The 166,460-nt window shown below is 32.8% G+C and carries 156 protein-coding genes and 2 pseudogenes; 83 read left to right on the top strand and 75 right to left on the bottom strand.

Translation table 11 applies throughout. The annotated features are described in order from the left end of the window. The first annotated feature begins 41 nt into the window (after positions 1 to 41). The gene (locus tag AC0L8O_RS26850) at positions 42 to 1,205 is read left to right on the top strand and encodes a hypothetical protein (RefSeq protein ID WP_473449776.1); all 1,164 of its coding nucleotides are present in this window, start codon (positions 42 to 44) and stop codon (positions 1,203 to 1,205) included. 427 nt (positions 1,206 to 1,632) lie between these two features. Here the strand turns inward: AC0L8O_RS26850 and AC0L8O_RS26845 are convergent, their stop codons facing one another. Beyond that, positions 1,633 to 2,820, bottom strand: coding sequence for a replication initiation protein (locus AC0L8O_RS26845; protein ID WP_473449781.1), 1,188 nt, complete (start codon positions 2,818 to 2,820; stop codon positions 1,633 to 1,635). Positions 2,821 to 3,443: 623 nt separating this feature from the next. Here AC0L8O_RS26845 and AC0L8O_RS26840 point away from each other — a divergent pair. From AC0L8O_RS26840 to AC0L8O_RS26830, 3 genes are all read left to right on the top strand, one after another. Then, the gene (locus tag AC0L8O_RS26840; protein ID WP_473449774.1) at positions 3,444 to 3,644 is read left to right on the top strand and encodes a helix-turn-helix domain-containing protein; all 201 of its coding nucleotides are present in this window, start codon (positions 3,444 to 3,446) and stop codon (positions 3,642 to 3,644) included. A 240-nt stretch (positions 3,645 to 3,884) separates the two neighbouring features. Further along, entirely contained in the window at positions 3,885 to 4,256 is a 372-nt protein-coding gene (locus AC0L8O_RS26835) for a phosphoadenosine phosphosulfate reductase domain-containing protein (protein ID WP_473449773.1), read from the top strand. Then, a complete protein-coding gene (locus AC0L8O_RS26830) occupies positions 4,235 to 4,882 on the top strand; it encodes a hypothetical protein (protein ID WP_473449769.1) in 648 nt (215 codons plus the stop codon). Before AC0L8O_RS26835 ends, AC0L8O_RS26830 begins: the two co-directional genes overlap by 22 nt. A 49-nt stretch (positions 4,883 to 4,931) precedes the next feature. Here the strand turns inward: AC0L8O_RS26830 and AC0L8O_RS26825 are convergent, their stop codons facing one another. Next, complete coding sequence (locus AC0L8O_RS26825; RefSeq protein WP_473449766.1) at positions 4,932 to 7,910, bottom strand: DEAD/DEAH box helicase; 2,979 nt, start codon at positions 7,908 to 7,910, stop codon at positions 4,932 to 4,934. Between the two features lie 110 nt (positions 7,911 to 8,020). Here AC0L8O_RS26825 and AC0L8O_RS26820 point away from each other — a divergent pair, with 110 nt between their 5' ends. Both AC0L8O_RS26820 and AC0L8O_RS26815 read left to right on the top strand, forming a co-directional pair. Next, positions 8,021 to 8,356: a hypothetical protein gene (locus tag AC0L8O_RS26820; RefSeq protein ID WP_473449763.1), complete on the top strand. Its 336-nt coding sequence runs from the start codon at positions 8,021 to 8,023 to the stop codon at positions 8,354 to 8,356. Positions 8,357 to 8,818: 462 nt separating this feature from the next. Next, positions 8,819 to 10,693: a TniQ family protein gene (locus AC0L8O_RS26815; RefSeq protein WP_473449761.1), complete on the top strand. Its 1,875-nt coding sequence runs from the start codon at positions 8,819 to 8,821 to the stop codon at positions 10,691 to 10,693. A gap of 94 nt (positions 10,694 to 10,787) precedes the next feature. Here the strand turns inward: AC0L8O_RS26815 and AC0L8O_RS26810 are convergent, their stop codons facing one another. Then, on the bottom strand, positions 10,788 to 12,605 hold the full coding sequence (locus tag AC0L8O_RS26810) for a TniQ family protein (protein WP_101567472.1): 1,818 nt from the start codon (positions 12,603 to 12,605) through the stop codon (positions 10,788 to 10,790). A gap of 67 nt (positions 12,606 to 12,672) precedes the next feature. Between AC0L8O_RS26810 and AC0L8O_RS26805 the strand changes: the two genes are divergently transcribed. From AC0L8O_RS26805 to AC0L8O_RS26795, 3 genes are read left to right on the top strand one after another with little or no spacing between them, the layout of a single operon-like run. Continuing rightward, positions 12,673 to 13,314 (top strand): TnsA endonuclease N-terminal domain-containing protein, encoded by a 642-nt coding sequence (locus AC0L8O_RS26805; protein WP_175640789.1) that lies wholly within the window; start codon positions 12,673 to 12,675, stop codon positions 13,312 to 13,314. Beyond that, the gene (locus AC0L8O_RS26800; protein WP_101567474.1) at positions 13,314 to 15,401 is read left to right on the top strand and encodes a Mu transposase C-terminal domain-containing protein; all 2,088 of its coding nucleotides are present in this window, start codon (positions 13,314 to 13,316) and stop codon (positions 15,399 to 15,401) included. Before AC0L8O_RS26805 ends, AC0L8O_RS26800 begins: the two co-directional genes overlap by 1 nt. Then, positions 15,394 to 16,371 carry a TniB family NTP-binding protein gene (locus tag AC0L8O_RS26795; RefSeq protein WP_235991919.1) on the top strand — a complete coding sequence of 326 codons (978 nt, stop codon included), beginning with the start codon at positions 15,394 to 15,396 and terminating at the stop codon, positions 16,369 to 16,371. Before AC0L8O_RS26800 ends, AC0L8O_RS26795 begins: the two co-directional genes overlap by 8 nt. A gap of 196 nt (positions 16,372 to 16,567) precedes the next feature. Here AC0L8O_RS26795 and AC0L8O_RS26790 read toward each other — a convergent pair whose 3' ends face one another. Further along, on the bottom strand, positions 16,568 to 17,110 hold the full coding sequence (locus AC0L8O_RS26790; protein ID WP_101567475.1) for a recombinase family protein: 543 nt from the start codon (positions 17,108 to 17,110) through the stop codon (positions 16,568 to 16,570). Positions 17,111 to 17,297: 187 nt separating this feature from the next. On the opposite strand from AC0L8O_RS26790, the gene AC0L8O_RS26785 reads away from it, so the two are divergent. The 4 genes from AC0L8O_RS26785 to AC0L8O_RS26770 all read left to right on the top strand — a co-directional run bounded on the left by AC0L8O_RS26785 (position 17,298) and on the right by AC0L8O_RS26770 (position 23,770). Beyond that, positions 17,298 to 18,776, top strand: coding sequence for a SulP family inorganic anion transporter (locus tag AC0L8O_RS26785; protein WP_101567476.1), 1,479 nt, complete (start codon positions 17,298 to 17,300; stop codon positions 18,774 to 18,776). A 155-nt stretch (positions 18,777 to 18,931) separates the two neighbouring features. After that, the gene (locus AC0L8O_RS26780) at positions 18,932 to 20,221 is read left to right on the top strand and encodes an MFS transporter (RefSeq protein ID WP_235991920.1); all 1,290 of its coding nucleotides are present in this window, start codon (positions 18,932 to 18,934) and stop codon (positions 20,219 to 20,221) included. A 367-nt stretch (positions 20,222 to 20,588) separates the two neighbouring features. Continuing rightward, complete coding sequence (locus tag AC0L8O_RS26775; RefSeq protein ID WP_101568134.1) at positions 20,589 to 22,451, top strand: LTA synthase family protein; 1,863 nt, start codon at positions 20,589 to 20,591, stop codon at positions 22,449 to 22,451. Positions 22,452 to 23,071: 620 nt separating this feature from the next. Then, on the top strand, positions 23,072 to 23,770 hold the full coding sequence (locus tag AC0L8O_RS26770) for a hypothetical protein (RefSeq protein ID WP_473449757.1): 699 nt from the start codon (positions 23,072 to 23,074) through the stop codon (positions 23,768 to 23,770). A 77-nt stretch (positions 23,771 to 23,847) separates the two neighbouring features. Here AC0L8O_RS26770 and AC0L8O_RS26765 read toward each other — a convergent pair whose 3' ends face one another. Beyond that, positions 23,848 to 24,267, bottom strand: a complete 420-nt coding sequence (locus tag AC0L8O_RS26765) for a universal stress protein (RefSeq protein ID WP_101568132.1) — start codon at positions 24,265 to 24,267, stop codon at positions 23,848 to 23,850. A 20-nt stretch (positions 24,268 to 24,287) separates the two neighbouring features. Then, a complete protein-coding gene (locus tag AC0L8O_RS26760; RefSeq protein WP_101568131.1) occupies positions 24,288 to 25,736 on the bottom strand; it encodes a SulP family inorganic anion transporter in 1,449 nt (482 codons plus the stop codon). A gap of 485 nt (positions 25,737 to 26,221) precedes the next feature. On the opposite strand from AC0L8O_RS26760, the gene AC0L8O_RS26755 reads away from it, so the two are divergent. From AC0L8O_RS26755 to AC0L8O_RS26740, 4 genes are all read left to right on the top strand, one after another. Continuing rightward, on the top strand, positions 26,222 to 27,865 hold the full coding sequence (locus tag AC0L8O_RS26755) for a ribonuclease J (RefSeq protein WP_473449755.1): 1,644 nt from the start codon (positions 26,222 to 26,224) through the stop codon (positions 27,863 to 27,865). Positions 27,866 to 28,015: 150 nt separating this feature from the next. Beyond that, positions 28,016 to 28,435: a universal stress protein gene (locus tag AC0L8O_RS26750; protein ID WP_101568129.1), complete on the top strand. Its 420-nt coding sequence runs from the start codon at positions 28,016 to 28,018 to the stop codon at positions 28,433 to 28,435. Between the two features lie 303 nt (positions 28,436 to 28,738). Continuing rightward, positions 28,739 to 30,196, top strand: coding sequence for a SulP family inorganic anion transporter (locus AC0L8O_RS26745; RefSeq protein ID WP_101568128.1), 1,458 nt, complete (start codon positions 28,739 to 28,741; stop codon positions 30,194 to 30,196). A gap of 20 nt (positions 30,197 to 30,216) precedes the next feature. Then, positions 30,217 to 30,633, top strand: a complete 417-nt coding sequence (locus AC0L8O_RS26740; RefSeq protein WP_101568153.1) for a universal stress protein — start codon at positions 30,217 to 30,219, stop codon at positions 30,631 to 30,633. 75 nt (positions 30,634 to 30,708) lie between these two features. On the opposite strand, the gene AC0L8O_RS26735 is transcribed toward AC0L8O_RS26740, so the two are convergent. Next, on the bottom strand, positions 30,709 to 30,891 hold the full coding sequence (locus tag AC0L8O_RS26735; RefSeq protein ID WP_101568127.1) for a helix-turn-helix domain-containing protein: 183 nt from the start codon (positions 30,889 to 30,891) through the stop codon (positions 30,709 to 30,711). A 303-nt stretch (positions 30,892 to 31,194) separates the two neighbouring features. Here AC0L8O_RS26735 and AC0L8O_RS26730 point away from each other — a divergent pair, with 303 nt between their 5' ends. The 11 genes from AC0L8O_RS26730 (at position 31,195) to AC0L8O_RS26680 (ending at position 41,627) form a co-directional block, all read left to right on the top strand. After that, the gene (locus tag AC0L8O_RS26730; RefSeq protein WP_473449751.1) at positions 31,195 to 31,962 is read left to right on the top strand and encodes a DUF6414 family protein; all 768 of its coding nucleotides are present in this window, start codon (positions 31,195 to 31,197) and stop codon (positions 31,960 to 31,962) included. Beyond that, positions 31,959 to 32,648 carry an AAA family ATPase gene (locus tag AC0L8O_RS26725; RefSeq protein WP_473449749.1) on the top strand — a complete coding sequence of 230 codons (690 nt, stop codon included), beginning with the start codon at positions 31,959 to 31,961 and terminating at the stop codon, positions 32,646 to 32,648. The genes AC0L8O_RS26730 and AC0L8O_RS26725 overlap by 4 nt, the downstream gene beginning before the upstream one ends. Positions 32,649 to 32,722: 74 nt before the next feature. Next, positions 32,723 to 33,843, top strand: a protein-coding gene (locus tag AC0L8O_RS26720) for an IS3 family transposase (RefSeq protein ID WP_473445900.1) whose coding sequence is annotated in 2 segments (ribosomal slippage) — positions 32,723 to 32,972 and positions 32,972 to 33,843 — 1,122 coding nt in all. Because the reading frame shifts where the segments join, the coding sequence is not laid out codon by codon here. A 54-nt stretch (positions 33,844 to 33,897) separates the two neighbouring features. Beyond that, entirely contained in the window at positions 33,898 to 34,260 is a 363-nt protein-coding gene (locus tag AC0L8O_RS26715; RefSeq protein ID WP_473449746.1) for a hypothetical protein, read from the top strand. A 651-nt stretch (positions 34,261 to 34,911) separates the two neighbouring features. Continuing rightward, positions 34,912 to 35,277, top strand: a complete 366-nt coding sequence (locus AC0L8O_RS26710; protein ID WP_473449744.1) for a hypothetical protein — start codon at positions 34,912 to 34,914, stop codon at positions 35,275 to 35,277. Continuing rightward, on the top strand, positions 35,277 to 35,924 hold the full coding sequence (locus tag AC0L8O_RS26705; protein WP_473449741.1) for a hypothetical protein: 648 nt from the start codon (positions 35,277 to 35,279) through the stop codon (positions 35,922 to 35,924). Before AC0L8O_RS26710 ends, AC0L8O_RS26705 begins: the two co-directional genes overlap by 1 nt. A 48-nt stretch (positions 35,925 to 35,972) precedes the next feature. After that, entirely contained in the window at positions 35,973 to 36,863 is an 891-nt protein-coding gene (locus AC0L8O_RS26700; protein WP_473449739.1) for a ThiF family adenylyltransferase, read from the top strand. A gap of 13 nt (positions 36,864 to 36,876) precedes the next feature. Next, entirely contained in the window at positions 36,877 to 39,033 is a 2,157-nt protein-coding gene (dnaX, locus tag AC0L8O_RS26695) for a DNA polymerase III subunit gamma/tau (RefSeq protein WP_473449736.1), read from the top strand. A 114-nt stretch (positions 39,034 to 39,147) separates the two neighbouring features. Further along, positions 39,148 to 39,588, top strand: coding sequence for a hypothetical protein (locus tag AC0L8O_RS26690; protein ID WP_473449733.1), 441 nt, complete (start codon positions 39,148 to 39,150; stop codon positions 39,586 to 39,588). Continuing rightward, positions 39,569 to 40,807, top strand: a complete 1,239-nt coding sequence (locus AC0L8O_RS26685; protein ID WP_473449731.1) for a DNA cytosine methyltransferase — start codon at positions 39,569 to 39,571, stop codon at positions 40,805 to 40,807. The genes AC0L8O_RS26690 and AC0L8O_RS26685 overlap by 20 nt, the downstream gene beginning before the upstream one ends. A gap of 184 nt (positions 40,808 to 40,991) precedes the next feature. Further along, positions 40,992 to 41,627: a hypothetical protein gene (locus tag AC0L8O_RS26680; RefSeq protein ID WP_473449729.1), complete on the top strand. Its 636-nt coding sequence runs from the start codon at positions 40,992 to 40,994 to the stop codon at positions 41,625 to 41,627. Positions 41,628 to 41,958: 331 nt separating this feature from the next. On the opposite strand, the gene AC0L8O_RS26675 is transcribed toward AC0L8O_RS26680, so the two are convergent. The 3 genes from AC0L8O_RS26675 to AC0L8O_RS26665 all read right to left on the bottom strand — a co-directional run bounded on the left by AC0L8O_RS26675 (position 41,959) and on the right by AC0L8O_RS26665 (position 43,041). Then, positions 41,959 to 42,210, bottom strand: a complete 252-nt coding sequence (locus tag AC0L8O_RS26675) for a hypothetical protein (RefSeq protein WP_473449727.1) — start codon at positions 42,208 to 42,210, stop codon at positions 41,959 to 41,961. Between the two features lie 231 nt (positions 42,211 to 42,441). Beyond that, positions 42,442 to 42,645, bottom strand: coding sequence for a hypothetical protein (locus AC0L8O_RS26670; protein ID WP_473449724.1), 204 nt, complete (start codon positions 42,643 to 42,645; stop codon positions 42,442 to 42,444). A gap of 165 nt (positions 42,646 to 42,810) precedes the next feature. Next, positions 42,811 to 43,041, bottom strand: a complete 231-nt coding sequence (locus AC0L8O_RS26665; protein ID WP_473449721.1) for a hypothetical protein — start codon at positions 43,039 to 43,041, stop codon at positions 42,811 to 42,813. A gap of 847 nt (positions 43,042 to 43,888) precedes the next feature. On the opposite strand from AC0L8O_RS26665, the gene AC0L8O_RS26660 reads away from it, so the two are divergent. From AC0L8O_RS26660 to AC0L8O_RS26475, 38 genes are all read left to right on the top strand, one after another. Continuing rightward, positions 43,889 to 44,128, top strand: a complete 240-nt coding sequence (locus AC0L8O_RS26660) for a hypothetical protein (RefSeq protein WP_473449719.1) — start codon at positions 43,889 to 43,891, stop codon at positions 44,126 to 44,128. After that, positions 44,125 to 45,105 carry a DNA polymerase III subunit delta' gene (gene holB / locus AC0L8O_RS26655; RefSeq protein ID WP_473449716.1) on the top strand — a complete coding sequence of 327 codons (981 nt, stop codon included), beginning with the start codon at positions 44,125 to 44,127 and terminating at the stop codon, positions 45,103 to 45,105. Before AC0L8O_RS26660 ends, holB begins: the two co-directional genes overlap by 4 nt. Before the next feature lie 211 nt (positions 45,106 to 45,316). Then, on the top strand, positions 45,317 to 46,414 hold the full coding sequence (locus AC0L8O_RS26650) for a hypothetical protein (protein WP_473449714.1): 1,098 nt from the start codon (positions 45,317 to 45,319) through the stop codon (positions 46,412 to 46,414). A gap of 54 nt (positions 46,415 to 46,468) precedes the next feature. After that, a complete protein-coding gene (locus AC0L8O_RS26645; protein WP_473449712.1) occupies positions 46,469 to 48,694 on the top strand; it encodes a DEAD/DEAH box helicase in 2,226 nt (741 codons plus the stop codon). 22 nt (positions 48,695 to 48,716) lie between these two features. Continuing rightward, positions 48,717 to 49,982: a hypothetical protein gene (locus AC0L8O_RS26640; RefSeq protein ID WP_473449709.1), complete on the top strand. Its 1,266-nt coding sequence runs from the start codon at positions 48,717 to 48,719 to the stop codon at positions 49,980 to 49,982. Between the two features lie 465 nt (positions 49,983 to 50,447). Continuing rightward, complete coding sequence (locus tag AC0L8O_RS26635; protein ID WP_473449707.1) at positions 50,448 to 51,269, top strand: hypothetical protein; 822 nt, start codon at positions 50,448 to 50,450, stop codon at positions 51,267 to 51,269. Between the two features lie 295 nt (positions 51,270 to 51,564). After that, positions 51,565 to 51,921, top strand: coding sequence for a hypothetical protein (locus AC0L8O_RS26630; protein WP_473449705.1), 357 nt, complete (start codon positions 51,565 to 51,567; stop codon positions 51,919 to 51,921). A gap of 56 nt (positions 51,922 to 51,977) precedes the next feature. Continuing rightward, a complete protein-coding gene (locus tag AC0L8O_RS26625) occupies positions 51,978 to 52,394 on the top strand; it encodes a hypothetical protein (protein WP_473449702.1) in 417 nt (138 codons plus the stop codon). Between the two features lie 146 nt (positions 52,395 to 52,540). After that, positions 52,541 to 52,861, top strand: a complete 321-nt coding sequence (locus AC0L8O_RS26620; protein ID WP_473449699.1) for a TrbC/VirB2 family protein — start codon at positions 52,541 to 52,543, stop codon at positions 52,859 to 52,861. A gap of 96 nt (positions 52,862 to 52,957) precedes the next feature. Then, positions 52,958 to 53,263: a PrgI family mobile element protein gene (locus AC0L8O_RS26615; protein WP_473449697.1), complete on the top strand. Its 306-nt coding sequence runs from the start codon at positions 52,958 to 52,960 to the stop codon at positions 53,261 to 53,263. Between the two features lie 17 nt (positions 53,264 to 53,280). After that, positions 53,281 to 54,231: a hypothetical protein gene (locus AC0L8O_RS26610; RefSeq protein ID WP_473449695.1), complete on the top strand. Its 951-nt coding sequence runs from the start codon at positions 53,281 to 53,283 to the stop codon at positions 54,229 to 54,231. After that, the gene (locus AC0L8O_RS26605) at positions 54,188 to 56,155 is read left to right on the top strand and encodes a VirB4 family type IV secretion system protein (protein WP_473449693.1); all 1,968 of its coding nucleotides are present in this window, start codon (positions 54,188 to 54,190) and stop codon (positions 56,153 to 56,155) included. Before AC0L8O_RS26610 ends, AC0L8O_RS26605 begins: the two co-directional genes overlap by 44 nt. Positions 56,156 to 56,172: 17 nt before the next feature. Then, the gene (locus AC0L8O_RS26600) at positions 56,173 to 58,575 is read left to right on the top strand and encodes a hypothetical protein (RefSeq protein WP_473449690.1); all 2,403 of its coding nucleotides are present in this window, start codon (positions 56,173 to 56,175) and stop codon (positions 58,573 to 58,575) included. A gap of 38 nt (positions 58,576 to 58,613) precedes the next feature. Beyond that, positions 58,614 to 60,611: a hypothetical protein gene (locus tag AC0L8O_RS26595; protein ID WP_473449687.1), complete on the top strand. Its 1,998-nt coding sequence runs from the start codon at positions 58,614 to 58,616 to the stop codon at positions 60,609 to 60,611. 17 nt (positions 60,612 to 60,628) lie between these two features. After that, a complete protein-coding gene (locus tag AC0L8O_RS26590) occupies positions 60,629 to 62,791 on the top strand; it encodes a C40 family peptidase (RefSeq protein WP_473449686.1) in 2,163 nt (720 codons plus the stop codon). A gap of 24 nt (positions 62,792 to 62,815) precedes the next feature. Then, a complete protein-coding gene (locus AC0L8O_RS26585) occupies positions 62,816 to 63,967 on the top strand; it encodes a murein hydrolase activator EnvC family protein (RefSeq protein ID WP_473449683.1) in 1,152 nt (383 codons plus the stop codon). A 155-nt stretch (positions 63,968 to 64,122) separates the two neighbouring features. Next, positions 64,123 to 64,623: a hypothetical protein gene (locus AC0L8O_RS26580; protein ID WP_473449680.1), complete on the top strand. Its 501-nt coding sequence runs from the start codon at positions 64,123 to 64,125 to the stop codon at positions 64,621 to 64,623. Positions 64,624 to 64,645: 22 nt separating this feature from the next. Next, positions 64,646 to 65,146 (top strand): hypothetical protein, encoded by a 501-nt coding sequence (locus AC0L8O_RS26575; protein ID WP_473449678.1) that lies wholly within the window; start codon positions 64,646 to 64,648, stop codon positions 65,144 to 65,146. Positions 65,147 to 65,271: 125 nt separating this feature from the next. Next, a complete protein-coding gene (locus AC0L8O_RS26570; RefSeq protein ID WP_473449676.1) occupies positions 65,272 to 66,462 on the top strand; it encodes a hypothetical protein in 1,191 nt (396 codons plus the stop codon). Further along, positions 66,413 to 66,733, top strand: coding sequence for a hypothetical protein (locus tag AC0L8O_RS26565; protein WP_473449675.1), 321 nt, complete (start codon positions 66,413 to 66,415; stop codon positions 66,731 to 66,733). Before AC0L8O_RS26570 ends, AC0L8O_RS26565 begins: the two co-directional genes overlap by 50 nt. A gap of 42 nt (positions 66,734 to 66,775) precedes the next feature. Beyond that, positions 66,776 to 67,075, top strand: coding sequence for a hypothetical protein (locus AC0L8O_RS26560; RefSeq protein WP_473449673.1), 300 nt, complete (start codon positions 66,776 to 66,778; stop codon positions 67,073 to 67,075). A 56-nt stretch (positions 67,076 to 67,131) separates the two neighbouring features. After that, positions 67,132 to 67,335 carry an RNA chaperone Hfq gene (locus AC0L8O_RS26555; RefSeq protein WP_473449779.1) on the top strand — a complete coding sequence of 68 codons (204 nt, stop codon included), beginning with the start codon at positions 67,132 to 67,134 and terminating at the stop codon, positions 67,333 to 67,335. Between the two features lie 303 nt (positions 67,336 to 67,638). After that, positions 67,639 to 68,184 (top strand): hypothetical protein, encoded by a 546-nt coding sequence (locus AC0L8O_RS26550; RefSeq protein WP_473449671.1) that lies wholly within the window; start codon positions 67,639 to 67,641, stop codon positions 68,182 to 68,184. A 194-nt stretch (positions 68,185 to 68,378) separates the two neighbouring features. Next, a complete protein-coding gene (locus AC0L8O_RS26545) occupies positions 68,379 to 68,570 on the top strand; it encodes a hypothetical protein (RefSeq protein ID WP_473449669.1) in 192 nt (63 codons plus the stop codon). A 108-nt stretch (positions 68,571 to 68,678) separates the two neighbouring features. Beyond that, a complete protein-coding gene (locus tag AC0L8O_RS26540) occupies positions 68,679 to 69,047 on the top strand; it encodes a hypothetical protein (protein WP_473449666.1) in 369 nt (122 codons plus the stop codon). A gap of 28 nt (positions 69,048 to 69,075) precedes the next feature. Then, entirely contained in the window at positions 69,076 to 69,219 is a 144-nt protein-coding gene (locus AC0L8O_RS26535) for a hypothetical protein (RefSeq protein ID WP_473449663.1), read from the top strand. Between the two features lie 364 nt (positions 69,220 to 69,583). Beyond that, positions 69,584 to 70,258, top strand: coding sequence for a YHYH domain-containing protein (locus tag AC0L8O_RS26530; RefSeq protein ID WP_473449661.1), 675 nt, complete (start codon positions 69,584 to 69,586; stop codon positions 70,256 to 70,258). After that, positions 70,192 to 71,424 carry an MBL fold metallo-hydrolase gene (locus AC0L8O_RS26525; RefSeq protein WP_473449660.1) on the top strand — a complete coding sequence of 411 codons (1,233 nt, stop codon included), beginning with the start codon at positions 70,192 to 70,194 and terminating at the stop codon, positions 71,422 to 71,424. Before AC0L8O_RS26530 ends, AC0L8O_RS26525 begins: the two co-directional genes overlap by 67 nt. Before the next feature lie 14 nt (positions 71,425 to 71,438). Continuing rightward, positions 71,439 to 71,696 (top strand): DUF3006 domain-containing protein, encoded by a 258-nt coding sequence (locus tag AC0L8O_RS26520; protein WP_473449658.1) that lies wholly within the window; start codon positions 71,439 to 71,441, stop codon positions 71,694 to 71,696. 283 nt (positions 71,697 to 71,979) lie between these two features. Further along, complete coding sequence (locus AC0L8O_RS26515; RefSeq protein ID WP_473449655.1) at positions 71,980 to 72,954, top strand: hypothetical protein; 975 nt, start codon at positions 71,980 to 71,982, stop codon at positions 72,952 to 72,954. A gap of 182 nt (positions 72,955 to 73,136) precedes the next feature. Continuing rightward, complete coding sequence (locus AC0L8O_RS26510) at positions 73,137 to 74,447, top strand: restriction endonuclease (RefSeq protein ID WP_473449652.1); 1,311 nt, start codon at positions 73,137 to 73,139, stop codon at positions 74,445 to 74,447. A 657-nt stretch (positions 74,448 to 75,104) separates the two neighbouring features. Then, positions 75,105 to 75,914 (top strand): DUF3800 domain-containing protein, encoded by an 810-nt coding sequence (locus tag AC0L8O_RS26505; RefSeq protein WP_473449650.1) that lies wholly within the window; start codon positions 75,105 to 75,107, stop codon positions 75,912 to 75,914. A 23-nt stretch (positions 75,915 to 75,937) separates the two neighbouring features. After that, positions 75,938 to 76,243 carry a hypothetical protein gene (locus tag AC0L8O_RS26500; RefSeq protein WP_473449647.1) on the top strand — a complete coding sequence of 102 codons (306 nt, stop codon included), beginning with the start codon at positions 75,938 to 75,940 and terminating at the stop codon, positions 76,241 to 76,243. A gap of 465 nt (positions 76,244 to 76,708) precedes the next feature. Next, positions 76,709 to 77,767, top strand: coding sequence for a tyrosine recombinase XerS (xerS, locus tag AC0L8O_RS26495; protein WP_473449645.1), 1,059 nt, complete (start codon positions 76,709 to 76,711; stop codon positions 77,765 to 77,767). Positions 77,768 to 77,837: 70 nt separating this feature from the next. Continuing rightward, positions 77,838 to 78,416 carry a hypothetical protein gene (locus tag AC0L8O_RS26490; RefSeq protein WP_473449642.1) on the top strand — a complete coding sequence of 193 codons (579 nt, stop codon included), beginning with the start codon at positions 77,838 to 77,840 and terminating at the stop codon, positions 78,414 to 78,416. 156 nt (positions 78,417 to 78,572) lie between these two features. Beyond that, positions 78,573 to 79,082: a hypothetical protein gene (locus AC0L8O_RS26485; protein WP_473449639.1), complete on the top strand. Its 510-nt coding sequence runs from the start codon at positions 78,573 to 78,575 to the stop codon at positions 79,080 to 79,082. 105 nt (positions 79,083 to 79,187) lie between these two features. Beyond that, positions 79,188 to 79,529: a DUF3895 domain-containing protein gene (locus AC0L8O_RS26480; RefSeq protein ID WP_473449636.1), complete on the top strand. Its 342-nt coding sequence runs from the start codon at positions 79,188 to 79,190 to the stop codon at positions 79,527 to 79,529. 28 nt (positions 79,530 to 79,557) lie between these two features. Continuing rightward, positions 79,558 to 79,758 carry a DUF8096 family protein gene (locus tag AC0L8O_RS26475; RefSeq protein ID WP_473449634.1) on the top strand — a complete coding sequence of 67 codons (201 nt, stop codon included), beginning with the start codon at positions 79,558 to 79,560 and terminating at the stop codon, positions 79,756 to 79,758. A 182-nt stretch (positions 79,759 to 79,940) separates the two neighbouring features. Here the strand turns inward: AC0L8O_RS26475 and AC0L8O_RS26470 are convergent, their stop codons facing one another. Continuing rightward, positions 79,941 to 80,876, bottom strand: a complete 936-nt coding sequence (locus AC0L8O_RS26470; protein ID WP_473449631.1) for a CAP domain-containing protein — start codon at positions 80,874 to 80,876, stop codon at positions 79,941 to 79,943. A gap of 214 nt (positions 80,877 to 81,090) precedes the next feature. Continuing rightward, positions 81,091 to 83,376 carry a WG repeat-containing protein gene (locus tag AC0L8O_RS26465; RefSeq protein WP_473449629.1) on the bottom strand — a complete coding sequence of 762 codons (2,286 nt, stop codon included), beginning with the start codon at positions 83,374 to 83,376 and terminating at the stop codon, positions 81,091 to 81,093. A gap of 474 nt (positions 83,377 to 83,850) precedes the next feature. Here AC0L8O_RS26465 and AC0L8O_RS26460 point away from each other — a divergent pair, with 474 nt between their 5' ends. Then, positions 83,851 to 84,483 carry a response regulator transcription factor gene (locus AC0L8O_RS26460; RefSeq protein WP_473449628.1) on the top strand — a complete coding sequence of 211 codons (633 nt, stop codon included), beginning with the start codon at positions 83,851 to 83,853 and terminating at the stop codon, positions 84,481 to 84,483. A gap of 358 nt (positions 84,484 to 84,841) precedes the next feature. Continuing rightward, on the top strand, positions 84,842 to 85,555 hold the full coding sequence (locus AC0L8O_RS26455) for a hypothetical protein (protein WP_473449625.1): 714 nt from the start codon (positions 84,842 to 84,844) through the stop codon (positions 85,553 to 85,555). Positions 85,556 to 85,790: 235 nt separating this feature from the next. Here the strand turns inward: AC0L8O_RS26455 and AC0L8O_RS26450 are convergent, their stop codons facing one another. The 5 genes from AC0L8O_RS26450 to AC0L8O_RS26430 form a co-directional block, all read right to left on the bottom strand. Further along, positions 85,791 to 86,822 carry a sensor histidine kinase gene (locus AC0L8O_RS26450; RefSeq protein WP_473449622.1) on the bottom strand — a complete coding sequence of 344 codons (1,032 nt, stop codon included), beginning with the start codon at positions 86,820 to 86,822 and terminating at the stop codon, positions 85,791 to 85,793. Then, the gene (locus AC0L8O_RS26445) at positions 86,792 to 87,304 is read right to left on the bottom strand and encodes a hypothetical protein (RefSeq protein ID WP_473449619.1); all 513 of its coding nucleotides are present in this window, start codon (positions 87,302 to 87,304) and stop codon (positions 86,792 to 86,794) included. Before AC0L8O_RS26445 ends, AC0L8O_RS26450 begins: the two co-directional genes overlap by 31 nt. Positions 87,305 to 87,555: 251 nt before the next feature. Further along, positions 87,556 to 88,077 carry a PDZ domain-containing protein gene (locus AC0L8O_RS26440; protein WP_473449617.1) on the bottom strand — a complete coding sequence of 174 codons (522 nt, stop codon included), beginning with the start codon at positions 88,075 to 88,077 and terminating at the stop codon, positions 87,556 to 87,558. Positions 88,078 to 88,097: 20 nt separating this feature from the next. Then, on the bottom strand, positions 88,098 to 88,271 hold the full coding sequence (locus tag AC0L8O_RS26435) for a hypothetical protein (protein ID WP_473449615.1): 174 nt from the start codon (positions 88,269 to 88,271) through the stop codon (positions 88,098 to 88,100). A 20-nt stretch (positions 88,272 to 88,291) separates the two neighbouring features. Beyond that, positions 88,292 to 88,453, bottom strand: coding sequence for a hypothetical protein (locus AC0L8O_RS26430; RefSeq protein WP_473449613.1), 162 nt, complete (start codon positions 88,451 to 88,453; stop codon positions 88,292 to 88,294). 213 nt (positions 88,454 to 88,666) lie between these two features. Here AC0L8O_RS26430 and AC0L8O_RS26425 point away from each other — a divergent pair, with 213 nt between their 5' ends. Together AC0L8O_RS26425 and AC0L8O_RS26420 are read left to right on the top strand one after the other, a co-directional pair. Continuing rightward, positions 88,667 to 89,005: a YolD-like family protein gene (locus tag AC0L8O_RS26425; RefSeq protein ID WP_473449610.1), complete on the top strand. Its 339-nt coding sequence runs from the start codon at positions 88,667 to 88,669 to the stop codon at positions 89,003 to 89,005. A gap of 52 nt (positions 89,006 to 89,057) precedes the next feature. Then, positions 89,058 to 89,930, top strand: coding sequence for an ATP-dependent DNA ligase (locus tag AC0L8O_RS26420; protein ID WP_473449608.1), 873 nt, complete (start codon positions 89,058 to 89,060; stop codon positions 89,928 to 89,930). 382 nt (positions 89,931 to 90,312) lie between these two features. Here the strand turns inward: AC0L8O_RS26420 and AC0L8O_RS26415 are convergent, their stop codons facing one another. The 8 genes from AC0L8O_RS26415 to AC0L8O_RS26380 form a co-directional block, all read right to left on the bottom strand. Next, complete coding sequence (locus tag AC0L8O_RS26415; protein WP_473449605.1) at positions 90,313 to 90,645, bottom strand: hypothetical protein; 333 nt, start codon at positions 90,643 to 90,645, stop codon at positions 90,313 to 90,315. Positions 90,646 to 90,992: 347 nt separating this feature from the next. Beyond that, complete coding sequence (locus tag AC0L8O_RS26410) at positions 90,993 to 91,799, bottom strand: tyrosine-type recombinase/integrase (protein WP_473449603.1); 807 nt, start codon at positions 91,797 to 91,799, stop codon at positions 90,993 to 90,995. Between the two features lie 405 nt (positions 91,800 to 92,204). Beyond that, entirely contained in the window at positions 92,205 to 93,320 is a 1,116-nt protein-coding gene (locus AC0L8O_RS26405; protein ID WP_473449601.1) for a 3D domain-containing protein, read from the bottom strand. Positions 93,321 to 93,557: 237 nt separating this feature from the next. Beyond that, complete coding sequence (locus AC0L8O_RS26400; RefSeq protein WP_473449598.1) at positions 93,558 to 93,716, bottom strand: hypothetical protein; 159 nt, start codon at positions 93,714 to 93,716, stop codon at positions 93,558 to 93,560. Between the two features lie 318 nt (positions 93,717 to 94,034). Beyond that, positions 94,035 to 94,583: an Imm6 family immunity protein gene (locus tag AC0L8O_RS26395; RefSeq protein WP_473449597.1), complete on the bottom strand. Its 549-nt coding sequence runs from the start codon at positions 94,581 to 94,583 to the stop codon at positions 94,035 to 94,037. 12 nt (positions 94,584 to 94,595) lie between these two features. After that, positions 94,596 to 95,978, bottom strand: coding sequence for a pre-toxin TG domain-containing protein (locus tag AC0L8O_RS26390; RefSeq protein WP_473449595.1), 1,383 nt, complete (start codon positions 95,976 to 95,978; stop codon positions 94,596 to 94,598). A gap of 152 nt (positions 95,979 to 96,130) precedes the next feature. Further along, complete coding sequence (locus AC0L8O_RS26385) at positions 96,131 to 96,637, bottom strand: T7SS effector LXG polymorphic toxin (protein WP_473449592.1); 507 nt, start codon at positions 96,635 to 96,637, stop codon at positions 96,131 to 96,133. Between the two features lie 397 nt (positions 96,638 to 97,034). Beyond that, positions 97,035 to 98,804 (bottom strand): hypothetical protein, encoded by a 1,770-nt coding sequence (locus tag AC0L8O_RS26380; protein WP_473449589.1) that lies wholly within the window; start codon positions 98,802 to 98,804, stop codon positions 97,035 to 97,037. A 1,044-nt stretch (positions 98,805 to 99,848) separates the two neighbouring features. Between AC0L8O_RS26380 and AC0L8O_RS26375 the strand changes: the two genes are divergently transcribed. Next, a protein-coding gene (locus AC0L8O_RS26375; RefSeq protein WP_473445900.1) for an IS3 family transposase occupies positions 99,849 to 100,969 on the top strand; the annotation gives its coding sequence in 2 pieces (ribosomal slippage) (positions 99,849 to 100,098 and positions 100,098 to 100,969; 1,122 coding nt in all). Between the two features lie 324 nt (positions 100,970 to 101,293). Here AC0L8O_RS26375 and AC0L8O_RS26370 read toward each other — a convergent pair. The 4 genes from AC0L8O_RS26370 to AC0L8O_RS26355 form a co-directional block, all read right to left on the bottom strand. After that, positions 101,294 to 101,728, bottom strand: a complete 435-nt coding sequence (locus AC0L8O_RS26370) for a hypothetical protein (RefSeq protein WP_473449587.1) — start codon at positions 101,726 to 101,728, stop codon at positions 101,294 to 101,296. Positions 101,729 to 101,967: 239 nt separating this feature from the next. Continuing rightward, positions 101,968 to 102,837, bottom strand: a complete 870-nt coding sequence (locus tag AC0L8O_RS26365) for an SHOCT domain-containing protein (protein ID WP_473449585.1) — start codon at positions 102,835 to 102,837, stop codon at positions 101,968 to 101,970. Between the two features lie 314 nt (positions 102,838 to 103,151). Further along, on the bottom strand, positions 103,152 to 104,081 hold the full coding sequence (locus AC0L8O_RS26360; RefSeq protein WP_473449582.1) for a DNA/RNA non-specific endonuclease: 930 nt from the start codon (positions 104,079 to 104,081) through the stop codon (positions 103,152 to 103,154). Beyond that, positions 104,078 to 105,049 carry a helix-turn-helix domain-containing protein gene (locus AC0L8O_RS26355; protein WP_473449580.1) on the bottom strand — a complete coding sequence of 324 codons (972 nt, stop codon included), beginning with the start codon at positions 105,047 to 105,049 and terminating at the stop codon, positions 104,078 to 104,080. The genes AC0L8O_RS26360 and AC0L8O_RS26355 overlap by 4 nt, the downstream gene beginning before the upstream one ends. Positions 105,050 to 106,049: 1,000 nt before the next feature. On the opposite strand from AC0L8O_RS26355, the gene AC0L8O_RS26350 reads away from it, so the two are divergent. Further along, positions 106,050 to 107,255: a tyrosine-type recombinase/integrase gene (locus AC0L8O_RS26350; RefSeq protein WP_473449577.1), complete on the top strand. Its 1,206-nt coding sequence runs from the start codon at positions 106,050 to 106,052 to the stop codon at positions 107,253 to 107,255. A 47-nt stretch (positions 107,256 to 107,302) separates the two neighbouring features. Beyond that, positions 107,303 to 108,136, top strand: coding sequence for a hypothetical protein (locus AC0L8O_RS26345; RefSeq protein ID WP_473449574.1), 834 nt, complete (start codon positions 107,303 to 107,305; stop codon positions 108,134 to 108,136). Between the two features lie 793 nt (positions 108,137 to 108,929). On the opposite strand, the gene AC0L8O_RS26340 is transcribed toward AC0L8O_RS26345, so the two are convergent. The 9 genes from AC0L8O_RS26340 to AC0L8O_RS26300 all read right to left on the bottom strand — a co-directional run bounded on the left by AC0L8O_RS26340 (position 108,930) and on the right by AC0L8O_RS26300 (position 117,962). Continuing rightward, entirely contained in the window at positions 108,930 to 109,964 is a 1,035-nt protein-coding gene (locus tag AC0L8O_RS26340) for a hypothetical protein (RefSeq protein WP_473449572.1), read from the bottom strand. 286 nt (positions 109,965 to 110,250) lie between these two features. Then, positions 110,251 to 110,532 (bottom strand): hypothetical protein, encoded by a 282-nt coding sequence (locus AC0L8O_RS26335; protein WP_473449569.1) that lies wholly within the window; start codon positions 110,530 to 110,532, stop codon positions 110,251 to 110,253. After that, a complete protein-coding gene (locus AC0L8O_RS26330) occupies positions 110,529 to 111,737 on the bottom strand; it encodes a DUF4062 domain-containing protein (protein WP_473449566.1) in 1,209 nt (402 codons plus the stop codon). The genes AC0L8O_RS26335 and AC0L8O_RS26330 overlap by 4 nt, the downstream gene beginning before the upstream one ends. Before the next feature lie 479 nt (positions 111,738 to 112,216). Further along, on the bottom strand, positions 112,217 to 113,707 hold the full coding sequence (locus AC0L8O_RS26325; protein WP_473449564.1) for a hypothetical protein: 1,491 nt from the start codon (positions 113,705 to 113,707) through the stop codon (positions 112,217 to 112,219). A 90-nt stretch (positions 113,708 to 113,797) separates the two neighbouring features. Next, positions 113,798 to 114,919: a hypothetical protein gene (locus AC0L8O_RS26320; protein ID WP_473449562.1), complete on the bottom strand. Its 1,122-nt coding sequence runs from the start codon at positions 114,917 to 114,919 to the stop codon at positions 113,798 to 113,800. Between the two features lie 246 nt (positions 114,920 to 115,165). Continuing rightward, positions 115,166 to 115,468 carry a hypothetical protein gene (locus AC0L8O_RS26315; RefSeq protein WP_473449560.1) on the bottom strand — a complete coding sequence of 101 codons (303 nt, stop codon included), beginning with the start codon at positions 115,466 to 115,468 and terminating at the stop codon, positions 115,166 to 115,168. A gap of 251 nt (positions 115,469 to 115,719) precedes the next feature. Next, positions 115,720 to 117,051 (bottom strand): tetratricopeptide repeat protein, encoded by a 1,332-nt coding sequence (locus AC0L8O_RS26310; RefSeq protein ID WP_473449558.1) that lies wholly within the window; start codon positions 117,049 to 117,051, stop codon positions 115,720 to 115,722. A gap of 232 nt (positions 117,052 to 117,283) precedes the next feature. Beyond that, positions 117,284 to 117,628: a hypothetical protein gene (locus AC0L8O_RS26305; RefSeq protein ID WP_473449556.1), complete on the bottom strand. Its 345-nt coding sequence runs from the start codon at positions 117,626 to 117,628 to the stop codon at positions 117,284 to 117,286. A gap of 118 nt (positions 117,629 to 117,746) precedes the next feature. Beyond that, positions 117,747 to 117,962: a hypothetical protein gene (locus AC0L8O_RS26300; RefSeq protein ID WP_473449554.1), complete on the bottom strand. Its 216-nt coding sequence runs from the start codon at positions 117,960 to 117,962 to the stop codon at positions 117,747 to 117,749. A 482-nt stretch (positions 117,963 to 118,444) separates the two neighbouring features. On the opposite strand from AC0L8O_RS26300, the gene AC0L8O_RS26295 reads away from it, so the two are divergent. After that, a complete protein-coding gene (locus tag AC0L8O_RS26295; protein WP_473446154.1) occupies positions 118,445 to 119,680 on the top strand; it encodes an IS110 family RNA-guided transposase in 1,236 nt (411 codons plus the stop codon). A gap of 225 nt (positions 119,681 to 119,905) precedes the next feature. Here the strand turns inward: AC0L8O_RS26295 and AC0L8O_RS26290 are convergent, their stop codons facing one another. The 17 genes from AC0L8O_RS26290 to AC0L8O_RS26210 all read right to left on the bottom strand — a co-directional run bounded on the left by AC0L8O_RS26290 (position 119,906) and on the right by AC0L8O_RS26210 (position 137,823). Beyond that, entirely contained in the window at positions 119,906 to 120,631 is a 726-nt protein-coding gene (locus tag AC0L8O_RS26290; RefSeq protein ID WP_473449551.1) for a hypothetical protein, read from the bottom strand. A gap of 151 nt (positions 120,632 to 120,782) precedes the next feature. Continuing rightward, positions 120,783 to 122,888, bottom strand: a complete 2,106-nt coding sequence (locus AC0L8O_RS26285) for a type IA DNA topoisomerase (RefSeq protein ID WP_473449549.1) — start codon at positions 122,886 to 122,888, stop codon at positions 120,783 to 120,785. Positions 122,889 to 122,997: 109 nt separating this feature from the next. Next, positions 122,998 to 125,082: an ATP-dependent helicase gene (locus AC0L8O_RS26280; RefSeq protein WP_473449547.1), complete on the bottom strand. Its 2,085-nt coding sequence runs from the start codon at positions 125,080 to 125,082 to the stop codon at positions 122,998 to 123,000. 97 nt (positions 125,083 to 125,179) lie between these two features. Then, positions 125,180 to 125,617 (bottom strand): hypothetical protein, encoded by a 438-nt coding sequence (locus AC0L8O_RS26275; RefSeq protein WP_473449545.1) that lies wholly within the window; start codon positions 125,615 to 125,617, stop codon positions 125,180 to 125,182. 55 nt (positions 125,618 to 125,672) lie between these two features. Further along, complete coding sequence (locus tag AC0L8O_RS26270; RefSeq protein WP_473449542.1) at positions 125,673 to 127,382, bottom strand: phosphoadenosine phosphosulfate reductase domain-containing protein; 1,710 nt, start codon at positions 127,380 to 127,382, stop codon at positions 125,673 to 125,675. 91 nt (positions 127,383 to 127,473) lie between these two features. After that, complete coding sequence (locus AC0L8O_RS26265; RefSeq protein ID WP_473449540.1) at positions 127,474 to 127,722, bottom strand: hypothetical protein; 249 nt, start codon at positions 127,720 to 127,722, stop codon at positions 127,474 to 127,476. Positions 127,723 to 127,759: 37 nt separating this feature from the next. Beyond that, a complete protein-coding gene (holA, locus tag AC0L8O_RS26260; RefSeq protein WP_473449538.1) occupies positions 127,760 to 128,734 on the bottom strand; it encodes a DNA polymerase III subunit delta in 975 nt (324 codons plus the stop codon). Continuing rightward, positions 128,734 to 128,901: a hypothetical protein gene (locus tag AC0L8O_RS26255; RefSeq protein ID WP_473449536.1), complete on the bottom strand. Its 168-nt coding sequence runs from the start codon at positions 128,899 to 128,901 to the stop codon at positions 128,734 to 128,736. Before AC0L8O_RS26255 ends, holA begins: the two co-directional genes overlap by 1 nt. Before the next feature lie 576 nt (positions 128,902 to 129,477). Then, the gene (locus AC0L8O_RS26250; protein WP_473449533.1) at positions 129,478 to 130,041 is read right to left on the bottom strand and encodes a restriction endonuclease; all 564 of its coding nucleotides are present in this window, start codon (positions 130,039 to 130,041) and stop codon (positions 129,478 to 129,480) included. A 360-nt stretch (positions 130,042 to 130,401) separates the two neighbouring features. After that, positions 130,402 to 130,803: a hypothetical protein gene (locus AC0L8O_RS26245; RefSeq protein WP_473449531.1), complete on the bottom strand. Its 402-nt coding sequence runs from the start codon at positions 130,801 to 130,803 to the stop codon at positions 130,402 to 130,404. Next, the gene (locus tag AC0L8O_RS26240) at positions 130,793 to 132,655 is read right to left on the bottom strand and encodes a DUF2357 domain-containing protein (protein ID WP_473449528.1); all 1,863 of its coding nucleotides are present in this window, start codon (positions 132,653 to 132,655) and stop codon (positions 130,793 to 130,795) included. The genes AC0L8O_RS26245 and AC0L8O_RS26240 overlap by 11 nt, the downstream gene beginning before the upstream one ends. Then, positions 132,639 to 134,651 (bottom strand): AAA family ATPase, encoded by a 2,013-nt coding sequence (locus AC0L8O_RS26235; RefSeq protein WP_473449525.1) that lies wholly within the window; start codon positions 134,649 to 134,651, stop codon positions 132,639 to 132,641. The genes AC0L8O_RS26240 and AC0L8O_RS26235 overlap by 17 nt, the downstream gene beginning before the upstream one ends. Beyond that, complete coding sequence (locus AC0L8O_RS26230) at positions 134,648 to 135,901, bottom strand: hypothetical protein (RefSeq protein WP_473449522.1); 1,254 nt, start codon at positions 135,899 to 135,901, stop codon at positions 134,648 to 134,650. The genes AC0L8O_RS26235 and AC0L8O_RS26230 overlap by 4 nt, the downstream gene beginning before the upstream one ends. Further along, positions 135,898 to 136,062, bottom strand: a complete 165-nt coding sequence (locus AC0L8O_RS26225; RefSeq protein ID WP_473449520.1) for a hypothetical protein — start codon at positions 136,060 to 136,062, stop codon at positions 135,898 to 135,900. The genes AC0L8O_RS26230 and AC0L8O_RS26225 overlap by 4 nt, the downstream gene beginning before the upstream one ends. Positions 136,063 to 136,388: 326 nt before the next feature. After that, a complete protein-coding gene (locus AC0L8O_RS26220) occupies positions 136,389 to 136,649 on the bottom strand; it encodes a hypothetical protein (protein WP_473449518.1) in 261 nt (86 codons plus the stop codon). A 207-nt stretch (positions 136,650 to 136,856) separates the two neighbouring features. Continuing rightward, positions 136,857 to 137,318 (bottom strand): hypothetical protein, encoded by a 462-nt coding sequence (locus AC0L8O_RS26215; RefSeq protein ID WP_473449516.1) that lies wholly within the window; start codon positions 137,316 to 137,318, stop codon positions 136,857 to 136,859. Between the two features lie 25 nt (positions 137,319 to 137,343). Next, positions 137,344 to 137,823, bottom strand: coding sequence for a hypothetical protein (locus tag AC0L8O_RS26210; protein ID WP_473449513.1), 480 nt, complete (start codon positions 137,821 to 137,823; stop codon positions 137,344 to 137,346). A 249-nt stretch (positions 137,824 to 138,072) separates the two neighbouring features. On the opposite strand from AC0L8O_RS26210, the gene AC0L8O_RS26205 reads away from it, so the two are divergent. After that, entirely contained in the window at positions 138,073 to 138,246 is a 174-nt protein-coding gene (locus AC0L8O_RS26205; protein ID WP_473449511.1) for an aspartyl-phosphate phosphatase Spo0E family protein, read from the top strand. A gap of 665 nt (positions 138,247 to 138,911) precedes the next feature. Continuing rightward, positions 138,912 to 139,040: an anti-repressor SinI family protein gene (locus AC0L8O_RS26200; protein ID WP_473449508.1), complete on the top strand. Its 129-nt coding sequence runs from the start codon at positions 138,912 to 138,914 to the stop codon at positions 139,038 to 139,040. 286 nt (positions 139,041 to 139,326) lie between these two features. On the opposite strand, the gene AC0L8O_RS26195 is transcribed toward AC0L8O_RS26200, so the two are convergent. From AC0L8O_RS26195 to AC0L8O_RS26175, 5 genes are all read right to left on the bottom strand, one after another. After that, a complete protein-coding gene (locus tag AC0L8O_RS26195; protein ID WP_473449506.1) occupies positions 139,327 to 139,620 on the bottom strand; it encodes a hypothetical protein in 294 nt (97 codons plus the stop codon). Positions 139,621 to 139,741: 121 nt separating this feature from the next. Next, positions 139,742 to 140,131, bottom strand: coding sequence for a hypothetical protein (locus AC0L8O_RS26190; RefSeq protein WP_473449504.1), 390 nt, complete (start codon positions 140,129 to 140,131; stop codon positions 139,742 to 139,744). A gap of 242 nt (positions 140,132 to 140,373) precedes the next feature. Continuing rightward, positions 140,374 to 140,496, bottom strand: coding sequence for a hypothetical protein (locus tag AC0L8O_RS26185; RefSeq protein WP_473449502.1), 123 nt, complete (start codon positions 140,494 to 140,496; stop codon positions 140,374 to 140,376). Positions 140,497 to 141,189: 693 nt separating this feature from the next. Beyond that, positions 141,190 to 141,363 (bottom strand): hypothetical protein, encoded by a 174-nt coding sequence (locus AC0L8O_RS26180; protein WP_473449499.1) that lies wholly within the window; start codon positions 141,361 to 141,363, stop codon positions 141,190 to 141,192. 431 nt (positions 141,364 to 141,794) lie between these two features. Continuing rightward, entirely contained in the window at positions 141,795 to 141,971 is a 177-nt protein-coding gene (locus AC0L8O_RS26175) for a hypothetical protein (protein WP_473449497.1), read from the bottom strand. An 869-nt stretch (positions 141,972 to 142,840) separates the two neighbouring features. Between AC0L8O_RS26175 and AC0L8O_RS26170 the strand changes: the two genes are divergently transcribed. Further along, positions 142,841 to 143,848 (top strand): trypsin-like serine peptidase, encoded by a 1,008-nt coding sequence (locus AC0L8O_RS26170; protein ID WP_473449496.1) that lies wholly within the window; start codon positions 142,841 to 142,843, stop codon positions 143,846 to 143,848. Positions 143,849 to 144,333: 485 nt separating this feature from the next. Here the strand turns inward: AC0L8O_RS26170 and AC0L8O_RS26165 are convergent, their stop codons facing one another. From AC0L8O_RS26165 to AC0L8O_RS26125, 9 genes are all read right to left on the bottom strand, one after another. Continuing rightward, on the bottom strand, positions 144,334 to 144,669 hold the full coding sequence (locus AC0L8O_RS26165; protein ID WP_473449494.1) for a DUF3221 domain-containing protein: 336 nt from the start codon (positions 144,667 to 144,669) through the stop codon (positions 144,334 to 144,336). Between the two features lie 492 nt (positions 144,670 to 145,161). After that, on the bottom strand, positions 145,162 to 145,344 hold the full coding sequence (locus AC0L8O_RS26160; protein ID WP_473449492.1) for a hypothetical protein: 183 nt from the start codon (positions 145,342 to 145,344) through the stop codon (positions 145,162 to 145,164). Between the two features lie 4 nt (positions 145,345 to 145,348). Continuing rightward, positions 145,349 to 145,828: a hypothetical protein gene (locus AC0L8O_RS26155; RefSeq protein ID WP_473449489.1), complete on the bottom strand. Its 480-nt coding sequence runs from the start codon at positions 145,826 to 145,828 to the stop codon at positions 145,349 to 145,351. 125 nt (positions 145,829 to 145,953) lie between these two features. Then, positions 145,954 to 146,619, bottom strand: a complete 666-nt coding sequence (locus AC0L8O_RS26150) for a hypothetical protein (RefSeq protein ID WP_473449488.1) — start codon at positions 146,617 to 146,619, stop codon at positions 145,954 to 145,956. A gap of 369 nt (positions 146,620 to 146,988) precedes the next feature. After that, positions 146,989 to 147,213 carry a hypothetical protein gene (locus AC0L8O_RS26145; protein ID WP_473449486.1) on the bottom strand — a complete coding sequence of 75 codons (225 nt, stop codon included), beginning with the start codon at positions 147,211 to 147,213 and terminating at the stop codon, positions 146,989 to 146,991. 747 nt (positions 147,214 to 147,960) lie between these two features. Beyond that, positions 147,961 to 150,909, bottom strand: a complete 2,949-nt coding sequence (locus AC0L8O_RS26140; protein WP_066194381.1) for a Tn3 family transposase — start codon at positions 150,907 to 150,909, stop codon at positions 147,961 to 147,963. Between the two features lie 89 nt (positions 150,910 to 150,998). Further along, entirely contained in the window at positions 150,999 to 151,565 is a 567-nt protein-coding gene (locus AC0L8O_RS26135; protein WP_066154495.1) for a recombinase family protein, read from the bottom strand. 204 nt (positions 151,566 to 151,769) lie between these two features. Next, a complete protein-coding gene (locus AC0L8O_RS26130; RefSeq protein ID WP_031538331.1) occupies positions 151,770 to 153,107 on the bottom strand; it encodes a glucose-6-phosphate isomerase in 1,338 nt (445 codons plus the stop codon). A gap of 240 nt (positions 153,108 to 153,347) precedes the next feature. After that, complete coding sequence (locus AC0L8O_RS26125) at positions 153,348 to 153,779, bottom strand: hypothetical protein (protein ID WP_473449483.1); 432 nt, start codon at positions 153,777 to 153,779, stop codon at positions 153,348 to 153,350. Positions 153,780 to 154,012: 233 nt separating this feature from the next. Between AC0L8O_RS26125 and AC0L8O_RS26120 the strand changes: the two genes are divergently transcribed. Genes AC0L8O_RS26120 through AC0L8O_RS26100 form a run of 5 tightly spaced genes read left to right on the top strand, consistent with a single transcriptional unit; the run spans position 154,013 to position 156,329 of the window. Further along, positions 154,013 to 154,279 carry a spore gernimation protein GerQ gene (locus tag AC0L8O_RS26120; RefSeq protein ID WP_326271181.1) on the top strand — a complete coding sequence of 89 codons (267 nt, stop codon included), beginning with the start codon at positions 154,013 to 154,015 and terminating at the stop codon, positions 154,277 to 154,279. Next, positions 154,276 to 154,644 carry a spore coat protein gene (locus tag AC0L8O_RS26115; protein WP_251224574.1) on the top strand — a complete coding sequence of 123 codons (369 nt, stop codon included), beginning with the start codon at positions 154,276 to 154,278 and terminating at the stop codon, positions 154,642 to 154,644. Before AC0L8O_RS26120 ends, AC0L8O_RS26115 begins: the two co-directional genes overlap by 4 nt. A gap of 18 nt (positions 154,645 to 154,662) precedes the next feature. Further along, on the top strand, positions 154,663 to 155,799 hold the full coding sequence (locus tag AC0L8O_RS26110; RefSeq protein ID WP_473449479.1) for a zinc-dependent alcohol dehydrogenase: 1,137 nt from the start codon (positions 154,663 to 154,665) through the stop codon (positions 155,797 to 155,799). 17 nt (positions 155,800 to 155,816) lie between these two features. Next, positions 155,817 to 156,011: a hypothetical protein gene (locus tag AC0L8O_RS26105; protein ID WP_473449478.1), complete on the top strand. Its 195-nt coding sequence runs from the start codon at positions 155,817 to 155,819 to the stop codon at positions 156,009 to 156,011. A gap of 18 nt (positions 156,012 to 156,029) precedes the next feature. Next, positions 156,030 to 156,329 carry a spore coat protein gene (locus tag AC0L8O_RS26100; RefSeq protein WP_473449778.1) on the top strand — a complete coding sequence of 100 codons (300 nt, stop codon included), beginning with the start codon at positions 156,030 to 156,032 and terminating at the stop codon, positions 156,327 to 156,329. Positions 156,330 to 156,456: 127 nt separating this feature from the next. On the opposite strand, the pseudogene AC0L8O_RS26095 reads toward AC0L8O_RS26100, so the two are convergent. The 3 genes and pseudogenes from AC0L8O_RS26095 to AC0L8O_RS26085 all read right to left on the bottom strand — a co-directional run bounded on the left by AC0L8O_RS26095 (position 156,457) and on the right by AC0L8O_RS26085 (position 160,011). Further along, a pseudogene (locus AC0L8O_RS26095) lies at positions 156,457 to 157,552 on the bottom strand (L-dopachrome tautomerase-related protein). 445 nt (positions 157,553 to 157,997) lie between these two features. Then, on the bottom strand, positions 157,998 to 158,978 hold the full coding sequence (locus AC0L8O_RS26090) for an SDR family oxidoreductase (protein WP_473449476.1): 981 nt from the start codon (positions 158,976 to 158,978) through the stop codon (positions 157,998 to 158,000). Positions 158,979 to 159,435: 457 nt separating this feature from the next. Next, positions 159,436 to 160,011: a recombinase family protein gene (locus AC0L8O_RS26085; protein ID WP_473449473.1), complete on the bottom strand. Its 576-nt coding sequence runs from the start codon at positions 160,009 to 160,011 to the stop codon at positions 159,436 to 159,438. Positions 160,012 to 160,160: 149 nt separating this feature from the next. Here AC0L8O_RS26085 and AC0L8O_RS26080 point away from each other — a divergent pair, with 149 nt between their 5' ends. Next, positions 160,161 to 163,124 (top strand): Tn3 family transposase, encoded by a 2,964-nt coding sequence (locus tag AC0L8O_RS26080; RefSeq protein WP_473449470.1) that lies wholly within the window; start codon positions 160,161 to 160,163, stop codon positions 163,122 to 163,124. Between the two features lie 477 nt (positions 163,125 to 163,601). Here the strand turns inward: AC0L8O_RS26080 and gnd are convergent, their stop codons facing one another. The 3 genes and pseudogenes from gnd to AC0L8O_RS26065 form a co-directional block, all read right to left on the bottom strand. Continuing rightward, complete coding sequence (gene gnd, locus AC0L8O_RS26075; RefSeq protein ID WP_031538333.1) at positions 163,602 to 164,495, bottom strand: phosphogluconate dehydrogenase (NAD(+)-dependent, decarboxylating); 894 nt, start codon at positions 164,493 to 164,495, stop codon at positions 163,602 to 163,604. 167 nt (positions 164,496 to 164,662) lie between these two features. Then, positions 164,663 to 166,166: pseudogene (gene zwf, locus AC0L8O_RS26070) on the bottom strand (glucose-6-phosphate dehydrogenase). A gap of 96 nt (positions 166,167 to 166,262) precedes the next feature. Beyond that, positions 166,263 to 166,427 carry a hypothetical protein gene (locus AC0L8O_RS26065; protein WP_155986760.1) on the bottom strand — a complete coding sequence of 55 codons (165 nt, stop codon included), beginning with the start codon at positions 166,425 to 166,427 and terminating at the stop codon, positions 166,263 to 166,265. Between the last annotated feature and the right edge of the window lie 33 nt (positions 166,428 to 166,460).

Raw genomic sequence — 166,460 nt, 5'->3', positions numbered from 1 at the left:
TAACTATTCCTTCTTTTTATTTACTAAGGGAGTGATTATTGATGATCGTAAAATATAATATAGATGCGAGAAAGATAGAAAGAAAGTTTCAACGTGAAATGAAGAAAAGAGGGTATTATAAAACTGTTAAGGGCCATGTTAATCACGTAATGGAATATGGAAAAAATACTGTTGTTATTCGTACACAAAAGGGCGGTACATTTTCAATAGCCCGCGGACAGCTTAGAAGAAGTATCTCATTTATTATGTTCAAGAGAACAGCAATAAGGCAGGATATGGAGAAATTCAATAAATATAGTTCCGCTTTATTTGGCATGGTTAGTCGTATTTTTGAAAGTATCTCTAAGCTACAGCTATTAAAGAATGGATTGTATCGTTTGTCTTTATTAGGATTGAGATTTTTTTCATCTGGATTGGAAAGGGATAAGAGTGTAATAGAAATACTTAAAGACAAAGATGTAAAGGGGCATTTTGTGTTATTCAATTACATTCAGATCTTAGAATCGGGACCTTCCTGTTTAAAGCAGCTTGATTTATATAACCTATACTCTTATATAGATTCTGGTGCTCACACTATCTATAATCGCAAAAAACAAAAGGGTATTAAGCAGGAGAGCTTATTTTCTGAGAAAGAAAACGAGGATATGATTCTTCATGGATATGCAGAATTTATTAATAAGAATAAAGATAACGAACGTATTTTGGGCTTTTTTCCACTTGATGTTATTGGAAATCCCAAAAGAACACGTGAAAATTATCAAAAACTCAAGTCTTTAACAGGTAATGCGAATATCATTCCTGTATGGCAGGTATCTGATACATTAGAGGAATTAGAAAAGCTTGTTAATGAAGAACATGAAGTCATAGCAATTGGTGGTTTAATTCCTTTTATGAAACATGGAATGGATATCGTAAGAACTAGATTAAATGAAGTATTTAGTCGATTTCCGAATATTAACTTCCATTACTTAGGTGGTGCAAATGAACTGTTGAGAGAATATAAATGGTTTTCGAGCGATTCGACTGCATTTTTAAATAGTCGAAAGAATGAAGATCAGAAGAAATTATACCTTCCTACTGGAGAACGTATAACAGCTCCAGTATCGATGGATGTGAAGGAGATTATAAAGCAAAATTTAAAGTTTCTTGTGAGTTTAGAAGAAAGGGATCTTACTCATTCTTCATTGTTTGAGTTTGATTTATGAAGTTACTAAGAGGTGTAGGAGAATAATTTCTCTCACACCTCTTTATTTATAAGATTGTTATAGAGGAGGGGAGGATAGAGTAAGGGAGCGAATTTAAAGGCATTGAAACTACTTTATTATCCCAAAATTGTTAGGTTTTCTTTATTCTTAAACCTAACAATTTTGGGATAGAGTTTTATTTTCCGTACTATAATTCTAATTTGGATCATGCTGCCACTTCCAATGGTAGAGATCATCCCAAAAACGTTATGTTTTCCTCGAAAACAGCATAAACCTAACACTTTTAGGACGATGATTGAACAACACATAAGTAATTTTTACCGAACACAAAATAAATGGTTTTAACCTAACATTTTTGGGATAGATCCGGAAAAAAATAGCCCAAAAGCATTATGTTTATCCCTAACAATTTTGGGCTCTATCTTTATTAATATCTAACTTTTACTTTTCTTCTCATATTTTTGAGCTCTTTTATATTATTCTGTATAAAGAGTTTTTGTTCATCCCAAATTTGTTGGGCTTCTTCTTTATCAATTTTTAATTCCGTTTCATAAATTTCTATAGCATCATCTTTAATAAACCACTCTGGCAAGGGTTCCCCACTGTTCGCATATTTAGCCACAATCTTTTCTGTTACTTTCACTATAGATGGTTTACTATTTGTTTCTGCTGCTGATTCAGTTGTATTTCCCTTTTGCGATTTCAGGATTGTCTCTATGTAAGGAATCGGATGTTGAATATTTTTTCGACCTTTAATTTCTTCTGCTGCATATACTATATTTTCTTCGCCGTATTCATTTATCCAAGAGAATAAAATGTCTTCACTAATGAAAATGGAATGAGAGGAAAACAATGCCTTTAATCTTTGAATTTGCTCATTATCCTTAAGCTCTAATATCTCTTCTGGTAACTTCTCGATCTCAATTGGGACCTTATCGAATAATGATAATTGCTCTGCCTCATAATTACTATTAATGATGAATTTTATTGCAATTGTTTTCCTGGATTTTTTAATTTCCTCAAATTCAAAAGAAAGTTTTGTTTTATTCTTTAACTCTTTTTGTGCTTGTTTTAAAACTCTTTGTTTAAAGTTCGCAAACTCTGGATACTTATCGTTAATGCCCAACATTTTTCGTAACTCATCAAGTTCAATAGTTCTATGGCCAATTTTCTCATATTGCTTCAATAACTCGAATAGTCTTATAGAGTAGCCACTTCTTAACGGCGATATAACCTCGAAAGAGTACTTGGTAAAACTATTTTCCAGGTTTAATAATAAGTTTTTAATGAGTGGGTTAAACGAAATTTCAACCACTCCTTTTTCATAAACGATCGCAGAAAACCATGGGAACCAACCGACCTTTTCTTTCTCACCTATTTTTGATTTTATCTTAATTCGCTTTTTAGTTATTTCATCTGCTATTTTTTCTATTTGAGCATGATAGTTGTTACCTTTAACGCCAGCTGCATTAGCAAATTCACGTACTTCAAATGAATAATCTGGAAAACTACTATCATTCATTTTTATTTTACTTGCTACATACCGAATGATCTTATGCTCATTGGTTGTTAAATCTGTATCATAATATGCTTCGATTAAGTCGTTTGATTGCACAATCAAATCACTTTTGTTCACCTTCGACAATATGTATCACCTACCTACAGATATCTCCATCATTATCTCATTATTTGCTAGATATAAAAAGCAAAACCTAACAGATTATTAAAATCTGTTAGGTTTAAATATAATTATCTTTTATCCCAATTTTGTTAGGTACATCCCAAAATCGTTAGGGTTTATCCCAAATATGTTATTTAGACCTTCCCAAAAATGTTATAATCCATCCTAAAGATGTTAGTGATTGTCCCAAAAGTGTTATATTTCATCCCAACTACGTTAGGTTAACGAGCTTCAAACCTGTGTTATATAAGGGTTTTTTCCTCCCTAAAACATTTAAACTCTTAAAACTTAAATAAATATTATATGTTAAAACACTAAAAACTATTCCTGTTTGTTTGTATTTTCATATATTTTATTTTAAGTTATTAAAATGACTAAGTAATTAAATCATTATAAGCTATAATAACTACCTTTCTATTTATGATTATGATTAAACCTAACACTTTTAGGATGAATAACAATGTGTAGATTAATATCAAAGTTATACCTAACATTTTTGGGATAACACTAAATCAGTATCAAACATTCTGTAATCAAGCTATGGAGGATGATTTTAAATGAGTTTAAGCCAAAGAGTAAAGAGTATTAGAGTAAAGCAACAGATGACACAGGCTGAATTTGCAAAAAGCACTGGTATTAAGCAAAGCTCTATATGTGATAGCGAAAAAGGGAATTCAAAACCTTCAATTGATACTGTTATTTCTATAAGTAAGGAATATGGTGTAACTACGGACTGGATTTTACTGGGTGAAGAATAGAAGAAAGAGTATTTCAACTAAAAATATATATTTGTTATTCATAGAAGTGAACATACTATATCTGTTATAATAAAAATATATTTTTAAATTACAATCCTCACCCTACGCAGGGAGAGTTTTTACTTTACTTAAAGCACTTTTCTCAAGTGATTGATAAAAATTCTGCAATTGCAGCTATCAATCGCTTGAGAAGAGTGCTTTTTTGCATTCTATTAAAAACTTTTTTAAGGAGAGATTTTTATGAGTAACGTGAAAAATGGAAAGGTAAGAAATCACATTATTAAATTTAGTGGAGGCAAGGCAAGTTTTGCAGTTGCCGATTTTGTAAAGCAAAACTATCCAAATGACAACATAGTATTATACTTTACTGACACTCTTTGGGAAGACCCTGATCTATATCGGTTTATTCATGAGGGGAGCGACAAATTGCAATTACCACTACTTAAACACAGTAGAGGAATAACTCCAGCTCAACTTATGGTGCATCAGCGCTTCATGGCCAACTCAAGGGTTGGTACGTGCTCTAAGGAATTAAAAATGAAAGTTGCCTCTGATTATCTAAAGAAGGGACTTGTTCCTGAAATAGAGCAATGGTACAACAGCAGTATTTAATAAATGAAGAGTTTATAGAAAATGCTATTCTATATTGGGGCATTGGTGTAGAAGAGCTACATAGAGAAGTAGCAATAGTTAATAACTGGAAACCCTTTGAGGTATATATGCCGCTCATTCATCATGATATTAACCCAGATGATGTGTTGGCTAAGCATAATATCCGTCAACCAACCATGTATTTGAAAAACTTTAAACACAATAATTGTGCTGGTAAATGTGTTAAAGCTGGGATGTCGCACTTCAAAAATTTATATATGAAAGATGAAAAATCTTTTATAGAATTAATGGAGCAAGAAATAGTCATCAGTGATTATATAAGGTACACTAAACAAAGCTCGATCAAGAGTGGGAAACAAAAAGACTATATGTTTAAAGACGTATATGAATTTGTTAGCACAGGGAAAAAATCGCCCAAGATTAAACATATTATTGAAACACATAAATACACAAAAAACTGGAATTTTGGTGTAGATAGACATGGTAAGGATATTAAAAAGCCATTTACCTTTATGAAAACTTTGTCTCTAGCGGATATTAAAGAAAAGCCTATTCAGATTGATATCTGGGACATTGGCGGCTGTGGCTGTGCCATTGACTATGGGAGAACAGAAAATGTGAGTTGAACTTAAGGGAAGATTATTGGATAAAAATATAAGACTGCTTTATGCAGTCTTATACCACTTTTTTAGATTTATATTGATTTATTATATCTATAATTTTTTCATAGTTTTTAAATTGTACTAATAAAGATTGGTCACCAATAATGAAAAACTTCTCTTTAGCACGTGTTGCGGCAACGTTTAATAAATTAGGGTCTTTACATGCCCATTGAGCTGCAGGTAGTTTTGTTGCGTCTGTGCCAGTTACAAAGTAGACGATAGTAGCCTCTTTTCCTTGAAAAGTATGGACAGTTCCTATATTTTCTTTAACCCAAGCTTCATACCACTCTTTAAATTTTTTCGCTTCTTCTTTATTAGTATTCTCAAGTTTAAACGTGTCCTCATCAATACCATTCAATGAAACAATTGAGGTATCCAACCATATATACATTTTTTCGAACAATTCTTTTTTAATATCTTTTTTTAATTCATTTTTGACAATTGAAAAGGGTGTAATGATATAAATAGAAGGTGCTTCTAGCTTTCCGTTTTCAAATTGTTCTATTTCATTTAATAATTCATGAACAGTCTTCTTATTTTTTAATTGATAGTAATATTTCAACAGAATAAACGATCGTTTTTTATCTAATGACCAATCATTTTTAAAATCACTTTGCTTTAAAAACATTTCAAACAATTGTGTAATACTTTCATGAGTAACAAGTGTTTTGATAGTGCTTAGAAGCTGAATTCTTAGTATCTTAGCCATATAGCCTTTTATATGGGTGATGAGAACATTTTTCTGCTCAGGAACATATTGCCCTACTGTAACTGGTCCGCTAACGTTTAACCATTCTCCTTCGCCAACTTCCTTTTTTGCAAGTACCATATTACCGTCATATGCTAGTGTATTTGAAATAGAAAACATAGGATTCACACAACGTCTATGAACCCACAATGGAATCCCTATCCATTTGTCCCCATTCACATATGTACCATATGGATTAGCATTATCTGAGACTGATTGGACGGAACAATTGGAATTAAAATATTCTTTATCTACCTGATATATTTTCCTAATATCTTCTAATACAGAAGAATGTAAGGTTTGAACAGGTTCAATTTGTAAGGGATCCCCTACAACTAATACCTTTTTAGAACGCCATAAGGCACCCACAGCTTGTAATGGTGTTGCTTGACCAGCTTCATCGATGAATAAGTAGGGAATGAAGTCTTTTGGCATACCTTTGTACATAGATGAAAAACTTGCGAAAGTTGTACTTACTACTGGAAAAAAACAGTGAATAGTATTCCACATTGCTTTAGTTGCAAGAATTCCATTTTGGTTATTTAAGTCTACTTCTTTTCTGTTTTCAAGTAATGATAAAGCGGCACCTATTTTCCCTACATTCATTAGTAGAAAATAGCGTAAAACAGTGAGTGCCTTCAAGAACAGGAGAGACCTCATTTCATTAAATGTATTAGTCTGATAAAAAACAGTTTGTTGGCGTTCTTCATATTGATCTTTTTCCCAAATCCAATCATTTGAATGGATAAATTTTTCACTATCATCTAAATTTCTTTTAGGGCTTTTAGCTATTCTAGAAAGGTTTTTTTGCATTTTTTTAATTTCTTTATATAGACTTTTGAATTCATTACATGCTTTTTCCCATTCTTCTTTCTTTTTATCTTTTGATCTTTTATCATTAATTAGGTTTTTGTATATGCTAAAGTTTTCACTAGCTAATAGTGACGCTGCATTTTTTATATTTTCTCCTTTGCCAAGAGGGATAGAAAAAATACCCCAGGATTCGGAACCACCGGTTATCTTTTTAGTGCTTATTCCTCTAGCATAACTTAAGGGCTTAGTATGTTCTTTAAATCTTTCATCAATCTCAGTAGATTTAGGTAAATCTCTAGATATATTTTCAACAGCAGTATTGTTACTAGAAGCAACTACTGCAGCATGTTGGGATATTGATGGGTCAAGATCATATACATATCTTTTAACAGTTTCACTTGTATTATATGGATTATTAATTTCAACATCATAACCTGTATTAATTAATGCTTTATCAGGATTACGACGAAAGGCTTCTATTGCTAAAGCTTTTCTTACGGTGATTTCAGCAAATATGTCTTTCAATAGTGTTGTTTTTCCAGTACCTGGTGGTCCATTTACAGAACTAATTGAATGGCTAGAGGTGAAAAAACTATTTACTGCCACTTGTTGCATTAATGATAAGCGATGTTCAATGGGAGATGGCCACCTTCCCATTGGAGTATTTAAAGGGTTTAAACATTGTTCAATAAATTTTCTATTCTCATTTATATTTACAACTTTTGATGGTTTTGATAAGTATTGGCTAAGGGTAGTATTTATATCATTCTTTGCTTTTAAAATATCTTCTGCAAAGAAACTATTAAATTTACCGTTAGGTTCTGTGTTCTCTGTAGCAACTAATAATTCAAGGAAATATCCTTTTGTTTTGCTTGGTGGTGTTGCAAAGTGGTGATCAAATTCATATATAAATTGTGATAGCCACTCTGATGTAAATTCACCCCCGTTTATACTATGGGCTTGCTCATCTAAATATTTTCTTGCATTTTCATAGATTTCAAAAAAACTATCATCATATTTTAACTTACCTTCAATTGCTAACTTCACATAAAGATTTACGTGAGGTATAAATAAAGAATCCTCAATATATTTGTTCTTTTCATCGAACTCAAGATAAAAACCAAAGCATGTTTTGTGCGATCTATTATGAATTTCATCTTCTATTTTATGAATATCTCTTTGGAATTTCATTAAGTCGTATTCCGAATAGCAATTACCATAAAATCCTGTTTTGCGCTCCATATCCTTCTTTTTAAATTTAATATTTTGCCATTCTCTAGGTAATATCGTATGACCATTAAATCTTTGAACTTTTTTAACCTTTTCGCTTGTAAATACATTATTTAGCAAAGAATTAGTACTTGGTAATTCTCCAGGTGTTAATGTTTCGCTGTGCCACCATGCTTTTAAAATTCTTTCTTGCTGGTCCATCTATTTCACTCCTATACGCACATAAGATGACTTAGTTGTTGCTATTATAACAATAATTTACAATAATATTAGAAGAAGCGAGCTATTTTACTCGTTTAAGGAGGAAAGAAATGATGAATAAAAATTTTCAAATAGAGATAATCAATCTTTATTACAATTTATCGCTCGAAAGAAAGAATTTATTAGATGGGATGGAAAAGGTACTCGGAAGTTCACTTGATTCAACGTTATTCGAGGAAGAACTTGAACAACTAGAGAAATTAATTGTTCAGTCATTTGGAGGTAAAGATGAACACCATGACCATATTAGTACGTGTGGCTTATGCGGTAAATTTTTTGAATTCACAAATGATCATATATCAACAGAAGATTTAATAGAGTATATTGAAAATACAATTAAAAATGATTGGAAAGAAGAAGGAACCATTACTATTATAAGTGGTTAAAAGTAACCATTTATAAAGCCCTTTATTCTCGAAGGAGAAAGGGAGATAGTAAGTACATTCATTTAAGTCTACTTTGTACAGGTCTGTTAGTACTAGAAGATGAAAGGAGCATTATATATAAATTCTGGTCAGGAAAAAGGAATTGAGCCTGAAGATCTGATGAAAAACAAAAGAAACAATTTATTCATCAACTAAGAGACAGGACTTTATTAAAGAGGTTGGTTTTGTCCCAACCTCTTTTTTAGGGGTGAAACTATGTTACAAGCTACCTGTTTAAATTTACACTAGAACTTTATACATCTACTAGTATTTATAAGATGCTTTCATGTAAATTTTCATAATTAACCGGAATTTGTTCAAAATTCTCCGGAATGAGTTTTCATAATTGTGCGGAATAAAACTTCGTTAATTTTCTATGAGAGACCTTATTATGGTCTCTTATTTTTTAAGGAGGGTTTTTGTATGCAAGTAGATCATCTATTATGTGTTCCTGATCCCTATGATAATGAAAGCATTAATGGTTTTATTCAAAGAGTTGCTTTAGAAAATCGATATGAAAATGCTAATTGGATATATTCGTTAAAGAAAATTAGCTTAAATCTAAAGACAAGAGTGGGAATAGAAAATGATATTCTAAAGTTATCCGAACTCCTTAATAAAGATTACTTAAAATTATATGCTTTAACTTACTTTCACATATTTTCAAAAAATAATGATTGGCTTCCAGTTTTAATAAGGCAAGGAATTAATCGACATTCAAAATACTGTCCTAAATGTTTTAAAGAGAATGGTTATCATAATAAGTTCTGGGATATAAGTTTTAATATCTTCTGTAGTAAACACAACTTGCTTTTGATTGATATGTGTCCAAAATGCAAAAAGTTTATTTCAAGTAATTTAAAAAATATGAATACATGTCTATGTGGATTTCCAATACATGAACTGCCTCATTTACATATACCAATAGAATATTCAAGAATGGGAAGTTTTTTAGAAGGTATTTTCACTAAAGAAAAACATACCAAAGGTTGTTTAATTAATTTAACAGCTGAAGAATTTACATATATATTACTCTTCATTGTCAATCAATTATATTTTGAAAGATACGGTGAGCAAGCTAAAGTCTCAAGTTCATTTATTCATTCAAATGGATTCATTGAAGTAATTGTTGATTCAATTAGAATATTCACATCTTGGCCAACTTCTTTTTATGAATTCTTAGATAATTACGGAAAATCGGTAAAGAGGAAAGATAGAAAAACAGGAATTACTACATACTTCGGAAAATTTTATATGAAGCTCTATTCTCAATTTAATGATCCGTGTTTTGATTTTATAAAAAATGAATTCGAAAACTATATAAAAAGTAATTTTAATAAAGGCTACTTTAATAGATATAATAACTTTGAAGCTGCTGAGGGGGAGACCAAATATGTCTCTGGAAATAATGCAAGTAAGATACTCAAGGTTAATCATGATACTATAGCAAAGTTGATAGATGACGGATTAATAAAAGGAATAAGAGAAATTGTAGGTAAACAAGAGTTTTTAAATGTCGATTATGATAGTTTACAGGACTATAAAAAAATTAGAGAGTCTCATATTGCTTTACCAGAAGTAGTATCTATCTTAGGAGTAAATAGATTTTTGGTACTCAAGTTATACGATATGGGAGTAATAAGTGGTTTTGAAAAAAAGAAGACTAAAACAACAATGCAAATCCTCTTTGATAAAAAATCAGTTTTGGACTTATTGCAAAAATTCGATCACGTTTTGAAAAATAGCGATGTTGAGATGACAAATCAGAAAAATAAAATAATTAATTTTAATGGTTGCATTCATTCATGGGGATGTATGCAAAAAAGTTCTAATGAACTGGTAGAAAAAATACTTTCAGGAAAACTTCGACCAATTGGAAAGGGCAAAGGTATTGGATTACAATGCTATTTGTTCTATAAGAAAGATTTAGAGAAAATAATTGAAGAAGATCTAATCTTAACTCCAAAAGATACTTATTCTATTAAGGAAGCTATGCTGATTTTAAAAACAAATAACAAGGTCATGGATCATTGGATAAAAGAAGGTATTATTAAATTTAATAAAATAAACAGTAAGAAGGTATTAATTGATAGGGAAGAATTGGAGATTTTTAGAGGGAAATATATAACCCTTCCTGAAATTGCAAAGGTTCTTAACCAAAATAGTACCCAATTGATAAACAGAATCAAAAGAATGGATATCGAAATCGTTGTAGCATCGACTGCGAACAGTGGTGGATATCTTTTTTACCGTGATGAAATAAATAGAAAGCTAATTTTACCAGAAATAAATTCATAGTGTATGTTTTCTGTTCTGTTTAAGTGAAAATTGTTATTTAATAAAGGGCTTGCTATAGTGTATGGTTCTAATATTTTAAACAAAAATGTGGTATTTATATCGAATTTGAAATCTTTATAAAATCATCTCTCTTAAATAATAATCTCTTTCCATCATTATAGCTTGGCCCAGAATATGAGTTGAAATAACCAGATTGATGCCTTTTTAATAATTTTTTAACAGGTATTTCTAAATACATTGATAATTCGTACGTAGTTATATAATCATTTAGAAATTTAATTACACTGGATTCAGTTAACTGATGAATAGAAATCGACTTACCAAAACGACCGGTATCAAACCAATAGTCAAGGTCTGATTTTTTCACCCCTAAGATAAAGACTAAATCTCTCCATATAAAGTATCCCAATTTTTTACTCTTAGCTATTAAATCTTCTCTTGAAAAGTAATAACAATCACGTTTAGCAATTATAGTTTCTGAAAATTTGTCTGTAAACTGTACTTTTATTTTACCTGTTAATATTCCTTTTATAATCAGATTAGCGTTATCAGGTCCTACCCATTCAAATGCTTTTGATAACGAAATAGCTTCTTCCTTTATAATAGATGTACATTTTTCATAAATTCTTTGTTCTAGTGCAACCACCGATGAAGTTGGTATTAACCATGTATTTGCAGAACCGGATTGATATGAAATAACATTTTTTAATAGACCACTTTTTAAAATTGAGGTAGTTGCCCTAGAACTTGTTCCCCAATGAACTCTCAATTCTTCTTTTGAATAACTCAACCCAAATTTTTTGAAAATGTTATTTACATCTTTTCTTCTAACAAATGTATAACTAATTCCATAATAATTTATTTTATGACTCTCTAGCAGGTTAGAGTGTAATATGTTTCCTTGAAACTTTGTATTAAAGTACTTAATTTCATCAGATCTTATATATTCATTTTCACAAAGATTTAACTTATTAGAAGTAATATATGAAGTAACGGCTTTTGATATATGCCATAGATCTGTGTTAATTAATTTTGGAACACCATATTTCAAAAAACTTTTATAAGGTAAGTTGCTGGTGGATTCAATAGACTCTAAAAATGCATAGAAGTTTACTGGCCAATTGCTCAGAATCTTAAACGAAAAATTGAATAAACAAATCGTTTGTTCAATAGTTTTGAAATTTTTCAAAGTATGTCTTTCTATGACATTCCCATCAAAATATATCTTTTTATTAGGTATAGAGATATTAGAGGAATCAACAAGCTTTGAAATCCATAATGCGAAAAAGTCCAAGGATTTTAAAAATTGAATAGGGGTATTTATCCAACTATGCTCATATGTGAATTTATCTTCATTAAAAATTTGATTTATTGTTTGTTGATATAAAAATAATATTGTCATATCATTTTCATATATATGAGAAAATGATAGTTTTTTGTTACAACTTGAACAATTATCTTGTATAATATTGGTAACATTTATCTGCTTTTGACACGTTGTGCAAGTATCTAATAAAAAGGAATTATGTCTTAAACAAATAATAGAATGGCTATTAATCCAATCTTTCCTTTGATATGCTCCATCTTTTAAACATAGGGGACAATATCTCGTTTTTGAGTATAAAAACCACTGATTTTTTGTTATATTGTTCACCTCAAGATTTAACTTCTTAAGATCATTAATGACAGTAAGAGATTGAGCCTGCTTTAATGGTATCTTCAGGTAATTTGCTATTTCATCTAAGTCACTTCCACATAACCAATTCACTAAATTTTCTATAACTTCTACAGATAGGGATTTTTTGAAGCAATGTAAAATCCAACTAGAACTCTCCATTTTATTTTCTTCTGCAACTCTATAGATAAAACTTAATAATGTTTCATTTGAATAAGGTTTCGGATATTTTAGCATATTATAATCACCTTGTTTTTTCCTAATTTTCCCTTGAATAAACTTTTTATGTATGGAGGTTTACTTTATGAATGGATCTAGGAAAATAAAAGCTAGCAGTAAGCTCAGTATAAGAGGAAAGCATAATAGTACTAAAATGTATAGGATGATTCCTTGGGAAAGTACTTTAGAAAGGGATTTTATAAAATTATTAGATTTCGATCCAACGGTTGTATATTTTGAGTTCCAACCTCTCAGGATAGATTATTTATATAAGGGAAAACAAAAGAAATATTACCCTGACTTCTTGGTGCAAAAAAGTAATTCAAAGAGATATATCTATGAAGTGAAGGCGTTTGAGCAGACAAAGGAAGAGATAAATAAGATAAAGTTTCAAGTAGGAAAAATGTACAGTAGGAATAAAGGAATGGACTATATAGTAATAACTGAAAAGGATATTCGTAAAGGATTTTTAATTGAAAACATTGATTTGTTAACTGAAGTTAGATATGAAACTACAAGTAAGAGAGTTATGACAGAAATAGTTAATAAACTAGATGATCTTGAAGGAAGAACTACAAAAGCTAATTTAAGAGGTAATTTGAGTCACATTAGTAAAAGAGAATTTGATTGTAATCTCTATTATTTAATCTATACACATCAAATAAAAACTGATCTAATTTCTGTGCTACTAAACGAACATTCAATTATTCTAGGATGTGATTGCTAATGGCCGGATACTATTTTAAATCTGGATCAAGATTTATGATAAAAGATAATGAATATCTTGTTCGCCGAGAACTTGAATTGGACTATGAAATAGAAAATATACACTATAAAATAATTGAATTAAGAAGAAAGGAAGAATTACTCCAATTATGGCATGAAGGTCAATTGTTATTTAGAATAAGTGAAGAAGAGAATAAACTACTTAAAACACATAATTTAGATGATCTCGATGACAATCTAAAAAGACAAGCAATAGAAAGGTATAACATATTAAAGCCTATAATTAAAGGTGAAATTTTACCTAGTGAAATTGATGAGTATATTAAAACGCTAGATGGCACAGTTAAGAAGTCTGCATTTTATGAATGGAAAAAACGATGGGAAAGAACAGAAGATATAAGATCACTTGTACCTTTAAAGAGAGGACCTAAAGGTAGCCGAAGTAATAAATTAAAACTTAAGATACTGGATGAAACAATAGAATATTTTTTATACAGTGATGGGAAGCACACAATAGAGGATATATATTCGGAATTTATTGTACGAATAGATGAAGTTAATATTAATCTAGACAAAAAGGAAAAGATATCTTACTCTTCTCGATCAACAATTAGGAGGAGAAAAGAACAAATTATTGATATTTATAAAAAAGATAAAGAAAAATATGGGGCAGTTCTAGCTAAATTAATGAAAGATGGATCTCAGCAAGAAGTATTTGCGAATAAGCCTTTGCAAAGGGTAGAGATTGATTGGACTCCTGTAGATGTTATGTTAATAGACCCCTCTGATTTAAAGCCAAAAAGGCCAACATTGATTTATGGAGTTGATAAATTTAGTGGAATGCCTTTAGGATTTTTTATTACGTTCAAGCCTGTTGATAGTAAAGCTTTAAAACAGTGTTTGATTCATATAATTAGGCCAAAAACATATATAAAGAAAATGTATCCACTTGTTGATAAGCAATGGGCAGCTTTGGGAATTCCCCATACAATTGTTGTTGATAATGCAAGTGTAAACGATTCTTATGAATTTGAGGAAGCTTGTTATCAAGTTGGTGTAAAAGAAGTTCAATTCTGCAAAATTGATGCAGGATATCAAAAAGGAACCATTGAAAGAGCATTTAGAAATCTAAATACACATTTTGTTCACGGTTTGAGAGGTACTACATTTTCTAACTTTATTGAAAAGGGTAGATATAATTCATCGGAAAAAGCATGTATTACAATGCAAGGATTAATCTATATGATGCATATTGCTATGGTGGATATGATTTCACATTCCTATGAAACAAGAAGAGGGGATTCCCCTCATAACATATGGCATAGAGGTATTGAAAACGAGCCTCATTTAACATTACAGATTCCAAGAAGTATTGATGAACTTAAGATAATGCTTGTAGCAGGCTCTGAACTAAGGAAAATACAACACCAAGGCGTAGTAATAGAAAATGAATATTACTATTGCAAAGAATTGATTGATTTAAAGAATAAGTTTAGAAAACTAAATAGGGAAGACGAAAAAGTTAGGGTTAGATATGACCTTAGTGATATGAGAAAAGTATTTGTGCATGATCCTATTAACAATAATTATATTATTGCAAAAGCAACTAGTTTACAAAGAAAGAAAATAAATATGGGCTTACCTGTTCCATATATTGCACTTGAAATAGATTCAAAAAGGAGACTAGAAATAAAGAATTCCTTTGATCCAAAGACCAGGGCCTTAGCAAAACGAAAAATTAGATTAATTCAAAATAGAGATAAGAAGATAGTGAAAAAGTGGAAAAAAGGACAAGAGCCTGATGAAACTATTGATTCTTCCTTTCTTATTGATGAAGTATTACCAACTAATACCGAGGTAGAAATACAAGTGGGCAATGAAGATATTGTTATCTTAGAAGAGGAAATTAATGAGTCTAAGCAAAAGGAAATAAGAAAAAGTAAGCTGAAACTTAAAAAGTCTAAAGAAGAGGAAGATAATTACAAACAAAATGATTTTATGGAATATGAAGACACGGAAATTGATGAACTTCCAAGTTGGGGTATAACTCTAAAAAATAATAAAGAGGATAGTGATTCATGTGCCTAAATATATATCTTTTAAGAGGCTAAATGGATTTCCGGCAAGTTTAGAAGAAGTAAGGAATAGAAGGGAACATGTAAAATCGATTATAGTAGAACACCCAAGGTATAGAGAGATATATGAGAAGATTCAAGAAATGCACTTCTTTTCAAAAGGATCTGTTAAAGCTGACTCTTTGTTTCTTTCTGGTAGAACGGGCGTAGGTAAAACAACTCTATTAGAAGAATATAAAGAACAATATAAAAGATTTATTAATGATGAAGGTTATACAATAGTACCGGTTCTTTATAATAAGGTTCCTGTTGGGGCAACGCCAAAATCTGTAGCTGCCAGTTTGTTAAGGTCATTAGGTGATCCAGCATATGACAAAGGAACAGAAAATAGCCAAACGGCAAGGCTACTTCATTTTATAAAAATGTGCCAAGTTGAGCTGATAATCATAGATGAATTCCAGCATTTGATTGATAGAGATACGAAACATGTATTAAATAAAGCATCAGATTGGGTAAAGTCGTTCTGTGATGATGCGGGAGTACCAATAATTCTTTGTGGTATGCCAGAATCAGAAAAAATCTTTGCTCACAATGATCAATTAGATAGAAGGTTTACTGAGAAAGTTAAAATGGTTGGTTTTGATTACATGAGAAAAGAAGATCAAATAGATTTTAGAATTTTTTTAAAGAGTATTGATGAACAGTTGCCATTTATTCATAAATCTGATTTAGCAAATAAAAATCTAGCAGATAAAATATATTATGTAAGTAGGGGTATTCCACACTATGTTAATAAACTTCTTGTAGAAGCAACAACATTGGCAGCTAAAAATGGGAATGACTTTATTGATGAAAATCATCTATATGAAGCGTTTAAAAGGATAAATATATCAAACCGTCCATACATTATTAATCCATTTGGTGATGAAAGATTTAATATAATTGAAGCTTTTGATGTAGAGGATAGAAAGAACTTAGCATAATATATAAAGGTACTTGGAAAGTTATGATTAAACCTTCTAAGTACCCTTTTGTAATATATTACATACTTACAGGAATACAAATCTTTAAAAGTTGCTATATTACCCAAACAAGTTTTATTCAACTTTTGGTATTACATATAACATGGTGCAGGTTGGTGTAACATCAATTTGAAATTTATAAGGCTTTTTAATTAGTCTAAGATTCTAAATATCGATATAAAGTTGATTTACTAATTCCTGTTGCATCTTTAATTTCTGCAAGAGTATATCTTTTACTTTGATACATAGCAATTGCCCTTTTTACATTTTCATCAGGTTTTCTTGGTCTTCCTGTCGGTATTCCTTTTTGCTTGGCTTCATATAATCCTTTTTTTGTATTTTCACTGATAATGTCGCTTTGAAATTGGACGATATGCTGCATGATGTCAGTAAAATGATATAGGGATGAGTTATTTGTATTTATTCCTTCAAAAAGGGAATGTAGGTAGCTTTCTTTTTCAGTAAATGTATCCAGTAGATCTGCCAAATGTCTTGTTGTATCAGCTAATAAGAATAACTTAGTTACTAAAACGGTATCACCTTTTTTTAGGTTATTTATCATTGTTTCAAGTTGAGTTCTTCGTTTTGGGGAATTATGTTCTTCTTTATATATCTTGTTACAGTTTATTTCTTTAAGTTTTGCTATTTGTACTGAACAATCTAAGTCCTCTTGATAAGGTCTCACATAACCAACTAACATTATAGCTTCTCCTTAATAATTAATATAACCTTTCTATAATACCACATATTTCATTTTTTATTTTATTCCCAAAAGGGTTCACTTTTGGGAACGGAAATGGTAAACTCTCCTTATTGATTATCGCCTGACTTTCATGAGAGTTGAAAGTCATTAAATTAATAAAAACGAAAAAGGGAGAGGATCTTTTTTGGATTCAAATACAATTAAATATTCGTGGTTTGGAAATATCAGAGGTGATGTATTAGCCGGTATTGTTGTGGCACTTGCTTTAATTCCTGAAGCAATTGCTTTTTCAATTATAGCGGGTGTAGATCCTATGGTTGGTTTATATGCATCGTTTTGTATTGCTGTAACGATAGCATTCGTTGGAGGGCGTCCCGGAATGATTTCCGCTGCAACAGGGGCAACTGCCCTCTTGATGGTAACCTTGGTTGCTGATTATGGACTTCAATACTTATTAGCAGCAACTATTTTAACCGGAATTCTTCAAATTATCATGGGTGTTTTAAAATTGGGAAGGCTAATGAAATTTGTGCCTCGTTCAGTGATGACAGGTTTTGTAAATGCACTAGCTATTCTTATCTTTACGTCACAATTACCTCATTTTGTAGGGGAATCATGGCAGATGTTTGCAATGGTAGCAGGAGCACTTGCTATTATTTACTTATTACCGCGCTTCACAAAGGTTATTCCGTCTCCATTAGTTGCTATCATTGTGATTACTCTTATCGCAGTTATGACGGGAAGCGGTGTGAGGACTGTAGGGGATATGGGTGAGTTAACCCAGGCATTACCAATCTTCTTATTACCTGATATTCCTTTAAACTTTGAAACGTTACAAATCATTTTCCCTTACTCTTTATCTATTGCGATTGTTGGTTTAGTAGAGTCTTTACTAACTGCTCAAATTGTCGATGATATGACAGATACCGGTAGTGATAAGAACAAAGAAGCACGTGGTCAAGGGATTGCTAACATCGTCTCAGGTTTCTTTGGTGGTATGGCAGGTTGCGCCATGATTGGCCAATCGGTTATTAACGTCAAGTCAGGTGGTAGAGGTAGATTATCAGCGTTGGTCGCAGGTGTCTTCCTAATGGTTCTGATCCTGTTATTAAATGATTTCCTTGTGCAAATTCCAATGGCTGCTCTTGTAGGGGTCATGATAATGGTATCAATCGGAACATTTGATTGGTCATCATTAAAAACACTGCATAAGGTACCTTTAACTGATACATTAGTTATGATTGTAACAGTTATCACTGTTATTATGACGCATGATTTATCCAAAGGAGTGCTTGTTGGAATTATCCTGAGTGCTATTTTCTTTGCGGCTAAGATATCTAAAGTGAAGATTACGACTTTGTCTTCAGGTCAATCTGGGAAAAAGATCTACCGGGTGTCTGGTCAGCTGTTTTTTGCCTCCGTTACCGATTTTGTAGAAAGCTTTGATTATAAAGAGGATGTAAAAGAGGTTGATTTAGATTTAACAAATGCTCATTTATGGGATGATTCGGCAGTAGGAGCCATTGATAAAATCGTTATAAAATACCATCAAAATGGTGTGAGAGTTAACTTGATTGGTTTAAATACTGAAAGCGATAAGCTATTAGAAAAAATTGCTGTTCATAATAAACCAGGCGGTCTTAATAAAGTAGCGAATCATTAATTATATTTTGTTATGAGAGGAACATCAAATCTTGGATGATTTGATGTTCTTATTTTATACGTTAAGAAAGTATAAATTAGCATCGGTAAAGATTATTCGATTTAAAAGCGTTTTCTTGTAGTGGGATAAATTTAAATTGATGGGGGACATTTTAATTGAATGGAAGGAAAGGAAACGGAATAAAGACACCATTTTTTTATGGATGGATGATAGTTGCAGTAGGAGCGTTAGGAGTATTTTTTTCCGGACCAGGTCAAACATATTCCAATGCTATATTTATTGATTACTATATAAATGACTTTGGTTGGAGTCGGTCTTTGGTTTCTACAATTTACTCGATCGCAACCTTAGCAGCAGGATTGTTAATGATGGTAGTAGGTAAGTATATTGACAAATATGGTCAAAGATTTTTTATGATTTTTGTCACAATTTTACTTGCGTTAGCTTGCTTTTGGAATAGCTTTGTTACAAATATTGTGATGTTAGCAATAGGCTTTTTTATGATTCGATTGTTTGGTCAGGGATCAATGACACTCTTACCTAATACCCTAATTCCTCAATGGTTTATCGAAAAACGCGGTAGGGCATTTAGCTTTATGGCAATAGGAGGATTCTTAAGCTCGGCACTGTTTCCAATTATTAATCTATGGGCCATTGACCTGTGGGGCTGGGAAATAACATGGAGATTCTGGGGAGTTCTTTTACTCATTATCTTTTTACCTATTGTTGTTGTCTTTGTGAAAAATAAACCAGAGGATGTAGGGTTAACACCTGATAATAAGGTAGCCTTGAAGGAACCAGAGGGTGGATCTGATAAAAATAAAGTCGTTTATGAAAGTAGTTGGACGTTAGCTGAAGCAAAGAAAACGAGAACATTTTGGTTTTTATTATGCTGTGTAGGAATTCCTTCTATGGTGAACACAGGATTGACTTTTCATTTGGTTTCAATATTTGGTGAAAATGACCTTTCTCCACAGCTTGCAGCTACTGTTCTTAGTGCAATGGCTTTAGTTGGATTTCCAATAACTTTTCTTTCAGGTTTCATTTTAGAAAGAATCGAAGCAAATTATATGTTATTTCTTACGTTCATTGGAGAAATTCTTGTTTTAATCCTTGCAATAACAGCAGATTCTTTTTTTCTAGCTCTATTGTTCGGGGTGTTGTGGGGCTTTTTTGCCGGAATTGAAAGAATTGCTTTGAATGTTATTTGGCCTAATTTTTTTGGTAGAGAACATATTGGAAGTATCAAAGGGCTTGCTATGTCAATCACTGTCATAGGTTCTGCATTTGGCCCATTACCGTTCGGAATCGCATTTGATCTTTTTAATGGCTACAATGAAATTCTTTATGCAACTATGATCTTTCCTTTAGTTGGTTGTTTGCTGGCTTGGAAAGCAACAAAACCTTCTAAAGAGCATAATGAAAAAAATCTTACTAGTGCGTAACATTATTTGTTAGGATTTAAGTGGATTAGTTATATTAAATTATATTTAATTATAGTAAAGTAAACTAATTATTAATAATTTATAAATGATTATGCTTGATTATAAAGATATACTTTGATATATTTAATCTGTCCAATTGTAGATGCTAATCAACTCATTGAAAAACCACCAAAATACAATTTGGTGGTTTTTTCTATATATTCAATATTTTTATAAACATTCACTAAAAAGTCTTATTTTATATCCTTCGTGCTTTTGTGGGGTTCTAAGTAGATTGTTGTTGAATTTCAGGTTCATAGAACCTTGAAATATTTCTTTAAGGAGGGTATCTTTTATTTATGCATTATTGCTACTAGAGGAGGAAACTATGTTCAAGAAATTAGTAAATAAATATTCTTTCTTATTTATTGCCGCAATGATTATGTGGGTGAAAACGTATGTTGTTTATCAAACAAGCTTTGATATCAAAATAGAAAATCCTATGCAGGCTTTTATATTATTTCTAAATCCACTAAGTTTCTTTTTACTTATTTTTGGATTAGGTCTTTTTATGAAACAGAGAGCAAGAAATATTTATATTATTGTCGTGAGTACAATAGGTACGATTATGTTGATTGCCAACATGATGTTTTACAACTTTTTTAATGATTTTTTAACGATTCCTGTACTCTTTCAATCTAGTAATATGGGAGATTTGGGAAGTAGTATTGAAGAGTTGGTAAAGCCAAGTTACTTTCTATTGTTTGTAGATATCATCTTTTTGATTTGGTTAGCTAGAAAATATAAAAACAAAGTGATTAATGCAGTGACTATAAAAGAAAGAGTTGCTTATTTCTTACTAGTTTGTGCGGTATTTATGTTTAATTTGGGACTAGCTGAAGTACAGCGTCCTCAACTTTTAACTCGTTCCTTTGATAGAGAGATGCTGGTGAAAAATATAGGTATATTTAATTTTCACATTTATGATGCTATTTTACAGTCAAGAACAACTGCCCAAAGGGCACTTGCGGATAGTGACGAGCTAACAAATATTCAAAACTATATTAAAGCAAATAAAAAAGCACCAAATGAAGAACTGTTTGGAATTGCAGAAGGGCGTAATGTGATTTTTGTTTCGATGGAATCGACCCAGAGCTTTGTGGTGAATGAAACATTGAATGGTGAGGAAATTACACCGTTTTTAAATGACTTTATTCAAGAAAGCTATTACTTTGACAATTTCTATCATCAAACGGAACAGGGGAAGACGTCTGATTCAGAATTTCTGACAGCAAATTCACTGTATCCACTTGGAAGAGGTGCAGTATTTTTCACAAATAGTAACAATGAGTATAATGCTACTCCTGAAATCCTAAAGGAGCATAACTATTACTCAGCTACTTTTCATGCGAATAATGCAAGCTTTTGGAATCGGGATATTATGTATAATTCATTTGGTGTTGACCATTTTTATGATATAGATAGCTATGAAGTAACAGCTAAAAATTCAGTTGGTTGGGGTTTAAAGGATAAAGAGTATTTTGAACAATCAGTTGATCTAATGAAAGAACTACCACAACCGTTTTACAGCTACTTTATCACGTTAACAAATCATTTTCCTTTTGAGTTAGGGGAAGAAGATAGATTCATAGATGAATTTGATTCAAATAGTGGAACTCTAAACAGATTTTTTCCAACAGTACGTTATCAAGATGAAGCATTAAAGAGATTTATTGAGAAATTAAAAGAGTCTGGTCTTTATGAGAATTCGATTATTGTGTTAATGGGGGACCATTATGGCATCTCTGAAAACCACAATAAAGCGATGGCTAAGTTTTTAGAAAAAGACGAAATTACACCGTATGATTCTGTACAATTGCAACGAGTACCATTCTTAATTCATATGCCAGGTATAACAGATCAGAATCCTAAATTAATCTCAGATATTTCAGGACAAATTGATGTGAAACCTACTTTATTACATTTGTTGGGTATTGATACAAGTGACATGATTCACTTTGGAAATGATTTATTCTCACCTGAGAGAAATCCTTTTGCAGTATTGCGAAATGGAAGCTTTATAACCGAAGATTATATCTCTGTATCTGATGTCTGTTATGACCGAGAAACAGGTGATATTGTTGACGGTGAGGAAACATGTGATCTTTATGCAGAAAAGGCTCACAATGAGTTAAGTTTTTCGGATAAGATTATCTATGGAGACTTATTGAGGTTTTATAATGAAGAATAACTTTAAATTATTATATGGATTAAAAAATCTAAGGTTAAACTAATATAAACAACATAATAAAAATACAAAAAAGAAAGAACCCTATAGACATCTTAGAAAGGTCTTTTAATAGGGTTCTTTTTTTGTGAATAGAAAAAAATTAAAAAAAGTTTATTTTACTGTTACACCATAATAATTTAAATAAATATAGAAACGTTAAGACAGTTAAGGACCTGAATACATTCAGATTATGGATTCAACATACACGTAGTTAATTTAGGGGAAAAAAATATTTCTATCAAATGTATGTCTTACTTTTTGATTAAATATATCATTTTTTTCTAAAAGTTTACTTATGTATACCGATATAAAACATGACAGAAGTATATCTTACTGAATGAGAGGTGAGACCAAAGATTATTATTTAATGTGATGTTTACGCTGTTAGGATCTGAATACTAAATGTTAGGAATGCAGAGATGAATTTTGAATATTAGGATATCCTTATTTGCTTATATCTATATAATAATAGAATTTCTTTTTATTGATTGGATCTGTTTTTGACTAAAGCTAATCTGTTGGATTTGTATTTGATAGTACTAAAGCATTTAAAGGAGTTAATTTGCTATGGGAGGTATATTTTGAAAAAGTTATTCGTATTGTCGATTTTTTCCATATTATTATTAACAGCGTGTAATCAAGATATTACACCAACTGGAAATAGTATATTATCTCATGTAACGACTGCTCACGTAGAAGGCGATGATGTGTATTTTAAAGTGAACGGTACTTATTTAATCGCTGAAAACCAAAAGGAAGCTTTTCAAACCCATCAAAGTAATTATTTTACTTTAATTGAAATGTCTGACGGATCATACGTTATTAAGAAAAACGATAAACAACAACAAAATGGTTACAGTTACGAAGAAGCACAAAAAAAACGTGAGGAAAACCAAGAGATAATAGCTCAAAGGGCTCAAGAAGAAAAAGAAAAAAAGGAAGAGCTAAAAGCAGAAAAAATTCAGTTTCAACGTGAAAAAGAAGAGCATAATAGAGGTATTGAACAGCAAGAAATGGAATTAAAGGCTCAAAGGCAAGAAGAACTGTTAAGGATGCAGGAAGAACAGTTAAAAATGCGAAAAGAAGAAAAAGAAAAAGCGGAATTAGCAAAAGCAGAAGAATTTCAATTTCAACGTGAAAAAGCAGAATACAATCAAGTTATTCAACAGCAAGAATTCGAATTGAAGGCTCAAAGGCAGGAAGAACAATTAAAAATGCAAGCTGAACAACTAAAAGTTCAAATTGAACAACTGAGAAAAGAAATAGGGTATGAAGAATAATATCCAGTTGGATTTAAAAGGAATTATTATAATAATAAAGAAAAGAAAAATGTGGAGGATTAATCTTCCACACCTTTCTATTTTACAATAAGTACAGGACAATTCGCTCTCTTTGCTACTTTATGACTAACACTGCCCAACACAAATTCCTGGATTCCGTTTAAACCTCGACTGCCAATTACTACAATGTCAATATTGTTATCGCTTACATAATTGACAATGCATGGACCTGGTTCGCCATGTAAGATCTTTATTTCATAGGAGACTCCGGCTTCCATTGCTTGTTTTTCAACTTCCTTCATTCGTTCTTTACGCTTATCATTGATATCAATAGAATTCCAGTTGCTTAGGACATCAGATTTAGCTCTATCCGCATCAATAACATAAACAACATCTATGGTTGAACCTTTACTACATGTAGCAATATGAATAGCGTTTTCAGCAGCGCGCTTAGAGTGCTCAGAGCCGTCTGTTGCTAATAAGATCTTCTTGTACATCTTTTCACCTCCTACTCATCCTAATGAGAGCTTAGTTTGTTCGCGAGTTTACCAACTAGTTCTGAGCTTTCCTCGTTTAAGCCGGTCACGTTTACATTCTTACCAGTTTCCTCAAACTTTGAAACAATTTTGTCAATAGCAGCAACTGCAGAATCATCCCAAATATGAGACCGAGTAAGATTTACTTCAACAGATGTAATTTCTTCTTTATAATCAAATTTTGTGAGCAATTCCGTTACCGATGCAAAGAATAGTTCACCATTGATATTATATATTCTTGTATCTCCTTTTAAGTGACTTTCTACACGTATTTTGGAAATTTTAGACACAAAGAAAATCGCACTTAATAAGATTCCAGAAAAGACACCTATAGCTAAATTATGAGTATAAATAACGGTGACAACCGTGATGATCATCACAAGCGCATCACTTCTTGGAATCAAATGAAGGGTACGAATGGAATTCCAATCAAATGTACTAATCGAAACCATGATCATGACACCTACTAAAGCAGCCATTGGAATTTGTACAACAATATCACCTAAAACAATAATTAGAAACATGAGAAATGCGCCTGCAACTAGTGATGAGAGGCGTCCACGCCCACCTGATTTAATGTTTATGACTGATTGTCCAATCATGGCGCAGCCTGCCATACCTCCAAAGAACCCTGTAATAATATTAGCGATTCCTTGACCTTTCCCCTCAGCATTCTTATTACTAGGAGTGTCTGTCATATCATCAACAATAGATGCTGTAAGAAGGGACTCTAATAGCCCGACAATAGTTAAAGCAAGTGAGTAAGGTAAGATAATCATAAAAGTTTCAATTGAAAGGGGGATGTCTGGTATCAAAAAGACAGGTAATGTACGCGTTAATTCTCCCATATCTCCTACAGCTCTAACATTGATATCCATAATAAGAGCAATAGTTGTTACGGCGATAATAGCAACAAGAGTAGAAGGGATTACCTTCGTTAAATAGGGTAATAAATAGATGATCAATAATGTAATTGCAACTAGCAAATACATTATTGATGTTTCGCCTTCAAAATGCTGTAATTGTGATGTGAAAATGAGTATGGCAAGGGCATTTACAAAACCGACCATAACGGAACGAGGTATAAACTTCATATATCTCGCTAGTTTTAAAAAACCGAATATAATTTGAAGTACCCCTGTTAATATAGTTGCAGCTAGCAGATATTCAAGTCCGTGATCTCTAACTAGATCAAGAAATAATAATGCCATTGCCCCAGTTGCAGCTGATATCATTCCAGGCCTTCCACCTACAAAGGCAATCGTTACTGCGATTGTAAAAGAAGCATAAAGTCCAACCATTGGATCAACACCGGCAATAATAGAGAAGGCTATAGCCTCAGGGATTAGCGCAAGTGCAACAACTAATCCTGATAGAACATCTCCTTTTATATTGCCGAACCAAGACTCCTTATATGTTACCTGTTCCAAGTATTACTACCTCCTTTATCCTTTTGTTAGTATGTGCAGGTACTTTCTAATAACTCTAAAGAATTTGTCTAGCCATAAGATCATGTCGAAAAAAACCTGTACTTAATGTTTGCGTTTGTTCAATTCATTTGTGAAAATAAGAGTATCTAGTTGATCGTGTGAAACAAGCCAATTATTTTTATATTTTTTCTAGGCTGTTTTCGTAAATATTATATTTTTCAGAATGCAATATTTAAAAATAGTGGAATAGAGCAGAAGTCGCTCGATTCCTGCAGGAGAAGAGGAAATTGCGCGGTCTCACAGGCGAATCCGAGGGAGGATCGGCTTCCTCCCCAGACGAGTGCCTGGATCGCAATGGAACGAACCTGTTTGTACGAGCAATGGCTTAAAAAGAAACAAGAATGCGAAAACAGCCTTTTTCTAAAATATAAAAATTTTTATAAAAAGCATAAAAAGAAATGAATAAAAAGATAAAGGAGGATTCAATGAGTGAAAATGAAGCAGTAAAAGTTATTCCACTAGGTGGAATGGGTGAGATAGGGAAAAATATGTACGTCATTGAATGCATGGATGAAATCATAATTGTTGATGCGGGTGTGAAGTTTGCAACCAATGATTTACTTGGAGTAGACCTACTTATTCCTGATTTCTCATACTTAGAGAAAAATACGGAAAAAATAAAAGGTCTCTTTATCACACATGGCCATGAGGATCATATTGGAGGTATACCGTATTTGCTCAAAAAGATAAACATTCCGATTTACGCGGGAGATTTAGCTTTGGGGTTTATTAAAAGTAAATTAGAAGAACATCAACTCCTCCATATGGCAAAACTCCATGAAATATCAGAGAACAGTAGAGTGGAATATCATCATTCTTTTGTTACTTTTTTTAGAACAACACATAGTATTCCTGACTCTTTTGGGATTGTCATCCATACACCTTTAGGGAATATAGTACATACAGGTGACTTCAAATTCGATTTGACTCCCACCGGGAAACCATCGGATGTGTCGCGTATGAGTGAAATAGGGAACTCGGGTGTATTGTGCCTATTATCCGATAGTACAAATAGTGAAGTTCCCGGATTTTCAGCTTCTGAGCAATATATTAGTGACAATATCTTTGAGGTCATCAAAAGCCAGAAAGGCCGAATCATTGTTGCTTTATTTGCATCGAATGTTTATCGACTTCAACAGGTTATTAAAGCCTCAATTGCGACAGGTCGTAAAGTAGCTGTTTTTGGTAGAAGTATGGAAAGAGCAATTTCGATTGGGAAAGAATTAGGATATATAAAGGCACCGTATGGAACATTTATTGGAGCGGATGATGTTAACAATTTCAAAAAAAGTCAGGTGACGATACTCTGTACTGGAAGTCAAGGAGAGCCTTTTGCTGCGTTATCAAGAATAGCGGAAGGTAAGCATAGATTCATAAGTGTTGAACGTGGAGATACCATTATTTTCTCATCTTCGCCAATACCAGGCAATATTCTTGATGTAAATAAAGTGATCAATAAACTATTAAAAGCCGGAGCCGAAGTTATCGATAATCAATTGTATGATATTCATACATCCGGTCATGGTGGACAAGAAGAATTAAAACTGATGATTAACTTAATGAAGCCTAAATATCTTGTTCCAATTCATGGAGAATATCGAATGCAAAAAATGCATCAATCTCTTGCTCTTAATTGTAAAGTACCGGAAGAAAATATCTTTGTTTTAGATAATGGGGAAGTTATTGAAATCAGTTCTTCAAAAGCTAGTGTTGTAGGGAGTGTACCTTCCGGTACAGATTATGTACAAGGAAACAACGTAGTTAGTATAGGGAAGAAAGTAGCAAGTGATCGAAAAAGACTTGCTGAAAATGGTATCATTACCATTTTTATTCTCAAAGATGGTGTTAACATGATAGATAAGCCTCAGGTTATATCTAGAGGATTTGTTTATATGAGAGATGCAGGACCTTTAATGGGGGAATTACAGAACTTAGCCACTTCATTATTCAATCAATTAATTGATGGAACTGATGTTGAGAGACAAATGATGAATCTCATTTCTGATTTTATATATAACCGATTAAAAAGAAGTCCAATTGTTGTGATTAAACTTATTAATATTTCTTAAGAAGATCTATTTGGATCTTCTTTTCTTTTTGTCAAAGATGATTTTTCCACAAAAAAAGGATGTCAGAAAAATCATTATGTAAGCGCTTCAAATATTAAGCCTACAGTTATATAATAATTATATAAATGCTGGATGAAAGAGGGGGATACCGTGTTTCGTCATATCTTACTTCCAACTGATGGGTCAATCCATTCAATTAAAGCTGCAGAGAAGGCAATTCAAATTGCAAAGTTAAGCACGAACAGCGAGATTGAAGTCATTTACGTAGTAGATGGTAACACATCGAAACAAGATGTTTTGCGAAGTTGGGATTCAGCAGGAATTAGATATAGTAGAGAGAAAAGACTTCATGCAACAGTTAATCTTGCAAATAAAGCAGGTGTTAAGTATGCCATTAAGATATTAAGAGGAGACCCTGCCAAGATTATTTTAACTTATGCTAAAGAAAAACAAATTGACCTAATCGTAATGGGAAGCAGAGGGCTTAATTCTTTTCAAGAAATGCTGCTGGGAAGTGTAAGCCACAGAGTGACAAAGTATTCTCAATGTCCAGTTATGGTTGTTAAATAAGAATAGAGAATGAGGAAAGAGGCTGTCACTAAGATAGCCTCTTTGATGTTTATGGATACCAAAAAATAATTATATTAATTAATACTAAAATATAAATGGTTGTATTTAATTATAATTAAATTATGTAATTTATATTAGGGGTAGTAATTTATAGATATTTAAAGTAAATAAGAGTAAAAATAATATGATTTACGCTTACATCGAATTTTAACTATTTAATTAAAGGTGTTATTATTCAGGTACAAACAACGTCTGACTTTCGTGAGAGTCGAAGGTCGAAAAATACTAAATAGAGGTGAGAAAGTGAAAACTTATAACTTAAAACAACAATGGTTCGGTAATGTTAAAGGAGATGTACTATCTGGTATTGTTGTTGCTTTAGCTCTTATACCAGAAGCCATTGCCTTTTCAATCATTGCAGGTGTTGATCCTATGGTAGGTTTGTATGCTTCCTTCTGTATTGCTGTGGTCATAGCTTTTGTAGGTGGACGACCAGGTATGATATCAGGTGCAACTGGAGCGATGGCTTTATTAATGATTACATTAGTTGCTGATTATGGTCTTCAGTATTTATTAGCAGCAACCATTTTAACAGGTATTATTCAGTTTTTATTTGGAACATTTAAATTAGCTAGCATTATGAAGTTTGTACCTAGATCGGTCATGGTAGGCTTTGTAAATGCATTAGCGATTATGATCTTTACCTCACAGTTACAACATTTTGAAGGAGAATCTTGGGTGATGTACGGTCTCGTCGCCTTAACATTGGCCATCATTTATTTGTTTCCTAAGGTCACAAAAGCAGTTCCTTCTACATTAGTAGCCATTATTGTTGTAACAGCCATTGTGATTTTTGGAGATATTGGTGTGAGGGCTGTTGGAGATTTAGGGGTATTAACTCAGAGTTTACCAGTGTTTTTAATTCCCTCGATCCCTCTTACATTTGAAACATTAGCAATCATATTTCCATACTCATTAGCCCTAGCAATAGTTGGAATGCTTGAATCATTACTGACTGCAAATATCGTGGATGATATGACTGATACTGAGAGTAATAAAAATAAGGAAATACGTGGACAAGGATATGCCAATGTCATAACAGGATTCTTCGGTGGAATGGCTGGCTGTGCTATGCTTGGTCAATCCGTTATTAATGTAAAATCAGGAGGAAATGGTCGTTTATCTTCTTTAGTAGCAGGCATTGTCCTTATGTTTTTGATTATCGTTTTAGGGGGTATAGTAGTACAAATCCCTATGGCAGCACTAGCTGGAGTTATGATCATGGTTTCCATTGGTACGTTTGATTGGAGTTCTATTAAATCTCTTCATAAGATTCCGAAAACTGACGCGGTCGTTATGGTCATCACCGTTTTAACTGTCTTGTACACACATGATCTATCAAAGGGTGTATTAGCAGGAGTTTTATTAAGTATGATTTTCTTTGCAGCAAAAATTTCAAAGGTGCATATTGAAGAAACAGTACTAAATGATAGAAAAAAAGTTTACAAGGTTCAAGGTCAGATATTCTTTGCTTCAGTAGCGGACTTAATAAACAAATTCAATTATAGTGATGATGTAAAAGAAGTTGTCATTGATTTATCTCTAGCGCATCTTTGGGATGATTCAGCAATTGGTGCATTAGATAAAATTGAAATGAAATTTGAACAAAATAATATACATGTTTCTTATGTAGGATTAAACACAGAAAGTCAAAGGTTAAAGAAAAAAATTGGGGGCTTATCAAAGGCTTCTGGACATTAAATATGACAGTAAATGGAGAGATAAACATGCAAATCTTATTACCAGCAGATGGATCAGAACATTCAGTACGTGCAGCAGAAAAGGCCATTGAAGTTGCGAAGATGTTTAAAGGTAGAATCGATGTGCTATATGTTGTTGATGGAGCAACGTCAAAAAGCGATGTCTTGCAAAATGTAAGTAAATTTGAAATCGAAAGAAAAAGAAAAGCTAGATTACAGCCGATTGAAGACAGAATTATACATGCAGGGCTAGACTATTCAATAATCATAGAACACGGTGAACCGGGACCAACCATTGTAGAATTTGCTAATAGAGGTAATTATGAATGTGTTGTTGTGGGAAGTCGGGGATTAAATAAGTTACAAACAATGGTTTTGGGAAGCGTATCCCACAAAGTAGTCAAGCGTGTAGAATGTCCTGTAATGGTCATTAAATAAGAAAACATAAAAGGGAAGCATCTATTTAAAGTTGCTTCCCTTTTATGTTTTATCTTTAGAATATAGGATTAGCTATTAAAGTCGCTCTCCTCTTTTTAGCTTTTCTATATGTTCGTTTAGGTCTTCTTTCTTTACTCGCCAGTGTCTACCTATTTTAAAACCAGGTAATTTCCCTTCTTGGACAAGCTTATATGTAGTCATCTCACTTATTTGCAAATACTTTGCTACTTGAGCTATTGTCATGATCTCAGGTTCCATATAGAAACCTCCTAACTTTGGAATTACAAGTTTATTATATCATAGCAAGTACATGAATTTTTAGAAAAAAGGATCTCTTGGTAAATTTATTATATAGTATTCCCGTAAAGACCAATTAATAGGTGTATTAAAGAAAATTTAAATGTGATTTGGTGAATTTGAAAAATTAGATATGTCTATAAAAGAAATTATTGTAATTTTATGTTAAATTAACTACTAGAGTTAATTTTAAAAATAATGAATTTTAATTCTTCAATGACGATTAAATAGAACTTCTACATATTTTAAAGGGAGTGGAAATGCTTGTATAAGATTGTTTATTTTGATGAAGGTTCTGCAACAGATTTTCTGCAAATCCATTATGGAGGAAATATAGAGGTAGTTGATGAAGATAATGGAAAGTTTACTTATAAAGTTGGTGGTTCAGTCGATGGAAAGGTTGGAGCTGGAAATAGTTTCTTTTCATTGATTAAAGCAAGTATTTCTCTAAATGGTAATGCAAATATAGAAAAGTCAAAGGATTCAATCCTAAAATCTACTATAACCAATACTCTTTTATCAGACTTTGTAAAATTTGCAAATAGTGAAGAAAATAATAAACAAATTAGCGTTTTTAATGGTTTTAATGTAGATTCAATAAGAAATTCATTTACATTTATAAAAATGTATTCTCCATATATTAAGCTACTTAAAGAAGATACCGAATATACAAAAGATTTAGCTGACTTTAACTTTATAGAAATTGACGACATTCTTAAAGGAGCAAAAGGATACTATGAGTTACTAGCTGTTAAAGGTGAAGAAAAATCAATTCTTCGTTTTAATATTAATTCTTTTAGAAATAGTTATACTCTAACAGATTTAACAAAAATGGATTTAACATACTATGGCATAAAAGTGGGGGAATGTAATTTAGAAGATTTATTAGTAGAAAATGAATTTCCTAAGGATGAAGAAATTAAAAAATTGACAGCAGAAGAAATATTTAATGAACAAAAAAATGATGACACAAGAATTAGTTTAAATATTTACGATGTGTTGTTAGCAGGGATTTCAGGAGAAAATGTATGAAATTTATAGTGTTTAATGGACCACTGGATGAATTTGAAAAAATAGTACCCAGTGAATATACCAATTCATTAACAAGTGTTGTTAGCGCAATGGATATGGTTTTTAAGGGAAACGAAATTAATCTTAGTATATTTGATTCACTTATTGTATATTCAGATGAGTATTCAGGTGTAAAAGAACATTTTATAGATGGGTTTATAAACTATATTTGTCTTTATGCTGAAAGGTTAGAGTTTGAAGAAGTGTATTTACATAATCCCCCAAAGAAAATTGTAGAACAACTACAGAACCATATATCTACTATTGAGTTAGAGGTTATCAATTATGTTTACAAAAGATTAACTGTTAAGAGATTAAGTAATATGAAGGAAAAGTTTGATTCAATTATTTATGGACAGGAACATGTAAAAAAAGAGATATTACAAACATTATATCCATTGACGAATAAGAGGAAGAATAAACCTAAGGTTCTTATGTTATATGGCCCTCCTGGTGTCGGGAAGACTGAGACAGCTAAGTTAATTAACGAGGTTTTAAACGGAAAAAAACTATTTAGGAAACAGTTATCTATGTTCCACAATGATAACATATACTCATATATCTTTGGAGATAAGGTTTTCTCTCTAGCGAAGGACCTTATTGAAAGGGAAACTAACGTTTTGTTATTGGATGAGTTTGATAAATGAATCGGCTACACTGAACTAGACAGAAAAATTAAGGTCAAGTAGACTACAGATAATATACTCGAGGAGAATCTACGATGACTAAAAGAGAACGTCGAACATTTACTGCAGAATTTAAACAACAGATCGTACAGCTTTATAACAGTGGAAAACCAAGAAAAGAAATTATCCGTGAATATGATCTTACCCCTTCTTCTTTAGACAAATGGATAAGTCAAAGTCAAACCTCCGGTTCTTTTAAAGAAAAAGACAATTTAACTGCCGAACAAAAGGAACTAGCTGAACTTAGGAAACGGAATAAGCAACTAGAAATGGAAAACGACATTTTAAAGCAAGCCGCGCTGATACTAGGACGAAAGTAAATGTGATAAAGAATAATCAACACAAATACTCGATATCAGCAATGTGTAAAGTCCTTCAAATCCCTAGGAGCACCTATTATTATGAAGCAAAAGAGCGTCAGGCAGAGGATGACATCACATCCGATATTATAGAGATTTTCCATTCAAGCTATCAAAACTATGGAACTCGTAAAATAAAAAAGGAATTGATGAAGCTCGGCAAGATCGTTTCTAGACGTCGGATTGGGCGAATTATGAACGAGCAGGGTCTAGTATCTACTTATACTCTTGCGCAATTCAAACCACATTCCCGTGACACGAATGAATCGGAACAAAAAAATGAACTTGATCGTAAATTTATACAAGAAGAAGCATTATCAGTTGTAGTAAGTGATTTAACATATGTCAGAGTCAATAAAAAATGGCAGTACATATGTGTATTTGTTGATCTCTTTAACCGTGAAATTATCGGCTATAGTGTCGGTCGTAATAAAAATGCCCTGTTGGTATACCGTGCTTTAGCTTCAATAAAAACAGATTTACGTAATATTAAGCTTTTTCATACAGATCGAGGAAGTGAGTTCAAAAACAAACTGATTGATGATGCGTTAGCAACATTTAAAATCGAACGATCTTTAAGTATGAAAGGATGTCCTTATGATAATGCAGTAGCAGAAGCTACGTTTAAAATCATAAAGACTGAGTTCATCAAAGGGCGTCACTTTGATAGTCTTGAAGATTTAGAGAAGGAATTGCATACGTATATCCATTGGTTTAATAGCAAAAGAATTCATGGAACACTAGGCTATCTAAGCCCAGTAGAATTCAAACTTGAACACCTTAAAAAAGTTGTCTAGTTTACTGTTGACTATCCAAAAGCACATCCTTTATTCTACAGCGCTTTTTATGAAATGTTTGACGAGGGACAATTTGAAGATAAATATTACAAAGTAAAGTTAGATAATACAATCATATTGTGTACATCTAATTATAATTCTCCAAAAGAAATAAAAGAAAAACTTGGTTCAGCAATATATTCTCGGTTTGACAATATTATTGAATTCAAAGAGTTATCTGAAATAGCGAAGTTGAAAATACTTGATAAAGTATATGAAGAAGAATTAATTCATTTCAAAAAGGCTGATCGTGAGTATCTGAAAAACTTATCTATTTTAGATAAGATGAAAAAAGTAATAAATCAATATGATAATGCAAGGGAAATACGAAAATCATTAATAAAAGTGTTATCGTATCCCTTTGTTGAAAAATTATAATGACAAATCATATAAGATAGAAATTAGAAAAAATTTTGAGTAATTCTTTACTACATTTAAAATTGTGAAATAAAAGGATTTTCATAATAAACAAATAAAGAACAACTTTTATTATAAATATTAACTCTTACAATTATATAGACCTTTCAAGCTAATCACTTCTTAATTTAGTTAAAAGATTTTTTGTATCTACTAATAGTATTATATAATATAAATTTTTCCGATTAATTATGGAAATTATTCTATTTGATTTAAATTAACTAATCTTATTCCGGTTAATTATGACAAAATCACTTTTAGTAAATATTGAATAAATAGGACTGCATTCCGACAAATTATGAAAAATTACATTTCATCATAGTTACTAATGTTATTACATGTCCCTTAATCGTGCTGATTTTGTAATTCTTACAGAAATATATACAATAATTACTATCATTTCCCTATATATTTCGTTATACTATTCATATATTATTTTCTTTATTTAAACTCACCCTATGCAGGGAGAGCACTTTTTTGGTTAGTAGATGCACTTTTCTCAAAGTGATTGATTTATAAATCTGCATTTCTATGCAGTTATCAATCTTTTTGAGAGGAGTGTATTTTTTTATGCTCTCAAAACTATAAAACTTTTTAAGGAGTGTTGTCGTTATGGCAAAAGAAATGTCTATTTTTGATTTAGGTGTAAATGAATCTGAGGTTGAGGTAAAAGAAGAAAAGAAAACTTCTCCTTCTACTGCTAAAACAGCTAGTAAACATAAAGCAGCAGCTAAACCGAAAGAAGAAGTAAAGGTAAATGCTGAATGGACTGTTCACTTTGCTACAGAATCTTTCCAAGTAACTGATTTTGTGGATGAAGAAGATATTCCAGAGGACGGTATTACCTTAGAGGTTCTACGTGCTGAAATGGAGAAGGTTTATTTCCAATTCACAGCTTCAAGAACGAAGTGGGACGTGGATAAGGATAATAAACGCTTATTCCCTGATGCTGCGGGAGCTTCTAAGGGGGCATTCTAATGTCAGTAATATCCTATTTTTGGAAAGTAAAAGATTATCTACAGTCCAAAAGAAAAGGTATCTCTTATATTGCATCCTCTGATGGTAGCATTTATCAAGTGAGAGAGTCTAAGATTGGGAAAATGGTTGCAAAAGCCAACCATATCCCTTCTTTAGATAATGTAAGAGAGGTTTTTCATTTTGATTTACCTAAAATACCTGATGAACTTTTCCAACAAATCTACTCATTCTTTAAAACTTTTTGTGATCGATCTGATGTAGAGGTTATGCTTCAAATTTTCTTTGATACAGAGACAGGTGATTATCTTTTAGAGTGTCCTGTGCAAAAAGTAAATAAAGCTAGAGTAGAAGCAGAATTAGATCCTAAGTTATTAGGTAAAAACAGCTTACGTTATATACAGGTTGCTCAAGTCCATTCTCATAATTCAATGAATGCTTATTTTTCTGCGACTGATGACGCTGATGAAAAAGCATTTATGATTTATGGCGTTTTTGGAAAACTTGATACAACTGAACCACAATGTATGTTTCGTGTGAAGTCGAATGATTCTTATTTAATTATCAATGCTCTTGATATTTTCGAGAGTATAAAAATTAAAGAACGTACGTATCCCGTTGAGTGGGAAGAGAACGTTCTTCATTTCTAGGAAGAAGAGAATATTTCTCTTCTTCTTTTTTTAAGGAGAGTGTTATAAATGGGATTAAAAGTGTTGGATAAAGATTATATGACACCGTACTATCATATTGTACAGATTGGTGCTGGAGCAAATGGAAGTCATTTTTTCCGCTCTTTATGTCAGGATGTTGCTACATATGGTGCTGGTAAGAAGAATTTCTTAGGATCATCAAGATTTGAGATAGACATCTACCTTGTTGATGAGGACAAAGTTGAAAAGAAAAACTTAGATAATCAACTGTTCGACGAAGAAGATATTGATGAATACAAAGTTGATGCTCTCAGAGAGAGATACGCGGAACATTACAATATTCGTGTTCAATCGGTCCCTAAATATGTAACTGACATTGAAACGATGCAATCTTTGTTTAAGTTTCCTAAGAAAGATTCTCGTATTGTTCCAATTTTGATTGGAATGGTGGATAACAATGCTACTCGACAATTGATGGACGAGTTTTTCCATAGTGATTACTTGGAAGATCTTATTTACATTGATGCTGGTGTTGAGGGAGTATTTGTTGTTCCAGGTAAAAATGAGAGACAATTCACAGATGAAGAAAAAGCGCAAGCTGCCCGTTCCGGTTTTTCAGGGCAAGCAGTAGTTGGCTTTAAGAAGAAAGGCCAAGTTTGGCTAGAACCCTACGGTAGATTGTATGATGATGTGTTGACGGATGAAAATACTGCGTTCCCCAATCAATCTTGCGGAGAAGTCATAATTAATAATCCTCAACGGTGTGCCACAAATAAGTTTGCTGCTCAAATAGCAAACAATTTGATGAACACACTATTTCATACTAAAACAATCGAAACCCACCACGTGACGTTTAATGCTCAATTTTGTGGTGCGAGACCTGAATTTGTATCTAAAACAGTGAAGAAAGAATACAACGAATTTCGAGTAACTTTTTAAGGAGAGATAAATTATGGCGCATTTAGCCCTTTATAGAAAATACAGACCAAATGGATTTGAACATTTACTAGGCCAAGATCACATTAAAAAGACTCTTTTAAATGCGATTAATCAAGATTCTATTTCTCATGCTTACTTATTCTCAGGACCTCGAGGAACTGGGAAAACAAGCTCCGCTAAGTTATTTGCTAAGGCAATCAATTGTAACGAAGCGGTTAATGGAGAACCTTGTGGTAAATGTGATAATTGCTCTGAAAGTAATCCTGATATTATCGAAATTGATGCTGCTTCTAATAATGGAGTAGATGAGATTCGTGAAATCAGGGATAAAATCGGATATACACCAGTTTACGGAAAATTTAAAGTGTATATCATTGATGAAGTCCACATGTTAACGATTGGAGCTTTTAATGCTTTGCTAAAAACATTAGAGGAACCACCTAAACATGCTATCTTCATTTTAGCTACTACCGAGCCTCATAAGATCCCGCTTACGATTCTTTCTCGTTTGCAACGTTTTGATTTTAAACGCATTACCGATTCGGCTATTGTTGAAAGAATGAATTATATTCTGAAACAAGAAAATGCTGATGTTGAGCCAACTGCGCTTGAAGTCATTGCTAGAGTTGCACAAGGGGGTATGCGTGACGCTCTTAGCTTGTTAGATCAAGCACTTGCTCACTCTGATGGGAAAGTAACTATGAGTGATGTAGTAGAGTTAACGGGTACTGTTGATTTAACGAAAATTGGTGATGTGATTGCTGCAATTGATAAAAAGGATACGTCCCTTGTACTAGATTTGTTAGATCAAATTATAGACAGTGGGAAAGAACCAAGGTTCTTTTTAGATGACTTGCTTGCCTACTACCGCGATATTTTAGTATTTCGTCGTGTAGGAGATAAAGCAAATCTAACAAAAGCAATAACTGATGGATCTTTTAAATCAATAGCAACCAATGTTAATGTTGACCGCATTTATTCGATCATTGATATTTTGTCTAAATGCCAGAATCAAATAAAGTATAGTGGTCAAGATAAAGTAATCCTTGAAGTCGCTTTAATTAAAGCTACTGCAGATAATGAGCAAGATGAAATAGCTCTATTAAAAAATGAGATTGCTAAACTTAAGAGAATGATGGCTAGCGGGCAGATTCCAATTGTTGAACAGTCTGAAGTAGCTATTACTAAAGAACAAGCTCCACCAAACACAACGGAAGAAGCCGCAATACCTAAAAATGTAGATGAAACTTCCTTACCTGAAGTAAACGTTGATATAAGTGATCTTTCCTCTATGTTGAGAGAAAATCCTAATATTGATGATAACAAAGAAGAAGAACCTGTTGTTGTTGATAATGATTTAGACGCATTCTGCCATGAAATGAATGGTGAGAAAGTTATTCATGCTAATGATGTGAAAGAATCAGCACCAGTCCAAGAGGAAGAGTCTAAAAATGAGGTTGTTGACGAAGAAAAGGTTAATGATCAACCAAAAACAGAAGATCTAGTTTCAGAGGAGTCTGGAGGATTATTTGATTTACTCTCAGCATTTGAAAATGAGCTTAAGAGTGGAGCAAGTGAAGAATCTAGCAAAGACTCACCTAAAGAAGAGAAACCTGTAGTGGAAACAAATAACGATAATAATGAATCTTTTACATTCCTTGATCAAGTTCAAAAGGATATGGAAGTGGGAGCTGATTACATTAACGTCGTTGATGAAAACATTCCAGCTTCAGATGGCTTAGTTCCACCACCTCTAGAGGGCGAAGAAGACAATATTCCTCCTGTTTCAGATAATCCAGAAAACCAAGAGCAAAAGGAAATTACACTTTCCGATAAAGGAAATCGTGTATTGGAAATCCTTGCTGTTGCGAAAAAGGATTATCGAAAAGAGTATTATGACAAGCAGCAACTTGTGCATGATACAATTAAACAGGAGCGTATGTCCGTCTTAGCATTATATAGAGAGGGTCAAGTTCTAGCAGTCAGTGATTCACATATTGTTGTTGTGATGGGTGCTAAACCTCAAGTGAAGCTATTAGAAAAGGTTTCTAATCGAAGCATAGTTCAAGGTGTACTTGAGGAAATCTTTGGCCGATCTCTTGAACTAGCAGTTATAGATACTAAAGAATGGGAACAAGTACGGGAAGTATTTGTTGCCTTGAATAAATAAATTTTAATTAGAGTGAGAGTCTCTGTTAGAAATAACGGAGTCAGTGAGTAGTTTGGAGTAGATAAATATCTATTCTGAACTGCTTTTTTATTTTCATAAAAGGAGAGTTTTTTAATGAACAGCACTATTTTAGCTTTGAAAAATTTTGAACGAGCTTATTTAGAACTAGTGAGAATTTTTGATAAAGAAATCAATGATCAGAAAAGCATTAACGATTATCCATTTGAGAAGAGTTTTGATGAATATGATATCTGCAAGTGGATTAATAATTCCATTCAAGAAATTGAGCATGGCCGAGGATATAAAGAACCAACTATTTTGGTGAGTAATAGTGAAAGTGAAGATGAATTAATCAATTGGATTAAGACCCCTAACGAATTTGTTGGAAAAGGTGAAGACGGAACTCCATATGTTGTGATTTGCAACGGTTGTGGCTATGTTCAGAATTTGAAAAATAATGAAGAATGTTGTGAAGGGTACAGTTTTCGCTTTGAACCCTTAAGTATTTCTGAGTGTGAAAGAAAGGAGGATAAACATGCAACTCAATTTATTTAGAGAGATTATAGTTGATAATTTTGCTGGTGGCGGCGGTGCTTCTACAGGAATTGAAATGGCTACAGGCTTATCAGTAGATATTGCTATTAACCACGATCCAGCTGCTATTCAAATGCACAAATTGAATCATCCAGATACAGAGCACTATTGTGAAAGTGTATGGGATGTAGATCCAAAAGAAGCCTGCAGAGGTAGAAAAGTTGGTCTTGCTTGGTTTAGTCCGGACTGTACTCATCATAGTAAGGCGAAAGGTGGGAAACCTGTAAAACAGGAGATACGAGGACTGGCTTGGATTGCAGTTAAGTGGGCGTTAGCAGTAAAACCACGAGTGATTATGCTTGAAAATGTAGAGGAATTCAAGGATTGGGGACCAATTGAAAATGGACAGCCTGTTAAAGAATTAAAAGGTGCTACTTTCAATAGTTTCATAAAATCATTGAGATCATTAGGATATGAAGTTGAGTTTAAAGAGTTGCAAGCATGTGATTATGGAGCACCTACAATAAGGAAACGCTTTTTCATGATTGCAAGATGTGATGGTAAAAAGATTGTGTGGCCAGAACCAACTCATGGAGATCCAAGAAGTCTAGCTGTCCAATTAGGAAAGTTAAAGCCTTGGAGAACATCATCGGAAATTATTGATTGGAGTATTGGTGCACCATCAATATTCGATCGTAAGAAACCATTAGTAAAAAATACCCTAAATCGAATACAAAAGGGGTTAGAGAGGTTTGTCATTAATAATGATAAGCCTTTTATGGTACCAGAGAAACATAAAGCAGCTTTTCTAATCAGCTACTATACAGAGCAATCAGAAAAAGAAGTGAGAGGGTTATCTTTAGATACTCCATTACACACAATTACTGCAGGTGGTAATCGTTTTGGGTTAGTAACTGCATTTCTAACGAAGTATTACGGACAAAGTACGGCTCAAGGATTGACGGAACCTTTACACACCATTACCACAAAAGACCGCTTTGCACTTACAGCGGTTAGAACAAATGGTCACCAGGTAACGGATATCGGACTTAGAATGCTTCAACCACATGAACTTTTTGCAGGACAAGGATTTCCTAGTAAATATATTCGAACTGGTACAAAGTCGGACCAGATTCGAAGAGTCGGCAATAGTGTTCCTCCACCATTTGCAGATGCATTAGTCAGGGCAAACTTACCTGAGATGTGTGAGGATCGTTCGCGTTATGCAGTTAGTGTTTAATACTTTAATACACACTAATTAAAAGTACTTTAAGTATTAAGAGAAATGCATCCTTTCTTTCATTAATTTTGAAAGAAAGGATTTCTTATTGGTATAGTTGTTGAACTAAGGTACACTCTAAATTAACTAGTGAAAGAAATGTTTAAATAGTTTTTTAATTTAAATAATAATTAAGGTGGTAAATATGTTTAAGAGAAATAGGACCAAATTATTTGAAAAAGTTGTAAATTTAATTGGTGAAATGACAGGTTTGGATTTTAATAGAAATAAAAGTCTGTTAATAAATACTTTACTTGATATAGACGATATTAATAGTGTAGAAAAGAACATTAAAGAATTGGAAAAAAGAATAGGGGCAACAGCTTCTGAGGAATATCTAGAATTACATGATTTAGAATCTCTTTATAACAAATACTGTTTGGAAAATCGTGACAAGTATAATGAAAGATTACATGGGTTAACAGATGAAAAGTTAAAACATGTATCATTAGAGGTAATGTATGAAACTGTATCGCTTATCAGAACTCTTAGCTTTGAGTTCAATAATTATTACAAGAGGGGTTCTTCTTCTATTGATTATGGGAATCTCTTAGTGAATATAATTTCTAAATTAAGTGATGATGTTCATAATATTCCTCTATGTCACTCGAGAGATTCTTTTGGAAATAGAAATGAAACTTTAATGAATGAAATAACTTCTTTTTTACATACTGTTTCCTTTTTTGAAATAGAACTGAAAAGAGCAGGGTTATTTCCATTTGTTAATAGATTAAATAAGAGTATCATTTCAATAGAAGGACTTTTAAATGAGGAACAGTAATGGAAAAAACACCATTTATTACTAAGACTTATTTTAATGAATGAATTTCAAAAAATTTCATTTTAGGATATTTTATAAGGCAAAAGAGAGGGTAGATGAACAGGATTAAATACCTGTATTCATCTATCCTTTCTTGTACAATAAATGACCTCATTTACTACAACAACAATGTTGGTTTTTGTTCAACTGCGTTAGTTTGAAGAACTATTCTTACCACCTTAAAGTTGTTTTCCAGTAATTATTTTATATAAAATTTCTGAGTCCTTTATTGGTAGTTTTAGGTTCAAAAACTTCTACCGCATCATCTGATGGCATTGCCAACCGTTTCAGTTTAGCCAATATTGGCAGCCTCCTCCGTATCAAAGATTTGAGCTAAAATCCGCTTATTATAACGTTTTCCCTCTACCCATTTTAGAAACTTCTTATCATCCAAGAGATTGAGCAGGAACTCGTCAACAACTTCCTCCTCCGTAAACTCCGTATATTCCGCATAATATTTCACAATCGAACGGGAGCGTTCAGAGATTTTCCAATCAACCTTTTCCGCTCGCTTGTTTTTAGGCTCAATAAACTTCATTCCCATAGGGTTTTAACCTCCGTAATAAATTCACAGTTCAATTCACATACCCTACAATAAATTATTTCCATATGTGTGATTTTATATGCGAATTGGGGTGAGAAATTTTTAAAAAACTCCTATAAACATTGATATTATAACAAAAAAACACATTAGAATTCATTTGTGAATTCTAATGTGTTTTTCTTGTGTTTTATTTGTTTGCACCTCTAAAGTAAACCCGTTAGTTGAATATAATTATTGCTTTTTTTGGGTTTGAATGTATTTTTGCGTAAAAAATCCAACATTAAATACCGAAAAAATCATAATGAAGAAATATAATACCCGAATGGACAGAAACCTCTCGTCACCAGTAAACTCAATATTAGAAAGGGTGTGGTAAATAAAACCAATAGCAACTAATATAAACAAAATTAATTGCCCTTTTATAGATTTAATCATAAAATCCCCCTAAAAATAGTTGATTAAATTCTGTATAATTATACCATTTTTTTCATTTTTTTGTTTTGCTAAATGATTCTATAGTTCAAAAAAAAGTTACCTCAATGACAGCTCGTTCTTAAACTCTTGCACCCGTTTTGTTTAAGTATCATTTGAAACCAACAGCTATCCAAAGTGAATATGAAACGACCAAACAATAAGAATGATACTCACTATTCCCCAAGCTACGGTACTTATTATCCACCAAACTACGGATTTAGTATTTATTGAACTTTCCTCGTTTTCCATATGTGTTTTTATAAAAGCGAGCTTACTTTCCATACTTTTTTTCATAGAAACGAGTACAACAAATCCAATTATGATAAAACCAATAGTTATCCAGAATAATGAGTCCACCTATTATATCTCCTCTTTTTTGTGAATTGCTTTCCTTACAATCCTGCTAATTAGTTATATAACAAAAAAGGCTCGCCGCAGCGCTATCCGTTCGTTCTTTCACTATAGCATCCGATATTTTAAGTACAATCCTTCAAAAGGAGTATTTAATTTAAGTAATAAGAAAAAATACCTAAAAAAGGGTATATGCCTATTCTTATTGCCGGTACCTGACCGTCTAATCCCTTGCCCTCACGATGCTATCCTCCATCTATGAATCGGTATAAAATAAGACCCCCACCGTTTAGGATGTACTGATACTGATAAGGGAACTTAAAAATGCCTCTTTTCTCACTATGAGTTGGGGGCTAATTTTGGTTATAATTAGACCTCCAAGTAGATATTTTGTCCATTTTAGCTGGCCAGCTCAGGAAAAATTTATCTTATCAAGAGGTCTTTTTTCTATCAAATCTCATTTTCACTTATTACAGGAATGCTGCCCGTTAGTTGAAGAAGGAAGGGTGTTATATGAAAATTATTTTTACAATACCAGTATTCCCTATGTTACTATTGGCTACTACTTTAGGTGTTGCATTACTCTATCTGTACGTCTTTAACGCTGGAGTTAATTTGTAGAAATGTGAGGATCCTTATTTTATAAAAAATATATACAAGATATTTTGTCTTTCATATGATAATATTAATATATATCTATTATTTTCTTATTCTAACCCATGAGGGATAGAAATCACTGATGATTAGAAACACTCCTTGAGTGATCGAATGTACATTATTTGTGTACGAATCCATTCGATTGATCAAGGAGTTTTTTTATGCTCAAAAACTTTTTTTAAGGAGGCAGTAATATATGATTACTGGTAGTATTCAATTTTTAAAATCTTATATTCTAACAAGCAGAAGAAAGGGATTTTGCACGAGAAACCAAGCAAAGGAAGCATGGAAAAGAGTTAATCAACTTAACCCTAATGGAGATATAGGAGAGTTTGTAATTTTTCTTCTTATTGAAATGCCACTTTACGGTAAGGCCTTACCTTATGAGACAATCCTTGAAGGATTTGTTAAGAGTGAAGAGGGGGTTGCTGTATGAGTGTCCTAACACATCAACCCAAAGTAACATCTTTAATTCAGAAGGCAATTAAGCAAGGGAAATTATCTCATGCTTACTTGTTTGCAGGTGAACCAGGAGTGGGGAAAGAGCAGATCGCACTTTGGATGGCTAAGCAATTCTTTTGTAAGGACAATGGTATTGAAGGTCCTTGTAATGAATGCTCAGAGTGTAAACGAATAGATTCGATGAATCACCCAGATCTTCATTTCCTTGAACCAGATGGACAAAGTATTAAAATTGACCAGATTCGTTCTTTGCAAAAAGAATTCCACTATAAGGGAGTTGAATCTAATAAGAAATGCTACATTATTAAACATGTAGATAAAATGACAGTCCAAGCGGCTAACAGCTTATTAAAGTTTTTAGAAGAACCTAATGGGCAATCGTTAGCAATTTTAATCACTGAAAATAAGCATCGATTACTGGATACCATTATTTCACGTGTTCAGATGTATCAGTTCCAGCCTTTAAAGGAAGAAGATGTATTGTCATCCTTTCTAAACAAGGGAATTGAAGGGGAAGTTGCTACCTTATTATCAAAGGTGACAAAGAGTGTTTCTAAAGGAGAAGAGTTGCTTGAAGAAGAATGGTTTCTTGAAGCAAAAGAATTGTTGTTTGCTACATTACAACAGTTTTTAGAAAGTCCATTTGATGCGATTATTACCATGCAAACAGAATGGCCAGTAGTCTTCTCCGATAAGGAAAAACAACAAATAAGTCTTAATTTATTTACGGTTTGGTTTAGAGAAGTCGTTAATATAGGGCTAAATAGAGAAATTAGATTAGAAGGAAAAAAGAGTTTATTAGAATCTTATAAAAGACAATTTAGTGTTTTTCATGCTACAGAAATGATTGAACATATCATCGAGGGTAGAGGTATGTTGCGTTCAAATGCCAATTATGTAATGGTTTTAGAACGGATTAGTAATTCATTGCTTGAATGTACTGAGAAATAAAGGTAAAATATAAACATATTATTTTTCTTTTTTGTTCCACCCATGCGGGAGGAGTTTTTTCTTAGTATTACATTAAATTTGTATAAATACGCCTATGATGGTGATTGTGTTTTAACAATCCGCTGTCATGGGCGTTTTTTTATTTTCTTACACATTTTTTCTTTGTGTAAGATTTTTTAATAACTAATTACTTTTTTAGGAGGAATGACTAATGTTTAAAGTCAAAGGAGAAGTTTTACAATCAACAGTAGCATCTTTAGTGAAAGGGGCAAGAAAAGCACGATTAAGTGAAAAATCTTGCTTTATTAAAACTGATGAAAGTTTCGTATCTTTCTATTTTAACGGTGATGACTTACAAGTTGAAAAGAAGATTGAAGCAGAGATATCTGGAGATTTAGATGTAGCAACTTCAATGGCAGAGCTTGATACGAAAGTAAATGCTTTACCATCTGATGAAGAAATTACGGTTGAATTAGACGGTAGTTTGCTTTATCTTCGTTGGGGTCGATCATCTAAAATTGCATGTGAGACATTAGCTGAGACTGCTCCGCTAATTGAAATTCCTGAATCGATTGAAACGATTACTTGGAAGCCAGGATTGTTACACACGTTTGCTCGTGCTTTACCACCATTTACTGCTAGATCAAATTCTTCACACGCGAAAAAGAATCCAGCTGTTATGGGAATTCATTTTTCAACAGATGAAGATACAGGGGAAGCGTATGTTAGAGCATCTAATGGTTTTAGAGCCGTAACGATACGTAGCAACTCAGATTGGTTTTTAGGTGTTTCTTTATCAATACCTACAGAAAGTATTCAAGGCTTATCTGATATTTTAGTAGCTGATGCTGAAATATCCGTAGGTTTGAATGATACTAGAACTCTATTAGTTTTTAAGGCGGGATTAACAACCGCAGTGAGTCGAGTGTTATTAGGGGACTTCCCAAATATTGACTCGATGTATAGTGACAAGTCAGCAAAGACTAAATGGACATTCGATAGAATGGAACTCATTGATCTTTGTAGACGTGCTAGACATTTAGCACCACAACGACCGGTACTTGTAATTCGTCCAGAAGGTTCCAAAGTGAAAGCTGAATTAGAATCAATTTTAACTCAGCAAGTTGGGGCTATGGTTGAAGGGGACGCTTTTGATTTTGCGTTTGATGCAGAATATGTGGAATTAGCTGCTAGTTTATTCCGCACAGAAGAAGTTCAGATTCTTTTCGAACACAAAAAAGCGCCATTAACAATTGTGTGTGAGGAAACAGATCATATTAAGACACTAGTTGGTCAAATGCAGGTTTAATTTGATACTGAAGGAGGTGAAAAGCACTGTGCTCTTAGCATGGTGCTTTTTCTTATGACAAAAATGGTTTATCAATCAAATGGAATAGATTTTAAAGTGAATTCATTAAAAGAGGAAATAACGAAAAATGAATGTATGGTTTGCTCTAATAATCATGAACATAGATTTAGTTTCACCATACAGGATAAAAAAGGTGAAGATAAAACAATTTACCGAAGTTCTAACCCTTTATCTTGGCACTATCTCATTCGTAACGAACGCTTGAATTTAGCAGAGAATGAAGCGGTGCATGCATTGGAAGATTGGGGATTTGATATTGATCGTAAATCAATTTGGAAAGTACAGGAGACACTTAATTCGAAGTACAAGAAGTATCTTTGGAATAAGAAGACACTGGAAGAAATTCGCCATACTCAACAATTTAAACGGGCATATGAGCTTGTTGAAAAAGCGTATGGTGGACCTTTATCCGATGGTAAGGAGTTGCATCCTTATCAAAAGGAAGGTGCAGCCTATATGATTGCGAATAAGAGATTGCTCCTAGCATTTGATATGGGCCTCGGTAAAACAATTACGTCCCTAGTGGGTGCTACAGCTGATCCGAGCAATAAGAAAATATTAATTATTACGATGAGTAGGAATATGAATGACTGGATGCGTGAAATAGAGGTATTGGGTTTGGGAGACGATTACATTGTACTTCAAAATCCAAGTGATCTGCAATCAAATAAGCGAGTTCATTTGGTTAGTTATGAAAAGTGGTCAAATGATCGTGTTACGTATCGAAAAAAAGTTCATGAGCAATGTCCTACTTGTAAGAGTAAGCTGAATTTCCATTCAAACTTACAATACTGTATGCGTTGTAAGGAAAAAGCAGCACCTTCAGAAGAAGTATATGCATCTGATTCTTTTCCTGATCATTGTCCATGTTGCGATAAGGAATGGAAGAAGAAGTCCTTACACTGTTCTTGTGGATTTACTGTTGTTGAAAAGCGCAAGAAGTCTCTTTCAGCATATTTTCACATTGGATATGACGCAACCATTGTCGATGAAGGACATTACTTAAAGAATGGTAGCTCTAAAAGAAGCCAATCAGTTGTGAGGAAGGTTCGTACAAAAGTACGTTGTATACTAACCGGTACACCTGCAGAAAATGGCTCGGAAGATCTTTTTTGGCCTTTAGCATGGTTAACTGGCTGTGGTTCTCATTTTGAGGATCCATTGTTTAGAGAGCCTTTTGCAGGATATGGAAAAGTCGGTGAAGAACACTTCCGTATTTTTTATGGTGGTGGTTCGAAGAGGACTCTATTAGAAGTGGACAACATTAAGGCTCGTGTTTCAAATCATTATTCATTATGGAATCTTTTAGATTCTTTGATGATTCGAAAAACGAAACAAGATGCCGATGTAAAAGCTTCAATTAAAGTACCGAAACCTAAGCATATTCGACGTCACTTAGACTTAACTCAAGCCGATCGTGAACTCTATGATACTATACTTCAACAATTTAGAGATTGGTATGAGGAAGAGTTAAGAAAGAAGGAAACGGCTGATATGAGAGGGGAAGTTTATCGAATTTGTTCCATTACAGTTTGCTCTTGGTTAACGAAATTACGCCAGGCTGCAAGTTGTCCTTGGGTTTTTGATGAATACGATGCTTCTAAGAATGAACAGCCTACAAAAATCCGATTCTTAACGGAAAAGGCGAAGACGTATTTAAGACTAGGAAAGAAAATGCTAGTTTTTACTTCTCATAAAGCAACAGCCGAACAATTAGGTTTACTGCTTGATGGTGTATTACCTGGGAAGCAAGCTGGCTATATTCATGGTTCAGTCGATATGAAATATCGCTTTGAATTAATGAATCGTTTTCAAGATCCAAATGATAGTCTTTCAATTCTTGTAATGACAACACGCACAGGAGCGGAGTCTTATACTTTAACAGAAGGAAAAGCAGTATTTTTATACGATTTAGACTTCAATGCTAAAAAAATCGAGCAATGTTACTCTAGAGCGGTCAGAATGGGACAAAAAAGTGTAGTAGATATTTTTTGGCTTATTGCTGAGGGTACGATCGATGCCAATATGCATGGGTTAGTGTTATCAAAACAATCTGGAGTTGATTTAGCAATTGATCGAAAAGAATTAAACTTCGATGAAATTGCTAAAGAGTTTGAAGGTGATGATTCGTTAGAAGCTGACGATTTAGACTATACTGCCTTTGCGGCAGATATGTTAAATCGCGGTACAAAACGTAACGCGATTTTTGCTGTATCATAAAACTTTTTAAGGAGTGTTTTAAATGGAACCAAGGTTTGAAAAAACAAGTAACCAGTTAATTATTGAATGGATGGAGAAGAAACAAAAAAATGAATCTCCAACACACCATTATTATAATAAGAAGCCAGTAAAACTTCAAATGCATCCTAAAAAGGAATTGAAGCTGATTAGAGCTCACTTTACGGGAGCAATGCCTGCATGGATTAAGCGTTATGCTGAAGATCATAATTTTGAGGTAAAGCAAGTACATCACGAAGGTAAAGATGGATGGTGGATTGCTAAATGGGGAGGATTTGAGGAAAATCCTCTTTCTTCACCAACTATTAAAGGAGCTGTTCGCCAGTTTTCTAAAATGATTCCTTTTGTTTGTGAAGACTTGAGAGAAAAGGTTATGGATAATCTTGACGTTATCGAGAGAAACCTTCACATTGACCCATATTCATTTCAAAAGTTCGGTCTGTATTATCGACCTGAGCAAATGAAAAATGATGGTGGATGTTTATTACTTGAAAGTGATGTCATTCCAGAACGTGAAGAGGAAAATGATGAAGATTATCGTAACAAAGTTGAAGCAGTAGGAAAACTTTCAGAGCTTGTATGGGAGATCACTACTCCATTACCTGAACCAGAGGTTCCAGAACAATCAGAAGAAGAACTTTTAGATGAATTGGAATTGGTGGATGCTGAATCAGAGGAAGACTTTTCTTTAGGAGAAATTGTTATTGAGTTAGAGGATGAACCTATAGATATTCCAGAACTAGAAGGGGAATTAGAAATTCCTATTTTAAAGAATGAAGAAGAATTAGAAGAGATTTCATTAGAAGGCATCATTGTTCTAGATGAAGAAGAATCAGAGGACATTCCATTAGTGGATGTTCCTATCATTGATGGCGAAGAAGTTGAGGAAGACTTTAATATTGAATTAGAAGATATAGAAGAAAACACTGAGGATGAAATGCCACTATCGGTTTTAGAAGGAGAGATGGTTGAAGAAACTCTAACTAATGAGCAAATAACTGATGCTAACGATAGCTGTGATACGCAGCTGTTATCATCTGAAGAACAATGTAATGAAGAAAATCATTTGGTTGAAGAAATCAAAGAGGATCCTATTGAAGAAAATGTAAGTGAAACAAAGGAGTCTACAGTAGATGAAAAAGTAGAGCAACCTAACGAAGAGTCATTTAATGGTTTCCTTGAACAGGAAGTAGAAACTGTTCAAATTACTGTATTGAAAGAAGATGACAAAAAAGCTAAGGCTCGAGCTGGTCAAGTAGCATTGTTTTAAAACGAATAAAGGATCGACATTTTCGGTCCTTTATTTACTAATTTATTATCTTACATTGTTAACTGAATTTATTAAATTTGTAGTTCTTATTAACTAAATTCAAGCGATACATCCTAGTATTTCAGAGGATTTATTTTAATTGTTTTCTGGTATGAAAGACCCTGATATTTACCTTATTCTTATAAAAATTGTATTTGTCTATAAAAAGATTGTCCCAAAATGAAAAATATGATATAATATATATATATTTATTATTTTATTTTTGACTTCACCTACGCAGGAGGAGCTTTCTTATTTTTGACTTAACCTTACCACGAGTGTAAGTTTTTTTGTATTTAAATACATATTTTTATGTTTTATATTGACTATTCAAAGCCCATAAGGGAAGTGGCGTTTTTATACGTACACTCCTTTATGGGCTTTTTTTATATATATTTAAGCTTATTTTTTAAGGAGGTATTCAAAATGTTAGCAGGCGGATTTACAGGATTGGACGCGATCATCATTTATTTGGTTGCACTAGGGCTGATCGGATTAGGACCGGTAGCATTTGATGTGTTTTTTGTAAACAGACCATCTAAATGGGAACCCCAAAAAGAGTGGAATGTTCATACTCCATTACAAAGGTATGAGGTTCACTCACAGGAAAATAACATTTTAGATGAATTTGAGATGCCAACGCAGAAGAATTTGGAAGCATTTGATCAGTCAGAAGTACCGGCGACATCGGATATCCCAGTATATTCAGCTGATGAAATTTATGTTGAGGAACCTCAACATAGCATTCCAACTGACGATATGCTTGAAAATGTTGAATCTTTATTAAACCAAGTTCAAGAGAATGATGAGGAGGACTATAGCCCATACTTCGAATTTAATTCAGATTTAAAAATGTTTGAAAAAGAAAACATCATGGTAGAAGGAGAAGTGATTAATGATTCTCCTCTTTCAGAAGCAGATTTTCATGCTATTGAAAAGAAATATGGTTCTAAAGTTGTGAACATGATTACAGCAACTCCACAGAGTACAAATGTAAATGGTTTTGCCACTATGATTGGTAGAATTGTGGAGAGTGATAACAATTATTACCTTGAATATGGAGGGGAAAGAGTCCATTTAATTGGTAACATTCCTCACTATAAAAATGAAGTTCATGTAGATGAAGTATTCTTAATCAATGGACACTACATAGACATTGAAAATTTTAGAATTGAAAGTTGGATTGACCCTGAATTAGTCCAACATGGATACGTAGATGGAGAGGAAGGTTCCTTTGTAGCTATGTAAATGTTAGGGAATTAGATTTTTTCTATTTCCCTTCCTTTGTCTTTATTCAATAAAGGCAAAGGAAGGGGAATAGATTTCTTTTGTCAAATTCGACATCGGGTCCGATATTTTTGTCGAATGGATAGATTGATTGTCGAATCTTGTAAACTTTACCAAAAACCTGTTGAATTTATAGTCCGAAATGTCTATAATTTTCAATGGATGAAATTTCAATAAAATATTAGTATTTATTTATCGTGAAATATGAAATGTAGGTATTAAGTTGCATATAGAAAAAATGAGGGAAAGAAGCACGATGGAAAATTTTAAATCTAAAAACGAACAGTTGGGTAAAGTACTACATAAGGCATTAATAGATAAGGGTACTCAAGATAGTATTCTAAATAGAAAGAAAGGTACAATCAAAATACACACTAGAAACTATCAGTTAGTCAAACTATATATTACTTCTAGTCATGCATTCACATTCGAAACTTTAAATGTTGAAGAAAGTCATCCCAATGGTCTGGATTCAACAGCATATAATTATCTTGTATCATTTTTCAGTAACTTTATTAAAAGAAATGTTGAAAATCTTTCATCTAGAATTATTTCATTAGACTTTAAAGTTAATGACGATGGTGAATTTAATTACATTCGATTAGCATCATAATTACGTTTTAACATCACATTTACTTTTTAAATATTTATGAAATGAGGGGAAGAACTTTGTCAAATATTAGAGAAAAAAATGCAAATTTAGGATATGAAATGCGGATCAAAATGTTAAATGATGCTGATTTATTTGCGTCATGTACAACAAGATCATCTGGAAAAATCAGCTTTTTTACTAGGCAATACAAATTGCAAAAGTTAGCATTCATCAAAAGTACTAAAGCTATAATTGAAGATGGACAGATTAAAGATGTAGAGATAGAGCCTGGTAAAGGACTAAATGAGCAAGGTTTTAAACATATGGTAGCATTGTTCAGTAATTATATTAAAAGAAGTGATGATAACCATAATTATGGTACTATTACTTTTCGCTATGAAGTTAGTAATAATGGATCAGGTGTTAAAATGGTTGGGATTGATAAAGAGTTAGAAAAACATTATGGTAGTGGTAGTTTCCGCCCTAAATCATAAATTGCAGATTGACATTGTAATAAATCTTATAGATAATAGGTGTATAAATGAATATTTTATTGATCGAAAACGGAAGCACCGTTAAACAGGGTTAGAATACCCTTGTTTGACGGTGCTTTTTTTGGTTTTTGAAAGGAGGGGAAAACATGAATTTAAAACTTATGGCGTTTAATTCAGTACAGTACTTAGCAGAGGAATCAAAATCCAAAATTGATAGCACTATTTACGCTGAAGGCAATAACAAAATTAATGATGCGATAATTGATGTTATTAAGTTAGTTGGAGGTATTGGAGGTTCCGCTTTCACATTAGCAATCCTTATTATTACTCTTGTTATAATTTTTGGTTCTATTAGCGCAGCTAAGATGAGAACAGTATGGATGGCTTTAATTAGTTGTAGTGCAGGAGCATTAATTTTCTATGCTGCATGGTATTTAGCTCCGGCAATTGCAAATATAACCAAATAGGCAACGTGGATACAGCTGGTATCCCAACCCAGTACAAAAAGAAGAGTGGTAACCAGCCCACTCTTCTTTTTTGTAACTAATAAGGAGGTCTATCCTTTGGATATTATTGTCCCAATAGATTTAACAGAAGAAGAAAAAGAAGTGTTAGCTGTTTTTTCTAAAAGACAGTTTCTTATTGTTTTTCCAACATTAGGAGCATCGTTGTTTTTCCTTGTATTCGGAAATTTATTATTTGTAGACGGATTAATTGATTTCGGGCTGAGATTCTTGATTTCATTCATTTCTATTGGAACTGCAGTTGCATTGGCTTTTGTTCGTTTAGATAAATATGAACAATACTTATCTGAGTTCATTGTTACAAAGATCAAATATCGTGTTTCTCAAAAAATATACCATCCATAAAGGAGGAGTAAAGATTAATGGTGTTCTTTGATATATTTATTTTCCTTATGCTTGGACTAACAGGTGTTGCCTTAGTTTTTATTGCCATTGCAAAGAGACGTATGGACCGAAATGAGCCAGCGTTTGGATGGAAAAGAAAACAGTTTTTGGAAGAGCAAAAACAGGATGAAAACGGACATTCATCGGTTCAGATGGATCAGAAACAAAGGAGCAACATCAAAAGAGAGAAAGAAGAAGAATCGTTAAAAGATTTAATTGAAGTTAAAGATATTAGATACGGAATATTTGAAAAAACAAAAAATGAGTATTCATTAATTGTTGCAACAGATTTCGTTAACTTTGATTTATTAAATGCGAGTGAAAGGCAGTCAATTATTCTCGGTTATCAATCTTTATTTAGAGTTGTTAACTTCCCGCTTCAAATTGTCGGACAAGCAGTACGTCAGGATTTACGAAAGGAAAGAGCTCGTTTTGAAGAAAATCTAAAAAAAGCAAACTCACAAACAAGGGATTATAACAATGAAGTAATTAAGTATATTACGAAAAGAGCAACAAATGATTTTCGGTTAACGAGAAGGGTTTATTACATTGTTAGCTACACTTATGAAACGTCAAAAATGGGCAAACTTACACCTGAACAAAAGGAAAGACGCATTGCTGAAATCTTATATCAGCAAGCGACAATTGTTCAAAAAATGTTAGCTCGCGCAAAAATCGAATCTGAAATTTTAGAATCACTAGAAGGAATGGAGGTTGTTAAGCGAGCACTGAATAGGGAAAGAATGCTCATTCATCCTATTGAAAGTGTTGTAGAGCCTAATAAAGAGAAGATTACTAGTTACATAACGGTTGATCCTGAGTCGTTACCTGGTTTCGAAGACTTAGTTCAAAATTTAGAGGATTATGGGGAGGGTGTTAGTGATTATGAAGAATATATACCCAAAGAAAAAGAAGAAGAAGTCTCCTAAACCGGTTGAAGCGGAAAAAGAGATAACTTATCCTTCATTAATTGAAAACGCGTTGAATGATGGGATTACGTTTAAAGATGATCACTTTGTGATGCAAACTGGTCTAGGATTGATTAAATATGGACGTACTTTTTTCGTGAAACCTTCCGGTTACCCAAGAACAGTTAGGATTAATTGGCTCGAAGGGTTATTTATGGGTGATGATATGGACGTATCTGTTCATATTGAACCATTTCATCGAACAGAAGCTCAACGAAAACTAAAACAAAAAGTAGATCAATTAGAAACGGTTTACTATTCAGCAATAAAAGGTGATAACACAGCAAGGGTAGAAGAAACCCTTCAGAAATTACAGGATACGAAATTTCTAAGAGATCAAATTCGTAATAACCAAAACGGTCTTTACTATGTAAGTATTCAGGCCACTGTCTTTGCTGAGAGTTTAACAGAATTAAATCAAAAGTGTGTAGATGTTGAAACCACTCTCGGTGGCGAATCAATAGAGCTAATTAATGCGTATGGTCGACAAAGAGAAGGATTCTTATCGAACTTACCATTGGGGAAAAATTATTTATCTAAGGCCTCTAGGAATTTGGACCAGCTTGCACTAACTGCTATCTTCCCCCATACATCGAGTAAGTTAAATCATACAGGTGGTATGCCAATTGGAGTATATGGTAACGAGTATGTTTACTTCAATAACTTTGACCAGAAACTAAATAACTATAATTTTGGCTGTTTTGGAGAAAGTGGAGCTGGAAAAGGGGTTTTCGTCAAACAAATAATTGGGCGTGGCTTTATGGATGGTATTAATCGAGTAGTCATATTTGACGTTGAACCCGAATACACAGATTTGACATTAGCATTAGGTGGAAGTGTCATCGAATTACGTTCTGACTCTTATAAAGGTGAGAGTAGTCGAATTAATCCGCTTGATGTTTATGTAGAGAAAGAGATTTTTAATAAAAATAAACCGGATGAATATGTAGTTGAGAAAGTAAATCTTAACGAAAAGATTAAAGAAGGTATTGAGTTCTTCAAGGTTATGAAGGAATCAGCTTCTGGTCAATCTGGAGCAACTCTTACTCCAACAGAGTTAGGGATTTTAGATGAAGTTCTAAACAAATTGTATGCAGAAAAAGGAATAACTGAACACCCAAGCTCTTTATTTGAAAAAATTGAAGAGATTGATGATGAGGGAAACCTAATTTGGAAAGAAAAGTATACAGAAATGCCTACGATCTCAGATGTATATATTGAGATTGAAAAACAGAAGAATAGCGGAGTGCCAGGTCTAGATGAAATACTAAGTGTTATTGGTTTATTCAGAAAAGGTCGAGCTTTTGGTATGTTTGATGGTCAAACAAAATTAATATCGAGTAATGATAAAGATCTAGATTTAGATAAAGCACCGATTATAAATTTCGATATTTCAAGACTTTCTTCTAATGGTATAGAGCGACCACTAGCACAACATGTGCTTATGACTTGGACGTGGAACCGGTTTGTGAAAAATGATCCGAAGACCAAAAAAAGGATTGTTCAGGATGAGGCATGGATGATGCTTAAGTACCCAAGTATGATGGAGTTCTTTAAATTGCTATCTGCTCGTGGGCGAAAATGGAATGTTAGTTTAACTCTTGTTTCACAAAGGTATGAAATGTTCCACCGAACAGAAGAAGCTCAAGATGTTATCGCTCAGCTAAATACAGTTGCATTTCTAAAACAGTCCGATCAAGATATTGACCCAATACTAGAAACGTTCCGCTTCTCAGATGAAGTGGGTCAGATGATTCGAACTGCTGATACTGGTGATGTTGTATTAAAAGCAGGTAAAGAGATTGTTGCGTTCAGAAGTGAACCTACACCTAGCGAATGGGTGTACCTGAATACAAATCAAAATATTAAAGTAAGCAGCAGCTGATAGGGGGAGACACCATAGTGAAAAAACTAATTATTTGTTTATCTCTATTATGTTCCTTACTAATTGATCCTATTCAGACTTTCGCTATTCCAAAACAGTTGGATGATATTAATCCTTCTAATCCAACTGTTGACTCAAAAGGTGTAACATATCAATGGCAGTGTGGTAATCCGTTGATTAGTAAAGAAGCAAATGAAAAAATTGATGACTTTAAAGAAAATGATGCAAACATGGCAGAAAAATTCGTTGCAAGTCAGGTACAAAATATTTTCAATATAGGGGATATAGCGGGGCTTAATACTCTTATTTACGGAAATCCATATTGTTTATGGTTAGATAAGGAAGATTCCTTGTCGTCAGATGGGATTTTTACTGAAAAAGAGAGATCAACAATTGTTGAACCAATGTTAAAACTCTTTAGTGCATCATATGTAACATTACTTGTACTTGCTATTTTAATAGCATCTTTAAAAATGGGTTTAAATGCTATCAGTCCTCAATCTAGGGCAGAGTTTTGGAATGATGTAAAGATGTGGTTATTATCGGCGATCTTTATGCTAGCTTATATTCCACTTACAAATACTTTATTTGGATTGAATACGGTAATTGTTCAATCTATTCGATCCTTACTTGGGGATAATGTTGATGGTGTTTCAATTATCTCAAATTTCAAAGACATGAGTCTTTCCTTTGGTGTCATGCCCATGATTATAACTTTTTTAGGAGAGTGGTTGTTAGCGACAATACTAAACTTCGTCTATATTTCAAGAAAGGTTATCATCCTTATTCTTCTAATAATGGGACCTATTGCAGCTTACTCAATGCTGTTTGCGAAGACTCGTGCTTTTTTAGGGACTTGGATAAAAGAATTAGTAGGAAATGTATTCCTACAAACAATTCATGCAATTGTACTTTTTGCATTTGTGATGTTATCAGATTTAGGGGCAGGGGTCATCATGAAGCTCGGTTTAATGATGATGTTTATACCTGTAAGTGGAATGATTTCACGCTGGCTTAATATTGGCGATTCATCAAGTAAAGTTGGTTCGATGATGTCGATGGTTGGTTTAGGAGGAATCATGAGTACTGTTATGCTTGCTCAACAGGCAGGTAACATTATGCGTGGTGGCAACATGTTCTCGAATAACTCCAATAGTTCCAATGGTTCTAGTACATTAAATTCAAGTTCAGCGGAGAGTTCTTTAATGTCTGCAGGAGGAGGAAATGATAGTGGAATTACGAGTATTTCTTCTTCTGCCATGGGACAGAATTCTTCTATTTGGCAGAACATGAAGAAAGGTGCCGGTGCTGTCGGCGCGGTAATTGGTGGTGCTGCAGGCGCAGTCACAGGAAATCCAGTTGGAGTAATTGCTGGAGCGAAAGCGGGATCAGCTATTTCCCAAGGAGCTTTACAGGCATCTAGAAATGTCGGATATGGTTTTGCCAATTCTCTAAAAACATTAGCATCTCCTTTTACTTATAACGAACAAAATGGTCAAGGCCTCAAAGGCTTTATGGGTAATTTGGAAGCAAGGAGAGAATTTGGTGGGAATGTAGGTGAATCTATTGGTAGTATGGTTGGTCTGGGCTATTTAGGGAGAAATGTTGGACATGCATTAAGTGGTGTATCAAGAAATAGGTTAGCAAATGCTCCTCAATCCCAAGGTGGATTGGCTATTCAAGGAGTAAATGGAAGTTATACTTCTCCATCTCAGGGACGGCTTGCTGAGAGTAACCCTAGTGCTCAGGCATTACATCTTCAAACGAATAAAGGATCAGTTATTCAAGGAGTAAATGGAAGTTACGTTACGCCGTCTCTAAAACGTTTTGCTGAAAGCAATCCTGGTGCGCAAGCATTACATCTTCAAACGAATAAAGGGTCAGCTATTATGATGAAAAATCGTGATGGAGAATGGACTAAGATTGGTTTAACGGGCCAAGCAGATCCTACATTAAAAAATAGTTCGGTTAGAGCAACGCCATTTCAATTCTCGAATTCAAAAATGGGGAATTTGGAATTGCAACCAAATGGTAGTTATAAACAACAACAATTGAAATTAGATGATAGTGGAAATCCACGTTCACAGAATGTTACAGCAGGACTACCTGGATCGACTCCTCATTTGATGAGAACGGGTAATTCTTATATTGTTGGTGGTGGAAGTAAGGACGGAAAAATAAATCTTCAGACCGCTCAAGCCGCTATGACGAATACACGTGTTGAAGATCAAAACTTTGATTCTTCAAGAATTAACCCAGATGCATATTTTATTAATACGTCTGTTGGAAAGAAGGCAAACTCGGTTAGTGATCATGTAGCCGATACACTTCACTTATCAAGTCAGACCGTTAAATCAGCATCAAGTTGGGTTACATCTAAAGTAAAAAAAGATAAAGGAAGAAGACGAGAGATAGTCTAAGGGGCTCCTCTTAGACTATTACAGATAGAGGTGAGAATTTGCGAAAGATCCTATTAATATTTGTTATATTTAACCTCTTATTAACACCTCAAATAACAAATGCTGAATCAGAGAAAGAGACGAATGATAAAAATGGTGGTTTATGTCAGCCTGTTTACAACGAGACGACAAAAGCGAACATTGAAAAATATCAAGAAGATGAGGCATCTATACAAGAGTCATACACGATTGACATTATCTCTAGTCTCTTAGATTTTGCAGGAATTAACTCAGTAGCTAATTTAGTATTTGGAAACCCATATTGTATCTGGAGTGATAAAAATGTTGAATTAGTCTATGGAATGTTTACTGTGGACGAACAGACCCAGATTATTAATCCAATGGTCAATCTGTTAAAAGGCGTCTTTTCTATGTTGATGGTTCTCACTATGATGATAGTGGCTATCAAGTTAGCTTACGGATCGATGATTGGTAGATCAAATGCTGACTTTTGGGATGACGTAAAAATGTGGTTTGTTGTAATCCTTTTTATAGTGTCTTTTAATCTCTTTATTGAACAGATATTCATTATCAATCACGGTATTGTTCAAGGACTACGTTCTTTCCTAGAAGCTAATGGAATAGATTCAAAAAGTTTAAGTATAGCTTCAGCTAGTGAAGGTTTTTCATTTACCGATATTATCGTATTCGTAGCAGAATGGTTGCTATCTCTCTATTTAAACTTTATCTATATATTCCGAAAAGTAGTCATTCTACTAATGATTATTATTGCTCCAATTGCTGGGTATTCCTTGCTATATCCATCAACTAGAAACTTTTTTGGTACTTGGGTCAGAGAGTTGTGTGGATTGATATTTTTGCAGAGTTTTCATGCCTTGATTCTCACAGTATTTTTACTATTATCAACTTTGGTTAGCGGAGCGTCAGGAACTGTATTTAAAATGATTCTACTAGTTTTATTTATACCATTGACTGGTATTTTAATGTCATGGTTAAAACTTTCTGAATCAAATGAAGTAGCTCATAAGTTTGGTATGTCTGGTATATCTTCGTTATCAAAAGCTCTTAAAGTTTCGAAGTATACTGCTACTAATAACCCGCTAAAGAAGTCTAGCTTTGCTACCCAAGCAAAAACAAGGATTAGTGAACTAGCGGGAGGAAAGCATTCTAAAGGATGGAATATGCTTAAATCCGGTGTTGGTAAAACGGGTGCTATTTTAGGTGGAACAGCAGGTATCGTATTAGGACCTCAAGGTGTTATGTTAGGAAGCCAATTAGGAAAGGGTGCTTCATTAGCCGCTCTACAAGGTTCACGTAACATCGGAGCTTATGGATTAAATGTCCATCGTTCATTGAAAGACTTTAAAGGAAATTCAACCTTTAAAGATGCAATGAAGGATATTGGGAAACGTAGAAACTTATTTGGAAATTTAGGTGAAGCAAACGGAGCGTTATTTGGCCTAGGAGACGCTGGTAGAAATATTGGACATGCATTGAGTGGTGTTTCAAGACAACGAATATTGAATTCAAATGAAACAGGTGGATTCGGAGGAGTAAACCTAGAAAAATTTAATAATCTTTACCCTGATCAAAATGTAAAGTGGCTTCAAGATAATAAAGGAAGTGCCTTTTATTTAGATCATGGAAATGACAATTTGGAAAGAATAAGTCCGCTAGGTGCTGCGGATCCATCATTAAAAAATGGATTGAATAGAGAGATAGACTATAAGTTTTCATCTATTACTCCCCAGTTACAAAAGGACGCAAATGGTCAATACCATCAAGGTAGTAACCCCATGTTAAATGGTTCAACTAATCATCTTCATAGAACGTCAGATGCTTTTATTAAAGGTTCTGGTGATAGAGTGTTGGATTCTACTTTTAATGCAAGTAATCTTAATCCAGATGATTATTATAAAGCAGGCTTACCTGGTACAGATATGAGAAGTACAGGTGATCGGGTAGCAGACACAATTCATGGAATAGGAGATACATTTAGGAGAAATCATGCTCCTAGACATAAAGGGTTTTTATAAGGGAGAGGAGGATAGCGTTGAGTCATAATCCCAATAGTCAGGATATAGCAAAACAGACTACTAATCAGTTAGGTCAAATTGCAAAGTCTGCAGCTCATAATAAGAGGGTTCGAAAGTTAGCTATGAAAGGATTCAAAGCCGCTGCTAAGTTTCTGAAAATGTTTATTACAAAACTAATTCCAGCCATTATTAAAGCGTTAGTAGCTTTTTTTGGACCATATATCTTTTTAGTGATTTTGATTATTATTTTGCTTTTTATAGTTATGGATAGTGTAGCTAGTTTTGACTTCTTTGGTAAGGGAGGGGAACGAAATGAAGCAGAAGTCTTATTTGATAATACAATAAAAGAAGTTGTTGTTGATCGTTCTGATAAACTAGCTAATCCGCTTGTCTCAAAACTGAGAAGTCAACAATCATCGGATCCTTACTCTCCTGTTAACGAGATGTTTTTACAGCAAGTTTCGGATATGATGATTCCTAGCTGGGCAATAACTGGTACTCTCTATAATTATAAAAATCTTAAGAAATCCTCCTATAAAGCTTGGCATACTGAATTTAGGGATACGCCAGTAGGAACAGCTAGTGAAAAAGCTACAGCTAGAGAAAAGTTTTACTCAGAGATTAATAGTGCTTATGACTATTACTTCACTCACCAATCGATGAATGTCGATATGACTTATGGAAAATCAAGTGGAGAAAAGAAAGAAATACGAAAAGAAACCTCTTGTTCAATAGAAGAAGTAACCACTGACCCTGATACTGGAGAAGAATCCAAGACTGTCAAAGTAGAAAATACGACAACGAATAGTGTTGAAGATTTGCCGCAACGTGATGTTGTTACCGGTGCCACATTACTTTATTCGACTACATCTTTTACATATACTTTGGAAACAGGTGATTGGGTAAGTGAGGGTAAAACAACAAATGAGAATTGTACAACAGAGACTTTTGTGAAATACACACTTTATCAATTAGATGACGAAGGTAGCCCAATGGTGACTTACGATGCTCAGAGTTTACTATCTTTTTTGTTAGTTAATACTCCAGAAGGTGACTTATCAAGAATTGTTAAACCTGAAGACTTGGAATATGTATTAGAAACTGCAGAACATATTGATGATCTTTTCCCGAAGATATCAGTAGATTTTGAAGGATTAATTAAGTGTGCTAAAGACCAGGATGTTGCAGGATGTATAGGAGCTAATATTACGGGAAGTTTCTTCAATATTGGTTTTGGAGGTGGATGGTTCCCTGAGGAGCTAAAACCTTTATACGAAGCAGCTGCTCAAGAATTTAATGTTGACTGGTTTGTGCTAGCTTCCATACACGCACAGGAGACCAATTTCTCGTCAAATCCTGCCGCTTCAAATCCGAGTTTAGGCTCTAGTGTAGGAGCGAAAGGTCATTTACAGCACATGTTGAGAACTTGGATTGGTTGGAGTTTTTCTGGGAATTCATCGTTTTCAGTAACGGGAAGTGGAGATATTCGCGGTCCTCTAGACTCGCTCATAACTTTTGTAACCAACCCATCAACAATAGCGAAGTACGGTGGATATGGCACGGACGGGAACGGGAACGGTCAAAGTTCGCCTTGGGAAATCGAGGACGCAGTTTATACGGCTGCTAAACAACTTAGTAAAAATGGATATGTAAAAGATAATGAAGAGAAGATTAAAAAGGCTCTTTGGCATTACAACCACTCTAACCATTATGTAAATGAAGTATACAACCGAGCAATTTCTTTTAGAGACGGTGGTTTTTCTATTGATGATGGGACAGGTGCGGGCAATGCTAGTGTTGTAGAGGTAGGAAAGAGATGGATAGGGAACTCTGTCTATGTTTTTGGTGGAGGACGTAACCAAAATGATATTGCTCGTGGCCGTTTCGACTGTTCGAGCTTCGTGCATTGGGCATTTGCTCAAGTAGGTATAAATCTAGGACCGTTAACTAGTACAAGTACTGAGACATTAAAGAATAAAGGTACAGCAGTGTCTCCTAGTGATATACAACCAGGCGATGTGGTGTTCTTTAATACTTACAAAACCGATGGGCATGTTGGTATCTATGTGGGAAATGGTAAATTCATAGGTGCTCAAAGCTCTACTGGTGTTGCTATTGCTGATATGTCTACTGGTTATTGGAAACAAAAGTTCAATGGACGTGTTAAGAGAATTCAGTAAGTACATGGATAAAGGGGAGAAATAATGAAGATTAATAAGGTATGTGTCAGTGGTATTCTAGCAATCTATAGTTTGTTCAGTCTATCCAATGTTCATGCTCAAGAAAACGATACTCCCCTTGTCCAAACAATGGATGAGGCGGAATTGTATGAGATTCAAAACGAATATACAGCTTTGCAAGAGCAACTTGAACGACTTAACATGGCTTTAGAAGACAATGAAAAAAGCTATGAACAAATAAAGAAGGAATTAGAAGAAATAATTAACTCTTATGAATTAAAAGTTAAGGAAACAGATACGTTAAAGAAGCGAGTAGCAGACCAAGAGGTAAAAGCAGAAAAAATACAATCTAATAATAAAGTGTCACGCTACTTTAGGTATGTTTTCGGAGGAGAGGAATCAAACTTTCTCAAAAGGGTCGGTACCGGTTTTAGTGAAGTTAAAAGTGAGGAGCAATTTTTAAAAGGTTATTTAAGTAATAAGGATTTACTTAAAACGAACACAGCCTATATAAAAGAAGCAAATGAATCAATTGAAGGTCTTAAATTAGAGTTATTAGGAAACTTAGATGTTATTAATCAACAAAAAGAAGAAAAGAAATTTCTAAAAATAGATATTCTCGAAAAAGAAAAACTTCTTCAAGGGAAGATTAATTTACCTGTTCAAGACACATCTACTTTTGTTTTAGAGACTGTAGAAGATAACGATGTGGGAAACTATTCAGCAGGTGATGTTGATATATCTGTGGTTCCTGAAAGTAGCGGTGATTTCATGGCACCAACAATCGGTACAGTCATTTCAACTTACGGTTATCGCAATGGGTTCAATCAGGGGGTGGATATCATAAAAAACACAGAAGGTGAAGTACCAATTGTGGCTGTTGCAGATGGAACTGTAACAAAGTCCTACTTTTCAAATACTCTTGGAAGTACCATTCATATTGAACACACCTTAAATGAGCAAAAATATGTAAGCATTTATACGCACCTAGATACCCGGGTTGTGAAAGCTGGAACTAAGGTAGCAAAAGGGAATTTTATTGGTACGATGGGGAATACAGGTGTGTCAGATGATATCCTCCTTCATTTTGAGATGAAGAAAAAAGAAGGTGAGGAGTTGAAGTCAATCAATCCTCTTTTATATATTCCATTTTCAGCTCAAACGAAAAGCGAATAAGAAGTACGTAGGAAACTAATCTCGAAAGGAGGAAGTAGGTCGTTGTACAAACTGTTAATTACTGTTGGTGCAGTACTAATTCTTTTTCAGGCTTCGCCATTTATAGGACACTAGCGGTTCCTTCTGTGTCTAATGACAAAATAGAAATTTCAACTATGGTAGAAAACCTTAACTATGAAATGAACATGAAAAAAGAGGGGATCGAAACCAATAAGGTTTCTCAGCAATTAGAAGAACGTTATTCAAAACCAGAGTCAGCTATTGAATATTTATTTGCTTTATCTATGTTAGAAAAGCAAGATTTATATCCTGATGCCTTTACTCTTGAGCAGTATTCAAAAGATGCTTTTGATACAGAGGCCACTGATAGGGAAGGTTTAATAATTGACATTATGAATCGATTGACTCGTAATAAAAATTTAGAATCTGTAGAATATGTGAAAAATATGATGGTGTTTGAACAGGATTCTATTCGACTAGTTGTTGATTTGCGATACAAAGACTTATCCGAACCAATTAGAGTGAATGTTAAGCTTAAGAAGGTTAAACACTTAATTACTTCTACTAATGAGCCTGATTTCGAGTATGAAACAAATTATTATTACATAGATTCATCTGTTTGGGAATTAATTGATAGAATTGAAGACAATATATAATAGAAGGAATGGGGTGCTGTTTATGGATCCAATTCAGGAAATACTAGAAAATTCTATTCGGTTTATTCAACTAATATTTTTCCCGGTATTCGGGTTTATAATTTTGATCGGTTGCTTTTTTTATCTTTTTTCTTCGAAAAATCCTTTTAGAAGAAGAAAGGCGTATTTGTTTACTATATTTGGTTCAATAGGAGCATTACTAGTCCTTTACTTACCATTAGTATTTATGTATTTTAAGGATGGTAAAGAACCTCATGAACCAACGGGTGATGAAACATTAACGGAAGCTGTTAACTCAACGCAAAGTTGGGGAGAAGTAGTTTTTAATCTATTAAAAGTTCTTTTAGAACCAATGATCTTCTTTGGTGGTTATGCCGGAATAGCCATTTGGTTATTAGCAGCTAAGAATCCTCCGCGTAAAAGAATCGGAATGGGAATGGTGTTTGGAGCGCCAATCATGTGGATCCTTTTACAATATACTCCAGATATTTATCATTTCTTTGTCCCATCCAATCCTCAGTAATGAGGATTTTTATTTATTTATAGAAATATTTCCCTTGATTCGATGAAACATATAATATATAATCGAATCAATATCATATATAGTAGTATGATAGGTTTTAACTCACTAGATATTGAGGGGTAATTATGAATCTACAAGAATTACAAGATGTTCAAAAAATTTATGATGAAATCAAAGAGAAATTAGCTGCACCTTTTCCTAATGGGACAGTTGAAGTTAATACAAATAATAACAATAATGCACGTATTCCTGTTCAGGCATATCTTCAAAGGTTGGAAGAAGTGGCAGGTGCATATTGGTCTTGGCGCCTGGTAGGAGATCCGGTTATTTATGAAAGAGAATCCCAGGTACAGGTAAAGGGAATATTAAAAATTCTAAATGCAGAACGAGAAGGAATAGGGTTTGCTAACTTCACTACATATTCTGATACTGGGAAAATACAAAATTTAAAAAATGCCATCCTTTCAGCAGAAAGTGATGCTTTAAGAAAAGCCTGTGATAAATATAGAATGGGGTGGAAAGATCTTGCCCCTTACCGTGATTGGTCTAATAATCCAGGAGTAAATATAGATAAACAGCATCAAAAAGTATTAAACAATGATGATGTTAATCTATCAACTTTAAAATGTGTAAAGTGCCAAAAATATTTAACAAAAGAAGAGGAACAATTCCTTGCCGATAATCGTATAAAAATTAACTATTGTAAAGATGACATCCCACTACAATTATTAAAAAGAGAGGTTAATGAAATGAAGAAAATATATGCAACGTGTACCTTATGTCAGAACTTTGATCCACAAAGAAGCAGATGTAAATTAACAGACGAAGTTGTTGATCCGATTAATGGTTATGAAACAACAACTAGCTGCCAAAAGAATGGAATGTTTACGCGTAATATGAGTATCATTCCAGATAATTATCACATTTTTAGAAATCCTGAAGATGTTCCTTTTGGTTGGACTCCAGATTTTAGTCGTTTACCTAAAGATAGTAAAGGTGTACCTTTATTTGTAGAAACTAAAAGAGGATATGAGAGACCAATTCCAGTTGATCCAAGTATTGAGATGGAAGGCTGCGTCTTAGTTGGAGTTAAAAAAATCTTAACTCAACAAGGACAACGAGATATTATCTTTGATTTAGGAGTGGAAATCGCTCAAAAGATAGCTGAAGAAGCGGGAGTTCCGCTAAATGTATTACCAGAAGAGAAAAATTGGCCTGGTGATCCAAAAAAGAAGGAAGAATATAAGCGTAAACAAGGAAGAAATCATGATCCAAGAACCCAATGGTTTAGTGAAAAGCCTATTGAGAGATGGTGAGGACATGGATGAAAAGAGAAATGATGTTCGTACTAATTTAAAATATATCCTTTTTAAAATCTATGTATTCTGTAAACACAATTACCATCAGCCCCATGATTGGGTCCATGAGAATTATATTTTGTCTTGGAATGATGATCATTTACTGTTAAAAGGATCTCAATATCAAATAGAAGTAAAGTCTGAAAAAGTGTACTTGGACGAAAGAATCTCAGAGTATTATCAGGTTCCATACTCATGGCTACAAACTATTACCAAAAGTGCTTTATAAAATATTTATAGTCGATTTGAAATAGATTTGGAGGAGTACTATGTGAGTCTTACCCAGCTAGAACTTTTTGAAATTGAAGATGACATTTCAGAACAGTTACCTGATAATCCATTAGAAATTGAGTCTTTCGAAATAAAACCATATGTGATCGAACAGAAAGTTATAGTGCTGCCACTTGACAAAGACTCTTTAGATATTGAAGATTATTTTTATCTAAAGGAATTCGAAAAAAAGCGTGGTTTAATTATTCGTGTCCATAATGACAGTGAAAAGCTTTGCTATACAGTAGATTTTGGGACTAAACAGGGAATATTTTATCATGCTGATTTAGAATGTTGTTAAGGAAGGACTATGATGAAGAAGGATATAATTAGTCTACAAGATAAACTATTAGGTGAATCCATGAAAGAAAAGAAAAATGTACAGTAATCCTAGGTAGGGGTGTCCGTATAACTGGCATTGTAGAAGGGACAGACAAATACAAAGTTATAATTAATGTTAAGGGGACTCCTCAACTTATTTATAAGCATGCTATTTCTACAATACTACCATCCCAACTATTAACAGCAAGAGAAAGGGTGCTTGTGAATGAGTGTAGATGAAGTCGTGAAGGCATTGAAACACTTGAAAAAGGTGATAAGGTTCTATTAGATAATGGGAGTCCATACGTTGGTTACGTAGAATCTATTATGCTAAAACAATTTTGATAAACATTTTTGTTCCAGATATAGATGAAACCTTTACGAGAAGTGAAATAGTAGAAATTTCTAAAATCTAAATAGTTTTACTCAAATGGTGAGCAATTAATTGAATATTATTGCTCATTTTGTCATACTAGGTGTTTAGAACGGAGCAAAAACTTAACGTGCTCATTAGAAAAATATTGAGATATGGGGTTTCGGCTTATGAAAGAAAAAGGTCTTCTAATACCTCTTTCAATTCCATTAAGTTTTTATGAAGATCTGATGTCTATTAAAGGATCAGTTTCATGGGGAAAAATGGTTTTGGAAGGCTATGAATTTTATAAATTACACAGTTTAAACTTTATTTCGGACCGGAAGCCCGAAAGAAACGAAGAAATATTTAAAGAACTGTATAAAATGCAAACAACATCTGTATATATTTCTAGCTCTATTTACAACACGATAGTAGACGAGTACTCAGAATATAATACAAACTTTCTATTTATGAACTTCATTTATTTTTATTGCGTGAAAGAAATACCTAGTTATGAGCATGATTACTTTAATGATAATATGTTTGAAAAAGTTTTCTCTTTTTCTCAAAAAGATTACGTTAATGCATACGAATATTGTTTAGGAAAAACAAAAAAGGCTGTATTAACTCAACGACAATATGACGAATTTAAAAAAGAAGAACATCCGACTTTATATAATATTCGCAAGAAATTCGGGAGTTTCTCCAAATTCATAGAAGAGATGAAAAAATAGGATAAAAGTCGTGATTTGTTTTTGCCTAACCTCGAAATATGTGATAATATATAACTAGATTAATAACGGACGAAAATGTCATTATTTTATGTGAGTGGAAGAACCGCCAATACCCTTAGGGTTATTGGCGGTTTTTTTTGGTCATGGATATCCGATGTTGCTATAGATATTAAAAATGAAGGGTGTGAAAGTGCATGGAAAGAAAGAATATCCGAAGATTTTTATCGGGAAATCCATCAGAGTTCAAGATTATTGGTTTCTTAGTTGGTAAACCAGAATTAAATGTCTTAACAGGAGAAGAAATCTTGTCGATGGAATGCCGAATCGGTAATAAAGAAAAGCCATTAGATATAACTCCGTTTTTAGAAAATGTAAAGGTAGTTTAATTATTAAGGAGAGTTTCAAACTATGTGTGACCCGTATGGGTGAGTGTCATATCTACATTGCTTATTTATGGTTTTTATAAATTGTCTATAGATCCTAGTAGGCTCTATATGACAGATAATATTGGAATGTTAGTCATACTAATGTTATCCAGTTATTTCATATCACATGTGCTGATTTCTAAACATCAATATGTAAGAGCGAGTGAAAGAGATGGCAATGAAATTTCAGATTTACCAAGAAGAGAAAAGGTTGAGATTCACATATATTCTCTGTTTGAAACTCTCATTGTCATTTTTCTTCTTAATTTTAGCTTTCTAATAGACCAAGTGTTAGTTGCGAATATTTTGTTTGCTGCGGGGGCTATTTTTTTACTGTTTAGTCATATTGAAAAAATAAAGAAGAATACTTATTTTATGGTGTATAAGAGAGGAGGTGTGTATTGCTCCTCTCTTTATATAAAGAATGAAATGTATTAAGTAATGGAAGAATGGAGGGTCCTGGTATATGGATATAAAAAGTCTTGATGTATTACCAGATTATGTTATGGAAAATATTGAAGACCTTGATTTGAATGACAAAGAGAAAGAATCACTAAAATCAGATTTAGCAATTTACTTTAAAAAGTTAGAGAATGGTGAAGAGGTTTAGAAGTAATAGAATAAAACATCCATAATGCAAAGTGGTCTTACCTCAATCGGATTATTAAGAAGAAGATCTATAAAATAAGAGTTTTGAAAGTATAGTGAACCTGCACCCCGAATAGTAGACACTTTATAAAGAAGTGTCTACTATTCGGGGTTTTTTATTTATTTAAGTCTCTTGTTGTTACAATGATATGCATTAATAGTCAACAAAAAAAGGACTTACTGGTCTTGGTGGCAGCTTTTAAAAATTTCTTTCGATTATTATTGGTAATGTAGTTATTTTCTAGGTTTGTTGGATAATTTTTCTAGTAACTAATAATTCTTTGTCTTAGAATAAAAGAGGATATAAATATTAAGGGGGATTAGCATTGAAAAAAACATATATTAAGAGTTTATTTCTTACTTCATCATTATTATTAATTCCATCTCTTTCTAATGCTTCGCCAGGGGGCTTAGATAGTAATGGTGGCCACACTTGTAGGACTAATTGTTCCCAGTATGGTCTAGAAACAGGTGAATATCATTATCATCGTAATGGTGAAATTGTAAGGATTAACAAACCCACAACAAACACAAGCTCTACAAACGTTGCTTATAATGATGCGTTAAAGCAAGGAAATATTTTAAAATCACAATTAACGTCGTATAACCAGGCGATTAATAGTGGGGATATAATAAAAATCAATAAGCTATACGACTCTTTCACTAAACAACTAAAAAATTTAGAATCAAAAATTGGTAAAGTATCGGGATCATCAAACCGCTCAAAATTAAATGAGCAATATGTTACCCCAGCTAAGGTTGCTATCGAAAGAACTATTTATGAAGTTTCGCAGCATCGCCTGTTAAACAATATTAAAGCGAATGTATCTGAAGGTAATCTTAATAAGGCTATCACAGATACAGAAAAACTCGAACGTCTAAAAAAAGAGCTGAAGATATCAAAAAAGCTGGAGGATATCTTCCATTACCAAGTTTGGTTAATCAAACATTACGTTTTAGTGAAGCTGATATACAAGGGACTCTACTCACAGTCTTATTAGGAGAGTATGATCAAGCAATTAATAGTGGAGAAATTTACAGAGTTGACGGTCTCTATGATAAATTCACTAAACAACTGCGTCTTACTGAAACAAAGATTGGTCAAGTATGGGGAGGTTCAAAACGGGCTAACCTTAACTCTCAGTTTGTAGTTCCTGCTAAAGTTGCTGTGGAACGTACAATTTATGAGGTTTCTCAGATACGCCTATTAGAATCAATAAATAATTTACTTTCCGAAAATAAAGTAGGTCAAGCAGAGTCGAAATTGTCAGTATTAGATCGCTTAAAGTTAAGGGCAGATGCTATCAAAGAAGCTGGAGGATATGCTGCCTTACCAAGTAAAGTTAAATCCGACCTAGAAAAAGAGGAAACTCAAATACGTGAATTAATTGCAGAAAATGCTCCACCAAAAGGGGAAATGGAGGTTCACACCATTGATGTTGGACAAGGGGATAGTACATTAATTGTCACTCCTGGTAATAAGACAATCTTAATTGATGGTGGTAAAGAATCAGAGGGCGATACAGTTTTAGCTTATTTAGCTGAACATGGAATTACTTCCATTGACCTCATGATAGCAAGCCATCCAGATGCAGACCATATTGGTGGACTTGTTCCCGTATTAGAGAATCTTGAAGTGAAAAAAGTCATTGATTCCGGTAAACCTCATACAACTCAAACTTATTTGAATTATTTAGGTCTTATTGATCAAAAGAATATTCCTTTTGAGATAGCAAAAGAAGGATCATTTTTAGAAGTAGATCCTACTGTAGATATTCAAGTATTGAATGCTTTGGAGGAAAGTAGTGATACCAATGATTCCTCTATTGTTTTAAAAGTATCTTTTGCCGAAGCTGATTTCTTGTTAACTGGAGATGCAGACACTGAAATTGAAGCTGAAATGATTGCAGAAGGTTATGACTTGGATTCTGAAGTACTTAAAGTAGGTCATCATGGTTCTGACACTTCAACATCACAGGCTTTCCTAGAAGCAGTTAGTCCTATTATTGCTGTTATATCTGTTGGAGATAACAGTTATGGACATCCAAGTTCATCCGTTCTGGAACGTTTATCTAATTTCGGTGTAGATACCTCTTCCACAATAGAAAATGGAGATATAGTGATGACAACAGATGGAAAATCTGTACGAATTGATAGAGAACGTTAAGAGGGATGATAATTATGTCAAAAAAGATTTTTACGATAGATCGCATTGAAAAGAATTTAGCTGTTTTACTCTTAAGAGAGGATGAAGCTGTTCAAATCGATGTTAGTCTAAGTAAACTTCCTGAGGACATAGAAGAAGGAACGATTATTGAGCTTGAACTAGATATGAAAGGCAAGGTAGTTTCTTCAAAATCACTAGTACAAGAAACAAATCAAGCAAGAAATAATGCACAAGAACTGTTAAACAAAATAGTAGGTAAAAATAATAACTAAGTATACAAAAGTGACTCTAATAAAAATAGAGTCACTTTTGTATGTATTATTTATCTTCCATCTTTAAATTTTAACCAGAAGAATCCTCAATGATTACATCAAACCCATTGAAATAATTATAATAAGTAATTTTATTTATTAACAATGAATCCTATTCATTTTCAATTGATTCTTTAACTGATATTTTCCTTTAAAATAGATATTAATTATACAAGAGAGGATTAAAGAAATAGTTTAAAAAAAGAATAAATTGGTTTAGTAATTAAAAGGGGTGTAAAAAATTATGAAAGAATATTCAAATATATACACTAACATCTTTCAAGCATATTTAGGCAGCGGATTAGATAAAGAAATACAAATTGAGAATAACTGCACAAGAGCATTGATTAATACTTTGCTACATTCAGATGACCAGCTAACATGTAATTTTATCAATTTTTGCGCAGGTAGAGAAATTGTTTCACAAACTAATGAAGTAAATAAATATTTGCTCCAACCAAGTTTAACTGAGGATATGGCCAAATGTAAACGAGGTTTTATATTGGCTATAACAGACAAATTAATTAAAAAGACAGATAATAAAAAAGAAGGTAGAGCAGATGCAGCTTTAATCTTTGGTGATACATTATTACTTATCGAGACAAAGTTGCCAGGTAATACCTTAGACAATAGTCAGTTAGAAAGACATAAAGATACATATTTTGATTCACAAGAAATTGTAGATAATAGTATTAAAAATTGGTCAGAAGTACTGATTTTTTTTCAATCTCAGAAGGAAGTATTTACGAAGGAAAAGCATCCTATTACCAATTTTTTAGTGAGTCAATTTGAGGAATTCTGTGAAATTAATGGTCTTGGTGTGATGAATGAGGATTACCATATAAGAAACTTACCGAAGGAATCACAGGTGATGGCGAAAACGGTGCTTGAATATATCAGTGAAATGTATAATGGTCAGTTAAGAGATCTTAAAAATGTAAAAGGTGGAATTGCGTTTCAAAAGGAAAATACCGCTGGATATTTTGCGAAAATAGCTACAGGGTCTAGCCGAAATTGTTTAATCTTGTATTTTTCGAAAAGCAATCAATCTGTTGGGCTGGATTATCAAAGGAAATTTAATGAAATAGGAATAGGGAACAGGAGAACAGTTAAAGATGATGAGAAATATCCAAATGAAGCATATATAAACCTTTCTAAAGTTAAAGAAATAAATGAAATTACAAAATACATTCATGATGCTTTTATCATGAGACCATAGATAACGTGACTCTCATAAACATTCTATATGCTTGAGTTGAATTTTGTAGAGTAATAGAACATTAAAGGAGAAAACAATTAGGGGATAAAGGAACTAAGTAACACAATAGAGAATAAGATATGAAATTAAAAATAGAAGAATTTATTTTGATTTGAGAGAAAGTTTTAAGTAGGTGATGGGGAATGAAACAGGCTGAATGGCAGGATTCACATAAATTAATAGAATTGGTAGATAGGTTAAAAAAAGAAAGTAAATGGATACATTGTGTTATAGGAAACAAGTGGGCAAATTCAACAATAGCATATTATGTTGTATTAGTTGATTTCAAGGTAATATTAATTGATGAAGATTTTTCATTGAACTTGAAACTATTGGGCAAAATAGAAGAAAAATCTAAATACCTAAGGACATGGAATTTGAGTGATAATGTTGAATTCTTTCTTACAAGTGAAGAATACACAACCTTACTTGATTACCAGTATAAGTTAAGAAAAATAGAAGAACTATTCCTATCATCAATAGAAGATATTAAAAAGGATTTATTACTTGTGAGTGAAGTACAGATAATTTTAGAGAACTTTTTCCGAAAATTTTATCAAGATAAATTTAAGGATATTAAAGGAATACATGTAAGTGAGGATATTCTTTTAGCAGATATGTTTTCAAGAAATATAAGGTATGAAAATTACTATTACTCACCCATTATTGAAAATAATGTACGAAAATTGCTGGATATATTTAATGCAAAATATTTAAATGTGATATTAGATATTTATTCTTTTTCAATATTGGTATCTAGATTATTATTTTATATAGCTAATAAGTTGTATACCAATGAGTTTTCAACGCATTATTCAGGCTACTTTAAAGATGTGAAAAACTCTAAAATAGATGATTGTATTGCTTCATATTATGATATTGACTTTATAGAACATAAACAAGTTGATTCAATTGGGATGTTTACATACTACTTAAAGAATAACAACATATCTGCTAAAGATTACACGTTGTATGACTTATATTTTCACATTCGTAATAAAATTGAATCATTTGAAAAAAATCGTGAATTAGATTTTTTTGAAAAAGAATTATTAATTGATACAAGTGGTTCTCCTTTGACAACTATAGATACTTTCACTATAGAAGAGGTTGATTTAATGAGCGGTATTGAATTTGAAGACTTTATATGTGAGCTCTTTAAAAGAATGGGGTATTCGGCAAGTAAAACACCTGGTTCTGGAGATCAAGGAATTGACATTATTGCTGCTAAGAACGGGATGCGTTTAGGGATACAGACAAAGTGTTACTCAAATACTGTCTCGAATAAAGCTGTTCAAGAAGTAGCTTCTGGAATTAGGCATTATAATCTATCTAAGGCGGTGGTTATTACAAATAATTATTTTACAAAGTCAGCTATTGAATTGGCATTATCAAATAATGTGATTCTCTGGGACCGAGAGATATTGAAAGAAAAAATTAAAGAGGTATCTTAATTGTATGCTCTACATTTGTGGTGGAGTTTGCCCCTACTGTCATTATGATAATCATGAGCTGATACTAATTGGTGCAGACAACATTGACAAAATTGATAACAATTTTGAAACTGACCAAATGTGTAAAATCTGTAGAAAAGATGTAATAGTTGAATCTCGATAGTTATATATTTCAATAAAAGTGAACACTTAAAATTCTAGTTTTATTTAACACTAATGCACAGTACAACGTTACTGTGCATTAGCAAGTTGATATCAAACAAAGTGCGAGTGTTGAAGTATAAATTTTAATAGAATTAAAGAATGAGTATTATTGGTTTATGTAGACAGTTTTGTTTCCACTTAAAGAAGGGTATCTATTACTCTTATTTTTTTATATTTTTATTTGTGACGTTAAATGATAATTTAACGAATAATAGTGGTGGAAATAAGAATATATGTTTGGTATAATAAAAGGACTAGAAATAATTTCTAGTCCTTTTATCGGTATGGATGCTACACACCACTATTTCAAAGGCGTAGTGAGTAGTATCACCAAGTAATAAATAACGTGTCGCTATTTATAGGGCGCAACAAGTTATGTATTACTATACCCATTTATATTATAACTTTATTCTATTATGCATGATTTAAAATAATTTGTAAAGAGGTCTACATATGCAGCAACCATTTACTAACCATTCTATCAAAGTGTTTTTTGATGAAAGTGGAAAAAACCAAGAACGTCCCCATTTAATGGCTGGACTTCTTATACCATCACATTATTATAACTCTCCTTCTGTACAGGAACTAAATGAAATCATTAGAACTTCAAAGTTACATTGGACTGATTATAACGGTGATAGTCAAAAACGAAAGAAAATTTGGAAGATAATATGTACTATTCTTCAAAATGAACATTTAATGAAAATGAATGTAATTTCATATAACCAATCTAAAATTGAAGCAGACTCTAAAAAGCTTAAACATAAATATCCAGATATGGCTGATCAGACTATTTTCATGAAGTTTCCAGAAAGAATTATCTATGGATTATTAAGAGGTTATGGTTCTTATGTTCATTTAAATACACAGATCCTTATAGAAGATGATACTACCTATCACAATACAAGGTATGATTTAAGAAATCAGTTATTTCAGCAATTAAATATACAATCAATTTATCGTGGAGAACATTTTACTATTACAGAGGTTGACTACTACCCTAAACAAACTGAAGTTGGTATAGAGATCTGTGATATTCTCTTAGGTATTGTTAGAACCATCATTCGTAATGATGAACCGACTAGCCGACCTATTCGTGAAAAGAAAAAATTTATTGTTTCGTTATTAGAATCTGAACCAAAATTTTATAATTTCTTGCAAAATATAAAATATTTTGAGTGGGGAAATTCACATGAATTGGTTGAAATTAATTTTGAAACCTATCTTAATATTTTTCTTAGTACAAACATAATAAAAGCTTAATGCAGATTTCGGAGGAAAATCATATGACAATGGTGATCGCTGTAAAAAATAATGATAGCGTAATTATGACAGCTGATAAACGGATTACAACTTCAAGTTCAAATGGGCAAGTTACAAGGTATTCTGATGATTATAAGAAGATATCAATAATAGACAATCGTTTTATTTTATCCTTTGCAGGTAGAGCATTCGTAGCTAAAAATGCTTTGAGTTTTATAAACAAAGAAATTGATATATTATCCTCCTCCTCCACAATTGAAGTTAAGCTATTCTTTAGAGAAGCCTTTCTGTATGGAAAAGCTTGTTTTGAAACAATTTACCTGGACTAAAAGCAACTTCTGTATTTTATTTAGGGTATATAAATCAAAGTAATCCATTATTGTTAGGTTTTTCATCAGATGATGATTTTATCGCTATTGAGATAGATGCAGACATTAAAGTTAATGCTGCAAATGAAGAAGAAGAATTCCAGTTGAAAAAAAATCTGTAGAATATATTAATAAACAAATCCAATTTAAGAATGGAACTTTTAATACAACACGAGAACTTACAGAAATTTATTTTCAAACTATTAAAAAAGTAAATAATAGAGCAATTGGGAAAACAGCTTACTCTGTTATTCTTTCCCCTACGGGTATAGAAGAATACAATCATGCTTAAAAATGGACATACTTCTTTTTTCTTATCATGACCCAGTTATATATGATCTAAATAAATAATTATTCGTTAAAATGGGTTTTAACGACATATTTCGACAAAATTAAACAAAAATATACTTAACTTGAGGTGTTTATATGGCTTACACGAGAGAACAAGAAAAACATTTCAATCTTATGCAGAAAATATTAAAAACGATGCCTTACTATGTTAATGAGTATGTAGATGATAAGCTCATGAAGCTTTCTCCTTCTACCCTCCTAGCTTACCTAAGGGTATATGAACATTTTTTTAACTGGCTAAGAACTAAAGAAATCGTCCCTGAAGGATCAAATATTGACTTCCCTATTGAAGCTCTAGAAAATTTAAAAAAGAAACAAGTTAACGGTTATATTAGGTACCTGTCCACCCAGACAAAAAACGAAACTGATGCTATTAACCAAAAAATAGCTGCCTTAAAAGCTTTATTTAGATATCTTACTACCGAGACAGAAAATGATGATGGTGAATGTTACTTTTATCGTAATGTTATGTCTAAGATCGAATTGGTTCCTAGAAAGGAATCCATTGGTAGAAAATCAGTTAATATGGCAGATAAAATTTTGCATGAAGATGATGGTACATACCTCCTTCAATTTATTGAATCTGAATACATTAATTATGTTAAAGGTACTAAAAAGGAACGGTATTTTAAAAGGGATAAAGAACGTGACCTTGCTATTATCTCCCTCCTTCTTGCTACTGGTATGCGAGTTAGTGAAATAGCAAGCCTTGAAACTAATGATATAGACTTCCATAACCGCTTCTTAAACATCATAAGAAAAGGTAGCAAGGAAGAAGTAATTACATTCAAAAAGTTCGCTCTTCCCTATTTACGAGCTTATAGAGATGTAAGAGCAAGTAGATATAAAGCTACTGAATTAGAAAAGGCGTTCTTTATCACTCTTCATAGAGGTAAAAGTCAACCTATGTCAATCAGGACCATACAGAAACTCATGGATAAATACACAAGCATTTGTTTTGAAAAAACATATTCACCGCATAAGCTTAGACATACTTATGCTACTCAATTAGCGGAAAGTGGAGTTGCCCCTCACTTGATACAAACTCAATTAGGACATAGTTCATTAGGTACTACATCCATTTATATGAACTCGACTTTAAAAGAGCTACAGAAGGCTATAGATGAAGAATAAAACAGCTGTGTTTCTACTAACATAGTAAAACGTACAACTATAGAATTAATGAGTATTTAAGGAGATTTATATGTATATAACCCCCTTCAGCACCAAAAGATTAATGGTATATATCATATGTATTTTAGGCGGTGGCGTCCTTATTTTCGTGAATAATACCTATTTTCAACCAGCATTTGAATGGTTACCAATTTTACTCGCCTTATCAGCATTTTCATATGGCCTCTATCAGTTTTTTATTCTTATTGGCTTCATTAACAAAATTGAAAAAGAAGAAATAAAAGTTATTAGTGATGAGATCGTTAAAGAATATAAACAATATATGAAGTCAGATCCTTCGAAACCATCAGAGGAAGAAAAGAAGAAAAAGGCAGAAGCTGAACTAATCCAAAAGAGCTTAGATGATGCTAAAAGTACCTGGAAAGATAAACCTTATAAGTCTATGAACATATATGAACAATTTCATGCTACCCTTTTTAAACGAAAGTTTTTTAACAAGTGGGTTGATTTTTTAAATTTTGCTATGAACATTGTCGTTGGTTTTATTGTATTAAATATCTACTTAGTAACTCCTTTGATTTACGTCTGTTTTATTATTGGTTTAGCAATTTTAGTGTTTGTTAACATCAAATTTGGAAGGTATTTTTAAAAAAGATTCGCTCACTTGAAGAGGAAATTTATTCAGAAGAGACTGTAAAAAAATTCAAAAAAATCACAAAAGATTTTTAAAAATGTACAAGGAGTTAACATATAAGTAGCTTATATAGCTATTTGTCCATCATTTAACTGGGAGGCCCAATAAAACATGGTTATTAAAAAAATTATAGGATCTTTATTAGTCTTGACATTGTTAGCAGGTTGTTCGTTTGAGAAAGTATTTAGTACCACCTTAAACGCAAGCGCTATAGGAGCTACCTCAATGTATAATTTCTTAGCAGATGGTAATTTAGAAGCCAAGGATATAACCAATTACGAATCTAACGATACAGGTGAAATTACATTTATTGTGAAAAATAAGATACATTATCATCGAGATATAGATATTGAAGGTCTTGCTGTTACTGATAAAATTACTTCTGCCTTTCCTTTAAATCAAGAGGATATCGAAGTAATACATTCCTTTTTAGAATACTTCCTTGACCTGGAACAACCTAAATTAGTAGAGGATGCAATTAATACGGCAATTGAAACAAATTCTAATCAAACTCTTGAATTTTCTCCAACTAATGATGATTCCATATACGCAGATGATAAATGTGAAGTGGTTATAGAAAACAATGAATTAAAGATTTATTATCTCGTTAAAATCAAATAAATATTTATTACTTCGTTTAGTGTAAAGGACACGAAAGTTTGTACATACACTTGGAGGTGTTCCTAGCCAATTAAAGTCAGAATTTTAGCTAAAGGTGGTAATTAAATGCCTACTAAATCATCTCAATCCTATATAAATCAATATTTAGAGAATAACACAGGAGTTTCGGCTACAGAATTATGCCAGCACCTAATAGAGCATCAAGGGTTTTCACGCGAAACGTATTCTACAGGAAGACCAAAGTTATATGTTGATGTAGTGAAATACCTCGAAAAATTACAAAGATCTGGTCATTTACAAGCTATTGAAAAGAATCAGGACGATTGTAGGTATGAGGTCCTTTCTAATGGAATTTCGGAAGAATTAATTAATGAGAATACTGTTACCGAGAAAGATAATTCTAAAAAGGAAGACGAACAAGAAAACCTTCAAATGAGTCTGTTCTAAAAATGGGTATTAGTGAGGATAAAATATTATGATGATCAACTTAGATAATCAATCAAATCATGAAGAATCTAATGAATGCGATTTAGATGTCGTATATGACTACAAAGCTTATCCGGATAAGATCAACGGTCGTTGCGATAGATGTAATCATGCATTATTCGAGAGTTCTGTTAAAAATGGCGTTTTTATACGAAAATGTAGAAATTGTGGAGTAAAAAAGAGCATATAAAATGAAAAAGAGGCTGGGACAAAAATAAAATGTTCATTACTAATGACGAATAATTTTAGTTAGAATAAGCTCTTTAATAGAAAAAATCCGAACTAATTCAACATTCTAATCCGTAGAATCTTGAATTGTAATTCGGATTTTTCTTTGGCTGAAATACTTTTGTCCCAACCTCTACTTACATTTTATATATCAAGTATAAACATTTGAGTCCAATATGTTTTATAGGTCTTATTGGCATTTACAAAGCCAATTCCTATTTCATTGTGGAGACCAAGTATATTGGTTCTATGACCAGGACTGTTCATCCAAGCACTAACTACTCCTTCTGGTGTTTGTTGGCCGGCAGCAATGTTTTCAGCTGCACTTCGATAAGTGATACCGAACTGTTTCATCATATCAAAAGGTGAACCGTATGTTGGTGAATTGTGATTAAAGTAATTATTTTTCGCCATATCCGCAGATTTTTCTCTTGCTACTGAACTTAGTTTGAAGTTTAAGGTTAAAGCATTCCCTTTACCATTCCTTAACCTTTCAACATTAGTCATTAAAAAAACATCGTATTCGAAATTATTAAGCTCAAAGGTATTGTTCTTTTCTATCTTTACCATGGTATTAGTTCTTAGCGAATTTTCAATCATTTCAAGTGAAGAATCTATTAAAGAAGGAACACTTTCATATTCTCCTGCTTTTTTAATTTCAACTGCTCTCTTTTTTAACCGATTTAACTTACTTAAATCATTAGAAATATCTGATTTACCATCAACGACTTGTAATCCAATATTCTTCAATAAGCGGTATTGTGAGACTTCATATATGACTCTTTCCTTCGCAATTTTTGCAGGTCTTACATATGTTTCATTTAGCTTGTCCCGGTTTGTTTTTCCTTTTACTCTACCAATCTCTGTTTCAACTTTTTTAATATAGGTCGATAAAAGATCGTAGTGACTATCAATGTATCCAATATTTCCATAATCGATCCTATCATTGAACACTTGCAGGATCGCATTTAAATTTTGACCTTCGAATACGGCATTATTCCCTGCTGCATAAGACTTATTTATACTTATGTTCATAATGACCAATAGAGCAATTACTAGTAAAACAGCTTTTCTTTTCATGTTAAATCTCCTTCTTGTACCCTTTTTCTTTATAGACCATTACTTCACCTTGCCTATAGAGAGTATCCCAATCAATTTATAGAAGCATTGCCTTTATTATTGCTGCCTCAGCGTTGCTATGTATGAGAACATCTATGATTTCACTTTACAGTTCTTGCTTTCTTCTTACGAACTCTTATATACAGTGTGATTTTCCATCGTATTTAACTCAAAACTAAAGATACCATCTACCTTTACTATCTGGAATAGGGCAATTGCACGTTGGCCCCTCGATAAAGTGTCCATTATTATCAATTACGCCAACAGCTCTGTCACAAAAGCTTGTCTTAACCATTACTTCTGCCTGACCATTTTTGAAATGTCCTCCCCATAAAAATTTTGGTTCTATTATACATTCCTCGTGACTATTTATATATCCCCATGTCCCATCTATTCGAACTGCTGCTAAACCTTCACTAAAGATTAAATAATTAATTATTTCCTTATCAAACTTATCAAGTGATATTATTTTTTTACCCTCCGAGTCCACTAATAGAGTTGCGCCATTTTTAACTACTTTATATTGAATTTCTTTCAACATTTCACCACTTGCTCCGATAATTTTTTCATATTCAAAATTTAATAATATTTCGTTTCTATGATTAATTACACCATATAAATTATTATGTTTTGCTACAAATAAAGTTGTTCTTTCGTTTGAGAAACTATTTAATTCATTGATATATTGATACTCAAAAGGAATCAGCAAATCTTGAGTATCACATTCCAAAACTCCATATTTGCCAGTTTTACTTACTATATAAAAAAACCTAAAGTGTTCCTGTTCTTGCCTTTCATATTCAAACCAACCAGAATGATAACTTACATCATCTATATCATTAATGACTTTTTCCAAGTTTTCGTTTAGTAAATCAAAAGTATGCTCTTTATAACACTTAAATACATAAGTATAATGATATAATTTGTTGTATGAAATATCTTTATAAACCGGTTCAATAATAAATTTCTGTTTTTTTAGATCATAAATTCCTAAAAGTTGATCCTTTATTCCGAATACATATGATTCTTTATATATAAAACTTGTTTCTTTATTAAAAGGTATTTCTGGTAAATCATCTTTAGTTAAAATTTCATTGAACATTGGTGGTAAAACAACTTGCTGATATTTTGTTATATCATAGATACCAATAAGCCCATCGCTCATTACATATACATAAAATTTACTATGACCACAATTATTTATTATCTTATTAAAAATTACTGGGACAACAACGTCTTGACGTCTTATATCATAAATACCAAATAAGCCATCCTTCATTACATATACAAATGATTTCTCGTATATAAAGTTTATTTCTTTACTAAAGGGTATTTCAGGTGTATTCTCTATATTTAATATCCTATCAAAAATGGGTGGAACTAAATATTGACCATCTTTATTAATTAAACCATCTTTATTTTTAAACCGTACTTTAGAGGTATTACTAGAATTATAAATATAGTATCCAAAATATTTTCTTTCCTCTAAAGTACATAAATCAAATTTAGGTTCTACTGCCCAGTTATTATTAGAATCCTTAAAGCCGATTTTCCCATTATCCTCGCTACTAATACCAAACTCAGAATACACTCGTATATTAGTAATTTCTCCACCAAGTACTCCTACATTAAGAACATCAAATAAAACTTTTTGAGTATTCGAAGAGGAAAGTTTTTCTTTATATATTTCAAACGTATCTAGTCCATAAAAATTAAAATTATTACATACAAAGGGTTTTTCTATACCATTCTTATTAGTTATTTTCCCTATTAATTTCTTATTATTTTCATTACATTCCAAATAGCTTAATATTCCTAGGTTATCTTTACTTAAATATTTTATTTCCAGATCTCCTCGGATATTGAATCTTCTATTTATTTCTTCTGGTTCTTCATTTGGGAACTTTTCAAATAATTTCTTTTTTTCTTTAGCAATTCTATTTTTACGTCGATAATCTTTTTCTTTAATACCTTTTAGAAATGGATTTCTATGTATCGTTTTTTTATTTAATAGTATCCAATAGACCTTACCTTCAGGATAGTTGTTAAACTCTTGTAAAAGTTGAATTAGCCCACAATCTATCATAGGAAGGATTAACTCTTGCCCTTTTTTATCCAATATAATACGGTATAACTCTTTTTCATGTTCATATTCTCCACTTTTGGTAATTTCATTCTCCATAGTCAAAGTTTGATTTATTTTTTTATTCATCCTAATCTTTGACTTATGCTTTGTATACAAGTCCTTCCTTTCAATAGCTTTTCTTTGATTACGAACTTTTTCTGGCTCTTTAATAGTTATCTTTTTATCCAATTTTCTCTCATGATTTATTAATACCCAAATTGCCGACCCTTCCGGGTAGGTATACTCTTCTAAAAGTTCTATTTCTCCATTTTCTATTAATGGAATAATTAACTTACGAGCTGAATTATTTAAAACGATACGTTTTAATATTTTCATAATGATATTTTCCCCTTCAAGACTTTAGATATATTTTTACTATATAATATTATAGAGTTTTTAACTGTTCACTACTGGCCAACTAATCTGCTTCTATACTTTATAACAATTATTTCAAGATCCCCCGTAACGTAATTTGCGCAATTTTCTTATTCCGGGATATGGCCCGTTTGCGGAAGATCATGAATTAGTAGATAAGATGTACGAGTTTCATAAAAGTAACTACTTGTAAGGTTTAATTGCATTAGAGAATTTCTTATAACCCTTTAAACTACTATCGTTTTTTTAAATTTTACATATTCTTAATATTAATTGTATTCTTTTGTGGGTAAATATATCTACAAAAAGAATCATTGTAATAAAAAAATGTGGATTTACAGGAAATAAGACCCTTTCAAGATTATATATGTATTCTATCATGGTAATATATATAATTGACGTTACTATATTTAGTCTTGAAAGGTGAAAATATTTATGGTTAAGGTTTTAGTAATAGACGATCATATTGCATTAACTGAGGGTACGAAATCAATTTTAGAATCAAGTAAGGATTTATCAGTCGATACACTCCACCCACCATTTTCTATAGATAGCATTATAAGTCATGATTATTCATTGTACGATGTTGTGCTTATGGATATTAATTTAGGTTTAGAGATGACTGGTATAGATGTATCCAAAAAAATTCTCAAAAAGGAACCAGGCTGTAAAATTATCCTATACACTGGGTATGATGTTACCGATTACTTTGAAGAAGCAGTTAATAATGGGCTTTACGGTGCTATAAATAAAAATATCACAAAGCAGAGAATCATTGATTATATAGATCAAGTTTTAGATGGGAATCTTATAATGCCTATTGGGATTCTTAGAAGGGCATTAAAACGAAAAAATAATCCTATTACTTATAAAAATACTTATACTGAACGGGAGTTTAGAATACTAAAATATATTGGAGAAGGTATGACAAACCAAGAGATTAGTGATGAATTATATGTGAGTAAGCGAACAGTTGAATATTCTTTGACAGATATATTTCAAAAATTGGGAGTATCGTCACGTTCAGAAGCAGTTCTTATTGCGAGATCGGAAGGATTAATAAGCTAGTAACTATAAAGATCCTCTGAGTTGATTACGGCTTTACTTCTGTATTGAAGAGTTTAAATTATACGATAGACCCAAACCAAAAATAATACCAATCAATTCACATCAAAAACAGGCTTGGAGAAATCTCTCCAAGCCTGTTTTTAGTCCATATTTGAGAATCTGGAAGAATTATAATCCCTTAACTTTTTAATTCATGAGTGTATTAATTGCTAAATAACCAATGAAGATTCCAACAATAACACTAACAAAGAACCATTTTCTGGATTTTTTCAAATTTTTCAACTCCTTTTATACCATTTAAAGGTAATTGTGTTATATTTTAGTAGTACCAAAAAAACCATATGGAGCGTGAGAGATTATGAAAAGGAAAATTTTTAACCTCTTTGTCTTACTAGTTTTGACGTTTGTTGCTACTATTCCTGTTAATGCAATTGAAAATGTAGAAAGTAATACAGATTTGCAGAATCTCCAGGATCAGATCGAAAATACTGCTGTAATTACTGATAAGGCAACTACTAAACAATTTATTCAGAAAGCAAAAAAATTAGTCCAGAATAAAACTGCTAAGTTTAATATCGAAACTAATAAAATAGTGTTTTCTAAAGCAAAATTAGTGAAATATTCAGATGATGAATCTACATACTATATGGTTGGTACACCTGTAAACTTAAAAGATAGTCATGAATTAAGCAATGTCTCTATAGTATTTAAGGAAGATGGATCCTTTTTAGGTACAACTGAATTTTATCTTACTAAAAATAAAGATAGTAATTTTCGGATAGCTCAATATTCTGATGGTGTTGAAAAACTAATCCAAGATACGGAACATAAATTTGAAACAGCAGAAGAATTTAGGGCTAATGCCCCCCAATTCTCGACTATGGGATTTGATACTACTAAATTAGCAGAATGCTTGGGGATTTCTGCTGCATTAGCCGGGACAATTGCTGCTGCGTGTGCATTAGGTTGTGCATTTTCTGCAGGAGTCGGATGTGTAGTATGTTTAGGAGTAGCACTAGGCTTTAACGTCGGGGGAAATGGTGCATGTATTAAAAACGCTTGGAGGGGTTAAGAAACTTGCGAGGGGATCGAAGTACAGTAATATATCTACTAATATATTTAATAATCAATGGTGTCGGAATTTCTACTGGAAGTATTTGGATCAATCTTACATCACCATTACTTTTAGTTTTTATCTCGATAAGAGCATTGAAAAAGATAGAAAAGTTTGAAAGTTAGTTTATGTTTATTTAAAAAGGACTATCCATTTTTGGATAAGTCCTTTTTAAATAAACGTCTTTTTTAAATTAAATCTCAATAATTACTTTAAATCCTTTATTAGGTTCTGTTTCAATGTCTACAGTACCATTTAATAATGCAACCCTCTCTCGAACACCCGATAATCCCATACCATTTTCCTTTGAGAATAGGCTATCTTTAATAGATCCAATACCGTCATCCTCATAATGTATAACCATTTTCTCTTTAATATTAACAAGGATTAAAGTTATAAGTGAAGCATTAGAGTGCTTTGCAGCGTTATTAAGCAATTCTTGTACTATACGATAGATATTTAATTGCACATCGAGGTCATTGGGATTGCGTAAATTGTTAATATTCATATTAACAACCATATCAGTATTATTTTCATGTTGATATGCTAATCTCTCTAACCCCTTTTTTAAACCTAAATCATACAGTACATTCGGTCGTAATTCATAACATGTCTCCCTAGTCGTAGCAATAATCTTAGATATATCATCCATCATTTTATCTGCATCATTCTTTGAAATTTTATCTGCTAAATATTGATCACTTGCCCTTTCGAAACGTTTTTGAAAAGAAATTAAATCTTGTAAAACGGAATCGTGTAAATCTTTGGCAACCTCTGATCTTTGTTTTTCTTCCAATTTATATAGGACACGATTTAACCAGACTGGATTACTATTATCTTGTGAATCCTCAAGGTCTTCGAGATATGCCATAAGATTTTCGATTTTCAAAAAGGTTTCTAGAGTTACATTTGTATAATAGGCAAGAGTTTTAAGATAAGATAATTCATCTCTCGTTAATTTGGGAGTGTTGATTTTAGTTGTACATACAAGGATATAATGGCTTTTGTCAGTCTCACCAACATTTATAATAAATCCTCTTGTTACTTCAATTATTTGTCCAATGAAATCATTACATTTGGCAATGTCGGAACTAAATTCCATAAGATTAGCTGGAAGAGTTTTTATCCAATAATCAAGATTCGTATCGTTTTTTTGATATTCAACAAGTTGTATATCACTTACAAGAGTGATATCTAAAATAGTCCTATTGAGCTCCTTGAACACCTGATTGATATTATTTGCTGTTCGTAGGCTCTCTGTATAATTAAATATACTCTGTTGATAATTCTTTTTTCTGAGAATCTATTAAATTTGAAATCAAGTATTTCTTTATAATAAAACGTTACAATAAAGATAATAAGGAGAAAAACAAATAGTCTAATCGAATATAATGCTGGATTATCACCTTTTGTTGTAGCAACTAAAGATACCCCAATAATAGAAGGTATTAATCCTATTAATAAGAAATATCGAATTCTCCCCATTAAAAAATCAATATCATGAATTTTTTCTGCAAGAAATTGATAGACTAAGGCAATAGGAATAATTAAAAGGAAACCAGCTAAAATTACAGGCGGGAAAATATGGACATTAAAAAACGTATATGGAATTGCATAGAAAAGGATGAATGGCGCAATAGCAACTACATTTGAGATCAAGAGTACTTTAATCAAGTATCTTTGAGCTCGATATTCTATACGTTTCAAACCTAACATCATTACGAGTATAGCGATAAAGTAAAGTGTAATAAATGATAATAAGTTACTTGTTTTGAGAATTGAAAAACTTCCAAACGGCATTTTTTCTATCAAAACATTAGTAAGGACTATGAGATATCCAATTCTATAGAACCATTTATTGAACCATATTTTACCTAACTCAGAGAAATAATGATAAATAAATTGAAGGAATAATACAGGAACAGACAAAAAAGTAATTATATTCAAGTAGCGTAATATTAATTCGCCTCTTGATGAACCCCCCCACTTAGATATGCAATTGCCATATCAAATAGGAAGATAATAAGGTAAAATGAAGATTTATTGAACAGATTACTTTCATTCGTTTTATAAATGTGATAACTCGCATAAAGAATTAAAATTGCCAACACCAATGGGATAGGAACTTGAAATATTGTTTGTAAATCTAATGTATATTCAAAGTGTAATTCTAATATTTCACCATTACTCTTTTGAATTTGTATATCTGTAACTTTCTCTATTCTTTCATAATTAATTACTTGTGGATTTTTATGGGGATCTTCACCATTAATCGATAGGATTATGTCTCCTTTTTCAATACCTGATTTAGCAGATAATGCACCTGGCTCTACCTCTACTACAGTTATAGGTTTATTAGGATCATTGGTAACTCTAGAACCTATATATGGATGTGCAGCTGTAAAATACGTAGTGTAAGAAACGAGAAGGATAAAGACAACTACTGCAATGGTGTAGATCCCTCTTGCTTGTATTTTCACTTACTTAATAAAGCTCCCTCTTAATACCAGAACTTAGAAAGAGAAACCTTGCTATGGTCCTTAATAACTTTTATTACTTGTAAAGTTTCTTCCTTTGTTACTTTTAACAAAGATACAGTACCTGCTAACACAGCTTGTCTCTCTTTCTCGTTGTTTTGTAAGTAATTAATTGTTTGTTCTACTGTTGAATTCATTTCAATCTCTCCTTTTAAATTTAAATAGTTTCAAAAAACACATTTTTTATGGCATCTTCTTCTATCTCATCTACATAAAGTAGGCAAGAGCGGTTCATAAGAATCTGTACAAGTTCTTCTTTGTTCTTTGGATCAACAAGGTATGCTACTATGTCTGAAATTCTGTTGTTTTTAATGACCATACCCTCCTTTAATAATTCTATTTTACTAGATTTTCTATAAAATAGGTATAATATTATTATGAAATTTAAGGATGTTTAGTTAATTTATGCTAGTTAATTCGTGTGTGTCAGAATATAATTGTCTAAAGGAATGCTTCTAACACAGAATTAAAACTTGATTATAAAACATATGTTCTGTACAATCATGTTTAAACAAGTATAAAGGTGATGTAAATGGTGAAAGGCCTTAAAGATAGGCAATTGATGAAATGGGCTCCTTTTATTATGCCGGAACAAAAGGCTTTACTGAATAAAGCAGAAGTTGATATTCAAAAGAGAGAAAAACCAATATTAGACGATTATGAAATTTTAGAGATAAATAATGTTATTGTGACTAGTTTCCAAGATCAAGCTACGATTAAATTAGATCTATGGAAAGATGGCTTTATAGAATGTTTGGGTCCTGTTGTGGTAATAAAGATAGATCCTGTTTATCGCAAAATGTATGTGAAAAATCAAATTAACACTGAGTTCGTAGCTTTTGATTCCGTAGTAGGAGCAGCAGTAATATAAGTGTGTATAAACTATAATAATGGTTCATACTAGCGTTAAAGGAGTTGGTGATATGTTTGTGTCCCCCCAACTGTTAGAACGTGAAGATGATCCTTTTTTTGATTCAGATGAAGGCTCGAATCAATTTTTGAATGAGTTAAAATTTGACGGTCATCGAGCTATATACAGCCAAGTCGATAAGAATATTACGATATATACGAGAAATGGAAATCCTGTAACTAATAGATATCCGGAGTTAGTCCCCCTCCCTACATCTAAGGACATTATCTTGGATGGTGAGATCATTGTCATGGATAATGGGAAACCTAGTTTCGAAAAGCTTATGGAAAGGTTTTCGTGTAAGAATGATCATAAAGTTATGTACCTGATGAAAGAAATATCGGTTACATATGTTGTTTTTGATATTCTTATGCTAAATGGGGAATCTTTAATGAATCTTCCGTTAATTCAAAGGAAAGAAATACTGAAGAACGAGTTGGAAGATACAGACCATATTGTAAAAATCCAATATATTGAAGGAAATGGAGAAGCTTTGTTTGAAGCGATTAAAGAGCAAGGGCTTGAAGGTATGGTTCAAAAGAAGAAAAATAGTCGATATATTCCCGATCGGAGGACAAGTGACTGGGTAAAGGTGCTAAACTACACTTACTCAGACTCTATATTTGTAACTGGTTATCGTAAAGGTGAGTTTGGGTTACTAGCATCAATTAAAGATGAAGGTCGAATGAGGCCAGCAGGTGTTATTGAGCATGGTAGCATTGATTTAAGAAGACAATTCTACAATCTTGTTAGAAATTACGTAAAAAAAGAAGATGGTGATTTTGTTTACATACAGCCATTTGTGCGTGTGAAGGTTAAATTTCTACATTGGACTTCAGGTGGTTTTATGAGAATTCCAGTTCTATTAGAAGTGATAACGGAATAATTACATGCAGCTTATAATTAAGTGCCGAAGGTATTCGCTTTTATTGTATATGTATCCGAATACCTTCTTAAAATATATTCATCTGTATTTAGTTCACTTTTAAAAATTAATTTGAATTCAGTAATTTCAAAGTTTTATTTTCTACAGCAATTTTAAATCCGTAGTTTCCATCGTTTTCTTCCACAATTGTTTCAAAAGCTTTATATACAGCAGTTCTCAAATCATCGTAGTAGAACATTTTCAACTTTTTATCCAATTGGATAAAGCGGTCTGTAAATCCACTTCACTTACTGCCGGAAACTATCCTCCTATTATACGTACACATTACTAGTTGAAATAACGATACTTATAACAAGTAACAACATGAACAAACCGAATTTCCTCACATAATCACTTCCTTTTTAACGCTATTTTGTAGCGTATCAAGCAGCAACTCACATGTCTTTTTTACATACTGGACAAACTCAGGGTTATTATCTTCAATGCTATTACTATTATATAGAGTAAGCATTAGTGTTTGGAGTCCGTCGTAGATTGCCTGGTATGTATGATATTGTTGGCTCTGTGCTTCTTTTATGATTAGCTCACATGCATAATGTAGACCGTTCATTTGGGATACAGTGTGATTGCTGATATAATCAACTGATAACCAATCTTGTGCTTGTATAACTACTGATTTAACAGCTGTTTCATATCTGGAATTTATAGTTTTCATTGATTTGCTTCCTCCCGTTGGAAATCATTTTCTAACAAAATATAATCCTAATAATTTTAGAAAAAACAAGGACTAATTGTTTGTTTAACATTATAAAAGTAAATCTCCCACTCTCTTGCCTTTTTTGGACAAGTTAGTTCTTCTTCCAAAGAGTTTGGTGCATTTTGTAAATTATCTTTTTCTGTAGTTGGATTTCTCAGCCCCTTTTAGATAGCATTACCGAAGCCAGTTAAATAGATTAGAATTCCTTGAATTATTTGATACATACCTAACGAAAGCATTCCAGGTAGTACAGATAATAAGCTTTCTGAAATTTCGTTCCTTTGATATGGCACTCCATAATCTATTTACAGATCAAGATCTTTGAATCTAAGAGAATGATCTCCATAAATATTTCTAATATAATCCTCTTTGATTCCCTTTTCATTTATTATACTCATGAGATGGTTATAGATATAAGTATCCCGTAAAATAGGGAGACTAAGACCAAAATTCTTTCGTATATGCTGTAAGCTCATTTCCTTAACTCTAAACCCATGTTGAGTAATAAACATGGCACTTTCATTTTCTACTCTTGATAAATAGGAATGGATTATATGATCATGTAGAATTCTTGAAATCGGTACTATACGAGAAAAGTTAGACCGGATTCTTATATAACACTTATCTCCTCTTTGAAAAAGGTCCCTTTTCTCTAATGCAATGATTTCAGAGATTTTAATGCCTGTCTCAAGCATAAGTAAAAGGATTGAAATATCTCTTTTTTTCCAAGTCATTTGAGCATATTTATACAAGTTTATTTGTGCCTCTTTTTTTAATATGACAAATTCTTTCTTTGGGAATTGATCATCTACCAATAAAGGAATATCTCTAAATTCTATATTTAGGTTTTTATTTACGAAGGAAGAGTATGCGTTTATACTGAGGACACATTTATGAAGTGTACCTCTCGATCTGCCTATTAACTGTCTTTCTTTTATGAACTCAAATATATCAATTAAATCATAATCTAAATCTTTATCTGCACTTTTTACATTTAAAAGATATTTATAGAAATTATTCATCGCACTTATATAAGTTACTCTGTTATTTTGATTTACCCCAGAACTACTTAGAAATTTTGTGAAATCTACTACGTTATATAAATCATACAATTGTGACACCGCCTTATTGTTACTAAATTAAATCACTTTAAAAAACCATAATATGATAGTAAATGATGCTATTAGGAACACAAGCAAATGTACAAGATCGTCTTTTTGATACATCATCTTATAATTAATGTTTTAGTCCCTTCAAAGTAAACTCGGATAAAATACAAAAAGCTAATTTTATCTTAGAAAGCAGTTAACTATCGGTTGATTTTTATCTGAACACCCTATTATAAGACTTACCCAATTAAATGAAAATTTTTATCCATCCAATTAATGAAATCCATAATGGTACACTAAAAAGGGTTGCTATGAGTAATCCTTTGAAGAAATCTCCATCTCTCTGAAATTCCATTTTATATCTCTCCTTTTAGGTCTACTGATGTCTGGAAAAACCTAGTCTTAACATTAAGTCATAATAATTAGTTTCAAAATTTTCCTACGACCCCATTGTAAAGCTGCTGCTTCATCTTTAATAAAAACATCGATTTTGTGTCCTTTTATGGCTCCACCCGTATCTCCAGCAATTGCAACTCCATATCCTTCGACCCAAACTTTTGAGCCTAGAGGAATTATTTTTGGATCTACTGCTATCACTTTTTCATCTGGATTTGCTCGTAAATCAATACCAATTTTGGTAGTACCTGAGCACCCTTCACAGTAAGCGGTGTATGCGGTAGCTTCTACATACATTTCAACACCTTGTATTGATCTATCTGTAGGTAACTGGTTCATATTCATTTGGTTTATCGCTTCTGCTCGTAACTTTGCTTCTTCCTGTTCTTTTTTTATTTGTTCATGAAGAACTTTAATTTTATCTTGTATATTGACCTTGTCCTGTTCAGCTATTGATATTTGATTAAAGATTTTTTTGTAATTGGATTGGAGGAGATTTATCTTTTCTTGTTTTTGGGCTAATTGACTGTCTAAATGGTCTTGTATTGTTAGCAGTTCCTCCTGGATTATTTTAAGGTCTCCTTCATACTGGCTAATTTCCCGTTTGTCTAACTCGAGTTGTTCTAAATCATCCTCTTGTGCTTCTAGAATTTGATTGTCAGCATCAATTAAAGTATTAATTGCTGTAATTCGTTGAACAAAATCGCCAATTCCTTTTGAATTTACAACCATGCCGATGACTATATCGACTTGATCATTTTCTTGTAGAGCTTTTAAACGATTTTTCATAATTGCAAAACGATAGGAGGTTTTATCCTGTAAAATTAGGATTTCCTCTTTCTTCTCTTCTATAAGTTGTTCCGTCCTTTTTATACGGCCATTTATAGTGTCGATTTTTTCTTTATTTATTGTAATCGAGTCCTGTACTTTTTTAAGATCTTCAATAATGTATTGAATTTCTGCTTGAACGGTGGAAAGTTCATTTTCTTTTTGATTAATTAGTGATTCAGTCTGTTTTAGTTCATGCTCTAGAGATTCTGTAGAGATTGTTGCTTTTACTGTTAAGAGGTCCGAAGTCAGTATAACTGGTACTATTAAGCCGATCATGAACAATCTTGATTTAGTCATTTCTTCCTGCTCCTTTTTCATACAAAAAAAGAAGCACCCTAAAAAAGTGGCTAATCCACTTATTTAGGGTGCTTCCCTATAAAAATCCGATATGTAGTTATGTATATTCTATCAAAAAGCTATTATTGCTTCAATGAGATATTTAATACTATTTCTTAATTCTTTTACATTACCTGGTTATTTCGTATATGTTCTTTATCCTCTATGGGTTTATTTGCTTAAAGACCTTTGCATACTCTATTGTCTCTTTAGATAGCCAATTGCAATAACAGCATTTTTACTTAACAAGAAAATAAGGACTAACATTACACCAAAGAAAGCTCCAAGCGTTGCTGCCCCTTGTTCTCTACGTCTAGCAAACAATGTTTCTAGTAATCCCGATGACCTTCGCTCCACCAGCAGCTCCTAAAATTGGTTTCATTAATGAAAATGAACCGACTGTCCATGCGTATAGAGGAAACAAAACGAAGCACACCGCTATGGTTCCCCATCCAAAAATAAATGGCAGTAGAAATCAGTTGGTTTAAATGAAAAATTTGAGGGGAAAGTGCTAGAGAGTAACGGGGAATGTTTGGTACATATAAATACTAATAAAGATATAAATCCATATCATCTTTCACACTTTAAAGGATTTAATAAAGGGTGATATCTTAATCGATATCACCCTTTACATTGAAAAAATTATTATATGCAAACTCTCAATCTTATTAAGCTCTAAATAAGTCTCCAAAAGTGCATATTAGCATTGTCTCTTGAAATAATCTTATCAACAAAATTCTTTATTGAGTTTATCTCCACTTGTTTGCTAGTTCCTAATGGATAATTTAATTCTAGGTACTGAAGTAGTTGACCTGCTATCTCCTTATTGTCATATACATCATGAAAATTATTTATAAAGCTTTCAACTGTCTCGTAATCAACACTTTCAATAGTCTGTGGGAGATACTTTTCTTTTTCATAATGATATGCCTCCCATGATGTGTAGGCAATAGCATTACCTATGCAGATCCATACTTTTTCCCGATCACTGTCTTCCTCGAATTCCATATATGTCATAATATCCTGTTCATCCATGTTTTCTAAATACAAATAAATGCTGTGAGCTTCAATATTTTTAAACTTTACCCATTCCCAGCTCTTTCTTAATGCGTCAACAGCAACCTCAAAACCTTCAGATTGAGAAATACGGTCGATAATTAAGTCAGATAGTGTCATTAGAAACGCTACTTTGGCATCGACACTTAGATAATCAAATTGATTCATATTAAAACACTCCTAATCTATATATACACCATTTTTCACTTTAAATTCTAGCCTTCCATTCACTTTTGCACCTTCTACTGTCTGTGAAGTAACTTCAACAACTAAGTTAGGATATTTTAAACTTAATTGTTTAATTACACCTGGAGCCTTTTTGGGATTACCTAATCCACTAAGACAAGTAGGACACACCCCTGAAGGATTAGACTGATGGAGTCTTAATGTTCCAACTACATCATCAGGTTGAATACCAGCTTTCTCAACAGATTCAACGAATTGATTTGCAACTCCTTCTTCAGCGTGTCTTGTAGCAGATGGAATTTTCCCGGAAGATTTTATTGGTCTATTAGGATTCGATACATCAAGATCTGGAAGACCCGCTTCTTTTCTAACCCTCGGTGAACCACCTTCAAAAGTAAAATCTTCAAGTCCCTTTACATCTGTTTTACCAACTGCAATAGTATGTGTTTCAGGAACATTCCATTTTTTACGTAAGTTAGCTAAATCTGTATTTCCTAGTTCTATATTATGTAGTTCTTTTCCTGTATTTTTATTAGGAACTTTGTTTACATCATCTGCTCCTTTATTAAGACCTAAACTTTTTCCAAAAGAAAATTTTGAAGCAGCTTCTTCAATCCTCTTTGCAATTTCCTTTGGATTCATCACTTTAGATAGTATTGGTCCATGTACAGCAAACTCAAAATTCATGTTCTGATTATGAAGTAGAGCGTGAAATCCACCTTGTACTTCATCATAGATATAACGAGCACCTGATTTGGTTTTGGTAGCAAGTTGATGTATGTGAGTTAGCGTTTCATCTTTTAATAGTTTACCATTTTTTATAAGAGTTGGTATAAATGGTGAAGCCATTAAAGTAGGACCAAGGATGCTATTGTATAGACTTTGTTGTCTTTGAATATCCGTAAGTTCATTTCCAAACATATCTTTCCCTGTGATATACTCACTAAATCCATTTGCGGAAGCAAGGCCATAGATACCTAACTCTGCTTTTTCGAGATTTGAGAACGTACTGGTTGTTCTATAAACATCTAGTGCTTTATCAGCGGCGTTCATTCCTTTAGCAGTTTTGTAGATCGCACTGCCACCCTTAAAGATTCTTCCTGCCCAACCGACAACCGGTATTAATCCAGCCGTTGCCATGGCGCCAGCTGCTACTCGTTGGCCTTCTGATATTTCCTCACCGGTAATGGGATCAACGCCATCTTTTACTCTGAGAAAATCGTAATATCCAGTTGCTTCTCCAGCGAAAGTTTTGATTGTATCCCATGCTTTTTCGTGTAATGGCCGGGTTTCTAGTTCTTCTGCCTTTTTTAACTCTTCTCTAAATTTCTCCTGCTCTTCTTTGAATGTGAGGTATTCACCAGCATATTGCTCCACCTCATCTTTGAGTTGATAGGCTTCACCCGCTTTATAGGCTTGAGCATTGAAGTTAATTGGATAAATAGTATTTCCTTGGGTTGTTGAATCTAGAAGTTGTTGAAAAAGTGCTTGTAAATGAAATTCTGCACTTTCTGAAACCTTGTATTCTTCTAGTAATTGTTGATCCAGTGAATCAACAGCATTAGTGGTATCTTCTCTTTTTTCTTTGCATCCTCCATAGCGGAATTGAAATTGTCTGTTGGAAATGTCTCAAGAGAAATGATATCGTCAATGCCATCAAAGATTTTCTGTAGATCTTCCTTCTGACTTTCAACCAGTGAGATTTGGTTAGAAGCATGTATGGATAGATCATTTTCAAGAAAGTTGACATCTACTATTGTTTCCCCTGATAAAACTACATCTGCTGCTGCACCTGAGACACCATTTAAAAAGGCAATTTGCATATCAATAAAACGGAGCATGGCATCTGCCACATCAATTTGGCCCTGATAAAACCCTTTTATGGCGTCTGCTCCCTTACCTTTTAGGTCGTTATCTAACTCGACAATATCGGTAAATTCTCTTTTAAGAGCTTCTACCTTTTCTCGTAAGTCTGTGTAAACTTTCGCGCGATCTTCCATAAATTCAATTAATGTAGTTGCTTCATATACTTTCAAATTACCACATACCCTTTCTTCATACTTCAAATCACACTTACTTGATCTTTGAACCTCTTGATGAAAAGGTGAAGGAGAGATAGCGCCTCTCCTCGAAGTATTACATACTATAAGATTTCCAATTTTACATATACCACAATTATCCATTTTGATACATAATTCCTTAAAAATGTAAAAAAAATCGAATCTAAATACTTACTGATTATTTTGTCTACAGGTAATAACGACTATATCGAACTTGGAATAAACGGGTCTAGAGTAGCTAAGGGATTTTTATTTTATCTGAGCTTTTTAGAGAGGAATATCCACTTTATTACTTCTAAATGGATATGCAAACATAGAAAAACGCTTATCCTTGTTTTAGGAAAGCGTATGATTATTGAAACGTGATATTAAATTAAAGTAGCTTTTTGTTAAAAACTAGATCATAGATTGGATATTTAATGAATGCTTCTCTTTGATCTTTGTTTAGTTTATTGAATTGTATTTCGAACTCTATTTTACTATCTAATAAGATATAAAAGCCGCATAAAATCTCATCAGCATGCTGCTTTAGGTTTTTAAGATTAATGATTTCAGTTTTTTCTCGTGCTGTAAACTCTCTTTTTCTTTTAATTGTTTGCATTTTATTCATAAAGTAGAGGATATTATCTGGTTGAATACTATATAAATATGTAAATATATTTAGTATTAAATCTAAAACCTCTTTTTTATTTTTATTATGATCGTAGTATTTAAGTAAATTCAAGGCGTAGTTATTGGTTAAATTAAAACTTAATTCATTATCATAATCTATTCCTTTTAATGAGGCCTCAATTACTTTCATATTTAAATTACTCATACTAAAAAGTTCACTTGGTTCAAATATTATGTAGGGACTATGACTTACTTCGTCGTTTTTATCTTCTTCTCTGAACTTTATATTAAACCTGTGGTGATTAATGGCATCTAAGTCGAAAAAATTAAATACTAACCTTTGATTGTTGTCTTCTAAACAAACTAAAGCGATATTTAACTCCCCTATATGAAAACGTAAATAGGAACTGCTCAAATTTAACCTTTCGTAATTTTGATATAAAATCGTGTCCCTTAATATTTCTATTTTCCTTATATCATCCTTAGTTAATGTGTTTAAATCGCTTTCAAAAGTTATATCTAACTTTTGAAAGGTTTCCGATATTTCTTTTAAATATTTTATGTAACTTGGTATTTCCTTTAGAAATTTATCCTTTTTATCAAAATTATTTAACTCTAATTTGTTTTTGTTTATTTCAATTGATTTATTCTTAATCAACTCTAACATAAAACAACAATCTTTTATTCTCTCTTGAATAGTTCCCTTTTCTTTGAAGTTAATTTTAATTTGTTCAGCGCTTTTTAGGACTTTTGGTAGTTCAATAACAAAACTCTTACCAAATTCCAAATTTATCTTTTCTTTTTCATATACTCTTGTCACCTCGTTGTATATAATTTTTCCTTCTAATCCAATGGTTAGATCAGTTTCTTCAATTAATTTTTGTAAATCCATTTTATATAAAGGTATATCTAGATTAATTTTTTTTATGTGTCCATAAATATATGTGTCAAATTTAAATAGATCTTCCGTTATATTATCCATACTGGGTAATATGATTTTTGTACTAAAAGTATCAAATTCGTTCCCTTTAATGTCTTTGATCAATGAAATGCTTTGTTTTCTGCTATGGAGTATGAAATTTCTTGATATGAATTCTAAAGCTCTATGTGTTGACTGTAGCTTTTTAAATCGCTTCGTGATGGACTTCTGTTCCTTCATTTCATTTAGTATCTTATTGATATCTATAGGTAATAAAGATAGGTAGAAAATCTGTGTATTATCTGAATCAATCATTTCAATAACAAAGTATAATATTCCACCGTTCATAAGGTAATTTTCCAAATCTACTTTCTGAATTGGGAATTTTGTTTCTTCTTTACTCATTTTAGTTACTTTTTTCCCTTTGACCTGTACTGGGATTTTACCGAATAAATCACTCTTTTTTTGTTTTTTATTATTGTATACCCAAATTTCACCATCCCAAGATGGGGTCTTGTCGTTTACAGGAATTTCATCAGAAAGTAAATCATTTCGTAATATTTCATTTCTTACAGCTGCCACAGCAATTTCTTCGATCTTTTTGGTATTCATGTTTTCTCTGACCTCCTTTTTATAGGTTTATATTCTAAAAAGTACTCTTGCTTTATTACTTAGATTTACTTTGCTAGTTTATCATTTATAAAAATTGTAATATTTATTTTATCATCAGTGATGGAAAATTCCTATATTTGTAATTATTAGTACTATTTCTCAAATTATTGATCTAAGGTTGTTCGATTTGGTCTTCGGTGAATAATTACAGTATTCCCACAAAAAAACGCTCAATTTGAGCGTTTTTGCAGTTATTTATATTGCTAATTATGTATATTTTGATTAGAAGAGATATTCTCTTTGTTAATAGTATTTTTATTCTCTCCACCTATCTTAGGGTAGTCCCAAAGTTTTTTTACTCTGCAGTATTTCTATCTATAAGTTAGTATTTTTTTATGAAAAGTTTAAAAATTGTTGAACTTACTAAAAATAAAACTCCGAGTACTAAGAAGTAATTAGTTATTCCTGATAGAGAGTATTGTTCATAGATAAACCATCCTCTATTAAAAAGATTATGAATGTAAGTATTGCTGTTACGATATCTAATGAGTATTTTTTCATGAAATCCTGCTCTCTTGTTAAAGTGTCTTGGTATGTATAGGTAAAGTAATCTTCATTGTTTAATTCTTTTTTAAATTAATGACTTTTTCTAGTGATTTGTTAGAATTGTAGCAAATTCCATAATAGCGAAATATAAAACCAACACTGAGGTACAAAGCGTTATAAGAGGGATATAAATTTTAAAATAAATTCTTTTTTGAGCTTTATCATCCGTTGATTTAAGTCTAATAACTAATATAAGTATGTTAAATACAAGATAAAAAATAGTAATTCCTAAAATTAAGAAATCGAATAATCCCATAAAATATCTACTCCCTTTGTATAGTTATATTACTTTATATACGTCCTTTGTAATTTAAAAGTTTCAATCCCAATATACTTAACCCTTTGCTTTTTACCGATGTGTTGAATCGGCTACACTGAACTAGACAGAAAAATTAAGGTCAAGTAGACTACAGATAATATACTCGAGGAGAATCTACGATGACTAAAAGAGAACGTCGAACATTTACTGCAGAATTTAAACAACAGATCGTACAGCTTTATAACAGTGGAAAACCAAGAAAAGAAATTATCCGTGAATATGATCTTACCCCTTCTTCTTTAGACAAATGGATAAGTCAAAGTCAAACCTCCGGTTCTTTTAAAGAAAAAGACAATTTAACTGCCGAACAAAAGGAACTAGCTGAACTTAGGAAACGGAATAAGCAACTAGAAATGGAAAACGACATTTTAAAGCAAGCCGCGCTGATACTAGGACGAAAGTAAATGTGATAAAGAATAATCAACACAAATACTCGATATCAGCAATGTGTAAAGTCCTTCAAATCCCTAGGAGCACCTATTATTATGAAGCAAAAGAGCGTCAGGCAGAGGATGACATCACATCCGATATTATAGAGATTTTCCATTCAAGCTATCAAAACTATGGAACTCGTAAAATAAAAAAGGAATTGATGAAGCTCGGCAAGATCGTTTCTAGACGTCGGATTGGGCGAATTATGAACGAGCAGGGTCTAGTATCTACTTATACTCTTGCGCAATTCAAACCACATTCCCGTGACACGAATGAATCGGAACAAAAAAATGAACTTGATCGTAAATTTATACAAGAAGAAGCATTATCAGTTGTAGTAAGTGATTTAACATATGTCAGAGTCAATAAAAAATGGCAGTACATATGTGTATTTGTTGATCTCTTTAACCGTGAAATTATCGGCTATAGTGTCGGTCGTAATAAAAATGCCCTGTTGGTATACCGTGCTTTAGCTTCAATAAAAACAGATTTACGTAATATTAAGCTTTTTCATACAGATCGAGGAAGTGAGTTCAAAAACAAACTGATTGATGATGCGTTAGCAACATTTAAAATCGAACGATCTTTAAGTATGAAAGGATGTCCTTATGATAATGCAGTAGCAGAAGCTACGTTTAAAATCATAAAGACTGAGTTCATCAAAGGGCGTCACTTTGATAGTCTTGAAGATTTAGAGAAGGAATTGCATACGTATATCCATTGGTTTAATAGCAAAAGAATTCATGGAACACTAGGCTATCTAAGCCCAGTAGAATTCAAACTTGAACACCTTAAAAAAGTTGTCTAGTTTACTGTTGACTATCCATGTCTCCTTTTTAATTAACTGCTTCCATGTTAGTACGAAAGCAAAGGAATAATACATAAGATTACAAAAGGAAGATTTCTTAGTTGGGTTTTCGTTTGTTAAAGTGCAGACTTATTAAATAAAAAAAGGTAATTATTATGATATATTTTAGACGTTTAGGAAGGTGCTTATTCCCCTACCATTCCATCATTATCTCGATCATCCATATATGGATATAAGAAATGATCACTCGTTGTATAGTCCTTAAAATATAGGCGAAATAATCTAAAACCTTTTTTTGTCTCGAATTCCTCATAATATGAAGATTTATTTTTTATTTTCAAGCTTTTCAATCCAAACATAATAGTCATTTTCAGGAATATCAACAATAATTCTGTCATTTTTTTTATCTTCAGGTTTATTACTTAATCCCGCAGTGAAAGTATCTGTTCCTGAAGAGTATGTTTCATTTTCATTATTCGGTGTACCGATATTAATGAAATCTTTTACATACCAACTTAGGTCATTAGTTACAACATTCGCTACAAACCACTCAGTTCTATTGTCTACTTCACCTTCAAAAACGTAATAACCTTGTTTTTGATTATCGTTTGTTGAATTTAATATTTTATTAATCTTAAAATCATCTTCTTTTGAGTCTAGTTTTTGCAATGCTTCTTCTGTTGTTTCAGCAATAATGATTCCACTGTTATTACAAGCAATCAGAAATAAACAAAATAACATTATTATAGATTTTTTCAAACAATCCCCCTCCTGTATTTATGTTTATATTGTATCTTTTAAAGCTAAACTGCCCGTTACTTCTTTAATTACATATTTTCATAAACTCACTTACATTTTAACATTTATATCCTATTAAACAGACAGGTATTGTTCGTCAATCTGGCCTTGAACTTAAATAAGCACCTTCCTTGTTCCAGAAAGGCGCACGATTGGCGAAATAATCAATCTTATACTATTAAAACTACACAAACATTACATTAACTTAGTAATTTTTTCTTAGCTGAAATGAATTCCTCTTCAGATAAAACCCCTTCTTTCTTCATGTCTACCAATTTAGTAAGTTCATCACTTACTGAAAATGATTGTTCCTCTTGGTGGTTATCCATACTTTTTTTCTCTTCTAATTTATCTTGATTATCTGCCTGCTTTATTAGTACACTTATTAAGTTATGACAATATTGGGCTTTATCTATGTATTCTTTACATTGTTCTTTTGGTTTGGAAATCGTAGTTTTAAGAAAATATATGTTATGTACTGGATCTTTAGTATCATTTACAACAATTTGAAGATTAATCTCTTTTAGTTGCTCTGTGCTAGTCTGACTACCAGATAAACCACCGATAATGGCACCCACACCTCCGGCTAAGATACCTCCTAATAATGCTCCCCCAATTTGGCTACCTCTATTAGTAGAAGTAATCGTATTACCATCTTGTAATATCTCTGATTTTAAAACATCTCTATAACTGTAAATTTTTGGTGGAGAAAACTTTTCAAGTATACATATCTTTTTCCTGGTTTCATCTATTAGTAGATGTGTCCCTCCATCATATGATAAATAGTCTTGAGAAAAATCAAAATCTGGAATTCGTTGTACCCTTTGTTCCATTTCTGTACGTTCTTCCTTCTCTATACGGTATTCTTCTTCATCAGATAAATTACTATACCTTTTGACTAAAATGGGAGCAATAATTCCACCCGTAAAAAAAATAATCCAACCGAAGAAGTTATCCGGGAAAATAGTGCCGTATGTAATTAATGTTATAAATAGACTAATATAAGTGATAATAGCGTATATTAATGCAATTAGCCCTTTTATATTGTATTCCCTTAATTTGTTATCCAAAAAACCATCTCCTTTTCCTCAACTTTAATTAGCCTTACTAATATCGACTTAATAATAAAATTTTTGATATTCTCTGGAGAGTTTATCTCTTGGATTCGAAACTATTAATCATTTAATTTTATTTTCTGCGCCTCAATTTTTGAGGATAATTATATGTTCATTCAGAGGCATCTTCTTATTACTGCCCAATTAATATCTACTAAGCAATATAAGATTGTTCAACAATATGGCCCGTTTGTTGAAGAAGGCACAATTCCACTCAAGAATTGCGCCCGATAGTTAAAGTTCGTTATTAAATTAAAGCATTTCGTTACTTACTCACCGACCATACCGTCCCCGTCACGATCATCCATGAACGGATAAAGAAAATGATCACTCATAATTGGCATCTTGAAGCCAGCTGCTTTAGCTTCTTTAATTGTTACCTGTCCATCACCATTTGTATCAATGCTAGAAATATCTTTATCGTCATTAGAAACATTAGAATTATTTGAGTTCGTTGATTTACTTTCAGTTAAACCTAGAGATTTATTTGTTTCATCAGGATTGCTATTGTCAAACTCATCAACAACCTTATTACCTTTTATAGTGTAGGTGTACTTATAATGAGAAGGAATTTGGGTTTCAGTATTTGGATATGTGATAATTGCTTCAAAATCAGTAGCTCCACCTGCTTTACGAATAGCATCTTCCATGTAAGCTTGGTCGCCGTGTCTATTTAATATACTATCTTGAGGTGTGATATTATAAGCACTAGAAGCACCGCCGTTGCTGTCTGCTATAACATGCCCTTCATCAAGGTATTTACTTTCTACACCTGGAACTTTTGCTTCATCTTTGCAGTATCTTCCCGATGATGTGACCTGTTCAGTCCGGTCATCTTGTGAAATAATTTTATCAGCAATAACTTTAACTAATTGACCGTACTGGTTCGTAAATGCCCAATATTCTCGATCACCAAAACCAATGTCTACCACAACATTAGCTTCACGGTGTCCGGATAAATCACAAGCATCCACTTCGATTAATTTGTAGCCTTTGAACAGTTCATCTTTTGATTGAGTTGCTGTTTCCTCTACTACTTGTTCAGCAATTTTCTCGGTTTCTGAGTCACCAGCTACTTGTTCGACTGTATCTGTAAGTTTATCTACTGATTGTATTGTTTGATCTACATCTGTTCCGCTACATGCTGCTAGGACTCCTGATAATAAAATTAAGATTGATAATGTGATGATATTTTTCAATTTGAGAACTCCTTTGATAAACATTCTATAACTACCTCTTCCATTGATTTACCTTCTAGACTTGCTCTTTGTTTGATCTGTGCCTTTAACATTTCAGGAAAATTGATATGTAACCCTTCAAATTTGGTATCAATCATTATCCCTTTTAATCTCGTAAGGACCTTGCCTTCTTTCAGATGATGATTCATGATTTCAATTTCAGTAATATAATCATTTTTATTAATTGGTAAAAACGTTGGCTTTACTTCAACTACCATTTCATCATCGTTAATTTGTATTCTCATATTTAGCGGACCGGTATGTGCGTAAAAAAGATCAAGAATTCTATAAACAGCCGATTTTACTTGGTGGTGTGGCTTCTTAAATATAAATTTAACAAAACCCTTTTTGGTGTTTGGTTTATGATTAAGAGAATAAGCGGGTGAGTATTTCAACTTTTTGAGTTCTTCTAATGTAATCTCTTGATCGTTGTTAGTAAGAGCAACCCCTTCCGCTCCATTTATAGATATTATTCTAGCTGAAGAACCGGTATCTTCTTGAACAAATAACTGAAATAGAGCATAACCAATTTTCTTTGAATAGAAATCTTTCTTTTTCCTTTTATTTGCTTGAATATGTGATGTGTTAAAGTTTTCCGCATCTTCTTCTTTAATAAAATATACTGTTCTTCCATTCAGTGTTCCTTGGGTAGCGGGTAGTTTTCCATCCTTTATATAGCGGAATATTGTTGTACTGCTTACACCTAACATTTCTGCAACTTCAGATGTTGTTTTACCTGGTCTTTTTTGAGCCTCTAGTAATCTTTCAATATCCTCAGAAGCAAAGTAATAGAAACCTTCAATTTGCCAATTGTCAATATTTTTAGGTTTAAGTTTTTTGTCCTTTACATAGTTGTAAATGGTTTTTTCTGTCACACCTAAGATTGTGGCCGCCTGTTGTGTAGTTAAATGACTAGTACCTTCTATCATAATTAACACTCCTATTGTTTTTGAAAATATTATTAATTATATAATTGTAGTTTCTTGTATTTAATTTATAGATCCCCAGAAAAAATAGCAATAATAGCTATATAGATCATAACTCCTGATGAGATTGCGAATACAGCTCCTTCAGTATTATTATTTCGATAAAATTTATGTGCTATAAATATTGAAACAATTGGGAATCCTATTAATATTATATATACGAAAATTTTGTAGAGTTCCATTATATTTTTTCTCCTTATTTTCAGATTACATTTTAGTTATTATGCTTTTCTTTAATTTTTTAGCCAATGTGCGGGATAGGGTGTTAATAAGATATCAAAAACACACCCTTCCCTACCTCTATCGTGACCGTTCATATTTTCTTCGTATGTCCAAAATTCAGGTTAATTGTGACCTTGAGGAGCTACATGGTGCCTATCATGGTTATTAACAAATTTACTAGATTCTTTTAAGGATATGGATCTAGTTTCTAATTTGAGTTATGTTACACCTAGTTCTTTTCCAGGGATTTCCTCTTGTTTGCAAGATTTTTGGCCATCACTAATAATTTCGTAATTATCTTCATTTAAGATCCAACGCCCTTCCGAATCCATTTCTTCTTATTTAATACGATAAATTGATTTGTTGTGGCCTTAATAAATAACAAGTCTCTCGTATGTAATAATCTCCTTTCGTTTTCTTGGTAGATAGTAAATTAAAAGTATCTTAACCAATAACTATATGTAACTTTCTTTTATTATTATCTCTAATATTATTATACATCCTTTGTGTAGAATAAGATAAAATCCTCCGTATATTAGGAAGGAAATAATAAAACATTACTACATATATTCTATTGTTTAGTTTTTTCTGTTCAACAAAGACAAATATACTATTTTTCTCGATTGATTAGAAAATAGATTATTTATATGTTTAATCACTGTAATTAACCTTCATTTGGTATAATGTGAAGTAGAAATAATTTACTTTATTGATAAAGAAGGTGTTCATCATTTTAAATCAGTTAGAGAATATTATTCTTTCAATTCAGGAAAATGATATTGTTAACTTTCTATCAGAACGTAATGTAGTTAAAAATCTTCCTAAAGTAGTTGACCAATTATTAGTATTTGATTATTTTCGTGGACTAAAAATCTTGCGTCAGGATAATCAAAGAAATAAAAGAGCAGCCTTTGAAAGTTTTAACGATCTAGAAATGATTTATTACTATGTTCATCAAGAAAAGCACATTAGAGGCGAAAGAAATCGTAAAAATAATACCAAGCGTGAATACATGAGAGAATTAATTCAATTCTTTTTTCATCTTCTGCATAGCAATGACTTCCTAAAACAAGATGTACCCGATTATATAGATGGAAGTATGTTTAAGAATTTAAGAGGTTGGCATATTGAAAACTACCAAGAAATGCTTGTAAACATAAAAAGAGGTAATAAAAAAGATAAGCATGGTGAGAGATCATCTTATTCCCCTGCAACGATACATAGAAAAGTTACAATCATTAAGAGTTTCTTAAGATGGTTATATGAAAATCAATATATCCAAGAAAATCTACATATGGAATTTAAAAGCAGCGCCCTTAAGAAAATTGAAATCCCAAACAAAGACCTTTATTATAGTGAAGTTATTCAGCTGTTAGATTATTATAAAGATCACCCTATTAATCATTGTTTACTAACGATGCTTGCTCTTTCGGGTTTACGGGTCCAGGAGGTTGCAAATGCCAAATGGAAAGACTTATATATTCACCCTAAAAACGGGAGATATTATCTTAAGGTAATTGGGAAAAATGATACTCCGATACATGCACTTATTCAGGAGGTTGTTTATGAGCGTATTATTAAGTTTCGAGAAAGACGTGGATTGAAAACTGTATTAGATCCGACTGATGATAGACCCCTTTTTACTACACGTACAGGTAAGGCATTTAACTACAAATACCTTAGCAATTACATAATTGACATTATAGAGAAAACAGAATTGGACTTTATTAAAACTAGGAGTGATAAAATAACTCCTCACAGTTTCAGGCACTTTTGGGCAATTTATTCTAGGCAACAAGGTGCTAGTGTATATGATATTCAAAAGAGGCTCGGACACTCAAGTGTAACGGTAACGGAGCGATATTTAGAAAAAGATCAAGATTTAGAGAGAGATCCTGGGTTACTATGGAATGGAGATAATTTTTAATATTTTCTATATACAGAAGAAAAGAAGTGAATTGGATGTTTTTTATAATGTTAATAGCACTAATATTTGTAATCTCTTCAATCTATGTGTTTACTAATTCTTTAGGGTTCTTGGGATTCTTAATTATAATTGTATACTTTAGCTTAACCACATTCTTTGTATATAAACACTATAAAGGTAAAGATCTATACGAAGAACCTGTAGTTAAATTCTGCATCATTATTTTTGCTATTGTTTTTATCCCTCTTCTCTTTGGTGAATTTGTTGTACAAATAGGATTAAATAATGAAAAATATGAAGAGTTGAATGAATCTTATTCTGAGGGTAACTATGAAGATGTTATTTCATCAGTTAATACATTAAGAAGTATCGATTGGTCATTTTCTAGAGCAGATAGACTAGAAGAGAAAGCCATAGACCAGTGGATAACGGAATGTAAAAGGGATAATGAATCTACATGTAAAGAAGATATTTTCGAAAGTTCAGTAATTCATAGCAACTTAGAAACGGAGGCCATTAAAGCTTTTGGATTTGATAAATCTGAATATCTTAGTAAACGTGATGAAGAAGAGGGAAATAGGAAATACAAGGAAGCCCGGGAAGCCAGTGAGCCATTCATAGGTATGGAAGAAAAATACATAAGTTCTACCGGTTGGGGTGCTCCTGATGAAGAAAATGTTAACTTTGATGACACTGCTAATACTATGCTTAAAACTTCAAGGAGAAATAAAAGTGTCTCCTATTATTGGTATCACTGTGAAGGAAACAAACAATATACTAACGAAGTAGAGGTATATAATAGTGAAGTTTCAGATGTGAATGTTAATATAGGTATTGATATAGATCAGATTTTACCTCATCACCGAAAATGTTCAAAATAATTAATGTTCTCCAACATGTTAAAATAGGAGATTTTTTTGTTTGTGTTCTCTTAGGTATTTTCATTCTTCAAACATATAACTACCGTTGACGAAAAGTAATCTCTAATGTTTTATTTACTAGACAATGTATTTTAGAGAGAGATAAGTGTTTGTTTTTGAATGGGTCAAGTAAAGAATAATATGGTTATAAGCTATTCAACTATCAGGCTATATTCTTGAATAGGATTTTTATTACTTTGCCAAACGCACTTATTAAGACTATACTATTGTGAAGTGAAAGGTAGAGAAAATAGAAAGTGGAAGGTGTTGGAAAAATGAGTTGGGAAGAAACTTATCGTAGAGAATACCCTTGCAACTGCGGTAAAAGTTCTTATTCAGAAGTAGGTGAGATGGACGATTGGAATAGATCTAGAGAGTATGTAATCATAAATTGTCCAGAATGTGCTAAAAATGAAAAGAACGCTGAAGGTGAACGGAGAAGGCAAGGACTAAAATAGTTCTTGTTTTTTTATATCTTGAAACTTTACTTAAAATAAAAGTTCGCATTTTTTATTTTTTGGAAGACTGTGACAATTTGAGCTGAATCTAACTAGTAGATTATTCTAAGATGAGCCTTCCTGTATATCTCCCTAAATAGCAAAAAAATTTTTCACCTTTAGGATTTATCCATAATTAAGACCGTCTCTCAAAAGGAAAAACGGTCAAAATATATCTATACGCTACAAATGGTATTGAAGTAAAGCGATCTATTGAGAGTCAGCATTTTACACTGACATAACTAACAACATTTATTTTAAAAACGTATTTCATTTTGATTAGTAGTGGTGTTAATTACTGTCCTTGAGAAAAGAAAGCCGTGTTTCAACTTTGCATTGTCCCTTGAATAATTTATTGCAATATCTGGATTATCAAAATCTCTTGGATCTATGGGGTTCTCTGCATAAGGGTTTAAATACAATGACAACCCATCTAACAGGGATTCACGATATTTTTTATGTGGAGCTACACTATGAGTACCTTTAATATCGTAATCATTATAAGTATAAGTACTAAAAAGCATATTCTTGTTTTTTCTTAATGATAATGCTCTTACTTTACCTGCACTAGCAACAGAACTAAATAGAATAGCACTTATATGACTATGGCTTCTATTATTAAAGATACCAATAGGAATTTCTACTCCATTTTTCTTTTTAATGATATGGTCTGAGTAATCCATATATGGAACACTATTTTTATATTCTGCTTTAATTAAACCATAACATATTCTTTGGATTGCTCCTATACCTTGAAGATAAAACAATGGCTGTTCAAATCCACCAATTGCCAAAATAAAAGGTTTATCCTTTACGTGTAGCTCTTTTGAATAATTCGTTATATATTTACGAGATTTGTTTTTAATGCTATTTGCAAGTCTTTCTGTTGCTAAATGGACAATTTCGTTATGTAACTTTTGATGATTCTTCTCATTTATGAAAAGTTGGTTTAATTTTTCGATCCTATCATGTTCAGGTGTACCGTCATCCGCACTTTTTGTTGTTACAGCTTCAACCAGGATCTTATTTTTCAGCCTTGTTTCAATAGTAAAATCAGGTGCATGGTGTGTATAGTTAGGCTTGAATCCTAAATTTTGGAAGCACTCATGGAGATATAATTCCCAAAAAGATGAATTAAATGTAGTTTGAAATTCTTTGACAAATTTATTATCCCGATCTATAAAACCAATGCTCCATCGGTTTAATACATCTATTAAACTTTTGTCAGCCTTAAAAGCTTTAAAATTAGGATGTAATTTATTTTCAGGTACTTCAAGATTAAATAGCTCCATTTTTACTCCCTTCTAGAAAAAATGAATTTCTTATAAATCTTACAAGAATGGATCGTCTTTATATTCTGCTTTTCGAGTATATACACAATTATAGCTGGCTCAACTTTTAGTCTTTAGAAGGGATTAATGCTCTCACATTAACTGCTTCACCAATTTTATACGAATTCTTTCTAATGATTATACGATTTTTAGCTGATATAGATCTCATCCATTATCTCTCCCGTTGATTGGTTCTACTCATCATTATGTTAAAATAAAAAAGCCATGAGAAATCCTCATGGCATAATTAATTTCCTTTAATCTGAATCTTAAAGTTATCATTAACAGCGAAATCAAATTCATTCTTATAGGGTAAAATTCTATTTGATTCATCTAAAACTTTATTAATGGAATTTATGTTATTTACAATAGAATTTCTTAACGTTTTGCCAATGTTTGGACTAACAATTTTAGTGCTATTGATAATTGCAGGGCTCGAAATCACTTTATTACTTACATTTGATCTAAAAATAGGGGAACGACTTACTACCATTGTATTTTCATTTTTGTAGTTTACTTTATTACTCATGTTCTCCCTCCTAGTAATCGTATTAAGAAATCATAAAAAAATTCGTGTTGATCTATTATAGCATGTTTTATCTCTTTTTCGTAAGCCATTACTTGTTCTAGTGACCATGGTATTGAAAATTTAAAATGCATACAAATCACAGAATCACCAATAGGTTCTGTCAAATATAAAGTTTCTTTCTTAGCGTTGTATGTAAGTAATCGTACTTGTTGATTATAAGCTTGAACTACATATACATTTTCTTCGTCTAATTTATAAAATTCGTCAGGAGCTATATCACCTATAAAACCAGTTAAGTTAAGCATATTCTTATTATCTTCGTCAATTGAATACATGGAAGCTGCTTCACACCCAATAATAGTATTAACTTTATTTGGGTTAATATGTGGCATTTGAATTATGTCCATAGGAGTTCTAAGAAATTGTAATCCTTGTTTAAGGAAGCTGGACCATGTATGTTTACCCTTATCTGAAGAAATTGAATTCTTTTCATTTAACATTTGTAGTGTGTATTCAGAATAGGTATACAAGTAAGTAGCTTGATCCTTTAGTTCTTCTATTTGTTCTCGTTCTGAAATTAATCCTACTACAGATCTTAGTGATGTACTTAACATAGCTGATATATTTTTTGATTGTTCTTCAGACTTTGAAATATCGTAGTCGTAAAGCCAGTGTTTGTTAGTAAAGATTTCATAAAGAAATGCCCATATAAAAGGATCAGCTACCTCTAATAATTGCTTAAATGCTCCTTCGATTTTCAACTGTGATTCAATCCATTCTTTTAATGGATCATATGGTGAATTAGGTACCCGATGAAATTTTCTCTCATATTCTACATGTAACCTATCAAATTCTGGCTTCAATATAGTGAAATTCTGTTTTACAAGTGGCGCAACGAAAACTAAGATATGTTTGTTTTCTTGTCTAGCTGCCCTGTATTCTAAATAAGTGGGAGTAACATTTCCTTCCATTAAGTGGGAACTAGCCCCAGATTTTTTATTTATTAGAAGTATGTATACATCGCTACTACCTACTACATCCATGCATTGTTTTAAAGTATTCTTTTCCCATGTTCCAAAATCGCCATCTTCAAATATAGGCACTTCATGCCCACTATCTTCAAGGTGATTTTTTATTATCTTTCTAGGTGATTTTAAAGCATCTTCAAAAGCGGAACTTATGAATATCCTTGTTTTATTTATCAATATACCCTCTCCCCTAAACTATCTAATCATAGAATTATTATAGCATTATTTGGAATATTTGCTAAATTCACATAAAAAGAAGGGTCTGAGTATCCTTTTTTGCACATGACCACTACTGTCCTTATCTCTATCCTTCTTTATTGCAAAGAATAAATCTTCGCATATTTAAGGCATCTTCTCCCTTCAATTATTTACTTTATTAAGGCGAAGAGCAAAACAGGGATAACATAGTGTTACTACATATGTAAAATGCGTTGATGGAATATCTTTAATCCTGTCAAACTTTGCTTCACGAATAAAAAAAGTAAAGTGATAACTTGATGATCTCATGATTAAGTTAAATTTTTTGCGGTATAGCATTGTGTTAGGATATCCTTAACATAATAAAAAAAGAACCTGGAGTACCAGGCTCAATTGAATTTGTCTTTTCTTTAAGTAAATTCTTACTAAATAGTTTTATTTAAATTTAATAATTCTCCTTAGGTAAGTCTATTTGCTTGCTCACTAAACCAATCGTTTAATCGTTTATAATCACTCTCGTTTAATATAAAGCTTGATAAGTTTTCTAATAGTTTTAATTTATTATTTCCCTGCTGAAGGATTAATGATTGAACCAAATAATAATCATAACTTCCTTCATTGCGATCGGCCATCTGAAATAAATTAATAAGTAAATTCTTAGAATCATATTTCTGATTGAAAATTAATAAGGCTTCAACAGCCTTCTTTTCAATCCCTGTTACTTTTGTAACACAATTTTTATTGCAAATTAAATAATTCGGTATGCAACCATGATATTCCGTTAAGGTCTTTTCTATATCTTCTTTTCTTATTCTCCAACTATTTCCACTAACTTCTCTAGTGATGTAACTTTTTAAATTCTCGTTATTCACTGTGGAGCCTATTAATTCTATTCTGCTAGAATAAATTCCTTCTTCGATTTCCCATCCGTATCCTGTCCAATTTTTATAATCACTAATATAGAATTTCACAAGCTTTGGTTGATCTAAAGAAACGATTGGATCGATCGTTCTTTCTAAGTCAGTGTAATGAATTCCACTATAGTCTGGAATATATTGATCTTCCCAAATGATACGTATAGAGGTGCCGTTTTGACCAGCGACTCTTCCATACCTATTCAGGTTCTTACAATAGACCCATTCGTCTTTGTTAAATTTCAATACTTCCTGACCTATTGTTCTAGGTGATAGAAATTCAAATTCATTTTTAAAGTACTCATTACTTAAATCAAGAAAGAATGGAAGGTTTACGTTATCTTCTAACCGATCCTGTTCTATAAACCACTCATATAGTGTGTGACTAGCTTTATCGAGTCCTCGAGGAACCAATCTTATATTATATTCATCAGGAATCTGTTCGTAATAATAGGTCCTATTATTTTCATCAATTACTATGTGATTACTATAAATTTCAGCAGTTATAGCATCAATTAAAGAACTTCCAACTAATTTTTCAATAAATCTATCGTGCCAATAGTAGCTTTCTGTCGTCATATAAACATAGTTGTCTTTAAAGTAGTAATTACATTGAATTTCTTCATCCTTCCGCTCTGAATAGGTACGTTTCGCAACTAATTCCATATCTTTAGATGTGACTTTGCCAACAAAATTGGCAGAACCTCCAGCCCTCTCAGATATTACCCAGTTGTGAGTGCCGTAGTAAAAGCCATTATGTTGTTCATTTTCTATTTTGTATTGGTCTTTATCCATCCGGTACTTCACTTCTTGTAAGATCGTACTTGCTCTTTTTTCACCAATTGTTATTGGTGTATTGGCAATCTCTATATTCTCTATTGCTCCGTATCGATCATGTAAAACTTTGAATTTACACTTAACAATACAAGTATTATTCTTGCTTAATGGAACACTTAACAAAATAACACTATCATCAGTATCTTTAGAAAACTTCTTCCTGAGGACTTCCATATCAAATAGACGATCATACTTCATTTTGTAATTCCTCCCTGTGGTATTTTCCGTATAAAAAACGAGTAGAAAAAAATATCTACTCGTCTTTGTGATTGCTTATTAATTTACATTCTAAGTCAGAATGTATGAATAGCCAAAAAGAGCTAATTGCTCTGTGGTAGTAGCGGGTTGTGCTATTTGAATTTCTTTTAATGGCTTAAACGTGAAGACTTGGTCTCCTTTTTTGAGTAACTCATTCTCTTCAAATCTAATAGTTTTTTTATATACCTTTGTAGATATTTCTTTAAATCCATATTCAGTTATCAGATTATGTTTTCTATTTCTTTCATAAGTAGATGAATTGTTATGTAAAGAAATGGTTGTAGTAATTTCAAAGTCCTCAAATAATTCTTGTAATGATTGAGTATTTTGAAATAGAGTACGGTAAGTTTGAATATAAGACTCTATTTTAGTCTTAAGACTACTATCAAATTTAAGCAATCCTGCTTCCGCAAGTCCACCTCTTTCTCCTATTTCATACCAATGAGTGTATTCCCATCCTATAGCTAACATTCCCCATCCTTCATTTGTTTCTACGAGTGTTAGATATGTTTTATTCCCATGTTCTTCACTAAGTTTATAAGCCTTGCGATTCTTCTCAATAATCAATTTTAATTCCTCCCTATATACGATTCTTTTTACATTCCACACGAAAAAAAGATGTACGTCATCAGAGTAATAGTTAACGGGAAATCGCTCGAGGAAATATAAGAGCTCTTGATAACCATTTACCTGATGTTGATACACCTTTTTACTTTTGTTGTAATAATTTGTCCCCACAAGAGGAATATTCAAATCTTCAATGCTTTCCTGTATCTTCGTTTGCAATGATAGGTCATCTACATCGTCACTTTTTTCAATGACAAATTTCAGATCGAAATCATCAAACAGAGATTCCATCCTTCTAGCATTTGCGATCTTTGAGCGGTAGAGTTTAATGTAATCCTCGATATTCCACCAGGATGCATCATTCCAGCCTTTTGCTCTTTGTAATCCTCCACTTTCCGTTGAACCAGATCTACGGCCAATTTTAATCCATAGATCCTTCTCAGTTCCTGCAGCAATTAAATTCCATGTACGTGATCGTAAATTGTTCAGTCCATAAGAATTACTATCTCCTTGTTTAATAAATAACAACATGGTTTCATTATCTTTCTTGTAAACTACTCGATTGTACTCCACTGTATAAGACATAATCCATCCTCCTTATAAAAAAGTTTTTGAGAATAAAAAAACACTCAACAGAATTATCGTTAAGAATTAAACAAACGATCACCCTGTTGAGTGTTTTTAGATAAGTAAACCCAATCCGCATGGTTCGGGGAAAATAAAGTGTAAATCTTACTATTTATTTTATCATAAAATATTCTTTTTTTGTCCCATAATATTAAACTGTTCCCGTTTATTAATTAATATATCTTATATAAGAGCGCTTTATTTTTATGTATTTCCGTAATGAATAGATATTAACTTTTGTATATGCTCATTACATAATAGAATTTTTTTGATCTTCCCTTTGTCATAAGTTGTAAAACTGTGTACCTTATCTTTTGTTTTGCACATTATACATGTAGCATCGCTTTGCAATTCAGATGGAATAACTTTAGAAAGCTCCTCACTTTGGAAATACATGAGATGCATTGGGCATAATGTGTAAATATGATGACCATTATCAATTGTTGTTAGTAACTCTGTTGCGGAGACTATACATGATGGATAACAGCATTTCAATTGATGCTTCATACGTTCACCTTACTTATTTTATTTAATCTAGATTACTTATTTGGAATACTATAGAACTAGCGGTTAACAATAATTCTAAACAAGATATAGACTAATATACAATAAAAAAAGTAAAGTGATAGGAAATACCTATGATTTGTAATAAAATATCCGTTTCTTGTAAAAAGAAACGGATATTTTAGGTAATAATTGATATATTTGTAAAATGATTTTCTGCTTGTTAAGGTAACTATTCACCCGTGTCATTTATATTAATTGTAGAACAATTTAGGTAATAAAAGGCTAGTTTTATATATATTGTATTCCTTATAAAATAAAGACTCATAAAAGTTTTCAGCTGCTAATTTATAAAATGAGCCTTCTTCACTTTCTAAAAGGGCAATATCATAATAAATTATCCCCTTTATCCAAGATTTTATATTCTCATCGATAAATTCAGTTGACTTCTTTAAGAGGTGTATTCTTTCTTCTTTATTACTATTTGGACCATCTAATTCTAATACTTTCGCTTTTCCATAATAGGCCAAACAACTAATTTCGTTGGTCTCAAAGTTTTCTTCTAATTCAAATAATAAATGTAGATACTTTTTTGCCTTAATTCGGGCTTTTCTTTGTACAGAAGAATTTGTCAAGACTAGTAATAAAATAACCATTAGGTGTTTTGAAAAAACATTTTGTAAAGATGAATCATGAAACCATTTATCAATATAAATGTCTAATTCTTCAATATATGTTTCTATAATTTGAGGATACTGTTCGTAAAGATATACTAAAAAGAGGCTACTATTCAAAAATAAATTTCTATCTTGATCCTCGAATATTTGTGTTCTTAATTCAATCATTTTTTCAAGAGCACTGTCTAATTGTCCATCTATCAACTCTAAAATTATTAATAAGTATTGTAAGACCGTTGAGTGTTTTAGATCCTTTTTAGCTATTTTTATTAGTTCAATCCTTGCTTGTGAAGAATATCCTTTAGCAGCATAAGTTACTGCTAAATTAAAGTGTAATTTGCTTTTAAACTTTTTATCGTTAGATAACTCTTTGGCTTTCTCAAAGTAATCTTTTGCGGATTCAATATCTCCGTTGTAAAAATAAATAACGCCTAGAAGATTATAGGCTTTAGTTTGTGTGACTAATTCAATTTCATAAGTAGCATTTTTTAATATAACAGAATTTAAAATAAAAACCGCTGCTCTATATTCTTTTTGCTTATATAAAATTAACGCTTTATAATAATTTAATTGGATTTGTGTAACATCATCTGGTCCCTTACTTTCTACTTCCTCAATAACATTTAGAGCAGAACTGAAAGATCCTAAAAATATATAATTTTCGACTTTAATAAAGTAAGACTTAATCTCATCATGGTAGACTTTTTCAATGTTTGATATTATATCTTCTTTATTGATCTCCAATTTTCTACAAATCTTCTCTAGTCCAATCTCAGAAACTTCGGATAAACCGTTTTCTATATTAGACATTTTCCCTAATGAACAAATTCCATCAGCCAGTTCTTTTAGTGTAATGTTTTTCTCTTTTCTTTTCTTTCTAATATTAGATCCTAATTTTATCTTATCCATATCATTTCGAGACTCCTCTTGTTATCTATATGTACAGTATACTTAGTAAATTAACCAAAGGAAACTCAAAAAATGTTAATAATTGTATTTAACTTGTAAAAAAAACGTAAAAATCACGCAAAAATCAACGAAAAATAAACGCAAACTTTAGAAGGGTGACGAAATTAATTCTCGTAGTTACTGCAAAAGAATATTTGCGGTAGCGCGCAAAAAAATAGCCTTTTAATAAAAGCTATTTAAGGGATTGTTGAGTATATTTAATTCCTCCAAAGGAAATGTGTTTATATAGTTTAATAATATCCTCCGTTTCATATCCCAGTTGTGCGTTTCCTTCATCTTTAGCAAAACCGTGTAGTTTGTATCCAATAGAGAAATATAGTTGATCCGTTAACTTTCTAGATTTTTCTTTTAAAAATGGATTTGAGGAAGCACCGGCAAGAGCAACAATATAAGCTTTAGCCAGACTGACAGCTGCTTCTTCTTTGCTAAATTGTAGCCATTTAATCTGGTTAACTTTATCTATTAGGTTCACTTCATTCAATAATTCCTTAGCACGTGGATATTTATCAATGTTCATTATTTTCAATTCACCTCTTATTTCATTGTTGTTTTATTTTCTCATGGGTTTTCAACGGAAGCAAAAAATGGCCAAGTAAGTACTTCATCAATTTAAAGTAATTATAATCTTCAAATGTCTACTTTTCGTATGCATACAACTTTATTTTTATACCAGAAGGTGCTTTACTGTAATCATAAACAACAATAAAATCATCAGTATTACCTAAAGATTGTTTGAATTTCTTTACTTCTTTTTCACATTGGTTAAAGATAATATTAGCCGTATCCCCAGTTTTATTATCTGTTTTATAATACACCATCTTATAATCAATTAGCTTATTTTGAATAATCATATTCTTAATCCTCCCCTATTTGAACCTGATGTTTGCCCAAACGATATTGGTGTTTAGAGTAAACAGTGAATTCTTAATGCAGAATTAGCGTATATACTAACACATAAAAAGGCATGAGAACTGATTTAACTAGGTAATTATTTACTCAATTGTCATTGACCTATACGCAATTTTCATAGCCTTTTTGCTGTTCTTCAGTCCAATTAGCCCAAGCTAAACCGCCTCTTCGTATTATAAGGTTAATCAGAATGCTAAATATTTCTGGTTGACCATTTTTTATTTGGTTTTATTATATCAGTAGCCAGGGTAGAACGTAACTGCCCGTGGGGCTTTGATCCCGTCAAGTAAACCGTTCGCCCCCTACTTGTAGAAACATGATTGAGGCTGGTTGGGACGTAGATCTCGTATAACAAGCGAAGCTGTGACACTACATGGAGGATTAGGGGTTACTGGCAAATTACTAGATTAGGAGGAGATTAAGAATGAATCCAGTCGTTGGTCTGGATATTTCAAAAGGAGAAAGTCAAGTTCAAGCATTTTTAGATAAAGGCAAACCTTATCGTAAGAGTTTTAAAGTTTCACACACTGTTGAGGGTCTTAGTTCACTTGTGTTGTTTCTTGAGGATGTGAAAAAAGAGTCTGGCAAGAAGCCTTCAATAATTTTAGAAGCTACGGGGCATTATCAAACACCAGTCGTTCATTACTTGGAAGAACGAGGTTATTTATTGATTATCATCAATCCATTGATTTCCTATAAGGCTAGAGGATCAAGTTTAAGAAAAGTAAAGACAGATGCCATTGATGCTTATCTTCTCTGTGAGTTGTTTTATAAGGAGGAATTAGAGCCTTATAAAAAGCGTGGAGTTCAGTTATTAAACCTTCGCAACCTTACTAGGCAACATGAAAATATAACTGGAGTGATGGTTCAAACAAAGCTTCAATTTCAGGCAGTGCTTGAACAAGTGTTTCCTGAATATAAAGGGGTTTTTGGAGATTTATATTCGATGGTGTCACTTTTAACTCTTTCAGAGTTCCCCTCTTCTGAAGATATTTTAAGTGCAAGCGAAGAAATAATTACAGACAAGATAAATGGTCTTTGTAAGAGTCGTTCAAGCATGTGGGCAAAGGAAAAAGCGATTCAACTTAAAGCTGCGGCTACACGTAATCCTTTTGAAAAGACAGTCTATCAGAGTCATATTTTAAGCCTTGGTATGTATATTAAGATGATTCTTCAATACAAAGAGCATCTAGCAAAGTTAGAATCAGAGATAGATGCCCTGGCTAAAGATATTGAAGAATACAATATCATCAAATCTATCCCTGGTATTGGAGAAAAGATCGCTGCAACGATTATTTCTGAAATTGGGGAGATAGATCGATTTAATGACCCTAAAAAGCTTGTAGCATTCGCTGGAGTTGATCCTAGTGTCTTTGAATCTGGCAAGTTTTCTGCCACCAAAAACCGAATTACTAAAAGAGGATCTAGTAGATTAAGACACGCCTTGTATATGGCTGTTCGTTGTGCCATTCGAGATTGTCGTAAGAAGAAAACGACGGATGAAATCATACCCCGCAATAAAAGAATGCGAGAATTTTACGATAAGAAACGTGATGAAGGAAAGCCTTTTAAAGTAGCTGTTATTGCCTGTGTAAATAAACTCTTACATTGGATATTTGCACTTTTAAAAAACAGAACTACTTTCCAAGATATAGCTTAGAACCTAAATCTAACTAAATAACACAAAACCTTCCAATTCTAAACAAACGGAAGGTTATTTGGCATGCTTATTTTTAGTATAGCATGATGTATTTTAAGTTTTTAATGAAAAATATTGACAAACTATTAGCTGGTTTACTACTTCTTTAGCTTCTCTTATCTCCACTATCATTCACTTTTCCTTAATTCGGAGTTTCAATGAACACTTTAAGCGTACTTTTTATCATCAAATATCATTTAAATCATGAATCGTTGCATCTAAATTCCAAATTATATATGTATCTTCATTATGCCTACATGCTCTGTTCTTGAAGCTGTGGATTTCAAGTGATGGAAAACGTTCCTGCAGCATTTCCCTTAATAGTTTACGATTCTTTGGGAGGTCAATAAGATGTAGTTTTTCATACCTGTCCTCTGATGTATCATCAAACACAAAACCCTTATCTCTTAAATGTTGAATATGTTGCTCATTATTTCTTTTGTCTGTAGCTGGAGTTTTGCCAAATGTTCTTCTATGACCTAACATGAAACTATATCTTGCTCTTAATCCACCGTATGGAGTAAAAACCTCGTCACTTACATGGTTAAACCCTTCATCATCCCACCACTCATTAACCTTATCTTTCAAGTGTTGTAATTGTTCCTTTAAACCATCAACCGGTTTGCTTGAACCTAATTTCGCTTCAAGCTCACGTATTTTTATATTTGCATTTCTTAATGCTTCATGACGCTTTTCTTTTTCCTCTATTAAATGTGATCCGTAATTTAGTACTTTAGCTGCTTCACTAAAGTAGCTTTCAATCAATGATGGAAGTGTTTTAGACATATCTTTCGTTAGAGAATCTTTTCTTACCCATTCGTACAACTGTCCATTAGCGAAATGCATATCTTCTAACGATTTTAATAAAATTGCTTTATTATCTTCATTAAATACAACTTTAGTTTCTTCCATGTCTCGGTCATCCTTTATGTAGTATTTAAGTCTAATGTTCTTCTCTACTTAATTGTAATTTGTGTGTAGTATATATGTAAAATTCTTCAAAGTATGCGATACAGAGTTTATAGAGAAAATTCGTTTTCATCATTTGATTAATAGAATAGTATTATTTAGTATTAGCAAATTGAAGTTTGATTTCAAAATTATCATTAAAGACTAACCTTGCTTTGTACTTAGTTCCCTTTTCTTTGCTTGTAAACTGCAGAACTGATGTCTCCCCTTTTGTAATAAGCATGATGGGTTGTTTTTCACTCAAAGTTTTATTAAACTGCTTTTTCCATATTTTAAACGAACATCCTTCTTTCCACCTAGAACACCCATATGCTACTTTCCCATTAATAATTTGTCCGGATTTACAAGCTGGACATTCTCCTATACTCTCTATCTTTTTCTCGTAGTTAATTTCTAAGGATGAGACTTCTTTAATAATCGATACAGTATATTGTTTTACTTTTTCTAGAAATTCTGTAGAGGAAAAAATTCCATTTTCTATCATAGCTAATCTTTTTTCCCACTCAGCGGTATATTCAACAGATGTTAAAGACTTTATTTTTGTTTTTCTTACTGTTTCAATAAGAAACTTCCCTTTGTCTGTGATAAGTATAGACTTGCCTTTTCTAGTAATATATTCAGTTGACTCCAATTTTGAAATTATTTGAGCCCTGGTTGCTTCAGTTCCAATTCCATTACTACCAAGTGCTTGTTTTAATTCAGCATCTTCTATTTTCTTGCCTGCTTTGGTCATAGCATCAATCAACGTACCATCTGTATATAGAGGCTGCGGAGCTGTTTCTTTTTCTTGCACCAAAGAATCAGTACAAATTACTGGTTGCTGTTGGTTTAGATTAATGGGTTTATCGATAGCTTCATCATCATCATTATCTTTTTCTTTATCATCCATATAGAGTACTTTCCATCCTGGGGACAGTAAAAGAGAAACGTTAGTCTTAAAAATCTCCTCAACGACCTCGGTTAAGATAACGTATTTCTCAAACTCAGCTGCTGGATAAAATTGAGCCAGGAAACGTTTTACAACTAAATCATATATAAGTTGTTCATTTTTGTTTAGGTTAGCAGGTATTTTATTAGTTGGAAGGATTGCGTGATGATCAGTTACCTTTCCCGGTTGGCAAATCCTCTTATTATTCACAGAAACTAGTGATGAATCTGCTTGTTTTACAAACGCGCAATATGGTGAATTCTCAAAGCTCTTCAGAGATTCATGCATGAGAGGTACCTCTTCCTCTGTTACATAGTTACTTGATGTTCTAGGGTACGTGATACATTTATGTTTTTCATATAAAGATTGTGCAATGTCTAATACCTCTTTTGCTGTTAGAGGGTATTTCTGATTAGCCTCCTTTTGTAATAAGGATAAATTATATAAAAGCGGAGAGTACTTTTTTTCATTTTTCTTTTGAAACTCTTTAATCAGTCCTTGCTGGTTATTTACTCTCTGAGCTATTGAGTTAGCTTTTGTTTGATCTAATATTTTATCTCCATCCCAATAACCTGTATAAACCTCTTTTCCATGTTGGAAGGTTGCTTTTATCGGGTAGTATTTCGTTTTTTGGAAATTCTCATATTCCTGGCATCTATCATATATCATAGCAAGTGACGGGGTTTGAACTCTCCCTAAAGTTAATTTTTCTCCAATTTTGACCGTGAATCCGCGTGTTGAATTAAGTCCTACAATCCAATCAGCTCGTTGTCTTACCAAACCAGCAAAAAGCAGGTTTTTATAATGCTTATCATCCTTCATATTCTGATAGGCTTTTTGAATAGCTTCAGGCGTTAAGGAAGATGTCCATAAGCGTTTTGTAGGCATATGATTAATCTTTAAATAAGAAGTGATTAAACTGATAATGACCTGTCCCTCACGGCCGCTATCGCCTGCGTTAACTAGTGATGTTGCCTTTTGGCTTAATTCTTTAATTATTTTTAATTGGCTACTCTTCCCTGACCCCTTAATTGGAGCTAATTTAAAATTTTGAGGAATGATTGGTAATGTTTCTAGACGCCATTCTGCTAAAGCAGGATCATAAGCTTCTGGTGGCGCGAGTTCAAGTAGATGTCCGTAAGCCCAGGTATATATGTGTTTGCCGTTTTGACCAATAATATAGCCTTTTTTTTCTGTATGGTTAGGTGAAAGTGCCTGAGCAATAGATCTAGCAAGATCGGGTTTTTCAGCAATAAATAGTGTGTAACTCATATAAGCTCCTTTACGAGTAAGAATTTTACAAAAAAAGAGAAGCCCCCTCCAAATAATTAGAGGGTGCTTCCCAATATGCCTATTAGTTATACGTTTCTTTAATAGTATCTTATTTCTTTGTTGTGTTCAAGAAAGCTTCTTTTAAAAATCGTGAAATTTCTGCATCTTTTCCTCTATACTTCTTTGGTGATGAAATATAAAGTTCTTCTTCTGCACGTGTAATTCCTACGTATCCTAACCTTCTTTCTTCATCAATAGCTTCTTCCACTATATTTTTATCTGATGGAATGCGATCTGATTGTTTATCAGCACCTTCAGCAGATTTATGAGGAAGTACACCCTCGATGAAGCCAATTAGAAAAACACATTTGAATTCTAGTCCTTTTGATGAATGCAATGTTAATAATTGAACAGCATCAGCATTTTGATCTTTTCGTATTTCTTCCATTTCTTTATGTTTTTGAATCAGATTTTTAATAAATCCTATATATTCTTCAATGGTTGTGAATTTTGAGGCAGATGCTTCTAATTCATCAAGTGTTTCATCTATTACCTCTTTCGCTAGTGAAAAAGTTTTCCTGTCATCCATATCAAGATATTCATCATACTTAATAGGTCCTTTTCTTATCAATCTTATTGCTTCTAAAGGTGATTTATTTCTAAGACCGCGAATGTATTCTATTCTATTTAAAATCTGTCCTCGATGATAGCTTTTTAAGTCCTTCAGAGTCATTAATATGGCTAAAAAACTCTTATTGTTATCACTATTGAATAATTTGCTGCTCTGAATATGATCAATTACTTTTTCTCTATTAAGGAATAGTGATGGAGCAATTCCAGATATAGCATCAAGATCATTTGAATCTAAAGATAATCGAAGATGATCTAGTATCGGTTTTACTAATGAATTCTCATAGAATAAGCTATTGTTTCCATGAGTAACAAATGGAATCTTTCGCCATACTAGTTGATCCCAGATTGCTCGACTTAAGCTATGAGTACGATATAAAACAGCAAACTCTTTATAGTTTCTATTACCTGACTTAACTTCTGCCACTATATTATCAACGATCATTTTAGCTTCATCATCTGAATCATCTGGTCGCATATATAATGGAGTAATTTCATTGTTCTTAACTGAACGTAGTGGATTACCTAAGCGTTTTTTATTATGCTTAATTAGAGCATTTCCTAACCCCACGATGCTGTTGTTAGAGCGGTAATTAGTATCTAAGTTTAATATTTTTAGACTTTCATACTGTTCGTGCAAATTCAAGATATAATCAATTGATGAATTTCTGAATCCATAGATTGATTGTTGCGGGTCTCCAACTGCAAATAAGTTATTACTAGAGTTAGCCAAGAGTTTGATTAACTCGTGTTGTATAAGGTTACAATCTTGGTATTCATCAATCAAAATATATCTAAATCTATTTCTTAGTTGTTCTCTAAGCACATCATCATTCTTCAGTAGGTAATATGCATGAAGAAGAATGTCATCAAAGTCCATGAAGGAGCCTTTTTCTTTCCTCTCTTCAAACTCCATATAAACCTCTTTAATTTCTTTCTCTACTGGAGTTTTCGCGTCAACTTGATTTGGCTGAAGCATAAGAGATTTATAATGTGAGATTGCACTAAGGATAGTTTCAGGTTCATATGAATCTTTTAACCCCTGATCTCTTAGTATGTTTTTAACCATAATCTCTTTATACTTTTCGCTTGCTAAAATCTTATGGTTGTACCCTCTTGATCTGAGTAGTTTTAGAAAAATGGAATGAAAGGTCCCTGAAACAATTCTGTTTGCAATAGAATGTGAGATACCAGGTAATCGTTGCATTCTTTCTAACATTTCGGTGGCTGCTTTTCGGGTGAAGGTAACTAACATAATCTGCTCTGGCATCACATTCTCACCAAATGTAAGTAAGTATGCGGTTCGGCTTGTTAGTACCCGAGTTTTTCCACTACCTGCCCCAGCTATTACTAAATAAGCGCCTTCCATTGAGCGAACCGCTTCTAGCTGATTCTCATTTAAAAAAATTTTCTCCTTTTCCAATGCGCGAAAGAAATAACCGTCTTTCTCTTGATCACTAACTAAATCCACTGTAGATTGATTTGATGCGATATTTGCTAATGGTATTTCGTTTTTATTAGATTGAAAGGGAAATTTAAACCCTTGTCTTTCTTTAATAAACATCACTTTCTCCTCCGAATTCTTCTTATCTATAGTATAAATAATTTTATGTAGTATATGGAAAAAGCCATAAAACTAAATGTTTTATGGCCATTCCTCTTTACATTTCTTTCTTCCATTTATTAAGAGAATCATCCCATTGGAAGCGTTCATAAACCGCTAGTTCTGACAAAGTGGATGAAGAATAATTACCATCTTCATCTGTTAAGTCATAGCCCATATCGATTAGTTCTGCCTTTAATTCTTCGTCACTATAATAAACTACATAAGGCTTGAATTCGATAATTTCTGATTGGCCTTGTTGCATAGGTACTATAGTTGGTAGTAGTTTCTCACGTAAAAATTCCTGATCCGAACAGTAATTAATAAACCCCATCGCCTCAATTTCAGCGACATCAAAAATATCAGTAATCATTACTCTTTGAAACCTGTACTTCATAATAAAAGCTGAAATTTGATCTGCAGTATTATGAATAGCAAACCTTTCACCATCCACATGTCCATATAAAAATCCTTCACCAGAACCGATTTTTGCCATTTTAATTTCCTCCTAATAATGTTTTAGTTTTAGATTTAATTCGAAAAATTGCTTATTAGACTGCTTCTGCTTTTTTCTTAGAAATCATAATTTCATCAATTGTTTGTAATAAGAGATGCTGTAGAGCAGCGTCTTTAGCCCTACCAACCATTTTGTTGTATGGTCGTCCATCTACTCCAATTACTTCTTCTCCCTCTATATACAGCCAGTATGAGACGTATTCGTTAGCTTGTTCTTGTGACTGAATACCTTCCTTGCATACAACAAAAACAGCTTTGTTCCACACCAAGCCATCATTTTCATAATCGTCATGGTCGAAATAACAAAAGATCTGTTCTTTCATAAAAAGTTGTCGCTCTTTAATATAAGAGATCAATTCATCGGACCCATATTTAAACTTATGTTCAACGTAAAATACCGGATTTTTATTTTCCGTTTCTTTTCGATTGATAGTCCAATCAGGATTAAACACCAAAGCACCATCATATTGATGATTGATTGGCTTTAAATCCTGTCGTTCTATAAAATATCCATCTTCATTCCAAGCATCTAAGATTTCATGAATTTCATCTTCTTCAATGAGTGTGTACCCAACCATCTTCTGAGTGTAGAGAAGCTTTTCCATAAGGATTTTACGGACCGAAAAAGTAAACCCACCAGGTCGATACTCACCTTTGTCATCACCTTTATATGCCCTCTTATAAGAGGTATAATAGTGATTTTGCTCATCTAATTCTTCAAAGAGACTGATTGGCACATATGCTTGCTGCTCTTGATAAGCATTAAGGTGAGCCTTATAATCTTTTCTTCTTAATGGCTCTCGGTAGCGAATATCAAAGGAAACGTCGTATAAAAACGATTTATATTCCGCTAGATAATCTGCATCTTTATAACCTTGAGAAGAAAGAGTTTCAAGCATGGCATCCTTTCTACCGCCCATTAAACAGGTCCAGCACCCATTTCGATTTCCACCACATGATTTATCACTAGCAGATCGAACAATGGGACATTCCTTGCCATTTTCATATAGTCTCTTAAGGTTAGAAACTACTTCTCCCCATGGAAATACCTTTTCAAAATTTTCTAGATATATCCAGAGATCAAACGTTGTGATATACTTTACTGGAGAATATACACGAACTTTTTCAAAGCTATGATGTCTTGAAAAGAACTCACTAACTTCAAACTTTTTAATACTCTGAGCTCTTGCGGTTGACTCGTCTAATCGAGTACCAATAATGAGTGTGACATCATAATCACTATGTTCGAGTGAGAATTTTCGAGAATCCATTATCTCTTGAATAGCACGGGACATAGGATCCAATTTCATTTTCCCCGTACACCACCTAAATCTGCTCTTACCATTAGGAGCCGGTAATCCCTTACCAATTGTGTTGAAAAAGAACCGTTCCTTCATATTTGGTTTAACCATCTTTGTAATAATCCCTAATTCTTTCCCATACTTTTGAACAGCTGCTAAATTCTTATTTACATATGAACTCATAACCCCTGTTTCAACCATTGTATCTGCAGAAATGACATAAACCTTTTTCGTTCTTTGCTCAGGCTTTAATTCTCTTAACATGTTCATCATTAGAACTAAGTTAAGTGACGAATCCTTTCCGAAGCTAACGCCCAAAATGATTTCTTTGTCATCAGCCAAGTAGACTTCTTTCATTTGTTCTTTAATACCTTCAAATTGCTTTAGTTTTGATTCAGTATCAAACATCCAATCCATTAAAACTTCATCGTATGTCTGTTTCATACATATCCCTCCTTAAAAAAGTAAAAAAAGCAACCTCTACAAGATTTGTAGGGTTGCTTAATAACGCTAATATATTATTAGAATTTAGAAATTACATTCCATCAATCCAGCCACCAAATAATATGGCACCAATAAAAATAGCACCAATGAAAGTAGTCACGAGTAAGCTCCATCGGGCATTTTCTTTTTGTTGTTTTTTAGCAGCAAGTCTTTGTTGAGCCGCTTCAAGAGCTTCCTTTCTAGCCATTTCATCATGTAACTTTTGATTTAAAGATTTTCTGAAATAGCCACCATTATCAATAATTCCTTTTTTGTTAAATACACCTGTATTGTTTTTCATGTAAAACACTCCTTAAAAAAGTTTGTTAGTTTAATAATTAAGCGATCTTCGTTATAAAAGACTCTAAAGCGATATCTTTTGGTAACTGACCGGTCTTCATTTTGTAATCTAAGTCAGATAAGATAGCTAACATTTCTAATAGTTGTTTAGATTCATAATTACCTATCAAATGCATGGACATTTTAATAGTGTAGGGGTGTTGCTTAGTCCTACTTGCTATTTGACCCTCATTTAACCCTTGATTTTGCAATTGTTTAATCTGAAAAATGATACGGAACTGGCGGGCAATCAAATTTATGATTTTAATAGAGTCTTCTCCCTGTCTAAACATATCTTCAAGGATCTCAAATGTTTGCTTTAGATCTTTACTCATAACACTATTAATTAGTTTGAAAATGTCTTGTTCTATCGTTTTAGAAACCAAGATTTCAACCTGTTCTTTCAGCAGCTCATTTCCCTTCCCAATATAAAGGGCCATCTTTTTCAACTCTTGTTCAAGTTGGGTTAGATTGGACCCAATATAGGTGATCAGCATGTTGGCTGCATCATTGCTAATAACAATTCCTTCACCGTCAGCAGATCGGCAAATCCAATCAAAGAGTTGTCCCCCTTTTAACTGCTTGCCTTCATACATAGAGGAATGTTTTTTCATGGTTTTTACTACTTTTTTACGGTTGTCCATTTTCTCATATGGAACCATAAGGATAAGGACTGTATCATCATTTGGACTTTCTATATAAGAAGCCAAACGATCTAAGTCATGATCAATCTTTTCCTTTGCTTTTTCAGTAGTAAGAAAATAACAGTCTTTTACAACAACTACACGTTTTCCACCCAAGAAAGAAACCATTTGACAATCATCAATAGCTTCTTGGATAGAACTTTCTCTTGCATCGTGTACACTTACGTTTAAGTCGATTTCATCTTCTGAAAGAGTATTTTTTATGATTTCCTCTTTCTTTTGGTGTATGAGATAGGTTTCTGGTCCAAATAAAACATGAACTAGTTTCATTACGCTCTCTCCTCCATACGATGTAAGGTTTGAAGTACCCAAGCCCATAAAAGCATGTATAGACCGCTTATGGCTGTGAGTGCCCAATTACCAACAATCGTGTAAGTAATCATTTTGATTCCTTCTGAAGCCCAAAGAGCAAGAAAGAATGGCATACGAATGTTCATAAACATTCACTCCTTAAAAAAGTTTTTTGAAAAAAGGCATAAAAAAAAGCACACCTCTTCCAACTGATTAAAACCATTAACTACCAAAAAGGCAGTCTTAATCACTTGGAAAAAGTGTGTTAATTCTTAGTTTTCCTCTCTCGCATGAGTGAGGATGAATAATAAATTAAAGTATACATCTATTATATAGCATCCTCTTAACATCACAAGAGAAAATTAAGATTTCACGTATTTAATCATCTTTCTCTATTAAAGATACTAGAATTAATCTAGTTTGAGGTCGTGAATTAATATATAAATAGCGTTGAATTTACAGTCTTTAGACCTGTTTATTAAGAATAAAATAGATATTTAAACCAACAGTAATTTAGGGTAACAACTAGCATGAAAGGACTAAGCTTCTTTATACTAGGAGCCTATTTCCATCTATAGAAAAGATTTTATTTTGGGTTTAGAAAGTTAAAGATAATTAATTATGTAACTAAAAAGAACACTAAACAATTGAGAGGAATTACATTTTATGTAATTCCGTATTCTCTACATCTAGTGTTTTTTCTACATAAAATTAATTGCCGTTTATTTTTCCTTTTTTTGCAATATCATTTCAATGAGTTGTTCTCTTCCTATTAATTTCACATTGCTAGTCTTAGATAATTCAATAGCAGACCTCGTATATGCTTGGTTTGAAACTACCCATGCCTCATTTGCTTGATAATGATCTTTCGCTGCTCTTATTTCTTGAACTGCTCTAATGCCAATATTTTTACTATATCTTTTGGCTTGAATAACTATCTTTTTATTATTCTTTATTAATATTAAATCTGCTCCATAATCTCCTGATGCTTTTGTGACTGTAGATTCATATCCTAATGATTTAAATAATACAGAAAGATATTGCTCAAATTGTACACCTTTCATCTTGTCTATATCATATATACCTGACTGCATTAATCGTTGTTCTCTTCTATTTTTTCTAATTCGTAGAATCAAGATGATAATGACAAATGGTATTATAAAAACGATAAAGGCTAAGAAAAAGGAGGTTGTTTCCAACCAAGTGTATATTGCTGGTAATATTACTAACCATGCTAACAATTCTGTTAGACTGTCTGCTTGTTTTTTCTTTCTTCTTCTTGCCACTTTTTCCATCCACCTTTCATTTTGTTAAAAATCGAATTGCTTATAACGTCATAGTTATTTAATACTATTTATGTGTTTTCATAAAACGATTTATCTGGACTTGTCTAAAAGTCTAAGAACGTTATCTTCCCTCAATTATTTATGTAAACCACTCACTTTAGTTATTCATAAAAAGTGTAAATTATTCAGTTGGCAAATGGTTTTAAACAATCACAGCTAACTATTAGATTGTCCTCATTATAATTTATCGGTTTGGTTATAAAATTTTAAATAATAACTTTTTTTAAAAAAACTGAACTTTGCCACTCTCTTTTTCAATTTTAAAAGGCTGATCTACTAAAAAGTAGACCAACCTGTTTATTACTCCCTACTCAATTTTAAATAATGTAAAGAAGCAAAATTCTCCCAAAGCCCATGAAGTTCTTCCACTTGTTCATCTCTCAAGTGAGAGAATGCCTGCTTGAATTCATCCATTAGGCTATCTACGTTAAGGGATACAAACCCTCCTCGAACCTGTTCTTCATCCATTAATAAAAATAGAAGGTGATTTTTTCCTACATATTGATTTGTAAATAAGTTTATTGATGGCTCCATAATAACTAAGCGGAAAATGGATGAGGAACCATACAATTCGTAATAAGCTGATTTAGAGTTTCCTGAAAAATAGTTAATACCTATTGAATTTTCATCCATTAAAAGCTTAGGACCTTCCATATATTTACCTCTGAGGATTTTTTGAATTTCTTGTTCCTTATTTAACATAAGCCCCCTCCTTCTTATCCTGGACTAGTGAAAGAAAATCATCAATTTTTTCCTTCAAACTATCGTAACCAAATGATTTTTCCTCACTAAATGGGTCACTAGGTTCTACTTGAATATAAACCATACTTTCACCATATAAGTGATCTGCTTTTACAGGCTCCATACCATTTTGTTTTGGATATAAGACTATTACCTTTTGAATAGGTTGCTTAACTGGAACATCCCCTCTTTGGGATGCTAATGAATCAAAGTATTCAAGGTTTTTAAAATCACGAAGTTGTAATTTTACATCAGGATCAATATTTTGATTAATTAGATATTTATGACGTCTACATTTTGATTCAATAATTAAGCCTGCTTTATCTGTATAAAGAGAACCGTCCTGATGGTAAATAGTGATACGAATATCTGGTCTTCTTCCAGCATCATTAAAATACCGACTATAACTTTTATCTACAATTGTACTTTCTATTTCGGTATCATATGCAATCTCGATGTAATGATCACTATTTTCCTTTTCGAATCGTAAAATTGTATCAGGAGGTAAAGTTCCGATATGAAGATGTGGATTATCTTTACTTGCTAACCATCCATCAATCCACTTATATTCATTCTCTCTCAAAATACTAATAATTAAACCTACGTTATAATATTCAAATAGCTGCCAAGTTCTTCGGAACTGTACACCTGGCATATTTGATTCAACTTCTGTTGTTTCTAATCTGACTAACTCTTTATATATTGAATAGATTTTTCTATATCTGCGATCTTTAAGAAGACGTTGTGTAATCTTATTTGGTTTTATAGCTGGTATAGATTTTATCCATTGCATTTCTTCATATTCAGTAAAGAAATTAGTTAATTGACGCAAGAACCTTTGGTGTTCATTAAAGTTAGTTCTTTCTTTTTCTAAATCTCTAATTCGACCTAATATTCTCTTTTCAGTCTTTCTTAATCCTTCAAGAGATTTTTGATAACCAAAGGTATCTTTACCCAATTCCAATTGACCACTATTCAGTGATAATTGTGTTTCTAAATTTTCGACCTTCCTATTTACCAAACTAGCTTCTTTTTGGAAGCTAATTTCAAGTTTTCTAAGAGATTGAAGGAAAAACTTTATAATAAACTTTATCCATTGATTCTCTAAATTATTAAAAGATAGTATAGCGTGTTTAGAATAGTAAAGGTGTGGACTGGAAGAAACAGAGTTTTTCTGTTCACCTTTTTTAGCTTGCCATCGGAAACTCTTGTTATCTAGCTTTCTAGAGTAGGGTGTGAGTTTATACTCACCAATTAAATCTGAAATAGGATCCTTTATTATTAACTCTAGATTTCGTTTTATTGAGCTTTTATTTTTATTGATAAATTGAAATAATTGTAGCAAAGTAGGACTCAGGTCCGAAACAGGAGAAGCCATTCCTAATTTCTGCTTAACCAAGTCATATGATAGCCCTTTAAGTATATTTTCTAAGTACAAACGTAAATTTAATAATGCTTCATCTGAGAAATCTTTTGATCTAACAGTGTAGTAAGCAGCGTAATTACTCTCATTAGTAATAACTTCAAACCTGTAATGTCCTGGTACTAGCATGTATTCACTATTTGTACCACCCATTATGGTAGTTGAAGGATCTGAATGCTTAAGCACGAGCTCATCATTTGATTCGTACGTTTCAATTTTTAAAATTGCATTTTTATCGTGTGGGCAATCAAATTTAACGTCAACCTTTGCATATTCCGTTACTTCTACACCTGAAAATATAACCTCTGAAGAATCTAATAATGCTTCAATAATTCTTGGGCTAGAATAAGGCTGATGAATTGTAAACACTACCTTAGGTTGCATAACCATTAATATTTAACTCCCTTGCCTTACGTGTTAACTCTTTTTTAGTTTTTTCGAAAGAACTAATTTCTTTTGCTGATTCTTTGTTAAATAAAGCAAATAACTCCCCATTAGGTTCCTGACCATCCAATTCAATTGACCCAATGAGATTTTCATATAACTCTATTGGTCCACGGATTTTTGTAATCACTCTTTGTTTGATAAATAGATCGATAGCTTTACCTCTCTCAATATGATATTCTTTATCAGAATCAACAGGTAAATTATTTATATAGGCTCCCATTCGAATAATGTTTCGAATGGAAAAACCTTTTAAAGGATCTACTTTGGAAATTTTATTGTCTAATTCATCAAAGAATTCTAATTCATATTCCTCAAAGGCATTCCAGTTCTCTTTTTTACTTTTCCATGTCATATAAAGTTCACCGTAGGCATCTTCTAAACCGGAGTTATGTACTTTACTTCTATCAAAGCGAGCAAGTTCGTTCTTAATGTCCTTAAATGAACGCTTTTCGAGTACAACTATATTAGAACGATCTAATAAGCGGTCAGAGAGATCTTTGGTGGTTTCATCTGTATTCATAGTGCCAACAATTACTAGGTTGTTTTTTAATTGAATACTATGTTTATATTTTTGCTCATTGTGACAAACAGACCCCTTACTGTATAAATGTAAATAACGTTCTTTTTCTTCGAGTTCTAATAGTGAGATAAATGGTGCAAAATAATGTTCTATTTGGCTTAAATTCATTTCATCCATTATCAGCATATGTACTTGTTTATCATGCTTATCCGCATGTAATAAGAAATCAACTAAACCGGTTTCAGCAGGCATATAAAGTCCTGTAGAGGGGTTTAAATATCCAAGGACATCTCCAGGTTCAGTATAAGCAGGTGAGATAGGCATAATTAACATAGTTTTATTTTCTTGGCTTAATCCAAGAGTTTCTCCGTAAATGGTTGCTAATTTTGTTTTTCCTATGCCACTTTGGCCTGAGAGTATTGTTAATGCACTAGATTTAATACTTGTATGGAAGTTTATGAGGTCTTCTCTACTGTATACAAGATTCTGTGATTTAGCTTTTGATTCTAAATCTCTTATAAATGTTATCTCGTGAATTTGATTCGGATTACTAGGTAATGTTTCTTCAAAGTTGTTTCCATTTGTAACATCTTCTACCTCAACAAATTCTACTCTTTCCTCTTGTAGTTTCCCTAAGTTAATCCCTTGAAAATCTAACCGATCAGCAATTGAAGTATGTAAGAATTCATCATTAAAGAAAACTAAAAGATCTCTCTCTGATCCAATGTACTTCGCTTTTTCCTCTTCACTAAGTTCAACTCGTTTTACATTATCAGGTGATATGATAAGACGTGCATTGTGATTTTTTGATGAATCAATTCTCCATTGATTCTCTTTAATATTTCCATATATATAATCACCACAAAGTACATATAGTGGTGGTGGCATGGCATGATTGTATTGTTCAAACTCTATGGACTCTTCCGCTAACAATTTATTTTCAAATTCAACAGGACTGAATTTTACTCTTGGTACAGCGTAATAATTTACATTGTCATCCCAGACCTCCTCAACAATAAGATCATCTATGTTCTTATGGTATCTTTCTGTTTTTTCATTTTGTGCTAATACAGGTTTAAATAACAAAAGTTTACCTTCTAATTTCTCTTTTATAAAATTTATCTTTTGATTTATATCAGTTTTCCACTTGAAGTCAATTGGAAGGCTACTTATGCTCCTACTACCAAATCCAATATATAAATCTGACATATGTACACGTTCATGTACTTGAGTAATTTCTTTTGGTTCCTGACTTAATGGCTTCACATAAAATATTACATCGTTCATTTTCTCGGAATACGTAACAGGTGCTAGTTCGTCTCCCAGTTTTGGTATGTTATCTTCAGTACTAGCTAAAACACCTACAATATAATTTTCTTTTATTTGATCTAGTATCTTAGGAGGATATAGTTTCATCATTTAGTAACTGCATTCCTTTCAAGTGTTTTTCTGTAGCCTATCCAATCCATCAATTCTTTAAAGCTATCAATTTCTAACGCTTCATATGTTTTGTTTTGCATTACTATTTCTTGCTTTAATTTTTTAAATTGCCTTGTAGATAAGCCCTTCATTATTAAATAGATTGTTTTAATTTCTGTATTTTTTAAAAGTGTCTTCAATTCTTTTTTGTTATCAGCATGAGCAATTGCTAATTCCGGATACATTTCCTTTGTTAACTCATAGTCAGAAAGGCTAATTAGTCCCCAAGGAAACGTAATATGTGAGTTATCACTGTTATATTTAATTATTCTTTCTGACTCTATAATTTTCTTTATTTCTAATTCATTTTGAAGCTCCTTTGTCAGCGCGTCTTGTTCATTTTTAAGTACATTTATCGATATTTGGTAATCTTCATAATCCTTTTGTATTTTATTTTCTAATTTTTCATATTTATCTTTCCATTGAGTAATTATGTTATCTAATTTTTCTTTCTCATTATCAGTCTTTTTAATAAATTTCCTTAACTTAGATAATTCGCCTTCTAAACTTAAAATTTCCTTATCTTTAGCCTTTATCAATTCTCTTCTTTCTTTCTCATCATTCTGTGCTTCTTCTGTTAGCTCATTGAGTTTTTCTTCCAGGCTATTTAAAGATCTTTTTCTTTGATTTATTAGTAGGTCATACATTACTTCGATTGCTAATAACATAGAGATATCGTAATCTTCATTTTTATGCGTCAATATATAAGCAGCATTAGTAATTGATAAACCGTAAATATCTTTCAATTCATGTAATTCATTATGGTATTGGAGAAGATTATAATCTTTTACCTGGTTCATACACTTCTCAAGCTGCTCTTGATAGTCCTCTGGTTGGAACTTGATTACCCGATCTAAAATGTTAAATGGAGCTTCTTCACCTATAAAACTTCCCATTTCTTTGACGAATTTTTTTACTTCATCGATTCTTTCAAATGTTTTGTTTATATCCAGTGGATTCCTTCCATTTGCAATGTTCTGTTCAATTTCATCACATACATTTCTTAATCCCTCGGGATATTGCGAAATTAACACTGCTATTTTTACATAATCAGGGACTTTTTCATTAAGTTCTTTCATTAAGGAAAGAACTTGAGTAAAGTCTTTAGTAGTTGGAAGTTCTGGAATACTATAAGACCGGATATAAAAATAAAAAGGATCCGATCCACCTTTACGTCGTTTTCTTATCATATTTGGTGTCGCAGACTTAAAGACTTTTTTAAATGTTGTTTCTTCTGCTCCAAGGTAGCTCTTTTATGTCTTGTACCTAAAGGAGTTTCTCCAAAGTGCTTTAGTATGCGGTTAGCCTCATTATCATCTAGTAAATCTACAAATATCTCCATCTCTTTCACTTGCTCGGCCTCCTTTTATAAGTAAATTATACCTATTAATTACAAGTTTTACTAATAGATGGTTGATATTGCCTATATTAAAATGACGTAATCAACATATTATTTTGTTTCTATTAAAAAAACTGCATTTCATGAAGAAATGCAGCCCTCTTTTTATTTGGTTTTTCTTAGTTATTAACCATGGAACAAATAAACTAAACGAATAAATAAAGAAATCACAATGTTCTATCTCTTGTTTCCAGTCGATCTCCTTCAGCTCCTTTAATGTTAGAAAGGAATGTGAGTAACCATCATCAACTTCTTTTAGAGCAGCATTGATAATTTCCTCAATAAGGAAGCCACCTTGGTATGTATATAGGTTTTATATTATAATCATCTCTTTCAGAACCTAATAAAGCAAAACCATAGTAACTGTTACCCAAATAAATACGATCTTCGTGTCGAACTTGATATTTGGTACTATTAGTTGTATCTCCCATCAAATATTCTTCATTTATTGACCATTTATCGGCATTTATCCATACTCCATTTTCATTATTTGAAGGATATAATTTGATCTTTACATATGATTTAATATTACATCCCAACTAAGAACAACTCCCTATAATTATTTCTTTAGGGTTTTATCGTGGTAATATTCTCTGAAAATTATCTAATCAGTATATATTCTTCAATAAATACACTTACAAACCCTTTAAGAGTTGTAATAGTTATTAAGAATTGGTTATATTCTATAAAAAAATGAGTTGCATCCATGTTAAGATTTGCAACCCTTTTCCTAATGTTTTATATCATTATTTTAAGATAGATAAATCAAACTCACTTACTCTATCCTGAAAATCCTTATCAGCTGGTACATTGGCTAATCTATAGCTGTTTATTATTGATATATAAAGTTTAGCCATTTCTGCAGAAACATCATATTTGTCCTCTTCAAACTCTAATTCTTCATGGGGATAATATTTAGCTTTTAAGTCCTTAGCAAGGGATGACACTTCTACATCCTGTTCTTTTTCAAGTCTTCTCAGAGCCTTAATTAATTCATTTTTGAATTCTAAAATTTGTTTGTCTGATTTAGATAGACTTTCAAACGTTTTAAAGCACTCTTCCGAAGTTAAAGCATAAAAAACACAGATATTTCGGGCCCGTCGATTTGACTTACTTTCCTTTAGTAAAGTTTCAATATTAACATTTGAATCTCCATATATATGCTCAGCCCAACGTTTCACTAAATTAAAAAACAACTGATGGTCCATCTATACTCACCTCAAATAAAATCATCTACTCTATCTTTGAAATGTCCATAAAATGTACATATCCACTTTCGCCTGCATGTTCTCCATCTAAAACTTTAACATAGTACAAGCGATAGTTCTCAGTAGCTCCGTATTCAACATGTGTACCCTCTTCTAAAACTATTCCATTTGCTCTTGCATGTTGGATACCGGCCTCATTTCCATTATCTACAGCAAGTCCGTAAAATTCAGCATCATCACGATTCATAACCATAATGGCATCTACAAAGGCTATCCCTTTATCTAAGGAAGATTCTGTTGAAATGGTATCTTTGTCGCTAATGTTAATAGTAATTAAATAACTTGCAACTAATAAAACTATGCACAGAAAACTCGTCCAAATCAATTTATTTTTTCTTCTATTTTTTATAGCATTCTGTTTCCTTTTCTCTCTGTTCTTACTAACCCGTTCTCTATATTCTTCTCTCTCTTGTTCAGTTAATTCTGAATGTTTTTTTAATGCCATTCTAAAATACTCCTTGGTTGTTAAATTTCTCTTTATTTTATCGGATAATAGCTATAAAACTTAATATAATATTAATTAAAAATAAAAAAAGCCGCATCTCAATTCAAAATGCATGCTCTTTATACTTTTATATCCATTGTCTAATTTTATAAAAAACCTTTAGATATATAATGATATTTACACTTCGTGTGCCATATGTCATAATAAAATTACAAAATTATACATTTAAAGTGGTGAAAAGGACTCATTATGAAATCTGCTCAATCCTTAACAAATAAAATTGAATCTTTAAGAAAAATAATGATCGAGACTGCTAGGATACATGGATTCTCATCACCTAATACTGTAAAGATTAGTCAAGAACTTGATGTACTCTTGCTTTTACTAATAAGAGAAAAAAATTCGAAAAATACTAAAATTTAATTATTTAATTATTTAATTCGAATTTCATCACACACTTTTTTTGAATGACATACCAACGATTTCTTTTGCATCTGTTTTCGCGAAAAACGAATCCAATCTTTTATTTTTCCTGTAAGACCAAATTCGATAGTAAGAATGAGACAAAGAATAAGAATTATAAATACAAAAATCCAACTCATTATAGCTATCACTTCTTATTTGGCTCCAAATTAAGTGCTCCGACATAGCAATTTTATTGAAGTTCACTTCGTCCTTTCCGCATAGCATAATGGGATGAATTTAATTTTTATAAATATACTTTATGTTTGTCGAAACTAAAAATTCTTTGGTTAAATCCCCTAAAACTCCCCAAGGGTATGTAATCTTAAATGTTGGATTTCAAGGAAGCTTACTAATTTTGCTTATAGCGGAATCTTTACAGTCAGGACAGAAGTAGACTGGAAGATCATTAGAAAAATCTCCTGTTCCTTCTATAAGAACAAATCCGATCTGAGGCTTTCTTTTACAGGATAGATCACAAAAGTGTAACTTATCCAAATTCATCATTCCATTCCTCTTACGATCCTAATTGTAAAAATTATGTTAATATTCACCAATAAACCTTTATGCTAAGTAGAAATTAATGCATAATTAGACCTAGCTTTCATTACTAAGGAGTGGTATACATGGCCGATTCTTTTGATGATAAAAAACTTGATCCAGAATGGATAGAATTGTTTTTGTATGCTTTAGAAATAGGTATTTCCCCTGATAAAATCAAAGAGTTTTTCGAGAGTACATCTAGACCTGAATAAAGGGATCTTTATAGTATTCAAACTAGGATATTACTCCAAGCTGTTTAAAGTATTTATTACTAATGACCATAATGCCTCTGATACCTCTAATTCATAGTCACTAATTGATTCGATTCTTCTCAAGTATTCTACTAACTGCTTTTCGTTACCAAATGACTTTTGGGTTACATGGTCAAACAAGTCACTGTTTATTTCTACTAAAAAAATCCATTAGATTTAAAATAGACATTTTCTTTCGGGGATTTCCCATCGATTTACCTCCTATGCATTTTACTTCAATTCTATCCTAAAGTGTAACTATGAAATTTGCTAAATCAGGGACAAAAAACAGAAAGGTTATTATTACTAGAGTAACTAAGAAATATTTTGCTACTTCAGGTCTTTTGAATTCACCAGAAAACACTTTTAGCATTACAATTATTGGACATATTATTGTAATGCCTGATAATAGCATGTGATTTAATGGGGTACCCCCAACTGTTTTACCAGTAAATAAAACATGATATGCCAAATATAATGACCATAACAAAAAGAAACCAATCGGCATTTTATAAATTAAATGTATTATCTTGTTAGACATTTTCTTCTCCTATTTAACTTAACGTATGAGTATTTTAATCTATTTTCTCATTCATTTTATTCGTAACTAGTATTATTTTTTATATTTTACTCTTAATAGTCTTCTTTAATCCTAGATACTTTTAATCTTCAATATATAAATTTTTCTTCTTCAATTGGCTGATAACCTCATCTTTATATGGAATATCACAACTAATTTTAAATTTCACTTTCTCTGGAGCAAAGTACTTTTCTTTATTACTCATCATTTTGTCGAATTTTTCCTGAACATTATTTCTCCATTTTAATTTTAATAATCTTAAATATTCATAATAATCCTCTTTTTCTATTTTGTTTACTTTTGTAAAATGAGAGATTAAATCTTCTGTTTGTACACTATTTAGAACACCATACATTCTTCCTATATGGTGAAAGCTGTGACATTTATTGCAAATTAATTCTAACCCCTTTAAATCACAAATACCTTTTTCAAGATCATAAGATTCAACTTCATGAACATGTAATTGTTTCATATCTTCTTCATTTGGTTTTAATCCACATATAGAACATTTAAAGTCGAAATTAAATAATATTATGGGTCTGATTTTTTTTGCCATAATGATTGAGAAATACTTTTTCTTATTGTTTTACCATGAAAAAGCCCAGGTTTAGAGTCGATTTTTAGTTTTAAGCTTTTATATTTTTCAAGTCTTTCTATGTACGTTCTTGAATCATACCAATGTAAAAGTCTACTTGCTTTTTCCTTCGCTGTTCCCTATTTAGAAGCGCCAATCAATAAGAGATATCTATTTAATTCACTTCCACGACCTCTTTTTGTTAAACTCTCCATATTTTCATGACTAAGTGCTTCTAATAAGGATTTATCATCATTATTCATTGTAATTTCTCCTTAGCAATATATGAAACCACTGGTGTTGGAAAGTCTCTAACGCTTTGACACAACAACAGCAGTTAATTGTGGATTCTTCACTATATCGGCTAGACGATCCGTTAGCTTTTAATGCTACTGTACCTTCTTAGCTTTTATCCTTAATATTCAATTTAAACGAACTCCGACATAGCATTTTTATTGAAGTTCACTTCGTCCTTTCCGCATAATGGACCGAATTTAATTCTTATAAATATACTTTATGTTTGTCGAAACTAAAAATCCTTTGGAATTAATCCCCTACTCCCCAAGGATATGTAATCTTAAATGTTGGTTTCCAAGGGAGCTTACTAATATCACTTATAGCGGAATCTTTACAGTCATGACAGAAGTAGACTGGAAGATCATTAGAAAAATCTCCTGTTCCTTCTATAAGAACAAATCCAATCTGAGGCTTTCTTTTACAGCATAGATCACAAAAATGTACCGTATTCACATTCACCATTCCATTCTCTTATGCTATAGACGATCCTATCGAATTAAGTAAATCATCTATTTTAAATAAATGATGACTTAGCCAATATAAGGACCAGTGGTTGGGCAATAACTACTTTAATTAATTTTATATTACAAGCGGGACATTTCAAATAACCATCCTTACGTCACATTTTACGTCTAAAAATACGCGAGATGCGATGTAGCTTAAATTGACTTTGTTCGTTTCGCTTTGTTAAATTTCTCTCTAAACCGTTCTAGTACCCCTATTCTTTCATAGTGGTTTTCATCCGCAACCTCTAAACAAGTCTGTAAAACTTCTTCTACAAGTTCATCAATGCGTTCCATAGCTTCTTTGTAGAGCTTACTTTCATCTGACAATGCAACCTCATCCCCTCATCCCTTCCTTCGCTATTTTCATCAAACTTCTTTCAAAAACAGAAGTACTACAAAAAAGGATAATTATATCCCTTTTCGTTAACATTTAAGTATTTATTGATCTGTTTTGAATTTATAAAGATGATCACATCTTGCACATATATACAATTCATCTTTCCAATTTTCTGGTGTAGGATCGATGTGCTCACCATTACTATCGCAAGGAAAGAAACCATCTAAGTAAGGTTTATTTCCGCATTTACAAGTAAAATCATCATCCTATTTCACTACAATAATTTGAGTCAATGCTAACCAGCTTCCTTTTAATTTAAGTATTTGCAGTAAGACTGTAAAACAAATAAATTATCCTTTATTAATATATGAATTTCTACTTCTTGTTCCATATATTAATCACAGTATCATGAAATGCACCTCTAAATATAAAGACTTAGGAAGTTGATTACTTTTATTAGGGAAACTATCGTAAATACAATACTTAATATTGTTCCCACTACTGATTTTACAATTTTTACTACAATAATCGTAGCAACAACTCCTAATACGACGAACCAAGTTGTTGGTAATTGTAATAATGCTGATATTATCTCCATTGTGCATTCTCCTTGTCTTATTGTATTCTTTTCAAATAAGCTAAAAAAGAAAGTAACCTTAACCTATTTTTGAATTGAATTTGAGTAATACTCCCATGTATGTTTATATATCCGTTATCACAAGTATCCGTTATTGATACTTTGACTCTATCAATATAAATAAAAAGCCTGTTTTCATCAAAATTGCAAGCAACCTCTATTGCTAATTGCTTCGGAGATAGTACATGTACACCTGTAACAGTAGTGGTTTTAATCCTTCAACTATTATCATATTTCTTCTCCCTTCCAATCAAAAAGTCTCCTAAAGTTTTGGTTCTGAGTGCTGCAGCAAAACACAAAAAAGCACTTTTTCTTAGAAAATAACGTCAAATAAGACAAATAGCCTTATAACGTTTTTTCACTAGAAAAAGTGCTTTACTAATAGTTTTCTTTTCCCGCATGGGTAAAGATCAGTTAAAAAATGTTTATAAGTGAATTGTACCTTCTATATATAAGATAATCAATATATTCTAGAATCAAAGGACATAAAACACCTTAAGGGGTAGCGTCAGGAAATGGATTTACAACGCTAAGAAAATACAACATATAAAAAGGCCTAATTTCAAGCAACAATGACTAGAAATTAGACTTTAATTATTAGTGTATAGATGTAGGAAGCTCGCTCGCTTTTCTACATCTTTTTAAATTAATGCAATCCATAATTTAGTATTAACACTTGTGTAAGTTATGAATATTGTTAAATCTAATTTAAGTAATATCGAAATTATCAAGCTTTGAATAAAAAGAATTGTAAATGATATTTAAATAGATGTTTCCATATTTGGTAGTTTATGTTATTTTTATTTAGTAAATAAATTTAGGAGGTTGTTATGTCTAAACATGTAAAGTTTAAAAATTTGTTTATTTTGTCACTATTGTTTACTTCTTTCTTTTTTGTATTTTTATCTATTGAAAATGTGAGTGCCTCTTCTTCTGATCCATCATCTACAGAATCAATTGAAAACGAAAATTTGCCTACTAAAAAGAAAAGTTCAATTCAAAGTGAAGATTCAGTTTATCAAGAAACAGGTGGTTTATATACTGAAGAAGACTTTCAAAATGCTATACCAGTAGAACAGACTGAAGATTTTTCTACTTCTTTAACTCCATCACAAGAACCTCAATCTAAGAAAATAGAAAATAAAAAACAAGAATCTGCTCCACCAACTCCACCAATTGAATCTAATATATCAACTAAGGCGGCTGTAGTTCCAAAAACGACAGGAAAATTATATTTTAGGAAGGCTTCATCTTCTGGTACCTATGTATGTTCTGCATCTGTAATAAATAGTGATGCTGATAATGCTGTATTAACAGCAGGACATTGTGTTCATGGAAATGGTTCATGGAATAAAGATTTTGTTTTTGTTCCAGCTTATTTTGATGGTAAACGTCCTTATGGTTCATGGACTTGGGAACGAGTACAAGCTCCTGTTGGATGGACACAAAATAAAGACTATTCTTACGATAAAGCAATATTAAGAGTGCGTCCTTTGGATGGAGTTGAAATCGAAAAAAAATTAGGAGCGAATGGATGGATTACTAATACTGACCAAGCTCAAAGCGATGTACGTATTACAGGATATCCTGCAGAATCTCCTTATTCTGGAGAATTGCCATATTCTTGTTACGGAAGTACTTATCAATATAATGCTACAGATGCATATATGAATTGTGACTTTACTGGTGGTGCTAGTGGAGGGGCTTGGTTTGATCGAATGACGAGTGAGGATCTGGGATATATTTTTGCTGCAACATCAAGGAGAACAACTTCAGGAGTACCTAGACTATTAGCTACTCCGTTAGGTGATGAATTTACAAATATGATAGAAGATTAGATTTTAAGAATAGTATTTTTGTAATCAATTTGATATGAATATTAAATACAAATTTAGTTAATATAACATCAACTATACGAAGTAAGTCAAAGAGCCAAACCCTTGTTACTGGATTTGGCTCTTGTTCATTTATCCATGCATTTATACAACGTTGAATTAACAAAGTTTTTGTATTTCATATTATTAATTTTTAAAAAAGGGACAAAAATAAAAAACGGTGCTTGCGGGAGGCGCAAACAAACGTGTTTGTTTACAACAAGGGGGTTTGGGAGAGATAGTCTATCAACTCTTATTCTCCTTTGTAGAATTTCATCTCTCTACAGTAGTGAACTTCTACAAGCTGCGTTACATTGACAGGACGAAATGTATTCCACCTGTTGAAAAAAGCGTTATTATAGATAACCATCACAAAAAAGCTCATATTTAAGTCCTGAGCTTCAAAATGTTATATTTTGGATCACAATTGCCCCGGATTGTTGAGAAACTTAATTTTTCAATTGAATTTTCTTAGCCTTAGCTTGCTCAGGATAGGATGTAAGTACATCTCCATCAACCCATACTTTTACTTCATCACCTTTTGACCATTCCTCTGTATTGTCATATGATAAAGAAATTAAAGGAATACCCTTTTCCTCTTCCTGTATCTCTGAAATGGATTTATTTTTTATTTCTTCATACTTGTCCAAAGAAAGATTCTTTGAAAGTAATATCTCATTTTCTGTTACTTCTAAAATAATACCTTCCATATCAGCATTGCCACACCCTGCGCTTGAAATACTTAACAATAAAGCAGTAAAAGCAATGAAAAATTTTCTTTTCATTAGATACACTCCTTCCCTTTATGTGATAAGACGAATTTAACATTATATAGGTTTCGTTAATTTGATTGTTTGTCAGACCTATGGTGTTTATTTCTAGTACAATTTTGATAGGGGAACACCAGCAAGAGAGAGAGAAAAGAACTAAATTTCATCAGTTTATTTACATATTTTATAATCCATATGACGACTAGAGTAGCAACCCTGGGATTAGGCCCTATAAATGCATTTCAGTTTAGGAGGTTAGTTCTGTATTTGATTGTTATCATAAAAAAATTGCATTTGCGACTGCTGCAGGTATCTCAGGAAATATGTACATAAATTCAGGAAATATGTACATAAATATTGCATCAAGTAGACAAAAGAAAAACAAATAGTTGAATAGCCTATAATGTAATATTACTTTCCCTTTAATTAAATAAAGGATTATTAATCCCAAAACACCCATTATCATTATATTTAATGCTAAGATTTTAAATAACTCCTCTGGTTGTATTATTGAGAATATTTCTTCTTTATAGAAGGCTTATTGCTGTTTTCATTTTTTACTAGTAGTAATCTAACATACTTAATAAATATTACTACAAGTAAAACTTTTAAGATTCTTTTTTCTAAAACAAGAAATTCTCGTTTATCTTTATGATCAAAGAAATACTTTTTCTTAAGATCTTCTCGCATAGTTTTACCTCTTATCAATAGAATTCAACCCTATATCGCTAATCTCTTGAATCTCGAATGGTCGCCATTCTATATAAGGGAAGTTTCCTGCTTTATAAATCTCTGATTTACGTATTAAATTTTCAATATACTTTTCGTCACTTCTACCAGCTACTTCAATGATGGTATTTGGAAAAGTGTCCAAAAGAACAAAATCGGGTCTTAGTTCTAAGTCATTTTCTATCTCATTTCCAAAAAGAGGTTTCCTAAATTCACGATTTAATGAAACGAGGTACTTTAACATTTCTAATTCATAAGATGACTCAATAGGAATGCGAGTATCCGGATCAGCTGGAATAAATAAAAGTTCTTTATCTTCATAAAACACACCTAGATTATTTTCTTCTCTATATAATACCCAGTATCCTGTGTTAACAGCGTTATGTTTCGATTCATTTTCTATTCTCTTTTGAGCCTCATGAAAAATAGGTTTATAAACCTGCATATTGGTTACAAAACGTTCAGGTTCATCAACTGAATATAAAGGAATATCATACTTATACTTGTTTGCTACATTAGCAGCAGGTGTAATATCCTTATGCCCCCAGCCTATTATTAATTCAGGAGAGTCTATTTCATTAACATCGTTCTTAAGTTTAAAGAAATAATCCTTCCCTTTTTGATTTTTTTATATGCTGCAACATACATACGTTTATAATAATGGTTATCAATTTTTTCCCTTAGAAACGAATTCCCAACTTTAGTTGTATATGCTGCAGCTTCAAGACGGCCAGATATATTTGTTCTTGGCTTACCTGGAGTAAAGATGTGAACTTTTACTTCCTCTTTTTGTAACAGAGCAAGAAATAAAGTTTTTAAACGGCTTTTCGGACGAGTTTGTTTTGATCTATTTGATGATATTGCCTTATCGTTATTAATTTTTTCTGTCCCTTTGATTGCCGCTTTTTTCGTTTTTTCAAACGTTAACTTACAAGACATTATTCCTTCCTTATATTCTATTCCATTCTTATTTAGATCTTTTTGGTATTCTCTGTTCATAGAACAAGTTGTAGTATGAGGGATTTTGTTTTTAGGATTATTGGATAAGAAAAATGTATATGTACCGTCTTTAAGTTTTTTTGATTTAACGTGAAGCGGTGGATGCTCGGTTTGCTGTTTCATACAATAGCAAAATATCTCAGAATGATTTCCTTTCCATTTTCTGAACCATTGTCTTTGATCGTGTAGGGGGATATCTGTGATATCCCATACGTTTCCATTAACTAATAGAATCATCTTATATACCTCCATTTACTTTAAAATCCATATTTTAACTTATTGGAATATAAAAAGGCACCGAAATACCTAAAATAATAGGTAGACCGGTGCTTCCGTCTATACATTGTCAATTTATAGAAATAATAGTTACTATTATTCTATAGTAACTATTATAGGCAATCAATACTTAATTTACTTGGTAGTGATCTTCTTATATATTATTTGTATAATAAGCCAAATAATGGCGAAAAAACGAATGATTAGTTTGAAAAATCTTAGATATTCAGCCAATTTATTTACTGTATTACCAATAATTAAGGCTACTAAAATAACAGATATCGAGACCATATACTTATCAAGGACTAGGGGTGAACTTACATTTATCAGTTACTTTTGTTGTCTTATATACTCAGGTGATTCCCAAATAGTAGCTATGAATATTAATAAACAAATAATGATGATTGAAACAGTGGTTGCGAATAGAGCAAATGTCTTTTTTGCTTTATAATTTCCTCTATTTTCTTTCGCAAGTCTTAGAAAAAATGAAGATATTGATAATAAAGTTGAACCTGATGCAATTAAAAAACCGATTATTACTATCCATTTAAACAAGTACAACTCTGATAGATCTATATCAAATGGAGGATTTTTTAAATAATAAAAGTATCCGGGGATAGAAAAGATACCTATTAAAACAACAGAAAAAAATTGGATGTGCTGATAATACTTAATAAAAGAAAAACGAGTACACTCAGTCCTCCAAAAAATAATGCTTGGTTTTCAGGTACAACTATATACGCGAGAGCAGACATAGATAAAAATATTGAGATTGCATTCAAGATGCGTGACCAAAATACCTTATCAAATAATTTAAAAAATAAATTTCCAATCCAGTTCATTTATTCACCTTCAATAATTGGTTTGTACGTATTACAATTTATATAACAAATACTAAAGAACCACAACTCCCTTCAAGGAGATTATGGTTCTTTTCCATTAATGATACCTATTTATCTTCAAGTGTTAAAATGTCTATTGAAGATCTCCCAAGTTTTACGATATGACGGATTGTTTTTTAAGTTATCTTCATGTTCTTTTTGTCTTTCTTCTTTCTTAATATATTGTTGTTCAAAATCTCAAAGAATCTCATCTTTCTCTTGTCGATTTGTATTAGGTTGTTCTTCAACCATCTTAATAACAGAATCGGGAATATGGGGATAGTTCTTCATATTTAACCTCCCAAATGACTAAAATTTATCGTTATTATAAGGGGTACGACCGAGATACATGTAAAAAAGGGTCATAGTATGGTATTGTTTACCATTTATAACCCTTTCTTGCTCTTTACTTTCTTATATACTATACAGGAATATCTCCCTCGATTGGTTGTGGAATATTTTCTAAATCGATCATATAGTCTCCGAAACGTTTTATATGCCTAGTCAGATAAGGGCTAAGCATGACAATATCTTCTTTTGAAAATACATAGCCTTCTTTAGAAAGTTCCCACAAAATAAGTGTTATATCACATACATTTTGGAATATTACTGCGTTGGCAACTAAATCATTATATTTAATTCGCTTTTCTTGTTCTTCTGGATCATTTTCTGAAATGATCCCATCGCCACCAAAAAATAGCCATTTGGAAAAGCCGTTATATGCTTCGACTTTGTTTGTACTAGCACCAATTTGCTCTCTTAGTTTTATATCAGAAATATATTTAAGCAAAAATACAGTTCTTACAATCCTTCCTAATTCCCTAAAAGCTTGATATAATCGGTTTTTTCTACTATAGTTACTTAGTTTTCTAAGTAGTGTAGAGGGTAATATTTTACCAGCTTTTATAGAAAGAACCACTTGGAGCAGATCTTGCCAGTGTGTTTCAATTAGGTCCCAGTCAACGGTATCACTAAACAACTGATCAATGTGGTGATATTTTGTGTCCTTATCAGCCCTGTAAAATTTTAAATCCTTCCAATTTCGAATACGAGGCATTAAATTAATCCCCAATAAATGTGCAAGTGCAAAAACAGGCGTTGATTGACCTTGCGTATCAGCATGTAACGTATCGGGCTGAATGTCTGATTTATTTTTCAGCAAACCATCAATAATATAAACTGCTTCCCAAACTCCACATGGAATGAAGTGACTAAAGAGTGCAATATAAGTATCTGAAACATGATGATATGCAATCCCCCCATAACCTCCGTATCGAATGTGGTATTCAGAGATTAAGTTTTCTTCGTAGAGATCAAATTTTGTTCCATCTGCAGCAGCCGTTTTTCCATCACCCCATAGTCTAGGCAAACTAAATTGATTGTATTGATTTAAAATATTACGAATAGCTTCGTCTATTTTAGATGCATTAATATGTCGCCGATTTACAAATGAAATCATGTGTGGGGTTACTGCTTTTTTCATGTGCTTAGAAGTCTGTGTTGGTCCTAAATTACATCCGTATCCAAAAGAAGTAATGATATAACGTTCCATTGCATTTTCAAGCTTAGGATCTGAACCAGATAATGGTCCAAAATGCCGTGTCCAATTTGTCCAATGTTCTACATTACAAAGAATATCTAAGACATTTCGTTCAGGTAACCGTTGAGAAATAACTACCTCTAACGCCTTACTTGTCTGAGGTTGTTCTTTTCTCATTATTTTTCTCAACGTTGGTTCTCCATTTTCATTAATGATTACCTGGCCGTTATCAGGGTAGTTTAAATCTACTTTTTGTGCAGTATCTCCTAGCCAGAGCTTTAATTGTTGAACAAAATCCCCTGAATTTGAAGAAAAGCCAAGTTCCTTACAGTATTCATCTACCATAGGTTTACACTCATCCCAAGAAAGGAGCTGTTCACGGTAATCAGCAAAATTCTCTGATCCTTTTACACAAAGGTCTCCCGTTTTTAAATCGCTTGCAAGATAGGAAAAAATACAGATTTCAAGGTGTTTACGATGGATTAAGTTATTTTCTTTAGGTACATAAATCGTTTTTTTCCACTGTTCACTAGCAAATGAAAGATCCAAATCTATTTGTAGATTTTCAATTTTTCGGTTCTCATTATCACGTAAAAATTGTAAAGCTTCTAAAAGTGATTGATCCTGTGTGGTTGAATTAATTTCAATCATACTAATCAATCTAAAAAGAGTTTTCCTGTGGCTTTTATAGAACTTCCATAAAAGAGGAAGGTAGTTATTGCCATTATATGATGAAATTGATTCACAATCTTCTTTTAATGCGTCGATACCACCTCTTCTCCCTAATAACTCCCTTATTTTCTGACCAGTCAAGGTATCGTTCTCATTTATACTTGTGGCATTTAAGACTTCCGCCAAAACAGATATAAGATTTTCAGTTTTTGATCTATGTTTTTCTCGAAGAAGTTCTAACTCCTCTTTGCCTTTGTTATGTATAGTTCTGACTCTTTTGAGAAACATCTCTACCAAACTATCTATAGCTGAAATTTTTGAGCGATAAATCATACAAAGTAGCAGCATATATCTTTTAGCTAAATTAAAGTCTTTTAATTCTGATGCATCAAGCGCTTTTGCTTCTAAAGCGAAGTGTTTAATTTTTAAATTTGGAATATCCTCTAGTAAGCTATCAATTTCTTCTATAAAATCAGTTAACAGAAGTAACCTATTTTGTATTTCTTTCATATGCGAAAGTGTTGCGCTTTTTGGAATTTCTTTTAATAAGTTATATTCAGAAGTCCGATTATCATTTTTAGTAACTAGTAATTGATCTAATTTTCGCTCAATTTCAGGAGTCAATTTTGAAAATACTGAATTAAATAACTGGTGATTCACTAATGTTCTTATACGACGAGCCAATCGATCTAATGTACTAAAAGCAGGTAATTCACACCTTTCTTTTATTAATATTTCAATGGATACGTTGATAAGGTCGGCTGGATTGTCCATTACCTGTGTAGCCTTATAAATTGAAGTAGTTGCAATATGTAAGGCTTCTTTTCCATAAGGACGTACATTGAGGTAATCTCTAATTGCTTTTTGATGTCGGTAAATTGATTTACTATTGTAATTCGGTTCAACACTAGCAGAGAGATTCAAACAGGTCCGAATATGAATCATGATCTCTACAGGAATATCTTTCGGTCGAGGAAAGTAACCAAGTCGTTGGAAAGACTTTAACATAACTAATAGACTTAGAACTGAAACAGGTCCTCTAGCAACTTTATGCGCAAATTGGTTTTCTTCAGGTGTAGGGGAGTAAACATCACGAAGTTCTTTTGAAGTAGGACGTTTTTTAAATCTTGGATAAGCCGTACGTTCTATAGATGCCAAATTACCAACTCCATTCAAATTAAGTTGGGGGTGGTGACAGAGTAGCTGCCCTAGTCCGTCACATAATTCCCTAAAAATATAAGAGATTTTTAATTTGCTTCTACTAGTTTTCTTTTATTAATCGCTCGATATAATGATCCCTGTGAAAGTCCTGTACCTTCTACAATTTCTTTTACCGAGTATTCTTTACTGTCATACATCCTCAAGGCTATTTCAATTTTCCCTTGATCCACTTTAGGCCTTCCTAGTTTTTTTCCTCTTCTTTTACTCGCTTCTAACCCTTCTTTAACTCTTTCTACAATTAAATTTCTTTCTAACTCTGCGATGACACACATCATTTGAAACATGGCTTTTCCCGTTGATGTTCTTGTATCCATGTTCTCCTTAATAGAAACGAACTTTACACCAGTATCCTCGAATTGCTGAATAATAGAAAGAATATCAAGTGTTTTTCTCCCTAAGCGTGAAATACTTTCTACTACAACGGTATCACCTTTCCTTATTACATCTAGCAATGAGTTAAGTCCATCTCTATCCTTTGTAGTCCCAGTAAATTTCTCTTGAACCATTTTTTCACAGCCGTACTCAGAAAGTAATATAATTTGTCGGTCTAAATTTTGGTCAACTGTCGAAACTCGAGCATAACCGATTATCATAAAGAAGCCTCCTGCACAATTTAATAATCTAATTGTACAAGAGACATCATTTTTGTAAAAGTATTTGGTAAAACTTTTGGTAATTATTTTTGGTAACCTATAAAATTAGTAAAATCAAGCATCAGTATTTCTCATAAATATTGTTACAAAAAATATGGTTTTTGGTAACAATCTTTTTATTAATACAAAACCAATCAGATATAATTATTTTGATAAACGCTCCATGAGAGTAGCTTTTTCTGCTTCAAAACCAGGTTTGTCAAGTAAAGCAAACATATTCTTCTTGTATGCTTCGACTCCAGGCTGGTCAAATGGGTTAACTCCTAATAGATGGCCACTAATCCCACATGCCTTCTCAAAAAAGTAAACCATCTCACCGTAAGTGTATTCATTCATTTCATCCAGTTCAATCACGAGATTAGGTACTTCTCCATCTATATGGGCCATAAGGGTACCCTGAAATGCACTTTTGTTGACTTCATCCATCGTCTTACCTGCCAGGAAGTTTAATCCATCAATATTTTCTGGATCCTCCTGAATAGTCACTTCAATTCGAGGTTTCTTAATCTGTAAAACCGTTTCTAAAAGGTTTCGTCGACCTTCTTGTACATATTGCCCCATGGAATGCAAATCCGTTGAAAAATCAACGGAAGCAGGGAATAGCCCCTTTTGATCTTTTCCTTCACTTTCCCCAAACAGCTGCTTCCACCATTCCGATACGTAGTGAAGGGAGGGCTCATAGTTAACAAGCACTTCAATTGCTTTTCCCTTATTGTAGAGTACATTTCGGACCGCAGCATACTGATAGCTCTCATTTGTCAATAAATCAGGATTGTTGTATTTACGGGCTGCTGCTGCTGCCCCTTCCATCATATGATCAATATCAAGTCCTGCTACGGCAATTGGTAAGAGACCAACTGCTGTTAGCACAGAATACCTTCCACCAACATCATCCGGAATAACGAACGTTTCATATCCTTCTTCGTCCGCAAGCTTTTTTAATGCGCCTTTTTTCTGATCTGTAGTAGCAAAAATACGTTTTCTCGCCTCTTCTTTTCCGTATTTTTTCTCCATATAGTCACGGAAAATACGGAAAGCAAGGGCTGGCTCTGTCGTTGTTCCTGATTTAGAAATGACGTTAACAGAGATATCTTTCCCCTCTAATAGTTCAAATAAATGAGATATATAAGTAGAACTGATATTCTGACCGGCAAAATAAACATGTGTCTTATTGTTCATCTGGTTATGAAAGCTATGGGACAGAGATTCTATAGCCGATCTTGCCCCCAGGTACGAACCACCAATACCAATTACAACCATTGCGTCTGAATGTTTCTTGATTCTTTCAGCAGCTTGTTTAATTCTTTCAAATTCACTCTTATCATAGTTTAGTGGCAAATCGACCCAACCAAGATAATCAGAGCCGGGGCCTGTTTTTTCATGTAGCATTTTATGAGCCACTTTTACAAATTCACTTAGATTATCTACTTCACTCTTTTTCATAAATGCTAATGCATTGGAGTAATCAAACGAAATAGTCATACATTACTTCCCCTTTCAATCAAATTTAGCTTAGCTGCTTCAATCGGAGATCCTTCTCCGTAAAAAAGATCTCTCGGCATAGTAAAACGTTTCATGTTAGTGCATTCTCCTTTTCTACAGTATATAAGGGAAGTTTTTAAAAACACATTTAAACTCCCCCTTTTCAATTTTGAAAAATCCTTAGTGGGACCGTGTAATTATCAATAGCGTACATTAAAAGATAGTTAGTATTAAGAAAACTCAATGGTCCCTCTCTACATCGGCACTTAGTATGTCTTCTGTTTTGATTTCAAGTAATATTTCCAAGAATCTTATCGTTCCTAATACTTTTCGAGTGTCTCCCTCATTTTGAACATTCTCCATTTTCTTTTGTTGGATCAGTTCACTTATTACTTGCTTGAAAGCATTGGTTTTTATAAGCCATTCTCCAACCAGTAGCTTAGTTGAGTCTCTCTCGTGTTCGGTTTTGACAGCAAATAAACTTTCGGTATCTGTCTCTCTTAACGTGATTGAATTAAAATCTTCGCTCATTTGAATCCGAAAATAATTCCTTTCACTATCATAATATTTTCCGTCCCTTAGAAGAAAATACTCTATCCCTAATACTATTTCATAAAAGGGCTCATTATCTGATGGAGAATGGAGTTCTTTTACTTCGATATTCTTCACCATATCTAAATGGGGTAGCGTCAGGAAAATGCGGATTTACAACGTTAAGGAAATTTTCAATATTAAAAAGCCTAATTTCTCAATTGAGAAATTAGGCTTTCATTGCTTCATTAAAGCGCCCGATTCTTAAAGATGTAACCTGTTTCCAATTTTTTAAAAAAACATTAAAGAATGTTCACTCCTATTTTGGGAACAATACAATTGGTTGTATTAAAGAATAAGGAGGTTAATTAGAAATGGATAATCAAAAATTAGCCGATCATGAATCATTGGATTTACATGAGGCCATTAACTTTAAAACGCTTTGTATCGCCAAGTCTAAATTAATGCAAGGACTGGTCTTTGATGATGATTTGAGGAATTTAATGAAAAAAGATGTTGAACAATCAATACAAGATCTGACTGAATTGCAGTCCCTCTATGAACGAGCACCCTTTCAAGCTCCTGTTCCTCAAAATCGTCCAACACCCATCATTAATGGAAAGGAAGGAAACATTCATTGAATAATGATTATTTGGACCCAATAAACTCGCTGCATATGCCTGAACTAGCAGACACAACCTTTGCCATGGACTTTCTTCTTCGTGCCAAAGAAGGCGTTCGTAACATAGCTGTAACATTGACCGAATCCGCATCACCTGATGTCCGTGCTGTATTAAAAAAACAATTGATGCAGGGCATCACAATGCACCAGGAAATTTCAGAATTAATGATTACTAAAAAATGGTTCCACCCATACGAATTAAGTGAACAGTATAAACTAGATCAACTCTCTGCCAATAATACATTGAAGATTGGCAAAATGAACCTATTCCCTGTTGAGACCAATAGAAAAGGTATGTTTGACCGGACACCTGATGATCACTAACACTGGAGGCTGTAACCAATGAAGGCAGTAACGTATCAAGGTATTAAAAATGTTGTAGTCAAAGAAGTGCCAGATCCAAAAATTGAAAAACCAGATGACATGATTATCAAAGTGACCAGTACTGCGATATGTGGTTCTGATTTGCATTTAATTCATGGCATGATTCCTAATCTGCAAGAAAACTATGTTATCGGTCATGAACCGATGGGAATTGTTGAAGAGGTTGGACCAAATGTTACGAAAGTAAAAAAAGGGGATCGTGTTATTATTCCTTTTAACATTGCCTGCGGGGAATGTATTTATTGTAAAAACCAACTGGAAAGTCAATGTGATAATTCTAATGATAATGGTGATATGGGTGCCTATTTTGGATATTCTGGAACAACTGGCGGTTACCCAGGCGGGCAAGCGGAATATTTAAGAGTGCCCTTTGCCAACTTTACTCATTTTAAAATTCCAGAAACTTGTGAAGAACCAGATGAAAAGTTAACAGTTATTGCCGATGCGATGACTACTGGTTTTTGGAGTGTTGACAATGCAGGGGTCAAGGATGGAGATACAGTTATTGTTCTTGGCTGTGGTCCAGTTGGTCTTTTTGCTCAAAAATTTTGTTGGTTAAAAGGGGCAAAACGAGTCATTGCCGTTGATTATGTCAATTATCGCCTGCAGCACGCCAAGCGCACCAACAAAGTAGAAATTGTTAACTTTGAGGACCATGAGAATGTAGGAAATTATCTTAAGGAAATCACCAAAGGCGGTGCTGATGTTGTCATTGACGCTGTTGGTATGGACGGTAAAATGACTGATATGGAGTTCCTTGCCAGTGGAATGAAACTTCAAGGCGGAGCATTAAGTGCGTTTATCATTGCTTCACAAGCAGTGCGCAAAAGTGGGACAATTCAAGTTACTGGCGTTTACGGCGGCAGATATAATGGTTTCCCTTTTGGAGATATTTTTCAGCGAAATATCAATATCCGCTCTGGGCAAGCACCTGTGATTCACTATATGCCATATATGTTTGAATTAGTTTCGACCGGAAAAATTGACCCAGGAGATGTCGTGAGTCATGTACTTCCACTTAGTGAAGCAAAGCGTGGCTATGAGATTTTTGACACTAAAATGGATGAATGTATAAAAGTCGTGTTGAAACCTTAAGGAAGGAGGTATAAAAAATGAACTACGCCTTACATGAAGTTCTTGAGGTCCATGAGATGGCTGCATTTAAGACCACTTGTTTAACTAAATCCAAAACGATGAAAGCGTTAGTTACAGATCCGCGATTAAAAGATATTATGCAGCAAGACATTGATGTATCTACGAGACAATTACAAGAATATTCTTCCATCCTTTCCAACGCTAAGCAGTAAATTAGGAGGTGAATGAACATGAATCCAATCATTGAGAATTTAACTGGCATGGACGCGCTATCGGATCAAGTGGTTACAATGGATCTACTCATTTCAGCTAAAAGTGGAATTAGAAATTATGCCATGGCCGTTACGGAGGCAGGAACACCTGAAATTAAAGAAATGCTCACTCGCCATTTAGTGGATGCTCTTGATCTGCATGAACAAATATCCGCATATATGGTAGAAAAAGGATGGTACCATGCTTGGGATACAAACGAACAGATTAGTTTAGATTTAAATAATATCAATACAGCATTGAACTTACCCACCCTATAATAATAAAAAGGGAGCAGTTTAGGATACGAACCTAAACTGCTCTAATAAATCCAAAAATATATACAATATCCCTCCTTTTGTGGCTTCCATTTATTTACGATTACAAATTTGAAACTATTTATTATTTTCAATTGGTTGGCGCAGGAAATTCACCAATTTTCATACGAAGTAAACTATAAGGTTTTTGTCGCAGATCTTTTCCATAATGAAATCTTGCCTTGCCGATGCAATTGGTTCACAATGACATATAAGTATTCATCCGGACCAATCGAAAAAGTATCCGGCCATAAAATTCTCGGATCATGTGCGATGGTTTCCATTGTGCCATTCGGTAATATCTTTCGAATACTATTGTTTTCATAGTCTCCAGCATAAACGCTTCCTTTTGCACCTGTGATCATTCCATCAGACGCCCCTTTTTCTCCCCAATACTCCACATGATAAGGTAAATCCCCGTCCGGTATATTTCTGTCTCTAAGGGTCTCTGTTGAGATCGAAAACAGATGACGACTGGTTAGTGGAGCAAAATATAAAATCTTGCCATCGGGAGAAATCGCAAGACTATCAGATGCCAATCTAAATGGAGAAGTTGAACCGTCTTTGTTTCGATTCATTAAAATTTGACCTTCTACTTTCGGTAAAAAATAGGGATCCGGTGAAGTTGAATTGGCCCCATTTAACCGTCTAAACGCGTTTCCATTTGATAAATCTACGACGATAATAGCTCCTGGTCCTCTTGAAGAAGAATCCGTTATATAGGCATAACCTGCTTTTCCTACACGAAAATCAAAACGGACATCATTCAGATAAGTTGTAGGCAGGACAACATCTTCTGTAAAGGTATATACTCTCCTTATTGTATTCGTGCTTAAATCAACAGCTACTAATTTTGCTCCCCCTTGAATAGGTTCAGAAAAATTTGGTGCCCCTGTATCTAGTACCCAGAGTGTTCCTCTTCCATCAGCAACGATACTTTGGACACTGATGAAAGTCATTGTGATATTCCCGGTGTTAACCAAATTGGTTTGTAAATTAGGATAAGGCTGCAATTCACCCTCAACAATTTCCGCCACAGTAAATTGAACGTCGTCTCCCCATTTCGGAAAGCAAACAAAAATACGACCGGTTTCGGAGACGCTGACACCTGTAGGCATAGCCCCATAAAAAGCATGCACCAATTCAAACTGCCCAAAATATTTTTCCACAGGTAACATAGGTTGCATGATATCCTCCTCATCAAATCCGAACGGATATCACCTATATATGATGAAAATTTTTTGTAGTGCCTGGTTCTTGATAAATTTTTCTATCGTGATGGATGCTGGGGTTTATTAGTCCAGGAGAACATCCGGAGAAACCAATAGCGTTCCAAGCCCCAAATGATTCGTGAGGTTGAATGTATAATAGTCTTTTTAAAACCGTAATACTCTTCTCTTTCCAAAAAGACTTCATACTTTGTATAGAAGTCTTTTTGTCTGTAATTATTTAGATTATTGGATAATTCAGCTCGTAACTTGGGTAGCAATAGTATGGTGGTCTCAGTCCTATTTTTGGCATGGGCCAGGAATCCTCCATATAGAACATCTTTACTTTTTCATTTGAATGGTTTACTAGCAATAGCTTTACTTCTGGATTAAATTCATATCTCAAAATGGTAACCCCCTTCCATTAGGAATGTGTGGATTCTCCCCCATCAACATGAAGAACTTGACCAGTAACAAAACGAGAATCATCCGAAGCAAGATAGACAAAGGTTGGGGCGAGTTCAAATGGATGTGCTACTCGTTCCATTGGATTAAAAGCTCCATATACAGCGACTTGGTCTGACGAGAAACTTGCTGAAATAAGTGGGGTCCAAATTCGGCCGGGGGCGACGGCATTGACTCGGATCCCTTGTTTCACGACATTTTTAGCCAGGGCACGTGTCCAACCAACTATTGCGCCTTTTGTGGCGGTATAATCAATCATTTGCTGCTCACCTACATACGTCACCACTGAAGTAGTGCCAATGATTGAGCTGCCTGGTTTTAAATGAGGAAGCGCTGCTCTTGTTGTGTAAAAATGAGAGTATATATTAACTTTGAAGGTGTCATCGAATTGCTCATCTGTAATGTCAAGCAGGCTTAGTTGTTGGAATTGGATACCAACGTGGTTACAAAGAATATCGAGACGTCCAAACGTATTTACTGTTTGTTCTACGATGGAGATACACTGTTGTTTGTCCCGCAAGTCCCCAGGCATTAGAAGACAACGTTGTCCGAGTTGTTCAATCCTTGCTTTTGTTCGGTTTGCGTCCTCGTGTTCATCTAAATAAGCGATGGCAACATTTGCGCCTTCTTTAGCGAACGCAATCGCTGCAGCTGCACCAATACCACTGTCACCCCCTGTAATAAGTGCTACTTTTCCTGTTAACTTTCCACTCCCTTTATAGTTCGGGTTTTCGATAATTGGAAGGGGTACCATCAATTTTTCCACTCCGGGATGGCGCAGCTGGCGCTGTTCAGGTAAACTTATCGGAATTTCTTCGTAACGTGTGATTTTCCCATAGTTAGGGTACATGGGATAAGGTTGAGTTTTCATGTTCGCTTTAAACATTTGTTGCATTTGCTTTATTTGGTCTAATTGACGACTTTGATCCTTTTGATCCATGGAAACCTCCTATAGAAATAATTTTCTTCTATAGAATGTTTATGTTGTTCACTACAAATAAAGTAAAAAAAGTGTGAAAAAAGTTGTTTACTTTCAACACAGAAGCATGCCAGGTTACTCGTTCGTCTTTATAAGCCAAATAAAGAATAAAAACTTGTTTTTTTAATTTTTTCGCCCAAGACCTTAAATATTCAAACACTTGAATTCCCCACTCTTTTTACATTTAATTAAGTTGAATTTCGTATCCATTTGAATAACGATAACCGGAAATTAAAAGTATTACTCGTATAAAATTGTATCAGCAGTTCTCACCCAATTTTGAAGTAAACTTTCAATAATAGCTGGTACAGCTAAAAGTAAAATTACTTCTGAATATACATTCAGGTTCATATCATCACATGTGCAAATAATTGCCCCTTTTCAAACCCCGTAAAAGCTATATAAGGGAATTGGATGACTATTTATTCCCGTCTGACAGCTTTCTATATAATGAAGCCCTAGACACATTCGTGATTTCGCATATTTGATTTACAGTCATACCGCCTTCCTTATATAGCTTCACTGCATAATTCATTCCTGCGTGGTTTTTGTGATATTTCTTCAATCTGCCTTTAAACTTCCCTTCTTTCTTAGCCAGATCAATCCCTTCACGTTGGCGCATACGGATAAGATCTCGCTCCAATTGATTAACACCAGCCATTACCGTAATTAAGAATTGGCTATATGGATTATCTTCTGATAAATCTAGCCATGTATCTTTGAGTGATTTTAAGTTTGCCTTCTTCCTTCGTATTAAATCAATCAACTCAAACAAGTTCTGCGTACTGCGAGTGATCCGAGTTAAGTCTGTAACATAAATAATATCGCCTTCCTGTAAATCCTCTAACATTTTTTGAAGTTGCTCACGATCCTTTGTTACGCCAGAAACTTTTTCTTCATAAATAATATCCATACCGATTTCGTTCAATTGCTGAAATTGCCTTGAAGGATTTTGGCTAATCGAACTGACACGTATATAACCCATTTTCCGCAAAATATCACCTCGTTTTTGAGACAAGTCTTATGAGACAGTCGTAACTATGATTTTATCAGTCTATTACATTTGTATCAATAGAGTACACTCTATTGATATATAATAATACTAATATACTCTGAATAGTTTAAGAAATGAGATGATACAATTTGAAAATTGCAAGAGGAAGAGAATTACTTACAACGGATCAAAGGAATCTTCTTATGGAGATTCCGGAAGATGATTTAATTGAAGGAACCTACTATACATTTTCTAATCAAGACTTGGCAGTTATTAATAAGAGACGTAGGGAAGAAAATAGATTAGGGTTCGCAGTGCAATTGGCTGTTCTTCGATATCCAGGCTGGTCATATAGACATATTAAAAACCTGCCTGATTCGGTTATGCGATACATAGCAAATCAAATCAATGCGGATCCTTCTTCACTTAGTCTTTATCCCCAAAGAGAAAATACGCTGTGGGATCACTTGAAAGAGATTCGGAACGAATATGGTTTTATAACATTCACTCTAAAAGAATATCGAATGACATTTAAACACCTTTATCAGTTAGCATTGGAAAATGGAGATGCTATTCATTTACTACACGAGAGCATAGATTTTTTGAGAAAGAATAAAGTTATACTGCCTGCTATTACAACACTTGAAAGGATGGTATGGGAAGCTAGGGCAATGGCAGAAAAGAAGATATTTAATACCGTCAGTCAATCTTTAACTAATGACCAAAAGGTAAATCTTGAAGAAATTATTATCTCTCAGCATAGATCTGAAACTAATAAGACAATATTGGGTTGGTTAAAGGAGTCACCAGGTCATCCTTCTCCTGAGACATTTTTAAAAGTAATAGAAAGACTTGAATATATTCGGGGAATGGAACTAGGAAGCGTTAAAGTTAATCATTTACACCGGAATCGCTTTTTACAGTTTTCTCGACTAGGTTCAAGATATGAACCTTATGCTTTTCGTGACTTCCAAGAAAACAAACGTTATACAATTCTAACCGTATATTTATTGCAACTTACTGAGGAGTTAACAGATAAGGCGTTTGAAATTCATGATAGACAAATACTTAGCCTGCTGTCAAAGGGACGAAAAGCTCAAGAAGAAATTCAGAAAAGGAATGGTAAGAAAGTCAATGAAAAAGTAATTCACTTTTCTAACATAGGCCAAGCATTAATAAAAGCGAAAACGGAAGGGTTAGATGTCTTTGAGGTTTTAGAGTCCATTATTGAATGGAATTCCTTTGTCACATCAGTAGAAGAAGCCCAAGAACTAGCCAGACCTGTTGATTATGATTATCTGGATTTACTCCAGAAGCGTTTTTATTCCCTTAGAAAGTATACACCGACCCTATTGAGAGTTCTGGATTTTCATTCAACAAAGTCAAATGAACCACTTTTGCAGGCGGTTGATATTATACGTGGAATGAACGATTCTGGAAAGCGAAAAGTCCCTATAGAAGCTCCTGTAGATTTTGTTTCAAATCGTTGGAAAAAGCATTTATATGAAGAAGACGGTACAATCAATCGACACTATTATGAAATGGCTGTTTTAACGGAATTAAGAGAGCATGTTCGAGCCGGTGATGTGTCTATCTCAGGCAGTAGGCAATATAGAGATTTTGAGGAATATTTGTTTTCACAAGATACGTGGAACCAAGACAAAGATCATACACGATTATCAGTTAGCTTATCGTTCGAAGCATACATTCAAGAAAGGACCAATAGCCTTAATGAGAGACTAAAATGGTTATCTAACAATTGGAATAAACTAGAGGGAGTTTCGCTCGAGAAAGGAAAGCTTTCAATTGCACGGTTGGAGAAGGAGATTCCAGAGGAAGCCAAAAAATTTAGTGCTAGACTTTATCAGATGCTTCCTAGGATAAAATTAACCGATTTACTCATGGATGTTGCTCATATAACTGGATTTCATGAACAATTTACTCACGCCTCAAATAACCGTAAACCAGATAAAGAAGAAACGGTAATCATCATGGCAGCCCTATTAGGAATGGGATTGAATATTGGGCTAAGTAAGATGGCTGAAGCAACGCCGGATCTTACATATAAACAACTTGCCAATGTATCTCAATGGAGAATGCATGAAGATGCCATGAGCAAAGCGCAAGCTGTATTAGTAAATTTTCACCACAAGTTAGACTTATCTTCCTATTGGGGTGACGGTACAACATCTTCGTCAGATGGAATGAGAATGCAGGTAGGCGTTTCATCTTTACATTCAGACGCAAATCCGCATTACGGAACCGGAAAAGGTACAACAATCTACCGATTTACCAGCGACCAGTTCTCATCGTATTATACAAAAATTATTCATACTAATTCAAGAGATGCTATTCATGTCCTAGATGGATTATTGCATCACGAGACCGACTTAAATATAGAAGAGCATTTCACAGACACAGCTGGCTATACAGATCAAATTTTTGGATTAACTCACCTTTTAGGCTTTAAGTTTGCGCCAAGAATAAGAGATTTGTCAGATTCAAAGCTGTTTACATTAGAAAAGGCAAGCGAGTATCCAAAATTAGAGTCTATTTTTCGTGGCCAAATAAATACAAAAATTATTAAAGATAATTATGATGATGTCTTACGATTAGCTCATTCAATAAGAGAAGGAACTGTCACGGCATCACTTCTTATGGGGAAGCTTGGCTCCTACTCTAGACAAAACAGTTTAGCTACAGCTTTGCGTGAAATGGGAAGAATCGAAAAAACTATTTTTATTCTTAATTACCTTACTAGTGAATCTTTAAGAAGAAAAATTCAAAAAGGCTTAAACAAAGGAGAGGCCATGAATGGTCTCGCAAGAGCAATTTTCTTTGGGAAACAAGGGGAACTTCGGGAACGAACGATACAGCATCAACTACAAAGGGCCAGTGCTTTAAATATAATTATCAATGCCATTAGTGTTTGGAATACGCTACATCTGTCAAAAGCAGTGGAATACCAAAAGGGCTTAGGGGGTTTTAAAGAGGACTTGTTGCACCATATGTCTCCTTTAGGCTGGGAGCATATTAATTTACTGGGGGAATACCATTTTAGTCATGAGAAAATGGTTTCATTAGATTCTTTAAGACCATTAAAACTTTCTTGACGTTGTTAAAAACGGGGTAATCGTCAGGAAAATTCGCTTAACGTTGTAAATCCGCATTTTCCTGACGCTACCCCTAAATAGGTTTCTAAACCATATTGTGTGTTAATGATTTTTGCATCCAATACGTTCATGATGTCACACCTCAATATTGTTTTATTTTTTTGGCTCTGTTAAACTTGTCTGTTGGCTCCAGGTGCTCGCTTTCCGCGGGCGAGCCGGGAGCCTCCTCGGCGCTGTGCGGCTGCGGGGTCTCCCTTGTCCTGTTTTTCCCACAGGACGTTGAATCATCATCCGTGAATAGGCACCGCACGAGAAAATGTGAATGCATTTTCGAGGAGTCTCGCTCCTTCCGCTTCAATCAACATAGTTAGCACTATCAACGACTTAAGTAAATCTACCAATTTTTGGGATATACCAAACTAAAAATCCAATGAATTTCCGGCTCATTTTAACGAAAGACATATACAGCAGATGACTTTATGATTTTTCCACAGCATGTCCGCCAAATTCATTACGAAGGGAAGCTACCACTTTACCTGTAAATGTATCATTGTCTAATGAACGGTAACGCATTAGTAAAGACATAGCGATAACAGGGGTAGCTGTTTGAAGATCCAAAGCGGTTTCAACTGTCCATTTCCCTTCCCCAGAAGAATGCATAATGCCCTTAATTTCATCTAATTTTGCATCTTTAGAAAATGCGCGTTCTGTCAATTCCATGAGCCATGAGCGGATGACAGAACCGTTATTCCACACCCGTGCCACTTTTTCATAGTCAAAATCGAAATCGCTTTTTTCCAGGACTTCGAATCCTTCACCAATGGCGGCCATCATTCCGTATTCTATTCCATTGTGGACCATTTTTAAGAAGTGGCCACTACCAGATTTCCCAGCATATAAATACCCATTATCTACAGCTGTATCTCTAAAAATCGGCTCGACAATGCTCCATGCTTCAGGATCTCCACCAATCATATAACAAGCACCATAGCGAGCACCTTCCATCCCCCCAGAAGTACCGGCATCCATAAAGCTCACTCCAACTTTCTTCAACTGTTCGTAACGACGAATGGATTCCTTATAATGCGAATTACCAGCTTCAATGACGATATCTCCTTCACTTAGAAATGGTGTGATTTCACTAATAACTGAATCAACGACGGAGTGTGGGACCATTATCCAAACAACTCGTGGCTTTTCTAATGATTGAACAAGATCTTGTAAACTGGATGCTCCTTCAACTCCATATTTTTTAATTTCTTCAATAGTATTTGTATTTAGATCAAACGCCATTACACGGTGTTTATTGTCAATTAAGTTTTTTCCTAAGTTCATACCCATTTTCCCTAATCCAATTAATCCTACTTTCACTTGAGTTTCCTCCTTTAAATTACAAAAAATAGCGTGTATTATTATGCTACCCATTTGTTGTTCTTCATGGTCTCCTTATGGAACCATAAGGATTCAACAAATACTTTAAGTTCCTTGGGTAAATCGCGTAACAATTATCTGTCAAATCCAACCTCGGTTTGCTCTCTTCATACCAATAGCCTTCCAGGGAGGTGCGGATTAAACTCCCCCCTGGTTTCCCACCATTTAAAACCATCCTCCTCCAATAATTGCGAAGCAGCTTGTGGCCCCATCGAACCGGCTTGATATAGGTGGAGTGGAAGGGCATTTTCCTCAAACGCCTCTAAAACGGGCTGTACCCATTTCCAAGATAATTCAACTTCGTCCCAATGAGCAAAGAAGGTAGAGTCCCCACGCAGAGCATCGAATATTAAGAGTTCATAAGCTTCTGGTATGTCTTTTGTACTTGCTGAGAAGTCAACAATTATCGGCTCCAAATTTCCATTTGTTAAATTTTTGCTATTTAATTGCATCGACACACCCTCATTTGGACTTACTTTGATAACTAATAGATTGGGTTCTGCAAATTGATTCTCGTTAGTATACACATTTTTCGTTGGATTCTTGAATTCAATCACAATCCGCGTCGACTTTTCCTTCATTCTTTTTCCTGTCCGGATATAAAATGGCACCCCATCCCAGAATGAACTATCAATCCATAAACGAGCAGCCACAAATGTATCGTTTGTGGAAGAAGCATTCACTCCAGGTTCTTCTAAATATCCGACTACAGGTTTACCCTTTATTTCCCCCGGTCCATATTGACCACGAACAACGTGGATACCTACAGTATCTTTCTGTACAGGCCGAAGAGAGTCCATAACTTTTCTTTTCACTGTACGGATATCGTTCGTGCTCATCTGTTTTGGCTGATGCATGGCCGTCATCATCAACAGCTGCATCATATGATTTTTGGACCATATCACGAATAGCCCCTGCTTTTTCATAATAACTAGCTCTCTCTTCTACACCAACCGTTTCACTAGCCGTTATTTGCACATTGGCAATATACCGATTGTTCCATAGTGATTGCAGCACAGGGTTGGCAAATTCTAAAGCTTCAAGGTTTTGAACCATCGGTTTTCCAAGATAATGGTCAATCCTGAAAATTTCGTCTTCTTCAAAAGCTTTGCTTAGTTTTTCATTTAAATCTTGAGCAGATTTTAAATCACGCCCAAATGGTTTTTCGATCATTAATCGTTTCCATCCTTTTGTCGAGCCTAATCCACTCTCCTTGATGTTCAAAGCAATTACATCAAAGAATTCAGGAGCAACAGAAAGATAAAACATTCGATTCTCTTCAATACTCTGGTCTTTTTCATTTTGTTGAACGACTTCAACTAACTTCTTATACCCTTCAGCATTCGTGAAATCTAACTGGCAATAACGAAATGCCTTTACAAACTCTTGTTTTTCGGATTTATCATTTATCAAGTGTCTAGAAAAAGTGTATAGCGAGTCTGTTACATGGTTTTGAAAATCAACATCAGACATTTCGTCTATTCCTACACCAATGATCAAAAAAGAATCTGGTAATTTTTGATTCAAATATAAATTAAACAAGGCAGGGTAGATTTTTCGCTTAGCTAAATCCCCAGTTGCCCCAAATAAGACAAACGTCATAGAATCCACTTTTCATTCCTCCACTTTTTCAAAGCATTTTCAAATAGAAAAATGTCTGATTTTCTTCGTTTCCCCTACAAAACAACAAGGATTTTCGCTATTGCGTTATCCTACTTTTGGATGTAAGTTTCGTTTATTTCTCCCAGCTTGTCCGGTAATAATGATATCTCTTAATTGAGAATGTCCACATTTTGGACAGGTTTCATTATTTATGGTGATGATTAGACATCTTTCACAAACTTTTCGCTGCTTAGTTTTGAACCTTTCCATGCGGATCTCTCCTTTCGTAAAAAGCAACAACAT

This window comes from Metabacillus sp. KJ11-3 (genome assembly GCF_055808295.1).
This window is presented reverse-complemented; position numbering and strand designations above follow the sequence as displayed.

Bases quoted from the DNA above. Each gene is read 5' to 3' on its own strand.
- AC0L8O_RS26850 (WP_473449776.1), top strand. From the start codon at position 42: ATGATCGTAAAATATAATATAGATGCGAGAAAGATAGAAAGAAAGTTT.
- AC0L8O_RS26840 (WP_473449774.1), top strand. From the start codon at position 3,444: ATGAGTTTAAGCCAAAGAGTAAAGAGTATTAGAGTAAAGCAACAGATG.
- AC0L8O_RS26835 (WP_473449773.1), top strand. From the start codon at position 3,885: ATGAGTAACGTGAAAAATGGAAAGGTAAGAAATCACATTATTAAATTT.
- AC0L8O_RS26830 (WP_473449769.1), top strand. From the start codon at position 4,235: ATGGTACAACAGCAGTATTTAATAAATGAAGAGTTTATAGAAAATGCT.
- AC0L8O_RS26825 (WP_473449766.1), bottom strand. From the start codon at position 7,910: ATGGACCAGCAAGAAAGAATTTTAAAAGCATGGTGGCACAGCGAAACA.
- AC0L8O_RS26820 (WP_473449763.1), top strand. From the start codon at position 8,021: ATGATGAATAAAAATTTTCAAATAGAGATAATCAATCTTTATTACAAT.
- AC0L8O_RS26815 (WP_473449761.1), top strand. From the start codon at position 8,819: ATGCAAGTAGATCATCTATTATGTGTTCCTGATCCCTATGATAATGAA.
- AC0L8O_RS26810 (WP_101567472.1), bottom strand. From the start codon at position 12,605: ATGCTAAAATATCCGAAACCTTATTCAAATGAAACATTATTAAGTTTT.
- AC0L8O_RS26805 (WP_175640789.1), top strand. From the start codon at position 12,673: ATGAATGGATCTAGGAAAATAAAAGCTAGCAGTAAGCTCAGTATAAGA.
- AC0L8O_RS26800 (WP_101567474.1), top strand. From the start codon at position 13,314: ATGGCCGGATACTATTTTAAATCTGGATCAAGATTTATGATAAAAGAT.
- AC0L8O_RS26790 (WP_101567475.1), bottom strand. From the start codon at position 17,110: ATGTTAGTTGGTTATGTGAGACCTTATCAAGAGGACTTAGATTGTTCA.
- AC0L8O_RS26775 (WP_101568134.1), top strand. From the start codon at position 20,589: ATGTTCAAGAAATTAGTAAATAAATATTCTTTCTTATTTATTGCCGCA.
- AC0L8O_RS26765 (WP_101568132.1), bottom strand. From the start codon at position 24,267: ATGTACAAGAAGATCTTATTAGCAACAGACGGCTCTGAGCACTCTAAG.
- AC0L8O_RS26755 (WP_473449755.1), top strand. From the start codon at position 26,222: ATGAGTGAAAATGAAGCAGTAAAAGTTATTCCACTAGGTGGAATGGGT.
- AC0L8O_RS26735 (WP_101568127.1), bottom strand. From the start codon at position 30,891: ATGGAACCTGAGATCATGACAATAGCTCAAGTAGCAAAGTATTTGCAA.
- AC0L8O_RS26725 (WP_473449749.1), top strand. From the start codon at position 31,959: ATGAAATTTATAGTGTTTAATGGACCACTGGATGAATTTGAAAAAATA.
- AC0L8O_RS26715 (WP_473449746.1), top strand. From the start codon at position 33,898: ATGTTTGACGAGGGACAATTTGAAGATAAATATTACAAAGTAAAGTTA.
- AC0L8O_RS26710 (WP_473449744.1), top strand. From the start codon at position 34,912: ATGGCAAAAGAAATGTCTATTTTTGATTTAGGTGTAAATGAATCTGAG.
- AC0L8O_RS26705 (WP_473449741.1), top strand. From the start codon at position 35,277: ATGTCAGTAATATCCTATTTTTGGAAAGTAAAAGATTATCTACAGTCC.
- AC0L8O_RS26700 (WP_473449739.1), top strand. From the start codon at position 35,973: ATGGGATTAAAAGTGTTGGATAAAGATTATATGACACCGTACTATCAT.
- dnaX (WP_473449736.1), top strand. From the start codon at position 36,877: ATGGCGCATTTAGCCCTTTATAGAAAATACAGACCAAATGGATTTGAA.
- AC0L8O_RS26690 (WP_473449733.1), top strand. From the start codon at position 39,148: ATGAACAGCACTATTTTAGCTTTGAAAAATTTTGAACGAGCTTATTTA.
- AC0L8O_RS26685 (WP_473449731.1), top strand. From the start codon at position 39,569: ATGCAACTCAATTTATTTAGAGAGATTATAGTTGATAATTTTGCTGGT.
- AC0L8O_RS26680 (WP_473449729.1), top strand. From the start codon at position 40,992: ATGTTTAAGAGAAATAGGACCAAATTATTTGAAAAAGTTGTAAATTTA.
- AC0L8O_RS26675 (WP_473449727.1), bottom strand. From the start codon at position 42,210: ATGGGAATGAAGTTTATTGAGCCTAAAAACAAGCGAGCGGAAAAGGTT.
- AC0L8O_RS26670 (WP_473449724.1), bottom strand. From the start codon at position 42,645: ATGATTAAATCTATAAAAGGGCAATTAATTTTGTTTATATTAGTTGCT.
- AC0L8O_RS26660 (WP_473449719.1), top strand. From the start codon at position 43,889: ATGATTACTGGTAGTATTCAATTTTTAAAATCTTATATTCTAACAAGC.
- holB (WP_473449716.1), top strand. From the start codon at position 44,125: ATGAGTGTCCTAACACATCAACCCAAAGTAACATCTTTAATTCAGAAG.
- AC0L8O_RS26650 (WP_473449714.1), top strand. From the start codon at position 45,317: ATGTTTAAAGTCAAAGGAGAAGTTTTACAATCAACAGTAGCATCTTTA.
- AC0L8O_RS26645 (WP_473449712.1), top strand. From the start codon at position 46,469: ATGACAAAAATGGTTTATCAATCAAATGGAATAGATTTTAAAGTGAAT.
- AC0L8O_RS26640 (WP_473449709.1), top strand. From the start codon at position 48,717: ATGGAACCAAGGTTTGAAAAAACAAGTAACCAGTTAATTATTGAATGG.
- AC0L8O_RS26635 (WP_473449707.1), top strand. From the start codon at position 50,448: ATGTTAGCAGGCGGATTTACAGGATTGGACGCGATCATCATTTATTTG.
- AC0L8O_RS26630 (WP_473449705.1), top strand. From the start codon at position 51,565: ATGGAAAATTTTAAATCTAAAAACGAACAGTTGGGTAAAGTACTACAT.
- AC0L8O_RS26620 (WP_473449699.1), top strand. From the start codon at position 52,541: ATGAATTTAAAACTTATGGCGTTTAATTCAGTACAGTACTTAGCAGAG.
- AC0L8O_RS26610 (WP_473449695.1), top strand. From the start codon at position 53,281: ATGGTGTTCTTTGATATATTTATTTTCCTTATGCTTGGACTAACAGGT.
- AC0L8O_RS26605 (WP_473449693.1), top strand. From the start codon at position 54,188: ATGAAGAATATATACCCAAAGAAAAAGAAGAAGAAGTCTCCTAAACCG.
- AC0L8O_RS26585 (WP_473449683.1), top strand. From the start codon at position 62,816: ATGAAGATTAATAAGGTATGTGTCAGTGGTATTCTAGCAATCTATAGT.
- AC0L8O_RS26580 (WP_473449680.1), top strand. From the start codon at position 64,123: ATGGTAGAAAACCTTAACTATGAAATGAACATGAAAAAAGAGGGGATC.
- AC0L8O_RS26575 (WP_473449678.1), top strand. From the start codon at position 64,646: ATGGATCCAATTCAGGAAATACTAGAAAATTCTATTCGGTTTATTCAA.
- AC0L8O_RS26570 (WP_473449676.1), top strand. From the start codon at position 65,272: ATGAATCTACAAGAATTACAAGATGTTCAAAAAATTTATGATGAAATC.
- AC0L8O_RS26565 (WP_473449675.1), top strand. From the start codon at position 66,413: ATGATCCAAGAACCCAATGGTTTAGTGAAAAGCCTATTGAGAGATGGT.
- AC0L8O_RS26550 (WP_473449671.1), top strand. From the start codon at position 67,639: ATGAAAGAAAAAGGTCTTCTAATACCTCTTTCAATTCCATTAAGTTTT.
- AC0L8O_RS26545 (WP_473449669.1), top strand. From the start codon at position 68,379: ATGGAAAGAAAGAATATCCGAAGATTTTTATCGGGAAATCCATCAGAG.
- AC0L8O_RS26540 (WP_473449666.1), top strand. From the start codon at position 68,679: ATGACAGATAATATTGGAATGTTAGTCATACTAATGTTATCCAGTTAT.
- AC0L8O_RS26535 (WP_473449663.1), top strand. From the start codon at position 69,076: ATGGATATAAAAAGTCTTGATGTATTACCAGATTATGTTATGGAAAAT.
- AC0L8O_RS26520 (WP_473449658.1), top strand. From the start codon at position 71,439: ATGTCAAAAAAGATTTTTACGATAGATCGCATTGAAAAGAATTTAGCT.
- AC0L8O_RS26515 (WP_473449655.1), top strand. From the start codon at position 71,980: ATGAAAGAATATTCAAATATATACACTAACATCTTTCAAGCATATTTA.
- AC0L8O_RS26510 (WP_473449652.1), top strand. From the start codon at position 73,137: ATGAAACAGGCTGAATGGCAGGATTCACATAAATTAATAGAATTGGTA.
- AC0L8O_RS26505 (WP_473449650.1), top strand. From the start codon at position 75,105: ATGCAGCAACCATTTACTAACCATTCTATCAAAGTGTTTTTTGATGAA.
- AC0L8O_RS26500 (WP_473449647.1), top strand. From the start codon at position 75,938: ATGACAATGGTGATCGCTGTAAAAAATAATGATAGCGTAATTATGACA.
- xerS (WP_473449645.1), top strand. From the start codon at position 76,709: ATGGCTTACACGAGAGAACAAGAAAAACATTTCAATCTTATGCAGAAA.
- AC0L8O_RS26490 (WP_473449642.1), top strand. From the start codon at position 77,838: ATGTATATAACCCCCTTCAGCACCAAAAGATTAATGGTATATATCATA.
- AC0L8O_RS26485 (WP_473449639.1), top strand. From the start codon at position 78,573: ATGGTTATTAAAAAAATTATAGGATCTTTATTAGTCTTGACATTGTTA.
- AC0L8O_RS26480 (WP_473449636.1), top strand. From the start codon at position 79,188: ATGCCTACTAAATCATCTCAATCCTATATAAATCAATATTTAGAGAAT.
- AC0L8O_RS26475 (WP_473449634.1), top strand. From the start codon at position 79,558: ATGATGATCAACTTAGATAATCAATCAAATCATGAAGAATCTAATGAA.
- AC0L8O_RS26470 (WP_473449631.1), bottom strand. From the start codon at position 80,876: ATGAAAAGAAAAGCTGTTTTACTAGTAATTGCTCTATTGGTCATTATG.
- AC0L8O_RS26465 (WP_473449629.1), bottom strand. From the start codon at position 83,376: ATGAAAATATTAAAACGTATCGTTTTAAATAATTCAGCTCGTAAGTTA.
- AC0L8O_RS26460 (WP_473449628.1), top strand. From the start codon at position 83,851: ATGGTTAAGGTTTTAGTAATAGACGATCATATTGCATTAACTGAGGGT.
- AC0L8O_RS26455 (WP_473449625.1), top strand. From the start codon at position 84,842: ATGAAAAGGAAAATTTTTAACCTCTTTGTCTTACTAGTTTTGACGTTT.
- AC0L8O_RS26435 (WP_473449615.1), bottom strand. From the start codon at position 88,271: ATGAATTCAACAGTAGAACAAACAATTAATTACTTACAAAACAACGAG.
- AC0L8O_RS26430 (WP_473449613.1), bottom strand. From the start codon at position 88,453: ATGGTCATTAAAAACAACAGAATTTCAGACATAGTAGCATACCTTGTT.
- AC0L8O_RS26425 (WP_473449610.1), top strand. From the start codon at position 88,667: ATGGTGAAAGGCCTTAAAGATAGGCAATTGATGAAATGGGCTCCTTTT.
- AC0L8O_RS26420 (WP_473449608.1), top strand. From the start codon at position 89,058: ATGTTTGTGTCCCCCCAACTGTTAGAACGTGAAGATGATCCTTTTTTT.
- AC0L8O_RS26415 (WP_473449605.1), bottom strand. From the start codon at position 90,645: ATGAAAACTATAAATTCCAGATATGAAACAGCTGTTAAATCAGTAGTT.
- AC0L8O_RS26405 (WP_473449601.1), bottom strand. From the start codon at position 93,320: ATGACTAAATCAAGATTGTTCATGATCGGCTTAATAGTACCAGTTATA.
- AC0L8O_RS26395 (WP_473449597.1), bottom strand. From the start codon at position 94,583: ATGAATCAATTTGATTATCTAAGTGTCGATGCCAAAGTAGCGTTTCTA.
- AC0L8O_RS26380 (WP_473449589.1), bottom strand. From the start codon at position 98,804: ATGAATACCAAAAAGATCGAAGAAATTGCTGTGGCAGCTGTAAGAAAT.
- AC0L8O_RS26355 (WP_473449580.1), bottom strand. From the start codon at position 105,049: ATGATAGAAGGTACTAGTCATTTAACTACACAACAGGCGGCCACAATC.
- AC0L8O_RS26345 (WP_473449574.1), top strand. From the start codon at position 107,303: ATGTTAATAGCACTAATATTTGTAATCTCTTCAATCTATGTGTTTACT.
- AC0L8O_RS26340 (WP_473449572.1), bottom strand. From the start codon at position 109,964: ATGGAGCTATTTAATCTTGAAGTACCTGAAAATAAATTACATCCTAAT.
- AC0L8O_RS26335 (WP_473449569.1), bottom strand. From the start codon at position 110,532: ATGAGTAATAAAGTAAACTACAAAAATGAAAATACAATGGTAGTAAGT.
- AC0L8O_RS26325 (WP_473449564.1), bottom strand. From the start codon at position 113,707: ATGAAGTATGATCGTCTATTTGATATGGAAGTCCTCAGGAAGAAGTTT.
- AC0L8O_RS26320 (WP_473449562.1), bottom strand. From the start codon at position 114,919: ATGTCTTATACAGTGGAGTACAATCGAGTAGTTTACAAGAAAGATAAT.
- AC0L8O_RS26315 (WP_473449560.1), bottom strand. From the start codon at position 115,468: ATGAAGCATCAATTGAAATGCTGTTATCCATCATGTATAGTCTCCGCA.
- AC0L8O_RS26310 (WP_473449558.1), bottom strand. From the start codon at position 117,051: ATGGATAAGATAAAATTAGGATCTAATATTAGAAAGAAAAGAAAAGAG.
- AC0L8O_RS26305 (WP_473449556.1), bottom strand. From the start codon at position 117,628: ATGAACATTGATAAATATCCACGTGCTAAGGAATTATTGAATGAAGTG.
- AC0L8O_RS26300 (WP_473449554.1), bottom strand. From the start codon at position 117,962: ATGATTATTCAAAATAAGCTAATTGATTATAAGATGGTGTATTATAAA.
- AC0L8O_RS26295 (WP_473446154.1), top strand. From the start codon at position 118,445: ATGAATCCAGTCGTTGGTCTGGATATTTCAAAAGGAGAAAGTCAAGTT.
- AC0L8O_RS26290 (WP_473449551.1), bottom strand. From the start codon at position 120,631: ATGGAAGAAACTAAAGTTGTATTTAATGAAGATAATAAAGCAATTTTA.
- AC0L8O_RS26285 (WP_473449549.1), bottom strand. From the start codon at position 122,888: ATGAGTTACACACTATTTATTGCTGAAAAACCCGATCTTGCTAGATCT.
- AC0L8O_RS26280 (WP_473449547.1), bottom strand. From the start codon at position 125,082: ATGTTTATTAAAGAAAGACAAGGGTTTAAATTTCCCTTTCAATCTAAT.
- AC0L8O_RS26275 (WP_473449545.1), bottom strand. From the start codon at position 125,617: ATGGCAAAAATCGGTTCTGGTGAAGGATTTTTATATGGACATGTGGAT.
- AC0L8O_RS26270 (WP_473449542.1), bottom strand. From the start codon at position 127,382: ATGAAACAGACATACGATGAAGTTTTAATGGATTGGATGTTTGATACT.
- AC0L8O_RS26265 (WP_473449540.1), bottom strand. From the start codon at position 127,722: ATGAAAAACAATACAGGTGTATTTAACAAAAAAGGAATTATTGATAAT.
- holA (WP_473449538.1), bottom strand. From the start codon at position 128,734: ATGAAACTAGTTCATGTTTTATTTGGACCAGAAACCTATCTCATACAC.
- AC0L8O_RS26255 (WP_473449536.1), bottom strand. From the start codon at position 128,901: ATGAACATTCGTATGCCATTCTTTCTTGCTCTTTGGGCTTCAGAAGGA.
- AC0L8O_RS26245 (WP_473449531.1), bottom strand. From the start codon at position 130,803: ATGTTAAATAAGGAACAAGAAATTCAAAAAATCCTCAGAGGTAAATAT.
- AC0L8O_RS26240 (WP_473449528.1), bottom strand. From the start codon at position 132,655: ATGGTTATGCAACCTAAGGTAGTGTTTACAATTCATCAGCCTTATTCT.
- AC0L8O_RS26235 (WP_473449525.1), bottom strand. From the start codon at position 134,651: ATGATGAAACTATATCCTCCTAAGATACTAGATCAAATAAAAGAAAAT.
- AC0L8O_RS26230 (WP_473449522.1), bottom strand. From the start codon at position 135,901: ATGATAAGAAAACGACGTAAAGGTGGATCGGATCCTTTTTATTTTTAT.
- AC0L8O_RS26215 (WP_473449516.1), bottom strand. From the start codon at position 137,318: ATGGACCATCAGTTGTTTTTTAATTTAGTGAAACGTTGGGCTGAGCAT.
- AC0L8O_RS26210 (WP_473449513.1), bottom strand. From the start codon at position 137,823: ATGGCATTAAAAAAACATTCAGAATTAACTGAACAAGAGAGAGAAGAA.
- AC0L8O_RS26205 (WP_473449511.1), top strand. From the start codon at position 138,073: ATGAAATCTGCTCAATCCTTAACAAATAAAATTGAATCTTTAAGAAAA.
- AC0L8O_RS26200 (WP_473449508.1), top strand. From the start codon at position 138,912: ATGGCCGATTCTTTTGATGATAAAAAACTTGATCCAGAATGGATAGAA.
- AC0L8O_RS26195 (WP_473449506.1), bottom strand. From the start codon at position 139,620: ATGTCTAACAAGATAATACATTTAATTTATAAAATGCCGATTGGTTTC.
- AC0L8O_RS26190 (WP_473449504.1), bottom strand. From the start codon at position 140,131: ATGAAACAATTACATGTTCATGAAGTTGAATCTTATGATCTTGAAAAA.
- AC0L8O_RS26185 (WP_473449502.1), bottom strand. From the start codon at position 140,496: ATGAATAATGATGATAAATCCTTATTAGAAGCACTTAGTCATGAAAAT.
- AC0L8O_RS26175 (WP_473449497.1), bottom strand. From the start codon at position 141,971: ATGGAGATAATATCAGCATTATTACAATTACCAACAACTTGGTTCGTC.
- AC0L8O_RS26170 (WP_473449496.1), top strand. From the start codon at position 142,841: ATGTCTAAACATGTAAAGTTTAAAAATTTGTTTATTTTGTCACTATTG.
- AC0L8O_RS26165 (WP_473449494.1), bottom strand. From the start codon at position 144,669: ATGAAAAGAAAATTTTTCATTGCTTTTACTGCTTTATTGTTAAGTATT.
- AC0L8O_RS26160 (WP_473449492.1), bottom strand. From the start codon at position 145,344: ATGCGAGAAGATCTTAAGAAAAAGTATTTCTTTGATCATAAAGATAAA.
- AC0L8O_RS26155 (WP_473449489.1), bottom strand. From the start codon at position 145,828: ATGCAGGTTTATAAACCTATTTTTCATGAGGCTCAAAAGAGAATAGAA.
- AC0L8O_RS26150 (WP_473449488.1), bottom strand. From the start codon at position 146,619: ATGATTCTATTAGTTAATGGAAACGTATGGGATATCACAGATATCCCC.
- AC0L8O_RS26135 (WP_066154495.1), bottom strand. From the start codon at position 151,565: ATGATAATCGGTTATGCTCGAGTTTCGACAGTTGACCAAAATTTAGAC.
- AC0L8O_RS26130 (WP_031538331.1), bottom strand. From the start codon at position 153,107: ATGACTATTTCGTTTGATTACTCCAATGCATTAGCATTTATGAAAAAG.
- AC0L8O_RS26125 (WP_473449483.1), bottom strand. From the start codon at position 153,779: ATGGTGAAGAATATCGAAGTAAAAGAACTCCATTCTCCATCAGATAAT.
- AC0L8O_RS26120 (WP_326271181.1), top strand. From the start codon at position 154,013: ATGGATAATCAAAAATTAGCCGATCATGAATCATTGGATTTACATGAG.
- AC0L8O_RS26110 (WP_473449479.1), top strand. From the start codon at position 154,663: ATGAAGGCAGTAACGTATCAAGGTATTAAAAATGTTGTAGTCAAAGAA.
- AC0L8O_RS26105 (WP_473449478.1), top strand. From the start codon at position 155,817: ATGAACTACGCCTTACATGAAGTTCTTGAGGTCCATGAGATGGCTGCA.
- AC0L8O_RS26100 (WP_473449778.1), top strand. From the start codon at position 156,030: ATGAATCCAATCATTGAGAATTTAACTGGCATGGACGCGCTATCGGAT.
- AC0L8O_RS26090 (WP_473449476.1), bottom strand. From the start codon at position 158,978: ATGGATCAAAAGGATCAAAGTCGTCAATTAGACCAAATAAAGCAAATG.
- AC0L8O_RS26065 (WP_155986760.1), bottom strand. From the start codon at position 166,427: ATGGAAAGGTTCAAAACTAAGCAGCGAAAAGTTTGTGAAAGATGTCTA.